Origin of the sequence: Halorussus lipolyticus, assembly GCF_029338375.1 — an archaeon.
GTDB classification, from domain to species: Archaea; Halobacteriota; Halobacteria; order Halobacteriales; family Haladaptataceae; genus Halorussus; species Halorussus lipolyticus.
The window spans coordinates 943,342-1,165,294 of sequence record NZ_CP119804.1 but is presented as its reverse complement, the minus strand read 5'-3'; the positions used below and the strand labels follow the sequence as shown (position 1 = coordinate 1,165,294).

The 221,953-nt window shown below is 64.5% G+C and carries 221 protein-coding genes and 3 tRNA genes (2 of these 224 running past the window's edge); 114 read left to right on the top strand and 110 right to left on the bottom strand.

The window, feature by feature from the left end:
- From P2T57_RS05900 to P2T57_RS05875, 6 genes are all read left to right on the top strand, one after another.
- A protein-coding gene (locus tag P2T57_RS05900; protein ID WP_276301560.1) for a DUF5803 family protein crosses the window boundary here: on the top strand, nucleotides 1-16 show its 3' end. The gene continues 755 nt to the left of window position 1, outside the view; 16 of the gene's 771 nt are visible here — the last part of the coding sequence; its start codon lies beyond the left edge, outside the window; its stop codon occupies nucleotides 14-16.
- 497 nt (nucleotides 17-513) lie between these two features.
- Complete coding sequence (locus tag P2T57_RS05895; RefSeq protein ID WP_276301559.1) at nucleotides 514-1,203, top strand: competence/damage-inducible protein A; 690 nt, start codon at nucleotides 514-516, stop codon at nucleotides 1,201-1,203.
- A 59-nt stretch (nucleotides 1,204-1,262) separates the two neighbouring features.
- Nucleotides 1,263-2,195 carry a hypothetical protein gene (locus tag P2T57_RS05890; RefSeq protein WP_276301558.1) on the top strand — a complete coding sequence of 311 codons (933 nt, stop codon included), beginning with the start codon at nucleotides 1,263-1,265 and terminating at the stop codon, nucleotides 2,193-2,195.
- Nucleotides 2,196-2,692: 497 nt separating this feature from the next.
- Entirely contained in the window at nucleotides 2,693-3,364 is a 672-nt protein-coding gene (locus P2T57_RS05885; protein WP_276301557.1) for a four-helix bundle copper-binding protein, read from the top strand.
- Nucleotides 3,365-3,479: 115 nt separating this feature from the next.
- The gene (locus P2T57_RS05880; protein WP_276301556.1) at nucleotides 3,480-4,571 is read left to right on the top strand and encodes an ATP-NAD kinase family protein; all 1,092 of its coding nucleotides are present in this window, start codon (nucleotides 3,480-3,482) and stop codon (nucleotides 4,569-4,571) included.
- Between the two features lie 54 nt (nucleotides 4,572-4,625).
- Nucleotides 4,626-5,654, top strand: coding sequence for a phosphate uptake regulator PhoU (locus P2T57_RS05875; RefSeq protein ID WP_276301555.1), 1,029 nt, complete (start codon nucleotides 4,626-4,628; stop codon nucleotides 5,652-5,654).
- Between the two features lie 148 nt (nucleotides 5,655-5,802).
- On the opposite strand, the gene P2T57_RS20345 is transcribed toward P2T57_RS05875, so the two are convergent.
- On the bottom strand, nucleotides 5,803-6,204 hold the full coding sequence (locus P2T57_RS20345; RefSeq protein WP_420028529.1) for a DUF7528 family protein: 402 nt from the start codon (nucleotides 6,202-6,204) through the stop codon (nucleotides 5,803-5,805).
- Between P2T57_RS20345 and P2T57_RS05865 the strand changes: the two genes are divergently transcribed.
- The 6 genes from P2T57_RS05865 (at nucleotide 6,115) to P2T57_RS05840 (ending at nucleotide 9,266) form a co-directional block, all read left to right on the top strand.
- On the top strand, nucleotides 6,115-6,441 hold the full coding sequence (locus P2T57_RS05865) for a hypothetical protein (RefSeq protein ID WP_276301553.1): 327 nt from the start codon (nucleotides 6,115-6,117) through the stop codon (nucleotides 6,439-6,441). The genes P2T57_RS20345 and P2T57_RS05865 overlap by 90 nt on opposite strands.
- A gap of 133 nt (nucleotides 6,442-6,574) precedes the next feature.
- Nucleotides 6,575-6,763 carry a DUF7525 family protein gene (locus P2T57_RS05860; protein WP_276301552.1) on the top strand — a complete coding sequence of 63 codons (189 nt, stop codon included), beginning with the start codon at nucleotides 6,575-6,577 and terminating at the stop codon, nucleotides 6,761-6,763.
- Nucleotides 6,764-6,872: 109 nt separating this feature from the next.
- Nucleotides 6,873-7,097 carry a DUF7123 family protein gene (locus P2T57_RS05855; protein WP_135827057.1) on the top strand — a complete coding sequence of 75 codons (225 nt, stop codon included), beginning with the start codon at nucleotides 6,873-6,875 and terminating at the stop codon, nucleotides 7,095-7,097.
- A gap of 91 nt (nucleotides 7,098-7,188) precedes the next feature.
- A complete protein-coding gene (locus P2T57_RS05850) occupies nucleotides 7,189-7,611 on the top strand; it encodes an SRPBCC family protein (protein WP_276301551.1) in 423 nt (140 codons plus the stop codon).
- Nucleotides 7,608-8,411 (top strand): nitrilase-related carbon-nitrogen hydrolase, encoded by an 804-nt coding sequence (locus P2T57_RS05845; RefSeq protein ID WP_276301550.1) that lies wholly within the window; start codon nucleotides 7,608-7,610, stop codon nucleotides 8,409-8,411. Before P2T57_RS05850 ends, P2T57_RS05845 begins: the two co-directional genes overlap by 4 nt.
- Nucleotides 8,412-8,759: 348 nt before the next feature.
- Nucleotides 8,760-9,266 carry a DUF7344 domain-containing protein gene (locus P2T57_RS05840; RefSeq protein ID WP_276301549.1) on the top strand — a complete coding sequence of 169 codons (507 nt, stop codon included), beginning with the start codon at nucleotides 8,760-8,762 and terminating at the stop codon, nucleotides 9,264-9,266.
- Between the two features lie 414 nt (nucleotides 9,267-9,680).
- Here P2T57_RS05840 and P2T57_RS05835 read toward each other — a convergent pair whose 3' ends face one another.
- From P2T57_RS05835 to P2T57_RS05825, 3 genes are all read right to left on the bottom strand, one after another.
- A complete protein-coding gene (locus P2T57_RS05835; RefSeq protein WP_276301548.1) occupies nucleotides 9,681-11,219 on the bottom strand; it encodes an aldehyde dehydrogenase family protein in 1,539 nt (512 codons plus the stop codon).
- Nucleotides 11,220-11,338: 119 nt separating this feature from the next.
- A complete protein-coding gene (locus P2T57_RS05830) occupies nucleotides 11,339-12,148 on the bottom strand; it encodes an RIO1 family regulatory kinase/ATPase domain-containing protein (protein ID WP_276301547.1) in 810 nt (269 codons plus the stop codon).
- A gap of 60 nt (nucleotides 12,149-12,208) precedes the next feature.
- On the bottom strand, nucleotides 12,209-13,657 hold the full coding sequence (locus P2T57_RS05825) for an arylsulfotransferase family protein (protein ID WP_276301546.1): 1,449 nt from the start codon (nucleotides 13,655-13,657) through the stop codon (nucleotides 12,209-12,211).
- A gap of 229 nt (nucleotides 13,658-13,886) precedes the next feature.
- Here P2T57_RS05825 and P2T57_RS05820 point away from each other — a divergent pair, with 229 nt between their 5' ends.
- A complete protein-coding gene (locus tag P2T57_RS05820) occupies nucleotides 13,887-15,029 on the top strand; it encodes an acyl-CoA dehydrogenase family protein (protein ID WP_276301545.1) in 1,143 nt (380 codons plus the stop codon).
- 199 nt (nucleotides 15,030-15,228) lie between these two features.
- On the opposite strand, the gene P2T57_RS05815 is transcribed toward P2T57_RS05820, so the two are convergent.
- Nucleotides 15,229-15,822, bottom strand: a complete 594-nt coding sequence (locus P2T57_RS05815; RefSeq protein ID WP_276301544.1) for an archaellin/type IV pilin N-terminal domain-containing protein — start codon at nucleotides 15,820-15,822, stop codon at nucleotides 15,229-15,231.
- Between the two features lie 253 nt (nucleotides 15,823-16,075).
- Here P2T57_RS05815 and P2T57_RS05810 point away from each other — a divergent pair, with 253 nt between their 5' ends.
- On the top strand, nucleotides 16,076-17,020 hold the full coding sequence (locus tag P2T57_RS05810) for an ATP-grasp domain-containing protein (RefSeq protein WP_276301543.1): 945 nt from the start codon (nucleotides 16,076-16,078) through the stop codon (nucleotides 17,018-17,020).
- 9 nt (nucleotides 17,021-17,029) lie between these two features.
- Entirely contained in the window at nucleotides 17,030-18,010 is a 981-nt protein-coding gene (locus P2T57_RS05805) for a hypothetical protein (RefSeq protein ID WP_276301542.1), read from the top strand.
- Nucleotides 18,011-18,400: 390 nt separating this feature from the next.
- On the opposite strand, the gene P2T57_RS05800 is transcribed toward P2T57_RS05805, so the two are convergent.
- The gene (locus P2T57_RS05800) at nucleotides 18,401-19,657 is read right to left on the bottom strand and encodes a Glu/Leu/Phe/Val family dehydrogenase (protein WP_276301541.1); all 1,257 of its coding nucleotides are present in this window, start codon (nucleotides 19,655-19,657) and stop codon (nucleotides 18,401-18,403) included.
- A gap of 311 nt (nucleotides 19,658-19,968) precedes the next feature.
- On the opposite strand from P2T57_RS05800, the gene gdhB reads away from it, so the two are divergent.
- Nucleotides 19,969-21,276: a glutamate dehydrogenase GdhB gene (gene gdhB / locus P2T57_RS05795; RefSeq protein WP_276301540.1), complete on the top strand. Its 1,308-nt coding sequence runs from the start codon at nucleotides 19,969-19,971 to the stop codon at nucleotides 21,274-21,276.
- 17 nt (nucleotides 21,277-21,293) lie between these two features.
- On the opposite strand, the gene P2T57_RS05790 is transcribed toward gdhB, so the two are convergent.
- Both P2T57_RS05790 and P2T57_RS05785 read right to left on the bottom strand, forming a co-directional pair.
- Nucleotides 21,294-22,166 carry an HpcH/HpaI aldolase/citrate lyase family protein gene (locus P2T57_RS05790; RefSeq protein WP_276301539.1) on the bottom strand — a complete coding sequence of 291 codons (873 nt, stop codon included), beginning with the start codon at nucleotides 22,164-22,166 and terminating at the stop codon, nucleotides 21,294-21,296.
- A 223-nt stretch (nucleotides 22,167-22,389) separates the two neighbouring features.
- Complete coding sequence (locus P2T57_RS05785) at nucleotides 22,390-23,583, bottom strand: outer membrane protein assembly factor BamB family protein (RefSeq protein WP_276301538.1); 1,194 nt, start codon at nucleotides 23,581-23,583, stop codon at nucleotides 22,390-22,392.
- A gap of 161 nt (nucleotides 23,584-23,744) precedes the next feature.
- On the opposite strand from P2T57_RS05785, the gene P2T57_RS05780 reads away from it, so the two are divergent.
- Nucleotides 23,745-24,224: a MaoC family dehydratase gene (locus P2T57_RS05780; RefSeq protein ID WP_276301537.1), complete on the top strand. Its 480-nt coding sequence runs from the start codon at nucleotides 23,745-23,747 to the stop codon at nucleotides 24,222-24,224.
- A gap of 25 nt (nucleotides 24,225-24,249) precedes the next feature.
- Here the strand turns inward: P2T57_RS05780 and P2T57_RS05775 are convergent, their stop codons facing one another.
- Nucleotides 24,250-24,624 (bottom strand): DUF5658 family protein, encoded by a 375-nt coding sequence (locus P2T57_RS05775; protein ID WP_276301536.1) that lies wholly within the window; start codon nucleotides 24,622-24,624, stop codon nucleotides 24,250-24,252.
- Between the two features lie 302 nt (nucleotides 24,625-24,926).
- Here P2T57_RS05775 and P2T57_RS05770 point away from each other — a divergent pair, with 302 nt between their 5' ends.
- Nucleotides 24,927-25,394 (top strand): DoxX family membrane protein, encoded by a 468-nt coding sequence (locus P2T57_RS05770; RefSeq protein WP_276301535.1) that lies wholly within the window; start codon nucleotides 24,927-24,929, stop codon nucleotides 25,392-25,394.
- Nucleotides 25,395-25,467: 73 nt separating this feature from the next.
- On the top strand, nucleotides 25,468-25,857 hold the full coding sequence (locus P2T57_RS05765) for a hypothetical protein (RefSeq protein WP_276301534.1): 390 nt from the start codon (nucleotides 25,468-25,470) through the stop codon (nucleotides 25,855-25,857).
- 53 nt (nucleotides 25,858-25,910) lie between these two features.
- Here P2T57_RS05765 and P2T57_RS05760 read toward each other — a convergent pair whose 3' ends face one another.
- The gene (locus tag P2T57_RS05760; protein WP_276301533.1) at nucleotides 25,911-27,680 is read right to left on the bottom strand and encodes an acyl-CoA carboxylase subunit beta; all 1,770 of its coding nucleotides are present in this window, start codon (nucleotides 27,678-27,680) and stop codon (nucleotides 25,911-25,913) included.
- A gap of 143 nt (nucleotides 27,681-27,823) precedes the next feature.
- Between P2T57_RS05760 and gfo6 the strand changes: the two genes are divergently transcribed.
- On the top strand, nucleotides 27,824-28,945 hold the full coding sequence (gfo6, locus tag P2T57_RS05755; RefSeq protein WP_276301532.1) for a D-xylose 1-dehydrogenase Gfo6: 1,122 nt from the start codon (nucleotides 27,824-27,826) through the stop codon (nucleotides 28,943-28,945).
- An 83-nt stretch (nucleotides 28,946-29,028) separates the two neighbouring features.
- Here the strand turns inward: gfo6 and P2T57_RS05750 are convergent, their stop codons facing one another.
- The 4 genes from P2T57_RS05750 to P2T57_RS05735 all read right to left on the bottom strand — a co-directional run bounded on the left by P2T57_RS05750 (nucleotide 29,029) and on the right by P2T57_RS05735 (nucleotide 32,223).
- Nucleotides 29,029-29,454: a hypothetical protein gene (locus P2T57_RS05750; RefSeq protein ID WP_276301531.1), complete on the bottom strand. Its 426-nt coding sequence runs from the start codon at nucleotides 29,452-29,454 to the stop codon at nucleotides 29,029-29,031.
- A 208-nt stretch (nucleotides 29,455-29,662) separates the two neighbouring features.
- Complete coding sequence (locus tag P2T57_RS05745) at nucleotides 29,663-30,556, bottom strand: class 1 fructose-bisphosphatase (RefSeq protein ID WP_276301530.1); 894 nt, start codon at nucleotides 30,554-30,556, stop codon at nucleotides 29,663-29,665.
- 2 nt (nucleotides 30,557-30,558) lie between these two features.
- Nucleotides 30,559-31,353 (bottom strand): class I fructose-bisphosphate aldolase, encoded by a 795-nt coding sequence (locus P2T57_RS05740; RefSeq protein WP_276301529.1) that lies wholly within the window; start codon nucleotides 31,351-31,353, stop codon nucleotides 30,559-30,561.
- A 216-nt stretch (nucleotides 31,354-31,569) separates the two neighbouring features.
- Entirely contained in the window at nucleotides 31,570-32,223 is a 654-nt protein-coding gene (locus P2T57_RS05735) for a helix-hairpin-helix domain-containing protein (protein WP_276301528.1), read from the bottom strand.
- A 147-nt stretch (nucleotides 32,224-32,370) separates the two neighbouring features.
- Here P2T57_RS05735 and P2T57_RS05730 point away from each other — a divergent pair, with 147 nt between their 5' ends.
- Together P2T57_RS05730 and P2T57_RS05725 are read left to right on the top strand one after the other, a co-directional pair.
- Nucleotides 32,371-33,171: a YqcI/YcgG family protein gene (locus P2T57_RS05730; RefSeq protein ID WP_276301527.1), complete on the top strand. Its 801-nt coding sequence runs from the start codon at nucleotides 32,371-32,373 to the stop codon at nucleotides 33,169-33,171.
- Nucleotides 33,168-33,752 carry a cysteine hydrolase family protein gene (locus tag P2T57_RS05725; RefSeq protein WP_276301526.1) on the top strand — a complete coding sequence of 195 codons (585 nt, stop codon included), beginning with the start codon at nucleotides 33,168-33,170 and terminating at the stop codon, nucleotides 33,750-33,752. Before P2T57_RS05730 ends, P2T57_RS05725 begins: the two co-directional genes overlap by 4 nt.
- Nucleotides 33,753-33,889: 137 nt before the next feature.
- Here the strand turns inward: P2T57_RS05725 and P2T57_RS05720 are convergent, their stop codons facing one another.
- The gene (locus P2T57_RS05720; RefSeq protein ID WP_276301525.1) at nucleotides 33,890-35,992 is read right to left on the bottom strand and encodes a PAS domain S-box protein; all 2,103 of its coding nucleotides are present in this window, start codon (nucleotides 35,990-35,992) and stop codon (nucleotides 33,890-33,892) included.
- 124 nt (nucleotides 35,993-36,116) lie between these two features.
- Between P2T57_RS05720 and P2T57_RS05715 the strand changes: the two genes are divergently transcribed.
- Nucleotides 36,117-36,977, top strand: coding sequence for a 3-hydroxyacyl-CoA dehydrogenase family protein (locus P2T57_RS05715; RefSeq protein ID WP_276301524.1), 861 nt, complete (start codon nucleotides 36,117-36,119; stop codon nucleotides 36,975-36,977).
- Between the two features lie 10 nt (nucleotides 36,978-36,987).
- Here P2T57_RS05715 and P2T57_RS05710 read toward each other — a convergent pair whose 3' ends face one another.
- Together P2T57_RS05710 and P2T57_RS05705 are read right to left on the bottom strand one after the other, a co-directional pair.
- Entirely contained in the window at nucleotides 36,988-37,365 is a 378-nt protein-coding gene (locus P2T57_RS05710) for a hypothetical protein (protein ID WP_276301523.1), read from the bottom strand.
- A gap of 147 nt (nucleotides 37,366-37,512) precedes the next feature.
- Nucleotides 37,513-38,568, bottom strand: a complete 1,056-nt coding sequence (locus tag P2T57_RS05705) for a phytoene/squalene synthase family protein (protein WP_276301522.1) — start codon at nucleotides 38,566-38,568, stop codon at nucleotides 37,513-37,515.
- A gap of 134 nt (nucleotides 38,569-38,702) precedes the next feature.
- On the opposite strand from P2T57_RS05705, the gene P2T57_RS05700 reads away from it, so the two are divergent.
- Together P2T57_RS05700 and P2T57_RS05695 are read left to right on the top strand one after the other, a co-directional pair.
- Nucleotides 38,703-38,942 carry a hypothetical protein gene (locus P2T57_RS05700; RefSeq protein ID WP_276301521.1) on the top strand — a complete coding sequence of 80 codons (240 nt, stop codon included), beginning with the start codon at nucleotides 38,703-38,705 and terminating at the stop codon, nucleotides 38,940-38,942.
- 141 nt (nucleotides 38,943-39,083) lie between these two features.
- Nucleotides 39,084-40,226: an acyl-CoA dehydrogenase gene (locus P2T57_RS05695; RefSeq protein WP_276301520.1), complete on the top strand. Its 1,143-nt coding sequence runs from the start codon at nucleotides 39,084-39,086 to the stop codon at nucleotides 40,224-40,226.
- A 33-nt stretch (nucleotides 40,227-40,259) separates the two neighbouring features.
- Here P2T57_RS05695 and P2T57_RS05690 read toward each other — a convergent pair whose 3' ends face one another.
- The 3 genes from P2T57_RS05690 to P2T57_RS05680 all read right to left on the bottom strand — a co-directional run bounded on the left by P2T57_RS05690 (nucleotide 40,260) and on the right by P2T57_RS05680 (nucleotide 41,248).
- The gene (locus P2T57_RS05690) at nucleotides 40,260-40,658 is read right to left on the bottom strand and encodes a hypothetical protein (RefSeq protein ID WP_276301519.1); all 399 of its coding nucleotides are present in this window, start codon (nucleotides 40,656-40,658) and stop codon (nucleotides 40,260-40,262) included.
- Nucleotides 40,659-40,684: 26 nt separating this feature from the next.
- Nucleotides 40,685-41,008, bottom strand: coding sequence for a PadR family transcriptional regulator (locus P2T57_RS05685; RefSeq protein WP_276301518.1), 324 nt, complete (start codon nucleotides 41,006-41,008; stop codon nucleotides 40,685-40,687).
- 75 nt (nucleotides 41,009-41,083) lie between these two features.
- Nucleotides 41,084-41,248, bottom strand: a complete 165-nt coding sequence (locus P2T57_RS05680) for a DUF1059 domain-containing protein (RefSeq protein ID WP_276301517.1) — start codon at nucleotides 41,246-41,248, stop codon at nucleotides 41,084-41,086.
- A 131-nt stretch (nucleotides 41,249-41,379) separates the two neighbouring features.
- Here P2T57_RS05680 and P2T57_RS05675 point away from each other — a divergent pair, with 131 nt between their 5' ends.
- The 3 genes from P2T57_RS05675 to P2T57_RS05665 all read left to right on the top strand — a co-directional run bounded on the left by P2T57_RS05675 (nucleotide 41,380) and on the right by P2T57_RS05665 (nucleotide 42,722).
- Complete coding sequence (locus P2T57_RS05675; RefSeq protein WP_276301516.1) at nucleotides 41,380-41,670, top strand: DUF7111 family protein; 291 nt, start codon at nucleotides 41,380-41,382, stop codon at nucleotides 41,668-41,670.
- A 159-nt stretch (nucleotides 41,671-41,829) separates the two neighbouring features.
- Nucleotides 41,830-42,435, top strand: coding sequence for a class I SAM-dependent methyltransferase (locus P2T57_RS05670; RefSeq protein ID WP_276301515.1), 606 nt, complete (start codon nucleotides 41,830-41,832; stop codon nucleotides 42,433-42,435).
- 77 nt (nucleotides 42,436-42,512) lie between these two features.
- Nucleotides 42,513-42,722: a ribbon-helix-helix domain-containing protein gene (locus P2T57_RS05665; RefSeq protein WP_276301514.1), complete on the top strand. Its 210-nt coding sequence runs from the start codon at nucleotides 42,513-42,515 to the stop codon at nucleotides 42,720-42,722.
- Between the two features lie 32 nt (nucleotides 42,723-42,754).
- On the opposite strand, the gene P2T57_RS05660 is transcribed toward P2T57_RS05665, so the two are convergent.
- Both P2T57_RS05660 and P2T57_RS05655 read right to left on the bottom strand, forming a co-directional pair.
- Nucleotides 42,755-43,168 (bottom strand): JAB/MPN domain protein-containing protein, encoded by a 414-nt coding sequence (locus P2T57_RS05660; protein ID WP_276301513.1) that lies wholly within the window; start codon nucleotides 43,166-43,168, stop codon nucleotides 42,755-42,757.
- A gap of 78 nt (nucleotides 43,169-43,246) precedes the next feature.
- The gene (locus P2T57_RS05655; protein WP_276301512.1) at nucleotides 43,247-43,924 is read right to left on the bottom strand and encodes an MBL fold metallo-hydrolase; all 678 of its coding nucleotides are present in this window, start codon (nucleotides 43,922-43,924) and stop codon (nucleotides 43,247-43,249) included.
- A gap of 115 nt (nucleotides 43,925-44,039) precedes the next feature.
- Between P2T57_RS05655 and P2T57_RS05650 the strand changes: the two genes are divergently transcribed.
- Nucleotides 44,040-44,768: a VOC family protein gene (locus P2T57_RS05650; RefSeq protein ID WP_276301511.1), complete on the top strand. Its 729-nt coding sequence runs from the start codon at nucleotides 44,040-44,042 to the stop codon at nucleotides 44,766-44,768.
- Between the two features lie 93 nt (nucleotides 44,769-44,861).
- Complete coding sequence (locus P2T57_RS05645) at nucleotides 44,862-45,239, top strand: DUF7344 domain-containing protein (RefSeq protein WP_276301510.1); 378 nt, start codon at nucleotides 44,862-44,864, stop codon at nucleotides 45,237-45,239.
- Nucleotides 45,240-45,346: 107 nt separating this feature from the next.
- Here the strand turns inward: P2T57_RS05645 and P2T57_RS05640 are convergent, their stop codons facing one another.
- The gene (locus P2T57_RS05640) at nucleotides 45,347-45,958 is read right to left on the bottom strand and encodes a DNA-3-methyladenine glycosylase family protein (protein ID WP_276301509.1); all 612 of its coding nucleotides are present in this window, start codon (nucleotides 45,956-45,958) and stop codon (nucleotides 45,347-45,349) included.
- Between the two features lie 88 nt (nucleotides 45,959-46,046).
- Between P2T57_RS05640 and P2T57_RS05635 the strand changes: the two genes are divergently transcribed.
- Nucleotides 46,047-46,829, top strand: coding sequence for an alpha/beta fold hydrolase (locus P2T57_RS05635; protein WP_276301508.1), 783 nt, complete (start codon nucleotides 46,047-46,049; stop codon nucleotides 46,827-46,829).
- Between the two features lie 149 nt (nucleotides 46,830-46,978).
- On the opposite strand, the gene P2T57_RS05630 is transcribed toward P2T57_RS05635, so the two are convergent.
- Both P2T57_RS05630 and P2T57_RS05625 read right to left on the bottom strand, forming a co-directional pair.
- The gene (locus tag P2T57_RS05630) at nucleotides 46,979-47,488 is read right to left on the bottom strand and encodes a DUF8215 family protein (RefSeq protein ID WP_276301507.1); all 510 of its coding nucleotides are present in this window, start codon (nucleotides 47,486-47,488) and stop codon (nucleotides 46,979-46,981) included.
- A 132-nt stretch (nucleotides 47,489-47,620) separates the two neighbouring features.
- On the bottom strand, nucleotides 47,621-48,979 hold the full coding sequence (locus P2T57_RS05625; RefSeq protein ID WP_276301506.1) for an ATP-grasp domain-containing protein: 1,359 nt from the start codon (nucleotides 48,977-48,979) through the stop codon (nucleotides 47,621-47,623).
- 123 nt (nucleotides 48,980-49,102) lie between these two features.
- On the opposite strand from P2T57_RS05625, the gene P2T57_RS05620 reads away from it, so the two are divergent.
- From P2T57_RS05620 to P2T57_RS05595, 6 genes are all read left to right on the top strand, one after another.
- Nucleotides 49,103-50,179, top strand: a complete 1,077-nt coding sequence (locus P2T57_RS05620; RefSeq protein WP_276301505.1) for a succinylglutamate desuccinylase/aspartoacylase family protein — start codon at nucleotides 49,103-49,105, stop codon at nucleotides 50,177-50,179.
- A 177-nt stretch (nucleotides 50,180-50,356) separates the two neighbouring features.
- Nucleotides 50,357-51,133, top strand: coding sequence for a helix-turn-helix transcriptional regulator (locus tag P2T57_RS05615; RefSeq protein ID WP_276301504.1), 777 nt, complete (start codon nucleotides 50,357-50,359; stop codon nucleotides 51,131-51,133).
- A gap of 109 nt (nucleotides 51,134-51,242) precedes the next feature.
- Nucleotides 51,243-51,635 carry a succinate dehydrogenase, cytochrome b556 subunit gene (gene sdhC / locus P2T57_RS05610; protein ID WP_276301503.1) on the top strand — a complete coding sequence of 131 codons (393 nt, stop codon included), beginning with the start codon at nucleotides 51,243-51,245 and terminating at the stop codon, nucleotides 51,633-51,635.
- Nucleotide 51,636: 1 nt separating this feature from the next.
- On the top strand, nucleotides 51,637-52,002 hold the full coding sequence (locus tag P2T57_RS05605) for a succinate dehydrogenase/fumarate reductase transmembrane subunit (protein ID WP_276301502.1): 366 nt from the start codon (nucleotides 51,637-51,639) through the stop codon (nucleotides 52,000-52,002).
- Between the two features lie 3 nt (nucleotides 52,003-52,005).
- Nucleotides 52,006-52,899, top strand: a complete 894-nt coding sequence (locus P2T57_RS05600) for a succinate dehydrogenase/fumarate reductase iron-sulfur subunit (protein WP_276301501.1) — start codon at nucleotides 52,006-52,008, stop codon at nucleotides 52,897-52,899.
- A gap of 27 nt (nucleotides 52,900-52,926) precedes the next feature.
- On the top strand, nucleotides 52,927-54,765 hold the full coding sequence (locus P2T57_RS05595) for an FAD-binding protein (protein WP_276301500.1): 1,839 nt from the start codon (nucleotides 52,927-52,929) through the stop codon (nucleotides 54,763-54,765).
- Nucleotides 54,766-54,956: 191 nt separating this feature from the next.
- On the opposite strand, the gene P2T57_RS05590 is transcribed toward P2T57_RS05595, so the two are convergent.
- The 3 genes from P2T57_RS05590 to P2T57_RS05585 form a co-directional block, all read right to left on the bottom strand.
- Complete coding sequence (locus P2T57_RS05590; RefSeq protein WP_276301499.1) at nucleotides 54,957-55,157, bottom strand: XapX domain-containing protein; 201 nt, start codon at nucleotides 55,155-55,157, stop codon at nucleotides 54,957-54,959.
- Between the two features lie 321 nt (nucleotides 55,158-55,478).
- Complete coding sequence (locus tag P2T57_RS20340; RefSeq protein ID WP_420028528.1) at nucleotides 55,479-55,643, bottom strand: DUF7556 family protein; 165 nt, start codon at nucleotides 55,641-55,643, stop codon at nucleotides 55,479-55,481.
- Nucleotides 55,644-55,810: 167 nt separating this feature from the next.
- Nucleotides 55,811-58,030: a PKD domain-containing protein gene (locus P2T57_RS05585; protein WP_276301498.1), complete on the bottom strand. Its 2,220-nt coding sequence runs from the start codon at nucleotides 58,028-58,030 to the stop codon at nucleotides 55,811-55,813.
- A gap of 409 nt (nucleotides 58,031-58,439) precedes the next feature.
- On the opposite strand from P2T57_RS05585, the gene P2T57_RS05580 reads away from it, so the two are divergent.
- The 4 genes from P2T57_RS05580 (at nucleotide 58,440) to P2T57_RS05565 (ending at nucleotide 62,313) form a co-directional block, all read left to right on the top strand.
- Complete coding sequence (locus tag P2T57_RS05580; protein WP_276301497.1) at nucleotides 58,440-59,456, top strand: DUF1616 domain-containing protein; 1,017 nt, start codon at nucleotides 58,440-58,442, stop codon at nucleotides 59,454-59,456.
- A gap of 36 nt (nucleotides 59,457-59,492) precedes the next feature.
- Nucleotides 59,493-60,089: a metal-dependent hydrolase gene (locus P2T57_RS05575; RefSeq protein WP_276301496.1), complete on the top strand. Its 597-nt coding sequence runs from the start codon at nucleotides 59,493-59,495 to the stop codon at nucleotides 60,087-60,089.
- A gap of 78 nt (nucleotides 60,090-60,167) precedes the next feature.
- Nucleotides 60,168-61,598, top strand: a complete 1,431-nt coding sequence (locus tag P2T57_RS05570; RefSeq protein ID WP_276301495.1) for a hypothetical protein — start codon at nucleotides 60,168-60,170, stop codon at nucleotides 61,596-61,598.
- A gap of 328 nt (nucleotides 61,599-61,926) precedes the next feature.
- Nucleotides 61,927-62,313, top strand: coding sequence for a methylglyoxal synthase (locus P2T57_RS05565; protein WP_276301494.1), 387 nt, complete (start codon nucleotides 61,927-61,929; stop codon nucleotides 62,311-62,313).
- 209 nt (nucleotides 62,314-62,522) lie between these two features.
- Here the strand turns inward: P2T57_RS05565 and P2T57_RS05560 are convergent, their stop codons facing one another.
- The 4 genes from P2T57_RS05560 to P2T57_RS05545 form a co-directional block, all read right to left on the bottom strand.
- Entirely contained in the window at nucleotides 62,523-64,199 is a 1,677-nt protein-coding gene (locus P2T57_RS05560; protein WP_276301493.1) for an alkaline phosphatase family protein, read from the bottom strand.
- A gap of 287 nt (nucleotides 64,200-64,486) precedes the next feature.
- The gene (locus tag P2T57_RS05555; protein WP_276301492.1) at nucleotides 64,487-64,708 is read right to left on the bottom strand and encodes a hypothetical protein; all 222 of its coding nucleotides are present in this window, start codon (nucleotides 64,706-64,708) and stop codon (nucleotides 64,487-64,489) included.
- Between the two features lie 166 nt (nucleotides 64,709-64,874).
- A complete protein-coding gene (locus P2T57_RS05550) occupies nucleotides 64,875-65,897 on the bottom strand; it encodes a lipid II:glycine glycyltransferase FemX (protein ID WP_276301491.1) in 1,023 nt (340 codons plus the stop codon).
- Between the two features lie 4 nt (nucleotides 65,898-65,901).
- The gene (locus P2T57_RS05545) at nucleotides 65,902-67,536 is read right to left on the bottom strand and encodes an alkaline phosphatase family protein (RefSeq protein WP_276301490.1); all 1,635 of its coding nucleotides are present in this window, start codon (nucleotides 67,534-67,536) and stop codon (nucleotides 65,902-65,904) included.
- A 239-nt stretch (nucleotides 67,537-67,775) separates the two neighbouring features.
- Here P2T57_RS05545 and P2T57_RS05540 point away from each other — a divergent pair, with 239 nt between their 5' ends.
- From P2T57_RS05540 to P2T57_RS05530, 3 genes are all read left to right on the top strand, one after another.
- Entirely contained in the window at nucleotides 67,776-69,305 is a 1,530-nt protein-coding gene (locus tag P2T57_RS05540) for a right-handed parallel beta-helix repeat-containing protein (protein ID WP_276301489.1), read from the top strand.
- Nucleotides 69,306-70,028: 723 nt separating this feature from the next.
- On the top strand, nucleotides 70,029-71,585 hold the full coding sequence (locus P2T57_RS05535) for a hypothetical protein (RefSeq protein WP_276301488.1): 1,557 nt from the start codon (nucleotides 70,029-70,031) through the stop codon (nucleotides 71,583-71,585).
- On the top strand, nucleotides 71,575-71,802 hold the full coding sequence (locus P2T57_RS05530) for a hypothetical protein (protein WP_276301487.1): 228 nt from the start codon (nucleotides 71,575-71,577) through the stop codon (nucleotides 71,800-71,802). Before P2T57_RS05535 ends, P2T57_RS05530 begins: the two co-directional genes overlap by 11 nt.
- 213 nt (nucleotides 71,803-72,015) lie before the next feature.
- On the opposite strand, the gene glmM is transcribed toward P2T57_RS05530, so the two are convergent.
- The gene (glmM, locus tag P2T57_RS05525; RefSeq protein ID WP_276301486.1) at nucleotides 72,016-73,347 is read right to left on the bottom strand and encodes a phosphoglucosamine mutase; all 1,332 of its coding nucleotides are present in this window, start codon (nucleotides 73,345-73,347) and stop codon (nucleotides 72,016-72,018) included.
- The gene (locus P2T57_RS05520) at nucleotides 73,348-73,959 is read right to left on the bottom strand and encodes a DUF7344 domain-containing protein (protein WP_276301485.1); all 612 of its coding nucleotides are present in this window, start codon (nucleotides 73,957-73,959) and stop codon (nucleotides 73,348-73,350) included. It abuts the gene before it with no gap.
- Nucleotides 73,960-74,400: 441 nt separating this feature from the next.
- Between P2T57_RS05520 and P2T57_RS05515 the strand changes: the two genes are divergently transcribed.
- The 11 genes from P2T57_RS05515 to P2T57_RS05465 all read left to right on the top strand — a co-directional run bounded on the left by P2T57_RS05515 (nucleotide 74,401) and on the right by P2T57_RS05465 (nucleotide 85,637).
- Complete coding sequence (locus tag P2T57_RS05515) at nucleotides 74,401-74,982, top strand: acyltransferase (protein WP_276302085.1); 582 nt, start codon at nucleotides 74,401-74,403, stop codon at nucleotides 74,980-74,982.
- The gene (locus P2T57_RS05510; RefSeq protein WP_276301484.1) at nucleotides 74,979-76,067 is read left to right on the top strand and encodes a DegT/DnrJ/EryC1/StrS family aminotransferase; all 1,089 of its coding nucleotides are present in this window, start codon (nucleotides 74,979-74,981) and stop codon (nucleotides 76,065-76,067) included. The genes P2T57_RS05515 and P2T57_RS05510 overlap by 4 nt, the downstream gene beginning before the upstream one ends.
- Nucleotides 76,057-77,055, top strand: coding sequence for a Gfo/Idh/MocA family protein (locus P2T57_RS05505; protein ID WP_276301483.1), 999 nt, complete (start codon nucleotides 76,057-76,059; stop codon nucleotides 77,053-77,055). Before P2T57_RS05510 ends, P2T57_RS05505 begins: the two co-directional genes overlap by 11 nt.
- Nucleotides 77,052-78,401, top strand: coding sequence for a nucleotide sugar dehydrogenase (locus P2T57_RS05500; RefSeq protein ID WP_276301482.1), 1,350 nt, complete (start codon nucleotides 77,052-77,054; stop codon nucleotides 78,399-78,401). Before P2T57_RS05505 ends, P2T57_RS05500 begins: the two co-directional genes overlap by 4 nt.
- A 3-nt stretch (nucleotides 78,402-78,404) precedes the next feature.
- On the top strand, nucleotides 78,405-79,676 hold the full coding sequence (locus P2T57_RS05495) for a glycosyltransferase family 2 protein (protein ID WP_276301481.1): 1,272 nt from the start codon (nucleotides 78,405-78,407) through the stop codon (nucleotides 79,674-79,676).
- Nucleotides 79,673-80,734 carry a non-hydrolyzing UDP-N-acetylglucosamine 2-epimerase gene (wecB, locus tag P2T57_RS05490; protein ID WP_276301480.1) on the top strand — a complete coding sequence of 354 codons (1,062 nt, stop codon included), beginning with the start codon at nucleotides 79,673-79,675 and terminating at the stop codon, nucleotides 80,732-80,734. Before P2T57_RS05495 ends, wecB begins: the two co-directional genes overlap by 4 nt.
- Entirely contained in the window at nucleotides 80,727-81,770 is a 1,044-nt protein-coding gene (locus P2T57_RS05485; RefSeq protein ID WP_276301479.1) for a polysaccharide deacetylase family protein, read from the top strand. Before wecB ends, P2T57_RS05485 begins: the two co-directional genes overlap by 8 nt.
- The gene (locus P2T57_RS05480; RefSeq protein WP_276301478.1) at nucleotides 81,767-82,855 is read left to right on the top strand and encodes a GNAT family N-acetyltransferase; all 1,089 of its coding nucleotides are present in this window, start codon (nucleotides 81,767-81,769) and stop codon (nucleotides 82,853-82,855) included. The genes P2T57_RS05485 and P2T57_RS05480 overlap by 4 nt, the downstream gene beginning before the upstream one ends.
- A 179-nt stretch (nucleotides 82,856-83,034) precedes the next feature.
- A complete protein-coding gene (locus tag P2T57_RS05475) occupies nucleotides 83,035-84,087 on the top strand; it encodes a glycosyltransferase (RefSeq protein ID WP_276301477.1) in 1,053 nt (350 codons plus the stop codon).
- 5 nt (nucleotides 84,088-84,092) lie between these two features.
- A complete protein-coding gene (locus P2T57_RS05470) occupies nucleotides 84,093-85,397 on the top strand; it encodes a DUF354 domain-containing protein (protein ID WP_276301476.1) in 1,305 nt (434 codons plus the stop codon).
- 75 nt (nucleotides 85,398-85,472) lie between these two features.
- Nucleotides 85,473-85,637: a hypothetical protein gene (locus P2T57_RS05465; RefSeq protein WP_276301475.1), complete on the top strand. Its 165-nt coding sequence runs from the start codon at nucleotides 85,473-85,475 to the stop codon at nucleotides 85,635-85,637.
- Between the two features lie 279 nt (nucleotides 85,638-85,916).
- Here P2T57_RS05465 and P2T57_RS05460 read toward each other — a convergent pair whose 3' ends face one another.
- On the bottom strand, nucleotides 85,917-86,084 hold the full coding sequence (locus P2T57_RS05460; RefSeq protein WP_276301474.1) for a DUF7331 family protein: 168 nt from the start codon (nucleotides 86,082-86,084) through the stop codon (nucleotides 85,917-85,919).
- Nucleotides 86,085-86,189: 105 nt separating this feature from the next.
- Nucleotides 86,190-86,360 (bottom strand): DUF7331 family protein, encoded by a 171-nt coding sequence (locus P2T57_RS05455; protein WP_276301473.1) that lies wholly within the window; start codon nucleotides 86,358-86,360, stop codon nucleotides 86,190-86,192.
- A 394-nt stretch (nucleotides 86,361-86,754) separates the two neighbouring features.
- On the opposite strand from P2T57_RS05455, the gene P2T57_RS05450 reads away from it, so the two are divergent.
- The 3 genes from P2T57_RS05450 (at nucleotide 86,755) to P2T57_RS05440 (ending at nucleotide 90,791) form a co-directional block, all read left to right on the top strand.
- Nucleotides 86,755-88,569: a hypothetical protein gene (locus P2T57_RS05450; RefSeq protein ID WP_276301472.1), complete on the top strand. Its 1,815-nt coding sequence runs from the start codon at nucleotides 86,755-86,757 to the stop codon at nucleotides 88,567-88,569.
- Between the two features lie 172 nt (nucleotides 88,570-88,741).
- Nucleotides 88,742-89,545: a ParB N-terminal domain-containing protein gene (locus tag P2T57_RS05445; protein WP_276301471.1), complete on the top strand. Its 804-nt coding sequence runs from the start codon at nucleotides 88,742-88,744 to the stop codon at nucleotides 89,543-89,545.
- A 136-nt stretch (nucleotides 89,546-89,681) separates the two neighbouring features.
- Nucleotides 89,682-90,791, top strand: a complete 1,110-nt coding sequence (locus tag P2T57_RS05440; protein WP_276301470.1) for a Gfo/Idh/MocA family protein — start codon at nucleotides 89,682-89,684, stop codon at nucleotides 90,789-90,791.
- Between the two features lie 56 nt (nucleotides 90,792-90,847).
- Here P2T57_RS05440 and P2T57_RS05435 read toward each other — a convergent pair whose 3' ends face one another.
- Nucleotides 90,848-92,299, bottom strand: a complete 1,452-nt coding sequence (locus P2T57_RS05435) for a hypothetical protein (protein WP_276301469.1) — start codon at nucleotides 92,297-92,299, stop codon at nucleotides 90,848-90,850.
- Between the two features lie 402 nt (nucleotides 92,300-92,701).
- Between P2T57_RS05435 and P2T57_RS05430 the strand changes: the two genes are divergently transcribed.
- The 4 genes from P2T57_RS05430 (at nucleotide 92,702) to P2T57_RS05415 (ending at nucleotide 97,096) form a co-directional block, all read left to right on the top strand.
- The gene (locus P2T57_RS05430; protein WP_276301468.1) at nucleotides 92,702-92,839 is read left to right on the top strand and encodes a hypothetical protein; all 138 of its coding nucleotides are present in this window, start codon (nucleotides 92,702-92,704) and stop codon (nucleotides 92,837-92,839) included.
- Entirely contained in the window at nucleotides 92,839-94,317 is a 1,479-nt protein-coding gene (locus tag P2T57_RS05425) for a flippase (RefSeq protein WP_276301467.1), read from the top strand. The genes P2T57_RS05430 and P2T57_RS05425 overlap by 1 nt, the downstream gene beginning before the upstream one ends.
- A 281-nt stretch (nucleotides 94,318-94,598) precedes the next feature.
- Complete coding sequence (locus P2T57_RS05420) at nucleotides 94,599-96,065, top strand: flippase (protein ID WP_276301466.1); 1,467 nt, start codon at nucleotides 94,599-94,601, stop codon at nucleotides 96,063-96,065.
- A 71-nt stretch (nucleotides 96,066-96,136) separates the two neighbouring features.
- Nucleotides 96,137-97,096 carry an NAD-dependent epimerase/dehydratase family protein gene (locus P2T57_RS05415; RefSeq protein WP_276301465.1) on the top strand — a complete coding sequence of 320 codons (960 nt, stop codon included), beginning with the start codon at nucleotides 96,137-96,139 and terminating at the stop codon, nucleotides 97,094-97,096.
- Nucleotides 97,097-97,697: 601 nt separating this feature from the next.
- Here the strand turns inward: P2T57_RS05415 and P2T57_RS05410 are convergent.
- From P2T57_RS05410 to P2T57_RS05380, 7 genes are all read right to left on the bottom strand, one after another.
- Nucleotides 97,698-97,961 carry a threonine/serine exporter family protein gene (locus tag P2T57_RS05410; protein ID WP_276301464.1) on the bottom strand — a complete coding sequence of 88 codons (264 nt, stop codon included), beginning with the start codon at nucleotides 97,959-97,961 and terminating at the stop codon, nucleotides 97,698-97,700.
- A gap of 126 nt (nucleotides 97,962-98,087) precedes the next feature.
- Nucleotides 98,088-98,957: a CheF family chemotaxis protein gene (locus P2T57_RS05405; RefSeq protein ID WP_276301463.1), complete on the bottom strand. Its 870-nt coding sequence runs from the start codon at nucleotides 98,955-98,957 to the stop codon at nucleotides 98,088-98,090.
- 120 nt (nucleotides 98,958-99,077) lie between these two features.
- Entirely contained in the window at nucleotides 99,078-101,045 is a 1,968-nt protein-coding gene (locus P2T57_RS05400; protein WP_276301462.1) for a methyl-accepting chemotaxis protein, read from the bottom strand.
- 219 nt (nucleotides 101,046-101,264) lie between these two features.
- Entirely contained in the window at nucleotides 101,265-102,485 is a 1,221-nt protein-coding gene (locus P2T57_RS05395; RefSeq protein ID WP_276301461.1) for a HEAT repeat domain-containing protein, read from the bottom strand.
- An 85-nt stretch (nucleotides 102,486-102,570) separates the two neighbouring features.
- Entirely contained in the window at nucleotides 102,571-103,182 is a 612-nt protein-coding gene (locus P2T57_RS05390; RefSeq protein WP_276302084.1) for an archaellin/type IV pilin N-terminal domain-containing protein, read from the bottom strand.
- A gap of 200 nt (nucleotides 103,183-103,382) precedes the next feature.
- The gene (locus P2T57_RS05385) at nucleotides 103,383-103,664 is read right to left on the bottom strand and encodes a DUF7521 family protein (protein WP_276301460.1); all 282 of its coding nucleotides are present in this window, start codon (nucleotides 103,662-103,664) and stop codon (nucleotides 103,383-103,385) included.
- Nucleotides 103,665-103,745: 81 nt separating this feature from the next.
- Nucleotides 103,746-104,084, bottom strand: a complete 339-nt coding sequence (locus tag P2T57_RS05380; protein ID WP_276301459.1) for an ArsR/SmtB family transcription factor — start codon at nucleotides 104,082-104,084, stop codon at nucleotides 103,746-103,748.
- Between the two features lie 111 nt (nucleotides 104,085-104,195).
- On the opposite strand from P2T57_RS05380, the gene P2T57_RS05375 reads away from it, so the two are divergent.
- Nucleotides 104,196-104,612 carry a chemotaxis protein CheW gene (locus P2T57_RS05375; RefSeq protein WP_276301458.1) on the top strand — a complete coding sequence of 139 codons (417 nt, stop codon included), beginning with the start codon at nucleotides 104,196-104,198 and terminating at the stop codon, nucleotides 104,610-104,612.
- 155 nt (nucleotides 104,613-104,767) lie between these two features.
- On the opposite strand, the gene glmU is transcribed toward P2T57_RS05375, so the two are convergent.
- Nucleotides 104,768-105,964 carry a bifunctional sugar-1-phosphate nucleotidylyltransferase/acetyltransferase gene (glmU, locus tag P2T57_RS05370; RefSeq protein WP_276301457.1) on the bottom strand — a complete coding sequence of 399 codons (1,197 nt, stop codon included), beginning with the start codon at nucleotides 105,962-105,964 and terminating at the stop codon, nucleotides 104,768-104,770.
- 437 nt (nucleotides 105,965-106,401) lie between these two features.
- Between glmU and glmS the strand changes: the two genes are divergently transcribed.
- Entirely contained in the window at nucleotides 106,402-108,225 is a 1,824-nt protein-coding gene (gene glmS, locus P2T57_RS05365; protein ID WP_276301456.1) for a glutamine--fructose-6-phosphate transaminase (isomerizing), read from the top strand.
- A gap of 78 nt (nucleotides 108,226-108,303) precedes the next feature.
- Nucleotides 108,304-109,269, top strand: a complete 966-nt coding sequence (locus P2T57_RS05360; protein WP_276301455.1) for a polysaccharide deacetylase family protein — start codon at nucleotides 108,304-108,306, stop codon at nucleotides 109,267-109,269.
- 182 nt (nucleotides 109,270-109,451) lie between these two features.
- Here P2T57_RS05360 and P2T57_RS05355 read toward each other — a convergent pair whose 3' ends face one another.
- From P2T57_RS05355 to P2T57_RS05340, 4 genes are all read right to left on the bottom strand, one after another.
- Complete coding sequence (locus P2T57_RS05355) at nucleotides 109,452-110,321, bottom strand: BRCT domain-containing protein (protein ID WP_276301454.1); 870 nt, start codon at nucleotides 110,319-110,321, stop codon at nucleotides 109,452-109,454.
- Nucleotides 110,322-110,843: 522 nt separating this feature from the next.
- A tRNA-OTHER gene (locus P2T57_RS05350) sits at nucleotides 110,844-110,930 on the bottom strand.
- A 79-nt stretch (nucleotides 110,931-111,009) separates the two neighbouring features.
- Nucleotides 111,010-113,343, bottom strand: a complete 2,334-nt coding sequence (locus tag P2T57_RS05345) for a PAS domain-containing protein (protein ID WP_276301453.1) — start codon at nucleotides 113,341-113,343, stop codon at nucleotides 111,010-111,012.
- A gap of 123 nt (nucleotides 113,344-113,466) precedes the next feature.
- Complete coding sequence (locus P2T57_RS05340) at nucleotides 113,467-114,321, bottom strand: CheF family chemotaxis protein (RefSeq protein ID WP_276301452.1); 855 nt, start codon at nucleotides 114,319-114,321, stop codon at nucleotides 113,467-113,469.
- 138 nt (nucleotides 114,322-114,459) lie between these two features.
- Here P2T57_RS05340 and P2T57_RS05335 point away from each other — a divergent pair, with 138 nt between their 5' ends.
- A complete protein-coding gene (locus P2T57_RS05335) occupies nucleotides 114,460-115,482 on the top strand; it encodes a lysylphosphatidylglycerol synthase transmembrane domain-containing protein (RefSeq protein ID WP_276301451.1) in 1,023 nt (340 codons plus the stop codon).
- Between the two features lie 6 nt (nucleotides 115,483-115,488).
- On the opposite strand, the gene flaJ is transcribed toward P2T57_RS05335, so the two are convergent.
- From flaJ to P2T57_RS05255, 16 genes are all read right to left on the bottom strand, one after another.
- Nucleotides 115,489-117,225: an archaellar assembly protein FlaJ gene (gene flaJ, locus P2T57_RS05330; protein ID WP_276301450.1), complete on the bottom strand. Its 1,737-nt coding sequence runs from the start codon at nucleotides 117,223-117,225 to the stop codon at nucleotides 115,489-115,491.
- 207 nt (nucleotides 117,226-117,432) lie between these two features.
- Nucleotides 117,433-117,630 carry a hypothetical protein gene (locus tag P2T57_RS05325; protein ID WP_276301449.1) on the bottom strand — a complete coding sequence of 66 codons (198 nt, stop codon included), beginning with the start codon at nucleotides 117,628-117,630 and terminating at the stop codon, nucleotides 117,433-117,435.
- A gap of 154 nt (nucleotides 117,631-117,784) precedes the next feature.
- Nucleotides 117,785-119,569, bottom strand: a complete 1,785-nt coding sequence (locus tag P2T57_RS05320) for a type II/IV secretion system ATPase subunit (protein ID WP_276301448.1) — start codon at nucleotides 119,567-119,569, stop codon at nucleotides 117,785-117,787.
- Nucleotides 119,570-119,582: 13 nt separating this feature from the next.
- Nucleotides 119,583-120,344 carry an archaellum protein ArlH gene (gene arlH, locus P2T57_RS05315; protein WP_276301447.1) on the bottom strand — a complete coding sequence of 254 codons (762 nt, stop codon included), beginning with the start codon at nucleotides 120,342-120,344 and terminating at the stop codon, nucleotides 119,583-119,585.
- Nucleotides 120,341-120,799, bottom strand: coding sequence for an archaellum stator protein ArlG (gene arlG, locus P2T57_RS05310; RefSeq protein WP_276301446.1), 459 nt, complete (start codon nucleotides 120,797-120,799; stop codon nucleotides 120,341-120,343). The genes arlH and arlG overlap by 4 nt, the downstream gene beginning before the upstream one ends.
- Nucleotides 120,800-121,249: an archaellum stator protein ArlF gene (gene arlF, locus P2T57_RS05305; protein WP_276301445.1), complete on the bottom strand. Its 450-nt coding sequence runs from the start codon at nucleotides 121,247-121,249 to the stop codon at nucleotides 120,800-120,802.
- On the bottom strand, nucleotides 121,233-122,750 hold the full coding sequence (locus P2T57_RS05300; protein ID WP_276301444.1) for a FlaD/FlaE family flagellar protein: 1,518 nt from the start codon (nucleotides 122,748-122,750) through the stop codon (nucleotides 121,233-121,235). The genes arlF and P2T57_RS05300 overlap by 17 nt, the downstream gene beginning before the upstream one ends.
- Before the next feature lie 119 nt (nucleotides 122,751-122,869).
- Nucleotides 122,870-123,697, bottom strand: a complete 828-nt coding sequence (locus tag P2T57_RS05295; RefSeq protein WP_276301443.1) for a CheR family methyltransferase — start codon at nucleotides 123,695-123,697, stop codon at nucleotides 122,870-122,872.
- Entirely contained in the window at nucleotides 123,694-124,203 is a 510-nt protein-coding gene (locus tag P2T57_RS05290; RefSeq protein ID WP_276301442.1) for a chemotaxis protein CheD, read from the bottom strand. Before P2T57_RS05290 ends, P2T57_RS05295 begins: the two co-directional genes overlap by 4 nt.
- A gap of 2 nt (nucleotides 124,204-124,205) precedes the next feature.
- Nucleotides 124,206-125,378 carry a chemotaxis protein CheC gene (locus P2T57_RS05285; protein ID WP_276301441.1) on the bottom strand — a complete coding sequence of 391 codons (1,173 nt, stop codon included), beginning with the start codon at nucleotides 125,376-125,378 and terminating at the stop codon, nucleotides 124,206-124,208.
- Nucleotides 125,379-125,400: 22 nt separating this feature from the next.
- On the bottom strand, nucleotides 125,401-126,015 hold the full coding sequence (locus P2T57_RS05280; RefSeq protein WP_276301440.1) for a chemotaxis protein CheC: 615 nt from the start codon (nucleotides 126,013-126,015) through the stop codon (nucleotides 125,401-125,403).
- 2 nt (nucleotides 126,016-126,017) lie between these two features.
- Entirely contained in the window at nucleotides 126,018-128,207 is a 2,190-nt protein-coding gene (locus tag P2T57_RS05275; RefSeq protein ID WP_276301439.1) for a chemotaxis protein CheA, read from the bottom strand.
- Between the two features lie 6 nt (nucleotides 128,208-128,213).
- Nucleotides 128,214-129,251 (bottom strand): protein-glutamate methylesterase/protein-glutamine glutaminase, encoded by a 1,038-nt coding sequence (locus P2T57_RS05270; RefSeq protein WP_276301438.1) that lies wholly within the window; start codon nucleotides 129,249-129,251, stop codon nucleotides 128,214-128,216.
- Nucleotides 129,248-129,610: a chemotaxis protein CheY gene (gene cheY, locus P2T57_RS05265; RefSeq protein WP_276301437.1), complete on the bottom strand. Its 363-nt coding sequence runs from the start codon at nucleotides 129,608-129,610 to the stop codon at nucleotides 129,248-129,250. Before cheY ends, P2T57_RS05270 begins: the two co-directional genes overlap by 4 nt.
- Before the next feature lie 111 nt (nucleotides 129,611-129,721).
- A complete protein-coding gene (locus tag P2T57_RS05260; protein ID WP_276301436.1) occupies nucleotides 129,722-130,255 on the bottom strand; it encodes a chemotaxis protein CheW in 534 nt (177 codons plus the stop codon).
- Nucleotides 130,256-130,782: 527 nt separating this feature from the next.
- Complete coding sequence (locus tag P2T57_RS05255) at nucleotides 130,783-131,442, bottom strand: DUF7500 family protein (protein WP_276301435.1); 660 nt, start codon at nucleotides 131,440-131,442, stop codon at nucleotides 130,783-130,785.
- 269 nt (nucleotides 131,443-131,711) lie between these two features.
- Between P2T57_RS05255 and P2T57_RS05250 the strand changes: the two genes are divergently transcribed.
- The 3 genes from P2T57_RS05250 (at nucleotide 131,712) to P2T57_RS05240 (ending at nucleotide 133,418) form a co-directional block, all read left to right on the top strand.
- Nucleotides 131,712-131,933 carry a TrmB family transcriptional regulator gene (locus P2T57_RS05250; protein ID WP_276301434.1) on the top strand — a complete coding sequence of 74 codons (222 nt, stop codon included), beginning with the start codon at nucleotides 131,712-131,714 and terminating at the stop codon, nucleotides 131,931-131,933.
- A gap of 276 nt (nucleotides 131,934-132,209) precedes the next feature.
- Nucleotides 132,210-133,061, top strand: coding sequence for a ubiquinol-cytochrome c reductase iron-sulfur subunit (locus P2T57_RS05245; RefSeq protein WP_276301433.1), 852 nt, complete (start codon nucleotides 132,210-132,212; stop codon nucleotides 133,059-133,061).
- Between the two features lie 147 nt (nucleotides 133,062-133,208).
- Nucleotides 133,209-133,418 carry a hypothetical protein gene (locus P2T57_RS05240; RefSeq protein WP_276301432.1) on the top strand — a complete coding sequence of 70 codons (210 nt, stop codon included), beginning with the start codon at nucleotides 133,209-133,211 and terminating at the stop codon, nucleotides 133,416-133,418.
- A 596-nt stretch (nucleotides 133,419-134,014) separates the two neighbouring features.
- On the opposite strand, the gene P2T57_RS05235 is transcribed toward P2T57_RS05240, so the two are convergent.
- The 3 genes from P2T57_RS05235 to P2T57_RS05225 form a co-directional block, all read right to left on the bottom strand.
- Nucleotides 134,015-134,088: transfer RNA gene (locus tag P2T57_RS05235), tRNA-Thr, on the bottom strand.
- A 35-nt stretch (nucleotides 134,089-134,123) separates the two neighbouring features.
- Nucleotides 134,124-134,609, bottom strand: coding sequence for a GNAT family N-acetyltransferase (locus P2T57_RS05230; RefSeq protein ID WP_276302083.1), 486 nt, complete (start codon nucleotides 134,607-134,609; stop codon nucleotides 134,124-134,126).
- A gap of 61 nt (nucleotides 134,610-134,670) precedes the next feature.
- The gene (locus tag P2T57_RS05225; protein WP_276301431.1) at nucleotides 134,671-135,870 is read right to left on the bottom strand and encodes a phosphoglycerate kinase; all 1,200 of its coding nucleotides are present in this window, start codon (nucleotides 135,868-135,870) and stop codon (nucleotides 134,671-134,673) included.
- Between the two features lie 146 nt (nucleotides 135,871-136,016).
- On the opposite strand from P2T57_RS05225, the gene P2T57_RS05220 reads away from it, so the two are divergent.
- Complete coding sequence (locus tag P2T57_RS05220) at nucleotides 136,017-137,366, top strand: ABC transporter substrate-binding protein (protein WP_276301430.1); 1,350 nt, start codon at nucleotides 136,017-136,019, stop codon at nucleotides 137,364-137,366.
- Between the two features lie 167 nt (nucleotides 137,367-137,533).
- Nucleotides 137,534-138,835: an ABC transporter substrate-binding protein gene (locus P2T57_RS05215; RefSeq protein ID WP_276301429.1), complete on the top strand. Its 1,302-nt coding sequence runs from the start codon at nucleotides 137,534-137,536 to the stop codon at nucleotides 138,833-138,835.
- A gap of 679 nt (nucleotides 138,836-139,514) precedes the next feature.
- Here P2T57_RS05215 and P2T57_RS05210 read toward each other — a convergent pair.
- The 7 genes from P2T57_RS05210 to P2T57_RS05180 form a co-directional block, all read right to left on the bottom strand.
- Entirely contained in the window at nucleotides 139,515-140,267 is a 753-nt protein-coding gene (locus P2T57_RS05210) for an ABC transporter ATP-binding protein (protein ID WP_276301428.1), read from the bottom strand.
- Between the two features lie 3 nt (nucleotides 140,268-140,270).
- The gene (locus P2T57_RS05205) at nucleotides 140,271-141,275 is read right to left on the bottom strand and encodes an ABC transporter ATP-binding protein (RefSeq protein ID WP_276301427.1); all 1,005 of its coding nucleotides are present in this window, start codon (nucleotides 141,273-141,275) and stop codon (nucleotides 140,271-140,273) included.
- Complete coding sequence (locus P2T57_RS05200; RefSeq protein WP_276301426.1) at nucleotides 141,272-143,230, bottom strand: branched-chain amino acid ABC transporter permease; 1,959 nt, start codon at nucleotides 143,228-143,230, stop codon at nucleotides 141,272-141,274. The genes P2T57_RS05205 and P2T57_RS05200 overlap by 4 nt, the downstream gene beginning before the upstream one ends.
- A gap of 4 nt (nucleotides 143,231-143,234) precedes the next feature.
- Nucleotides 143,235-144,674 carry a branched-chain amino acid ABC transporter permease gene (locus P2T57_RS05195; protein WP_276301425.1) on the bottom strand — a complete coding sequence of 480 codons (1,440 nt, stop codon included), beginning with the start codon at nucleotides 144,672-144,674 and terminating at the stop codon, nucleotides 143,235-143,237.
- Nucleotides 144,675-144,908: 234 nt separating this feature from the next.
- Nucleotides 144,909-145,526 (bottom strand): CBS domain-containing protein, encoded by a 618-nt coding sequence (locus P2T57_RS05190; RefSeq protein ID WP_276301424.1) that lies wholly within the window; start codon nucleotides 145,524-145,526, stop codon nucleotides 144,909-144,911.
- A gap of 146 nt (nucleotides 145,527-145,672) precedes the next feature.
- On the bottom strand, nucleotides 145,673-146,218 hold the full coding sequence (locus P2T57_RS05185; protein ID WP_276301423.1) for a hypothetical protein: 546 nt from the start codon (nucleotides 146,216-146,218) through the stop codon (nucleotides 145,673-145,675).
- Between the two features lie 175 nt (nucleotides 146,219-146,393).
- Entirely contained in the window at nucleotides 146,394-147,152 is a 759-nt protein-coding gene (locus P2T57_RS05180; protein ID WP_276301422.1) for a GTP cyclohydrolase IIa, read from the bottom strand.
- 304 nt (nucleotides 147,153-147,456) lie between these two features.
- Here P2T57_RS05180 and P2T57_RS05175 point away from each other — a divergent pair, with 304 nt between their 5' ends.
- From P2T57_RS05175 to udk, 3 genes are all read left to right on the top strand, one after another.
- On the top strand, nucleotides 147,457-147,651 hold the full coding sequence (locus P2T57_RS05175) for a cold-shock protein (RefSeq protein ID WP_276301421.1): 195 nt from the start codon (nucleotides 147,457-147,459) through the stop codon (nucleotides 147,649-147,651).
- Nucleotides 147,652-147,810: 159 nt separating this feature from the next.
- The gene (locus tag P2T57_RS05170) at nucleotides 147,811-148,005 is read left to right on the top strand and encodes a hypothetical protein (RefSeq protein WP_276301420.1); all 195 of its coding nucleotides are present in this window, start codon (nucleotides 147,811-147,813) and stop codon (nucleotides 148,003-148,005) included.
- 119 nt (nucleotides 148,006-148,124) lie between these two features.
- Nucleotides 148,125-148,901: a uridine kinase gene (gene udk / locus P2T57_RS05165; protein ID WP_276301419.1), complete on the top strand. Its 777-nt coding sequence runs from the start codon at nucleotides 148,125-148,127 to the stop codon at nucleotides 148,899-148,901.
- Nucleotides 148,902-149,198: 297 nt separating this feature from the next.
- Here the strand turns inward: udk and P2T57_RS05160 are convergent, their stop codons facing one another.
- The 3 genes from P2T57_RS05160 to P2T57_RS05150 all read right to left on the bottom strand — a co-directional run bounded on the left by P2T57_RS05160 (nucleotide 149,199) and on the right by P2T57_RS05150 (nucleotide 151,046).
- A complete protein-coding gene (locus P2T57_RS05160; protein ID WP_276301418.1) occupies nucleotides 149,199-149,519 on the bottom strand; it encodes a DUF5785 family protein in 321 nt (106 codons plus the stop codon).
- 645 nt (nucleotides 149,520-150,164) lie between these two features.
- Nucleotides 150,165-150,247, bottom strand: a tRNA-Ser gene (locus P2T57_RS05155).
- A 43-nt stretch (nucleotides 150,248-150,290) separates the two neighbouring features.
- Nucleotides 150,291-151,046: a TIGR04282 family arsenosugar biosynthesis glycosyltransferase gene (locus P2T57_RS05150; protein ID WP_276301417.1), complete on the bottom strand. Its 756-nt coding sequence runs from the start codon at nucleotides 151,044-151,046 to the stop codon at nucleotides 150,291-150,293.
- Nucleotides 151,047-151,419: 373 nt separating this feature from the next.
- Between P2T57_RS05150 and P2T57_RS05145 the strand changes: the two genes are divergently transcribed.
- Nucleotides 151,420-151,623: a hypothetical protein gene (locus P2T57_RS05145; RefSeq protein WP_276301416.1), complete on the top strand. Its 204-nt coding sequence runs from the start codon at nucleotides 151,420-151,422 to the stop codon at nucleotides 151,621-151,623.
- Between the two features lie 19 nt (nucleotides 151,624-151,642).
- Here the strand turns inward: P2T57_RS05145 and P2T57_RS05140 are convergent, their stop codons facing one another.
- From P2T57_RS05140 to P2T57_RS05130, 3 genes are all read right to left on the bottom strand, one after another.
- Nucleotides 151,643-152,269, bottom strand: a complete 627-nt coding sequence (locus P2T57_RS05140; protein ID WP_276301415.1) for a uracil-DNA glycosylase — start codon at nucleotides 152,267-152,269, stop codon at nucleotides 151,643-151,645.
- A gap of 71 nt (nucleotides 152,270-152,340) precedes the next feature.
- Nucleotides 152,341-153,270, bottom strand: coding sequence for a winged helix-turn-helix domain-containing protein (locus P2T57_RS05135; RefSeq protein WP_276301414.1), 930 nt, complete (start codon nucleotides 153,268-153,270; stop codon nucleotides 152,341-152,343).
- Between the two features lie 13 nt (nucleotides 153,271-153,283).
- The gene (locus tag P2T57_RS05130) at nucleotides 153,284-153,619 is read right to left on the bottom strand and encodes a HalOD1 output domain-containing protein (protein WP_276301413.1); all 336 of its coding nucleotides are present in this window, start codon (nucleotides 153,617-153,619) and stop codon (nucleotides 153,284-153,286) included.
- Nucleotides 153,620-153,850: 231 nt separating this feature from the next.
- Between P2T57_RS05130 and P2T57_RS05125 the strand changes: the two genes are divergently transcribed.
- On the top strand, nucleotides 153,851-154,477 hold the full coding sequence (locus P2T57_RS05125) for a twin-arginine translocation signal domain-containing protein (RefSeq protein WP_276301412.1): 627 nt from the start codon (nucleotides 153,851-153,853) through the stop codon (nucleotides 154,475-154,477).
- 33 nt (nucleotides 154,478-154,510) lie between these two features.
- Here the strand turns inward: P2T57_RS05125 and aroC are convergent, their stop codons facing one another.
- Nucleotides 154,511-155,677: a chorismate synthase gene (gene aroC / locus P2T57_RS05120; protein WP_276301411.1), complete on the bottom strand. Its 1,167-nt coding sequence runs from the start codon at nucleotides 155,675-155,677 to the stop codon at nucleotides 154,511-154,513.
- Nucleotides 155,678-155,800: 123 nt separating this feature from the next.
- On the opposite strand from aroC, the gene P2T57_RS05115 reads away from it, so the two are divergent.
- The gene (locus P2T57_RS05115) at nucleotides 155,801-156,844 is read left to right on the top strand and encodes a sodium:calcium antiporter (protein ID WP_276301410.1); all 1,044 of its coding nucleotides are present in this window, start codon (nucleotides 155,801-155,803) and stop codon (nucleotides 156,842-156,844) included.
- A 138-nt stretch (nucleotides 156,845-156,982) separates the two neighbouring features.
- Here the strand turns inward: P2T57_RS05115 and P2T57_RS05110 are convergent, their stop codons facing one another.
- The 4 genes from P2T57_RS05110 to P2T57_RS05095 all read right to left on the bottom strand — a co-directional run bounded on the left by P2T57_RS05110 (nucleotide 156,983) and on the right by P2T57_RS05095 (nucleotide 160,816).
- Nucleotides 156,983-158,221: an alkaline phosphatase family protein gene (locus tag P2T57_RS05110; protein ID WP_276301409.1), complete on the bottom strand. Its 1,239-nt coding sequence runs from the start codon at nucleotides 158,219-158,221 to the stop codon at nucleotides 156,983-156,985.
- A 441-nt stretch (nucleotides 158,222-158,662) separates the two neighbouring features.
- On the bottom strand, nucleotides 158,663-159,952 hold the full coding sequence (gene aroA / locus P2T57_RS05105) for a 3-phosphoshikimate 1-carboxyvinyltransferase (protein ID WP_276301408.1): 1,290 nt from the start codon (nucleotides 159,950-159,952) through the stop codon (nucleotides 158,663-158,665).
- A gap of 66 nt (nucleotides 159,953-160,018) precedes the next feature.
- Nucleotides 160,019-160,468, bottom strand: coding sequence for a universal stress protein (locus P2T57_RS05100; RefSeq protein ID WP_276301407.1), 450 nt, complete (start codon nucleotides 160,466-160,468; stop codon nucleotides 160,019-160,021).
- A gap of 72 nt (nucleotides 160,469-160,540) precedes the next feature.
- A complete protein-coding gene (locus P2T57_RS05095) occupies nucleotides 160,541-160,816 on the bottom strand; it encodes a DUF8066 domain-containing protein (protein ID WP_276301406.1) in 276 nt (91 codons plus the stop codon).
- Nucleotides 160,817-160,901: 85 nt separating this feature from the next.
- On the opposite strand from P2T57_RS05095, the gene P2T57_RS05090 reads away from it, so the two are divergent.
- Both P2T57_RS05090 and P2T57_RS05085 read left to right on the top strand, forming a co-directional pair.
- Nucleotides 160,902-161,426, top strand: a complete 525-nt coding sequence (locus P2T57_RS05090; protein WP_276301405.1) for a hypothetical protein — start codon at nucleotides 160,902-160,904, stop codon at nucleotides 161,424-161,426.
- Between the two features lie 289 nt (nucleotides 161,427-161,715).
- The gene (locus tag P2T57_RS05085; RefSeq protein ID WP_276301404.1) at nucleotides 161,716-162,891 is read left to right on the top strand and encodes a M24 family metallopeptidase; all 1,176 of its coding nucleotides are present in this window, start codon (nucleotides 161,716-161,718) and stop codon (nucleotides 162,889-162,891) included.
- Nucleotides 162,892-162,903: 12 nt separating this feature from the next.
- On the opposite strand, the gene P2T57_RS05080 is transcribed toward P2T57_RS05085, so the two are convergent.
- Complete coding sequence (locus P2T57_RS05080) at nucleotides 162,904-163,794, bottom strand: hypothetical protein (protein WP_276301403.1); 891 nt, start codon at nucleotides 163,792-163,794, stop codon at nucleotides 162,904-162,906.
- 432 nt (nucleotides 163,795-164,226) lie between these two features.
- On the opposite strand from P2T57_RS05080, the gene P2T57_RS05075 reads away from it, so the two are divergent.
- The 8 genes from P2T57_RS05075 (at nucleotide 164,227) to surE (ending at nucleotide 173,254) form a co-directional block, all read left to right on the top strand.
- Nucleotides 164,227-165,021: an aldo/keto reductase gene (locus tag P2T57_RS05075; RefSeq protein WP_276302082.1), complete on the top strand. Its 795-nt coding sequence runs from the start codon at nucleotides 164,227-164,229 to the stop codon at nucleotides 165,019-165,021.
- 215 nt (nucleotides 165,022-165,236) lie between these two features.
- The gene (locus tag P2T57_RS05070) at nucleotides 165,237-165,788 is read left to right on the top strand and encodes a GNAT family N-acetyltransferase (RefSeq protein WP_276301402.1); all 552 of its coding nucleotides are present in this window, start codon (nucleotides 165,237-165,239) and stop codon (nucleotides 165,786-165,788) included.
- A gap of 46 nt (nucleotides 165,789-165,834) precedes the next feature.
- The gene (locus P2T57_RS05065; protein WP_276301401.1) at nucleotides 165,835-166,626 is read left to right on the top strand and encodes a Gfo/Idh/MocA family oxidoreductase; all 792 of its coding nucleotides are present in this window, start codon (nucleotides 165,835-165,837) and stop codon (nucleotides 166,624-166,626) included.
- A complete protein-coding gene (locus tag P2T57_RS05060; protein ID WP_276301400.1) occupies nucleotides 166,623-168,086 on the top strand; it encodes a small ribosomal subunit Rsm22 family protein in 1,464 nt (487 codons plus the stop codon). Before P2T57_RS05065 ends, P2T57_RS05060 begins: the two co-directional genes overlap by 4 nt.
- A gap of 552 nt (nucleotides 168,087-168,638) precedes the next feature.
- Complete coding sequence (locus P2T57_RS05055) at nucleotides 168,639-169,931, top strand: carboxylate--amine ligase (RefSeq protein ID WP_276301399.1); 1,293 nt, start codon at nucleotides 168,639-168,641, stop codon at nucleotides 169,929-169,931.
- Nucleotides 169,932-170,122: 191 nt separating this feature from the next.
- A complete protein-coding gene (locus tag P2T57_RS05050) occupies nucleotides 170,123-170,803 on the top strand; it encodes a homing endonuclease associated repeat-containing protein (RefSeq protein WP_276301398.1) in 681 nt (226 codons plus the stop codon).
- A 226-nt stretch (nucleotides 170,804-171,029) separates the two neighbouring features.
- The gene (locus tag P2T57_RS05045; RefSeq protein WP_276301397.1) at nucleotides 171,030-172,391 is read left to right on the top strand and encodes an LLM class flavin-dependent oxidoreductase; all 1,362 of its coding nucleotides are present in this window, start codon (nucleotides 171,030-171,032) and stop codon (nucleotides 172,389-172,391) included.
- 92 nt (nucleotides 172,392-172,483) lie between these two features.
- The gene (gene surE, locus P2T57_RS05040; RefSeq protein WP_276301396.1) at nucleotides 172,484-173,254 is read left to right on the top strand and encodes a 5'/3'-nucleotidase SurE; all 771 of its coding nucleotides are present in this window, start codon (nucleotides 172,484-172,486) and stop codon (nucleotides 173,252-173,254) included.
- A 135-nt stretch (nucleotides 173,255-173,389) separates the two neighbouring features.
- Here the strand turns inward: surE and P2T57_RS05035 are convergent, their stop codons facing one another.
- A complete protein-coding gene (locus tag P2T57_RS05035; RefSeq protein ID WP_276301395.1) occupies nucleotides 173,390-173,560 on the bottom strand; it encodes an AN1-type zinc finger domain-containing protein in 171 nt (56 codons plus the stop codon).
- 177 nt (nucleotides 173,561-173,737) lie between these two features.
- On the opposite strand from P2T57_RS05035, the gene P2T57_RS05030 reads away from it, so the two are divergent.
- The 7 genes from P2T57_RS05030 to P2T57_RS05000 all read left to right on the top strand — a co-directional run bounded on the left by P2T57_RS05030 (nucleotide 173,738) and on the right by P2T57_RS05000 (nucleotide 180,346).
- Nucleotides 173,738-174,160, top strand: a complete 423-nt coding sequence (locus tag P2T57_RS05030; RefSeq protein WP_276301394.1) for a ribbon-helix-helix domain-containing protein — start codon at nucleotides 173,738-173,740, stop codon at nucleotides 174,158-174,160.
- 90 nt (nucleotides 174,161-174,250) lie between these two features.
- On the top strand, nucleotides 174,251-174,496 hold the full coding sequence (locus P2T57_RS05025; RefSeq protein ID WP_276301393.1) for an AbrB/MazE/SpoVT family DNA-binding domain-containing protein: 246 nt from the start codon (nucleotides 174,251-174,253) through the stop codon (nucleotides 174,494-174,496).
- Entirely contained in the window at nucleotides 174,493-174,879 is a 387-nt protein-coding gene (locus P2T57_RS05020; protein WP_276301392.1) for a PIN domain-containing protein, read from the top strand. Before P2T57_RS05025 ends, P2T57_RS05020 begins: the two co-directional genes overlap by 4 nt.
- 66 nt (nucleotides 174,880-174,945) lie before the next feature.
- Nucleotides 174,946-175,626, top strand: coding sequence for a carbonic anhydrase (locus tag P2T57_RS05015; protein WP_276301391.1), 681 nt, complete (start codon nucleotides 174,946-174,948; stop codon nucleotides 175,624-175,626).
- 71 nt (nucleotides 175,627-175,697) lie between these two features.
- Nucleotides 175,698-176,180, top strand: a complete 483-nt coding sequence (locus P2T57_RS05010; protein ID WP_276301390.1) for an Lrp/AsnC family transcriptional regulator — start codon at nucleotides 175,698-175,700, stop codon at nucleotides 176,178-176,180.
- A 262-nt stretch (nucleotides 176,181-176,442) separates the two neighbouring features.
- The gene (locus P2T57_RS05005) at nucleotides 176,443-177,927 is read left to right on the top strand and encodes a proton-conducting transporter transmembrane domain-containing protein (RefSeq protein ID WP_276301389.1); all 1,485 of its coding nucleotides are present in this window, start codon (nucleotides 176,443-176,445) and stop codon (nucleotides 177,925-177,927) included.
- Entirely contained in the window at nucleotides 177,917-180,346 is a 2,430-nt protein-coding gene (locus P2T57_RS05000; protein ID WP_276301388.1) for a DUF2309 domain-containing protein, read from the top strand. The genes P2T57_RS05005 and P2T57_RS05000 overlap by 11 nt, the downstream gene beginning before the upstream one ends.
- A 26-nt stretch (nucleotides 180,347-180,372) precedes the next feature.
- Here P2T57_RS05000 and P2T57_RS04995 read toward each other — a convergent pair whose 3' ends face one another.
- Nucleotides 180,373-180,678, bottom strand: coding sequence for a chorismate mutase (locus P2T57_RS04995; RefSeq protein WP_276301387.1), 306 nt, complete (start codon nucleotides 180,676-180,678; stop codon nucleotides 180,373-180,375).
- On the bottom strand, nucleotides 180,636-181,493 hold the full coding sequence (locus P2T57_RS04990) for a shikimate kinase (protein ID WP_276301386.1): 858 nt from the start codon (nucleotides 181,491-181,493) through the stop codon (nucleotides 180,636-180,638). Before P2T57_RS04990 ends, P2T57_RS04995 begins: the two co-directional genes overlap by 43 nt.
- Before the next feature lie 129 nt (nucleotides 181,494-181,622).
- On the opposite strand from P2T57_RS04990, the gene P2T57_RS04985 reads away from it, so the two are divergent.
- A complete protein-coding gene (locus P2T57_RS04985; protein WP_276301385.1) occupies nucleotides 181,623-182,051 on the top strand; it encodes a DUF5796 family protein in 429 nt (142 codons plus the stop codon).
- 14 nt (nucleotides 182,052-182,065) lie between these two features.
- The gene (locus P2T57_RS04980; RefSeq protein ID WP_276301384.1) at nucleotides 182,066-182,311 is read left to right on the top strand and encodes a DUF7508 domain-containing protein; all 246 of its coding nucleotides are present in this window, start codon (nucleotides 182,066-182,068) and stop codon (nucleotides 182,309-182,311) included.
- 143 nt (nucleotides 182,312-182,454) lie between these two features.
- On the opposite strand, the gene P2T57_RS04975 is transcribed toward P2T57_RS04980, so the two are convergent.
- A complete protein-coding gene (locus tag P2T57_RS04975; RefSeq protein WP_256567997.1) occupies nucleotides 182,455-182,589 on the bottom strand; it encodes a DUF7128 family protein in 135 nt (44 codons plus the stop codon).
- Nucleotides 182,590-183,019: 430 nt separating this feature from the next.
- Between P2T57_RS04975 and P2T57_RS04970 the strand changes: the two genes are divergently transcribed.
- From P2T57_RS04970 to P2T57_RS04955, 4 genes are all read left to right on the top strand, one after another.
- Nucleotides 183,020-185,245 carry an AAA family ATPase gene (locus P2T57_RS04970; RefSeq protein WP_276301383.1) on the top strand — a complete coding sequence of 742 codons (2,226 nt, stop codon included), beginning with the start codon at nucleotides 183,020-183,022 and terminating at the stop codon, nucleotides 185,243-185,245.
- A gap of 377 nt (nucleotides 185,246-185,622) precedes the next feature.
- Complete coding sequence (locus P2T57_RS04965) at nucleotides 185,623-186,519, top strand: 16S ribosomal RNA methyltransferase A (protein ID WP_420028527.1); 897 nt, start codon at nucleotides 185,623-185,625, stop codon at nucleotides 186,517-186,519.
- Nucleotides 186,516-187,703: a mechanosensitive ion channel family protein gene (locus P2T57_RS04960; RefSeq protein ID WP_276301381.1), complete on the top strand. Its 1,188-nt coding sequence runs from the start codon at nucleotides 186,516-186,518 to the stop codon at nucleotides 187,701-187,703. Before P2T57_RS04965 ends, P2T57_RS04960 begins: the two co-directional genes overlap by 4 nt.
- Entirely contained in the window at nucleotides 187,700-188,311 is a 612-nt protein-coding gene (locus P2T57_RS04955) for a HemK2/MTQ2 family protein methyltransferase (RefSeq protein WP_276301380.1), read from the top strand. Before P2T57_RS04960 ends, P2T57_RS04955 begins: the two co-directional genes overlap by 4 nt.
- On the opposite strand, the gene P2T57_RS04950 is transcribed toward P2T57_RS04955, so the two are convergent.
- Complete coding sequence (locus P2T57_RS04950) at nucleotides 188,300-188,854, bottom strand: hypothetical protein (protein ID WP_276301379.1); 555 nt, start codon at nucleotides 188,852-188,854, stop codon at nucleotides 188,300-188,302. The two genes, P2T57_RS04955 and P2T57_RS04950, sit on opposite strands and share 12 nt — an antisense overlap.
- Before the next feature lie 131 nt (nucleotides 188,855-188,985).
- Between P2T57_RS04950 and P2T57_RS04945 the strand changes: the two genes are divergently transcribed.
- Nucleotides 188,986-189,999, top strand: coding sequence for a 5-methyltetrahydropteroyltriglutamate--homocysteine methyltransferase (locus P2T57_RS04945; RefSeq protein ID WP_276301378.1), 1,014 nt, complete (start codon nucleotides 188,986-188,988; stop codon nucleotides 189,997-189,999).
- Nucleotides 189,996-191,063, top strand: coding sequence for a methionine synthase (locus tag P2T57_RS04940; protein WP_276301377.1), 1,068 nt, complete (start codon nucleotides 189,996-189,998; stop codon nucleotides 191,061-191,063). The genes P2T57_RS04945 and P2T57_RS04940 overlap by 4 nt, the downstream gene beginning before the upstream one ends.
- Nucleotides 191,064-191,496: 433 nt before the next feature.
- Here P2T57_RS04940 and P2T57_RS04935 read toward each other — a convergent pair whose 3' ends face one another.
- Together P2T57_RS04935 and P2T57_RS04930 are read right to left on the bottom strand one after the other, a co-directional pair.
- On the bottom strand, nucleotides 191,497-191,925 hold the full coding sequence (locus P2T57_RS04935; RefSeq protein WP_276301376.1) for a hypothetical protein: 429 nt from the start codon (nucleotides 191,923-191,925) through the stop codon (nucleotides 191,497-191,499).
- Complete coding sequence (locus P2T57_RS04930; protein WP_276301375.1) at nucleotides 191,922-194,327, bottom strand: penicillin acylase family protein; 2,406 nt, start codon at nucleotides 194,325-194,327, stop codon at nucleotides 191,922-191,924. The genes P2T57_RS04935 and P2T57_RS04930 overlap by 4 nt, the downstream gene beginning before the upstream one ends.
- 213 nt (nucleotides 194,328-194,540) lie before the next feature.
- Between P2T57_RS04930 and P2T57_RS04925 the strand changes: the two genes are divergently transcribed.
- Genes P2T57_RS04925 through P2T57_RS04915 form a run of 3 tightly spaced genes read left to right on the top strand, consistent with a single transcriptional unit; the run spans nucleotide 194,541 to nucleotide 196,894 of the window.
- Entirely contained in the window at nucleotides 194,541-194,681 is a 141-nt protein-coding gene (locus P2T57_RS04925) for a hypothetical protein (RefSeq protein WP_276301374.1), read from the top strand.
- Nucleotides 194,671-196,377 carry a sodium/proline symporter gene (locus tag P2T57_RS04920; protein WP_276301373.1) on the top strand — a complete coding sequence of 569 codons (1,707 nt, stop codon included), beginning with the start codon at nucleotides 194,671-194,673 and terminating at the stop codon, nucleotides 196,375-196,377. Before P2T57_RS04925 ends, P2T57_RS04920 begins: the two co-directional genes overlap by 11 nt.
- Nucleotides 196,367-196,894, top strand: coding sequence for a hypothetical protein (locus P2T57_RS04915; protein WP_276301372.1), 528 nt, complete (start codon nucleotides 196,367-196,369; stop codon nucleotides 196,892-196,894). The genes P2T57_RS04920 and P2T57_RS04915 overlap by 11 nt, the downstream gene beginning before the upstream one ends.
- 40 nt (nucleotides 196,895-196,934) lie before the next feature.
- Here P2T57_RS04915 and P2T57_RS04910 read toward each other — a convergent pair whose 3' ends face one another.
- The 5 genes from P2T57_RS04910 to rpl7ae form a co-directional block, all read right to left on the bottom strand.
- Nucleotides 196,935-197,615 carry a glycerophosphodiester phosphodiesterase gene (locus P2T57_RS04910; RefSeq protein WP_276301371.1) on the bottom strand — a complete coding sequence of 227 codons (681 nt, stop codon included), beginning with the start codon at nucleotides 197,613-197,615 and terminating at the stop codon, nucleotides 196,935-196,937.
- Between the two features lie 198 nt (nucleotides 197,616-197,813).
- Entirely contained in the window at nucleotides 197,814-198,281 is a 468-nt protein-coding gene (gene ndk / locus P2T57_RS04905) for a nucleoside-diphosphate kinase (RefSeq protein ID WP_276301370.1), read from the bottom strand.
- Nucleotides 198,281-198,469 carry a 50S ribosomal protein L24e gene (locus P2T57_RS04900; RefSeq protein ID WP_276301369.1) on the bottom strand — a complete coding sequence of 63 codons (189 nt, stop codon included), beginning with the start codon at nucleotides 198,467-198,469 and terminating at the stop codon, nucleotides 198,281-198,283. Before P2T57_RS04900 ends, ndk begins: the two co-directional genes overlap by 1 nt.
- Nucleotides 198,470-198,472: 3 nt before the next feature.
- The gene (locus tag P2T57_RS04895) at nucleotides 198,473-198,700 is read right to left on the bottom strand and encodes a 30S ribosomal protein S28e (protein ID WP_115796086.1); all 228 of its coding nucleotides are present in this window, start codon (nucleotides 198,698-198,700) and stop codon (nucleotides 198,473-198,475) included.
- A gap of 12 nt (nucleotides 198,701-198,712) precedes the next feature.
- Entirely contained in the window at nucleotides 198,713-199,075 is a 363-nt protein-coding gene (rpl7ae, locus tag P2T57_RS04890) for a 50S ribosomal protein L7Ae (RefSeq protein WP_276301368.1), read from the bottom strand.
- Between the two features lie 216 nt (nucleotides 199,076-199,291).
- On the opposite strand from rpl7ae, the gene tmcA reads away from it, so the two are divergent.
- The gene (gene tmcA / locus P2T57_RS04885; RefSeq protein WP_276301367.1) at nucleotides 199,292-201,631 is read left to right on the top strand and encodes a tRNA(Met) cytidine acetyltransferase TmcA; all 2,340 of its coding nucleotides are present in this window, start codon (nucleotides 199,292-199,294) and stop codon (nucleotides 201,629-201,631) included.
- Nucleotides 201,632-201,696: 65 nt separating this feature from the next.
- Here tmcA and P2T57_RS04880 read toward each other — a convergent pair whose 3' ends face one another.
- Nucleotides 201,697-201,984 (bottom strand): DdfA family disk-determining factor, encoded by a 288-nt coding sequence (locus tag P2T57_RS04880; RefSeq protein ID WP_276301366.1) that lies wholly within the window; start codon nucleotides 201,982-201,984, stop codon nucleotides 201,697-201,699.
- Nucleotides 201,985-202,229: 245 nt separating this feature from the next.
- Between P2T57_RS04880 and P2T57_RS04875 the strand changes: the two genes are divergently transcribed.
- Nucleotides 202,230-202,391 carry a DUF8014 family protein gene (locus P2T57_RS04875; RefSeq protein WP_276301365.1) on the top strand — a complete coding sequence of 54 codons (162 nt, stop codon included), beginning with the start codon at nucleotides 202,230-202,232 and terminating at the stop codon, nucleotides 202,389-202,391.
- A gap of 171 nt (nucleotides 202,392-202,562) precedes the next feature.
- On the opposite strand, the gene P2T57_RS04870 is transcribed toward P2T57_RS04875, so the two are convergent.
- Nucleotides 202,563-204,287: a glutamate--tRNA ligase gene (locus P2T57_RS04870; RefSeq protein WP_276301364.1), complete on the bottom strand. Its 1,725-nt coding sequence runs from the start codon at nucleotides 204,285-204,287 to the stop codon at nucleotides 202,563-202,565.
- 135 nt (nucleotides 204,288-204,422) lie between these two features.
- Here P2T57_RS04870 and P2T57_RS04865 point away from each other — a divergent pair, with 135 nt between their 5' ends.
- Both P2T57_RS04865 and P2T57_RS04860 read left to right on the top strand, forming a co-directional pair.
- Nucleotides 204,423-206,459 carry a bacterio-opsin activator domain-containing protein gene (locus P2T57_RS04865; RefSeq protein ID WP_276301363.1) on the top strand — a complete coding sequence of 679 codons (2,037 nt, stop codon included), beginning with the start codon at nucleotides 204,423-204,425 and terminating at the stop codon, nucleotides 206,457-206,459.
- A 137-nt stretch (nucleotides 206,460-206,596) separates the two neighbouring features.
- A complete protein-coding gene (locus P2T57_RS04860; protein ID WP_276301362.1) occupies nucleotides 206,597-206,998 on the top strand; it encodes a DUF7344 domain-containing protein in 402 nt (133 codons plus the stop codon).
- A gap of 296 nt (nucleotides 206,999-207,294) precedes the next feature.
- Here the strand turns inward: P2T57_RS04860 and idsA3 are convergent, their stop codons facing one another.
- The 5 genes from idsA3 to mvk form a co-directional block, all read right to left on the bottom strand.
- Entirely contained in the window at nucleotides 207,295-208,356 is a 1,062-nt protein-coding gene (gene idsA3, locus P2T57_RS04855; protein WP_276301361.1) for a geranylfarnesyl diphosphate synthase, read from the bottom strand.
- Between the two features lie 7 nt (nucleotides 208,357-208,363).
- Complete coding sequence (locus P2T57_RS04850; protein WP_276301360.1) at nucleotides 208,364-209,716, bottom strand: ribonuclease J; 1,353 nt, start codon at nucleotides 209,714-209,716, stop codon at nucleotides 208,364-208,366.
- A 417-nt stretch (nucleotides 209,717-210,133) separates the two neighbouring features.
- Nucleotides 210,134-210,574 carry a hypothetical protein gene (locus P2T57_RS04845; RefSeq protein WP_276301359.1) on the bottom strand — a complete coding sequence of 147 codons (441 nt, stop codon included), beginning with the start codon at nucleotides 210,572-210,574 and terminating at the stop codon, nucleotides 210,134-210,136.
- A 2-nt stretch (nucleotides 210,575-210,576) separates the two neighbouring features.
- Complete coding sequence (locus P2T57_RS04840; RefSeq protein WP_276301358.1) at nucleotides 210,577-211,332, bottom strand: isopentenyl phosphate kinase; 756 nt, start codon at nucleotides 211,330-211,332, stop codon at nucleotides 210,577-210,579.
- A gap of 1 nt (nucleotide 211,333) precedes the next feature.
- Nucleotides 211,334-212,320 carry a mevalonate kinase gene (gene mvk / locus P2T57_RS04835; RefSeq protein WP_276301357.1) on the bottom strand — a complete coding sequence of 329 codons (987 nt, stop codon included), beginning with the start codon at nucleotides 212,318-212,320 and terminating at the stop codon, nucleotides 211,334-211,336.
- A 615-nt stretch (nucleotides 212,321-212,935) separates the two neighbouring features.
- Between mvk and P2T57_RS04830 the strand changes: the two genes are divergently transcribed.
- Entirely contained in the window at nucleotides 212,936-213,766 is an 831-nt protein-coding gene (locus tag P2T57_RS04830) for a hypothetical protein (RefSeq protein WP_276301356.1), read from the top strand.
- A gap of 93 nt (nucleotides 213,767-213,859) precedes the next feature.
- On the top strand, nucleotides 213,860-214,819 hold the full coding sequence (locus P2T57_RS04825; protein WP_276301355.1) for an alpha/beta fold hydrolase: 960 nt from the start codon (nucleotides 213,860-213,862) through the stop codon (nucleotides 214,817-214,819).
- A gap of 13 nt (nucleotides 214,820-214,832) precedes the next feature.
- Here the strand turns inward: P2T57_RS04825 and P2T57_RS04820 are convergent, their stop codons facing one another.
- Together P2T57_RS04820 and P2T57_RS04815 are read right to left on the bottom strand one after the other, a co-directional pair.
- A complete protein-coding gene (locus tag P2T57_RS04820) occupies nucleotides 214,833-215,234 on the bottom strand; it encodes a Zn-ribbon domain-containing OB-fold protein (RefSeq protein ID WP_276301354.1) in 402 nt (133 codons plus the stop codon).
- On the bottom strand, nucleotides 215,231-216,394 hold the full coding sequence (locus P2T57_RS04815) for a thiolase C-terminal domain-containing protein (RefSeq protein ID WP_276301353.1): 1,164 nt from the start codon (nucleotides 216,392-216,394) through the stop codon (nucleotides 215,231-215,233). Before P2T57_RS04815 ends, P2T57_RS04820 begins: the two co-directional genes overlap by 4 nt.
- 307 nt (nucleotides 216,395-216,701) lie before the next feature.
- On the opposite strand from P2T57_RS04815, the gene P2T57_RS04810 reads away from it, so the two are divergent.
- The gene (locus P2T57_RS04810) at nucleotides 216,702-217,031 is read left to right on the top strand and encodes a hypothetical protein (RefSeq protein WP_276301352.1); all 330 of its coding nucleotides are present in this window, start codon (nucleotides 216,702-216,704) and stop codon (nucleotides 217,029-217,031) included.
- A 322-nt stretch (nucleotides 217,032-217,353) separates the two neighbouring features.
- Here P2T57_RS04810 and P2T57_RS04805 read toward each other — a convergent pair whose 3' ends face one another.
- Both P2T57_RS04805 and aglJ read right to left on the bottom strand, forming a co-directional pair.
- Nucleotides 217,354-219,051, bottom strand: a complete 1,698-nt coding sequence (locus P2T57_RS04805; protein ID WP_276301351.1) for an acetate--CoA ligase — start codon at nucleotides 219,049-219,051, stop codon at nucleotides 217,354-217,356.
- 101 nt (nucleotides 219,052-219,152) lie between these two features.
- Nucleotides 219,153-220,061, bottom strand: coding sequence for an S-layer glycoprotein N-glycosyltransferase AglJ (gene aglJ / locus P2T57_RS04800; RefSeq protein WP_276301350.1), 909 nt, complete (start codon nucleotides 220,059-220,061; stop codon nucleotides 219,153-219,155).
- A gap of 278 nt (nucleotides 220,062-220,339) precedes the next feature.
- Here aglJ and P2T57_RS04795 point away from each other — a divergent pair, with 278 nt between their 5' ends.
- A complete protein-coding gene (locus tag P2T57_RS04795; RefSeq protein WP_276301349.1) occupies nucleotides 220,340-220,987 on the top strand; it encodes an archaellin/type IV pilin N-terminal domain-containing protein in 648 nt (215 codons plus the stop codon).
- Between the two features lie 107 nt (nucleotides 220,988-221,094).
- Nucleotides 221,095-221,953 carry the 5' portion of a glycosyltransferase gene (locus tag P2T57_RS04790; protein ID WP_276301348.1) on the top strand. Its footprint extends 284 nt past the window's final position, so only the first 859 of its 1,143 coding nucleotides appear in the window; it begins with the start codon at nucleotides 221,095-221,097; its stop codon lies off the right edge, out of view.

Genomic DNA, 221,953 nt, shown 5'->3' with positions numbered 1-221,953 from the left:
TCCGGGGATGGGCTAACTCCGGCCTTGGGTTGTCAGGTTTTTGCACTCGCTGTTCTCCTGCCGGATTAGGGAATTAGGAATGATTGTATGACCATTGTATAGGCATCTTAGATAGCTCTCTAGATGGTCGGTGCGACTCGGGACTGATTGTTTCGGTGTGACATTAGTTGAGACTGGTTAGAAAGCCCCCGGTCGCTCGCGGTCGCTACCGCGACATCTCTGCGGCTCTCAGCACCGCCCGCCGCAGAGAGGGGTCGCGTAGACGACCACGGCCTCCGGCCGCGAGCGACCGGCCCCTTTCAGTCCACCCAGACAGTCGGTTGGTGGGCCGGGCGCTTCCCGACGATTGGTCAGTCGAGCGCGCCCTGACGAAAAATCTACCGAGCGCATCCCCGTGGTCTGTTCCACCGAGCGCGCGGCGGCCAGCGCCTGCCGGGCGCTGGCCGCCGGACGCTGGTCCCGCCGTCTGTCGGGAGCGTCCGCTTTTTACTCGCGCAACCACTACGAACCCCCATGCAGATAGCCATCGTCACCGTCGGCGACGAACTGCTGGCGGGCGACACCGTGAACACCAACGCCGCGTGGCTTGGCGAGCGCCTCGCCGACCGAGGAGCGAGCGTCGAGCGCGTGGTGGTGGTCCCGGACCGGGAGGCCGACATCGCCCGCGAGGTCAACGAACTGCGCGCCGAGTACGACGCTGTAATCGTCACCGGCGGCCTCGGGCCGACCCACGACGACCTGACGATGGAGGCTGTCGCGGCCGCCGTCGGCGTCCCGGTCGAGGAAAACGACGAGGCCGTGGCGTGGATAACCGAACACACCGACTACGAACACGCCGACCTCGTGGAGGGAACCACCCACCTCCCGAAGGGCTGTCGGATGCTCCCAAACGACGAGGGCGTCGCGCCGGGGTGCGTCATCGAAGGCGTCTACGTCCTGCCGGGCGTGCCCGCCGAGATGAAGGCCATGTTCGAGACCATCGCGGACGAGTTCTCCGGCGACTACCGCCACGTCCGCGTCGTGGAGGCCGACGAACCCGAGAGCGCGCTGGTCGAGCGATTCGCAGAGCTACGCGACCGGTTCGACGTGACGGTCGGAAGCTACCCCGGCGACCACGTGCGAGTCAAGTTACAGAGTACTGACGAGGACGAACTCGACCGCGCGGAAGCATGGCTCCGCGAGCGTGTCGAACCCACCGACTAACCACTCCTCGACCTCCGGCGTCTGACACGTTTTAATACCGGTGAGTCCGGAGTGAGCGTATGAAGGACATCGTGGAAGCGGCCCTCGAACATGCGGCCGAGGCCGAGGACGCCGCCAACACCGACGCCAGCGATGCCGCCGAGTTCGGTCCGCCCGACTTCGCTTTCGTCGGGTGTGGCGAGGACGGCGCGAGGAGAGCGACCGAGACCATCTCCTCGGACCGACGCTCCGACGCGACGGCGTTCGACCTGACAACCCGGACAATCCGAGCGTCAGCGCCCGAATCCGACGCTGACGACCTCACCGCCGACCTCGCGGTCGTCACCGCCCACCTGACCGACGCAGAAATCATCGACCGCACTGCGGCCGCCGTCGATTGCCTGCCCGACGAGGCGACCACGCTCGCTCTCGTTTCGGTACCCGAGACGCCGCCCGACACCGACCGATTTTCGACCGCATTCTCTGTCCTCGCCGACGCCGCGGACACCACGGTTCCGGTCGAACTGAGTCGTCTCCGCGAGGACTACGACGACGAGAAACCGGTCGGCGCGCTCGCCGACGGCCTCGTGACGGAGTTGGCGCTCGACGTGTTCGAGATGGCGGCCAAACCGCTGTCGGCACCGGTGGACCTCACAGCGCTCTACGACCTACTCGATACTGGGGGTGTCGCACTCGCGTATCGAGGACGGGGGACGACCGAGGACGCCGCCGCGGACCTCCTCGACCACGCGGTCGGCCACCGACTCTGTGACGGCGACCCCGCGACTGCCGGGGGCGGCGTCGGCTTCTGCCGGTTCGGCGACGAGATGCTTCTGAGCGACTACGACGAACTATTCGACGAGGTGACCGCTCGCTTCGCACCGCCCGAGGCCGACAGCGACCGCTGGCTCGACGGCGGAAACGTGGCTGTCGGATTCGCCGAGGAGTGTCGGCTCACGCTGTTGCTGACCGGAATCGACCCGTCTTCGGTAGCGTTTCTCGACCGGGAGTGAGTGTGGGGCGACGCGTGGAGTGTGGCGTGAAGTGAGCGCGTAGAGTGAAACACGCGGAGCCAAGGTGCGTCGGGTGGTCGAAAGCCGTTTCTACCGGTAGAAGTACGCCAGCCACGCGGCCGTGATTGCGAGTCCGAGTACGGTGGTGACGATACCTGCGGCGTTGGCCGGAATCGCCGCCGATTCTGCGAGTACGAACATGGTCGGACGTTTCCGGGCGGGACCCTTAATCCTTGCCAAGGCGGTCCGAGTGTCCGTAGTTCCCACGGCCGAAACCCGGCGTTGAATCCGCGAACCGTTCGGAAACCTATCGGTAATCCGTCGTTCGATTCACCGTTGAAACCCGTTTATTCGACCCGTCAGCGCGGGAAATAGACCGTTGCCCGGTTGAACGATTGCTAACGGTCGCTCCCGTTTATCTGGGATTCGGGTGAACCACTACTTGCCCGCGAGAGGGCTTCGGCGGTTAGGAGTCGCCTACGCGGGGGAGGGAAATTATGTCACAGGAATACCACCAATCCATGGGGAGTACCGGCGAGCAAACGTACGGCGGCCAGTCTTACGGCACACAGTCGTCAGGGATGGGCCAGCAACCGATGCAGAGTTCGCAAGGAATGGGCGGACAGAACATCGGCGGACAGATGGGAACGCAGTTCGGCCAGCAGTCAGGGTCCGCCCACCGCTCGACTCACGATAACGTCGGTCGGCAGTTCGAGTCGGAGATGACCAACGAACTCAACGAGGCCCTCGAATCGTTCGACCGCGTGGTCGAAATCGCCGAGTGGTGCGCCGACAAATGCATCGAGAGCGGCCCCCAGATGGCCGAGTGCGCACGTCTCTGCGAGGACCTCTCGGACCTCGCGTCGCTGAACGAGAAACTCATCGCGCGAGACTCCATCAACGGGCCGGAGGTCGCTGAGGCCTTCCTCAAAGTCTCCCAGCAGGGCCTGCCGATTCTGGAGCAACACCAGCAGTCGCCCCACGTGCAGGAGACCTATCAGGCGGTCACGCAGGCGATGGACGCGACGAACAAGTTGCTGAACTCCATCGGGGGCGTCCAGCAGACCCGGACGGGAATCCGGGAGCAGGTTCAACAGCAGGGCGGCCAGTCGATGGGCCGGTCCCAGCAACCGCAGGGCCAGTTCTTCCAAGGCGGCCAGACGTACTGAGGACCGACCCGACCAACCCGACCGATTCGCGCACCGGTTGGCACGCACGTTCATTTTTTGTGAGAGATTGCCCGGTACCGGGCGGTTTTTGCGCCGGACTCCCGTAGCCACGCCCATGCGAACTATCGGCGTCGTCGTCAACCCCATCGCCGGGATGGGCGGTCGGGTGGGGCTGAAAGGCACCGACGGGAAAGTCGAGGAGGCCCGCGAACGCGGCGCGGAACCGCGAGCGCCGGAGCGAGCGATAGCGGCGCTGGAGGCGCTGGCCGAGCGTGCCCCCGACGCCAGAATCCTGACCTACGGCGGTCGGATGGGCGAGGAGTACGCCCGCGAGGCCGGATTCGACCCCGAAGTCGTCGGCGAACCCGCCGGAGACCAGACCACCGCCGACGACACCCGCCGAGCGGTCCGCGAGTTCGCGCAATCGGGCGTCGATTTGATTCTGTTCGTCGGCGGCGACGGGACCGCGGTGGACGTGACCGAGGCGCTGGACGAGGCCGAAGCCGCAAGTGAGTCAGAAGACGAGATTCCGATTTTGGGCGTCCCGGCCGGGGTCAAGGTCTACTCGGCGGTGTTCGCGGTCACGCCCGAGGCGGCGGGCCGGGTCGTGGCCGATTTCGACCGGACCGAGCGCCGGGAGGTCAACGACATCGACGAGGAGGCCTACCGCGAGGGCGAGGTCCGGGCCGAGTTGAAAGGTATCGCAGAGGTGCCGGTCGCCGACGACTTGCAGTCGAGCAAACAGGTCGGCGGCGGCACGGTCGAAAGCCTCGCCGTGGGGGTCGCCGACGACGCCCGGCAGGACGCGGGAACGACCTACGTCCTCGGCCCCGGAAGCACCGTCGGCGCGGTCAAAGCGGAACTGGGCTTCGAGGGGTCGCCCCTCGGGGTTGACGTGTGGCGCGACGGGGAGGTCCTCGCTCTGGACGCAAGTGCAGACGAGATTCTGGCGAACTTGGGCGAGCAAAACGTCGTCGTGGTCTCGCCCATCGGCGGGCAGGGGTTCGTCTTCGGCCGGGGCAACGACCAGATTTCGCCGGACGTGATTCGGCGCTCGGAAGTCGAGGTGGTCGCATCCAAGCCCAAACTCGACGGCGTCGGCGTCCTCCGGGTCGATACCGGCGACGACGAGGTGGACGACGACCTCCGGGGGTGGCGGAAGGTCCGGGTCGGTCGGTTCGAGCGCCGGATGATGAAGGTCGTTTAAGGAAAATGGCTGTCTCCTAGTGAGATTTAAGGTCGTTGGGACGGATGGTGAGGTATGGAGACGCGCAAGGTACAGCGGTTAGGTCCCTCGACGCTGGCGATGACTCTGCCGGCGGAGTGGGCCAAGGAGAACAACGTCGAGAAGGGCGACGAGGTGTCGCTCCGGATGGGCGGCAAGGGCACCCTGACGGTCCTGCCCGAGTCGGCCCACACCGAGGAGTCCGAGGCAGTTATCCACGCCGAGAATCTGGACGCCGACGCGGTGGAGCGCGCCATCGTCGCCCAGTACGTCCTCGGGCGGCGGGTCATCCACGTCGAGAGCGAGGAGACCCTCGACAGCGAACACATCAACGCCGTCTACAAGGCCGAGACCCAACTGATGGGGCTTGGCGTGGTCGAGGAGACCCCCAACAGCATCGCCATCCGGTGTTCGGTGGACCCCGAGGACTTCAGCCTCGACAATCTGCTCGAACGCCTCGAAAACACCGGTTCGACCATGCGCGGCGAGGCGGTCAAGGCGCTGGCCCACGGCAACCCGGACCTCGCTCAGCGCGCACTCAACCGGGAGCGACAGGCGAACAAGATTTTCGTCCTCCTGCTGAGGCTCATTTTCACGGCCTACCAGAACCCGACGCTGGCGCGGGCGGTCGATTTGGACAGCGGGTTCCCGCTCATCGGCTACCGGTCCATCGCCAAGAACCTCGAACTCACCGCGGACAACGCCGAGGACATCGCCGAAATCGTCCTCGAAGCAGAAGGCCACACCTTGGACGTGGACGGCCAGACGATGCGGCGTATCCGGGAGTTCACCGACCAAGTGGACGAAATCACGGCTTTGGCGGTCCAAGCGGCGGTCGAACGCGATTACGACAAGACGCTGGAGGTCCGGGCGCTGTTCCACGAAATCGGCGACCGGGAGAGCGAAATCCTGTCGGACCTGCCCGAGATGGACAACGATTCGCTGTTGGCGGTCCGCGAGGTGCTGGTCAGCCTCCAGCAGACCGCCCAGTACGCCATGCGAAACGCCGAAATCGCCGCCAACCTCGCGCTCAACGAGGAGAGCGAACACACCACCATCAACTGAGTTCCGCCACCCGCTTTTCGCCCGCCCGACCCGCGTTCGGCGGTACCGACCCCGAAACGCACCGTCCGCTGTCCGAGAAAAGACAATTTTACAATTGGGTGAAAAACAATTACGTTGCCGAAACAAATGATTATCTGTTCGAGACTGCCTAATCCGCGCTGACCACCTCGCCCTCGTCGGTTCCGACGACTTGCTCGCGAGTCTGTTCCTCGCTCGTCTTCTCGGCGGTCAGGGGGTTCCGGCGCGTGATGTCACAGTCGAAGGCCGGATGCTCGGCGAAGTGCCGGACCAGCATGTGGCGGCGCGACCCGGTGATGCCGGTTCGACTGACCTCCTCGGCGGAGAACTCCGCCGGCAGGCGGTCGAACAGGCGACGCAGGGCCTCGAAACTCTCGAACACCTTGGAGTTGCCCGCCGAGTCCGCTCCTCGGCGCGCAACCTCGTAGGTGCCGTCCTCGCGGTGGATTCCCGCAGTCCGGAAGAACTCCCGGCGCTGGGTCAGGGCGTCTCCAACCGCGTCCTGCAGGTCGGCGGCCTCGTCTCTGGTCAGTTCGTAGTCACAGCCATCGACCGCCAGTACTATCGATTCGCCGTCTCGCCGGACCGAAACGTCTGTCTCATCGCCCGAGAAGAACTCGATCAGGAGCGTCTACACTCCGTGTCATGTGGTGGTACATCCCGTCGCCGGGAATATAATTCTACCGGCGTCGCGGATTTTTACGGCCGGGCCTCCTCGCCACGACTCCTTGTCGGCGGTGTTCTCGGCGTGTCCTCGGCGCGAGCATAGTCCGTGGTTACTCAAGTAACACCGAGTTGCGCGACTCGCTGGTGTCCGGCGACGGACGCGCCGTCGGCGAAACCCCACCGACACCGAACACCGAGTAGAATGAACTAAGTTGCGGCCGCCGGAAATCCCGGACATGGCCGAACACGAGACGGTTGCGAGCGACAAGGGTATCGGACTCGCCACGCTGTTCACACTGCTGGCGGCGGGCGCGACGGTAGCGATGTTCGTCGAACCGGGAAGCGAACTCGCCGCGTGGGGCTTCGCTGGTGCAGTGACCGCGGGCGTGCTGGCGGTCGCCGCGGTCCACCTCTTTTGGAAGTAGACTGCTCTGGGGCGACTCTCCGGTCTTCTCGGCGCGCGATAGGTCCGCGAAGTGAGCGATTTCCACCGGGAAATCGTTAAGGGTGACAACGCCCTATACGGGTGTGAGGATGACTGATTACACCGACGAGGAACGGCGCATCCTCGCATATTTGAGCGAGAGCGTCTCTAAGGGTGAGCGTTACTTCCGCTCGAAGAACATCGCCGAACAACTCGGCCTCTCTTCGAAGCAGGTCGGTGTTAGACTTCCGAAGCTCGCGGAGAAAAGCGAGGAGGTAGACATAGAGAAGTGGGGGCGCGCGAAGTCTACGACGTGGAAGGTAACGCCGGGATAGTCCGTGAAATGCGGACGGATAGCCCCTGCGGAGCGCAGACGACATCGGGGCGGTCCGGCGGATTTTTGACCACGGGGTCCCAAATCCGGGTATGACTGTCCGGGTGGAGCGAACCTTTGACCTCGGGGTTTCGCCGGAGAACGTGTGGGAATTTATCGCGGACCCGGAGAAACGTGCGAGGACAATCAGCGTCGTCGCCGACTACGAGAAGACCGGCGAGTATTCGTCGATTTGGCACATCAAGGTCCCGATTCCGTTCCTCGACAGCACCGTGCCGGTCCGGACCGAGGACGTAGAGCGCGACCCACCCCGGTACGTCAAGTTCGTCGGGCGCTCGTCGGCGCTCCGCGTGACCGGCGAACACGAGATACGCGAGGCCGACGGGGGGAGCCAACTCGTCAACCGGTTCACGGTCGAAGGGAAGGTGCCCGGCATCGAACGCTACTTCAAGAAGAACCTCGACAAGGAACTCGATAATCTGGAGGCCGCACTCCGGAAGGAGGCCGCACCGTGAGACTCGCGCTCGCCCAACTCGACATCGAGGCCGGAGCGGTCGAGACCAACCGCGAGCGCGCCGAGGAGGCCATCGCCGAGGCCGCAAATCGCGGCGCGGACCTCGTGGCGCTCCCGGAAATCTTCACCGTCGGCTACTTCTCGTTCGAGACCTACCAGCGGGCGGCCGAACCAATCGAGGGTCCCACGCTCGAACGCATCGCGGACGCCGCCCGAGAACACGGGGTGGGCGTCCTCGCGGGGAGCATCGTGGAGGACCTCGCCGAAACTGAGAGCGTCGAGACGCCCGCCGACGAGGGACTGGCGAACTCCTCGGTCCTGTTCGACCGCGAGGGGAACCGACTCGCGGTCTACCGCAAACACCACCTGTTCGGCTACGACTCGGCCGAGGCCGAGATGCTCGTGCCGGGCGAGACCCTCGGTATCGCCGAGTTCGAGGGGGCGACGGTGGGGATGACCACCTGCTACGACCTCCGGTTTCCCGAACTCTACCGGTCGATTGCCGAGGCGGGCGCGGACCTCGTGCTGGTTCCGAGTGCGTGGCCCTACCCTCGGGTCGAACACTGGAAGCTACTGCCCCGCGCCCGAGCGGTCGAAAACCAGTTTTTCGTCGCCACGGTCAACGGGTCGGGCGACTTCGAGGACGCCTCGCTGTTGGGGCGCTCGACGGTCTACGACCCGTGGGGGACGACGCTTGCGAGTACCGGCGACGACCCGGACCTCGTGGTGACCGACGTGGACCTCGGGCGCGTCGAGGCGGTCCGCGACGAGTTCCCGGCGTGGCGCGACCGACGCACGTAGCGACACGAATCGGCGCTAATCGGCGCAACGAACGTCTTCGCACCGGTTTCGACCGGCAGACGCCCCACGGCCGAGGAGTATCGAGCGGTCGGCGGCGAGCAGTGCGAGGGGACTTCGCCCGCCGCCGCGTCCACGAACTTCCGGGCGAAACCACCGAGTGAGCAGACGGCCCGAAACTCGGTTTCGGCGGACGCCGAAATGTCAGCGGTTCGTCCGACGGCCACAAGGCTCAAAACCCGAATTTTAATTACGGTGTAGACGTAAATTTACGCTAATAGACAGATGACTGAAGCGACAACTGGTGCCCGCGCTTCGAGAGCGGGTGGGGCTGGACCATCTCGGGAGGTGATGTTTGACCTCTTGGGTAACTCCCGGCGTCGGCGTGTCCTCCGCCACCTACTGGACGAACGCGAGATTACCTTGACCGACCTGAGTTCACGCATCGCCGCGTGGGAGAACGACACCGCCGTCACCGACCTCTCGTCACGCCAGCGAAAGCAGGTGTACTCCTCGCTCTATCAGACTCACATCCCGCGACTGAGCGACCACGGCATCGTGGCCTACGACGCCGACGAACGCGTGGTCAAACTGACCGGCGACGCCGAGTACGTCCGTCGATTCCTCGACGTGGAGGAGCCACAGCGCGGTCGGTACTCCCACCAGTGGAGTCGCTACTTCCTCTGGACGGCGGTTATCGGGAGCGCGGTCATCGCGGGCAACTGGCTGGGGACGACGCCGACGACCCACATGACGACCGAAAGCCTCTACGGGATGCTGACAGTGACGTTCATGATGCTCAGCGTGTCGTTCGTGATGGCCGTCGAGGGGCCGAAGCTACTGCGACTCACGGAGTAAGGGCCGGATTCTTATTTATTGTTTTGGCACCCTATGAGTATGTTTTAAATCACTATATTTGGTCTTTAGCAACCCATAGGTTGCTCTGGCGGTGGCGGTTATTTCTCGACGGTGTTCTAGTTAACGGAAAAAGCGGCGAGAAGCTAGCTTCAGGCTTGAGCAAATCATACCGCACCTCGTCCTCCCCAACCTCCTCACGCCCGTCGCTTCGCTCGGTCGTTCGTCCCTCGCGCGGTTGGCGGGGCATGAAGCCCCGCCAGCGCGCGCCGGGTGCGAAGTCGGGATTCTGTGGTCTCAATTCCTAATCAATCGCCGCGTCCTAAAAAAGGAAATTCGTTTACTCAGTTGGCGGCTTAGTCGTCGCTTTCAACGAATCCGAGATTGGAAGTTGCTCGGCCGCGAGGGCCTCGCCGTTCAATCGTCGGATTCGGTCTTGATGTCCGCGCTCAGACCCTGCGCCATCTCGATGTCCTTCGAGTTGTTCACGGTCCACGCGGTGCGCTCGGTGACGGCCTCGATGGCCTCGCGGGCGCTCGGGTAGCCGTTGCCGGACTTCTTCACGCCGCCGAAGGGCAGTTGGACCTCCGCGCCGATGCACGGCAGGTTGCCGTAGGCAAGCCCGAGTTCGGCCTCGTCGCGGAACTGGTTGACTTGGCGGTAGTCCTCGGAGATGACCGCGCCGGCGAGTCCGTAGGGCGTGTCGTTGTGAATCTCCATCGCGCGGTCCATGTCGCCGGAGTACTCGATGAGAGCGACGTGGGGACCGAAGACCTCCTCCTTGATACAGCGCAGGTCCTCGTCGTAGTCGATTTCGTAGACGAACGGACCGACCCAGTAGCCGTCGTCGTGACCCTCGGGAATCTCGTCGGCGTCGAGTTCCTCGCGGTCCACGAGAACGTTCGCGCCCTCCTCGCGGGCGAGGTCGTTGTACTTGCCGAACTTCTCGACCTGCTCCTCGTTGACCATCGGACCCATGAAGGTGTCCTCGTCGAGGGGGTCGCCGACCGAGACCTCTTTGGCGAGTTCGACGTAGCGCTCCTTGAACTCGTCGTAGACGTCCTCGTGGACGATGAGGCGCTCGCTGGAGACACAGCGCTGGCCGGTCGTCTTGAACGAGGACATGATGGCCGAGTGGACCGCGATGTCGAGGTCCGCGTTCTCGGTCACGACGATACCGTTCTTGCCGCCCATCTCGCAGGCCGCGAGTTTGCCGGGTTCGCCGCCGACCTTGCCCGCGATTTTGTGGCCGACCTCGCTACTCCCCGTAAAGAGAACGGTGTCCACGCGGTCGTCCTCCACGATGGCGTTGCCGGCGTCGCCGAAGCCTTGGACCATGTTGAAGACGCCTTCCGGGATGCCCGCATCGACCATCATCTCGGCGATGATTTGGCCGCACCACGGCGTCTGCTCGGCGGGCTTCCAGACGACCGTGTTGCCCTCGACCAGCGCCAAGGCCATGTGCCAGAACGGGATGGCGACCGGGAAGTTCCACGGCGTGATGCAACCGATGACGCCCCGCGGCTTCCGGCGCATGTAGGCGTCCTTACTGCCGATTTCGGAGGGCACCACGTCGCCGTGGGGGTGGCGGGCGTTGCCCGCGGCCCATTCGACCATGTGGGCGGCCTCCACCACGTCGGCCTTGCCTTCCGAAATCTCCTTGCCGCACTCCTTGGTCACGACTTCGCCGAGTTCGTCGGTTCGCTCTTTGAGTTCGTGGTAGACGTCCCAGAGGTACTCCGCGCGGTCGATGTACGAGAGGCTGGCCCACTCGTCCTCGGCCTCCTTGGCCGCTGACAGGGCGTCGTCTACGTCCTGTTCGGTTCCGCGGTGGAACTCGCCCAGTACTTCCTGATTCGAGGGGTCTACGCTCTCGAACGTTTCGTCGCCGGTTCCCTCGGTCCACTCGCCGCCGATGTAGTGCTGGTAGGTCTCCTCGCTGGCTTGCTGACTCATGCTCTGGCAAAAATTGGGACGGGCACGGATAAAAAGTCTCCCAATTCTGGTTCCTTATCCGAGAGTTTGACACTCTTTCACGCCCCACTTCGGCCGAATATCTACCTCTCGACTGCCCGTCACTCGCCGTTCGAGTCGGCCAGCTTCTCGATTTCGCCCTTGACGCTCACCGCGTCGAAGTCGTGGTCGGGTCGGATGTTCACGAAGTCCAGAAACTCCCTCGCAGAGAGCAACTGGTCGGCCGAGTAGTGTTCGGCCGCAGACGCGACTGATTCGGTCGCACCGATTCGGGGTTCGAGCGCGGCCAGCGCGCAGGCCAAATCGTAGGACCGGGCCTCGTCGATGGCGTCCTCGCGGACCGTGGTCGCGTCGATGAAGTAGACCTCGCCGTCGTGGACGAGGACGTTCTCTCCCCGCAGGTCGCCGTGGGCCAGTCGGTGGTCGTGCATCGCAGACAGCGACTCGAAGACGTCGGGCGCGAGGAGTTCGACCTCCTCGGCACCCATCTCGTCGAAGGTCCGGAAGTCCGGCAGGTACTCCATCACGAGGACGGCCATGTCGTCCACCTCGAAGACCTCGGTGGGAGCGGGCGCGTTCAGCCCGATTTCGCGCATGCGCTCGGTGGCCTCCAACTCCTGTCGGGCCATCTCGACCGGTCCCGCCGAATGCTCGAAGAAGCCTTCGGTGCCCGACGAGAACGCCCCGAGGTTACGCGCTCCGGTAAAGAGCGCGTGGACCAGCGAGTTCTGTTTGGTGATGATTTTGACGAACCAGCGTTCGTCCACGACGCACGGCGTCGAGAGCCAGTTGTCGGCGTCCAGAAATTCCACCCGGAGTTCCAGCCGGTCGTAGCGCCGGGCGAACTCCGCGAAGACCGCTTCGAGTCGCTCCCACTCGATGGTGCCCCGCACCAGCCGCCGGATGCTCATTACGCCCCCGACTAAGCGTCCGGCCCAAATAAACCCACTTGCCTCCCCGATTCGGAGGCCTCAAACCAGCGACGCGACCACCGACGCGACGTAGCCCACGACCGCCAGCGCCGCCAACAGCAGGATGGACCGAATCGAGGGCACCGACTCGCGCCCGAGCGATTCCCGGTCCGGGAGCGACACCGACGACCACCACAGTTCGAGGCCGCCCCAGACCGCGAGGGTTCCGACCAGCGCGAACGTCGCCAGCACGTCGTAGAAGCCCATCCACCACGGGAAGAAGTAGCCCAGCAATCCGTTCTGTACTTCGATAGGCACCACACCGCGCACGGCCTCCTCGAAGCGGTCGGCGGGTCCGGACCGCGGTTCGGCCCGGTTGGATTCGAGAGTCGCTCTCACTGCGCTCGGACCGCCCGCGCTCTCGTCGCCGGTGCCGAGGCGTTCGGCCTCGTAGGCCCGGTCTACCGGCAGGGTCCAGACGATTTCGCCCGCTTCGTTCACCTCGACCACGCGGTCCCCGATGGTGTCGGTGACGAGGGTGTGGCCGTTCGGAAGTCGGTCGGCGTCTCGGGGCCACTGCATCTGCTCGTCGGTCCACGTCCACGTTCGCTTCCAGTCGCCCTCCTCGCGCTGGTACTCCACGATGCGGTCGTTCTCGGAGTCGGCGACGACCACCGCGGGACCGCCCCGCTCGGCCGGGATGTAGTCGGGGTTGTGCTGTTCGCGCAGAATCTCGTAGTCGTCCTCGCTTCCGAGGGTCCAATTAGCCACGAGTCCGGTACTCCGGTTCAGGAAGGCCACTTGGTCCTGATTGCGCAAATCGACCATGATTCGGCCGTCGTCCAGCAGTTCCACGTCGTTGAGGTGGACCCAATCTTCGTCGTACTCCCCGCCGCCGGTTATCGGCAGGTCGCTCTCGGCGGTCCACGTCCACTCGCGGATGCCCGACGAGGTATCGACCACGAAGACGGCCTCGTTGCCGATGTCGCCGACGAGGAGGTGAGTGTCGTTGATTACGTCCACGTCGTGCCACCGACCGCCCTCCATCCGGTGGGCGTAGAGTCGAGTGCGCTCGCCGGTCGTCAGGTTCAGGCGCTCGACCACGTTTCGCCGGCAGTCTCCTCTGTCGGCGAGCATCGGCCCACTGCCGCAGACCGACTCGTTGAGCCACTTCGTGGCGATGTAGGTGACTGTCCGGTCGCCCGTCGGACTCGGGTCCACGTCCCAGTAGGAACTGTACCGGTCGGTGTGGTAGAGGACGCTCCCGTTCGGCCGGACCGCGACGAGTTCACCCGAGAGTCCTCGCATGTCTCCCTTCTGGACCGTGACGACCGTGACTCCTCGCCGGTCGCCGACGACCTGCTCGCGCTCCTCGGGCAGAAGGTCGGCGGACTGGTCGTATCGCTGGTTGGGCGACTGGCCGGCGATGACGAACCCGACAGCGAGCGAAACCAGCAACCCGAGGGCGACGACTGCGAGGAGAACTCTGGGCGGCGTGCGACCGTTCACGCCACGTCGGTACGCCAGAGACCGACAACAGCGTTTCGACATCGTTCGGACGCGGGTCTGGGAGTAGCCGGTCTGTCGCTCTAAGCAACAAATACACACGCTAAAACCATAAATAAAATCTGTAGGAACTTGTGATTCTTTCCTACGTTCCCTACTGCGACGATACCCAAACCGACGCTGGTCTTCGGGGTTCGGAGACTTTATACTACCACTCGCGCAAAAATTGCGTATGGATTTCAGCCTTCCCGACGAGCATCAGATGATTCGGGACGAAGTGCGCCGGTTCTGCGACGAGGAGATAGAACCAATCGCTCAAGAAATCGAGAGCGAACACCGCTTCCCCGAGGAAATCTTCGACCAACTCGCGGACCTCGACATGATGGGCGTCCCCGTCAGCGAGGAGTACGGCGGACTGGGCGGCGACCAGTTGATGTACGCCCTCGTGACCGAGGAACTCGGTCGGGTCTCGGGGTCGGTCGGCCTCTCGTTCGCGGCGCACGTCTCGCTGGCCTCCAAGCCCATCGAACTGTTCGGCACCGACGAACAGAAGGAACGCTGGCTTCGCCCGCTGGCGGAGGGCGAGTATCTCGGTTCGTGGGCGCTGACCGAACCCGGTAGCGGGTCGGACGCCAGCGACATGGACACGATGGCCGAGAAGGACGGCGACGAGTGGGTCCTGAACGGGACCAAGCAGTTCATCACTAACGCCAACGTGGCCGGGTCGGTCCTCGTGAAGGCCGTCACGGACCCCGAGGCGGGCTACGACGGCATCTCGACGTTCATCGTGGACCCCGACGAGGACGACGGCTTCGAGGTCACGACGGTCTGGGACAAGATGGGCCTGAACGCCTCGCCGACGTGCGAAATCAAACTCGATAACGTCCGACTCCCCGAGGACCGCCTGCTGGGCGAGGAGGGCGAGGGGTGGAACCAGACCAAAAAGACCCTCGACGGCGGTCGCATCTCCATCGCGGCGCTCTCGACAGGTCTCGCGCAAGGTGCCTACGAGGCCGCCAAGGAGTACAGCAAGGAGCGCGAGCAGTTCGGCAAGCCAATCAGCAAGTTCGACGCCATCCGGAACAAGGTCGTCTCGATGGACCGGAAAATCGAGCGCGCCCGCCTGCTGACCCACAAGGCGGCGTGGAAGTACGACCAAGGCGAGTCGGTCTCCCACGAGAGCGCCTTGGCCAAACTCGACGCCAGCGAGGCCGCCCGTGAGGTCTCCGAAGAAGCAATCCAGACGCTCGGTGGCTACGGTTACACCGAGGACTTCGCTCCCCAACGGTTCTTCCGCGACGCGAAACTGATGGAAATCGGCGAGGGGACCAGCGAGATTCAGCACCTCGTCATCGGTCGAGAACTCGGCCTGTGAGGCGGTAGCCGAGGCGCTATTTTCGGGAGTTCGGTCCGCCAGCGACGCCTTTCCGCGACGACTCTGCGGCGGTCAAGCGAGAAATCGGCTACCGATTCAGCGCATCTGCGAACGGGGAGAACAGTTGGTCCGACGACCGTTCGGCGATACTGCTGGACGACGGGGAGACCGAAAGTGGGGAGAATCGAAATCCGAGAGACTACAGTTGCACCGCTTCTTGGTTGGTCAGCGTCTGGGGGACGCTGTGGTGGTAGGTCACCGCGCCCGCCGACGTGACGATTTTGATGGTGAAGTCCTCGCTCTCCTTGAGACCGTGGTTCTTTTCGGTCAGTTGGGTGGCGTCGAGCGTGACCCGGAAGCGGTCGCCTTGGTCTACGAGGACCGGCGAGGTGTCGTCAACGTCTCGGATGGTCGTGATGTTGAAGTGCTGTCCGTCGGCGGTCCCATCCTTCGCGCGAGTCAGAATGGAAGCGTCGTCGGGACCGAGCCATTCGACCGTAGCGGTCGAGAGGTTCACGTCACCGGACCCGGAGCTTTTCATCACCGTCAGGTTCACGAGGTGGATAGAGTCGTCGTTACCGACGATGCCGACCGTGCTGACGACATTGACTCGGTTGGTCACTTGTCCGGTCGCTTCAGTACCAGTCTGTTCGGATTTCGTCTGGAGGAACCCGGCGGTGTTGATGAGCACACCCGCCGCGATGGCGGCGACCAGCACCATGGCGATGAACACGATGAGCGTACCGATGCCCACCTGTGCGCGGTCGGGCCGCCAGTTTTCGGTGTCGAACATGATTCTCTTCTGCGCATCTCTTCTCGTAGATAGAACATAAAACCCCAATGCTATTATCACAGATGAGAAGCGGCCGGAGATTTTGCGTTTCTCGACAGAGAGTTACTCTACCCGATTTACGACGAGAATTCATTAGCGAAACAAAATGTGTGCTTAGCGAACCGACGTGTAGACTTCTCGACTAGCGACCCCGACTCATCTGAGTGGCCGTAAGTTGGTTGGTTTTTTATAGAGTGGTGTGAACACAACTCACGTGACTGTCGTACTAATCGGGATACGGGATCTGCCGGAGCTGAAGACGTTGGCCGAGGCCCTCCGCGGCCGCGGCGAGGAAGTCGTCGTCTGTGACGTGATGGATTGGCCGGGCGAGACACCACTGACCTACGCCCCCGGTGACGACGACTTCGTGGCCGATTCGTCGTTCGAGTTCAGCGAGGTGACGGGGGCCTACGTCCACGTCCACGCCGTGTTTCGTACCACAGATATGGCGTTCAGAGAGGAGTTCAAAGCCGCCCACGAACTTCGACCGGTCTTCAATCAGTGGCGCGAACACCGGAGCGTCTTCGAGAGCCTTTCGAGGATGTTCGAATCACGAGGAATCGACGTACTGCCCCGACCCCACAACCAGTACCTCCAAGAACACAAACCGTGGCAACTCGACCGATACGAGTCTGCCGACCTCCCGATTCCGGACACGTTGATCTCCAACGACGCCAGCGAAGTCGAGGCGTTCTACGAGCGTCACGACCGAGTCATCTACAAACCAGTCGCCAAGGGAGCGGGTCCGTCCGAGCTTACGGCCGACGACCTGACCGAGGAACGACTGAAACGACTTGCGACCGCACCCGTGCAGTTCCAAGAGATGGTTCCGGGCGACGACCTCCGACTGTACGTCCTCGACGGCGAGGTCGTCGGAGCCATGCGATACGACAGCGAGAACTTCTCGTTCAAACTCGACCAGAACGAGGGGAAGGAAGTCGCAGTGGGACCGGCAGACGTGTCGGACGAGATCGAATCGACTGCCGTTCGCGCCGCCGGCGCCATCAACTTGCAGTTCGGCGCGGCCGACATCATCAGGCGTCCCGACGGCGGCCACGTGTTGCTGGAACTGAACGAAGCCCCCGCGTTCGCGGCGGCAGACGTTCGGGCCGACCAGAACGTCGCCCAAGCACTCGCAGACCATCTCGCCGAGGAGTGAACCCCGACTATGGAGCGAATTACGGAACGAGACGAATCGCCCATCGGATACACGTGGGGCGAGTCGGACGACACGTACTTCCTCCGGAACCCCGAGGGCGGATTCCGGGGGGTTTCGGAGAACGCACTGAAACTCTTGGAGGCTCTCGCCGACGGTGAGGTAGTCAGAGACGACTTGGACGGCGAGGCACTGGCGCTCGTCGAGCGACTCGAAGACAAGGGGTATCTCCGGAAGGACGCTCCCGTCGTCCGAATCGTCGAACCGGACGACATCCGACTCTGGCCTCGATTCCTCGCATTCGTCGTCCTCCTCGGTATCGGCGTGTTTGCAACCGTCCGAGAGATCGCCGTGTTGGGCCGGTTAGACGAACTGTTGACGCCCGTTCGTCTCTCGCTGTTCGCCGGGCTGACCGTCGTCTCGCTCATCATTCACGAAGGGGGCCACTACTTGGCGAGTCGCCGTTTCATCGATCCGTCGGTCGATGTCGGGACCGTGAACGGAATCCTCCCTGTACTCAAGACGAACACCGACGGTGCGTGGATGTTGCCCCGCAACAGACGGCGCTGGATAAGTCTGGCTGGTCCGTTCGTGGAACTGGTCTGGTTGGTCGTCGTTCTCGGCGTCGAACTGGTCGTCGGCCCCAGTCTGGTGTTGGACGCGCTCGTCGTCACGACCGTCGGTCGCGTCCTGCTCAGTCTCAACCCACTGATTCACGGCGACGGCTACTGGCTGATGGTCGATACGTTCGGATGGGTGAACCTCCGAACGAGAGGCATCAGAGACCTCTACGAACGACGAACGTCCGCGGCGGCAGGCTACGTCGTCCTCTCGTATTCGCTCCCCGTCGTCGTTCTGCTGGCCTCCCTGTCGTCTGCGGTCGCCCGTTTCGGACCGGTTGCCGCGGTGCTTCCGGTCGGGTTGCTCGGATTTGCGGTCGTCCGGTTCCGCGACCGCCTCAGAAGACTCTTCGGAACGCTGTCGTCGAGCTAGTCGCGCAGTTCGGGGTTCTTTCCGAAGTAGCGACGCACCGTCGAAAAAGTGGTCGATCGTTCGCACTCACCGCCCGGACAGGGGTCTAACCCCTGTCTCTTACATCATGATGACGCCGTCGGGGAACGTCAGGGCCGGGTTTTCTCGGGATTCCATTTCTACGTCGTCGCTTTCGTCGAGGTCTTCGATGAAATGCTCGGTCATGTGCTACGATAACAACCACACAGGGGTATTTTAAAAGCTTTTCTATAATTGAATTACATTAACTAATATACGAGTTTATAATAAATTTATATCTAAAACTGAGTAAATAGCGAAGGAAATAAATTAGGGCAAAAAGATGGCGGTTCCAAAGCGGTACGAGAGTCGTCTACGGCCGGAGAGTCGTGTCTACGGCCAGTTGCCGCTCTCCTCGTAGGCGTCCACGACGCGCTGAATGGCGACCACGTAGGCGGCCGTCCGCATGCTCGGCGCACCGGTCTCCTCGTAGGTCTCGACCAGATTGTCGAAGGCGTCGGTGATGATGCGTTCGAGTTCCTCGTTGACCTTCTGTTCGGTCCACGAGAATCGCTGGCGGTTCTGGACCCACTCGAAGTACGAGACCGTCACCCCGCCCGCGTTGGCGAGGATGTCGGGGAAGACGTAGGTGTCCGAGTCGGCCAGCACGTCGTCGGCCTCGGGGGTGAGCGGACCGTTCGCGGCCTCCACGATGACGTCGGCCTGCACGTCCTGCGCGAGTTCGCCGTCGATGGCGTTTTCGAGCGCGGCCGGAACCAGCAGGTCCACGTCAAGGGTCAGCAGGTCGTCGTTGGAGAACTCGTCGTCGGCACCGGGGTAGTCCGCGACGCTCCCGGTCTCGTTCTTGTGGCTCTTGACGTCCACGGGGTCGAAGCCCTCCTCGCTGTAGATGGCACCGCTGGAGTCCGACACTGACACGATGTTCGCGCCGAGTTCGTCGATGAGTTTCGCGGCAATCCATCCGGCGTTGCCGTAGCCCTGCACCGCCACGGACGCGCCCTCGATGTCCCGGTCGAGGTAGTCGAACGCCTCGCGGGCGGTCAGCATGGTCGAGCGACCGGTGGCCTCGACTCTGCCCGCGCTCCCGCCGCTGTCGGGGGACTTACCCGTGATGACGCCGGGTTCGGTGGTGTTCTCCAGCGTCTCGTAGGTGTCCTTTATCCAGTTCATCTCGCGCTGGCCGGTGTTCACGTCGGGCGCGGGGATGTCCTTGTCCACGCCGATGAACGGGCGCAGTTCCTTGGCGAACGACCGGGTGATGCGTTCGAGTTCCTCCTCGCGGTAGTCGTCGGGGTCGATGATGATGCCGCCCTTGCCGCCACCGTAGGGGATGTCCACGACGGCGCACTTGTAGACCATCCATCCCGAGAGGGCCTTGACCTCGTCGCGGGAGACGCCCGGATGGTAGCGGATGCCACCTTTGTAGGGTCCTCGGTCGCCATTGAACTCCGACCGGAAGGCCTTGAAGACCTCGACCGACCCGTCGTTCATCTCGACCGAGAGGTTGGTCTCGAGCACTCGCTCGGGGTGTTTGAGGCGGTTCAATACGTCGTCGCCGACGTCCATGTACTCGGCGGCGTCGTCGATCTGTTCTTGGAGGCTTTCGAAGGGATTGGCTTGCTCGGACATGGGTGGTAAATTCTACCGTCGTTACATACCGACTCGATTCCGCCTGATACAGTTTCCGGAACCGGAACGGCCGATGGTGACAATTTTGGCCCTCAAGTCGCCGGTTTTGACTAACCACTTCCCCATCCGACTCACTCCATAAGTATGTGTATAAGGACCTAAGACAACTCCATAGCATTAATATTTTATACGCCTGCGGGAACCTTCGCCTACGATGCGTCGCCACGACGACTCGCGTCGCGCTGGGGGTTTCCCGGTCGAGACGCCGGGGCGGACGACGAGGAGTCGAGCGGACGACGCGACGAACACACATGCCTTCAGGAACTGTCGAATCTCCGGAACAGCAGGGTAACGAGGAAACGACCGACGAACCAGAGCCGGAGACGGCGCTCGAAACCGCTCGTCACCAACTCGAACACGCCGCGGCCCACCTCGACGTGGACCCCGGCGTCATCGAGCGACTCAAGCACCCGACCAAGGTCCACCGCGTCGCGGTCCCGCTGAAGCGCGACGACGGCGAGGTCGAAGTGTTCACCGGCTACCGCGCTCAGCACGACGACGTGCGCGGACCCTACAAGGGCGGTCTGCGCTTCCACCCCCACGTCAACGAACAGGAGTGCGTGGGCCTCTCGATGTGGATGACGTGGAAGTGTGCGGTCATGGACCTGCCCTTCGGGGGCGGCAAGGGCGGCATCGTCGTGGACCCCAAGGACCTGAGCGAGGACGAAAAGGAGCGCCTGACCCGGCGCTTCGCCGAGGAGCTTCGGAAGTTCGTCGGGCCGAAGAAGGACATCCCGGCCCCCGACATGGGCACCGACGCCCAGACGATGGCGTGGTTCATGGACGCCTACTCGATGCAGGAGGGCGAGACCATCCCCGGCGTCGTCACCGGGAAGCCGCCGGTCGTCGGCGGGAGCGAGGGTCGCCAAGAGGCCCCCGGTCGGTCGGTCGCCATCATCGCCCGCGAGGCCGCCGACTACTACGACTACGACCTCGAAGACACCACGATTGCGGTGCAGGGCTTCGGTGCGGTCGGCGCGAACGCCGCCCGCCTGCTGGACGACTGGGGCGCGAACGTGGTTTCGGTCAGCGACGTGAACGGGGCTATCTACGACCCCGACGGTCTCGATACCTACGAGATTCCGTCCCACGAGGAGGAACCCGAGGCCGTGATGAACTACGACGCGCCCGAGAAACTCTCGAACGAGAAGATTCTGGAACTCGACGTGGACATCCTCATCCCGGCCGCAATCGGGAACGTCATCACCCCGGAGAACGCCAACGACGTGCAGGCCGACATCGTTATCGAGGGTGCGAACGGCCCGACCACCTTCGCCGCCGACTCCATCCTCGAGGAGCGAGGCATCGAGGTAATCCCGGACATCCTCGCCAACGCGGGCGGGGTGACGGTCTCGTACTTCGAGTGGTTGCAGGACATCAACCGCCGACAGTGGTCGCTCGAACGAGTCAACGAGGAACTGGAAAAGCACATGCTCTCGGCGTGGGACGACGTGCGAGAGGAGGTCGAGGCCCGCGACGTGAGTTGGCGCGACGCGGCCTACATCGTCGCCCTCTCCCGGATTGCGGAGGCCAAGAGTACCCGCGGGCTGTGGCCCTGAGACGCTGAGTTAGTCGCTCAATTTTCGCCGGCCGCTTCGGCGTACTCCAGCACGCGCTCCGCCTGCGCAATCAGCGGCGCGTCTATCATCTCGCCATCGACCCGGAAGACGCCCCGGCCCTCGGCGTCGGCCGCTTCTTTGGCGTCGAGTATCTTCTCGGCCCACTCGACGCGCTCGGGGGCCGGCGTGAACGACTCGTTGATTGGCGCGACCTGCGCGGGATGAATCGCCATCTTGCCGTCGTAGCCCAGTTCGATGGCGAACGCGGTTTCCTCGCGCAGGCCCTCGGTGTCCTCGATGTCGGTGTACACGGTGTCGATAGCGTCCACGCCGCCAGCACTGGCCGAGAGGACGACGTGTTCTCTCGCGTGGAGGACTTCGGTCCCCTCGTCGGTCCGGGTCGCGCCGAGGTCCGCGGCCAAGTCCTCCGCGCCGAAGACCAGCGCATCAACCTCGGGGACCTCCGCGATGTTCTCCGCGGAGAGAATCCCGCCAGCGGTCTCGACAAGCGCCAGAATGGGGACCTCGGCGTCTCGCTCGTCGAGCAGGTCGGCCAGCGTCTCGGCGTCCGCGGGGTCCTCGGTCTTGGGGAGCATCACCGAATCGAGGGTCTCGGCGGCGTCACGCGCTTGGTCGCCGTTTCCGAGGACTCCTCTGAGGTCGTCGTCCGCTGTGATACCGGTGGGGTTCACCCGGACGCAGACCTCGCAGTCAGGCGCGAAATCGGGGTCTGCGAGGACCTCCCGGACCTCCTCGCGGGCCTCGGCCTTGCTGTCGGGGGCCACCGCGTCCTCCAAGTCGAAGACGATTACGTCGGCCCCGGCACTCGGCGCTTTGCGCAACATCTCCGGGCGGTCGCCCGGCGTAAACATGACGCTTCGTCGTGGCATACCCGAAGAAAGCGGGTCGCGGGGTTTCAAGCCCGCGGAAACGTCGGCGATGCTAGCGGTGCGTTCGGCGGTGTTGCCAGCGGTTTTGGGAGTGGCGTCGGCGACGAGGAGACCACTTCGAGCGGAGGAAAATAGCCACGAGCAGTAAACAATCCTATATGTGTGCTAGAGCAATACGAGTATTGCTAAAACTGCTATAATTACGTCTTTTCTCGCTCTCGGACTACGCCGAGAGCGAAAGCGCAGTGACGGCCCCGCCGCAGTCGGCCACGTAGGCCGTCGCGTCCGAGACGGCCACGGGAGCGACCACGGCGTCCGTCGCCCGGCACCACCACAGTACCGCCCCATCCTCCCTGTCGAGGCCGTACACCGCCCCTGCGTCGGTGCCGACGAGGAGGGCGTCGTCGGCCACCGTCGGTGACGCCCAAATCCGCGCGCCGAGGTCGGTCCGCCACGCTACGGACCCCTCCTCGGCGTCGAAGGCGTAGACCGAACCGTCCCCACTTCCCACGAAGACGGTTCCGTCCGCTATCGTCGGCGACGCCCACACGTCGCCGTCTGTCTCGGCGCGCCACTTCTCGCGCCCCGTGACCGCCGAAATCGCGTAGACCCGGCCGTCGTCCACTGTCCCGAGGTAGGCCACGCCGTCGGCCACCGTCGGCGCGTGCCGGACCGCGAGGGAGGGCTTGAAGCGCCAGTGTTCCCTGCCGTCGGTTCGGTCGTGGGCGTACGCCCCGCCGTCGAGACTGGCGAGGAGTAATCGGGTTCCGTTCAGTCCGAGCGAACAGACCGCCCGTGACGCGCTCTGGAAGGTCCAGAGCCGGGACCCGTCTTCGGCGTGGAGGGCTGTGACCCGGCCGCCGTCGTCGGCGACGAAGACATCCCCGTCCGCGACCGATGGAGCGGCCTGAAGACCGCCGTCGGACGCGAACTCCCACTTCGGGCGTCCCGTCGCTGGGTCGAGTGCGACGACCGTACCGCCGCTGGTTCCCGCGTAGACGGCCTCGTCGGCGACTGCGGGCGCGGTGACGCGGCCGCCGGTCCGAAACGACCACCGCTCGCGCCCGTCGCCGCCGCCGAAGGCCTGCGTGCAGCCGGTCGCACAGCCGAGATACACCGTCCCGTCGTGAACCGCGGGCACGGTTTCGACCGGTCCATCGGCTCGAAACCGGAACTGAACCCGCGAGTCGTCCGAGGTCACGCGCCGGTTCGGGGCCTGCGTCACACGCTGATTTGGGTCGGCCTCGTCCGAACGCATCCGCGAGGACTGTTTCTCGCGGGCGTCCGGGCCACCGGCCGAGGGGGTCACACCCCGCGGCGTCCCTCGCGCCGCTTCGTGCCCGGTGGCTGAGCCGACGCGCTCGTCGTCCCCTGTCTGCGGTCGCGCCCACTCGAACCGGCATGCGTCCTCGGTCATGGTAAGCCTCGACTGTGACTGACTGCACTCGTATTTATTCTCGACATACCCTTTGTTATGACCTCCTTACCTACCGGTCAGGCGTCGCTTGACCGCCAGTAATCAGTGCTTATCGGCCCAAACCGGCGGGATTTTTGCCGGGTCGCGCCGACGCTCCTGACATGACGGGACTCTACTACGAGGAGTTCGAAGTGGGCCGGACCTACGAACACGAGAAGCGCCGGACCGTGAGCGAGTCCGACAACCAGCAGTTCTGTGACATGACGATGAACCAGCAACCGCTCCACTTGGACGCCGACTTCGCCGACGACACCCAGTTCGGCGAGCGGTTGGTCAACGGTCTCTACACGATGAGTCTCGCGGTCGGGGTCTCGATTCCCGACACGACCGACGGCACCATCGTCGCTAACCTCTCGTACGACGACGTGGAGCATCCCAACCCGGTGTTCCACGGCGACACCATCCGCGCCCAATCGACCGTCACCGACAAGCGCGAGACCAGCGACGGCGAGCGCGGCGTCGTGACGATGCACGTCGAGGCCTTCGTTGTCAACCGCGACGAAGACGACACCGAGGGCGACGGCGAGACGCTGGTCTGCGAGTTCGACCGGACCGTGCTGTCGCTGAAGAAAGAAAACTAGTAGTCCGCCGCTGTTTTCGAAGACGCTACAACACCATCGCGTACAGCGAGAGGTTGACGACGACCGCCGCCATCCACGGCACCGCCAACCCGGCGGGCACCAGCAGTCCGTGGCGGTCGGGCAGGAGTCGCCGACAGCAGAGGCCGACCCCGACCGCGAACAGTTTCAGGCCGACCATCGCCGAGAAGCCGAACCGCTCGATGGCGGCCCGCGCGACCGGATTCGACTCGGTGAGGCCGATTTGGAGGCCGTAGTAGGTCGTGAGGAGGTCGCCGACGAGCGCGACCCCGACGAGCGCCCACAGCGTCCGCTCCCAGCGACTGAGACCCGCCACCGCGGCGGTCACGCTCCCGTCTCCGGCGCGGGCCAGCGTCGGCCAGTAGCGTCCGTCCGAACTCATATCGAACCCCGGCGAGTGGTGTGCCTCGTCACGAGACGACCCACGACCGACTGGGCCATTGTTATACGTCTCCTTAGGGTCTGACACGTGCGATTAACCCAGTCTACCCTCGCCGGTCGTCCGAGAGGACCGACCCGGCGAGAACCCGGCGCTCGGCCGACGATACGCGGAAAAACGCCGCGTTACACGACCGGTATTCGAAGACAGGGGCGACCTGCGTGGACAGGCGCGACAGGTTCCGCCCGCCTCCGCGACGTCTTCGAACGCGGGGATTTTCGGCCTTCGACTCCCTACGCCGACGCATGGTCGGTAGCGACGCGGGCGGGCCGCTCGAATCGGCGTTCGGTCTGGCGGCGTCCCGCCTTCCCTCGGCGGCGACGCTGACGCGCTGGGGCCTCGGCGGGATGTTGGTCACGGCGGGCACCCACAAGCTTCTGGACCCGGCGGGGTGGGCGGTCTACGTCACGGATTGGCTCGCGCCCTTCCTCGTCGTCTCGCCGGTCGTCTTCATGCTGATAAACGGGTGGCTCGAAATCGGGTTCGGCCTCGCCCTGTTGGCCGACCGGTACGCGGGTATCGCGGCGGCGGTGGCGGCCGTCTCACTCACCGCGACGGTGGGCTACCTCGCGGTGGTGTGGGTCACGACCGGACTGTTCGGCGACGTGTTGGCCCGCGACGTGGGATTGGTCGGGTTGGCACTCGCGGTGTTCGTGAACTCGGTTCGGGAGCGCGACGAGAACTCCGAGCGCGCTCCGTCGCTCCGAGAGTAAATCCGTCCGGCCGAACGTATATCTTATTCTAGAAAATGATTTATTCCCAACTATTTCGTATGTTGTTGAGCGGATGAAACGAAGAAACCTACTCAAGGGCATCGCGGCGAGCAGTATCGCAGTCACCGGCACGGTCGGCGCGTCCGACGCCTCCCTCGAACCGGGCGTGAAGTTGGGAACCGTCGAGGAGTACGACCGGCTTTACGTCGTCAGCGGCGGCGAGACGGTCGATACCATCGAAGACCCGACGTGGGAGAAGGTCGAGACTGCCGAAGCGAGTCTGGAGAGCGACCAGCGTCTCGTCTCGCCCGACGAGGACTGCGTGGCGAAGTGCGAAAGCAACTGCCCGTGCAAGCCCTGTCTCGTGGGGTGTTTCGACTGCTGTAACCCCGACGAGAACAAGTGCGACTGTTGTAGCGAGTTCGACAACCCCGACGAAGTTGCCTGTTGCGAAGGCTGTTGAGCGGACGCAGGTCGAGACGACCCGCGACCCCGGTCGGAATTTTTCCGTGCCGATTACAGGATGGTGCCGTGCTTCTTGTCCGGCAGGTCCTTCTCGATGCCCTCGTAGAAGGCGAAGCGATTTTCGAGTTCGGTCCGGAGCGTACTCGGGGGCACGATTTCGTCGATGACGACCTCGCTGGCCATCCGATGCACGTCGATGTCCTCGCGGTACTCCTCGCGGAGTTCTTGCTCCTTCTGGGCGCGCTCGTCGTCGTCCTCGATTTGGGAGAGCTTTCGAGCGTAGACCGCGTTGATTGCGGCCTCGGGACCCATGATGGCGATTTCGCCGGACGGGAGGCCGAGGACGCTCTCGGGGTCGTAGGCCGGGCCGCCCATGGCGTAGATGCCCGCGCCGTAGGCTTTCCGGACGACCACGGTCTGCTTGGGCACAGTCGCGGACGACGTGGCGTAGATGAACTTCTTGCCCTTCTCCAGAATCGCGTCCTTCTCGACCTGCGACCCGGCCATGAATCCGGGGGTGTCGCAGAGATACAGGAGCGGAATCTCGTAGGCGTCGCAGGTCCAGATGAACTCGGCGGCCTTCTCGGCGGCGTCGGGGAAGATGGCTCCCGCGCGCTGTGCTGGCTGGTTGGCCACGATGCCGACCGGCCGGCCGTCGATGCGGGCGAACGCCGTGATGATTTCCTTGCCGTACTCGGGCTTGAGTTCGAAGTAGGAGCCTTCGTCGACCACTCGGTCGATAACGTCGGTCATGTCGTAGCCCTTGTTCGGCTCTTGGGGAACGATGGAGTCGATTCCCTCGGGGGATTTGACCGGCGGCTTGCCCTCGGTCTGCGGGGGCTTCTCGTCGGTGCTATCGGGCAGGTACGAGACGAGATTGGCGACGAGTTCGCGGGCGTGCTCCTCGTCTTCGGCCACGAGGTCCGCGCTTCCGGACTGCTGGGCGTGAACGTCGGGGCCGCCGAGTTCTTCGAGTTCGATGTCCTCGCCCGTGACCATCTGGACCATCCGCGGGGAGGCGATTGCCATCGCGGACATGTCCCGGACCATGATGGTGAAGTCGGCGAAGACTGGGGTGTAGGCCGCACCTGCGATACAGGGACCGTAGAGGACGCAGATTTGGGGCACCCGACCCGAGAGCATCGAGTGGTTGTAGTAGTACTTGCCGATGCCCTCGCGGTTGGCGAAGAATCCGGTCTGCTGGTCGATTCGGCCACCCGACGAGTCCATCAGGTACAGCACGGGCTTGCCGTTCTTCAGGGCGCGCTGTTGCATCCGGAGGAACTTCTCGACGCCCTTCTCGGCCATCGACCCGGCCTTGACCGTGAAGTCGTTGGCCATGAAGTGCAGTTCCCGCCCCTCGAACTCTGCCGCGCCGGTCAGCAGGCCGTCGCCGGGGAGTCGGTCGTCGTTGTCCTCCTCGACTTCCGGACTGTCGGGGTGCCACGAATCGAAGTTGGCGAACTTGCCGTCCTCGAACAGCATGCCGTCCTCGCCGAACCAGAGGTCGAGGCGGTTCCGGACGAACAGTTTGCCCTGCTCTTCGAGGCGCTCCTTGTACTTCTCGGGACCGCCGAGTTCGATGTCCTCGATTTCGTCCCAGAGGGCGTACTCGCGGTCGGTCGGCCCGAGGTCGTCCTCGGCCGCCTCGTCCGGTTGTGTGGGGGCGGACCCCGCGGTCGTCGGTCGGTCGCGGACTACTGCCGGCGAGTCGGCGTCGCCGACGTACACCTCCACTTCGTCGCGGACGTGCTGGGCGAGCGCCTCCCCGATGGCGGAGGCCTCCTCGTCGGTCGCCCCGTCGCTGATGCGGACTTTCATGTGGGAGTCTGCGGCCAGCGATTTCAAACAGTTTTCCCTTTGGGTTCGACCGAATCTTGCCCGCTTCGCCCCGCGGACGCCACCCCCGACGCCGCCCCACCGACGCCAGTAACCTTTCCGGCGTCCGGAGTGACGTGATTGGCATGGACCTCGATTCGTATTTTGCGGATTTCACGGCCCGCGACTGGGAGGCCGACGCCGGAGAAAAAAACGGGGGCGACGAGACAGTCCGCATCGCGCTCGTCGGTCTCGGCGGGTTCGCCCGAAACCACGTCCTGCCGGCGCTGGCGGGCGATGCCACCGGTCCGACCGACCGGACGCGCTACTGCGAGGTCAGGGCGCTGGTCAGCGGGTCGCCCGAGAAGGCCGAGGAGGTCGCCGACGAGTACGACGTGGCTCACATCCTCACCTACGACGAGTTCGAGGAGGGCGAGGACGCGGACGCTTTCGATGCAGTCTACGTCGCCGGGCCGAACGCACTCCACCTCGATTACGCGAGGACCGCCGCGAACCACGGCAAGCACGTCCTCTGCGAGAAGCCAATCGAGGCGACTGCGGACCGAGCGCGAGAGATGGTCCGGGCCTGCGACGAGGCCGGCGTCACGCTGATGGTGGGCTACCGGCCACAAATCGACCCCGCCGCTCGCCGACTGCGCGAGATGATTCGGGACGGCGCGCTCGGAGACCCAGTGGCCTTCCACGGGTGGTTCACGGGCCACATCTTGGAGAACGGCGGACCCGACCAGTGGCGACTCGACGCGGACCTCGCCGGGGGCGGCGCGCTGATGGACGTGGGCGTCTATCCCCTCAACGCTGTCCGGTTCCTGTTCGACGCCGACCCGGCTTCGGCGCAGGCGACGACCTCCTCGCCGGACCCGGAGTTCGAGGAGGTAGACGAACACGTCGCCTTCCAGTTGGAGTTCCCCGGCGAAGCCACGGCCTCCTGCACCGCGAGTTACGGCGCGCAGGCCGACGACCGACTCCGGGTGGTCGGCACCGAGGGCCAAGCCGAACTCGCCCCGGCGTTCAACTCCGAAACCAATCCCACGCTGACGGTGACGCGGGGCGACGAAGAATTCGCCTACACCGGCGCGTTCGTCAACGAGGTCGCCGAGGAGTTCGACTACTTCGCCCACTGCATCCTGACCGACGCCCGACCGGACCCCGACGGCCGCGACAGCGTGGCCGACATGGAGACCGTCGCGGCCATCTACGAGTCGGCCGAGACCGGCCAGCGCGTCGAGGTCGGCGACGTTGGCGCCTGAAACCCGGATTTCGACCTCGGCCCAGCTCGGGAATTGTAATTCATTACTTGAGGAATTATATAGTGTCTTTAGAACAGCGAGAGTTAGTCCTCGGCGAGGTCGGCTCCGTACCACACCACCGACCAGTCGGCGGGACTCGGCAGGCCGCACCCGGTCAGCGCGACCAGCGCAACGGTCCCGGCGTGGTCGCCCCCTGCGATGGGGTTTGGGAGGAGTCCGGCCAAAACCAGCGCGAGCGGGAGGGCCAGCAGGACGGGCAGGAGCGCGGCCACCCGAAGCACCCAGTCGGGCGTCGAGTCTGGCACGTGGGCGATTTCGACTCGGACGAGGCCGCCGGTCACGGCGTTCTGAAGGGCCGACTCGCCCGCGTCCGGCAGGACGCTGACGGTGTACTCCGCGTCGGTGAACGACAGCGGGACGAGGTGCAGGAGTTCGTGAACACAGACCCCGAGCGCGAGGGTGACGACGAGGACGGTTCCGAGCGTGACGAGGTGGAGGGCGTCGGGCATCGGCGTTGACGGCGGTGGTTATCGGAACGACTCAACTGTTTCGGAATTCGCGTCGGGGTCGGTGCGGAGACAGGTTCGATTCGAGGACGGGCCGCCGAAATACGGAGCGGACTGCTTCCGAAACCCTCGGCGATTCGCGGTCACTCTCGCTACTCGGACCGGTCAGTCAGAAACGGGTGAGAGAAAATCGAACGACGCGCTGGCCGATTCAGAACTCGGCTTCCAGTCGCTCGATGAGGTCCGCGTTGCCGACGTAGACCGGCGTGCGCTGGTGAATCTCGTCGGCCTCGGCGTCGAGCAGTGACTCCTCGCCGTTCGAAGACGCCCCGCCCGCCGACTCCACGATGTAGGCGATGGGGTTGCCCTCGAACTGGAGGCGGAGTTTGCCCTCGGGGCGCGAGTCGAGTTCTGGGTAGGCGAACACGCCGCCGTAGGTCACGACTTGGTTCACGTCGCCTATCATCGCGCCGCCGTAGCGCAGTTTGAGGTCCTCCTCTACGTCCCCGGCGTAGTCGGCGAACCGGTCGGTCCAGTTGGGCACGCGGCCGCCGAACCCGTAGACCGTCGGGTCGTCGGGCAGGGCAAGGTCCTCGCGGACCGCGCGGCGCTCGGCGTCCTCCTCGCCGTCTCCCTCGACGACGTACTCCGTGACCGACCCATCCCGAGCGACCACCATCGTCGTGATGGGACCGTAGAGGACGTAGGCCGACGCGACCAGTTTCCGGCCCTTCGCGGGCAGTTCGCCCTCGTAGACCCCGAGGATGGTGCCCATCGAGTTGTTGGACTGCAGGTTCGAGGAGCCATCGAGGGGGTCGATTGCGACCGAGAGGTCCCCGTCGCCAGCGTCCACGATTTCCTCGCGCTCCTCGCTGGCGAACTGGCCGACGCCCTCGATGTCGGTCAGGCGCGATTCGAGGAGTTCGTCGGCCCACACGTCGGCGGCGAGTTGGGTCTCGCCGCTGGCGTTCTCGTCGTCGGTCTTCGTCCGGCGGCCAGTCAACCCGGCCCGGATTTCGGGGGCCGACCGGGCGACGACTGCGATGGCCCGCGAAATTGGGTCCTCGGCTTCGGCCTCGGCGCGCTCCGATTGGGCGTCGTCCATCGTCACTCGTCGAGTGCTTCGTCGGCGGTGGCTCCCTCGAAGATGACCTGTTCGAGCGCGTCGAGGATGCGCTCGGGTTCGTCTCTCTGCCAGACGTTCCGACCGACCGCGAGGCCGGACCCGCCGGCGTCCATGACGGCCTCGACGCTGGAGAGGAATTCGTAGTCGCTGACCTTCGAGCCACCCGACATCACGACCGGCATGTCGGCACCCGACTGGACCGCCCACTCCATGGCCTCGCGGCTACCGGGGTACTTGACCTTCGCCATGTCGGCACCGATTTCCAGCGCGATGCGGGTCGCGTAGGCGATGACCGACTCCTTGGTGTCGTTCTTCATGCCCTGTCCGCGAGGGTACGACCACATGACGACCGGGAGGTCGTACTCGCTGTGGGCCTTCTCTTGGATGTCACGGAAGTCCTCGTACATCTCGGTCTCGTGGTTCGACCCGGAGTAGACCGTGTAGCCAACCGCGTCGGCACCGAGTTCGGCGGCGTAATCGACAGTCCAGTTCTGGGGCGAGTGGGGTTCGCCCATCCAGAGGTTGCTCGTCCCGTTCAGCTTCGCCAGCAGGTTCACGTCGTCGTCGTAGGAGGGGTAGTAGGTCTCGGCGACGCCCTTCTGGACCGCCAGCGACGTGACCGCGTCGTGGGTGGCGATGTCGAAGACCTGCTCGGGGTCGAGGGTCTCCGGGACCGAACCGAAGTCCGCGGAGGGACCGTGTTCGAGGCCGTGGTCGTACGCGAGGATGAGAGACTTGCCGTTGCGCGTTACCGGGGAGTCTTCGAGTGGTATCATTCGTTCCAACCTCCGGTAACATCGCATAAGAGTCTAATGGTCACAACGGCCCCCTGTGAATCGGTCGCAGAGGGCCTGAATCGGCGTGACGCCCGGCGTAACTCCGTTTCGGTAATCTGGAAACTTACTACTCAGATAGTAAAAAGCCGGGTTGGCGACGAGAGTTGGAGAGACGAGCAGAGGAGAACGCACGAGAGGACGCGACCGACGAGAGAATCAGGCGAGGTCCCGCGCTTGGTCGCGCCACTGTTCGACGCGCTCGAGGCCGAGGCCGAGCGAGTCGGCGACGTGTTCGGGGTCGGCGGTGGCGAGACTCCGGACCGAGGTGATGCCGCCGTTGGCCAGAATCTCGGCCATCTTGTCGGTCACGCCGGGCACGTCGGTCACGGGGTCGGGTTTGCTCCGCTCGCGCCACGCCGCCTCGGCCTCCTCGGCCGCGCCGCTCCCGTCGGTGGTGGCCTCGCCGGTCGGCGTCCAGTCGCCGTCGGCGGTCGTCTGGGTCGTCTCGGTGGTCTCGGGTTCTTGGGACTCCCAGTCGCCGCTACTCGCGGCGACCCACGCTCGCTCCTCGTCTTTCAGGCCGCGGACCTTTTCGGAACGCTGTTCGAGCGAGTCGTCGTCCTCGTCGCTTCCTCCGAACGACCACGGGAGGGAGTGGACCTTCCGGAGACGAGTGGCGACGCCGGGGTTCACGCCCGCGTCCTGCAACATCTCGTAGGAGACTGTCTTGTCGCTGATACCTGTCGCGTCGAAGGGGGCCTCGGCGAGCACCGCCGCAGTCGCCGGACCGACGTAGTGGATGTCGGTCAGCGCCTCCTCGTCGTTGATTGTCGGGTCGTCGGGGGCGTCGGGGGCGTCATTGTTGCTCACGGGGCGTCACCGATTTATTTCAGCCTCACACCGACAGGGCTTGAATGTTTTGCAAACTGTATCACAACCTGAATAGATTCAGTCGCACACCACGCTCGACTGTCCATTAGCGAAACGACTACCCTCCACGACTCCTAACCGCCGAGCATGAACGAACCCGGAGTTCGCGCGCTGATGGACCAATCGACCGTCCGCGGTCGGGTCGAATCCGGGGCGCTCCCGGACTGGGCAATCGACCACTACGAGAGCTTTCGGGAGGGCCTCCTCGGCGAGCGAAACGACACGCCATTCCCGTGCTACTTCGGCGTCGAGATGGAGCGCGAGGGCGACGGTCTCTACGCCTTCTGCGAGTCGGCGACCGACCCCGACTCGCTGTTCGCGCTCGGCGAGACCCTGCTCGAATATCTCGACACCTACGAGGACCACGCCGACCGCGCCCCGCTCACGGTGTTCTTCCGACCGGCCGACGAAGACCTCACCGAGGCCGAGTACCACGAACGCCTCTGGCACGTCCTCCAGTTCCTCCACGTCCACGACCCGGAACCGTGGCCCGACGAGGTTCCGACCGACCCGGACGACCCCTACTGGGAGTTCTGTTTCGGCGGCGAACCCATGTTTCCGACGTGTCGCGCGCCGTTCTACGACGACCGAAAGAGTCGGTACTGCCCGGTCGGCCTCGAAATCACCTTCCAACCCCGGACGCTGTTCGAGGGCCTGACCGCCGACACCGAGGCCGGCCAGCAGGCCCGCGACGTGATTCAGGGCAGAATCGAGGAGTACGACGGCGTCTGTCCCCACGCGGACCTCGGCGACTGGGGCGTCGAAGGCGACCGGGAGTGGAAGCAGTACCTCTTTTCGGCCGACGGCGAGCAGGCCCCCGACGAGTGCCCGATTCGGGTCACGCGGGAGCATCCCAAGGCCGACCCCGAATTGTTGGTGGGGACATGACGGACCTGCAAGCAGACCTCCCCGACGACGCGGTTCTCCTGCTCGTGGACTTCCAGCGCGGGTTCGACGCCGACGGGTGGGGCGACCGGAACAACCCCGCGGCTGAGGACCGCGCCCGAGTCCTCCTCGAAGCGTGGCGGCAGGCCGACCGGCCCGTGGTCCACGCCCGCCACGATTCGACCGAACCCGACTCGTCGCTCCGGGGCGACGGCGAGGGCTTCGCGTTCAAACGGGGCCTCGAACCCGACGAACCGCGGGAGAACGAAACCGAGTTCGTCAAGCGCGTCAACAGCGCGTTCGTCGGCACCGGGCTAGAGTCGTGGCTCCGCGAGCGAGGCCTCGATACCCTCGTCGTCGCGGGACTCACCACCGACCACTGCGTCTCGACCACGACCCGGATGGCCGAGAACCTCGGCTTCCGGCCCGTCGTCGTCGCGGACGCGACGGCCACATTCGACCGAGAAGCGCCCGACGGCGGCGCGATTTCGGCGTCCGAGAACCACCGGGTCGCGCTCGCCCAGTTGTCCGGCGAGTTCGCCCGCATCGCCGACGCCGACGACCTGCTGGCCGGGATGGACTAACTACGCATCCGGTTCTTTCGCCGGTTCTGCTATCTCTTTTTCTGTCTTTTCCACGTATTTCTCTTTACTTCCGATTTGTTTATCCATTCTTTCCGCATTCTACGTTGCTCTCGAAATTGTAATTCATTGCTTTCTATCTATACTCCATCGTCTTCAACGCAGTCGTCTATTTCTACCGCTTCTACGTATTTATCGCCGACGACCGATACGTTGGTGAACTCGAAGCGCGCGCCGCCGGCCTCGCTCTCGGTAACCCGGCAGTCCCACCCGTAGGCGTCCGAGAGTTGCGAGACGAACGTCAACCCGAGGCCCAGTCCGTTGTCGCCGGTGGAGTAGCCGGCCTGAAACACCGCCTCGCGGTCCTCGGCGGGGATTCCGGGACCGTCGTCCTCGACGTAGAACCCGCCGACGGACTCGTCCGTCGAGTCGCCACTGGCTTCGCTCGCAGAGACGGATTCGAGGTCGCCGACGAGGACCGTCACGTCGTCCTCGCCGTGTTCTATCGCGTTGCGAAACAGGTTCTCGAACAGGTGCTGGAGGTAGTTCTCGTCGGCGAGGACGACGCGGTCGGTGTCCACGACGAGATTCGCGGTCCCGGTTTCGAGCGTCCGCCACGCGGTGTCGGCCACCTCGGCCAGCGCGACCTCCTTTTCGGCACCGACCGCGGCCCGGCCCTTCGCCAACACGAGGAGGACGTTTATCATCTCCTCGATGCGGTCGAGCGCGCTGGCGACCTGTTCGACCGCAGTCTCGTCGTCGGTCTCGATTTGCGAGAGGTAGACCTGCGCGACGTTCAGCGGGTTCCGGAGTTCGTGGGCGAGCATGTCGGCGAAACTGTCGAGGCGCTCGTTGGACTGCTCCAGTTCCGCGACCGTCTCGCTGAGACGCTCCTCGTAGCGTTTTCGCTCGGTGATGTCGGTCATGACGACCTGTGCGGCCGGTTCGCCGTCCGAGGTAATCGGGACCGCAGTCGTAATCACGTGGCGTATCTCCCCGTCGGGCGTGACCAGTTTGTGTTCGGTCGGCGCGAGGGCCTCCCGCCCGTCGAGGACGGTTTCGAGTCGCTCTGCGGCCACTGCCCGGTCGTCGTCGTGAACCAGTTCGAGGGCCGACTTGCCGACCAGTCGCTCGTCGAACTCGACCTGCTGGGCGGCGGCCTCGTTGGCGAAGACGATTCGACCGTCGGCGTCGCAGGTGAGAATCGCCACCGGGGCGGCCTCCACGAGTCTGCGATACCGCTCGCGTTGCTCCTCGATTCGGCGTTCGTACTCCCGGCGGTCGGTCACGTCCCGGACCACGCCGATTCGCTCGTGGTCGCCGTTCTCGATGTCGAGGAGCGCGAAGGTGGCCTCCGCGACGATGGTGCCGCCGTCGGCGGTCTGGAGTTCGGCTTCGAGGGTCGGGGCCTCGCGTTCGCCGGCGATTTGTTCCGCCTCGATTTCTTGGGCGGTCTCCGCGATGTCGTCGCTGACGAATTTCGAGACCGGTTCGCCGACTAACTCCTCGCGGTCGTAGCCCAGCATCTCGGTGTAGGCCTCGTTGACCATCGTAAACCGACCGTCCGTATCGACCGCGTACACCCCGTCGTTGACGGTCTCGATGATTCGGCGGTATCTGCTGAGTTCCTGCTCGGTCTCGACTCGCTCGGAGATGTCCACGAAGTAGACCGACAGGCCGGTCTCGGAGGGGTAGGCGTTGATTTCGGCCCAGAGTCCGAGGGGGTCGTAGTAGAGGTCGAAGTCCACCGGTTGCTGGGTCGCCATCGCCTCGCGGAACTTCTCACCGATGATTCCTTCGGCGGCCTCGGGAAACTCGTCCCAGATGGACTCGCCGAGGAGGTCGTCCTCCGAGCGACCGAGAATCTCCTCGGCGCGCTCGTTGAGGTGCGTGAATCGCCACTCGTCGTCCAGCGCGTAGAAGGCGTCGGTGATGCGCTCGTAGATTTCGGTGTCCGGCCCGATGCCGTGTTCGTCCGGCCCGCTGACGGCGGGGTCGTCCGGATTCGTGGAGTCCTCCGGGTCGGTCGGCCGCCACCAGATGCGGTGGTCGCCGACGCACTTGGTTTCGAGTTCTCCTCGGGACGCGAGTTCGGTCAGGTTGCGCTCGGCGCTCCGGTTCGGACAGTCGAGTTCGTCAGCGACTTCGTCGGCGGTGAGTGGCATCCCCGTTTCGACCACGTCCTCGAACACCGCGAGCGTGTCTTCGAGCGTGGCGTTCGATTCACCGCCCTGTTCGTCCATGTTCGTACCTCGTCGGGAAGACACTAAATACCCTGCCGGGGCGAAACTGGAACTGGCCGGTCCGGACCGGCGGTCAGTTCGGAACTTCGGTAGGCTTACGACCCGACCGCAAGAATTGCCGACCATGGTACGCACGCTCGACAGCATCGAGAGCATCGGCGTAGTCGGCGCAGGCACGATGGGTAGCGGCATCGCGCAGGTCGCGGCCCAGTCCGGGTACGACGTGGTGATGCGCGACATCAAAGAGGATTTCGTGCAGAACGGGTTCGACTCCATCGAGGACAGTCTCGACCGCTTCGTCTCCAAGGACAAGATTTCGGAAGACGAGGCCGAGGCGACCCTCGACCGAATCACGGGCACCACGGAACTGTCGGACCTCGCGGACTGCGACTTCGTGGTCGAGGCCGCAGTCGAGGACATGGACATCAAGCAGGACATCTTCGCGGACTTGGACGACGAGATTCCCGAGGACGTGATTCTGGCCACGAACACCTCCACGCTCTCCATCACGACCATCGCGTCGGTCACGGACCGCGAGGAGAACATCGTCGGCCTCCACTTCATGAACCCCGTGCCGGTGATGAAGGGCGTCGAGGTTGTTATCGGCGAGAAGACCAGCGACGAAGTGACCGAGTTCGCCCACGAACTCGCCGAGGACTTGGGCAAGGAGACGTGGGAGTCCGACGACAAGCCCGGTTTCGTCACCAACCGCATCCTGATGCCGTGGATTAACGAGGGCATCCGGGCCTACGACGAGGGTGTCGCCACCAAGGAGGACATCGACAAGGGGATGAAACTCGGTACGAACACCCCGATGGGGCCGCTCGAACTCGCCGACCACATCGGTCTGGACATCTGTCTCGACGCCTCCCAGACGCTGTTCGACGAGTTGGGCGACCGGTACAAGCCCGCCTACCTCCTCAAGCGCAAGGTTGACGCGGGTGACTTGGGCAAGAAGACCGGGCAGGGCTTCTACGAGTACTGAGCGAGACCAGTCACGACGTGTCCGTCTCACTCGTCGTTCGTATCTGCTCGACTCGAAACACGTAGTCTTCGTAGGCGGCATCGAGGTTCGCGGGACTCTCCTCGGCGGTGTGGTCACGACACAAGAACGCCTCCGCTTCGACCGCACCGTGGCCGGTCTCCTCTTGATATCGTTCGAGGACCGAGAACGCCGCCGGTTCGTCACAACCGCGACGGTGACACGCTCGCGGTGCGTCCGAGCCTTCGTTTTGTCGCTGGGTTTCGTCGGCCTCCTCGCCCGGCGGTTCGGCCTCGTCGGCACGGTTGCGCGCCTCCGCAATCTCGCGCTCCTGCTGGCGTCGTTCCTGATTCTTCGCTTTCTTCTCTCGACCGTCTTTCGTATCTGCCATCCTCAGTCGTAGGATGGCTAGCCGGATAACGGTGTGGCTGTTGGTGACGATACACAGTCGAACCGACGCACATCACGCGGTAAGCAATACATAGATGTCTAAGAGACACGTTATGGTTGCGTAAAGAAACACTCTCACGTCCGGGAGCTATGTCGGCGAGAACGGTTCGTCCTCCAACTGCGACCGCAACTCGCCGATATTCTCGCGCTCGACGTCGCCCGACTTGAACAACTGAATCAGTCCCATCACTTCCGAGCGCGAGACTTTCACGCCGCCCTCCTGCACCACGTCCTCGGGGCGCTCCAGCAGTTCCCGACTGGTGCCCACCGCAAGCAGGAAGGGAATCGCCCACGCTTCGAGGGTGTTGCCCTGCGATTCGGGTAGGACCTCCAGATACCGCTGGGCGTCGTCCATGTAGCCCCGAGCGTGGTGGGTCACGCGCCGGATGACGCCAGCGACCGCGGTTTCGTTCTCGGGTGCCGTGACGTTCGCGGGGCTGACGCCGCGCTCCCGGAGCCACGTCGCCGGCAGGTAGACGTTGTTCTCCTCGCGGAAGTCGTCGGACACGTCCTTGGCGACGTTGACCAGTTGGAGGAGAAGCGCGAATCCTCTCGCGTTCGCCCGGAGGACTTCGGCGCGCCGGTCGTCCACGTCTTGGGCGACCAGATTCGTGATGAGTTCGCCGACGGTGCCGGCGGCGTACCAGCAGTACTCCTCCAGTTCGTCGATGGTGCCGATTCGGAGGCCGCCGTCGTCCTGATAGCGCTCCACGAACTCGGCCATCCCGGAGACCAGTTCGCTCACCGGCGGGTAGATGGCCGACTGGGCGTCCGCGCCCAGCGACTCGAAGGTGGCGACTACGCGGGGCGACTGGGCCACGACGTCCCAGTCGTCGTCTGATTCGTCGGGAATCCACGGTTCGACCTCGGTCCGGAACTCCTCGATGGTGGTCGGGTCGTCGGGGTCGAGCGCCCGGTCGTACTGCCGGAGGAGGTCGGCTTGCTCCTCGGGCGGGATGTGGCCGGCGTCCTCGACAGTATCTGCGACTCGGCAGAGGAGGTAGCCGACGCAGATGTAGGAGGCCATCGGCTCCTCCAGCACGTCGATAGTGATGGCGAACGTTCGAGAGACGCCTTGGACGGCATCGAAGCACCAGTCGATGTCGTCGTCCGCTGGGCGCTCGGTGGGCGGCTCCGTATCCATTTACTTGTGGGACCTAGGAACCCGAGATTGAAAAGCTTGAGCAAAAATCTTAGAATTTACCGCCAGCGTCGCGCGGGAGAGACCGACCGATTCCCGGCCCAACGCTTACCCTCGTCCGAACCGACGTTTCGGACATGATTCCGACGCCGAAAGACGCCGCGAAGGTGCTGGCGGGGAAACCGATAGACGTTCGAAAGAACAAGCTCAACGTCGCATCTTTCCTCGTTCAGGCCGTCCTCGCGCTGAAGAACGGCAAGCCCAAGCGAGCCTTCCTGCTCCTCGGGGCGGCCAGCGTCGCGCCCAAGCACCCCGCGGCCTCGTGGCTGATTCAGGGCGCGGTCACGGCCGACGACATCCGGAAGAAGCTACTGTAGTCAGCCGAACTACCCCGACGAGACTTTGGTCGGCGGGCCGAAGCTTCTGAGCGAGAGTATGCCGAGCCAGTAGACTCCCGACAGCACCCCCTCCGACGCCGAAGGGAAAACTAAAGGGTCGCTCCCCCGCAAGATTTGGGCATGGACTTCAGTCTCTCCGCCGAGCAGAAGCAGATACGCGACATGGTAGCGGAGTTCACCGACGAAGAAATCAAACCCCGCGCCGACGAAATCGACAAAGAAGACGAGTTCCCCGAGGACCTCGTGGACGAGATGGCTGACCTCGGCCTGATGGGGATGCCCTTCCCCGAGGAGTACGGCGGGGCGGGCCTCGACTACCACTCCTACGCCATCGGTCTCGAAGAAATCTCCCGCGGGTCGGGCGGTCTGGGCACCGTCGTCGCGGCCCACACCAGCCTCGCGGGCAACATGCTCTACGAGTTCGGCGACGAGGACCAGAAGCAGGAGTACCTCACGCCCCTGAATCAGGGCGAGGACATCGGCGCGTTCGCGCTCTCGGAGGCCGGCGCTGGCTCCGACGTGCCCGCGATGGACACCACCGCCGAGAAGGACGGCGACGAGTACGTCGTCAACGGCGGTAAGCTCTGGATTTCCAACGGTTCGGTGGCCGACACCGTGACCGTCTTCGCCAAGACCGACCCCGAGGCCGGGAACAAGGGTATCTCCTCGTTCGTCGTCCGGCCAGAGGAGGACGACGGCTTCTACGTCGAAGGCACCGAGGACAAACTCGGCGACAAGGGCTGTCCGACCGCCGAACTCCGGTTCGACGACATGCGCATCCCCGAGGACCGCCTGCTGGGCGAGGAGGGCAGAGGGTTCGTCCACGCTCTCAAGACCCTGAACGGCGGGCGCATCACCATCGCCGCGCGGTCCATCGGTATCGCTCGCGCCGCGCTGGAAGACGCGCTGGAGTACTCCCAAGACCGCGAGCAGTTCGACCAGCCGATTTCGGAGTTCCAGACCATCCAGCACAAACTGGCCGACATGGACACCAAGGTTCAGTCCGCCAAGATGCTGATGCACCGCGCCGCCGACCGGAAGATTCGCGGCGAGGACTACATCAAGCAGGCCGCCCAAGCCAAACTCTACGCCTCGGAAATCTCCCGCGAGGTCGCAAACGAGGGCGTCCAGATTCACGGCGGCTACGGCTACACCAAGGACTTCCCCGCCGAGCGGTACTACCGAGACTCGAAACTCAACGAGATTTACGAGGGGACCAGCGAGGTCCTGCGGAACACGATTGCGAACGAACTGCTGGACTGATTGGTCTTCGTTCTCTATTCGCTTTCGGCTTTTTCAGGCGTCGAGTTCGGCGACGAATCGCTCGATGTTGTCGATGTCTACGAGCATACAGTCGATGGAGTCAAGCATCGCGTTCCAGTCGGTACCCCCGGTATTCCACTTGTCGGCCACGACGACGGCTTTCGGCACGTCGAATTGTCTGAAATCGCCCATCTCGGCGTAGGCCCGCCGCATGTGGTTGATGTAGGTACTCCGGTTCGAGGTCCGGGAGGTCTCCTTGACCTCGACGTACCCCTTCCGAAGGTCGTGGTCGCCCAACAGGACACAATCGACCTTCCACCGGTTGCCGGACTTGCCGACCTCGTACTGCTTCGTGCAGGTGTAACCGGTCGCTTCCGCGAGGGTATCGCGGACGTACTGCTCGAAGTCGTCGTACGCGACTCCTCGGCCCATGACCCCGGCTACTCAGCGACCGGTGGTTAAGGCTGTGCATCGCCGGAGGAGTCCGCCGACTCGCGCTCCGTCCCCGATTCGATTTTTCGGCGCATCCACTCGAAGTGGTCTTCGACGCGCTTCTGGCCCGCCTCGGTCAGCGCGTAGGCGTCGTGAATCCCCTCGGTGCGTTTCTCCACGAAGCCCTTGCCTTCGAGCGATTTGACCGCCCCGTAGAAGGATTTCGAGTCGATATGGGTGTCGTAGTGGTCTTCGAGGCGGGTCTTGAGACTCTGCCCGCGAAGCGGTCCCTCGCCGTAGAGCAGGGCGCAGATGTCGCGCCGCCGCCCGCTCTGGAGCCATCTGGTCATGGTCGGGCAATCGGTGTCCGCGACTACGACGCTTGCGCTTCGCCGCGAGAAAAATTGGTCGCCTCGGTGGCCCGCTCAGGTGTTCTCCATCATGTCTCGGGCCTCGTCCTCCGAGACGTTCATGTCGTGCTGGGACCGGGCGTGAATCTGGATGAAGTCCACCATCTCGTCCTCGTGTTCGTCGGTGATCTCGAAGTCGCAGTCCATTCCGTGTTCTCGACAGGCCATGTGCTTTGGCATCGTTGCTCAACCCCGGCAGAGGTGCCACGCGGTTATCCATAAATCTACTGCGGTCGGGAACCGGGCGGTCGTCGCGCCGAACATCGAGACGAATCGGTACCTTCGACTGTCACCGCTCCTAACCGCCAGTTATGACCGACGAGGACCCCGCCGAGCAGGAGGCCGAAAACGACGGAATCACCGCCCGCTACTTCGAGACCGACGAGGAGCGCGTCCTCGAATTCTCGACCAAGCACGCAACCGCCGCAATCGCCCAGAACATCGAGGGCTACGCCATGCTGAAGGTCCGGCCGAGCGCCGACGGCGACGAACTCGAACGCTACTACGGGTTCGACATGGCGCTGGACCACGCCGGGGAACTGCTGGGCGTCTCGCCCCACGACTTGCCGGTGCCCGACGCCGCCGACGACATGGGGATGTAGCTTCCCGTCCGAGAAACTATCAAAATACAAGTTAAAGAATTACTATTCTGTTTCTAAGAACGATTTTTATTTCCTGCATCCGATAGAAGGCAGTACTCGCTGTCACCTTCGTACTCGGACGGAAAACGCTTTTCCGCCCGAGGACCCGACCCGACAGTAATGGACAAGTTCCAAAATACTGGCTTGCCGGACTGGGACTGGTGGGGCAAACTGTGGCCGACGCCCGGCGAGACGCTTCGGAAACTCGGTCTCGAACCGGGCGACAGCGTGGCCGAGGTCGGGTGCGGGAACGGGTACTTCGCGCTCCCTGCGGCGCGAATCGTCGAACCGGCGACGGTCTACGCGGTCGAGTTGGACGAGGAGTTCCTCGGCGAACTCGCCGCGCTCGCAGACCACCAGCGAATCGAGAACGTCGAGCCGATTCGGGGCGACGCTCGGGACCTCGCCGGACTCCTCCCGGAATCGGTCGATGTCGCGCTCGTGGCAAACGCCTTCCACGGCGTGGACGACAGAGCCGAGTTCGTCCGAGAAGTATCCGAGGCGCTCGGACCCGGCGGCCGGTTCGTGGTCGTCAACTGGCGCAATCGACCCCGCGAGGAGACCGAGATTGCCGGCGGCCCGCGCGGCCCGCCGACCGACCTACGGATGGCTCCCGACGAGACCGAATCGGCCGTCCTCGACGTGGGAGCGTTCACGCCGAAGCGCGAGGTGGACCTCCCGCCGTACCACTACGCGCTCGTCTTCGAGCGAGAGGAGCGAGCGTAAGCGAGGACCCGCCTCGCGGAGGACAACCCGCCTCGCGGAGGACAACATCTATCCCGCGCGCCGCCCCAGTTGCTGGCATGACCGAGTACACCACCGTCTCGATTCCGAAGGACCTCGCCGACCGCGTGGACGACACAATCGAGGGGACCAGTTTCTCCAGCACGAGCGACCTCGTGCGGTTCCTGCTCCGGAGCATCGTCATCCAGCACCAGAAGGAGGGCGAACTCACCGAAGCCGAGTTCGAGGAGATTACGGGCCAACTGCAGGAACTCGGCTACTTGGAGTAGCGTCGCCAGCGCCGGAGTGACGTCACAAGGGACTACGCCAGCGATTCGGCGGGCGGCTCGGCGTCCACGATGTCCAAGGGCTGACGCCGGCCCGACCGGTCGAACGCCGCCAGCGACGCCTCGTCCCACGGCGGCACCGCGACCAAGATGGCCTCGTGGAGGTCGTCGGTCTTGTTCACTTCGAGGTTCCCGCGAGGATGAGAGATGAACCGGCCCTGCGTCTGGCCGGCGGGCACCGACAGGTCAACGCCGAAGACGGCGGTTATCGATTTGCCGGCCTCCGGCGGGTAGAAGTGGGTGAACACCGACGCATCGGGTGGCACGTCGTCCAAGTCCTCGAACTCCGCGGCCGGCGTGACCGCGAGCGAAACCGTGGTCTCGTCGGGGTCGGCCTCGACAGCGAGTTCGAGTAGCACGTCCACCAGTCCCCGCGTTACGTAAACCACACGCCCCTTTCGGCCCGTTCGCGTATAACGATACTGCCTGACCGGCGGTCCGGAGCGTCGCCGAATCGCCACCCGCGACTACCGCTGGACCAGCATCCGCAGGTTCTCGGCGTAGAGTTTGGGCGTCCGTCTGCGCGACCCGCCGAGGGCGTCCTCGAGGACTCGGGCGGCGTCGTCCAGTGCGCCGCGTCCGTGCCCGACCAGCACTCGCTCTGGCCGAAGGCCGCGCAGGACCGAGGGCGGCGTGAGGCGCATCATCGGGTGGACCCCGAGGCGCTCGCCCGGCGTGGTGAAGTACGGCGCGTTGCCGACGCTCTCGGCCACCACGAGGGTTCCCGACTCGTCGTCGTAGAGGGCGGCCTCCTCCCACCCGAAGGAGTCGAAGACGTTCAGAACCCGGAAGTCGGTGCCGGGAAGCGTCGTGTCGAACCGCCGGAGCGGGGCCTCCATCTCGTCCACCCGGTCGAACCACGAGGGGACGTACACCGGCACGTCGTGGCGCTGGGCGATTTCGTCTGCGTCCCGGTAGTGGCGGTTCAGCAGGACGACCACCCCGGCCACGTCGCCGAACTCCGCGAACAGGTCGTCGATGCCCTCGGCGTCCACCGGGTCGACGACCCAGACGCCCTCGTCGGTCTCGATGGCGTGGCTCGCCCGGAGCATGGTCTCGTTCGGGTGGGCAATCCAGCCGACGCCCCCGTCCCACCGGTCTATCTCCTCGTAGTCCGTCGCAGGTTGGCTCTTTTTCAGCGGCATATCGGTTCGTAGGGACCGAACCCTCAAAATCCCCACTGCTACGGGCGAACGATGTCGCGGGCGGTTCCCGGACCGTCCCCGTGACTTAAGCGCCGGGCGTGCGTACCTCGAAGCCATGCTCTCGGGTCTGGGATGGTTGGCTCTCGAAGCGAAGTACCTCGACCGCGCACGCGACTTCTACACGACCCACCTCGACCTGCCAGTACGCCGGGCGGACGACGGCGAAGTCGTCTTCGACGCCGGGGGCGACCTCCTCGTCCTCCGAGAACCCGGTGGAGTCCCCCGCGGCGGGGTTCACACCCACTACGCCTTCTCTGCGCCACCCGACCGGTACGACGAGTGGCGTGACCGACTCGCGGAGTCGTTCGACCTCACGGAGTTCGACTTCGGCGGGTCGAAGTCGCTATACTTCTACGACCCCGACGGGAACTGCGTCGAAATCGGCGGATGCGGCGAACCGAACGACGGCGGCAGTGGAGACGGCGCAATCACCGACATCTTCGAAATCGTGCTGGAGGTCGAGGACCTCTCGCGCGCAGAATCGTTCTACAAGTCCCTCGGTTTCGAGGTAGTGGACCGCGGCGGCGACCGAAAGCGCGTCCGCCTCTCCGGCCCGGTGGACCTCGAACTCTGGGAGCCACACCTCGGCATCGCCGACGCCCGCGGCGGCCTCCACGTGGACGTTGGCTTCGAGGCCGACGACCCCGCCGCCGCAGTCGAAGCAGTTCGCGGGGACGCCTGCGCTGTCGAGCGAGTGGCCTCGGACGCCACAGTGGTCGCGGAGAACGCCGACGAGGCCCGCCGAGTGCGCGACCCTGACGGCCATTACATGACGTTCTACTGACTAAAAACGGCGTTTGAGCCGGGGTGAGACCACCGCACCTAATCGTTTAGGTACCGTGCTTTTTGTCCCGGAGTATCCAGTAGCAGTTGCACCATGAATACGGACGCCCCGGACGTGACCGCCGGCTTCGCCGGAGGGAACAGCGGCATCTCACCGGCTCTCGACGCCACGCTCGACCTCCTCTCGAACCGCCGCCGTCGGTACGTCCTCTACCACCTCCGCGAGGAGGGCGGTGCGGTGTCGCTCGACGAACTCGCCGAACAAGTCGCCTCGTGGGAGAGCGAGGCCGGCGACCCGGTGGACGACGAGCGCGTCCTCGCCGACCTCTACCACAGTCAACTCCCCCGACTCGAAGAAGCCGACGCCGTCACGTTCGACCCCGAGGAGGGCTACGTGACCCTCGCCGAGGACGACGAGAAGCCCATCTCGGAGTACCTCGACCTCGCCGCCCGCGAGGAGAACGTCGTCTGAAACTCCGCTGACGCTCGCCCCGGTCGGTCCCCGGCGCGTTTCGGCTCTCGGTCTCTCTGAAGCCGCCTCAGTCCCCTTGCTATCGTTTCTGTTCTCCGCCCGCCCCGCTACAATCCGGTCACTTCGCCGACGCTCTCGGTGATGTCCTCGTCCGCCCGCCAGAGGTAGAGGCTGGCGTAGCTTCGATACGGTGCCCACCGCTCGGCGGCCTCGACCATCTCGGTCCGGGTCATCTCGGCGTCCAAGACCTTCTCGATGCCCTTCCGGATGCCGAGGTCACCGACCGGAAACACGTCGGGCCTGCCGAGCGAGAACATCAGTTGCATCTTGGCGGTCCACGTCCCGACGCCCTTGATTGCGGTGAGTTCCGCGACGACCTCCTCGTCGGGAACTCCGGCGAAGTAGTCGAGCGAGTAGCCCTCCTCGACGAACGCCTCGGCGACGTTCCGGACGTACTCGGTCTTCTGGCGCGAGAGGCCGGCGTCCCGGAGGACCTGCGGGTCGGCCGCCAGCATGGTCTCGGGCGTCGGTTCCACTCGGTCGAACAGGCGTTCCCGAGTCGCAGACGCCGACGCCATCGACACCTGCTGGCGCAGGATGGAGACGACGAACCGCCGGTAGAAGTCGTCTGTCGGTTCGATGGTCAGCGGGCCGTACTCGGCGACAAGCGGCCCGAGGTCCGGGTCCGCCCGAAGTTCTGCGATGGCTTCGTCGGTCATCGGGACGGGGTAGGGACTACTGGCTAATCAGGCTACGGCCTCGATTCAGCAAGGAGTTTTATCGCCGGGCCGAAAGCGAACGCAACCGATGGACTCGCTCGAATCCGCCGACGGCGTGGAAATCGCCTACGAACGCTACGGCGAGGGCAGACCGCTGGTCCTCGTCCACGGGAGCAACGACTTCAAAAGTACGTGGCAACCGATTCGGCCGCTACTGGAAGACGACTTCGAGTTGTTCGCCATGGACCGCAGGGGCCGAGGAGCCAGCGGTGACGCCGACGGCTACGTCTTCGACCGGGAAGTCGAGGACGTGCTGGCGGTCATCGAGGCCGCGAAGGAAGCGAGCGACGACGAGCAGGTCGCGCTCTGGGGCCACTCCTTCGGCGGGGTCTGCGCGCTGGAGGCCGCCCGGCGGACCGACGCGGTGGCGGAACTGATTCTGCACGAACCGCCGGTCCTTCTCGAACCCCACCGCGAGGCCCACACCGAGATGGCCGCCCAGTTGACCGCGCAGGCCAGCGAGGACAGCGACGAGGCCGCGCTGAAGTGGTTCCTCCGGGAGGGTCTGGGGCTTCCGGAACCGATGATAGCCAACATGCCGATGTGGGACCAGCGAGTCGGGTTCGCGGACGCGACCCGCCGGGAGCTAGACGCCGTGATGATGTACCGCCCGCCGGAAACCCCGAAACTCGGGGCCGAGACGTTGGTCCTCTGGGGGTCCGAGAGTCCGGCCCACCTCCGGGAGACCGCCGACGAGTTGGCCGACCGAATCGCCGACAGCGAGGTCCGGCGACTCGACGGCCGGGGGCATCTGGCCCACGCGCTGGCCCCCGATGCGGTCGCCGACGAGGTTTTGGACTTTCTCGGGTAGGACTTCTGTTGGCACTCACCACCTGATTGCGCTCGGGTGATAACCCGACCTCCTCGGCGGATTGAAAGGGCGAACCGCGCGAGGGCTTTCGAAACCTCGTTCTTCCTACTCGAACCCGTAACATCGGGTCCGAACACTACCGAATCCCCTCACCTCGCCACGTCCTCGTAGAACCCGTCCGCAATCCGCGGAAACACCCCGACTGCGAGCGCGCCGACCACCAGCGCGAACCCGACCGACGCGGCGGGCGAGACGGCCTCGCTCAGGGCGCGGCCGCCGTAGGCCGCCAGCGCCAGCGCACCGTTGTAGTAACCGAGTCGGAGGACCACCAACCATGGCGTCATCGCCACCCAGCCGGGTTCGTCGGTGGCCAGCGGGGTTATCCAGCCGCCTCGAAAGACCGCCGCGCCGAGGACCATCGTCAGCCACGCGACCAGCGCCCCGAACTTGAGGCCGAACCACGAGTTCGTCGCCACGGTCAGCAGGTGGAACAGAATCGGGATGCTCAGGACCGACACGTCGGCGAAGGCGTAGGTCACGTCGTCCAAGAAGACGCCGATTCTGTCCTTCTCGTCCACGCGGGCCTCGCCCCACCCGGACCACGACTGTCGCCGCCGACTGGTCGCTGGCTTGGTCTGTCTGGCCCCGCGTTCTGACATGCCATCCAGTACCACAGTCTCCGAGATAAAACTCCGGGGACCGACCCGTTCGAGCGTGGGCAATGATATTATTTGTTTATAATATAATATTATTTCTAAAAGAAATTCAAAGGGCGTTTCAGAGTCTCGTAGTTACTCCTCGGTGTGTTCTTCTTCTTCCTCCTCGCTCTCCTCCTCTTGGTCCACGCGCTTCTGAACGTTGACCTGATAGTGCTTCAGGATGTCGCGGCCCAGTAGGACCGGATAATCCATGTGCCCGCGGTCCTCGACGCTGGCGGTCACGGTGTGGCGGTTCCCACCGACGCCGACCACCACGTCCACGACCGGCCGGGAGCGACTCGACTTGCTCGACCCGGACTTGACCTTGGCGATGCTCTTGATGGGACCGGCACCGATTTCGGCCGCGAGTTTGGTGTCGATGCTGGTCCGGGTCGCGCCGGTGTCGGACTTGGCGATGACCGTCTCGGACCCGCTGGTGCCGCTCAGGATGACCTCCTCGGTGTAGCCGACCACGATGGGTTCGCCCGACCCGATGTCCTTGGGCATCGGCTTGCAGGCGGGCACCGAGTCGTCCAGCGAGGCCGTCAGGTCATCGACCTTGGCCTCGTCCACGGTGCCGCCGCCGCGCTCGATGGCGAGTTGGGCGATGTAGGGCGCGGCGCTCCGGCCGGTCGCCTTGAACAGGCCCTTGAAGCCCGCGGTCGGGTTGACTTCGAGGACGTACCACCCGTCGTGGCCCTCGATGAGGTCCACGCCGGCGTAGTCGAGACCGATGACCTCGGCGGCGTCGCGGGCGATGTTCGCCACTTCTCGGGGGAGATTTTCGGTCGCGTCCTCGACGGCACCGCCGAGCGCGACGTTGGTCCGCCAGTCGTTGTCCGGCGCGTAGCGGTTCATCGCGCCGATGATGCGGTCGCCGACGACGTAGACCCGCAGGTCGCGGTGTTCGCCCTCGTCGCGCTCGATGAGTTCCTGCAGGAACGCCTGTCGGTCGCCGACGCGGGGATTGACGAGTTCGTCGGGGCCGACCTTCCACGTCCCGCCGCCGTGGGTCCCGATGGCGGTCTTGTAGACGGCCTCCTCGCCGAAGTCGTCCCGGCCGTCGTTGAGGCGGTCGTTCGACAGCGCCAGCAGGGCGTCGGGCACCGGGATGTCGGCGTCGGCCAGCGCGGTCGCAGTCGAGAACTTGTGAATCGCCGTCATCACGGAGTTCGGGTCGTTCAGCACCGGCAGAACGCTGTCGTATATCTTCGCCAGTCCGACCGCCTCCGAGGGCTGTTCGGTGTTCGACAGCAGGAGTCGATTCGCCACGATGTCCACCTCGGGTTCGAGGACGACTTCGCCGTCCGAGAGGCGGACCGCCGTGTTCTCCTCGCGGAGCCAGAACGGTTCGTGACCGAGGTCCTCGACCGCGTTCAGAATCGCTTTCGTTTCTTTGCTGTTGTGGAGACTCAGCACACCCACCTTCACGGTAGAACCATCTGCAGTCATTGGTATCTGAATATTGTACGGCATCCCTTAAAAAGGGGAATATCGAACTCCGCCAGAACGAAAGTAAGGTCTCGCCCGTCGTGTCTCCCCGCCTTTATATACGCCGGAGTCCGAGTGAGAGGTATGACCGGTTCGGATGCGGACGCGGACCCGGAGGCGTTTACCTACAACGGCGGCATCGTCGAGCCGGGCGAGACCCAGAACGTCCGCTACGGTATCAGCGAGACGTATCTGGGCGACCCGGTTCGCATCCCCGTCACCATCGTCAACGGGGCCGAACCCGGCCCGAAGGTGTTCCTCTCGGCGGCGGCCCACGGCGACGAACTCAACGGCATCGAGGTCGTCCGCGAGGTGGCCCACGAGTGGAACCACGAGGACCTCTGTGGCACGCTGGTCTGCATGCCCGTCCTGAACGTCCCCGGCTTTCTCGCCCAAGAGCGGTATCTCCCCATCTACGACCGGGACCTGAATCGCTCGTTCCCCGGCCGAGCAGGGTCCACCAGCGCCAAGCGAATGGCCCACCAGATATTCCGGAACTTCATCGCGCCCTGCGACCTCGGTCTGGACTTCCACACCTCGACCCGCGGGCGAACCAACATGCTCCACGTCCGGGCCGACATGGCTAACCCCGAGGTCGCCCGCCTCGCCAAGGCGTTCGGGTCGAACGTCGTTATCTCCTCGGAGGGTCCCTCGGGAACCCTGCGCCGGGAGGCCACCGACTACGGCATCCCGACCATCACCATCGAGATGGGCGAGGCCCACCGCTTCCAGCGCGAGTTCATCGACCGCGGACTGGAGGGCGTCGCGAGCGTCCTCGCCGAGTACAGCGTCCACCGCACCGACGCGGTGAAGTGGCCCGGCTGGCGCACCATCATCGACGACGATAAGGAGAAGACGTGGATTCGGGCCGACGCCGGCGGACTGGTAGACATGCACCACGAGCGCGGGTCGCTGGTCTACGAGGGCGACACCATCTGTACGATTACCAACCCCTTCAAGACCGACCGCGAACCGGTCGAAGCACCCTTCACCGGCCTGCTGGTCGGCGTGCTGGAGAATCCGGTCGTCTATCCCGGCAACCCCCTGTGTCACATGGTCGAACTCTCCGCCAACACCCGGAAGGCCCTCAAGCGGGAACGCGCCCAGAGCGAATCGGTCGAGACGCCGACGCCACCCCCGGCGGTCCCCGAGAGCCGATAAAGAGACGAGAGTTTGCGCGAAGAAGCCAGTACTCTCTACTCACTCTGCGCCATAGTACAAAATCCACGCCGGGAAATGCCAGAGCGAGGTACACTGATTAATTCCGGAGACGAGCGCCCCGATTGGCTCCAGTACGTATATTTTGTATCCTATTGACATTCTCTACTCGGTGGCCACATGTGTTCGAATATCGCTCGTAAACCGCTATTGGACGTCCTCGAACAGCGTATCGACGCGCTCGAATCAGTCCGAGAGTCCGGGAAAGACAAGCGCGAACTGGTCGAGGACCTCGATTGCTCGCGCTCGACAGTCGATAGAAGTATTCGGGAACTCGAATCGCGGGGCCTCGTGACCCACTCGGCGGGCGAGTATCGCCCGACCACCTTCGGCCGACTCGCGACCGCGGAGTACCGGCGCTTCGAGGAGCGCGTCGAGACGATGAAACGCCTCAGACCCGCCTTGGAGTGGCTTCCGGTCGAGGAGTTCGCCCTCGATTTCGGGTGTCTCGCGGACGCCGAGGTCATCGTCTCGACGCCGAGCGACCCCTACGCGCCGGCGAACCGCCACGCCGACGTGGCCTCGCAGGCCGAGACGTTTCGGGCGCTTTTGCCCGCGGTCGGCCTGAATCAACTGGAGGCCGGGCGAGCGTCTGCGGTCGAGGACGACCAACGCCAACACGTCGTGGTCCAACCGGACGTGGCCGAGCAGTTGCGGGCCAAGCCCCACTACGCCGAGAAAATCAGGGAGATGGTCGATACCGGGCGCGTCGATATTTCGGTGTACGACGGGACGATTCCGTACTTCCTCGGCCTCTACGACGAGACGGTCCACGTCGGCGTCGAGGACGACGACGGAATCCCGCGGGCGCTCATCGAAACCGACGCCGAGGAGGTCCTCGACTGGGCGGAATCGACCTTCGCCGAGTACGAACGGGCGGCGGAGGGGTTCGACTGACGGCGAGCCGAGATGTCTGTTCGGAAATCGAACGCGGCCATCGGCTTCGAGTCCGGAAGTAGGTAGAAACTTCTATTTGCCCACAGTCCAACTCCCCGAACGGACAAGTATGAGTCAATCGTACAATCGAGGCCTCATCGAAGATTTCGGCCGGTGGCGGGAGTTCACGGCCGGGATGTGGGCCTGGATACTTCACAAGTTCACCGGGTGGGTACTCATCGGCTACCTGTTCACCCACATCGCCGTGCTGAGTACCGCAACGACCGGTGCGACCGCGTACACCGACACGATTCAGGGGCTTGAAAGCCTGCTCGTCGTCCGCGTCATGGAAGTCGGTCTGCTGGCAGTCGCCGTCTTCCACATCCTGAACGGGGTCCGTCTGCTGTTCGTGGACCTCGGACTCGGACTCGAGCAACAGGACAAGAGCTTCTACGCATCGCTGGTCGTCACGGGCGTCATCGTACTGGCAAGTGTTCCGACGTTCTTGGAGGGGGCGTTCTGAGATGGCCGAGCGCTACTCGTCGTTCCAGAGCGGAAGCCTCTCGTGGTTCCTCCAGCGAATAACGGCGGCCTTCCTCGTCGTGGTGCTGGCGTTCCACTTCTTCCTCCTGCACTTCGTCAACCACGCCTCGGAGGTCACCTTCGCCGGGACCAGCGCCCGGATGGAGCAGTGGGGCTACCTGCTGACGATGGTGCTGTTCCTCCTGACCGCGACCTTCCACGGCGTCAACGGCGTCTACGCCGCCCTGCTGAATCAGGGCCTGACCGGCGGCAAGAAGACCGCCGTGAAGGGTATCCTCGCCATCGCGGGCCTCGCGCTGGCGGCACAGGGCACCTACCTCGCACTCGTCATGTCCGGAGTGATGTAACTCATGAGCACGCAAGTACCCGAAGAGCAAGAACAGACCGACCCCGAGACCCAAGAGACCGAAACCTCGGTCGAACCCCAAGAGTCGCCGGGCGACCGACGGCGGGCCGAGCGCGACGCCACGCGCCAACGGCGCGAGCAGGCGGCGGCCCAACCCGCCGAACCCGACGAGGACGCGGTTCTCCTCAAGGTGTTCCGGTACGACCCGGAGGTCGAAGGCAAGATGGAACCGCGCTTCGACGACTTCTACGTCCCCCGCGAGAAGGGGATGACGGTCCTCGACGCGCTCATCTACGCCCGAGACCACTTCGACACGACGCTGACCTTCCGTCACTCCTGTCGGCAGGCGGTCTGTGGCTCCGACGCGCTGTTCATCAACGGCCGACAGCGCCTCGGCTGTCAGACCCAGATTTCGGACCTCGACAACCCGGTTCGGGTCGAACCCCTGCCCCATCAGGACGTGGTGAAGGACCTCGTGGTGGACATGGAACACTTCTATGACCAGATGCACGCGGTCGAACCCTTCTTCCAACCGGAAGAGGAGTCCGGCGGTGACCTCGAAGAGTACCGCCAGACTCGGGACAACCGCGAGAAAATCAAGATGTCCACGCGGTGCATCTGGTGCGGTGCCTGCATGTCGTCGTGTAACATCGCGGCCGGGGACAACCAGTACCTCGGTCCGGCGGCCATCAACAAGGCCTACCGGTTCGCCATGGACGAGCGGGAAGGCGAGAACATGAAGGAGCATCGGCTGAACGTGATGGACCAAGAACACGGCGTCTGGCGGTGCCAGACCCAGTTCTCCTGTACCAACGTCTGTCCGAAGGACATCCCGCTGACCGAACACATTCAGGAACTCAAGCGAGAAGCGGTCAAGCAGAACCTCAAGTTCTGGTAGACCAACTACAACAGAGAATCACAAACTATGCACGAACACGACGTTCTGGTAATCGGCGGCGGCGGTGCCGGACTCCGTGCGGCCATCGCGGCCCACGAGGAGGGCGCGGACGTGGCCATCGTCACGAAACTCCACCCCGTCCGGTCCCACACCGGCGCGGCCGAAGGCGGTATCAACGCGGCGCTCCGCGAGGGCGACGACTGGGAACTCCACGCCTACGACACGATGAAGGGGTCGGACTACCTCGGCGACGCCCCCGCAATCGAGACCCTCGCACAGGACAGTCCCGGCGAGACCATCCAACTCGAAAACTGGGGCATGCCGTTCTCCCGCGAGGACGACGGCCGGGTCTCCCAGCGACCGTTCGGCGGCCTATCCTTCGCCCGGACGACCTACGCCGGTGCCGAGACCGGCCACCACATGCTCCACACGATGTACGAGCAGGTCGTCAAGCGCGGGATTCAGGTCTACGACGAGTGGTACGTCTCGAACCTCGCGGTCACCGACCACGACGACCCGGCGGACCGCGAGTGTCACGGCGTCGTCGCCTACGACATCAAGACCGGCAAGGTCGAGGGCTTCAAGGCGCGTAACGGCGTCATCCTTGCCACCGGTGGCACCGGGCAGGTGTACGACCACACAACCAACGCGGTGGCCAACACCGGCGACGGTGCCGCGATGGCCTACCGCGCCGGCGTGCCCCTCGAAGACATGGAGTTCGTCCAGTTCCACCCGACCACGCTCCCCTCCACCGGGGTCCTGATTTCCGAGGGCGTGCGCGGTGAGGGTGGCATCCTCTACAACTCCGAGGGCGAGCGGTTCATGTTCGAGTACGGCTACGCCAACAACGCCGGGGAACTGGCCTCCCGCGACGTGGTGTCGCGCGCCGAACTCACGGAGGTCAACGCGGGCAGAGGCGTCGAGGACGAGTACGTCTACCTCGACATGCGCCACCTCGGCGAGGAACGCATCACCGACCGACTCGAAAACATCCTCCACCTCGCGCGGGACTTCGAGGGCGTGGACGGCCTCGAAGAACCGATGCCGGTCAAGCCCGGCCAGCACTACGAGATGGGCGGCATCGAGACCGACGAGAACGGCGAGACGCTCATCGACGGTCTCTACGCCGCCGGCGAGTGTGCCTGCGTCTCGGTCCACGGGTCGAATCGCTTAGGCGGCAACGCCCTGCCGGAACTCATCGTCTTCGGCGCGCGCGCCGGTCGCCACGCCGCGGGCAAGGACCTCGGCGAGGCCGAGATTACGACGGGCAAGACCAGCGAAATCGAGGAGGAGACCGACCTCGAAACGCCGGTCGAACCCGGTGCCGTCACCACGACCGACGAGGACGTGGCCGCCGACGGCGGGGCCGCCGTGGTCGAACCCGACGAGACGGTCCGACACACCGTCGAGCGCGAGCGGACCCGCATCGAGGAGCTAATGGAGAAAGACGAGGGCATCCAGCACGCCGAACTCCGCGAGGACCTCCAGAAGTCGATGACCGAGAACGTCAACGTCTTCCGGAACGAGGAGGGCCTCAAGCAGGCGCTCGAAGACATCCGCGAGGTCCGCGAGGCCTATCAGGACGTGTACGTCAACGACCCCTCGCGCACGTTCAACACCGACCTCATCCACACCATCGAGACCCAGAACCTCATCGACCTCGCCGAGGCCATCACGCTCGGCGCGTTGGCCCGCGACGAGTTCCGTGGTGCCCACTGGCGACAGGAGCATCAGGAGCGCAAGGACGACGAGTGGCTCAAGCACACGATGCTCTCGTGGAACGACGGAAGCCCGGAACTCTGGTACAAGCCGGTCATCCTCGAAGGCGAGGCGAAGACCTACGAGCCGAAAGAACGCTCGTACTGAGCGGCCTCCGCTTTCCGGCGTTCTCCGTTTTTTCGTTTCGACTACCGTTTTCCAGTCGGTTCTCGTTCGGTACTCGGCGAGGAGCCGCCGCGTGACCGGCCCTTACAATTGAAAAGTGGTGTTTAGGAAACAAAATTATTTCTTTATGCCGGAACGGAACCGCCGAGGAGCCTCCAGTATTCTCCGGCGGTTCACCCGGCCAGTCCGAGGACCGAGAGAATATCCACGCCAACGTCGTAGTATTCGACCGCCTTGTAGCCGAGGTAGACGCCGACGATGCCGACCACGCCGGGGAGTTCCGGCGGCGCGGGCATCGGGATGCCGAGGAAGGTGAACAGTGCGCCCGTGACGAACCCCGTCAGGAGTGCCAGCAGGGTGAGTGTGACGTTCATGGGTCCGGGGTTTGCGCTCGGGTTTCAAAGCAATTTGTGATTCTGGGTTCGGGGGTAAGCGGAGGAGGTCGGACTTGAAGTATCTGTGAACAGCAGAACCGCTGTTGGGATATTTTCTTGAAGCCCCCGGTGGAAAAGCGCACCGAGCGCGGGCCTCGAACCTCCTTCACTCCTTCCGGTCGTTCAGTCGTCCCTCGCGCCAGCACACGCCGAAGTTGAAAAGTCGAGGAGCGAAACGCTGTCTCGACTGTCCACCAATCGAAAAAGGCAAAAGTTCGGTGTCGGGCCGAAAGCCGCGGAGAAGGAGGGCCGCCCGGTGCGTTATCGCCACTGCGAGAGGGTGTGGGACTCCTCGAACGGCATCGCCAGATACGCTTCGTCGTTCGATACGTCCGCGATGACAGTCGTGCGCTCGTCGTCGCTGTCATCGACAGCGAACATGACTTCTCCCTCTTCGAACGATTCGTCGAGGTCGGCTGTGGGGATTGTCCAACTCAGGGTAAATCACCGTCGTTCGGCTTGACGTATTCAGTTTTAGACGCGGTAGCCTCTTTAGTATACACTTCCGTCCCATCCGTAACGGGAGGTTACGCCCATCGTACCGGCATAAAACCGAGCGAAACGAAACGTTACTGCGGGGTGAAACGTCGGGGCTATCCGCGGAGGCGCGCCGCGACCACCACTGCCCCGAGGAGCGCGACCAATGCGGCACCGACACCGAATCCGGGGACCTCGCCGCCTGAATCAGCGGTCGTGGTCTCGGTCGCCTGCCCCGCGTCACTACCCTGCGCTTGGACCTGCACCTGCACGTCCTTGGTCACGGTCGCGCCGTACTCGTCTTCCACGACCACCGTCACCGTCTGCGTGCCGGGCGACCCGAAGCTGTGTTCGACCGACTCGCCCGTGACTTTCCCGCTGGCGAAGCGCCACGTCACCGTCACGTCGCCCACCTCGTCGGTCACGTCGGCCGAGAGGCTGGTTGCCTTGCCGACCGTCGCCGAGTCGGGTGCCGAGACGCTGACCTCGGGCCGGTCGTTGACCACGAGGGTCGCCGTCGCGGTGTCCTGAAGCCCGTTCTGGTCGGTCACGGTCAACTCGACCGTACGATTGCCCACGCTGTCGAACCCGGCGCTCGCGGTCTGACCGCTGAAGCTCTCAGTGCCGACCGACCACTCGTAGCCCGCCAGCGTGGCGTTTCCGGCGGCCGACGAACCGCTCGCGGAGAGTTCAATGGTCTCGCCGACCAGCACCGACTCGTCGGCGTCGATGCTCGCACTCGGCGCGGGCACGTCGGTCACGACCAGCGTGCCGGTGCCCTCGGTTTCGACAGCGAGGACCGCCGTGCCGTTCTCCTCGGAGACCACCGTCGTCTTCAGCATCGTCCACCCCTCGGCGGTCTGCTGGGCGACCTTCACGTCCGAGAGGTTGGTCTCGACCACGCCGGTCTGGACCGTGAACTCGACGTTCGCGGAACCGTTCGCCAGCGCGCTCGGCCCGTCCATCGTGACCGCGTAGAGCGCATCGCCCGGCGGCGAGAGCGCCGAGACGTTCGGCTCCTCGGCCACCGACACCACGCCCGAGACGTTCGAGTCCGAGAGCGTAATCGCCCGGACCGGCGAGTCGTCGAGCGTCACCGTGGTTCCGGACTCGTTCGCGTCGGCGTCCTCGATGGCAGAGACCGCCGGGCCGCCGATACGGACGACCCACCCGTCTCTGCTCTCGCTGTAACTGGTCGATTCGCCGATTGCGAGGTAACCGCCGCCGTGGCCCTCGATGACCGGCCAGAACTTGTCCCAGTACTCGCCGCCGAAGGTCTCGGCCCACCCGCGCTTGCCCTTCGAGTCGGTCTTCAGGACCCACCCGTCGGCACCGACCTCGCCGAGGACGTGCTTGGTCCCCGAGACCACGTAGCCGCCGTCGGGGTCGTTGTGGATGCCGTAGAAGGCGTCGTCCTTGCGAGTGCCGTAGGTCCGTTCCCACTTCGTCTCGCCGTCGCCGCCGATTTTGAGCATCCAGCCGTCCTGTTCGCCGTTACCCTTGCTGGCGGTCCGGCCCGCGAGGACGTACCCGCCGTCGGAGGCCGCCACCGCGTCGTGAACCTTGTCGAACTCGTGGCCGCCGTAGGTCCGGTCCCACTCGACTTCCCCCTGTCCATCGACGCGGAGGACCCACCCGTCGGAGGGGTCGGTCGAGGAGCCTTGCGTGGTCCCGGTCAAAAGCAGGTCGCCGTTGCCGGTCACGAAGATGGAGTTGACGTACTCGTCGGACCCCGACCGGAGCGTGCTGTAGGTCTCGCTCCAGACCGCCTTGCCCTTGTCGGTCAACTTCATCGCCCACGCTTGGGTGTGGCCGTCTTCCTTCTCCCACCCGCCGACGTAGATGTTGCCGCCCGACCGAGCGACCGACCAGAACTCCTCGGGACCGCTCGAACCGTAGGTCCGTTCCCACTGCTTCTGGCCCTCGGGACCGAGTTTCATCAGCCACCCGTCTTCGGTCCCGCCCTCGGTCGTTACGCCGACGACGAGGTAGCCGTCTTCGACCGTCTCGATGTCGAAGATTTTGTCCTCGCCGGACCCGCCGTAAGATTTCTCCCACTTGGTCTCGCCCGCCCGGTCGAGCATGGCGACGTAGCCGTCGTGGGCGTCGCCGTCGGTCAGACTTTTCGACCATCCGACGACGAGGTAGCCGTCATCGACTCTCACGCCGGTCGCTAGTTTGTCGTCGTCGTTACCCCCGACCGTCTTGGCCCACCGGTCTGGCGGACTGGACGTGTTTCCGGCGTCGGAGGGCGCGCTCACCGCCCCGACCGTGCCGACGACCGGTGCGCCTGCAACCAACAGCGTCAGTACGCCGACCAAAATCGCTCGTTTCATCGTCCGTTCCTCCTGTCGAAAACCACTGTCGTATCGTTCGAGAGCATGGTATCCAAGCGTTATACCGCGTTATTCTGGCGTTGTAGCCGTTCCTCCGGGGAGAGGACGCCGGAGCGAACGTTACTCAGTATGTGTCGCCGTTCGGGCCTTTGTTATACGCGCACTGATTGGCTCGTAGGTGGTCCCTGACGCTGATTCGAGTGGCGTCGAACTCGGTCGAGAGCGTCCCGAGCGAGGACCCGACGGCGGGGGTTCGATGGCGAGTTTCGAGGCTCGAATCCGAGTAATCTCCCCTTACGGGGTGACAGACGGGAGATAACAAAGTGGCAATCGCGCGTTGGCCGAGTGTAATGAGCCGTCGAACCGTCTCCGGTTGGTATCGAAGCGTCCGCAGGGGGTCGGCCGACCCATGAGCCACGAGGCCGCAGACGACACGCTGGTCGAGCGTCTGGCGCGACCGGCGCTCCCCCTCGACCTGCTGGCGGTGGTCTGCTACGCCGTCGCCGGGGTCGCACTTCTCTCCCAACCGGGGGTGTACGGAACGCCACTCGCGGTCGCAATCGGGCTTCCGCTGTTGTTCTTCGCACCGGGGTACGCGGTCGTCTCCTTCCTGTTCCCCGGTGCGACGCCCGACGACGCCGCGGCGAACTGGAGCGTGGCCGACGCCCGCCAACACGGCCTGACCGGCGGCGAACGCGCCGCGCTTGGATTCGGTATCAGCGTGGCCCTGCTTCCCCTCCTCGGGGTCGCGCTCGGGTTCTCGCCGTGGACCATCGTACCCGGAACCGTCCTGCTGTCGGTCGCCGGGGTGGCCTCGGCGTTCTCTGTCCTCGGGGCGATTCGGCGACTCCGGCGTCCGGCCGACAGGCGATTCTCGCTCCCGATTCGGGCGTGGTCCGAGGGCGCTCGCCGGGCGCTCTCCGGGGGGTCGGCGACCGACGCGATTCTCAACGTCGGCCTCGCTGTGGCGGTGGTCGTCGCCGTCGCGGCGGTCGGGTACGCGGTGGCCGCCCCGGCGTCCGGCCCGAGTTACACCGGCGTCTCGCTCCTCTCGCAGAACGAGACCGGAACGCTCGTGGCGGACGACTACCCCCGGAGTTTCACAAGCGGGGAGAGCAAGCCCCTCGTCGTGGAACTGACTAACCACGAGGGGAGTCGGACCGACTACTCGGTCGTGGTCGAACTCCAGCGCGTCGAACAGAAGACCAATGGCGGGTCGAAAGTGTTGCAGGAGCAAGAACTGGCGACGTTCACGCCCTCGGTCCGGGCGGGCGAGTCGTGGCGGACCACCCACGAGGTCACGCCGACGATGACCGGCGAGGACCTGCGGTTGGTCTATCTGGTCTACAAGGGTAATCCGCCGAGCGACCCGACGACCGACAACGCCTATCGCCACGTTCACGTCTGGATTACCGTCTCGCAGTAGCCCAATTCCTATGCCCGTCCATCGCTAACTCCGCCCATGTGGCCTTGGGAACATCTCGCGGTCGGATACCTCTGCTACTCGCTCGTCGTCCGGGTTCTGGGGCGTCGAGCGCCCCGGACGTGGCCGGTGGTCGCGCTGGCGCTCGGCACGCAGTTTCCCGACTTGGTGGACAAACCGCTGGCGTGGATGGTCGGTGTCCTGCCCTCCGGGCACTCACTGGCCCACTCGCTGTTGGTGGCGCTCCCGGTGTCGGCGCTCGCGGTGACGGCGGGGATGGCGCTCGGTCGGCGGCGAGTCGGCGCGGCGTTCGCGTTCGGCTACCTCTCGCACCTGCCGGGTGACGCCTTCTATCCCCTGCTGGTCGGCGGGGAAGCAAACTACGGGTTCCTGTTCTGGCCGATAGTTCCGGCGTCCGCCTCCGAGACCGGCGTGGGTTTCGTGGCGATGGTCCGGACGCTGTTCGTCCAGTACGTCGCGGAACTCGCGCAGGGAGAGGTCTCGATGTATCTCGCGGTCGAAATCGGATTGATGGCCTCGGTGGTCTTGCTCTGGCTCTACGACGGCGCGCCGCCGCTGGGGTCGGTCTGGTCGCGGGTCGTGGTGGGTCGGCCCGACGCCGAGGAGACGCCCTGACTGTCCGCCAGTTCAGCGGTCCCCTGTCTCGTCACAGGACGCCCATAACAATAGCTCCGAGACGCGAGAGAGTCAGACGTGACCCGCGAGCATCCGACGACGAGACGCGCGTATCTCCGCGCTGGCGGAGCAGTCGCCGCGGCGAGCGCGCTGGCCGGGTGCAGTGAGGTCTTTCCCGGCGAGGAGACCACGCGCCGGCCCTCCTCGACGACGCGGACGACCGAGACGCCGCCAGCAGAGACCACCGTGCCGACCGTCGAAGGGCCTGCACTCTCGACGCGGACTGCGACCGAGGAGGTTGACCGAAGCCAGTACGAGACCATCGTGAACGTCGCCGACGCGGGGGCCGATACCTCGGGGTCGGAGCCGATAGACTCGATTCTGAACGAACAGGTCGGCGACGACACCCTGCTCTACTTTCCCTCGGGTCGGTATCTCCTCGGCGAGTGGGAGGCCACCGGCTACACCAACCTCGGCGTCGTGGGCGAGGACGCCACGCTCGTCCCGCCGAAAGGCAAGCGCGACTACTGGCTGATGTGGGGCGACCTCGGAGACTTCCTGTTCTCGGGGTTCACCATCGACTGCCGCAGAAATCGGGTCGCGCCCGTCACCTACCTCTCGGTCTCCGGCGGGACCAACGTGGTCCGAAACGTGGCTGTCCGGGGCCACCGGCGCGCGCCGACAACCGCCTTCGAGGTCGCGGCCGCGGGAAGGGGGTCCTCGCTCCGGTTCGAGAACGTCGCGCTCCCGGACGGTTCGACCCACGGCCACGCGGTCTACGTCTTCCCGCGGAGCGTCGGCGAACTGACCTTCCGGAACTGCCGGGTCGAACACTGGATGGAGGGCCTGTATTCAGCCTACCACCGCGGACCGCTCCGGATTCTTGGCGGCTACTACGCCAACAACGGCATCGAGCAGGTCCGGGTCGGCGGCGGAACCAGCGGCGCGCTGGTCCGAGGAGTCACCGTGCGCGTGGACAACCCCCGACAGCCCAAATACAAGCCCAACATGCGGGGCATCTGGGCCGAGGAGGGCGGCAAAGTCCGCATCGAGGACTGCGACGTGGCCATCACGGACCTGACCGGGACCTACAGCTCCGGCGCTATCGTCGTCGGCAAGCAGTTCGGCGAGGCCGTCGTGACGAACACTGAGATTCGGACCGACGCCGACGCCTTCGGCCTCCACGTCCGGAACCCCATCGACAGCATGGAGGGCCAGACCATCCCGAGCATGGGCAGTCTCCCGAAGCGCACCCGATTCACCGCGCGCAACGTCAGCATCTCGGGCACCGCGGAGTCCGGGGCCGCGGTCCGGGCCAACCGCAGGGACGACTGCCGATTCGAGGACCTCTGCATCCGCCATCCCCGAGGAGCGCGCGACGGCGTGCTGGTGGCCCACGCCGAGGGGTGTGGCGTCCGGAACTCGACCATCGACGTGACCGGCGAGGCGGTCCGCGCGGAGGACACGACGGTGGAGACGAGGGGAGTTCGGACGAACGGGTCCTGTTAGGCGAGTCCGCTTCTCCGAGCGAAAGACAACTAATTAGTCTCTAAACAATTACACTTCATTCCTTAGCACGCAATTTTATTTCCTAGCGGCGAACGCTCGGCCGACCAATCGGTGGCAGATGCTCTGCTGACCAACCGACCGGGCGGGGGCTTCAAGAGGACACCATCACGCCTGTTCGGCGGTTCCTGCCCAAAATCATAGCAAGACGAAGCGACCGACCGAGTGATTCAAAAAGTCCTCACGTCGGGTCTGACTCATGCCTCCACAGTTCGTCTTCCTCCCAGAACGTAGCGAGTAGCCTTTTCCCGGCTCACGGCGTTACGAGAGTATGACTCGCCTCGCACTCATCGCCCACGACGACGAGAAGCCGACGATGGTGGCGCTGGTGCAGGAACGCGAGGACCTCCTCGCCGAGTTCGACCTCGTGGCCACCGGCACGACCGGCGAGCGAATCGCCGCAGAGACCGGCCTCGCGGTCGAACGCAAGGAGTCGGGACCCATCGGCGGCGACACCCAAATCGGCGCGGAAGTAGTCGAGGGTGTCCTCGACGGCATCGTCTTCCTCCGGGACCCGCTGACCTCCCAGCCCCACGAGCCAGACATCACCGCGCTTCTGCGCCTCTGCGACGTTCACGACGTGCCGATGGCGACGACGCGCTCCTCGGCGGAATTTCTGTTAGATGGGTTGGCTTCCGAGTCCGGCGAGGATACGTAATTTCGATTGCAACTACGAGGCCGAGCAGAGAACTGCACTGAGGCGACGACGAAACCGTGTGCAGAATCGACCGGAAGCTAGCTTCAGGCGTGAACAACGCCGTCTCCCGCAACCGCACAGTCCGCCCCGCGACAGCCTCCTACCTCTCCACGACATTCGTAGACCGAACCCAAAAAAGCGGACTGCCGGAGAAAGGACCCAGAGCGTGGTTAGATGTACCCCAAGTCGCTGAGTCGGTCCTCGACAGAGCCGTCGTCGGCCGCTGAGTCGCCCGTATCGCTCCCAAAGAGGACCTCGCCGTAGTCGGCGCGCTCGACCGAGGCCGAAATCAGGTCCTCGGGCACCTCGCCGGTCATCCGCGCGGGGACCTCCAACCCCGAGGCGGCCATCGCAATCGGGGCCACGTCGGTCAGCGAGAGGCCGTCGGCGAGGGCGTCCCGCGCGTCTTTGCCCGCCTCGAACGCCGGGCCGTCGGCGATGAAGACGCCCTCGCGCTTGTGGTCGTGGTCCTCTAAGGGCACGAACTCCTGTCCGATGAGGTTGGTGCTGAGGACGTGGTTCATATCCGTCGGCATGAATACCACGTCGCAGGCGTGGTCGGCGTAAGGGCCGTCGTAGACCTCCTCGCGCCGCCGGACCCACTCGAACACTGGGTCCCCGTCCGGGGTTCGGAGGTCCGAGAGGGTCCGGATGAGGTCGTCGCGGACCCCTTCGTACTCCTCGGGCGTGACCACTCCGGCGGGTTCCCGACCGGCCAAATTCACTCGCACCCCGAGTTCGACGCTCCGGGTGTAGACCTTCGAGTTGGCCCAATCGACGCCCTCGCTGGCGGCCGAGACGGCCTCGTAGGGCAGTATCTCGGTCAGCAGGTCGCCGACGCCGAGTCGCGTCGCCATCGCGTAGGCGTCGCCCGGCGAGATGCCGACCCGGCCGAGCGCGCCGGTCGCGGCCGAGACAACCCGGCCCGTGACGGAGGGGCCGCCACTGGCCGCGTCCGCGCCAGTGGAAGCGGCGTCACCACCCGAATCGCCGGTCAGCGCCGTCTTCTCGGTCATCAGACTCGGGCGCGACGAGTCCGTCGTGGTCTCCAGAAAGCCCCGGTTGCGAAGAATCTCGTTGAGGTAGACCGTGTAGCCATCGACCTCACCCATGCCGTGGTCCGAGCAGACCACCACGTTGGCGTCACCAGCGACATCCCGGACTCGGCCCAGAACCTCGTCGGCGCGCTCGTAGGCCCGTCGGAAGATTTCGCGGTCGTCGAAGTCGTGGAACACGGTGTCGGTCTTCTGGACCTGCACGACGGCGATTCGCCAGTCGTACTCGGTCAGGAGGTACTCCGCAGACTCGCCTCGCGTGCGAATCAAGTCGAGGTACCCCTCGCGCTTGGCCTCGTGGTCGTCTCCGGACTCGGCCTCGGCGTAGATGCGGTACTCGTCGCCGATGGCGTCCGAGAGTTCCGCGCGGACGCCTTCGGGATAGCCCGCGTCCTCCTCGTGGGCCAGATACCCCGGCACGAGGACGCCCTCGACCGGTTCCGCGGGGTGGGTCACCGGGACGTTCAGCACGACGACTGGCTCGTCAATCGCGGTCAGGTAGTTCCAGACCGCCGGCTGGCTCACGTGGTCGCGCGTGACCAGCACGTCCTCGTCGGGGTAGCGGTCGGTGTGGTGGAAGAAGCCGTAGGTCCCGTGATGGCTCGGGTCGGTGCCGGTGTACATCGAGGGCCACGCGCTCCCGGTCCACGGCGGGAAAGTCGAGTGAAGCGGGGCCTCGACGCCCGATTCCCGGAGCGCCCGGAAGTTGGGCAGGGACGACGAGAACTCGTCTACGTAGTCGAACGCCAGCGCGTCGAATCCGAGGACGACTGTGTTGTGTTTGCTCGACATCGGTGTCTCGCGGCCGATTGTCCTCGACCGCTCTCGCCCCGACCTACGGACCCTCGGGCCATTGTTCTCTGGCGCTTAGGCCGAACACATCGTTCGGCTAACGATTCGGCGTCGAGAGAGATGGCTCGTTACCGCACCCGGAGCGAACGCGGCGGCTAACTCTCGGAACACGCGACCTGAACTGCGACAGACGACGCCTGAATCGCAAAAATCGGGCGAACGCGGTTGCTGGCGCGGCCCTGCCGGGATTACGCCGGTCCTGTATCGGTCGGCAGGCTGTAGCTATGCTACCACGGCGCGGGGACGGGACCGAAGTGCGCGGCGAGGAGCGCGAGGGCGACCAGTAGGACCAACTTCGCCAATCGGCCGCCGGAGGTCGTCTCGACCACTAGTCGCAGTCCCTCGAACTCGCCGAGCGTCGGGACGGAGGCCCGTTCGACCCGCAGGCGGAACTTGGCCCACACCAGCGGTCCGCGGTCGTCGGAGTCTGAATCGGAATCGGAGGTCATGGGTTCGGGGACGAGATTGCTTCCCGCTCGGTACCCACCCCGTCACGGCGGACGACCGCGAGAGCGACGGAACCAGTCGGAGCCGGAGTGTGTCGCCGACTTCTATAATTATCTTACGTAACAAAAGAAAATAAAGCCTTCGGCGGTCGAAATTCGACGTTCCGGACTACCGCAACTTCTTGTAGACGCTCGACAGCGCGTTCGTCACCTTGTTGCCCTTCTGGATGGTGTAGTGCGACCGGAGTTCCGGGGCGAACTTGGCCTTGTAGCCGCAGAGGCGCTCCTCGTTCGCGCCCACGAGGTCGTAGTTTTCGACGCCCCGCTCCATCGCGTCGGTCATGATTGCCCAGTCCACGAGGTCGTTGACCGGCAGGTCGTGGTCGTGTTTCGCGCCCCCCTGCCACCGGTAGACCGTCTCGTCGAATTCGAGGGCTATCATCCCGCCCGCGACCTCTCCGTCGATTTCGCAGGCGTAGGGCCGGACCGCACCCTCGGGGAGTCGCTCGTAGAGGTCGGTGACGAACGCGGGCGTGACGCCGTAGCTCTCGCCCTGTTCGTCGTGGCGGTCTTTGACCTGCGAGACGATGGCCTCGATTTCGTCGGGACCGCCCTCGTAGACCCGGTAGTCGCCCTCGGTCCGGATGTTGTTCCGGGCGTCGCTGGAGAACGACATCAACACGTCGTCCTCGCCCGGCGTCAGGTCCACCGAGTAGGTGTGGCGCACGTCAATTTCGAAGTCGCGCCACTCGAAGGGGCGCACGTCCCGGTAGGCAGGGTCGGGCCTGACGTTGGTGTACTTCGGCCCGATTTCGCGGTCTATCCAGTCGAGACACCCCTGCACGAACCGCTTGGTCCGGCGCTCGCGCTTCCGGCGCTTGAGTTTCTGGTGGTTCAGGCACGCGGGTCCGAGGTACGAAACCCACAGGGAAGGAGCGGGGGAGAACGCCATGCTCATCCCGCCCTTGCGCTTCTCGAAGACCGGGAACACCCCGACCGGCTCTTGGCCCTTGTAGCCGACGAGGCGATGGAGTTCCGCGTCGGCGTGGTCGGCCTGTACTTCCAGCGACTCCCGGTAGTGGAAGACGTTGGTCTGGGGCGACCGCTCCACGAGGTCGTTCCAGTCGTGGTGGTCGAAGGCGTCTGCGAGTCCGATGCTGATACCGTCGTTGTCGATAACGCTGACACTCATTCTTTCACTCCAGATAGCCGAGGTCGGCGAGTCGGGCCTCGACCGCCTCGTCGTCGGTCCGCTCCTGCTCGCCCGCCTCGAACGCGGGGTATCGGTCCGTGCCGACCGCCTCGATGCCCGGAAGCACGTCGCCGTCCATCCGCCGGCCCGCCGGGAGGCCCATCGTCGCCAGAATCGTCGGGGCCACGTCGAACAGGTGGGCGTCGGCGAGGTCCGCAGAGTCGTCCACGCCCTCGCCCGCCATCGCCACGATGCCGTCGCGCTTGTGGTTGTAGGGTTCGCTCGGCGGGCCGAACTGGCCGTCACCGACGCGCGTCGAAATGAACTCGTCGTACTCGCGCGGAATCGTGATTACGTCCGGGGCGTCCTCGACGTAAGGTCCCGAGAAAATCTCGTCGCGCCGGGCGACCTCCTCGAAGACCGGTTTCCCGTCGGGCGTCGTCACCGCCGAGAGCATCCGCACGAGGTCGTCGCAGAGCCGGTCGTACTGGCGTTCGGGCACGACGCCCTCGGGTTCTCGGCCTTGCAGATTGACCCGTACCCCGAGTTCGATTCGGTCGCGCATGTAGACCTTCGACGCCGGGAAATCGACCTGCTCGGAGGCCGCGCGGGCGACCTCTGTCGGAACGCGCTCGGCGACGAAATCCGCCAGTCCGACCGCGCCGAGGAGACCGTGGATTCGCTGGCTAGTCACGCCGACGCTGGCAAGGCCGGCCATCGCCTGTTCGAGGAGGTCCGGGTCGTCTTCGTCCTCGCGTTTCCCCTCCTTGCCGTCCTGCAGTTGGTTGTCGGCGATGGTGGACCACGTGGGCATCCCCGACCCTTCGGTCGTGGTCTCGACCAGTCCCTGCTGGCGCAGGAACTCGTTGGGCCGGAACTCGTGGCCGGTGTACTCGCCCATGCCGTGGTCGCTGGCGACGAGGACGGTATCGGGATTGCACTGGTCGAGGATGGTCCCGAGTTGTCGGTCTACCTCCTCGTAGACTGCCCGGACCTTGCCGTGGTCGCCGGGGAACTCGTGGAACACGGTGTCGGTCTGCTGGAACTGGACGAAGCCGAACTCGGGGTCGAATCGGTCCGCGAGGTACCGGAAGGCCTCGCCGCGCATCTCGACCAGTCGCTCGTACCACTCGACTTTCTCCCGGCCCTCGGCGTCGCGTGGCGCGTACACTCGGTAGTCGCCGACCTCCTCGCGGATGTCCGAGAGGAGGCCCTCGGGGTGACACTCGGGGTCCTCCGGGGCGGTGTAGCCCGGCACGATTGCGCCGTCGATTTCTCTCGGCGGGTGCGTGACCGGGGCGTTGACGACGACGCTCGACTTGCCGCGCTGGTCGAGCAGTTCCCAGAGGGTATGCTCGCGGACGTGGGTCGAGTTCACCACGTCCCAGTCGTAGCCGTCGAAGGTCAGGAACCCGAACACGCCGTGCTTACCGGGGTTGACGCCGGTGTAGAGCGAGGGCCACGCGCTCGGCGTCCACGGGGGAGTCTGGGACGAAAGCGGCCCGGCCGTCCCGTCCTCGAAGACCGACTCCAGATGGGGGACCGAATCGGCCTCGAACAGCGGTTCGAGGACGGACCGACACCCGGCGTCCAACCCGACCAACAGGGTCTGCATGCTCGTCTGCGGGCGGTCAGCCATGTATCGTGTTCCACCCGGTCTGCGGTCTTTGTTATGCGCCGTTTGTCACGGTCCAAACACGACCTACCCCGGTAATACGGCGTTAAGCTCGGATTACCAGCCGGAAACCGACTGTTTCGGACCGTTGCGGGATTTCCCTCCCGACCGTTTCGGGAACGGCCGTTACACTTAAATCAGTAATACAGCATTGAATCGAAGTCGATGGCTTTATGAATAGGTAGTCTCGCATTGAGAAGTACATGGCACGCGACGATTCGGCACGCGAACGCAGTTCAGAACAGTCCCTGCTCGACCGCCGCTCGTACCTCAAACTCGCAGGCGCGGCGGCCGCGTCGGTCGGGGCGGCAGGCGTTTCCGCGAGTTCCGCACAAGCGGCCTCCTACGACACCATCAAAGTCCCCGCGAACACCAAGAAGGTCATCGACGTGAACGCCGGCGAGACCTTCGAGAACAAACTCATCGACATCACCGCCGACGGCGCGCACGTGAAGTTGATGACCCACGGTAGCGGGTGGACGGTCCGGAACGTCGGCGTGAAGGGCCAGAACAACAACATGGACGGCACCTACGGCACGTTCTACCTGCGTTGCACCGACGACGGCGAGGCGCTGGCCGAGAACATCTATCTGGGTGACGGCGCTGTTGACCGGTGTGGCCACGCCGCGGTCTCCGACTGGGCCAACGCGGGCACGGTGACGATTCGGAACATCCACGTGCAGGGCTGGTCGGCCGACGGGATGTACATGTCCCACGCGGGCAACACCGTCAAGCAGACCATGGGCGTCACGCAGGTCGAGAACGCCTACCTGAAGAACAACAACATCGAGAACTGTCGGCTCGGCACGCCCGGCAGTTACATCAAGGACAGCGTGGTCCACGTCGAGAGTCAGGACGCTGTGCCCTCGAATCAGTCCGGGCAGACCAACGCCCGCGGGGTCTGGTTCAAAGAGCAGTCCGGACTGAAGGCCATCAACTGCGACATCTCGGTCACAGGCTCCCACGCCGTCTTCGCCAGCGACAACGGTTCGGGCACGCTCGAAAACTGCCGGGTCGAAGGCCCAATCACGGGGTCGGTCGAGCAGGTCAACGTCTCGGGCAGTCCCGACGTGAGTCCGCCCGATAGCGTGCCGATGTCGGCCGAGGAGGCCGCCTCCGGTCAAATCAGTTCGTCCTCGACGACCTCGCCGTCGTCCACCGAACCCGACTCCACCCAGCAGGAGAGCGAGTCGAAGGGGACCCTCCTCGAACTCGTGCCCGACGACAACGCCGCCAGCGTCAAGTACGAGTTCACCGTCGAGGGGAGCGTCCGCAAGCGCACCTCCGGCGCGGACTCGGGGTACGTCTCCGAGGACGGCGACAAAGTGACGGACAACGGCGACGGGACCGTCACCGTCTCCGGCGTCGCGGGCAACGGCTACGGCGACGCCTTCTTCGTGGACGGTGCCATCACGGCGATGAATCTTGACGAGAGCGTCTGGACGCTCCACTACGCCGGCAGTCAGGTCTCGGTCTCGGACCTGACGCTTCCGAATAAGTTGGTCATCGACGGGGCCAATAGCCCCGGCGAGGTCAGCGAGTACGTCTTCGAGGTCAGCGGTTCGGCCCGCAAGAGTACCGACCTCGGGTCGGTGCAGGCCAGCGACACCGTGAAAGACGGTAAAATCTCGGGCGCGGTCTTCGACGGCACGGACGGCTTCCGGTTCTCGGGCGACGTGACGGGATTCTCGCTCGACGGCCCGGCCAGCGTCCGCGTCGAGGACAGCCAGTAGTCGGCGCTCGGTCGCAACGACGATTCCCGGTCGTGACGGCCGTTCCCCCGCCGTGACGACCACCCCGGTCCCGCTGACGCCTCTCCGCCGACCCCGCTGACGACCTTCCCCACGCGACTCCCCCGAGGCGACTCCCCCTCTCGCCCGTACCGCCGCCGACTCCCCGTCTTCGCGTCGTCCTCCCGACTCCCCTGCGACGCCCTTCTCCGACTCTCGGTCCGTTTTCCTTTTCTTCGACTCTCGCTCCGTTTTCCCTTTCTCCGACTCTCGCTCTGTTCCCTCCTTCTCGGAATTGAAAACGTTTGCTTCGACTGCGTGTATAATTCCGAGCCGATTGTAGAGGAGTCTCCGTCCTCCGGGCGCGTCAGTGCGTGCCGGTCGTGCGCGAACGACGCGCGCGCGACCCTTCGGTCGGGATTCGGTCTCGGTCGCCCCGCACGCTCGACCGAAATCGGTCGCCGAGGAGACCGCCTGACAGCGAAATTTTGAAACTCCGGTGACCGTTGCGCGCCGTTTCGCCGACGATTCGGACGATAAACGCCGGATTACTCGCCCGATAGCGCGCACGAGGACTTATACCCCGCCGACGCTATCCGGCGAATAGGCGCGGTTCGGGCGGGCGACCGCGACTGGAACCGCTCGGCCGCTACACTTAAATCGGCAAGCTGGCATTGAATGGAAGTCGGTACCTTTTTGAAGTGGTAATCGTGCATTGAAGACTGCATGGCACGCGACGATACGGCACGCGACTCTGATTCGGCATCCTCCCTCCTCGACCGTCGTTCGTACCTCAAACTGGCAGGCGCTACCGCGGCGACAGTCGCGGGGGCCGGCGCGGCCGCTTCCGCTGGCACGGCGGCCGCCGCGTCCGCGGACACCATCTCTGTCTCCGCTGGAGAGACGCGGCGCATCACGGTCTCCGACGGCGAGACGTTCGAAAACAAACTCATCGACATCACCGCCGACAACGCGAGCGTCATCATCACCGCGTTCGCCGACGACTTCACGATTCGGAACGTCGGCATCAAGGGTACTCACCCCGGCGAGGAGAATTTCCTCAAGGTCTGCGTTCCCTCCAGCGGGGCGACCGGACTGGTCGAAAACGTCTACCTCGGCGACGGCGCAGTCCCCGGTTCGAAGGGCGGCATCTACGTCCACTACAATCCCGGTCACAACGGCGAACTCACCTTCCGGCAGGTCAACATGGCCCACTCCTCGAACAACGGTCTCTACGGGTCCGCGCCCGGCCACCGCGGCCAGTCGGGCCTCATCCACGTCGAGGACTCGTACTTCTACTCCAACAACATCTCGAACGTCCGACTCGGCTCCTCGGCGGGCACCAGCCACGTCCGGAACACCACGATTCACGTGGACGATTCGGTCAACGGCTGTGACATGAACTGCTCGTCGCCCGGCGCGGTCAACGCTCGGGGCGTCTGGGCGTGGGACGGTCCCGTGGCCCTCCACGACTGCGACGTGAAGACCGGAAGTTACGGGTCGGCGCTGGCCACCCGCGACGGCGGCACCATCGCTCAGAACGACTCGCGCATCGGAAGCTCTGCGGACACCTCCCCGCCCGAGGCCGTCCCGATGACCGCCGAGGAGGCCGCCGGCGGGTCGTCCGCCTCCGATTCCACCTCGACCGACGACTCGTCTACCTCCGACTCGTCGTCGGGCACTCTCCTCGAACTCGGCTCTGCCGACGGGTCCTCGAACCTCCAGTACGAGTTCACCGTCGAGGGCACCGTCCGCAAGCGCACCTCCGGCACCGACTCCGGATTCGTCGCCGAGAGCGGCGACACCGTGACCGACAACGGCGACGGCACGATGACAGTCACCGGGGTCGCTGGCGGTGGCTACGGCGACGCCTTCGTGGTCGAAGGCTCGGTCACATCGATGAATCTGGACGAGAGCAAGTGGACCATCCGCTACGGCGGTACCGAAACCACCGTCGCCGACCTCACGAGTTCGTCCGACACCACGACCACGGACGGAGACTCGTCGTCCGGGGACTCCTCGGATTCGTCCACGCAACTCCCCAACCGCCTCGTCGTGGACGGTACCGACCACCCCAACCAGCTAGCTCGCTACTCGTTCACCGTCTCGGGCGACGTGGAGAAAGCCCCGGACCTCGGCTCTATCAACGGCTTCGACACCGTGGACGCCACCACCGTCGAGGGCCGCGTGGTCGGCGGCCGAGACGGCTTCCGGTTCTCGGGGGAGATTACGAACTTCCGCCTCGACGGTTCGGCCTTCGTGGAGGTGCAGGATGGCTCCTGAGAACGCCCAGACCGCCGAGACCGACTGGCAGGCGGTCCCCCGCGACCCCGAACCCGAGGACTTGGGCTACGAACTCGACGACTGGGAGGTCATCCGCGCCCGGAAGGACGACCGAGGCCACCTGATGTTCCTCCCCGAGGAGGAAGACATGCTTCGGGACGAGGCGTTCATCGTCGCCGACGCCTGTTCGGTCTGCGACGTGGTGGACCGGATTTAACGCGCGGTTCCGTTCCCCGACCTCTCTTCTTCTCGCCTTCAGACGACTAATCCGTTCCTTAGCGTTCCTAATTCATCTTCTAGACGATATAGTTCATTCTTTGGGCTATGAATATACTTCTTGGGAGAACTACTCCGTTGCTTCGGACCACTGATTAGTTTCTTCGGATAACTACTACGTCACATCGACCAACGAATCCGTTCCTTCGACCGACTACCTCGCGTCTTCGACTACTTCGCTAGCTTCCGCGAACAGGTCGTCCGCTCGCCGCTCCGCCCGCGCCTCGGCCGTCACCCGGACCAGCGGTTGGGTCCCGCTGGCCCGTATCAGGAACCACCCGTCGTCGGTTCCGACCCGCACGCCGTCCAGCGTCTCCACGTCGTCGTACTCGGCCAGCACCGCCTCCCGGACCCCGGCCATGACCGCGGCTTTCTCCTCGACTTCGACACTGCCGCGCCGGAGCGGGTACGATTCGATGTCGCCGACCAGCGAGGAGAGCGGTCCTCGGCGCGAGACCAGTTCCGCCAACCGGCACGCCGCCAGCGGGCCGTCGGGACAGAGCGTCTCGTCGGGCCAAATCCACGCGCCGCTGGGTTCGCCGCCGAAGGCTACCCCGGCGTCGGTGGCGCGCTCGGCGACGTAGACATCTCCAACGCGCGTGCGCGAGACCGAGACCCCCTGCGATTCCAGCAGGTCGGCGACCGTGAGGCTGGTGTCCACCGGGACCGCGACCTCCTCGCCGGGACTGGTGGCCTCACGGGCGAACAGCGCCAGCAGGAGGTCGCCGGAGACGAACTCGCCCGACCCCGTGACCGCCCGCATCCGGTCGGCGTCCCCGTCGTGGGCGATGCCGAGGTCCGCGTCGGTGGCCTCGACGAACTGCGACAGCGCCCGGCAGTTCTCGGCGGTGGGTTCGCTCGGCCGGGCCGGAAAGGTCCCGTCGGGCCGGTCGTTCATCGTCCGGACCTCGTGGCCGAGTCGCCGGAGGGCCTCGGCGGTCACGCCACCCATCCCGTTGCCCGCGTCCACGACGATTTCGAGGCCGCCGCCCCCGACGGCCTCGACCAGCGCGTCGGCGTGGCGCTCGGTCGCGTCTACGTGTTGCTCGGCGGGGTCGTCGCGCCGGTCCTGCTGGCCGAGTTCGTCCCAGTCTGCGAAGTCGTACTCCTCGTCTCGAACGCGGGCGGAGATGGCCTCGCGCTGGTCCTCGCCGAACGCCTGTCCGGAGGGGTTCCAGAGTTTGAGGCCGTTGTCCGGGGCGGGGTTGTGGCTGGCCGTCACCATCAGGCCCGCGTCGGCGTCGAGCCATCCGACGCTCCGGGCGAGGGTCGGGGTCGCCACTTCGCCGAGGCGAATCACGTCAGCGCCGCACTCCCGGACGCCCGAGGACGCGGCGTCGGCCAGCATCCGACCGCTCTCGCGGGCGTCTCGGCCGACCACCACCGTCCCGTAGCCGTCGCTGGCGAGCGCGCGTCCCACCGAGAGAGCGAGGTCGCAGGTCACTTCGTCGCCGATTCGTCCTCTGATTCCGCTGGTTCCGAACATCTAATTCTCTTGTCCGTTCGCGCGATGTAGTTCGGGCGGCGTGCCGACCTCGCCGCCGCGTCGATACTTCAGGTAGTGGACGATGGCCGAGACGCCGAACACCACGAGAATGAGCGTCGCCAGCACGAGACCCGGAATCAGGCCGAAGGGATACACGTCGAGCCACACCGCGGCCACCAACAGCGAACTGGCGGCCACTAGCCCGAGATAGTACCGGTCCCACGGGAACTCGTCTCGGGACACGTCGCCCAGATAGATGTCTAAGTCCGAGGCCCGGTCGCCGAGGCGCACGACGCCCTCGTCGCGGTCGTACTCCACGATGTCGGCCTCGTCGAGTTTCGGGAGGTGGGTCTGGTACAGCGAGATGTACACGCGCTTTCGCTGTTCGGTCGAAAGCCCCGCGGGCGTGGTCTCGTTCTCCCACGCCGCGACCTGTTCGGTCAAATCCGAGAGTTCGGTCTCGCCGCCCTCCTGCCGGAGGTAGTAGAGGGCGTATCGCCGTCGTGGACTCTTCAGGACCTCGAAGACCTCGTCCTGAGAGAGTTCGTCAGCGCGAGACATGCTCCCGTGGGATTCGGCAGGTCGTCGGAGGCGATACACGCTCAGAGCCACCGGGATGGGAGGATGTCCGCAGGTGAGACCGCCGCATACCATCGATATTACCGCGTTGGCACTTTGTTACCCAGTTGCTGTTGGGGGGTAATCCGATAGTACAGCCGGTCGGACCGGGGATACCGACGAGTTATCCCGAGCATTCGGACGACACGACGGGATTGGGACACGACAGCGACGACCGAAGCGTAGACCCGCTCTGACGGGCGAATACGGCCGAATAGGTTCCAAGTACCCGCCCGCCAAGCGGCGTATAACAAAGAGGTGCGCAAGGCATGGAGACGATAACGCCCGGCCCGCCGTCCGGCGGTACGGCCGGGCAAACCGACTGACCTACTATGATTCCGTTATCGACCCCAACCGTTCGACCGGTCCCCCGCGCCCGAACCGGGGTGATGCTCCGTGGCTGAGGCCAATCCCCGGTCGGAAGCCGACGGCCGAATCGCCCCCCGACTCGGTGACGACTGCAATATCTCCCCCTCTGCGACGGTCGGCCATCGCCATCGCGAGGAGGCCTCTCCGCCGGTAATCGGCGACCGGGCCACCGTCCGTTCCGGGAGTATCGTCTACGCCGACGTTGAAATCGGCGACGACTTCACAACGGGCCACAACGCGCTGGTACGCGAGAATACCGCCATCGGCGACGACGTGGTGGTCGGCACCAACACCGTCATCGACGGGACGACCATCATCGGGTCGCACGTCAGCCTCCAGACGGGCGTCTACGTCCCGACGAACACGGACATCGGCGACGAGGTGTTCGTCGGTCCCAAGGCGGTGTTGACCAACGACGCCTACCCGATTCGCAAGGACTTCGAACTGGACGGCCCGACCCTTGAGGACCACGTGTCTATCGGCGCGAACGCCACGCTCCTCCCCGGCGTGACCGTCGGCGAAGGCTCGTTCGTCGCGGCCGGTGCGGTCGTGACCGAGGACGTGCCCCCCGAGACGCTGGCGGTCGGCGCGCCCGCCGAGTTCCGCTCGCTTCCCGAGGTGCTGGAAGGGGGAAACCGGATAGCATGACCGAGATTCCCATCGCCGACCCCGAGATGGGCGAGCGCGAAATCGAGCGCGTCCGGGAGGTCATGGAGTCGGGACGCATCGCCGACGGTCCCGAGGTCCGGGAGTTCGAAGCCGAGTTCGCAGAGTTCTGCGACGCCGACCGAGGAGTCGCCACGAGCAACGGGACGACGGCCCTCCACACGGCCTTCGAGGCTCTCGGTATCGGACCGGGGGACAAGGTGGTGACGACGCCGTTCTCGTTCGTGGCGAGCGCGAACGCGATTCGACTGGCGGGCGCACAACCGGTCTTCGCCGACATCGACCCCGAGACGTACAACCTCGACCCGGAGGCGGTCGAGGAGGTCGTTCGCCGCGAGGACGACGTGGCCGCCATCATGCCGGTCCACCTCTACGGCCTTCCGGCCGAGATGGACTTCCTGCTGGACATCGCAGACGACTACGACCTCGCTGTCGTGGAGGACGCCGCGCAGGCCCACGGCGCAGAGTTCCGCGACCAGAGAGTCGGGTCGCTCGGGGACGCCGCCTGCTTCTCGATGTACCCGACCAAGAACATGACCACGGGCGAGGGCGGGATGATAACTACCGACCGCGACGACGTGGCCGAGGCCGCCGAGAGCTTCGTCAACCACGGTCGGCCACCCGAAGGTGGCTATAAGCACGTCAGAGTTGGCCACAACTTCCGGATGACCTCGCTGTCGGCCGCCATCGGTCGCATCCAACTCGACCGCCTGCCCGACTACAACCGCACCCGGCGGTCGAACGCGGCCTACCTGACCGACGCGCTGGCCGACGCCGACGTGGTGACGCCCACAGAACCCGACGAGTGTCGCCACGTCTACCACCAGTACACGATTCGGGCCGACGACCGGGCGGGACTGGCAGACCACCTCGAAGACCGGGGCGTCGGCACCGGGGTCTACTACCCGACGCCGATTCACGAGCAGTCGGCCTACGACGGGGTGGACCACTCCGCGCCGGTCGCCGAGCGGTCCGCCGAGCAGGCGCTCTCGCTCCCGATTCATCCGAACGTCTCCGAACAGGACCTTCGAACCATCGCTTCCGCTATCATCGAGTATGAGTGCTGAATTTCCCGATTCGACGAACGCTGGCGTCATCGGCGTCGGCAGTATGGGTCGCCATCACGCGCGAGTCTACAGCGAACTCCCCGACGTGAATCTCGTCGGCGTCTACGACGTGGACGACCAACAGGCCCGAGAGGTCGCCGAGGACCACGGGAGTCGCGCGATGAACTTAGAGGCGCTGACCCACGCGGCGGACGTAGCCTCGATTGCGGTGCCGACCCAGTTCCACGCCGACATGGCCCGCCAGTGCATCGACCGAGGAGTGGACGTGCTGGTCGAGAAGCCATTCGTGGACGACCCCGAGGTGGGTCGGGACTTGCTGGAACGGGCCGACGAGCAGGGCGTGACGATTCAGGTCGGCCACGTCGAGCGGTTCAACCCGGCGATTCGGACGCTGGCGGACATCGTGGCCGACTTAGACGTTATCGCCATCGACGCCCAGCGACTCGGGCCGCCGCCGGAGGGCCGGCAGGTGGACGAGAGCGCGGTGCTGGACCTGATGATTCACGACATCGACGTGGTGCTGGCGACGATGGGTGAGGAACCGGAAGCAATCACGGCCCACGGTATCAAGAACAACCAGTACGCCACTGCCGACCTCGAATTCGGCGACGGGACCGTGGCCTCGCTGACCGCCAGCAGGGTGACCCAACAGCGAGTTCGGAAACTCTCCATCACCGCCGAGGAGTGCCGGGTCAACGTCGATTACATCGACCGGTCGGTCGAGATTCACCGCCACTCGCTCCCCGAGTACATCGAGGACAACGGCGACGTGCGCTACCGCCACGAGTCCATCGTGGAACGGCCGACCGTCCAGACCGGCGAACCGCTGAAGAATGAGTTGGAGGCGTTCGTCTCGGCGGCGACCGGCGAGGGCGACGCCGTGGTCTCGGGCGAGGACGGCCTGCGGGTCCTCGAAGTCGCGCGGGAAGTAGACCGCATCGCGGGCGAGGAGACAACCGAGAAGCAAGCCGAGGTGAGTCCCCGGTGAGTCTGCAGGAAATCGCACACCTCTACGACAGCGACGCACCGACCGCCGACCAGCGCGAGGCCTTCCGGGCCGGACAGGTCCCGGTCGCGGTGTACGGTCTCGGCAAGATGGGCCTGCCACTCGCGGCGGTGTACGCCGACGTATCGGGCAACGTCGTCGGTGCGGACGTGGATTCGGCGGTGGTCGAATCGGTCAACGCCGGGGAGTGCCACGTCAAGCGCGAACCCGGACTTCCCGAACTCGTGGCTGAGACGGTCGAATCCGGCGCGTTCGAGGCCACCGACGACCCCGCCGAGGCCGCCAGCGACGCCGCGGTCCACGTCGTCATCGTGCCGACGCCCATCACCGACGACCACGAGGCCGACCTCTCTATCCTGAAGTCGGTCGCGGCGGACATCGGGTCGGGCCTCGACCCCGGTGACCTCGTGGTCGTGGAGTGTACCGTTCCGCCCAGAACCTGCGAGGACGTGCTGAACCCTCTCCTCGCGGACGCCGCGGACCACGACGAGTTCGGCTTGGCGTTCTGCCCCGAACGGACCTCCAGCGGGCGGGCGCTCGAAGACATCCGAGGAGCCTACCCCAAAGTCGTCGGCGGCGTGGACGACGAGGCCACCCGAGTCGCCGAACTGGTCTACGGCGAGATTACCGACAACGAGGTCTTGGCGGTCTCTGACGCCACGACAGCAGAGGCCGTCAAAGTGTTCGAAGGCTTGTATCGGGACGTGAACATCGCGCTGGCCAACGAGTTGGCCACGCTGACCGACGAGATGGGCGTGGACGTGAACGAGGCCATCGAGACGGCCAACACCCAACCGTTCTGCGACATCCACACGCCGGGGGTCGGCGTCGGGGGCCACTGCATCCCCTACTACCCCTACTTCGTCATCAACGGCTTCGACACCGACTCGCCCCTGCTTGAAACCGCCCGCGAGGTCAACGACTCGATGCCCCACTTCGCGGTCGAGACCCTGACCCGCGAACTCGACGCCGAGGGGACGGACCCCGACGACGCGACGATAGCGATTCTGGGTCTAACCTATCGGCCGGGCGTCGAGGAGACTCGGGCCTCGCCCGCCGGACCCATCGCCGAGGACCTCACTAATCTCGGCGCAGAGGTGCTGGCAGTGGACCCCATGCTGGACGACGCCGAGGGGTTCGACGCCGAATTGGTATCGCAAGATGCGGTTTACGACCGGGAACTCGACGCGGTGGTGCTGGTGACGCCCCACACCGAGTTCGAGGCGTTCGCGTGGGACCGCTTCGACCGACTCGTGGTCGTTGACGGCAGACAGAGCCTCGACTTGGCCGATTCAGACCACCGCGTCTACACCATCGGGAGCGGGTGACCCATGTACCGAGAGAACACCGTCGCCGTCGTGATTCCCGCCTACGACGAGGCCGGTTTCGTCGGCGAGGTAATCGACACGATTCCGGAGTTCGTGGACCGCATCTACCCGGTAGACGACTGCTCGACCGACGGGACGTGGGACGAGATTCGGGCTTGCGCCCGGCGAGTCAACGAGCGGGCCGAGTCGTCGGGGGCGTTCGCGGACGGTTCCGGGGCGCTTCTGTCGCCCGACGACGCCGAACCGTCGGAAGCCGACGATTCGGCCGATTCCGGCGAACCGGAATCGGCCGCAGGCGACTCGTCGCCCGGCGCTCGGGTCGTCCCGCTCCGCCACGACGAGAACCGGGGCGTCGGCGCGGCCATCAAGACCGGCTACCGGCGCGCCCGCGCCGACGGCATCGACGCCGTGGCGGTGATGGCCGGCGACGGCCAGATGGACCCCGACCAGTTGAGTCGCCTCCTCGACCCGGTGGTCTCCGGCCGGGCCGACTACGCGAAGGGCGACCGGCTCGCCACCGACGAGTACACCGCGGAGATGTCGAACTGGCGGCTGTTCGGCAACGCGCTGTTGACTCTGCTGACTCGGACCGCCAGCGGCTACTGGCGGATGTCCGACCCCCAGAACGGCTACACCGTGGTCTCGGGCGAGGCGCTGGACCGCCTCGACTTGGACTCGATGTTCGACGACTACGGCTTCGCCAACGCGATGCTGGTCCACCTCAACGTCGCCGACATGCGGGTCGCCGACGTGCCGATGCCCGCCCAGTACGGCGACGAGGACAGCGGCATCCGTTACTCCACCTTCGTCCCGCAACTCTCGGGCCTGCTCGCCAAGGGGTTCGCGTGGCGACTCGCCGAGGAGCATCTCGGACGAGAGCGCCGGGGCTTCCCGGCGCTGTACCTCGTCGGCGCAGTCGGGACGGTGGCCGGCGTGTACGCCACCGTTCGTGACGGGTTCTCCTCGGTCGGCGAGGACGACGCGGACTCAGAGAGCGACCCGCTACAAGGAAATACAGCGCATCGTGAAGGAATTAATTATAATGCCGAAGAAACTCAAAACAAAGGCCAAGCAACGATGAATACTGCTCGAACCGAGCGCCCGCGAGGGCGCGGTCCCCTGACGACGCTGGTCGGACTGACGGCGACGACGCTGGCGGCGGTGTTCGACGCCGCCGAGAACGAACCCCTCCACGTGTCGGTCGAATCCGACGAGGGCCTCGGCGGCGAGGCCCCCGATGGCTCCGACAGCGACGAGGAGGTGGGCGACCGATGAAGGTCCTGACGGTGGTCGGCGCGCGGCCCCAGTTCATCAAGGCCGCGGCCGTCTCGCGGGAGTTACGCCGGAACCACGACGAGGTGCTGGTTCACACCGGCCAGCACTACGACGAGGAGATGTCCGACGTGTTCTTCGAGGAACTCGGGATTCCGGAACCCGACGACAACCTCGCGGTCGGGTCCGACAGTCACGGTGCCCAGACCGCCGAGATGCTGGCCGGACTCGAAGAGCGCATCGAAGCCGAATCCCCCGACGCCGTGCTGGTCTACGGCGACACCAACTCGACACTCGCGGCCGCCGTCGCGGCGTCGAAGATGGACACCAAGATTGCGCACGTCGAGGCCGGTCTCCGGAGCTACAACCGCGAGATGCCCGAGGAAATCAACCGGGTCCTCACCGACCACGCCGCCGACCTGCTGTTCGCCCCCTCCCGGCGCGCGGTCGAAAATCTGCGCGAGGAGTCCGTGCAGGGCGCGGTCCACAACACCGGCGACGTGATGTACGACGCCGTGCTGTGGGCGCGCGACCGGGCAGAGGACCACGCCGAGATTCTGGACGAGTTGGACCTCGAACCCGGCGAGTACGTGCTGGCGACGGTCCACCGCGCGGGCAACACCGACGACCCCGACAGACTCGCGGGCATCCTCGACGCGCTGGCCGACGACCCCCGAGAGGTCGTCCTCCCGGCCCACCCGCGGACCATAAACTGCATGGAGCGATATGGAATCCGCGACGACGCCGACCAGAAGCTGACGCTCATCGACCCCGCGGGCTACCTCGATTTCGTCCGCCTACAGGACTGTGCGGACGTGGTGGCCACCGACTCGGGCGGCGTCCAGAAGGAGGCCTTCTTCCTCGACACCCCCTGCGTGACGATGCGCGACGAGACCGAGTGGCGCGAGACGGTCGAAGCCGGGTGGAACACGCTGGTCGGCGCGGACGGCGAGGCTATCCGGCGCGCGCTGGCCACCGCTGACCCGCCCGCAGAGAAGCCCCGGCCCTACGGCGACGGCGACGCCGCGGCGACTGTCACCCGCCTACTGGACGATGCCTGAGCGAGAGCCGAATCAGTCGAATTCGAAGGTTGCAGGTCGCCCCTCTGCAGTCGCGGACTCGGAGTTCGCCCTCCTGCTGACCCACGACGTCGACCGGCCCTACAAGTCGGTCCAATCGGTGTACCACGCCATCGAACACCGCGATTTGGGCCAACTGCGGGCGCTCCGACCCGACGTGAACCCGTGGTGGACCTTCGACGACATTATCGAACTCGAGGAGTCGCTGGGCGTCCGGTCGGCGTTCTACTTCCTCCGGGAGAAACACCTCCTCGAACGCCCGCCGAGCGACTGGCTGAATCCCTTCTACTGGGTCGAACACGTCGGCCGGTACGGCCTCGAAACCCCGGAGATGCTGGATTTGTTGGACCGCCTGCAGGAGGGCGGGTGGGAGGTCGGTCTCCACGGTTCCTACGACTCCTACGACGACGCCGAGCGCCTCGAAACCGAGAAGACGATGCTGGAGTTGGCCCTCGGCGAGTCGGTGACGGGGGGTCGCCAGCACCACCTCAACCGGAGTCCCGAGACGTGGGACCACCACCGCGACATCGGCCTCAAATACGACGCCAGCCCCGGTTCCAGCGAGACGTTCGGCTTCGACCACGGCTACCTCCCGTTCCGGCCCTTCGGCGACGAGTTCGTGGTCTTCCCCCTGACGGTGATGGAGTGCGCGCTCCCGGACCCCGGAGACGACTTCAACGCGGCGTGGGCCGAGTGCGAGGCCCTGCTCGCCGAGGCCGCCGAGAACGACGCCGTGATGTCGGCGCTCTGGCACCCGCGACTGTTCGAGCAGACCGACTTCCCCGGCTACCGGCGACTCTACCGCCAGCTAATCGAGCGGGCCTTGGAGATGGGCGCGTGGGTCGGCGCACCCGCCGACTACTACGCGATGATGGACCATCCCGGCGAGAGCGCGGCCGAGGAGGGCGACGAGTCGGAGTTAGCCGAAACCGGGAACGACGACAGGAGTCGCCTACGACCCCGACAGGCGGGGGATAACAAAGTGAAAACCGGCCTGAACACCGAGCCAACAGGATGAGAGTCGAGCAACTCGAACTGTCGGAGTGGGAGTCGGCACTGCCGAGCGATGGATTCGAAGTGTTTCACCGACCGGAGGCGCTGGAGGTGGTCGCGGACCACACCGACGCCGAGATGAAACTGTTCGGCGGGTTCAAGGGCCAACAGCCGATTGCTCTGCTTCCGGTCTTCGTCCAGCAGAAGTCGGTCGGGACCGCGGTCACCTCGCCCCCGCCGAGTTTGGGCATCCCCCGACTCGGGCCGATTCTGATGCCGACCAGTCCCAAGCGTCGCAAGCAGGAGAAGGTCAACAACGAGTTCACCGAGAAGGTCCTCCAGCAGGTCGGCACCGACCTCGATTTGGACCGACGACTCGCTGAGGTCGGCGTTGAGTCGCCGATGGCCGAAAAGGTGGTAAACCGCCTCGACGTGGACTCGCGGCTGACCCTCTTTCGGATGGAGTGCAACGCGGCCTACGGCGACCCCCGGCCCTACTCGTGGGGGAACCTACAGGTCGAACCGAACTTCACCTACTTCCTCGACTTGGCGGGCAGGGACACCGAGGAGGTCCGAAAGTCCTTCTCCAAGAGCCTCCGGCGGGAAATCGGCGACGCCGAGGACTTAGATGTCACTGTCGAGACCGAGGGGCTATCGGGTGCCCGCGAAATCTACCGGGCCACCCAGCGCCGGTTCGCCGAGCAGGACGAACCCTTCGGCCTGACGTGGGAGTACGTTCGGGACCTGTTCGAGGCCCTCGCCGAGGAGGACCGCGCTCGGGCCTACGTCGCCCGAGATTCTGAGGGTGAGTACCTCTCGGGTATCACCGCGCTCTACTCGAACGACCACGCCTACTTCTGGCAGGGCGGCGCGAAGGCAATCTACGAGGGCACCGCGGTCAACAGCCTCATCCACTGGCGACTCATCGAGGACATCGTGGACGACCCGCCGGTCGAGTCGGTCACGAAGTACGACCTGATGGGCGCGAACACCGAGCGCCTCTGTCGGTACAAGGCGAAGTTCGGCGCTGACCTCGTGCCCTACTACGTGGTCGAATCCCCCGGCGCGGCGATGAACGTGGCCAAACGGGCCTACAAACTGGTCCAGTAGCCGCCCGCCGAAAAGATTCCGCGATTGAACTGTTTTCTCGAATTTACGCGGCTTAACGAGTAGCCAGCCGGACCGTTCCGCGCCGTGTCGCTGTTTTGCCGGTTCAACCGGCCAATTACAAAGACCGAACCCGACGACAGTAGCCGATGGAGCGGTCCGACACGGACCGCGCGAGAGAAATGAAGGTTCTGAGCTTGACAGCTAACACGCCGGGTTTCTACCGGCGGGAGACTGCCGCACTCGCCGACCTCGGTATCGAGCGCACGACGCTGGAGGTTCCGGGAAATCCCGACGAGGGCCGGTCGGTCGCCGACTACCTCCGGTTCGTCCCCGAGGCCATCCGAGAGGCCACCGAGGAGTACGACCTCGTTCACGCAAACTACGGACTGACCGCGCCAATGGCGCTGGCCCAGAGAGAACTTCCCGTGGTCGTCTCGCTGTGGGGGTCGGACCTGCTGGGGGAGTTCGGGTGGCTCTCGAAGGCCTGCGCCCGGTGGGCCGACGAGGTGGTCGTGATGTCCGCGGAGATGGACGCACAAGTCGGCGTGGAGAGCCACGTGGTTCCCCACGGCGTGAACGCCGAGCAGTTCCGACCGGCCTCGAAGTGCGAGGCCCGCGAGGAGGTCGGATGGACCGACGACGCCCGCCACGTCCTGTTTCCCTACGCGCCGGACAGGAGCCTCAAGGACTTCCCGCGGGCCGGTCGGGTAGTCGAATCGGCCCGCGAGCGAGTCGAGAGTCCGGTGGAACTCCACCCGCTCGGCGGCGTGGACCACGACCGGATTCCGACGTACATGAACGCCGCCGACGTCCTCCTGCTGACCTCGCGCCGGGAAGGACTGCCCAACTCGGTCAAGGAGGCGATGTGCTGTAACCTGCCGGTCGTGGCGACCGACGTGGGCGACGTGGCCGAGTGCCTTCGGGGGGTCTCGCCCTCGGCACTCTGCGAGACCGACGCGGAACTCGCCGGTGCGCTGGGAGACGTGCTGGCCGACCCTCGGCGGTCGAACGGCCGGGAGGAGATTTCGGACTTGCGGGTCGAGCGAGTGGCCGAGCGCCTCGGCGGGGTGTACGACGACGCCCTCGGACGTGAGTCCGGACTCGGCCTCGGCACCGGTCCAGACCGCGAATCCGGGGAGAACGCCGGTCGAACTCACGGCGACGCGACGGCGGACTCCGACACGCAGACGGAATCCGGCGGGAACCGAGAGCGCCCGCCGGCGCGCCGATAGCCCGCGTGGATTCGGACGCCGCCGCAGTAGCACGGACGCCCCTCACGGCGACGAGACACAACGAGGAGGCCCGAGAAGCCAATGGACACACCAATCGACGCGACGACCGAGACAGACGTATCGATGCGACGAGTGACGACGCCGACGAGAGCGGCGCGGCCGGTAGCGAGTCGAACGAGACCGGCCAGTGCTGTCAGGGGTGGCAGGCAGTGAACGTCGTCGTCACCATCCAACACCCCGCGCACGTCCACTTCTTCCGGCCGATAATCCGCGAACTCCGGGCGCGGGGCGACGAGGTTCGGGTGTTCGCCCGCGAGAAGGACGTGGCGCTCGACCTGCTCGACCACTACGGCCTCGACTACACCGTGCTGGCGGGCAAGCCGGACTCGCTCGGAGGACTGGCCCGCGTGCAGGCAACCTACGAGTATCGGCTCTGGCAGGCCGTCAGACGCTTCAACCCCGACGTGATGACCGCCATCGGCGGGACCGCGGTGGCCCACGTCTCGACACTGGTCGGGGCCGAGAGCGTGATTTGGCTGGACAACGAGGGAATTTTGGCCCACAAACTGACGACGCCCTTCGCCGACGTGGTGGCGACTCCGCGGCGCTTCCGGGACGACTTCGGCGCGGGCCACGTCCGCTACGACGGCTTTCAGGAACTGGCGTACCTCCACCCCGACCGGTTCGAGGCCGACGAGGAGGGACTCCGGAATCACGGCATCGACCCCGACGAGGACTACGCGGTGGTCCGGTTCCGGGAGTGGTCGGCGCTCCACGACGTGGGCGAGGCCGGATTCTCGGGCGCGGACAAGCGACGGTTGGTCGAGGCGCTCGACGACCACGGCGACGTGTACGTGGTCAGCGAGTCCCGACTCCCCGAGTCCTTCCGGGACAACCGCCTGCCGGTGCCGCCCCACCTCGTCCACGACCTGCTCTCGGAGGCCGACCTCTACGTCGGCGACTCGGCCACGATGTCCACGGAGGCCGCCCTGCTGGGCACGCCCGCGGTCCGATGCCAGTCGTTCGCCGACGGCGAGGACATGTCGAACTTCGTGGAACTGGGCGAGGAGGGCCTGCTCTACTCGACGGCCGACGGCGAGCAGGCGGTCCAGATGGCGACCACGCTGGCCCGCGACGACCCCGAGGACGACTGGGAGCGCCGCCAGAACCGCCTGCTGGAGACCAAAATCGACGTGGTTCCGTTCGCCATCGGTCTCCTCGTCCGCGAGGGCGGCGGGGACGGCGAACCGCCGAGCGAGCGCCCCGAGGTGCCCGAGACCGCCGATAGCGCGGTCAGCGCGATGGACTGAGACCGCGCCGGTTTCTGCCTCGGTCGCGTCGCTCTCGGCGGGCGGTTTATCTTCCCGCGTGACCGAGTATCGGGTATGTCCTCAGCGACGCACCAGTGTACCTGCGGCGCGGTCCTGCGGTTCAAGCAGGACCTCGAAAAAGAGCAGGGCCACACGACCCGGACGTGGAAGTGCCGGGACTGCGGGACGCCGGTCCCCGGACAGGTCGCCGAGCGAATCAAGCACCAGCATCCGTCCTGAACTCGACACCCGCGGGCGTCGAGTTCAGGACCCGCGGTCTGCGGTTGGGGCAACTTCTGGCGTCGGGGTCAGGACCCGCAGTCTGTGGTCGAGACGGGGCGACTACCATGTGCTTCGCTCGGTGAGACAGGCCAACTCCTTGGCGTCTGCGTTCGCTTCGCTCGCGGTTCCACCACTCGCCAGTCGCGGCGCGGAGCGCCGCGCACCCCTCACGTGACCGCGAACCGCGCGAGGGCTTTCGAGGAGATTGCGGTCTCAACTGCTCTTGTGGTTCCGAAATCAGGCCATCGCTTCGATCTCGACCGCCGCGTCGGACTTGAGCCACGCGGCGTTGTTCGTGGTGTCGTAGACGACGACTTCGCCAGCACCGTCGCTGAACGCGCCGTAGCGTTCGGTTTCGGGTTCCTCCTCGTCGCGGTTGTTCTCGCTGTCGTATTTCTCAGTCATCTGTTCGAGTTCTCGATTACGGTCGGTAATCGGGTTTCTATCGGTAACTTACCGCCGTAGCTTGATAAGTGTTATCGGGGGTCCCGTAGGGCAGTGACGAGGCGGCTACGTCCGCGAGGACGGCGAGACGGTATCGTCGGACTCAATCCACGCTCGCGGATTCTCGCTGTCGAAGACCACGACGGTTCCGGAGTCGGTCTCATAAGCCTCGTAGCGGTCACCACAGCGGTGTCTCGATACGTCCCGATTGTTTCTGGTCTCGTACTTACCAACCATATTTACTCAATTCCGAGTTGTGATTTCGGTCTGTTGGCTGTTCGTCCCCACGTGCTAATGAAGGTGGCGGCTATCGCAAAGTTGGCCGGCGACGAATCGCTGGTTTTCGAACCAACCACGGTGTATTAGAATCAACGACCTATCTTTAAGATATATTATTCCGTTCTTTAGACAACTACTCATTCCTTTATTTACTCTCGGCGTTCTCGCCTGCCTCGCCGAGGACCCTCCCGCGCGACACGGCGAGCGGGTTCCCCACGTGACCTCTGCCAGCGACGGTCGCCGAGGACGCCATCGACAGGCCCTACGGCGTTTCAGGCGGCCCATAACAAAGCCCAGAGACGGGGACGTTTGGAGGTAGCTACGCGTCCGACCGGGCGCGGTCTGATTACACATGGCTTCGGACACTCACGACTCCCGGAGATGGGAGAAAGGCGCACTCCTCGTCGGTTTTGTGTCGCTCGCTGTGGCGGTCCTCGTCGCGCACGGGTCGCCGCCAGAGACCTACGAACTGTCGATTTACGCTGAAACGCCGCTGGCGTTCTGGCTCGGCGCGGGGACGGCCCTGCTGGTCGGCGTGTTCGTCGGCCTCCGAGGAGCAGGCCGACCGCGGAAACTCGCGCTGGCGCTGGGCGGCCTCTCTGCGCTCGCCATCGCGTCGGTTCCGGTCCTGCGGTCGTACTACTTCTTCGGCGCTGGCGACTCGCTGACCCACCTCGGGTGGGCCAAGGACATCGCGTCGGGCCGGATGGGGGTCCTCGACCTGCTCTACCCCGGCACCCACACCATCGCCATCTTCCTCTCGGACGCGACCGGGATGGCGCTGAACCGCGCAATCTTGGTCATGATTATGGCGTTCAGCGCGGTGTTCCTCGTGTTCCTCCCGCTGGCGACGTGGACGATGACCCACAGCAGACTCGCCTCGGCCACCGCGGCGCTGTCTGGCTTTCTCCTCTTGCCCATCACCAACATCAGCGTCTACCAGATGGCTCACCCGACTTCGCAGGCCATCCTCTTTCTCCCGCTGGTGGTCTTCCTGCTGGCGCGATACCTCGTGGAGGCAGACCGGGACGAACTGCTGGTCGGAACCCCGACAGGCGTCCTGATGGCGGTGGCGTCGGCCGCAATCGTGTTGATTCACCCCCAACAGGCGCTCAACGTCGTGTTCGTCTTCGTCTCGATTCTGGGCCTGCAGGTGATAGCGAAGTGGTGGGGCACCCGCGAAGGCGACCACCCCCTGCTGGCGCTCCAGACGCTGTTCATCGGCGGCGCGTTCTTGGTGTGGGCACCCCGCCACGAGCGAGCGTCCGGGGCGGCCTCGGCCCTCCTCAACATGATTCTGAACGGCCCGCAGGTCGGCGGGACGGTGACTCAGCGAGCGGTCTCGCTGTCGTCCATCGGCGGGTCGGTCCCGATACTGTTCGTCAAACTGTTCCTCGTCGCCACCGTGTTCTGCGGACTGGCGGGCCTGCTGATTCTGACTGGCTTCCTCGGCAGAATCGAGGACTCGCCGGACGTGTCGGCGTTCGTGCGCTACCTCGGAATCGGATTGGTCCCCATCGGCACGCTGTTCACCGCCTACTTCGTGGTTAGCTACGAGAAGCTTCACTTCCGCCAACTGGGCTTCATGCTCGTGCTCATCACGATTCTCGGCGCAATCGCGCTCTCGAAGGGCGTCGAGCGCCTCTCGACGCGGTACTCGTCGGGAAGCGCCCGGACCGCGCTCGGCGTCGTGATGGTGGTAATGCTGGCGCTGTCGGTGCCCAGCCTCTACCAGTCGCCGTACATGTACCAGACTTCCAGCCACGTCACCGAGGCCCAGATGAACGGGTTCGAGACCGCAATCGAGTACAAGGGTTCGGCCCCCCTCATCGGCATCCGGGGGTCGGGCGAACGCTGGTCCGACGCGGTGCTGGGCTATCAGGAGAGCAGAGAACGCAAGATGGCGGTCGGGAGTCTCTACGCCAACGAGAAACATCCCGCAGTGGACGAGAACTTCACCGGGGAGTACATCGCCCGCCACTACGAGGACCGGTATCTCGCGTACACCGACCGGGCCAAGCAACAGGACTTGCAGGTGTACGATGGCTTCCGGTTCGACCGCGACGGCTTCCGGTCGCTCGACTCGACGCCCGGCCTCTCGCGGGTCGAGACCAACGGCGGCGTGCAGGTCTACCTGACCGCCAGCGAGACGAACAGCACGGCGTAGCCTGCGCTTCGACTCCGCGATACCTCTTTTTCAGTCTATCAGGCTCCCGTTGGACCGATTCGTCCTCGGGAACGACGAGCCTTCTGCTGTGGCGACTCACGGTAGGCCCACCGAGAGTTACGTAAACGGGGTATAACAATGTAGAGCGTGGTGCTACTCCGAGGTGACGAATATGAATCGGAGAGTCCACTCTCTGGCAGAACTCGTGAAGGGGACGGGGCGAAATCTGATGGAGAACTCGGAGTACGGCGACGCGATTCAGCGAGGGTGGAGCCTCTACATGCGGTCTCACCTGCGAGCCACCCAGTTCCGGAAGGCGACGCTGAACTGGCGAGGAGCGCCCATCGACCCCTACGAGATTACGTGGGTCAGTCCCGACCGCATCGAGTACGTCACCGCCGAGAGTCTGCCCAAGGCCCAGTTCAAGCACGCGGGCGACGTGCTGGGCGGCGACTGGGACCTCCTCGAAACTCGATTCGAGGACACCGACATCTACGAGGCCTTCGCGGCCCACTTCGAGGAGGGCGTCCCGTGGAGTGAAACCGACTTCTTCGACCGAATCACCACCCAGATTCGGAACGGGCGGACCCGGTGGGACTGCGGTTCGATACGCGAGTTCGAACAGCGGTGCCGGCGGTTGGACAGCCTCTACGAGAAGATTCGGGAGAACGGCTACCGGTCCCAGCGCGAGTTGGCCGAGAAGAACGTCGCCAACCCCATCGAGAACAGCCAGTATCCGGTTCCCGAGCGGTTCCTGCTCGACGAGATAACCGTCAACGTCGGTCGGGATGGTGACCTGCTGTTCTACGACGGCCGGAATCGCCTGTCGCTTGCGAAGGTGCTAGGCGTCGAGGAGGTCCCGGTCTGGATTCTGGCGCGCCACCAAAAGTGGCAGGCCACCAGAGACGAGGTGGCCGAAAACGGGTTCGGGAACGTGGACGTGCGCCACGAACACCCCGACCTGCGGGACCTCTGAAGGCGCTTTCTCGGCTACAATCACGGCCTGACGCGACCGAAAAATTCCTCTGGGGCCTCGTACGCTCGATTCTCGCGCTCCGGAGCGTTTTCATACGGTACATAACAATACATAGCGGACAAATATTATAGGTCGCATGGCGCTGGAATCCGCAGTCATCGGCGCAGGAAACGTATCTGACCGGCACCTTTCGGGCCTCCAGAAGTGTCCGGAGACCGAACTGGTGGCGGTGTGCGACCTCGACGAGGAGAGAGCGAAGACGACCGCCGACGAGTACGGTATCCGGGCGTACTTCGACGTGGAATCGCTCATCGACGCCGAGGACCTCGACTGGCTTCACATCTGCACGCCGGTCCAGTCTCACTTCCCGCTGGCCAAGCAGGCCATCGAGGCGGGCATCCCGGTGATGATAGAGAAGCCAATCACCGAGACAGTCGAGGAGTTCGAGGAGCTACGGGCCGCGGCCGACGAACACGACGTGCCCGTCTCGGTGATGCACAACCACCGGTTCACCCCGGCGATGCGGACAGCGATGGAGCGCGTCGAGTCGGGCGAACTCGGCGAACTCTGGGGCATCGACCTCGTTCACACCGGCGACACCCTGCCCGACGACGCCAACCGCGGCGAGTGGGCCTTCGACCTGCCCGGCGGCGAGTTCGAGGAGGGCCTGCCCCATCCCATCTATCTGGCGCTCAGCGCGGGCGGATTCCCGAAGGACCGCGAGTCGGTCAAGGCGACCACCAATCTCTCGGGCGAGTACGACTACGATTTCACCTACGACAGCGCCCAACTCCAGTACACCACCGACGAGGGCGTGCTGTGTAACGTCAAACTCATCTCGGGGTCCATCCCCCAGCGACAACTCATGCTCCACGGCGAGAAGAAGTCGCTGACGGTCGATTTGGTCTCTCAGAGCGTGGTCGAACTCGACAAGCACTACGTGTCCTCGTCGGTCACGCGCGTCCAGAACACGGTGGACAAGGTGGTCGGCCACGTCCGCGGGTCGGTCGATAACGTCCTGAAGGTCGCAAAGAGCAAGCGCGACGAGAGTTGGGAGACCGAAAAGAGCCTCAAACCCCACTACTACCAAATCGACGCCGAAGCAAAGGCGCTGGCTCACGGCGGCGAGATGCCCGTCCCGATGGAGGAGGGCAAGTGGACGATTGCTTTAATCAACGAGATTCGTGCCGAAGCGGATCGAGAGATGGTCGAGAGTCGTCCCTCGGTCGCCGCCACCGACGACTGAGCGCGTCGCTTTTCGCTCGTTTTAGGCCGCGCCGATAAACGGAAGAACAGTGGAAGTTACTTCGAGTCGTCGGCGTCGTCGATACTGACGGCCAGCGACCCCTCGATACGGAAGTTCGTGATGTCGCCCGAGTACCGGTAGGCGTCCTTGCCGCCGATGACGCGGCCCTCGACCGTTCCGCCGGAGATGCTGTCGTAGGGGTTGATGGAGCCGAGTTCCGCGCTCTTCTCTAAGTCGCCGCTGACCTCGAAGGCGTAGTCGCTCGCTCGGTTGGGCGAGTCGGTGCCGTCGAGGATGAGCGTGTTCGGAAGTTGGGTCTCGCTCTCGCCGAGCGTGGCCGGGTTGACCTCTTGGCCGTTGCGGTAGACCGTCGCGGGGCCGTCGAGGCTGAACGCCGTAATCTCGCCGGTGTAGTCGAAGCTATCGACGCCGCGCTCCGGGCCGACAGAGCCGCTCGCAGTCGCGCCTTCCACGGTGTCCTCGTAGGAATCCTCGTTCTTCTGGACCTCGCCGCTGACGGTGAACTCGTAGGGTGCGAGGCCGCCGCCGTCGCTGTCGATGGTGATGGTGTCCCAAGAGGTCTCGCTCGACCCGTCTCCGGTCGTGGTGTCGCCGGACCCCGAGTCGCCCGAGGAGGACCCGCCGCTGGCGGCCTCCTCGGCGGTCATCGGGACGCCTTCAGGCGGCGAGGTGTCCGCGGCGCTCCCCACGCGAGTGTTCGACTGGGTGATGCTCCCGCCCTCTTTCGTCAGCAGGGGCGCGCCCTTGATGTCGCAGTCCTCGACGTGGACCTCGCCGAACCACGCCCAGATGGCGCGGGTGTTGGTCGAACCGGGCGACGAGCAACCGGCCCCGCAGGGCGGGTTGCCGCCGTCGATGTGGACCGTGGTATTGACCACGCGACTGGTCGAGTGGCGTGACCCGACCCGGACGTTCGAGATGGTGTTGTTGTGGAAGTAGCAGTTCTTGACGATTTGGTGGCCGTAGCCGTCGCCCTCGCCGTAGAAACCGTTGTCAACCTTGTTGGCGATGTGAACGCGGTCGAGGACGATGGTGCCTTTCTCGCTACTCGCGCTGTCCCAGTAGATGCCGCCCTTGGCGCTCCGGTCGGCCTGCTCGTTGCCGAGGAAGACGTTTTCGAGGCGACCGGTTCCGTCGGGGTCGTCCACGCGGACAATCATCTGGTGGTGGCCACCGGGATGCTGGCCCTTGAGACCGACGTTCCGGACGGTCCACCCGCTCCCGCTGGTGACGATGCGGGCGGACGCGCCGTCGGCGGTGATGTCGATGAGGGTGTTTTCGAGCGTCTCGCCGCTCCCGACCGAGAACGTTCGGGTATCGCCTGCCGAGACGGTTACGGTGTCGTACTCCACAGCGACTGCGGAGCCACTTGCTCCCACAATCGCGGACGATGCTATCGCGGTACCGGCGAGTCGGAGGTAGGAACGCCGGTCGAATCCGGCGGACTCGTCGTCACCATTTCGTGCCGTGTCGTGTTCGCGTGCCATGCGGATTCAATGTCCAACTACCCTATTAAATAGTTGGCGGAATTCGTTCAATGTGATATTTCCTATTTAAATTTGATGGCTAGATTCGGGCGTCACAGAGTCCGAATCGGCGGTGCAGTCCGCGGGTTCGTATCACCAAGGTAACGGACACTTGCCCATATAAACGGTGACCGTTTGGCGAGGAAATCGGCGATTAATCGCGCTAATTAGACCGCAGTAGCTCTGAAACCGCAATTCTGGCGTGGCCTGTGACGACCACGGGGCGCACCCGGCAGTGAGTGCTGTCGGTCGTACGCTCTGGCTGACCAGCGTATGGTCGGCCTGCGGTGGCGGTAGGCACCGTCACGTCGGTCGGGTGCCGGCACAGAACAAAGCCGACATTTCACGTGGCTTTCAGCAGAGATGTACGCTCTCCGAACGAGACCACCGAGCGACGACCGGGCCAACGACGCGAGACCCGATTCGACGCGCGAGAACCGACCAGACGCCGCGCCGAGCGTCGGCGAATTGAGCGAACTCCTCGCCTCGAACGCGCACTGATGTCGGCCGGCAACCGACTCTCGAAGGGGTTCAGACTCACCTTCCTCGGGCGCATCGTCCATATCTCGGCCAACGCCGCCCTGATGGTGCTTCTGACCCGGTACCTGCTCCAACCCGCCGAGTACGGTCTCCTCTTTCTGGGTCTGTCGGTCGTCGGCGTCGCGCGACTGTTCAGCGACTTGGGGCTGGCCAAGTCCGCGGCGCGGTACGTCTCGGAGTTCAAGGAGAACGACCCGGCCCAGATTCCCCACGTCCTGCTGGCGGCGCTGAAGTACCGACTGGCGCTCGTCGCGCTGGTCGGGGGCGTCCTCGCGGTCGCCAACCAACCTATCGCCCGGTTCATCGGCGAGCCGGAACTCGCGCCGCTCCTGCTGGTCGGGGCCGGCTACCTCGGAGTTCACTCGCTGAGTGTGTTCAACAGCCTGCTGTTTCAGGGGTTCAACCGGGTCGAGTGGAGCGCGCTGGTCCAAATCGTGAACAACGCCAACCGGGTCGTGTTCGTGGTCGTGTTCGTCTTCGGCCTCGGCCTCGGGGCGGTCGGCGCGATGCTCGGCTACCTTGCCGGGGCTGGGCTGGCGATGCTGGTCGGGACTGCCATCCTCTACCGGAAGTTCTACTCCCGACACGAGAAGGCTGACTCCCCGGAGGAGGGCCTCTCCCGGCGCGTGCTGGAGTACAGCGTCCCCCTCACGGTGACGAAGGGCGCGGGCGTGCTGAACAACAAAATCGACACCATCCTCATCGGCGTCCTGCTCAACCCCGCCGCGGTCGGGTTCTACACCATCGCCAAGCAGATTTCGTCGTCTGTCCTCGCGCCCGCCGGGTCGCTCGGGTTCACCATCTCGCCCGAACTCGGCGAGCAGAAGGCCAACGAGCAGTTAGACCGGGCGGCAGAACTCTACCAGCAGGCGGTCGAGTACACCCTGCTGTTGTACATCCCCGGCGCTGTCGGACTGGTCCTCGTCGCAGAGCCGACGGTCCGAGTCGTCTTCGGCGAGGAGTACCTCTCGGCGGTTCCCGTCGTGCAGGTGTTCGGGGCCTACGTCGTCCTCCGGGCCATCAACAAGATTACGACCAAGACGCTCGACTTCCTCGGTCGGGCGCGAATCCGGGCGATTGCGAAGGGCGTGACCGCGGGAGCCAACTTCGTGCTGAACCTGCTCCTCATCCCGCGGTTCGGCGTCGTCGGGGCCGGATTCGCCACGGTCGCAACTTACGGCGCGTACACCGCTATCAACGTCTCGGTCATGCAGTCAGAGCTACCCCTCGCGCTGTCGGACCTCGGGCGGTCGGTGGCACTCATCGGCGGGACCGCCATCGGGATGGCGGCGGTCGTCTTCGCTTCGACGCCGCTCATCTCGAACGCGATTTCGCTGGCCGGGGTGGTCCTCCTCGGGGTCGCGGTCTGGGCAGGCCTGTCCATCGCCAGCGGTCTGGTGAACCCCCGGACCGTCGTGTCGTTTCTCGCATCTGATTGACCGGAACTCACCGGGCCACAGTCGGACGACGTGCCACGCCTTCCCTCGCTTATTCGGAATAAGCGAGTCATAACAAAGCCCCGACAGCGGGAGAATGAAAGTAACTGCGCGTCGTCAGACGCGAACTCGTCAGTCATGAATCTACGCGAACACCACTCTGCGAGACGGGAGCAACGCCTTCTTCCGGTCGATTCCGCGCCGTGGCGACCGGGGGAATCTTCGTCGTCACGGCCGGTCGGGGGGAAGCGTCGTGCAGACGCATCCGGGGGCGATAGCTCGACATGGACCTGAAACAGTTCTCGCGGTCGTTCAAGGCGATGCTGAGCGCCCGCGTCCTCCACATGGTCGCCAGCGGTCTGCTGATGGTCGTACTGGCGCGATTCCTCCTCACGCAGGAGGAGTACGGTCTCCTCGGCGCGGCGCTGGCGGTGATGGGGGTCGTCCAGTTGTTCACCGACCTCGGTATCGCCAAGGCGGCCGCGCGCTACATCACCGAGTACCGCGAGAAGAAACCGGACCAAGTGCCCCACGTCCTCCGGACCGCGATGACTTACCGGCTTGCGGCCATTCTGGTCGTGGGCGGCCTGTTCGCCCTACTGGCCGGGCAGGTCTCCGGGATGGTCGGCCAACCGGAACTTGGCCCCTTGCTCGTGGTCGGGGCTGGCTACATCGCGGTCCACTCGCTGTTCACCTTCTCGCAGGTCATCTTTCAGGGGTACAACCAGATAACCAACAGTGCGGTGATTCGGGCCATCGGGTCGCTGAGTCGGTTGGTCCTCGCGGCGGCGTTCGTCCTCGTCGTCGGCGGCGCGTTCGGTGCCATCGTGGGCTACATCGTCGGCTACGGGGTCGGCGCGGTCCTCGGGTTAGCGATGCTCTACTGGAAGTGCTACCGGGACGCCGACCGGTCGAGCAAGCCGGAACCGGGCCTGACCAACCGGGTTGCCCGGTACAGCATCCCGCTGACCGCGACCCGCGGGGCGAATATTCTCGACAAGCGCGTGGACACGATTCTGGTCGGCTTCTTCATGAACCCGGTCGCGGTGGGCTACTACTACCTCGCCAAGCAGATTATGGGATTCATCCACTCTCCGGCGGCCTCGCTCGGGTTCACCCTCTCGCCGGCCTACGGCGAACACAAGGCCGACGGCGAGACCGACCACGCGGCCCAGATTTACGAGACCACGCTGAAGTACATCCTGCTCCTGTACGTCCCGGCCGCCGTGGGCATGGTTATCGTGGCCGAACCCGCCATCACGCTCGTCTTCGGCGAGAAGTGGGCGGACGCCGCGCCGGTCTTGCAGGTGTTTTCGGCCTACGTGATTCTGCAAGCCGTCTCGTACATCACCGGGGACGCGCTGGACTTCCTCGGGAGAGCGCGAGAGCGTGCCATCGCCAAGGGCGGCGGGTCGGTCGCCAACTTCCTCCTCAACCTCGTGATGATTCCGGCGTTCGGCGTGGTCGGCGCGGCCGCCGCGACGGTCATCACCCACGCCGGGGTGCTGGCGGTCACGCTCTGGGTCATCCACGCCGAACTCTCGCTGTCGCTCGGCGAACTCGCGCGCCACCTGACCGCGGTGGTCGCGGTGACGGGCGCGATGGCGATTGCGGTCGTCGCGGTCCTCGCGCAGGTCGGCGGCGCGCTCGCCGTCGTGGCCTCGATTTTCGCCGGCATCGCGGTCTGGGGCGGCCTCTCCATCGCGGGCGGCCTGCTGGACCTCCGGCGCGTCCGGACCATCCTGACCTAACCGAGGACCATGATAGCATTTCTCAAAACCGAGGCCCGGCTTATTTGGCGTCTCGAATCGAGGATGGTCGTATGAACGACGGTGACGACGACGCGCTCGGGTCCACGGTCGGCCCGACGGTTTCCGGCGAGACGGTGCTGATAACCGGCGGTGCTGGCTTCATCGGAAGCCACCTCGCCGAGGAGTTAGTCGGCGACAACGAGGTCCGGGTCCTCGACGACTTCTCGGGCGGGGCGCGCGAGAACGTGCCCGACGAGGCCGAAATCGTGGAGGGCGACGTGTGCGACCCCGAGACGCTGGCGGAGGCCACGGACGGCGCGAGTCTCATCTTCCACGAGGCCGCGCTGGTCAGCGTCGAGGAGTCGGTCGAGGACCCGCCCGCGAGCAACCGTGTCAACGCCGCCGCGACGGTGGACCTACTGGAGTGTGCCCGCGACGAGGACGCTCGGGTGGTGCTGGCCTCCTCCGCCGCCATCTACGGCCACCCCGACTCCCTGCCGATTTCGGAGGACGACTCGAAGGACCCGACCTCGCCCTACGGCATCGACAAGCTATCGCTGGACCACTACGCCCGGCGGTATCACGACCTCTACGGCCTCGAAACCGTCCCGCTACGCTACTTCAACGTCTACGGCCCTCGCCAGAACCCCGAGTACAGCGCGGTCGTGAACGTCTTCTTCCAGCAGGCCGAGGAGGGTCCCATCACCATCGAGGGCGACGGCGAGCAGACCCGCGATTTCGTCCACGTCCGGGACGTGGTGCAGGCCAACCTGCTGGCGGCGACCACCGACCACGTGGGCGAGGCGTTCAACGTCGCCACGGGTCGGAGCGTCACCATCCGGGACCTCGCCGAGACTATCGTGGACGTGACCGACTCGTCCTCGGAGATTACCCACGTAGACCCCCGGCCCGGCGACATCGAGGAGAGCGACCCCGACATCTCGAAGGCCCGCGAGAAGTTGGGCTACGAACCGACCGTCTCGCTGGAGGAGGGCCTCCGGGAGTTGGCCGAGGCGAAGGGGCTTCGGTGAGTCGTCGGTCCCTCGTTCAGGGATGGTGAACGGAACAAAGTAGCCAATTCTTGACGCAGAGATAGACATTCCTCTATGCACAAGTTTTAATTCACTTGCTGTGGAACGTCGATATGGTTCCAGGTATCACGCGGGTGGTGCAATTTACTCACCCGTTTTCGTTACACGTCGAGAGGTTTCTTTGAGCGGTGCGTATCACAATTCTTTTGAATTTAGGTTGTATAGTCGAAAATGGTGTCGTCTCGACACCACCCTGCGTGATGCCTGGAATCATCACTGCAGGTTGCATCAGCACAAAGACGATGATGTGGGCGGTGACGACCGTCCTTCGCCTCACGGCCATCGTCGTAACCCTGTTGCAACTGAAGCGAGAGTAGACCGTAAGGTCGCTCTCTACGGCAAACCGGGGCGGTGACGTACCGCCTCCGGGAAAGATGGGACCTTCAGGGCGATTCAGTTCCGCCCGCATCACGCAGGATTTCGTCATACTCATTTGAAGACAAAGATACAATTGCTAAAGAAATAATTTTGATTCCTAAGAATTCTTCTTACTTGTTCCCAATCGTCTTACTCATACCATAGTTGTGTGACTACGTAACAGTCAGAGACCAAATGAGGATTTCCAGTCTTCGAACTCGTCCTGAAAGTCTTGACTAACCTCGTCAGCGGCTTTCCAAACCTTCTGTTTATCAGTTGCGTCGCTTCCTCCACTTTTTAGCCCTGCCTGAATCGCTCGACCGATATTTCCGGCGTTAGGGTGTTCACAGTAGATTTCATTCAGTCGCTTTTTAAATTCGGATTTGGTTATTTTCCCATCACAGAACTCTGCAACTGCCGCTCGTACTTTAGAGGATATCTTTCCCATAGTAATACCCATTACATAAATAAGCAAATATTTTTTGCATGAAGAGTTGATTATAGGAATACGCCAAGAGCTTCGAAGTGAGGAAAAACAGATTCAAACAACGATTTTCACGTTCCCTCTAAGCGTCTACTTCTCGTTGATGGACTCACTGGCGATGTTCCGCCCGCGAGTCTTCAGACTCACTTCCCGGCGCTTGCGGACCTCCTCCAGTACCTCCACTTCGATGAGGCGCTCGAAAATGGACTCCACCTCGTCCACGTCCATGCCGAGGAAGTCCGGAATCTCGAACGAGGAGACCCCCGAGTACAGCGCCATCAGGACTTCCTTCTCGGTCTCGTCCAACTCGACGCCGCCCTCGTTCTGGCGCGCGCCCTTCTCGAACAGCGATTCCAGCAGGGCACACCGCCGAGTGTCGCCCGAGATGTACGTCTGGACGCTGGTGTCGCCTTGGGTGTGTTCGATTTCGAGGACGGTCCGCTGTTCGCCCTTGACTGTCCGAGTCGCCCGTTCGACCGACCCGATGTCGTCCAACTCGATGCCGACGAACGTGCCCGAGGCGATGGCGACGTTGACCATCTCCTCGGTAATCTTGACCCGCGCCTTCTCCCAGTCGGTGTCCTGAATCACGCCCCCTTCGATTGCGGGGTGTTTGGTCAGGATCATCTTCTGGTTGAGGAGCGCCCCGTAGAGTTCGGTCTCGAACTCGTCGATGTCGATGCCGGTCGCCAGTAGGACGACGTTCTTGCCGAACTCGACGCTGAGGTAGTCCGATACCGAGGCCACCGCCTGATTCACGTCGTAGCGCCCGGTCAGGCCTTTGACCTCCGACAGCGGAATGGTCCGCTTGCCCTGATTGCCCGCCAACACGAGTCGCTTGTTCGACAGCAGGATGCGGCCGCTGGTCCACTCGGGGTCGTTCAGTTTGCGGCCCTTCTTGACGACTTGCAAGAACTTCCCCTGCGTGTCGGCAATCTTGTGCTCGCCTTCCTTGCTCATGCGTTGTGTGTAGCGTTCCGGCGCGATTCGCGTCCGCGAACCGTCGCCTCGTCTTCGGTCGAGGGGTAGCCTCGGTGTCTTCTTGGTGGTTTCGATGCAATCATGGCGCGAATCGAGGCGTCAGGACTCGCTTCGCATCTCGTTGACCCGCACAGAGAGTTCCTCGATGGTCTCGTTCTGCTTGCGGGTCGCCGAGACGATTTGGTCGGTCGCGGCCTCGACCTCTTGGGTCTGGTCGCGGACGTTCTCGACGGTGGCCATGACCTGCTCGACGTTGGCGGCCTGCTCGTCGTTTGCCTCCGCGACTTCGGTCACGCCGGTCGCGGCCTCCTCGACTGCGTCGGCGATTTCGTCAAGCGCGACCAGCGCGTCCTCGATTTCCTCGCCAGCGCGCTTGATTTGGTCGTTGCCTTCTTCGACCGCAACCACGGTTTCGTTGGCTTGGGCCTGCACGTCCTCGATTCGCGTGGCGATTTCCTCGGTGTGTTCGCGAGTCTCGTTGGCCAACTGCTTCACCTCGTCGGCGACGACCTCGAACCCGCTTCCGGCCTCGCCGGCGCGGGCGGCCTCGATGTTGGCGTTGAGCGCCAGCAGGTTGGTCTGGTCGGCCACCTCGGCGATGACCTCCACGACCTCCTCGATTTCGCTCATCTGGGATTCGAGTTCGGTGACGGTCTCGACCAACTGGTCACTGCTCTCGATGACCTCCTCGGTGGCCTCGCGGGCACCCTCGCTGGATTCGAGACCGCTGTCGGCCGACGCCTTGGCCTGCTCTGCCGCCGAGGCCACCTCGTCGGAACTGGCCGCGACCTCCTCCATGCTCGCCGAGAAGTTCTCCATCTGGGTGGCGACCTCCGAGAGTTGGGCGGTCTGCTCCTCGACTCGCTCGTCGATGACGCGGGCCGACTCGGACGCCTGTTCGACCGACTCCTCCAAATCGTCGGCCTTCTCGCCGACGCGCTCGGTCAGTACCTCGAACCGGTCGGCCATGTCGTTGACCTGTCCGACGACTTCGACCAGCGAGTCGTCCACCACGTCGTGTTCGTCCTCGAACGACGCGCGGGCCGAGAGGTCGCCCATCTCCATCGCGGTCAGGGTGCCGATGAGTTCCTCGACCAGCGCAGTGATGCCCTCTTGGCGGCGGATGTCCTCGGTGCGGTCGCGGACCGTCTCTACGACCGCGATGAGGTCGCCCTCGTCGTACAGGGGCATGGCCGAGAACTCGATTTTGCGCTCGACGCCGTCGCGGTCCACCATCGTACTCTCGTCGGTGTAGAGGGTGCGCGCGCTGTCGGCCTTCTTCACGTCGAACTCGATGTGGGCCGACTCGGGGAACTCGGCCACCTTGTCCGCCAGCGTCTTCACGCGCCGACCGTCCGGGTAGAACGCCTCGCTAACGCTGTCGATACCCAGCGCCTCGTCGGCCGACACGCCGGTCAGTTCTTCGAGCGCGGAGTTCCACGCCGCGACCTCCTCGCGCTTGGTGTCGAGCATGAACACGGGGACGCCGATGCCGTCCAGCAGGTCGTCGTCGTCCACGTTGAGTTCCTCCTCGTCGTCGTCGGCCGCCGCTTCGAGGTCGTCCGCCTCCGGTTGCTGTTCGACAGCTTCGGCTTCCTGCTCGATGGCTTCCGATTCCTGTTCGTCGGTTGCTTCTCCTTCATCTTCCACACCCACCTCGTAGGCGTCGAGACCGGTCTGCATGTCCGCCATCGTCGCCGACAGCGCCGACTGGAGTTCGTCCTCGGCGCGTCGAAGTTCTTCGGCCACCGCTTCGTTGTCGTCCGCGAGTCGATGGCGCAACTGCTCGAACGTCTCGCCGACCAACTCCTCGACGCCGGCCTCGTAGGTCCCGGCGAACGTCGCTGGCGTGACCTCGGCGTCGGCGTGTCGCTGGCCGAGGTCGGCGGCGTCGTCGTCTCCCATCTCGGGGTCGTCTAAAAGGTGTCCGAGGTGGACCGCCTGCGCTTGCTGAAGGTCGTCGCTCGCGTCGGTGTCTCGATACGCCTCAGAAAGTTGAGAGCGGGTGACAGTTCGGCTTTCGGAGACCGATACCTCGTCGGTCTTGGTCCCGCCGTCGAACGTCACGTTGCGTTGGGCGTCGGCGGGGCTCTCTCCATCTCGTAAGGTAGTTAAAATTTTCAGTAGCCTGTCCCGGACCATCTTGTGCTGAAAAGAGACACCAACCGGATATAAAGTTTTGCGGAAATTTCATGCGCGATAACCCATCATCGCCCGACGAGCGTATCGCTTTCTCGACATGCGGGGCGCTTCCGAACGTGCTTCGCGGCCCACGTGCCAGCGACCCTATCCCCGGCCGCCGAGTTTCGACAGCGCCGAGAAGGCTCGTTTTCGGACCTCCTCGTCGTCGGTCTCGTCGATGAGCGAGTCGAGTTCCCGGCGCGCGCGCTCGCCGCCGACCTTTCCGAGCGTGAACGCCGCCTTGGCACGCGCGCTTCCACTGGTCTCGGGGTCTTCGAGGACCTCCAATAGCACGTCCTCGGCGATTTCCCCACCGACCTCGGCGATGCTGGTCGCGGCGAACTGGGCGGTCATCCCGTCGTCGTCGTCCAGCACCGACGCCAGCGCCTCGATTGCGGCCTCGCGGTTGTTCTCGCCCGTCACCCGGCCGAGCAACCACGCGGCGTTCCGGCGCTGATGTGGCTGGTTGCCCTGTTCGAGGATGTCCACCAGCGAGTCCACGACGCTCCGATGGTCGTTGGCGCTCAACTTCTCGACCATCCGCTCGCGGAGTTCGTGGCTTTTCTGGCCCGGCGCGTTCGACAGGAGTTCGATAAGCGAGAACACTGCCGCCCGACGGACGGTCTCGCTCTCGTCTGTCAGCATCGACACCAGCGCGTCGAGCGGTTCGGCGCTCCCGAAGTTGCCCAGCGAGTTGGCCGCGATTCGCCGAACGGTCTCGCTCTCGTCGTCCAGCAGGTCCAACAGCGCCGCCAGCGACTCGTCGCCGCCGATGCGTCCGAGCGAGTCGGCGGACTCCCGGCGGACCTCGACGCTCTCGTCGCTCAGACGCTTCCGGAGCGCCGAAATTGCCCGCTGGTCCTCGATTCGGCCGAGGGCACGGGCCGCCCGAGCGCGGACTCGCTGGTCGGGGTCCCGGAGGTGTTTGACCAGCGCCTTGGTCCCGGCCTTGTTACCGATTCGTCCCAAAGCGTTGGCCGACGCCATCCGGAGTTCCGGTTGGTCGGCAGATAAGGTCTCGACCAGCGCCTCGGCGCGCGCCCACTCGGCACCGTCGGTCGGAATCTCCTCGCCAGTCAGCGCAGAGACCAGTCGCTCGACGGCGTGGCGCTGGTCGAGTGCGTCGATAGCCGCGGCCCGCACGGTCTCACTGCTGTCGCTCTGGGCGGCCGTCACTAGCGGACCGACGACCTCCTCGTCGGAGGCATCGACCTCGCCGAGGATGTCGGCCGCGCGGCGGCGGACCGGTTCGCTGTTGCTGTTGGTCAACAGCGAGGTAATCTGGTCCACGTCGCCCGTCTTTTCCAGTTCGAACAGCGAAGTCACAACTGTTCGATGGAAGCGCGGCGAGAAAAAACGTGGTGTTACCGGTTCGGAATCGAGAGGAAGGTCGGTTGGAAGTCGATACAGCTTAGACCGTCACCGCGCTCTCTTGGGAGAGCGACTGCGGGATGTTGGCGCGGTAGAGGGTCACGGCACCGTACTGGGTGGTGAGCTTGAGCTTCACTTCCTCACCTTCGCCGAGGGTTCCGGAACTGATTGCGGTGGTGTTCATGGCGATGGTGAACCGGTCGTCCTGCGTGTTGAGGACGGGCACGGAGTCGTCACCGTCCTTGATGTCGGACACGTTGAAGTGCGGCTCCTCACCTGCGGCGGCGTCACCGGGTTCTGCCGTGGCCGCGTCGTAGTTGGCCTCGGTCAGCGTCTTGGCGGTGTCTGGACCAATCCACTCGATGGTGGCCGCAGACAGGTTGATGTCGTCGGAACCGGACCCACGCATCACCGTCAGGTTGACCTGATTGACTCGCTCGTTGTTGCTGACTTCACCGAATGCACTCACGACCTGCACGCGGTTCGAGACCTGCGCGCTGGACTCCTGACCAGTCTGCTCGGACTTGGTCTGGAGGAAACCGGCCGTGTTGATGAGGACGCCGGCGGCAATCGCGGCGACCAGCACCATCGCGATGAACACGATGAGCGTACCGATACCCACTTGACCTCTGTCAGTTAGTCGTTCTTTGATTTTCTCTTTCATTGTCTCACGTCCTGTCCGAATACCAATACTGCATTGGATACGGACTCTATCCGGAACGAAACGAACCTGCGTAATAAATCTACGGCCGCGATTATCAGCTATGATATTGGGTTAGTTGACAGGAGTGAAATCGGATACGTCCGCGACGAACCGTCCGAACAATCAGGTATCTAGAAAGTCGATTCCGTTCACTCCTCGGCTGTGATGCTATAGATGACGAATAGATAGCCCACCGTCGTAATGAGGTAGTTGACCGAGAGCAACATCCGGGTCTGCTCGAAGCGAGTCAGGAAGGCGCTGACCGTGGTCGCAAGCGCGGCGGCCACGATGAGCGTGAACCCAATCGAGAGGTGGAACATCGCCCGTCGAGACGTGCGGTTGTACGCCCGAACCGCGAGTCCGACCATCGAGAGACCGGCGGTTGCGAGAGTCAGACTGAACACGACGTACAGCAGTTCTATCGTTTGCATGGTTTCTCTGTGCTGAGAGGCCGCCCGTCCGCAAGACGTGTCCGAACCGGCGACAGTCGCCGTCTCCGGGGTCCGCTCGGCTTATTCGGCCTTGAGGTCACGCCACACGTCGGCCAGCGAGTTGTCCACGTCCGGACGCTCGTCTACCGACACGTCGATGTCCTCCTCGCCGAACGCGATTTCGAGCGAATCGACGTTCCGGCGGTAGACCTTCGTTCTGCGCCCTTCGTCGGAGAACTCCCGGCCGGAGAGTTCGAGGAGGTCGGCCTCGGTGAGTTCCTCGATTCGCCGATAGCTGGTCGCTATCGGGATTTCGAGCTCGTCGCTAAGCTCTTGGGCCGACTTGGGCTCGTTCGTGGCTCGGAGTATCTCGGCGTTGTACTTGTTGCCGAGTACCCGGAGGAGTTCCACGGCCTCCATCAATTATCGCGTTTGAAAACGCGGGTTAAAAAGGTACCGTAGCCGACCCGTCAGGCCGAGCGACTGGTCGGCGTCGGAACAGTAAAGTGGTCCCCGCGGAATCCACCGAGTATGTCAGAAACCGTCAGTGACGTGCAGGTCCTCGAATTCCGGCTAGAGGACCGGAACTACTGCATCGACATCGCGCACGTGGACGAAATCGTGGACAAGAAGGAACTGACGCCGCTCCCGAACTCCGACCCGCGCGTCGAGGGCGTGATGGACCTCCGGGGAACCACGACCACCATCATCAACCCCAAGAAGGTGTTGGACCTCGAACAGACCGAAACCGGCGAGCGCGTGGTCGTCCTCGAAAGCGAGGACGACGACGAGGGCAACGTCGGATGGCTCATCGACGCGGTGAATCAGGTCGTCAGCATCGACGCCGAGAACGTGGACCAGAGCGTCGAGAGCGGGTCGGTCCGGGGCATCGTCCGCCAAGACGACGGCTTCGTGGTCTGGGTCAAGCCCGAGGAAATCAACAACTGACTCCCGGCCGACCCCGATTCGACCGGTCCCGACGCCACTCCGTCCCGACTCGACGCAACTGGCTCGTGGCCGAAAAGACCACGACCTAGACAACAGAATATTCTCTTAAGAAATATTTTTCTTTCTCTAAGGACGTTATAGATGTCTGAAACGGGTCAGCGGTCCCGCGTCACCGTCTCGCCCGGTGGCACGCCAGCGCCCGGCGAGAGTTTGGTCCCGACGTTGAGCGCGACGTTGATGCCGGTCTTGGCCTCGTCGCCGACGACGACGCCGAACTTCCGGCGACCGGTCGAGACGCGCTCGCCCTTCACGTCGAGGGTCACCGGTTCGTCGTCGTGGCGCAGGTTGGCGACAGTCGTGCCCGCGCCGAGGTTCACGTTGCGCCCGAGGAGACTGTCGCCGACGTAGCTCAGATGGCCTGCGGTCGCGCCCGGCATGAGGACGCTGTTTTTGACCTCGACCGCGTGGCCGATTTTGGCGTCCTCGTCCACGAGGGTCGCCCCGCGGACGTAGGCGTTCGGCCCGACGCTGGCCCCCGACCGAATCAGCGCGGGACCCTCGATGACGACGCCCGCGTCCACCGCCGCGCCCTCCTCGACCACGACCCGACCGCGCAGGTCGGCCGTCTCGTGGACCGACCCGCGCACGTCGCGCTCCAACTCGCCGAGTTTCCACTCGTTGGCCTCCAACAGTTCCCACGGTCGCCCCACGTCGAGCCACCGGTCGATTTCGACCGCAGAGACCTCGTACTCGTCGATGACGCGGGCCACCACGTCGGTAATCTCGTGTTCGCCGCGCTCGCTTTCGGGCACGTCGAGCCAATCGCGGGCCTCCTCGGGGAACAGGTACGCCCCGGTGTTGGCGAGGTCCGTCGGCGGGTCGGCAGGTTTCTCCACGATGTCGGTCACGGTGTCTCCCTCAGTGGAGAGGACCCCGTAGTTCGTGGGGTCCTCGACTCGGTGGGCACCGACCGCCGGGCCGTCCTCGAACAGGGCTTCGATTCCCGCGGGGTCGTAGAGGTTGTCGCCGTTGAGGACCGCGAAGGGGCCGTCGAGATACTCGCTCGCAGACCGAACCGCGTCGGCGGTCCCGGCCTGTTCCTCTTGGACCGCGTACTGGACCGGGATGCCGGCGTACTCCTCGCCGAAGTAGTCCCGGACCTCCTCGGCCTCGTAGCCGACCACAAAGACGAGTTCGTCCGCGCCCGCACTCACCGCGGCGTCGGCGGCGTGGGCAGACAGCGGTCGGTCGGCGGCCGGAAGCATCGGTTTGGGGAGCGACGCCGACAGCGGCCGAATCCGAGTGCCTTCACCTGCAGAGAGGATGACCGCGCGAGGAGTTTCGCTTGGCATTGGGGGAACGACTCCGGGCGGAGACTTTGTTACCACCTGCTTGTGAGTGGGTAAGCGCGAAGTACCGTTTCGACGCGGAGTGCTTTCCTTCGAATCACGCGCCCCGTAGAGTTCCGCGAGCGGCAGTACGCCGGCCGAAAATTGACCCGGACTCGGTGATAAGTCGGCCCTACGCGGGACGTATTTTCTCCTACCCGCCAGTCAGCGAGCGTATAACAAAGGGGACCGGACGCAATCTGTCGAACATCACCCGCTCCCCGTACCGCAGGGCGGTCAGGACGGTACAATGCGTGATGGATGGAAACGCCGTGACGATAGGCGAAGATTAAGCGACGAATCGCACGACGCCGTCCGGACGACTGTAGAACTACGAAGCTCCTAACCATGATAGCTACCAACCCGACGCCGGCGTTCAAGACAACGGAGGTGTCCCGCTGATGTGCGGAATCATCGCTCGAATCGGCGGCGACGACGACAGCGCGGTAGACGAACTGCTCACCGGCCTCGAAAACCTCGAATACCGCGGCTACGACTCGGCCGGACTGGCGATAAAGAACGGCGGCGGCCCCGAAGTGTTCAAGCGCGAGGGCGAAATCTCGCACCTCAAAGACGCGCTGGCCGACGAGGTGCCAGACGGTGGCCTCGGCATCGGCCACACCCGGTGGAGTACCCACGGCCCGCCGAGCGACGAGAACGCCCACCCTCACACCGACTGCACGGGCGACGTGGCGGTCGTCCACAACGGAATCATCGAAAACTACGACGAACTGAAAGCCGACCTCCGCGCCCGAGGCCACACCTTCGAGAGCGACACCGACACCGAGGTCATCCCGCACCTCGTCGAGGAGAAACTGGCCGAGGGAATCGACCCCGAAACCGCGTTCCGACAGACCATCGACCAGCTTTCGGGCAGTTACGCGGTGGCGATGATAACCAAGCACGACCACGCTGTCTACGCCACTCGGAGAGGGTCGCCCCTTGTGCTGGGCGTGGACGACGGCGAGTACTTCCTCGCCAGCGACGTGCCCGCCTTCCTCGATTTCACCGACGACGTGGTGTATCTGGACGACGGCGACGTGGTGGTCGTCAACCCCGAGGACCACCGTATCACGTCCGCCGAGGGCGAGGCCGTCGAGCGGTCGGTCCAGACCGTCGAGTGGGACCCCGAGGACGCCGGCAAGGGCGGCTACGACCACTACATGCTCAAGGAGATTCACGAGCAACCCGCGGCGCTCCGCCAGACCCTCCGGGGCCGGGCCGACCCCGCGACCGGCGAAATTCACCTCGAAGACTTCCCGGAAGGGACGTTCGCGGACGTGAACCGCGTCCAGTTCGTCGCCTGCGGGACCTCCTATCACGCCGGGTTGGTCGGCGCGCAGTTCCTCTCGGACGGCGGGGTGCCCGCCCAGACCTTCCTCGCCAGCGAGTACGCGACCGGTCAGCCACCGGTCGACGACGAGACGCTGGTGGTCGGCGTGACCCAGAGCGGCGAGACTGCCGACACCCTGTCTGCGCTCCGGCGGGCCAACGCCTCCGGCGCGACCACCCTCGCGGTGACGAACGTGGTGGGTTCGACCGCGGCACGGGAGTGCGACGGCGCGCTGTTCATCCGGGCCGGTCCCGAAATCGGCGTCGCCGCGACCAAGACGTTCTCGTCACAGGTGGTCTCGCTGGCTCTGCTGGGCGAGCGCCTCGTCCGGGACGTGACCGGGACCCGGACCGACGAGGCCCACGAGCGTCTCGAAGCCCTCTCGAACCTGCCGGGACACGTCCAGCAGATTCTTGACTACACCAGTGCCCGGCGAGTCGCCGAATCCTATCGGGACAGCGAGGCGTACTTCTTCATCGGCCGAGGAGCAGTCCGGCCGGTGGCGCTCGAAGGGGCCTTGAAGTTCAAGGAAATCTCCTACGAACACGCCGAAGGGTTCGCCGCGGGAGAGTTGAAACACGGACCGCTGGCGCTGGTCACGTCCGAAACGCCCATCTTCGCGGTGTTCACCGGGCGTAACGACGAGAAGACCCTCGGCAACGTCAAGGAGGCCGAGGCCCGCGGCGCGCCAGTCGTCGCCGTCGCCAGCGACGGGCAGGAGCAGGTCCACCAGTACGCCGACAAGGTGCTGACGATTCCCGACACCCATCCCGACGTGGCGGGCGTGCTGGCAAACGTCCAACTCCAACTGCTGTCGTACCACGCCGCCGACCTGCTCGGGCGCGCCATCGACAAGCCCAGAAACCTCGCCAAGAGCGTGACCGTGGAATAGAAACCCGCGATTACCGTGCAGAACACTCCTGAACGGTCGGCCCGATTTACTCGCCGACCCGCGCATAGTAGTGACACGATGGGTTCTGTCGTACTCTCCCTCGACGCCGAACTCGCGTGGGGGTTCCACGACCACGAGAAACTGCCCGAACACAGGGTCGAGACGGCCCGCGAGTCGTGGATTCGGCTCCTCGATTTGTTCGACGACTACGACCTTCCGGCGACGTGGGCGGTCGTCGGCCACCTCCTGCTCGACTCCTGCGACGGCGTCCACGACGGCCACCCGACGCCGGAGAGCCATCCGTCTCCGGACGGTTGGTTCGACCGGGACCCCGGCACGTGGGAGGGCCGAGACGAAATCTGGTACGGGTCGAAGCTCATCGACGCCATCGAGGACGCCGACGCCGACCACGAGGTCGCAAGCCACACCTTCTCGCACGTCGAGATGGGCAACACCACGCGGGAAATCGCGTCGGCGGAGATGCGAGCGTGCGTCGAACTCGCCGAGGAGCGCGGCCTCTCGGTCGATTCGGTCGTGTTCCCTCGCAACTTCGTGGGGCACCGGGACGTGCTGGCGGCCTACGGCGTCAAGAGCTACCGGGGCAACCGACCGCGGCGGTGGTACGACAGAGGGCCGCTCGGGTCTGCCGCAAAGCTTCTGGGGTGGCCGACCGGCGCGGTGTCGCCCCCGCTGGTCACGCCCGAGGAGGACGAGTACGGTCTGGTCAACATCCCCGCGTCGCTCTACCTGTTCAGTTTCGAGGGGCGTCTCCGGTCGGCGGCCGAGCGAGTCACCGACGACCCCGTGGTGCAGATGGCCAAGCGCGGCATCGACCGCGCCAGCACCCGGAACGGGGTGTTTCACATGTGGCTCCATCCAAACAACCTGACCGACGAGCGCGACTTCGCGCGACTCGAAGCCATCCTCGAACACGTCGAGGAGGTCCGGGCGACCACGCCCCTGACGGTGGAGACGATGGACTCCATCGCGGCGGACATCAAAGACGACGAACCCCTCCCGCGGGAACCTATCGGGCCTCGCTGACCGCGCGCCGACCGCGGATTTCGGAGTCGCTTTTGCGCAGTCGAACTGTGCTGTCCACGGGACGAAAGAATTCACCACACTACGAGACGCGCGGAATCCACCAATCTACAGGATGCGCCGCCCCCGCGCAGAACTGCGCGGGGCGGCGGGGAGGCACGGGGCGCGGTGCTGTCGCGGGATGGTTACGCAGAATCCGCGGTCAGCGCGTCCTCCAGCGCGTCGCAGAGGAGGTCCCGTGCGAGGACCTCGACGCACCGCTCCTCGTCGTCGGCCAACTGCTTGAGCGCCGTGACAGCGCCGCGGGGCAGGCCGAGGCTCAACTCCTGTTTCTCGGCGAAGTCGAAGCCGAAATCGACCCGGCAGGCCTCGGCGACGAACTCCCCGACCGACTCGACGCCCTCGGTGGTCCTCACCGCCGTCTCGACCATCGCGTGGACGTTTTCGGGGAGCGCGACTTCGAGCGGTTCGGCCTCGTCGGGGTCGGCCTCGGCGTCCGCGTCCAACTCCGCGCCGTCGATGACCTCCTTCAGGAGGCCCTGCGTCGATTCGGCCACCACCGAGTCGAGGCCGCGGTCGGTGCGCTTGGCCTCGATGGTCGCCAGTTGGCGCACCACCGGGTCGATTTCGATGCCGACCGTCTCGGTCGGGGCCTCGTCGTCAGCGTCGGCGGCGGCGGCCTCCTCGTCGGTGGATTCGCCCGCCGACTCGTCACCGGCACCGTTCTCAGCGGACCCGTTCCCGGCGGCCGATGCCACGCCATCGACGTGGCCGAATCGGTCGGGAAAGAGCGCGTAGAACTCGACTTCTGTCAGCGACGGGATGTCGTGGTTCGCAAAGAAGGTCAGTTTCTCGTCGCCGGGGTTGTCGCCCACCACGAGGAGGTCGCTCTGGTTCGAGATGTTGTGCGTGACCCGCGCGCCGTGGGCCTCGACCAGTTCGGTCACTTCGCTCCGCGTGACCTCCGAGAGTCGCCCGGTGAACACCACCGTCTGGTCCTCGAGTTCGGCGGCGGTCTGGACCTCCGCACCCCCGATGTCGTCGCCGCGTGCCATTTTACGTTACGGTGGTTCCCCCGAGAGACTATATATCTTGGTAAGGCTCCTCGGGTTAAATCCCCGGCGCGCGTCGGATAGTGGCGCAAGTTCAGGGGTGGCGCTGGTTCGGGTTGGTGGTGTCCTCGGCGAACTCTCTTGTAATTCTAAGCAATCTAAATCTGTTCTAAGAAATTTATTTTATTTTTCTTAGAAATAGATATATTTGTTTCGGGGCGGGAGTCGAACTCGCCGAGACGTTCTTGCTCACTCCCTCCGGTCGTTGCGCGAGCGTGCGACTCGTCTGCTCGACTCCGCGCTATCTCCCGCTCGCACCGTCGCTATCGCTCGGCGATAAAACGCCTCGCTGGAAAACGGTGCGAGCGGAAGGGGCGGGAGTCGAACTCGGTCAGACGGTCCGGGATGCTCACTTCGTTGCGCTTCCGGGCCTGCGACTGACCTGCTCGACTCCCTTCAATATCGTTTTGCGACTCACGAGATGGCGAGCAGATGAACTGCTCGCCGTGTTGTTCGTCGCAAAAACGGAAGGGGCGGGAGTCGAACCACGCGAAGCCTGTAAGACTGCCATCGGAGTAGACCGATGGTGCTCTACCACTGAGCTACCCTTCCACGTCCCCGAGTTAGGGTCGGTCCGCCTTTGTTATGGACCGCCTGAACTCGTCGGTTTCTCATTCCGGCCGAGGGACCGTCAACGTTGTGTTGCGTCGTCGCGGACCGTGACCCGCGTGAACTCGAAGCGCGCGCCGTCGGCCGACCCGCAGTCGGTACACTTGGCATCGACCTCCCAGCCGTGAGCGTCGGCGATGGTTGCCACGATGGCGAGGCCGAACCCTGTACCGTCCTCCTCGGTCGTGAACCCGTGGTCGAACACTTGGTCCCGGACCTCCTCGGGGATGCCCGGCCCGTTGTCCGCCACGTAGAACCCCTCGCGGTCGTCGAGTTCGCCGACCTCGATTCGCATCGCAGTATTGTCAGGCGGACAGTCGCTCTCGGTCCCGTGTTCGACGGCGTCGTCAGCCGACGGCTGACTGCTCGTGGAGCCGTGCTCCACGGCGTTGCGAAACAGGTTCTCCAGCAGTTCCCGGAACCGGGCGTCGTCGGCCTCGACCACCGCGTCGTCTGCGAGTTCGAGCGTGGCCTCCTTGGTATCGACCGTCTCCCACGCCTGCCGTGCGGCGTCCGACAGCACGACCGGTTCGGTCTCGTCCACGACCTGCCCCTGTCGGGCGAGCGCCAGCAGGTCCTCGACCAGCGCGTCCATCCGGTCGAGCGACCGGTCGATTGGGTCGAGATGCTCGCTCTCGCACTCCTCGGTCACGAGGTCGAACCGGCCGAGCGCGACGTTCAACGGGTTGCGCAGGTCGTGGCTGACCACGCTGGCGAACTCCTCCAGTCGCTCGTTCTGGCGGGCTAACTTGCGCTCGCGGGCCTTCTGCTCGCTGATGTCCACGTAGATGGCGAACGCCTCGGCCTCGCCGTTGCCGGCGGGCGCGGTGTGAAGCAGGAAATCCCGGTCGCCATCGCGGGTCCGGCGGTGGACCTCCTCGCCCTCGATGCGGTGGCCCTCGCTGACCTGCTCGTTGAGCGACTCGCCCTCGGCCTCGCAGTCGTCCGGCAGGATGTAGTCGTCCAGCGAGTCGCCGAGGATGTCGTCGGCCTCCCACCCGAACACGTCTTCGAACGCCGGGTTGACCGACTTGGGGATGGCCTCGCCCTCCTCGATGTTGTAGCGAACGACCGCGTTGGGCAGGTTCTCGAACAGCGCGGCGAACCGGTCGCGCTCGGCCCGGAGTTCGGTCTCGGTCTGGACGCGCGCCAGCGCCTCCGAGATGTGCGCCGAGAGGAGTTCGGTCAACTCGCGGTCGTCCTCGTCGAACGCGCCGGGTTGGTCGGAGACGGCTTGGAAGATGCCGAACTCGCCGATGGGGACGGTCAGCGCCGACCGGTAGTTATTCTCGGCCGGAACCACGTCGGTCTCGCGCACGTCCCGAATCAGCGAGGCCTCGCCGTTGCGGTAGGCCCGCGCCGCGAGGTTGTTCGAGGTATCGACCGGCGTGTTCTGGTAGTAGCCGTCGGTCGGGACGCCCTTCGAGACGGACTGGGGGACCAGCACGCCGTCCTCGTAGGCGTCCACGGTACAGAGGTCGAACGCCAGAATCTCCTCGGCCGTCTCGATGGCGAGGTCGTAAATCTCCTGCTCGGTTTCGCAGGCGACGGCCCGCGCCGCCACGTCGTGGAGCGCCTCGATTTTCTCCTTGGTGTCCCGGAGTTCGCGCTGGACCTGCCGGCGCTCGGTGATGTCCCGGAAGTAGACCGACAGACCGTCCTCGGAGGGGTAGATGCGGACCTCCAACCACGTGCCGGGACTGTAGTCTGACTCGGCTTCCAGCGTCACGGGTTCTTGGGTCTCGAAGGCCTCGTGGTAGGCGTCGAGGAACTCGCTTCCGTCCTCGACGCTGAACTTCTCGCGGATGTCCTCGCCCAGCAGGTCGTCGGGTTCGCGCTCGAAGAAGTCGGCCGCCCGCTCGTTGACGTGCGTGAACCGCCAGTCGTCGTCGAGCGCGAAGAACGCGTCGGTGATGCGCTCGAAGATGCGCCGAATCTGCTCGTCGGCCTCCTCGGCCTCGCGCTCTGCTTGATACTGAGCGACGGCGTTCTCGACGCGGTTGGCCAGCACCTCGTAGTGGTCGGTGCCGGTCCCCTTCTGGAGGTAGTCGGTCACGCCCGCCGAGATGGCCTCGGAGGCGATTTCTTCGCTCCCCCGGCCCGTGAACAGGACGAAGGGGAGATACGGCGCTCTCTCCCGAACCTCGTCGAGGAACTCCAACCCGTCCATCTCGGGCATCTCGTAGTCGCTGACCACGCAATCGACCGTCTCGTCCTCAACCCGGTCGAGCGCGTCGGCGGGAGCAGTCTCGATGACCGTCTCGATGCGGTCGCTGGCCCGCTGTAGATACGTAGCAGTCAGGTCCGCAATGTCCGGGTCGTCGTCCACCAACAGGACGCGGATGGCGTTCCCCATATTATGTTGGTTGTTACCAATCGGGCGTATAAAAATCCATAGGAGTCTTTCGTTAATACAGTACGTGTAAAAATAGTCGAGAATACGAAAACCGGCGATACTCGGGCGAAAACCGGGGCGAACTCAGGTGTTGACCGATTCGATACGGTCGCTGACGACGAGTTGCCCGCTCGCGGTCAGCGAGAGACCCTTCTCGCCCTCGTCCACGAGGCCCTTCTCCCGGAGGTCGTTGAGAATCATCGTCACCCGACTCGAATCCACGCCGAGGGTTCCGGCGAGGTCACCGCTCCGCGCGCCGGAGTAGATGGCGACCAGCGCCTCCATCTCGTCCTCGGAGACGTCGAGGTCCTCGACTTCTTGGGCGACTTCGGAGTACTCCAACCGGAGGTATCGACCCAACAGGTTGAGTTTCCGGTCGGACTCGATGCCGAACTCCGAGGTCACCGACTGGCCCTCGTCGGCGTGGCGGACGACCAACACCGGGCCGATGTCGCGCTTGGCCTTCTGGAAGTGAGTGACGTTGGCGAGGTCCACCGTCACGGGGTCGGCGCAGGCGAACTCGACTTCCCCCGGCCGAATCTTGAGTTTCGCCGACCGGAAGTTCGCGCCCGTCACCCGACCGCCGACCCGCGCGGGATGTTTAATCTGGGTCTTCGTCCCGTTGAGTTCGGCCTTGAACAGGACGGTCTTGAACCGCGCGACCTCCTCGCTCCCGGCCTCGACGACCGCGACCCGGCGACGGTCGTCCTCGCGGTAGGCGATGGTGATAGTGTCTTGGAAGAACGACTCCAAGTCGCCGGGGACGTGGCCCACGTTGATGTCGAAGATGGCCGAGAGCGGGATGGTCCGCTTCGAGTCGGTGGTCGCCAACACCAGTCGCTTCCTGCTGAGGACGATTCGCCCCTTGACGGGTTCGGGCGAATCGAACGTATCGAGGCTGAAGCGTGCAACGAAGTCTGCGATGACCTTTTCGGACATGGTTTGGCGAGCGACGCCCGCTTTCGGCGCGTCTCTCTCTAATCGCCAATTCTCAGTCGGGGTAAATATTTTTTCGGTACTCGATACGCCCCGAGAGCCAAGAGACCTAACTGTCCCTCGGCCGTGACTAAGGGATAGATGTCCACCGAAACGTCCGGCGAGGTGTTCGACCGGCGCACGGCGGTCAAGGCCGTCGCCGGATTCGTGGTCGCCGGCTTACTCCTCTATTTCTTCGGTCGAGTCATCGGCTGGGGAGAAATTTTCGCTACCCTGAGCGGTGCCCGACCGCTCTGGCTCGGATTGGCCTGCCTCTCGACGGTGGTCTCGCTCGTCATCTGGGCGAAGTCGTGGGACGTGATTCTCGCAACCGTAGACGTGGATGTCCCGTTTACCAAAATCGTCGTCACCTACTTCGCCGCCACGTTCGCCGACTACGCCACGCCGTTCGGCAAGGCCGGCGGCGGGCCGTTCATCGCCTACGTGCTGGCCGCCGACACCGAGGCCAACTATCAGGACAGTCTCGCCAGCGTCGTGACCGCGGACCTGCTCAATCTCCTGCCCTTCTTCACGTTCGCCGGTCTCGGCACCATCGCGCTGTTGGTGCAGGGCGAGGTCCCCAGACAGGCCGAGATTCTGGTCGGTGGCCTCGGCGCGCTCGCCATCCTGATTCCGATTCTCATCTACGGTTCGTACCGCAAGCGGAACTTCGTGGAGTCGCTCGTCGTAAAGGTGTTATCGCCGGTGTCGAAGTACGTGGACCGAATCAACCCCGAGGACATCCGGGACCGCATCGACGAGTTCTACGAACTGGTGGACCGCATCGCGGACAACCGCCGGCGACTCGCCTACACGCTGGTCTTCGCCTACGTCGGGTGGCTGTTCTTCGCCGCGCCGCTCTATCTGGCGGGCCAGACGCTCGGCCATCCGCTCAACCCGATGTTGGTCCTGTTCGTCGTCCCGGCGAGTTCGCTCGCCGGCATCGTCCCGACGCCCGGAGGAGTCGGCGGCGTCGAGTTTGCCCTCGTGGGATTGTTGGTCGCGTTGACCACGCTCCGGCCCGACGTCGCCGCGAGCGTGGCGCTGGTCTATCGGGTGGCGAGTTACTGGTTCGCGCTGGCCATCGCGGGGATTGCGGCGTTCTTCGTGATTCACCGGACGTAGGTCGTCTCAGACGTTCAGGAACGACCCGACGACGATGCGGGTGAACACCGCGATACTGCTGGACCCCCACGTCAGGAAGACGAAGTGCATGTAGGCGTTGACCTTGTGGCCGCCGTCGGCGATGCGAATCATCAGCGACGACAGCACGGAGTTCAGCAGGATGATGATGACCAGCAGGTACTCGATGGTCGGGATGTCGTAGACGTCGGTGTGGATGATGGTCCCGAAGTCGAACTGGCTGGTGTCGAGACCGATGGACATGCTGGCCAGCACTTCGACGATTTCGAGGCCGATGAAGAACGCGAAGGTCGAGGCCGCGGTAATCCCGTAGAGGACACCGATGAGGGTGACGGTGGACTGTTCGCGGCGCTCGCGGAGTTGGAGGACCTCGTTCATGTTGCTGGAGATGAGTTCGCCCAACTGCTTGGGGTCGCCACCCATCTGCCGGCCGACGAGGAACATCTCGGAGAACTTCTGGATGAGGTACGACCGCGAGTCGGCGGTGAAGTGTCGCCACGCCATCGCGGGTTCGATGCGCATGTTGAGGCGCTTGTAGAGGTCGTCCACGTTGTCGGTCAGCGCGCCGAAGTCCTTGCCGCGCAGGCTTTCGAGGACCTTGGTCGTGGTACTCTGCTTGGCGGTTTCGGTCGCGCCCAGCGCCCGGATGAAGTTGGTGAATTCGTCGTCGCGTTCCTTGATGTGTTCCTCCTCGCTCCGGACGACGAGGCCGGGAATCAGCAGGGGCGTCGTCGGAATCGCGGCGAAGAACGGGAGGGGTATCGTGTCGGGGTCGATGCTGGTCTGGCCCATCAGCACCAGCAGACAGGCGACCATTGCGACGATGGTGAGGAGGAACCCGACCCCGACCGCGATGCGGATGCGCCACTCGGAGTCGGTCGTCACGTTGTCCGGATGGTACCACACCGGGTCGTAGGGCGCGGTGTTGCGAATCATCACGAGGAACCCGGTCTGGACGAACGCGAACATCACGACGACGGCGCTGACCGTCATCGTCGGGTTGGTCCCCGTCAGAATCGGCAGGACGGTTGCGAACACGAGCGCGAAGGTGACGGACAGGACCATCGAGAGGTAGAGGTCCTTCATGACTTCGAGGTTCTGGAGCGACCCCTCGTAGATAGTGACGTAGTTCTGAATCACCACGTCCTGTTCGGACAGCAGGAAGTCCTGCACCTCTTGGCCCGCGTTGATGGTGTACGCCAGTCGGTCGAGGAAGTCGGCGAACGGCTTGCTCGGCGACTTGTTCGCCCGGATGCGCAGGGCGTCGTCCAGACTCTGGTTCCACGTGTCCACCAGTTGGGTGATGCGGCGCATCTCCTCGGCGAGTGCGCCGTATTCTTCCTCCTCGCCGAGGGTCCGGAAGACCTCCACGCGGTCGATGTTCGCCGTCGAGAGGATGGTCATGTGGGTAATGAACAGGTGCAGGCGGTCCTCTATCTCCTTGCGCTTCTGGTCGCGCAGGATTTTGGGGTAGAGGACCGACACCCCGAGTGCGAGGAGGCCCAGCGACGGGATGGGCATCGAGATGAGCGGCGGGAAGTCCGTGACGACGTAGACGAGGACCGTCAGCACGAAGAACAGGATGGACGGGAACACGACGAGCGTGAGGTACCGGGAGACTGGCGTCTCCATGTGCCGGTAGGACTCGATGGTCGAGTTGATGAACCCCGACACGATGTCCTTCACGTCGGTCGCGTTCTCTGCGGGTTCTTCTTGGGTCGCCATGGTCGTCGGAGGCCGCTGTGTTCGCGGGTTTACGTCCCACCATCATCCCTCTTTCCCCTTGAAATATTGGACTCCCGAACGGAAAGCTGTAAACTATCGGAATAGTCGCGGTGGTCGAACGACTACAAAACGTGCTTTGACACGTTAAAGAACTGTATAGTGGTGTTAAAGCTATAATTTTATTTCCCTAATATCGGAGATGGTAGTTCAATCGAGCGTCCGAAGTAGAACACCGGCGACGACGGCGGTCGTTTTGAGAACCAGCAGAGCCGAGCAGACCACCATGACGCCCCCGAGGAGCGACTGCACGCGCGGCCACTCGCCGACCAGCGTCACGACGAGCGCGCCAGCGACGAGGCCGACGCCGACGAGCGCCCCGTAGTGGGCGCGGCGGACGCGAGTCATACCCGAGCCATCTCCGATAGGGCGCATAAACCTTGGGTGAGTCACAAGTGTCTCCTCCGGGAGCGAACCCATCGAACCGTCGAAAGCGACCGTACGTCGTTTGGCCCGGACGACGGGAACATCGCTGGAACGCGAAAGAGCGTCGATACGCCCGCTAGTCGATGGACCGGTGGATGTCGAAGGGCAGTCCGTCCACGCCGTCGCGCTGGAAGGACTCGATGGTCTCGTTGACGTCGTGGTAGCCCAGAATGTTCTCCTCTATCATCCGCTCCATAATCTCGGCGCGGAAGTCGAGTTCGTTGTAGATGTCGCGGGTGTTCTCGTACCCCAGCAGGGTCGCAATCTGCTCCTCGAGGACGTAGGAGTTGTTCATGCCTTGGAAGACGATTTCGTCCTCCACGGGGTCCCAGTAGAACGACTGGCGGGTCACGACACCGCCCATCTCCTTGGAGTACCCCTCGATTTCCTGCACCGAGGTCACGCGACGAAGCACGTCGTCGCCCTGCTTGACTCGGTTCTGGAACAGCGCCACGTCGGCGTTGTCCATGAACGTCTCGGGGATGTTGATGGGGTCCCCGGTGAAACGCTGAATCATGGACACGATGTCGGACGCGTGGAAGGTCAGCATCACGGGGTGACCGGTCTGGGCGGCTTGGAACGCCATCCGACCCTCCTCGCCACGGACCTCACCCACGACGATGTAGTCCGGGCGCGAACGGAGCGCGGCCGCCACGAGGTCGAACATGTCCACGTCGGAACTGTCCTCGCCGCCGCCCTCACGAGTCAGTAGCTGTTGCCACGTGTCGTGAGGCGGCAGGACCTCGGCGGTGTCCTCCGCGGTGTAAATCTTCGAGTCCCGCGGGATGAACGACATGATACAGTTCAGGGTGGTGGTCTTCCCGGACGCCGTCTCCCCGACCACGAACACGGTCTGTTCGTTTTCGAGACAGAGCCAGAGGTACGCCGCAAGCTTGGGGCTGAGCGTCCCCCACTTGGTAATCTGGGCCACCGACAGGGGCGTGCCCTCGCCCTGACGGATGGTGAGGCTCGGCCCCTTCAGGCTCACGTCGTCGGAGTAGATGATGTTGATACGCGACCCGTCGGGCAGGGTCGAGTCCACGATGGGGTCGGAGTCCGACACCGGGTCCCCGATTCGCTCACCCATGTTTCGCAACCAGTTGTCGAACCTGTCGGGCGACCCGAAGTCCACGCTGGTCCCGAGCATGCCGAACGTGCCGTGGTCCACGTAGGTCTCGTGAGGACCGATGACGTGGATGTCCTCGTTCGCCGGGTCGCGCATGATGGGTTCCAGCGGGCCGAATCCCACGATGTCGCGGTTCAACCGATACCGGATGTTCTCGTAGGTCTGTTCGGACACCTCGTAGGTGCCGATGTTGGTGAAGTCCTTGACGACCCGCACGATGTCGTCGGTCGAGAACGTCCGCACGTTGTGCTTGAAGTCGTTGTACGAGACGTTCTTTATCCAGTTCAGAATCTGCTGGGCCGAGAGATTCTGGAGGTCAACGCCGCCACCGCCGGTCTCGCCGTCGTTGACCAGCACGGTATCGTCGAGTAGCTCCTCGATTCGGTCGTCGTACTCCCCCTCGTCTTGGGGCGCGGGCTTCTTGACGCTCTTTTCGAGAATCTCGCCCCGGACCTTGCCGAACAGCTCCTGTTCGGTGCCCGAAAGCTCGGGTTCGACCGCGTAGTACTCGGTGTCTTGGCCCACGTCGCCGTAGACGTGACAGTAGATGGGACCGCCGACGGGGTAGATGACGTTGGGTTTGTCGGCTTCCCACTCGTCGCTCGGCTCGTCGATGAGCCGCGGGAACTCCCCGGTGAACTGCTTGAACCGCTTCAGGTAGTCCCGGAGGTGGGGGCGTCGCATCGCCACTTCCCGAAGGTCGTCCTGAATCTGTGCGGTCCCGTGCTCTGTCATGGTGGAGACTCAGTTAGGCGACGCTACGGCTTTCGATGACGATTCCGGCGTCGGCCCGCACCGAGAACCCGATGGTGTCGCCGACCTGTTCGCCCATGCCGGCGAATCGCTTGACCGAGATGTTCCGGCGCACGTCGTTGCCGACTTCGACCATCTGGAGTTCCATGAACACGTCGGCGATGGCCCGGAACGGTCCGATTGCTTCCTCGTCCACGGTCGAGGGGTCCACCGTGAGGACGATGACCTGTCCCGCCGAGACCAAATCACGGAAGAACGAGATGATTTCGAGCGCGGCTTGGCGCTCCTCGTTCTGGCGAATCAGGGCCTCGAACTTGGGGTCGTTACGCAGGATGGCGTCGAACGTGTCGATGACGATGACGTCTGCCTGCCACATGGCCTCGGCGTTCATCAACCGGTTGAGGAGTTCCTTCCGATTACCCTCGTCGTCCTCGGCGGTGGTCAACCGGCCGCCGCCGGTGTCCACGTCGGCGTGGAGGAACAGCAGGCGTTCGTCTAACAGATGCTCCTCGACGCTGTAGGACAGCGAGTGCATCTGGTCGATGAACCCGCTGACGGTCAACTCCGTCGAGAGGAGCGTCACCGAGTGGCCCGTCTCGCAGAGGCCGTAGCTGAACCGCTGGCTCATCGCGGACTTTCCGGCCCCGTAGTCGCCCTCGATGAGGACGATGGACCCGCGGGGAATACCGCCGCCGAGTTCGTGATTCAGTCTGTCGTGGTCTTCCAGACCGAGGGAGTAGAGGTTATCTTGACTCATGGTTGGATTCTGAACCGCAGTACGTCACTATCGCCGTTCACGATGATTTTCACGCGGTGGTCGCCCGAACCGAGGGACTGTGGAATCTCCACTTTGGCGACGTTACCGCCTGCCCACGCCGAGCCGTCCACGACCGAGACGGTTACGTCCGGTTGATATTTTCCGTCTACCAGCACTTCAATTTGGTCACTCTCGGCGTCGAGTGTTCGTGACCCGGTGTTTTTCACCAGTACCGTAATCATCCCGTCGCCACCGCTTTCCTGATAGATGGCGCTACTACCGGCGTCGCTGATGATAGAGATGTCTGTGCGAATGTCTCCGCTCACGTCCACGCTCCGGTCGCCCAACGCCGAGGAGAGTCGCTGGACGCCCTGCGTGAACGTCCCGGCGACGCTGGCGGCGACGATGAGACTGGCGATGAACAGGATGAGGTGGGAACTGGAGACGCTCGCCACTCAGACCACCTCCGTCCCGGCCACGCCCGTCCCGGTCACGACTTTCACCCGCGAGGGGTCGGCACCGACCGCGATTTCGACGCGGAGCGTCTCACCCGGAAGCCAGAGGTCGGTATCGCCGTTTCCGTTCACTTCCAACGTCACCATTTTGTTGCTCGTTGGTTTGATGTAATTTCCATCTATAAGAATGTCGGTGTCATTCACCGACAGCGGTTCGGACCCAGTGTTGTTGACCGAGGTGTTCAGGTACAACTGCCCGCCCTGATTGGCGACGTTGGTACTGTCGAACGCGATGTCCGTGTTCTGGCGGGCCAGCGCCTCGTCGGCGTCCTCCTCGTAGGCCCCGTGGACCTGATCGAACCCGTTACTCGCCGCGGTGTACGCGACACCGAAGCTGATGAACATCCCGAGGAACAGGATTGCAGTCGCCCCGCTAACGCTGAATCCCATCGCGCCCACCTCGAATCTGCGCACAGTGTTCGACGATCTTCCGCTGGACCGCGTCGCCGGTCAGCTGGCTCAGGAAGGTGAGGCTCTGGATGTGGTCGTCGATTTCGAGTGACGCGGGACCGGTCTCCTCGGTATCGACCGTCTCCACGTCTGCGAACCCACTCACGAACGCCAGAAGCTCCTCCTCGACCGACTCGCTGATCCAACCGATGTCGCTGTAGTACTCGATGGAGCGCACCGCGTCCTCGGGACCGAACTCCTCGACGAGGAACTCGAGCCACTCCATCACCACGAGGTCCGAGACGTACCCGCTGGGTAGCTCTGCGAGGTAGGGCTTTCTGCCCCGACCGTTCGACCCGGCAGTCGTCGCGGGCTGAGTCTCGGACGGCTCCTCGAACTCGAAGTCGCCGTCTGCCGGTTCCTCTACCTCGGGTTCGGGGTCGGCTTCGAGGGTCGGCTCTGGCTCCGGTTCGGGGTCGGGTTGAGCGCCCTCGGGTGCGCCCTCCTCCTCGGCCCAGTCGGCCTCGCCGGACTCGTACTCCTCTTTGAGTTCCGCGAACGTCGAACCGCCCGCCTGTCCGCCGTCGTCTTCGTCGGCCTCGTCGTCCATGCCGTCCATGTCGTCCGCGAGGCCGTCGCCCATTCCTTCGTCGGGCGAGTCGAAGCCGAGGTCGTCGGCCGCGTCGTCCTCGAAGCCATCGTCCTCGAAGTCGTCGTCTTCGAGGTCGTCGCCGAACTCGTCGTCCATGCCGCCCATCTCGTCGCCTGCGTCGTCTTCGAGGTCGGTCTCGTCCTCGAATTCGTCTTCTTCCTCCTCGTCGAAGTCGTCGTCGAAGAAGCTCTCGGCCTCGGCGTCGGCGATGTCCTCGTTGAGGTCTTCCTCCTCTTCCTCGTCTTCGTCCTCGTCAAAGAGGCCGAAGCCACCGTCGCCGCCGGCACCACCGCCGCCTTCGCCGAAGGCTCCGCCGCCGCCACCCATGCCGCCCTGCTGAACGTCGTCCACGAAGGGATTGACACCGCGGGTGACCATCTCGTAGATTTCCAGTAGCTTTCGGACGTTCTCCTCGGTCTCGTCCACCTTGGAGCTAATCTGCTCGTTCTCGCTCCTGACAGTGCCGACCGTCGAGGAGATTTCGGCGACCTCGTTTTCGAGTTCGTCGATGCGGTTCTCTAGCTCTTGGGTCGGTCCCGAACCCCCTTCGCCGCCCATACCGAACTCGTCGTCGCCGCCGCCCCCGTCGGCCCAGTCGTCCATCCCGTCGTCCATCCCCATCCCGTCGTCCATGCCGCCGAAGTCGTCGTCCATCTCGCCGCCCATGTCGCCACCCATCCCGTCGTCGCCCATACCGTCACCAAAGAGGTCGTCATCGCCACCGTCGCCGGAGCCGTCGGCGTCGGCGCTCTCGCCCTCCTCTTCGTCCATGAAATCCATGATTCCCATGCCGACCATGCCCGTCCCGAGGAGGTGAACGAACTGGTCGCTGAGACCGATAAGTTTCATTATCGACAACAGCGAACTTCCGGCACATTAATCTTCCCCCTGAGTTATCAACTCTGATACTCCCCGTCAGACGAGCGTCAAATCGACACAGAGCGCCGCTGAGTCCCCTTTCACCCCACCTACTGCTGGATTGATATACTATCAGATTTTCGGTATATACGGAGTCTGCGGGCCACCGGTTCGAAGGCGGGTTTGAGCGTCTCGGGGAGGGTCTCGGTCTTGCCGATGACGAGATAGCCACCCTCGGCCAGCGACTTCGAGACCGTCTCCAGAATCGGCAGTTTGTGTTCGGCGTCGATGTAGATGAACAGGTTGCGACACACCACGAGGTCGAAGTTCGACTTGGGGTCGCCGTTGATGAGGTCGTGGCGCTCGAACGAGACCAGTTCCTTCACTGCGTCCGTAACCGAGAACCGAGTGTCGTCGCGCTCGACGTACCGCTCGTACTCGTCGAGGGGCGCGAGTTGCTCGCCGATGTCTGTCGTCCGCGTGTTCTGGTAGACGCCCCGGCGGGCCGCCGACAGAATCTCCTCGTCAATGTCCGTCGCGGTAATCTCGATGCTGGCGTCGTCCACCTCCGGGTCGTCCAGCGCGAGCATCGACAGCGAGTAGGGTTCCCGACCGTCCGAACACGCCGCGCTCCAGAGGCGCAGTCGGTCGCGCTCGTCGGAGAGACGCCGGAGGACCGAGCGCATCTCCTCCCAGACCTCGGGGTTCCGGAAGAAACTGGTGACGTTGACCGAGAAGGCATCGAGGAGGGCCTCCTGTTCGCTCTCGTCGTCGCTGAGCAGGTCGAGGTACTCGGCGTAGTCGTCGGCATCGGTCCGGCGCATCCGCGAGGACACCCGGCGGTCGAGGTACGAGTCGTCGTAGTAACTCGTTGCGAACCCGAGGTCGGATTCGACGTACTCCAGCAGTCGCTCGAAGGCTTCGTCGTCGGGCGTCACAGGTTCTCGACCCCCCGGTGGGCGCTGGTCACGGTCAGGGTCCACGTCTCGGGGACCAACTCCAGCGACCGGCCGTGGTCGCCGCCCACGTCCTCGGCGACGACGGGCACGTCGCAGTCGGCCAGCGTCTCTCTGGCGCGTTCGACGTTGCGCTGGCCGACGCCCTCGCTGACGCCCGAGAAGTCGAACATCCGGCTTCCGCCCGCGATTTTGGCCTCCAAGCGGTCGGCGTCGCCGCCCGCGTCCTCGACTTCGGCGACTAACCCCTCGACGCCGCGAGCCATCGACTTGGCCGGTTTGGCCTCGGCGTCGGAAGTCGCCTCGGGGAGCATGACGTGGGCCAGTCCGGCGATGCCCGAGGGCGGGTCGGCGACGGCGATGCCGACGCAGGAACCGAGACCGCTGGTGGTGAGTCGGGTGTCGCCGCTGGCGACTGCGAGTTCGGCGACCCCGACGCGGACTCGGCCGGGGTTGTCGTCTGTCGGGGATTGGTGTTCGGTCGTCATGCTCATAACGACCCTGCTTTCGTGGTTCGTTCGGCGGTCGCGTCGGGGTCCAAGTCGTCCAGCGCAGACTGGAGTCCGCTCTCGTCGGGGATGGCGTATATCTCGCAGTCGAACTCCCGGTCGTCGGCCCGGAGCGTGGCGTCGAACAGGAAGGCGAAGGCTTGGCGCTGGCCGAGGCGCGCGACGACCGATTGGGCCACCGCCCGGCCCATGTCGTGGACGAACTGTGGCGGCGAGATGTCGATGGTCGTGTCCAAGACGTTCGCCCATCCATCGATGAAACTACTCGTCATCACGTTGCCGATTTCCTTCATCGCCGACCGCTGTGGCCCCTCGAAGGATTCGACCTCGTCGGTGCCCGGCACGAGCGCGGTCACCACGTCGCGGGCCGACGCCTCGTCGAACAGGATGAGGATGTACCCGCCGAGGACGCCCTCGAATTCGAGGACGACCCCGACGTGCTGGCGGTCGGCCAACTCGCCGGGCACGGCCTCGACCGGGACGAAACTCAACTGGGTGATGTCCACGCCGGTATCGATGCCGGTCATCGCCGAGACGGTCTCGGAGGCCGTCTCCGCGCCGGTACGGGCCATCTCCCGGAGGGTCGTGAGTTTCTCGACGGGAATCTGGTCCTCGCCGCCCGTCAGCATCTCACGCAACGAATCATCATCGGGAAACATATGAAATTCTATGTCCAGCTCCTCGCCGACCGCGCTGACCTCGCTCCGGAAGACAAACGCCTGATTCCGGTCGAAGCCCACCTCGTCCAGCAGTTCTTCGCCCGACCCCTCGACGTACTCGGGCGGCGTGATGTCGATGGTGGTTTCGAGGTGGTCGGCCCATCCGCCGACGAACCCGCTGGTGACGACGTTTCCGACCTCCTCGACCGCGCTCTTGTCCAACCCCTCGCCGGGGAGGAGCGTGTCTAGCAATGTCTCCTCGGTCTCTGGCGAGAAGGTCAACAGGCTAGTGCCGTCGATGCCGCCCTCGAAGTCGATGGCGATGCCGACGCGCTCGTCGGCGCGAGCGAGGTCGTCGGCCGACGCCAGCGTGACCTCGGTCACGTCTACCGCGGTCTCGATGCCGGTCATCCCGGTGAGGTTCTCTGCGGCGCGCTGTGCGCCTTCTTGGGCGGTTCTGCTGAACGTTCCCAGCGATTCGATGTCCACGTTCATGTGTTGGGCCTCGGGAGTCCGCTCATATCTCTATCTGCTTCATCAGCGAGACGAGTTCTTCGAGTTCGGGGAAGGTGTAGACCTTGACCTCCACGTCGGCCTCGCGGGCGTGAACTCGGGAGTCGAACACCAGCGCCATGTCGTCGCGCCGGTTGCCGACGAGGTTGTCCACCATCTTCGACCCCGCGCCGTAGGTGAACTTTGGCGTCGAGATGTCGATGGTCGTGTTGAAGACGTTGGCCCATCCGTCGATGAACCCGCTCGTCATGATGTTGCCGATTTCTTGGACGGCCGACCGTTCCATGTCGCTGAATCCCTTCGAGGAGGGGTCGGCGCTTCCGGGGAGCATCCCCTGTGCGAGTTTCTTCGCACTGCTCGCGCTGAACAGGAACAGGATGTAGCCGTGGGGCGGTTCGACGAGTTCGATGTGGGTGCCGACCTGCTTCTCGTGGCCGACGTGGGTCTTGATGTCGTCGATTTCGAGGAAGTTGATTTTGGTAATCTCCATCTCGGTCTCCATCCCAGTCATCTGGTTGAGATGGCTGGCGACCGTGTTGGCTCCCTCCTTGGCCATTTGATTGAACAGGTTCAGTTTGCGAATGTCAACGTGCAAGTTTCTATCGTCACCTCGGCTCATACTTATAGGGTCTCCACGTCCAGAATCGTCACCACGTCGCCCTCACCGAGGACCGCGGCACCCGAGAGACCGGGGATGCCCGACAGGATGCCCTCGAACGGTTTGACGACGACCTCTTCCTGACGGCTCACCGCGTCGCAGTGGATGGCGACCTTCCGCTCGGACTCCTTGACGCGGACTAACATCCCGTCGCCGTTCCGCGTCTCGCCGGGGACGTTCAGCGCGTCGCCGAGGCGCACGAGGGGATACACCGTGTCGTCGTGAGTGACGACTTCCTCGCCCTCGACGGTCTGGACGTCCTCCATCCGGCGAATCTCGTCCACGTTCTTGATGGGGATGCCGTACTCCTCGTCGCCCGACTGGACGAACAGCACTTTCACGATAGCGACCGTGACGGGGAGCGAGAGGCTAATCGTCGTGCCCTCGCCGGGCGTGCTGTCGATGCCGATTTCGCCGTCGAGGCGCGAGACGGTATCCTGCACCACGTCCATCCCGACGCCCCGACCGCTCACGTCGGTCACTTCGTCGTTGGTCGAGAATCCGGCGTGGAAGATGAGTTTCTGGGCCTCCTCCTTGCTCAACTTCTCGGCCTCGTCGCGGGTCATGACGCCCTTCTCGACCGCCTTGGTCCGGATGGCGTCGGGGTCGATTCCCCCGCCGTCGTCCTCGACCTCGATGGTCACTCGGTCGCGCTCCCGGAAGCCGCGAAGCCGAATCGACCCTTCGCGGGGTTTGCCCGCTGATTCGCGCTCCTCGGGCGGTTCGATGCCGTGGTCCACCGCGTTTCGCAGAAGGTGCATCAGCGGGTCGCTGATTTCGTCCAAGATGGTGCGGTCCAACTCGATTTCGGTCCCCTCCATCTCGAAGTCGATTTTCTTCTCCTGCTCTCGGGCGAGGTCCCGGACGAGTCGCGGGAACTTGTTGACCACCTTCTTCAGGGGGACCAGTCGCATGTCCATCACGGTGTCCTGAAGACTGGAGGTAATCTTGTCCAACTCGTCTAAGTGGTCCTCGGCGCTGTCGATTTGGGCCTGCTCGACCGACCGCCGGAGTTTGATGCGACTCGTGACCAGTTGTTCGACCTGTCCGTGCAGGTCGTCTAACTGGTCCACGTCCACGCGAACCGACTGAATCTCCTCGACGCCGTCGGCCGCGGACCCGCCGGAGCCACCGCCGGACCCGCCGGTGTCGCCGGAACTGCCGGTGTCGGACGAACCGTCGGACCCGGCGGAACTACTCACGTCGCTCGCGGTGTCACTCCCGCCAGCGTCGTCCGCGTCTGCGCTCGCCGTGTCGGTCGTCTCGTCACTCTCGTCGCCGGACTCTCCGGCCCCGGAGTCGGCGGATTCGTCGGTCGCGTCGTCAGTGTCGCTCGCGTCTGCCGAACTGCCGCCGGCGGACGCGCCACCGGTCGCGTCGATAGCGTCCACGTCGAGCGCGGTGACTGTCCCGCCCTCGATTTTACCGACCGACGAGAGGACCGACTCGACCTCGCTGGCTCCGTCGGCCCCGACGAAGGCGTCGAACCCGTCGTCGTACTCGCCGTCGTTGATGGCATCGACTTCGGGGACCGTGCCGAGGAGGTCCACGTTCTCCTCGAACCCTTCGAGCGCGAACATCGCGTCCACGCCCTTCATCTGGGGGTCGCCCATGTCCACCGCGACGTGGAACAGGTCGCCGTCGGCGTTCGCCAGCGCGCCGGGGTCTGCCAACTCGTCCACCGGCACCGAATCGAGATTCCCGGAATCGGCGTCGCCCGCGTCGGCGTCTCCGGCCGAGTCGTCGCCCGCGTCCTCGGCGTCACCGCCGCTCGCGCCGCCGTTCTCGATGACGGCCCGTATTTCGGTGATGATGTCCTCGGGGTCGATGTCGGACTCGCCGTCGTCCTCGATTTGGCTCAGGGCCTTGTCGATTTCGTCCACGCCAGCGAACACGAGGTCCATGATTTCGGGCGTGACCTCCATCCGGCCCTGCCGAATCTCGTCCAGCAGGTCCTCGATGGCGTGGGCGAGGTCACTCTCGTCCTGAAAGCCCATCGCGCCGAAGTTGCCCTTCAGCGTGTGGGCGGTCCGGAAGATGGAATCCATCGCCTCCTCGTCTCCGGGGTCATCTTCGAGTTCGAGGAGTGAGTTGTTCAACTCCGTGACGTTCTCTTCGCTCTCGCGTATGAAGTCCTGTATGTAGTCTTCCATGTCTTTTCACCCGTTGTCTCGAATCGTGTCGAGAATCGCCTTGCCCATCTCGTCGGCCGAATGCACGTGGTCCACACACCCGGTCTCGATGGCTCTGGCCGGAATGCCGAACACCGAACTGCTCTCCTCGTCTTGGGCGAGGGTCGCGCCGCCGGCGTCCTTGATGGCCTTGATGCCTTCAGCACCGTCCGAACCCATCCCGGTGAGGACGACCCCCGTGAGGGGACCGCCTATCTTGTCGGCGGCCGTCTCCATCGTCACGTCGATGGCCGGACGCACGCCGTGAAGGGCCTCCTCTTGCTGGAGGCGCAGGCGGATACGACCCTTGCCGTATCCCGCGACTTCCATGTGGTAGTCGCCCTTCGCAACGACCGCCTCGCCGCCCGCGATTCGCATCCCGTCCTCGGCCTCTCGCACGTCGTACTCGCTCCGGCCGTCGAGTCGCTCGGCGAACCGGCCGGTGAATCCGTCGGGCATGTGCTGGACGACCAGCACGCGGAAATCCGCCTCGACGGGCAGACTCGACAGGACGCGCTCAACCACCCGAGGCCCACCAGTCGAGGCCCCGACGACGAGCGTCGGGTTCTCGACGTACCCGTGGTCGGCGTCGATGGAACCGGTCGTGGTGTCCACCTCGTCCACCGACGACGGGTCGGCCTGCGTGGCCGACTTGACCTTCTCGACCAGCGCCTCACCGTGGGCCGAGATTTCGGTCGAAACCTCGCCGCCGGGTTTGGCGAGGAAGTCCACCGCACCCTTCTCCAAGGCCTCGAAGGTCGCTTCTGCACCGTCCTCGGTGTGCGCCGACAGCATCAACACGGGCGTCGGATTCGTCGCCATTATCTCCTCGACGGCCTCGATGCCGTCCATGCGAGGCATCTCCACGTCCATCGTCACGACGTCGGGGTCGTGAGTCCGGACCGCCTCGACACCCTCCTCGCCGTCGTTGGCTTCGGCGACGACTTCGATGCCGCCGTCTTCGAGGATGTCGGAGATGACCGTCCGCATGAAGTGAGAGTCATCGACGACGACTGCCCGCGTCATGCTGAGATAACGTCCTCGATGGCGTCCATCACGCTCGGTTTCTGGAACGGTTTGGTGATGTATCCGTCAGCACCGGCCTTGATGGCCGCCTTCATCTTCTCTTCCTGTCCGATACTCGTACACATGATGATGTTGGCACCCGAGTCGGCCTCCTTGATTTCGGAAGTCGCCTCGATGCCGTCTCGAATCGGCATCACGATGTCCATCATCACGAGGTTCGGGTCGTGTTCCTCGTAGAGTTCGACGGCCTCGACGCCGTTCTCGGCCTCTGCCGCGATTTCGAACTCCTCTTCGAGAATCTCCCGGAGTAGATTCCGCATAAATTCCGAGTCGTCTACGATCAGCACGTTCTTAGCCATGCGATAGTCACCAATCGATTGATTTGAAACGGGGTGAAATAAATTCTCCCCTATAATTATCACTAACTGTACTCGTTCTGGCGCGGCCGAACGCCGAGTGAGCGAGCGCGGTCATTTCAGTTGGTCGATGATTGCGTCGATGTCGATCCAGACCACGAGGTCCAGTCCGTCGCCGTTTGGCTTGCGGATGATGCCCCGCGAGACCCGCTCCTGAATCCCGCGCGTGTCGAGGTCCGATAGCTCTTCCTCCTCGTCGATTTTGTCCTCGGGGTAGGTCGTGACCTCCAGCACCTCGTCCACCCGAATCCCGATTTTCTGCTTGTCGTCGGGCCGGTCGAGGACCAAGATGTTCTGCTCGTCTCGCTCGGGAGGTTCGCCCTCGATGCCGAGGAAGGTCCGGGGGTTGATGATGGCGGTTGTCTCCCCGCGAAGGTCCATCACGCCGTCGATGGAGTCGGGCGTCCGGGGGATTCGCGTGACCTTCTTTATCTCCACGATGCTGTCCACCTCGTCGATGTCGACCGCGCAGTAGTCCTCGCCGAGGCGGAACTCCACGACCTGTCGGGTCTCCACGTCGCGGACCTCGGGCGAGTCGGCCGAATCGGTTCCGTCACCGGGGTCGGCGTCGGTCTGTTCTACTTCCATACTGGTCTCTGATTCAATCATCGAACCCCAGAATATAAAACCCGTCCTCGTCTCTCGGAGATGATAATTGGACGAATCGCTCGACCATCGGGTTCAGTTGGGCCTCCTCGGCGTGAATCCGCCTGTGAGACCACCTGAGACGGCGGGCCGACTGCTCGGCCGGACGCGCTCGGTGGAACTTTCCACGGGGATGCGCCCGGCCGAACAGTCGCCGTGGGTGGGATGAAGGGGCCGGCCGGTCGCGGGTCGAAGACCCGTGGTCGTCTCTGCGGGCAACTATTTCCGCGCGGGCGGTGTCTCGCCGAACGGGGAGAGGCGATGGCTCGGAAGACGCGGTTTGTCTTCCGGTGCTGAGAGCGCGGAAATATCCCGCAGAGCGGCCGCGACCGGGCGGGGGCTTCAAGAGGCGTTCATCATCCGAATTCTCGTTGGCGCTGTCTCGGTGCAATACGCACATCCGGCACTCAAGCCCAACTATAGAATGCTAAAATATACCAGAATAAGTCCCTAATGAGTGAAAATATTGCCTAGACGTTCTCTGGCGGGAACACCATCCCGCGGTCGTCCTGCACCTTCTCCAGCAGGTCCGCGATGGTGTCGTCAGGCCCGAGGTCGTAGGACTCCAGAATCGCTTGCAGACACGACGGCGAGTAGCGCACTCGAACGTTCGACTCGGTGAGGAGTATCCCCAGCACGTCCTCGACTGCCGTCTCGGTGGTCAACTGTTGGGCGTACCACCGCAGGAGGCTGTCGAAGACCGTCCCCACGTCGTCGGAGAACATCTGTTGGTGGCTGATGGCGTCGTCGGACTTGGCCGTGACGTGGAAGCCGTAGCGCGCGCTGGTGCTGTCAAGGTCGTCTTCGAGCCACTCTTTGACCGCGCCCGAACTGACGCTTCCACCGCTCTCCGCGGACGGGACCGGTTGGGTGTCGGTTGGCGGCGCGTCACCGCGAACATCGTCGGTCTCGCGAGACTGCGTGTCGCCGCGGTCGGCCGCCGACACGTCCGGGCGGTCGTCGGTGCCGATGACGTAGCGGCCGCTATCGAGCGAGACGACGTTTTCCTCCTCTTCGATGTCGAGTTCCTCCGGCGCTAGCGCCCCGCCCTCGTCGGCGCTCGCCGTGTCGTCGGGCGTCAGCGCCGCCCGCTCCTCGGAGTCCCGACCGTCGTCCGGCATCGGACACATTGGGAGACGGTACCGTTCGGTTTCACATAAACCCACCGCCTACCTCACGGCCGAACCCCGCGCTCCGGTCGTTCGCCCCGGTATTTCGGACCCGCCTGCTCGCTCGGGTGTCAGTTTTTCCGCCGAGGAGACAACGACATCCTTCTGACACAGATAGTTTAGCGACAATTTTTGCGAGAATCGGGCTGTTATCCTAACGACCTGCGTCTTTTCGACGATTGTTGTAATAGGGATTTATTATCGTCGAACTACTGGCGTCTAACACCGAAATGAGCGTTCAACGACCGACGACATCCGCGAGAGAACTACCGACCGAACTCGACTCGCCGCGCGCCAAACTGGTCTACCTCTATCTCAGAGACGGTGCGGCCTCGATAGACGACTTGCAGACCGACCTCGAAGTCAAGAAGATAACGCTGTACAGCATCCTGCGGACGCTTCGAGAGCGAGAGTTAGTGGAGAAGCAGGGCGGCCGGTTCGCAGTCGCGTAAGTTCCGAGTCGCGTTCTATTCTTCGTCCTCTTCGGGGCAGAGCTGGTCGGGAGTGCGCTCGTAGCGAGGCGTCGCTACGAACTGCTCGATGCGCTCGCGTTCCTCGTCTGAGAGACCCATACCCGTTGACACTCACGGCAGGAGTAAAAAGACAGTGGCTACTGTCAGCTAATCCGAGAATCACCCCCGATAATCCTTTTGTCTCGCAGGCCGTCTCTATCCTCGTTGGGGGAAGTATGCTCACTGATAACGTTACTCAACTCGAGGAGGGAACCCGTGCCTGAAGACGACGACAAGTATCCGGAGGAGTCGGGCCGGCGTCGATTCGTGAAGGGCGTGGTCGGGAGCGCCTCGCTCGCAGGCATCGGTACCGCCGCCGCCGCGAGTATCAACTCCGCCACCGAACCGACCGGCGCGGGCGGTGGGATTACCCAGTACTTCGGCGTGGAGAACACCGCTGGACCGGCACCGCGAGCGATGCCCCAGATACCCGTCGAAGTCGATGACGACGGGTTTCTCAAGGGCATCTGGCCCGAACCGGAGACCGTCACGGAACAGGGTCGGGAGATAACCGTCTCCGAGATGGAGTTGGGCGGCATCACGTACACCAGCGAGTGGTTCCAGTACTGCGGTGGCCAGACGTACCCCGGCGTCAAACCCGACGCCGACCAAGACAACTTCTTACGGTACGCCTCCTCGCCGCCCTACGAGTGGCAACAGGAGGCCGTCGAACCCGGCGAGCAGGTCAACGTCGAACACTTCACGGACTACGAGACGTGGGGCAACGGTATCGGCACGAGCGGCATCGGCAAGCCAGCACTGGTGACGTGGCGCTCGCAGGACGTCCCGTCCAGCGGGACGATACCGGTCCAACTCATCCGGAGCGAGCGCATCCGGCGGATGTCCGACCGAGGAGACCAGTGGCTCTCGGCCAGTACCGAGGAGGGATTCCTCGCCAACATGAACAAGTGTACGCACTTCTGTTGCGTCCCCGGATTCAAGTCGCTCTCGGACAGCCAGCGGTTCGGTGCGGCCGACGAAATCTACTGCCAGTGCCACCAGTCGGTGTACGACCCCTTCAGCATCGTCAGGAGGTCGTTCGTCGCGCTTCCACGACCGGACGAATAGCGGGACGGTCCGACTGGGCGGCCCCGCCGGACTACCGCCTGCCCGCAGAGTTCGAGGACGCCGCCGACGCTTCTTTCGGGCGCTCGGCGAGTCGATTTCTCACAGTAGCAACAAACGTTTTATACTCCGGGTTTGCATCCACGAACGTTGAAACGAATGCTCTCCGCCGCCGTCGAGCGACTCAAGCGCCTGTTCGGGTCGTCGGCCTCCGGCCCCGACGACGGAGACGCCGACGCCCGCGACGAGGGTCCGGACCTCTACGAGTGTGAGGGGTGCGGGTCCGTCTTCATCTCCAAACCCGACGAGTGTTCGACCTGCGAGGACGACGATTTCTCGAACGTCGGCAAGTTCCAGTAGCCCCGTCGGCCTCGCGCACGCGGAAACTGGATAGCTCTCGTCCGGCAATGCTGATTTCGGTCGGTCCTCGGTCTCGACAGAAACAAATCTGTGTCTTTCGGAATCGAAAATATTCGTTATAGCAACCTAAATAATTCTCACGAGTTCAACGGAAAGAGCGAGTCGCGGCGACGCCGAGCGAGGAGAGTGCGCCCGGCGACGAACCGCAGTCGGGCAGGCGGGAGTCGTCAAGCGAGGACCGCCTTCGACGCGCCGCTGGCACGCGGTCAGGCAGGCGGTTCGTGACCGCCCGTCCGAGGCGTCGGAGCAGAGATATTTAAATCCGCATCGGCGTTGCAACCGTTTCGCTTTAAGTAGTTCCGGAGGGCACGCTGGGTCGTGTCACTCCCGACGCGAGTCGTGACTGTCGGGGTTCGAATCGCCACGAACTGATTCCGTCGCTGTCGAACGTGATAGTGATAGGAAGCCAGAGATGGGATTTGAACCGGAGCCAGACGGTCTCGCTCGGTCGTTGCACTCCCTGCGCGAACTGCGACTGGCAGGGTTCAAATCGCCACGAACTGCGTCCGTCGCTGTCGAACGTGACAGCGACAGGAAGCCAGGGGTGGGATTTGAACCCACGAACTCCCGATTACAAGTCGGGTGCTTGAACCGCCCAAGCTCCCCTGGCGCGCTCGAATCCCGTGACGCAGTGCCACGTTCTGGCTACTCCTTTGTGAGCGTATCGCTTTCGACCGATTTTTCCAATTCGACCCGGTGGGGAGCGTACCCGTGGCGTCGATAGAACCGCCGGGCGTCGTCGTTGTCGGCCATGACCTCCAGCGCGACAGCATCCGCACCCTGCTCGGCGAGGCGCTCCTCGGCGGCGTCGAGGAGGCCCGACCCGATACCCTCTCCTCGGCGCTCGGGTCTGACGTAGATGTTCCGGACGATGCCCCGAACCGCGTCTTGGTCGTAGCCGTCGGACTCGACGCCGTAGGTGACGAAGCCGACGATTTCGTCGTCTCGCTCGGCACGAGCGACCAGCAGTCCGCCGGCAACCGCGTTCTGCGCGATGGTCTCCCGAATCGTCGCGCGGTTCCGTTCGGCGACGAGGTGGGACCCGAACTCGCGCTGGCCGTCCGCGAGTTCGACCCAGAGGTCGGCCACGGCGTCAACGTCTCGGACGCTCCCGGATTCGATGGAGACCATCTCGGTAGAGACCACGCGCTCGGGCCGGATAAACGCCGGTTTCGGCTTCGGCCCCGAACTGTCAGTTCCGAAGCGCCTCGACGGCGGGCAGGTCCTCGCCGGTCAGCATGTTGAGCGCCGCACCGCCGCCGGTGCTAACGTGGTCGAAGCCCTCGATGCCGAAGCGTCGAATCGCGGCCGCGGTGTCGCCGCCCCCGACGACGCTGTACTCGGCCTCGGTGGCGATTTCGAAAAGGTCCCGCGTCCCGTGAGCGAACGTCTCGTCCTCGAAGACGCCCGCCGGACCGTTGAGGACCACCGTTCCCGAACCCCGGACGACCTCGCCGTAGGATTCGACCGTCGCCGACCCGAGGTCCATCGCGGACTCGCCCTCCTCGGGCGGGAGGCCTTCGACCGGGATTTCGTGGCGCTCGCCGTCTCGCTCGACCGCGAGGTCCTCGGGGAGCGCGATACGGTCGCCGTACTCCTCGAGCAGGTCGCCGGCGCGGTCGATTTCGTCCCAGTACCCCTGTTCGTAGATGAAGTCGGCGCTGGCGTCGCCGAGATTGACGCCATCGGCGAGGAGGAACACGTTAGCGACGACGCCAGTCGTCAGCACTCGGTCGGCCAGTCCGCGTTCGAGGACGCTCTCGATGACCGCCATCGAGTCGGGGACCTTCGCGCCGCCGACGACGTAGGTCCGGGGTTCGGGCGTCCGCTCGATGTCGCCGAGTACGTCGAGTTCCTGCTCCATCACTCGGCCCGCGTAGCCCGGAACTCGGGCGGGGAAGCCGACGATGGAGGGCTGTGAGCGGTGGGCCGCCGCGAAGGCGTCGTTGACGTAGGCGTCGAGGACGCCCACGAGTTTGTCCACGAGTTCGGTCTGTCCGGCGCGGTCGGGTGAGAACTCCATGTACTCCTCGCTGTAGAATCGGGTGTTCTCTAGCAGGACGGCCTCGCCGTCGCTCAGGTTCTCGACGGTCCGGCGGGCGTCAGCCGAAAAGGTAGCGTCCGAGTAATCGACCGGCGCGTCGAGCATCTCGTCGAGACGCTCGGCGTGAGGGCGGAGGTCCCTGAACTCGTCGCCGCCCGGTCGGCCTTGGTGGGCGAGAATTGCGACCCGACCTCCTCGGTCCAGCAGTTCCGAGAGGGTCTCGACGTGGGCGCGAAGCCGAGCGTCGTCGGCCAGCGTCCCGTCGTCATCGAGAGGGCTGTTGATGTCGATACGCACTCCCAGCGTGGTCCCTTGGACGGCGAGGTCGTCAAGGGTCTGTATCGGCATGTACGTGACTCCGACAGCGGGAGTGATATATGTGTCGGGCTGTCTGACAAATAAAAATTCGATTCCGAGTGAACTTTCAGACAGCATGAGTTGGGTTCACATATTGCAAACTTTTTTATACCGAGTGCGAGACATGGTGATAGAGTATGACACGCAAGAACAAGTCGCGTCGCTCGTATCTGAAAACGAGCGGGGCGGCGCTCGGTGCCGTAGGCCTGACCGGTCTCGCCGGGTGTATGGGCGGTAACTCGGGAGACGGGACGACGACCGACGAGACGACTGACGGAATGTCCGACGGGACCACCGAGGAGGACGACCAGTCGGACGGTAGTCAGAGCCAGAGCGACCAACCGATTGCGATGGGGTCGATTCTCCCGATTACGGGAAGCCTCAGCGCCTACGGGGCCGGGATGCAGAAGGCGGTAAACCTCGCGGCCAAGCACATCAACGACGCCGGCGGTCCGCTCGGCCGACAGGTCAAACTGGTCAACAAGGACAGCGAGACCAAACCCGCCAAGGCGACCCAGAAGTACCGGTCGCTGGTCAACGAGGAGGACATCGTTGGCTTCGTCGGCGCGGCGTCTAGCGGGGTGTCGGTTCCGCTGGCCCAACAGGTCGCCGCCGACCAAGTGATGCAGGTGAGCAACGCCAGCACGACGCCTGCCCTCTCCCAAATCGGCTACAACGACGACGAGTCGGTCAAGTACTTCGGTCGGACAGCGCCCAACGACGGCCAGCAGGGCATCGTGATGGGTCAGATTCTGAACGACGACAAGTACATCGGCGCGGACAAAGCGGCCTTCCTCTACGTGGACAACCCCTACGGCGAGGGACTGGCCAAGCGGGCGAAAGCGGCCTTCGACGGCGAGACGGTCGGGATGGTGCCCTACAGCAAGAAGTCCAGCGACTACACCTCGACGCTGGACAAACTGTTCGCCAACAGTCCCGACGCGGTCGGGTTCGTGGGCTACCCCGGCAACGGGAAGACCATCCTCCGGCAGTGGTCGAACGGCGGGTACGGCGGCGAGTGGGTCCTCAGCGAGGGCCTGAACTCCAAGGAGTTCTTCCAGAACAACAAGTCCGTCACCGACGGGATGTACCTCGCGTCGCCCAGTCCCGAGTCCACCAAGAGCGCAGACACCTTCGACGAGGAGATGGGCGGACAGTCCGGGACGCTGTTCGCGCCCCACGCCTACGACGGCCTGTTCCTCCAAGCCCTCGCCATGCACAAGGCCGGGGAAGCATCCGGGAAAGCCGTCGCCGAGAACATCCGGTCGGTTTCGCGCGACGGGACGAAGGTCTACGCCGGCGAGTTCCAGAAGGCCAAGGACCTGCTTGACGAGGGCGAGAGCATCAACTACCAAGGCGCGTCGAGTCCGGTGGACATGAACGAGTCGCTCGAACCGCTCAACCGGTTCGCCATCATGCAGGTCAAGCAGGCCAAGCGCGAGGAACTGGAGACGATTCCGCGGACGTACTTCGAAGGGAAACTGTAAGGCTCCGCCCACGTTCGGCAGACTACTTCCGTCCCGCCGGAGCGGTCGAATCGCCTGCGGACGGACGCTCTCTGTCGTCGGTTGTCGATTCAGATTGAACTATCGGGGCGTTTGCCGACAAACATACACAATTGTTTATTACTGTCACGTCGTGTTCTACGTCGGAGATGTCAGAGAAATATCGAACGACGCGGCGGAACTACGTGAAAGGCGCGACGGTCGCGGGGGTGGCCGGGTTGACTGGACTGACGGCGTCGGCGACTGCGCGGCAGGGCGGTCCCATCCAGATGGGGTCGATTCTCCCGATTACGGGGAACCTCAGCGCCTACGGGAGCGGGATGCAGAAGGCGGTCAACATCGCGGTGCAGGACGTGAACGACGCCGGCGGACCGCTCGACCGGCAAATCAACATGTCCAACACCGACAGCCAGACCCGACCGTCGCAGGCCATCCAGCGCTACAACTCGCTGGTCAACGAGCAGAACATCATCGGGTTCGTCGGCGCGGCCTCCAGCGGAGTGTCGGTCCCGCTTGCCCAGAACGTCGCGTCCGACCAAGTGATGCAGATGAGCAACGCCAGCACGACCCCCGCCCTCTCAGAAATCGGGTACAACGAGGACGGCAGTCTCAAGTACTTCGGCCGGACCGCGCCCAACGACGCCCAACAGGGCATCGTGATGGGCCGCATCCTGAGCGACGACGAGTACATCGGCGCTGACAGCGCGGCCTTCCTCTTTGTGGACAACCCCTACGGGCAGGGACTGGCCGAACGCGCCCGCGAGCAGTTCCAAGGCGAGACGGTCGGGATGGTCGGCTACAGCCAACGCGCCAGCGACTACACCTCGACGCTCGACTCGCTGTTCCAGAATAATCCCGACGCCATCGGGTTCATCGGCTATCCGGGCAACGGCCGGACCATCCTCAACCAGTGGAACAACGGCGGGTACGGCGGCGAGTGGGTTCTCAGCGAGGGCCTGAACTCCTCGGAGTTCCTGACCAGTCTGAGCAACATCACCGCCGGGATGTATCTGGCTTCGCCCGACCCCGAGGAGACCCGCGGTCGGACCGCGTTCGAGGAGAAGATGGGCGAGCAGGCCGGGACGCTGTTCGCGCCCCACGCCTACGACGGTCTGTTCCTCCAAGCCCTCGCCATGGAGGCTGGGGGCGAGGCCAGTGGAACTGCCATCGCCCAGAACATCCGGTCGGTCTCGCGCGAAGGCCAGACGGTCACGGTCGGCGAGTTCCAGAAGGCCAAGGACCTGCTGGCGAACGGCGAGGACATCAACTATCAGGGCGCGTCGAGTCCGGTCAACCTCAACGAGGCCCTCGAACCCCTCAACCGGTTCGCCATCCTTCAGGTGCAGGACGACGGGTCGCGCGAGACGCTGGAACAGATTCCGCGGAGTTTCTTCCAAGGCCGACTCGGCGGCGGAGGCGGCGGGACGACCACCACGACGACCACGAACTGAGGAACGGTCTCCAGCGGCCGACGCTGGATTTTTTCGCATTCGGCGCGCGAGCAGGTGAATCGTCGATATAGACGTGATTACATTTTCTTAAGAATTGTTTTTGATTGCTAGAGATAATATTAGGAGTGTCTATTCGGTCGGGATTTCGGCCGACTCCGACACGAAGGTTGAAATACGAGACCGGGACGAATCCCGGCCGGACGCTTCGCGCGGTTACTCGGAGTCAGGGCCGAGGACCGCCAGTCCGACTACCCCGAGAGGGCTGAGCCATCTCGTGAGTCGCATCGCTATCTTCTCGTTCCGATGCTGGCTCTGTGGGCACCAGCGCGGAACCAGCGAGGGAAGGGTGAGTTAGCCTCAGGTGTGACGGCTCAAGTCGTCATCGCTACCGCGACGGCGAGGACACGGCAGAGCTAGCTTCAGGCTTGAGCAACGCCGTCTACCGCACCGCGACCGCGGGCCTCACGCCTCCCCAACCGATTGCGCTTCTCGACCATTCGGCCTGCGATGCTCATCCACCGGCAGACAAACCGCGTCTGCCGAGCCTGCGCTCGCTCCGCTCGCGCAGACCTCGCGCGGTTGGCGGGACCACGAGAGGTCCCGCCAGCACGCGCCGGGCCGGGAGATTCATCTCTCCGAAACAGCGAGTGACAGCGAAAAGAGCGACAGAACCGCCGCCTCAGTCGTCGGTCGCGGCCTCGCCGGTATCGCCGGTGTCGCCACCGCCGCCACCGCCAAGGTAGAGTTCCGTGACCTCCTCGTTGTCCAGCAGGGCGTCGCCGGTGTCCTCGAAGCGGTTCTCGCCCATCTCCAGCACGTAGCCCCGGTCGGAGTTCCGCAGGGCCTTCCGAGCGTTCTGCTCGACCATCAGGATGGCCGTGCCCGACTCGTTGATTTCGATTATCTTCTCGAACACCTCGTCCACGAGGTCCGGCGCGAGGCCCGCGCTCGGTTCGTCCACCAGCATCAGGTCCGGGTCCACCATCAGGCCTCGGCCCATGGCGAGCATCTGCTGTTGGCCGCCCGACATGGTGCCCGCTTTTTGATTCTGGCGCTCCTCCAGAATCGGGAAGCGGTCGAAGACCTCCTGTAGGGCGTCCTCGGGCATCGAGTCGAGGATGTACGCGCCCATCTCCAGATTCTCCCGGACCGTCAGGTTCGGGAAGACGTTCTCGGTCTGGGGCACGTAGCACATCCCCTCGCGGGTAATCTCGTCCGGCCGGAGGTCGGTGATGTCGCCGCCGTCGAAGGTGACGGTGCCCTCCCAGCAGTCGATGAGACCGAAGACGGCCTTCATGAACGTCGATTTCCCGGCCCCGTTGGGTCCGATGATGCAGACGATTTCGTCGTCTGCCACGTCCATCGAGACGCCGTGGAGGATTTGGGCGTCGCCGTAACCCGACACGATGTCGCGGGCTTCCAGTAGCGCCACGAACTATCCCCCCAAGTAGGCGTCCACAACTCGTTGGTCGTTCTGTACCTCTGCCGGCGTGCCTTGCATCAGCTTCTTGCCTTGGTCCATGACGATAATCGTGTCCGAGAGGTTCATGATGACCTCCATGTCGTGTTCGACGATGCAGAACGTGTAGCCTTGGTCGCGGAGGCTCTCGATTCGTTCGAGCAACTTCTCGGTCAGCGCGGGGTTGACCCCGGCGACCGGTTCGTCCAGCAGGATGAGGTCCGGGTCGGTCATCAGCACGCGACCCAACTCCAGCAGTTTCCGCTGGCCGCCAGAGAGGTTGCCCGCGTACTCGTTGGTGAGGTGGTCGAGTTCGAGGAACTCCAGCATCTCGACCGCGCGCTGGCGAACGTCGTCCTCTTCTTCGGCCACTGCACCCCGCCGGAACCACGCGTTCGTCAGACTCTCGCCGCGCTGGTCTTGGGGCGCGAGCATCAGGTTCTCCAGCACGGTCATCCCCTGCAGTTCGCGGGTCAACTGGAAGGTCCGCGAGAGGCCCGCCTGCGAGACCCGGAATGGCCGCTTGTTCCGGACTTCGAGGTAGTCGTTTTTGACCTTCTCCTCGGCCTGATAGACGCCAGCGCCGAGGCCCGCGCCGACCAGCGCCGCGCCGCCGAGACCGAGCGTCGAGACCCCGGCCGACGCCGCGGCGGCGAGACCGATGCCGCCGAAGGTCATCCCGGACGCGCTCATCCAGATGCTCTGTTCGGTCTCGCTCGGGCGCATGATGTCCTGTAGGTCCTGATTCCGGTAGCGAATCTCTCCGCCGTCCGGTTCGTAGAACCCGCTGATGAGGTTGAACGTGGTGGTCTTTCCGGCACCGTTGGGACCGATGAGGCCAGTGACCGTTCCCTCCTCTACCTCGAAGGTCGCGCCGTCTACGGCGGTAATCCCGCCGAAGGTCTTTCGCAGGCCCTCGACTTCGAGGATTGCTTGCCCGGTTCCGTGCGTCTCGCGTTCGGCTTCGACTGTTTCGCTCATTCTTCGGACACCTCCGCGAGGGTTCGTTTCTCGCCCCACAGCCCTTCGGGACGGTAGTAGAGGATGACGATGAGGAGCGCCCCGATGAACGCCAGTCGGAGCGCCGAAATCGAACTCCCGGCCGCGGTCGGGAAGAACGCCTTGATGTCGGCAGTCGCCTTCTGGAAGGCCCAGTAGATGGTCGAACCCAGAATCATCCCCTTGTTGTTGGCGGTCCCGCCGATGATGAGCGCGAGGAAGGCGATGAACGTGATTCGGGGCGCGAACATCGTGTGGACCAGACTCTGGAAGTAGATGGCGGTCAGGCCGCCGGCGAACCCGGCCAGCGCCGACCCGAGCATCATGCTCTGGACCTTGTAGGCGAAGGTGTTCTTGCCCAGTGAGGTCGCCACGTCCTCGTCCTCTCGGATGGCCTTCAGCACCCGGCCGAACGGCGATTCGACTGTAATCTCCGAGAGGTAGTACAGCATCGCCAGCGACGCCAGCGTCAGCACCAACAGGAACCGCGAGTAGCCGAACGCGGCCCCGGCGAAGTCGAACTGGAGCATCATATCGACCGGGCTTCTGGTGAACGTCAACAGCCAGAACAGGTTCTGGAAGGTGTTGTCCACCACCGCGCCGACGCCGTTGCGCTGGAAGGGCACGATGCTGGCCATCACAAAGTACCGGATGGCGAACAGCCAAATCGCGCCGACGCCGACGATGCGGACGAACTCGACGCCCGACCCGAACCGACCCCAGTTCGACCCGACGTAGTAGACGCCGTAGAGGAAGGCCACCAGCAGGCCCATCGTCACGAATAGACCGACACTGCTCATCACGTCGCCCGACCCGCCGCCGAGGACGATGAGGGGTGCGAAACACGCGACGAAGATGACCGCCAGTGCGAGCGAGATACCGAAGTCTCGGCCCGAGAGGTCGCTGTACCGGCGAGCAACCGCGACAGCGCCGAACACCCACGTGAACAGCGACAGCGCTGAAAGGAAGATGAACGCGACGACCGGCGAACTGCCGACGACGAGCGCGGCCCCGAATGCGACTGTCGCCGTGACCGCGCCGGCCAGCGGCGCGTACCGCCGGTCGGAGCCGTAGAATCCCGCGGTAATCGCGGCGAAGACGACGAGGCCGAACAGCCAGTCGAGGCTCACGCCGAAGGGAGACCACCACTCGAAGGATTGCCAGACGAGGACGCCCGCAATCAGACCGAACAGGGCACCGATGCCGAGGAGCGCGCGCTGTTCGGACTCGCTAGTCTGCATCCGGGACCGGCGGGCCGCGACGTAGCCGACTCCGAGTGTCGTCACTGCGAGGAGACCGTCGATGGCCCACCCGCCGATACCGGGGGTGCCAGAAATCGTCCGGCCGCGCGTGACGCCACCGTCGGCCTCTCGCGCACTGCCGCCGTCCGCCGCGATTTCCGACCCGCGCTCGGTGCCGACCTGCGCGAGGACGTAGGTCGCAACGGTCCACAGCACGAGAACGACGAAGCCCAGAAGCGCGGCGGTCTGGACCGTCTCACCCGGAAGCGGGAAGAAGTCCCGGAAGGGTTGGCTGAATCCCCGGAGCGAACCGGGACCGTTCGCTAGCCAGCCTTCGGACTGGATGATGCGCTTGAGGATGACCGAGATGCCGAGGACTGCGATTGCTAAGTAGTCCTCTCTGAGGCGTATCGCCGGGAGCGCGACCAGCATCCCGAGGAGGCCGGCAACTATCGTCCCGACAGCGATTGCCGGGAGCCACGGCCAACTCCACCCGAGGATGTATGTGGTGAACGCCTGTTCGCTGGCGGGCGGGAGGACCAGCAGGGCGGTGACGTAGGCCCCGGTCAGGTAGAACGCCACGTGCCCGATGTCTAACAGTCCGGTGTAGCCGAACTTGATGTTCAGTCCGAGCGCGAGTATCGCGTAGATACCCACGATGATGCCGAGCGAGACGAGGCTTGATGATAGTGCCATAGTGTTATCCTCCCGTAATTCCCTCCGGCTTGACTAGCAACACGACGAACAGGATGGCAAACGCGATGGGGATGCGGTAGACCGACCCGATGTCGGGAATCGCGTAGATGCCGACGTCCATCGACAGGCCGACGATGTAGCTCCCGAGAATCGCGCCGTACACCGACTGGAGGCCGCCGAGGATGACCCCGGCGAACATCGGGAGCAGGAGGAAGAATCCCATGTTGACTGTCAGTTGACTGAACAGGACCCCGAGCATCACGCCGCCGACTGCGGCGAACGCCCCGGCGATAATCCACGTCGCCATCATCACGCGGTCGGTGTTGATGCCGGTAATCTTGGCGAGGTCGATGTTGTCGCTGGAGGCCCGCATCGCCTTCCCGAGTTTGGTCTCCTGAAGCAGGAAGTGGAGCAGGCCCATCATCACGACGGCGATGACGACCACCGACGCCCGCATCACCGAGAGTCGGATGCGAGTCTCGAAGGCCGCCGAGTTGGGAATCGACCCGCCGCCGGCCAGCAGGAACAACAGCGCGCCGAACGTCGCCAGACCGGCGAGCGCCGCGGTGAGTTTCGGGCCGATGGTGTGACTGGTACCGTACCCTTCCGCGCCGCCGGTCCGCCAGCGGTAGGCCACAGCGGCGATACCGACCGTCACCGCGACTAGCGCGACGACCGCGAGCCACGAGTACGTCGAGGTGAACATCGCTTGGTCGGGGTTCGGGCCGGTGTCGATGACGTGCATCGTGATGCCCGACCCGGTGACGTAGAGGTCGAAGAACTTCGCGGCCGAGAGGCCCACGTCGTAGCCGAACACCTTCCCGACCTGCGGGACGACGTAGGTCCGGACCTGCCCGCCGTAGAGCGCCTGCGTGCCGAACCGGAGGACGAACGACAGGCCCAGCGTGACGATGAGCATCGTGGCCAGCGAGGCGTCCTTGGCCCGGAACTTCTGGAAGACGACCTTCTCCAAGAAGGGCGCAATCCACGCCAGCATCAGCGCCGAGAGGAGCAGGCCGGTCCAAATCGACGGGAAGCCGATTGTGACGAAGACGCCCAGAACCGCGGCCACGGCGACGTGGACGCCGACCGCGAGCGCGGGATTCGGGTCGCCGGGCCACCACGACCCCTTCAGCGCCGACACGCCGCCCAGTAAGTACACCGCGGCGAGCGCCGACCCGCCAGCGAGCAGGAACAGGACCGCGAACCCGACTGTGCCGAGTTCGCGGGGGGACTGCGCTAGCAGTTCGAAGACCGGCACTGTCTCCGGCTTGTTGACGAACAGCGCCATGTACGCCCCGAGCATGAGGAGTTCGCCGTGGGCGAAGTTCGGGACTTCGGCGATGTTGTACACCAGCGACAACCCGATAGCGCCGAGCGCCACGATACTCCCCGTGACGAGGCCCGTCACGATGGCGTTTGCCAACCCGGTGCTAGGTGGCATGAGTTACCACCTCGTATGCTTGATTGTCACAACCTACCATATGACGTATCTCGCAAGCCCGACCTATTTGTGTCTTGTGCTTTTTCACCCCCCGAAAACCCCTGATACCCGCCAAATGGTCGTCAGACTCCCTCGGTCGTCGGCAAAAATCGAGTTCGGCGTCCAGCAATCGGTCGGCCAGTCGGCAGTCGCGGCCCGGCCAGCGGTTCCAATCGGGCCGGCGGAGCGCCCGCGCTACACCTCCCGGCAGTCGGCGCAGATGAGTTGGCCGTTGACGTTGGCGAGTTCCCTGCTCAGGGTGCCACAGGCCTCGCAGATGCTCCGGTCGGAGTACTGAGACTGGGTGCCGTTATCCGCGAAGGCCTCGGCGGGTTCGCCCGAGGAGGTCTCTCCGACCATTCGCTCGTCGCCGACCAGACCGCCGCCGCCGACCTCGCGGGGCGACTCGTCGCCGAGCGACGGGACGCTCGACAGCGACGCCGACGCCGAAATCACGTCGCGCTCCGAGAGGAGACCGACGAGTTCCTCGTCGTTGGTCACGAGGAGTCTGCGGATGTCCTCGCGCGACATCGTTCCCGCCGCGTCCGAGAGTTTCCGGTCCGCGTTCACCGACACGACCGGTTCGGACATCACCGACGAGACTTGGGTCTCGGCCGGGTCGCGCTCGTCGGCCAGAAGCGCGAGTACGTCCGATTCGGTCATGACGCCGACCGGTTCGCTCCCCCGGAGGACGACGACGCACCCCACGCCGTCCTCGTCCATGAGTTTGACCGCTCCTAAAACCGTATCAGATTCGCTGACGCCGACGTACTCTCGGGACATCACGTCCCGAACGCTCACTTCGCCTTCCATGTGCGAAAGATTGCCATAGGTTCTCTAAAAAGTATCCCCGGCAGGCTTAAGCCCGTGACGGGCATACGTTAACAGTTGTCTGGATTCTGCGGGAGAAATTGGCGGTTCCGCGCCGAAGTATCAGAAATGTAGAATCACCGCGGCGGTTAGCCATCGACCCGTGCAGTCGTCTCGCCCCGCTTGCGGCCGTAGCGCGCCGCGAGTTCGTCCAGTTCGTCGGCGTAGCGCGCGTCGAGGCGCTCGACCTCGCGCCGTCCGTCGTCGGTCAGAATCCAGTCGGTGACGCGAGCGTCGTCCGAGACTCGCTCGTAGGCCGTCGGGTCGTCTGGGTCGCCCTTGCACGCCCCGAGGTCGAACCGGGGGTCGCCGAGGGCGTCCTCGGACAACTCCTCGACGCGCTGGACGAGACCCTTCTCGTGGAGTTGGGTGAACGTCCGCCGGACGGTGGATTTCCGGACGGTCGCACCAGCAGACCCCTTCGGACCGACGTTGGCGTAGTCGCCGCGCTCGATGACCGCCGCGATGTCGTCCAAGACGCCGCTGACGGTGGTCGGCGCGTAGCCCTCGCTCCCGTCGCCCGCCATGTGGTGGAGGATGGTGCGCTCGATGTGACCGCTGGTCCGTAGCTCTGCGCCTTCCGGCGGGTCCTCGGACTGTTCGTCTGCATCGAGATTTTGCGTGTCTTCTGACATACCATATGCAACGTATCCCCGTCGCATTAAGGGTTAGGGATGTTACGTATCGTGTGGCATGGAGTGATGGATAGCATTCCGGATAGCAATCACTACAATTCTCTAGGAATTGTACGTATTTGTATACGCTATCTACGTATAGTCGAAAAACTTCTAACTGTTTCTCGCTAGCCGGCTAGTCGATGACTACGCGGTCGCCGTCCTCTCTGCACTCCTCGAGGGCGTGCTTGGCCGCCATGCCCGCGGTCTGGGGGTTCGCGGCCTGTCCGACGCCGACCTTCAACTCGACTTCGACGGTATCCTGCACGTGCCGGATGGTGTCCTGATAGGCCTCCTCGTCCAAGTCGGGGGAGACCGCAATCACGTTGTCCCCGCCGACGAAGAACGAGAGGCCCCCGTGGGCGCGCCGGAAGTACCGCATCAGTTCGGCGTACCCCTGTTCGATGTGGATGAACGAGTCGAAGGCGTTCATCTGGTCGGTGTACTTGCCGGTAGCGTCGTTCACGTCGAAGTGCGCGATTTGCACGTCGTCGTCGGTCCGTTCGTCCGGGTCGAGGGTTCTCCCGCGGAGGATTTCGGTCCGGTCGGCCTCCTGTGCGCTCCCGGCGTCTTGGATACGCTCGGTCGCAGACGAGAGGGCCTCGACCGGACTCGGGTCCACGCCGACGCCGAAACTGACGGTGACGGGATACCGGTTGCCCACCGACTCTTGGAGGAGCGCGTGGTCGTCCTCGTCCATCCCGTTCGTGACCGCAATCATGTTGTCGAACCGGGTGAAGAAGACGTAGCCATCGCGGTTACCGACGAGTTGCGAGAGGTCGGCGTACAACCTCGATTGGAGGGTCTGGAGGTCCACTTCCCGGCGGGGTTCGGGCGTCACGGTCCACGGTCCGTAGTTGTCGATCTGAATCAGGGTGACCTGCGCGTTCGTCACAGTTACCCGTTGTTTTGTGGCCCTCGCTTATAAGCTATCCTAATTCTGGTAGTGTTTCCAGAACTGAGACTGAGTGCGCAGTCAGAACCACCCCGATTCGCCGACTCGATACAGTGTAATTACCGATGTAGACAGAACTTTCCGTGAAACCGCGGAATCGGGCGGGATTATCGAGCGAACTGACTGTACGGTCACACTCATCTAGTATCCTCCGAGTTTTGGAAGATATTCGTGCAAATACGGCCATATTTTCTATACGAACATCGAAATACTTATCCCTGATACGGACATGTGTCTAATTGCAATGGCAGAAGGAACTGTTGACTTCTTCAACGACACTGGCGGCTACGGTTTCATCGATACTGAGGACGCGGACGAAGACGTGTTCTTCCACATGGAAGACATCGGCGGCCCGGACCTCGAAGAGGGAACTGACGTAGAGTTTGACATCGAACAGGCCGACAAGGGCCCCCGCGCGACTAACCTCACGCGACTTTAAACGCGTCTTCAAGCCGCCGAGAGGCGGGTGAACGCGCTTTTTCCGACAATTACGCCCGGCGAGCGACGGCGCTGGTCGGCCGCATACTTCCGACAACACTGCCCACCGACGGGTGAGCCGTCGCTAGCTTTTTACTTCGGCTCCTCGTGAACTCCGCGCATGGTCTCGGAACCGGTCGCGTTCGGTTTCTCTACGCTCGGTACCGTCGTCGGTTCGGTCGTCATGCTCTACGGCGTCATGCTCACCGCCGGGGAATCGCTTCATACCTTCATGGTGGTCGGCGGTGCCATCGTCCTCGCGGCGATTGCAGTTCACACCGGCTTTCTGATGAGTCTGGACGAACAGCACGCCTGACGGTGTATTCGAGGAGTATCCGACAGGACGGAGCGACCGAGCGACCGAAACACCGTTCCGACGACAGGAAAAATCCGATTCCGAGGGATTCAAACCACAGTCTACCCTCCACCCTTTCAATGACCATCCCGTCGTTCGTCATCGGTATCGCGGGGGGAACTGGGGCCGGAAAGACGACGGTCGCCCGCGAAATCACCGAGGAGGTCGAAGATTCCGTGACGCGCATCCCGATGGACAACTACTACGAGGACCTGAGCCACCTCGATTTCGAGGAGCGCACGGAGGTCAACTACGACCATCCCTCGGCGTTCGAGTGGGAACTCCTGCGCGAACACATGGACGCCCTGCTGTCGGGCCAGACCATCGAGATGCCCCAGTACGATTTCTCGGAACACAATCGCAAAGACGAGACCCAGACGGTCGAACCGACCGACGTGGTGGTGCTTGAGGGCATCTTCGCGCTCTACGACGAGGAGGTCAACGAGATGCTCGACATCAAGGTTTACGTCGAGACGGACGCCGACGTGCGTATCCTCCGGCGCATCGAGCGCGACGTGGTGGACCGCGGCCGGGGCTTGGAGGGCGTCATCGACCAGTACCTCTCGACGGTCAAGCCGATGCACGAGCAGTTCGTCGCGCCGACGAAGAAGCGCGCCGACCTCATCATCCCGGAAGGCGCGAACGCCGTCGCGGTCAACCTCTTGGAGGAGAAGGTCCGGGCCGAAACCTACACCGACTCGGGGTCAACGTGGACTCTGAGCGACGAGGGCGTCGAACGCGAGGAGAACGAGCGTCTCGCCGTCACTGGTCCCAGCGCGACCGAGACAGAGCGCGAGGATGCTGGCCGAGAGGACTCAGACGCGGACCAGCGGTGGACCGACGAGAACTCGGAGTAGTCTGGTCCTGAGGGCGACGTGCCGCGAAGTGCGGCCAACCACACACGTCGCTCGGCGAATCAATCTACGCTCCTTGGCGGACTGAAAGGGCGAGCGGGGTTCGCGTTCGTCGTGGTCGTCTGCGTAGGCCACTATTTTGGGCGCGCAGAACTGCGCGCCCAAAATATCCTGCGTCAGCGACCGCGAACCCCGCGAGGGCTTTCGAAACCGTCGTTCCAATTCGACCGGCTACGCCGAACACTATCGAGGTCGTCCACAGAAATCGTTCGAGGAAAAACGGTAACTGAAATTTCGTTCCTAGGCGCTTTTCTTCTCGGGATTCTCGCCCTGCGGGTGGTAGTCCCAGAAGCCGCCCTTCCGCATGCCCGCGCCGACCGCCTTGTGGAAGTCCACGATGGTCTCGTACTCGTCGCCCTCGACGTACTCGAAGATGTCGCCGACGCTGACGACGCGCTGGTGGTTGATGCGAATCGGTTCGTCGGCGTGGGCCTCGACGAACTCCTGCTTCTGGAGGGGGAAGTCTTCCTCCTCGTCGAGTTTCTTGGCGAGAATCGCCATGCCGTACTTGCGTCCGCCTTCGCTCCCTTCTTCGCCATCGGGGTCGTGCGGCCAGTCCATGTCCGGAACGTGGCACGGGGTGCAAAAAGAGTTTACCGTTCGGCCGAGGGTTTCGGGGAATTGGTGTTGTGGGATGATTTTTGATTTCTTTAGTCTTGTACATATTGTTCTAACATAGAAACAGATTGTTTAAGGTTTAGAAAGCCCCACCCGGTTACGCTGAACCGTACCGGAGTTTGCCGTCACGACGAGAAACGGAGTGGTGAACGTTTAGAAAGCCCCCGCCCGGTCGCGGTCGCTCCGCGGGATACTCACGCCTCTCCGCACCGCCCGGCGTGAGTAGTGCCCGCGGAGACGACTAAAGTAAACGCGACCGGGCGGCCCCTTTCAGTCCACCCAAACTGTGGTTTGGTCAACCGGGCGTCTGCCGGTGGTTAGTCGGCCCGTCGGCGTCCGCGGTTCGGCGCTCGTCGCACTCCGCGCGACTCGCGCCGTCCCGAAAAGGCGCATAGTTGCTACTCGCCGTTTTGCGAGCGTCAGAATTACGGTGGGATTGGGATTTGAACCCAGAGCCAGACGGTCCGGGCGTGTGGTCGGGCCATTCCGGGCATGCGACTGGCAGGGGTTAAAATCCCAATCGGACTCGCTTTCCTCCTCACGGATTGCGAGCAGATGAACTGCTCGCAGATTGTTCGTCGGAAAAGACGGTGGGATTGGGATTTGAACCCAAGAGGCATGACGCCACCTGCTTTCAAGGCAGGCGCAATAGGCCGCTCTGCCATCCCACCGCGCACCCGACAGTACCAACTCGGGCGTCTAAGAACTGTCGGTCTACTCGCGGGTCAGTTCCGGGCCGTCCGCGCCCTCCTCGACTCGGAGGCCCCACTCGTCGAATAGCGTCGCGGTGTGTTCCGGGACGACGCGCCCGGCCTCGGTCCGAGCGTTGACCAGCGAAACCAGCGAGCAGAGGTCCTCGACGGTCCCGATACAGGTCTTGGCGGAGAGGAAACCGACCTCGTGGCCCGCGTCGGTGGCGCGGCGGGCCAGCGTCTCGATTTCAGGGGTGGCGTAGGCGTCCTCGAAGTCGATGGTGTCGGCGAACCCGGCGAAGTAGACCCGACCGCGCTCGCTCGGCCCGAGGACGACCGCGTTCCGCCGAATCTTCATCGCGGCGCTGTCGATTTCTTGGCGGGTCAGGAAGGGTGCGGTTCCGGGTACGACCGCGACCGAACTCACGCCCTCCTCGCCGAGGAGGTGCGTCACCGTGTTCCCAGCACGCGCCGAGAACGACGACCCGACTTGGACCTCGAAGCGGACCTCCTCGGTCGAGTCGAGGGCGTCGGCCGCCAGCGCGCGGACTTCGGCCTCGGCGGACTCGTCGCCGACGAACTCGTCGGCCAGCAGGTCGTCGGGTCGGTAGTTGACCAGCAGGTCGCCGCCGCTCCGGCGGACGGCGACGAAGGTGTCCTTGAGCGTCGCGGCGTAGAGGTCGGCCGCCTCCGATTCGGAGAGCGGCGACGATTCGGCAAGTTCGGGAAAGGCGAGACCCGGCCGCGGCGGGTCGGCGAAGACCGCGATGTGTGTCATATCTTCCCCTCGGGCGGCGCGAACCTTGAAAGTTTTAATCTGGGCTTCTGGGCAGTCGTGTCAAGTAAGTCGGTCGAAGTAGTTGGAGAAACAAACGAGACAGCAACGTCCTCGAAAGCCCTCGCGCGGTTCGCGGTCACGCGAACGAAGTGAGGGTGATCTCGGAGGACGCGGTTTGTCCTCCGGCGTTCGCTCACCGGGATATTCTCGCGCCTCTCAGCACCGCCCGGCGCTCGAATAGTGGCCCGCTGAGACGACCACGTGTTACGCGAACCGCGCTCGCCCTTTCAGTCCGCCAAGGAGATGGTCTGTGACACCGAGCGTCGCAGGCGGTTGGTCACACTTATTTCGACACGTGTCCTTATTTCCTCGTATGAACTGGTGGAAACTCCTCTCTGCGCTATCGGTCGCACTGCTGGCGTTCGTCGCGGCCGGTGCGCTCGTCGGTCTCGTACAGGTCGCGCTCGGAAACGTCGCCGCACTCGCGGTGCTGGCTCTGCTGGTCGTGGTCGTCCTCGCGCTGAGCAAGGCCGGAACCGGGCCGACCCGCGAACTGTCGAACCCCTACTGGGGATAGTCGGCGACCTGCCTCTTTCTCACCGACTCCGACGACCCTTCGTCTGGCGGTAATCGCCCGCCATCAGCGACTGGAAGTGGTCCACGAACGCCTCGCGGTCGGCCTCCGACTGCTCGCCGGGGTCGCGCATGGGGACGATTTCGAAGCCCCGGCCCCGAATCGTGGTGGCGTGGTCGTCCTCGGCGTCGAACTCGTCGGCCGGCGTCGTGGTGTACTCGGTGGCAATTTCGGTCAGCGCGCGCTGGCCGACCGGGACCAGAATCTCCGGGTTTATCATCCGAATTTCGGCGTTCAGGTAGGGTTCGCAGGTCCGAATCTCGTCGTCGGTCGGCGAACGCTCGGCGTGACACCGCGTCAGATAGGTCAGAAAGGCGTTCTCCAACTCGGGTTCGTCGTCTCCCGGCAGGGAGTTGTTGAGGCCGAGGTAGCCCAAGACGTTCTGGAGGACCTCTCCCTTCTCGCCGGTGAAGGGCACGCCCGTCCGGTCGGACTCGTCGTCGGGCATCTCGCCGACGAACAGGAAGTCCGCGCCCACGTCGCCGTAGCCGTGGACGACCCGCTCGCGGGTCTCGCAGAGTTCCGGGCAGTTCTCGCACTCGGCGTCCATCCCGAACGGGTTGGCGCGAGTCTGCTGGTTCGCGTCCATCGTCGGAACGGTAGAGTCCGCGCGGTAAAAGCCAGTCGGAGCGACTCGGCGTCGGTCGAGCAGTTCGGCACTCAGTCGGAATCGTCGCGCTCGACTGCCAGCGCCTGCCGCAGGTAGGGTTCGATGCGCCCGAAGTGATAGCTCGGCGAAACCCGTCCGTCCTCGCGGTCGTGGGAGACGAGGCCCAAGTCGGTCAGTTTCGGCAGGTGAACGTTTAGCAGTGAGACGTGGGCCGACTCGCGCTCGGCCGAACTCCGCTCGGCGATACCCTCTGCGAGCGTCTCCACCGAAATCGGCCCACCCTCCAACAGCGCACCGAGGACGTACCGTCTGCGGGCATCCGAGAGCGCGTCGAAGCAGTCGCTGACCGAGGGTTCGGTCATGGCCTCGGCCGCGCTTCCGGCGCACTCGACCACGGTGTCGAACAGCGAGGCCATCTCCCGAACGACCGCCGGGTCGTGGTTCTCGGGGGTCACTCCGACGTAGCCCACCGTGTCCCGAGCGTCGAGGAGTCGCACGAAGTCTTCGAGGAAGTCGACGGTCTCCTCGGTTCCGAGGCCGTCGAGGAGCGACGACGTGGCGTCGAAGTAGACCACAGTCCGGCCATCAGTCGGCCACGTGTCGAGATACCCGACGACCGCCTCGCGGATGGCCTCGGTGTCGGTCGGGTCGGCGACGCCCTGCACGATGTCGTGGTGGGGCGCGACCGGTGGCGGAGACCCGCCAGACCCGGACGAATCCGACGACGCGGCGGCAGAGCGCATTCGCTCGCCGACGCTAATCATGCCGATGTTCCGCGGTCGTCGTCCGGTCTGACTGGTCCACGCTTCGAGGAAGCCCTCGGTGCCGTCGTCGGTGACGGCCAGCGCGTCGGTGGGTCGCTCGGGGGCAACGGCGTCGAACAGGAGGTCGAGCGTCGATGCGTCTGTCGGCCGGCGTCGGAGGACGAACGTGTGGGGGTCGCCCTCTACGCAGGTTCGGATGAGTGTCGTATTTTGCACACCTGTCACCTCGTTAGTCTGTATCGGAAACGGAATCGTCTACGATGCGGACCCGGCCGTCGCTCCGCACGAGGACTTCGAGGCCGCAGACGCGGAAGGTGGTCTGGGCGTTCCCCTCGCGGTCGGCGAACAGCGAGTTGAGCGCGTCCGGGTCGATGCGGTCAGCGAGCGGGATAACCGTGTTGGTTGGGTCTACCTCCGCCACTTCTGCAATCGCCTGAATAACGGTGTCGGTGACGGTTCCCGTACCGTCGGGGTCGTATTTCGTCCGGTAGACGCCCGGTCGGTCCGGTGACTCGGTGAGACCGGCCCCATCGTCGGTCTCACTGCCCGTGTTACTTTTAGACACGTTTCTCTCCCTGTGTATGGTTCCATACAATAGATTAATAAAATTACCGGCGGCAGAAACACTTTCGGCAGGCAATAGGAGGCGGTCGTTCCCCGAGGCGCGTCTCTGCGTGTCGGGGAAATCGTTCATGCGGATTCGTAACGTCCCATTACGTCACGCTTCGGAATTGAAAGCCCACAACGATTGCCCCCATTTAATCCCCTCGCCGGACAGTGTACTGGCGGGGGTTTCATGACAGAGAATACATCCCGTCGCCGCTTTCTGAAAGTGGCGGCCGCAACCGGCGCACTGGCTGGATTGAACGCAACGGTCCTCGCGCAGGGCCAAGACGAGACGGTCATCGTCCTCGGGGGGAAGACGAGCGCGTGGCAGGGCTACCGCGTCCCCGGTGAGGCGACAGAGGAGGTCCCGGACAATCCGACTTTGAATCTACAGACCGGGACGACCTACACCCTGCTCTGGCAGAACGTGGACGGTCAGCCACACAACTTCGCCATTCAGGACTCACAGGGGAACAATCTAGAAGTACTCGAACCGCTCTCGGTACCCTCCGACGTGTACGAGGAGGCCAACGGAACCGACGCCGGCGAGAGCATCTCGCTCAACGTCTCCGGGGGGAACGTGACCGGCGTCAGCACCGGCAACATGACCGGGAATATGACTGGCGGTGAACCGGCGAGCGACTCGCTGGTCGGCAAGACCGAAATCATCTCCGAACAGGGCGCGGTGCAGGGCGCTCGGTTCACCGCGACAGAGGAGATGGCGACCTACATCTGCCTCGTCCACCCGAACACGATGGTCGGCGAGGTGGCGCTGGAGGGCGGAGACGGCGGTATGGGTAACAACAGTTCGAGCTAAGTTGGGTCAGTCCGCAGTCGCTGACTCGTCTCGCTACTCGTTTTGCGGACTGCTCGGGTGGTAGTCGGTGTCGTACTCGCCGGGTCGGTCGTCCACGCGGTCCGGATTGATGCGCCCGCCCAACAGCATGAAGTCTACCAAGGTCAGCGCCAGCATCGACTCTACGACCGGGACTCCTCGGGGTGGAAGCACCGGGTCGTGGCGACCGATGACCTGCTCCTCGCGCTCCTCGCCGGTCTCCCAGTCCACCGTGGTCTGGGACTTGGGAATCGAGGTCGGCGCGTGGAGCGTGACCTCGCCGTAGATGGGTTCGCCCGTCGTGATGCCACCCTGAATGCCACCGTGGTCGTTCTGGGTCGGCACCGGGTCGCTCTCGTCGGGGTTCTCGGGGTCTTCGAACTCCCATTCGTCGTTTCGCTCCATCCCGGTGTACTCGCGGGCCTCCCTGCCGAGGCCGAACTCGAATGCGGTGGCGGCGGGCACGCTCATCATGGCCTGTCCGAGTCGGGCCGAGACCGAATCGAATCTCGGCGCGCCGAGTCCGCGGGGAACGCCGCGGGCCTCGAAGTAGATGGACCCACCGATAGAGTCACCCTCCTGCTGGTACTCGTCGATTCGCTCGCGCATCTCCTCGGCGGTCTCGGGGTGGGCGCACCGGACCTCGTTCTCCTCGCTGTGTTCTTTGATTTCCTCGAAAGAGACCTCCGGGGCCTCGATGTCGCCGATTTGGTTGACGTGGGCCTTGAGTTCGATGCCCTCCTGAGCGAGAATCTTCTTGGCGATGGCTCCGCCAGCGACCCAGTTGACCGTCTCGCGGGCCGACGACCGGCCGCCGCCGCCCCAGTTGCGCGTGCCGAACTTCGCCGAGTAGGTGAAGTCGCCGTGGGAGGGCCGCGGCGCGGTGATAAACGGTTCGTACTTCTCCGAGCGAGCGTCCTTGTTGTCGATGACCATCCCGATGGGGGTGCCGGTGGTGTAGCCGTCCTGTAAGCCGGACTTAATCGACACGTGGTCGGGTTCGCCGCGACTGGTCGTTATCATCGACTGGCCGGGCTTTCGCCGGTCGAGGTCGGCCTGTACGTCGTCTTCCGAGAGTTCGAGGCCCGCGGGACACCCCGAGACGGTGACGCCCATCGCCTCACCGTGGCTCTCGCCGAAAGTGGTCACTTGAAAGAGGCGACCGAAACTATTTCCGTTCATTAGGGGGACATTGGTCCGGCCCGGTATTTATGGTTTGGAGTACGCGCAAGTTGGTCCTACTCCGGCCGACTTGCACCGCCGCGTTCTTTTTTGTCGTCTCGGCCGAACGTCGTCCCGAACGGAATGGTCTGGGGAACTACCGCCGTCCGACTCGGAGTCATCGTCGCCTCGGTCCTCGGTCTCTGGCTCGGCGCGCGACTGCTGGTCGATTCCGCGGTCCGACTGGCCCGACGCGCCGGTCTCTCGGAACTCGCCATCGGCCTCACTGTCGTTGCGATGGGGACCTCGACGCCGGAACTCGTGGTGACGACCGACGCGGCGCTGGCCGGTGCGGGCGACATCGCGGTCGGCAACGTCGTCGGGTCGAACATCTACAACCTCGCGTTCATCCTCGGGGTCGTGTCGCTCGTCCGAGTCATCCCCATCGAGCGGTCGCTGGTCCACCGCGACGGCCTCGTCCTCGTCGGTTCGACGCTCGTCGGGTTCGCCGTGATGTGGAACCTGACGGTCGGGCGCGTCGAGGGACTTGTGTTGATTGGTCTGCTCGTCGCCTACACCGGCTACCTGCTCCGCGCGGAGTCGCACGGCGAGGTCGGCCCAGAGTCCTCCGCCCCGGCCGAAACGCCGGACGAAACGCCCGCCAAAACGCCGGACGAAACGCCGCCCGACGGCAGTCGAGAGTCGCCCGAGGCGTTCGATGTCGAGGAGCACGCGTCTCCCCCCCGTGACGTGGCGCTACTGGTCGCCGGACTGGCACTCGTGCTGGTGAGCGGTCACTACATGGTCGAGTCAGCGACCGCGCTGGCTCGCGGAGCGGGCGTCTCGGAGTGGGTCATCGGCGGGACGATAGTCGCGGCGGGCACGTCCACGCCGGAGTTCGCGGTGTCGCTGGTGGCGATGCGTCAGGGGCGAGTCGGCGTCTCGGTCGGCAACGTGGTCGGGAGCAACGTCTTCAACGTCCTCGGCATCCTCGGGGTCGGTGCCGTCATCAGTCCGCTCTCGGTCTCGGCGACGGCGCTGGAGAGCATGGTGTGGCTCACGGTGCTGGTCGTCGTGATGGTTGTCGCGCTCTGGTCGGGCCGAAAGCTCTCTCGCCCGGAGGGTGGCCTGTTCGCGCTCTCGGAGTTGGTCCGGTGGACGCTCGGCCTCCTCGGCATCGTCGGGTAGCGACAACTTGTCACGAAACTGTTATTTCGTCGGCGGACGCCAGCAAATCGGTCGCGCCTCCGACCAAACGCGTCTTTACGTTTACTTTGAAAATTGAAACATTTCTTTAACAATTGTAAATAATTCTCTAATCCGGTCCTACTCCCCGAGGTCACTGGCCGGCACGACAGCGAACGGCACCAGCATCTCGTCGGGGTTGAGACCGCCGTGCATCCCGACGTATCCGAGTTCCTCGGCCTCGTCGTCACCGTACCAGACGTTCAGATTCCGGTGGCTGAGAACCACGTCGCCGAGACGCTGGCGGAAGGTCTCGGAGGGCGTCACGTCGCCGAACAGGTCGCGGTCGAAAATCTCGTCGCGCTCGAAGGCTCTGGCGTCGAACTCCCGTCGCAGGTCCTCGGCGACCTCCTCGACGCGCCCGTCCTGCAAGTGCAGGTGGACGTTGCGCGGACTCCCCGAGAACTTGATTGGCGTGCCGTCTGCCTGCCGGCGGAGCGCGTCCAGCAGGTCCGGGCGCTGGTCCAGATTCACGTTGCGCTCGGGGTCGGTGTTCACGTGGCCGTGGTCGGCCGTGACGACCACGAGGGTCTCGTCTGCGGTGTCGCTATCGAGGCCCGCGAGCGCCGATTCGACCGCCGAGACGACTTCGCCGACCGTCTCGCGGTACTCCGTCGAATCGGTCCCCGACTCGTGGGCCGCGGCGTCCACCTGCGGCAGGTAGGCGAAGCAGTACGCCGGCGCGTCGGCCGCCTCGACGACCTCGGGCACCGTCTCGGCGAACTCCGACAGCGACTCGTAGCCGTGGCGCGCCGCGGCCTCGGGCGTCGTCGGGTGGTTCACGACGTGGTGAGTCGAAACGCCCGCGTCGGCCAGTTCCGGATAGAGCGACTCGGCGGCCGAAATCTCCGAGCGCGAGATGGCTGGCTCCTCGCCGTCCTTGGTCAGGAAGGGTAAGGCCTCGAACTCCTCGTCGGTGGTCGGTTCGTAGACGTTCCACCCCACGACGCCGTGTTCGGCCGGGAGCGTCCCGGTGTGAAGCGTTTCCATCGCTGTAGCGGTCTCGCTCGGGTAGATGGACGTCAGCGGCGTGACCCGCGCCGCGGAACTCAGTCGGTCCAGAAACTCGTGGTGGTCGCGCTCGCGTCGCCACTGCCGGAAGCCGAACCCATCGACCAGCACGAGGAGGACGTTCTCGAAGTCGGCCGCCTCCACCCCGGCCAGCGCGTCGTCGGGCAGGGTCCGACCGGTCTCGACGCCGAACGCGGACGCTATCGTGTGCGGGACGTTAGCAAAGCAGTAGCCCTCGTAGTCCGGAAAGAGGGAGCCCTCGTCGCCGAACTCCCGCAGGAGGTCCTCGGCCACGTCGGTTCGGAGCATTCGGCGGGGATTCGACTACTCGGGGAAAATAACTGTCGATGGTGTGGGAGAGAATTACGAGATTTGAGTAGGATAGCAACCGCCGAGAATACCGGAGAGCAGGCTTCTCGAAGCTCCCGCCCGGTCGTTTCGTCTCGACGTAACTGCAACCGCGAACCGCGGAACAGACGTGATGAATGCTTTTTGAAGCCCCCGCCCGGTCGCGGTCGCTGGCCGGCATATCTGCTCCTCTCCGCACCGCGCGTCGCAGATAGGGGCCGCCCAGACGACCAAGTAAAACGCGACCGGGCGGCCCCTTCACCCCACCCACGGTGGACTGGTCGAGTAAGCTCTTTTCTGGTGGTTAGTCAACCGAGCGCATCCTCGGCGGTTGGCCGGCCTGCCGACCATCGACCGGAAACCGCGTTTCCGGGCGATTACCGGTTCGCATTTTTCGGCGATTTACCGGTTCACGGTCGCACCGAGTTCGTAGAGGACCTCGAAGAAGTTGGGGAAAGACACGTCAACGTGTTCGCCGCCCGAGATGGTCGTCGGGTCGTCGCCAGCGAGGCCGGCGACGGCGAGCGCCATCACGATGCGGTGGTCGCCCCGGCCGTCCACGACGCCGCCGGTCAGGTCCGACTCGTCGCCGCGGATGATGAGGGTGTCCTCGCGCTCCTCGGTCTTCGCGCCGATTTTCTCCAGTTCTTCGGCCATCGCGGTCACGCGGTCGGTCTCCTTGTACCGGACGTGTTCGCAGTTGACGATGCGGGTCTCGCCGTCCGCCACCGCACCGAGCGCCGCGATTGTCGGGAGGAGGTCCGGGGTGTCACCCACGTCCACCTCGACACCCGAGAGGTTCGACTGCTCGACGGTGATGATGCCGTCGTCGCGGTTCCAGTCCACGTCGGCCCCCATCCGACCGAGGACACCGACGATTTTCGAGTCGCCCTGTGCGCTGGGGTAGGCCCCACGGACCCGGACCTCGGAGCCGTCTTCGGCCGCCACCGCGCCCGCCCCGAGGAGGTACGAAATCGACGAGAAGTCGCCGGGGACGTGGTACTCGCCGTCCTCGGGTTCGTAGAACTGGCCGCCCTCGACGTGGTAGGAGTCTGCACTCTTTCCGGCCTCGACGCCGAACTCGTCCAGCAGTTCGAGGGTGATGTCCACGTAGGGCGCGGACTTGAGTTCGGTTTCGAGGTCGATTTCGATGCCCTCGTCGGTGAGCGCCCCGGCCATCAGCAGGGCCGTGACGAACTGCGAGGACACGTCGCCGGGCATCGACACCTCGCCGCCGGAGATGGGACCATCCACGACGAGGGGTGCCTGTCCGTTCCGGCGGGTGCTTTCGGCCCGACCGCCTAGCTCCTCGATGGCGTCCAGAAGCGGGCCGTGGGGCCGAGACCGAAGGGAACTGTCGCCGGTCAGCACCGTCGCGCCGTCGGCCAGTGCCGCCGTCGCGGTCACGAGTCGCATGGTCGTCCCGCTGTTCGCGCAGTCTATCACGTCGCCGGGGACCTCGGGTTTGCCGTCAAAGCCGTCCACGTCGAGGTGGTCTGATTTGCGCTCTACGTCGCCGCCGAAGGCGTCCACCGCCCGCATCGTCGCCTTGGTGTCGGCGCTGACGAGGGGGTCGTAGACCAGCGCGCCGCCGGAGTACCCGGCAGACAGAATCGCCCGGTGGGTGTAGCTTTTCGAGGAGGGCGCGCGGGCCGTCCCCGAGAGCGTCGATGGCTCGATTTCTACGTCCATGTCCGGCCCGACGGGCCGAGGGTCTATCAGAATACCGGAGGATGCAACTTACCCCGAAAAATCGCGTCACCGAACGACCGTCACGGGCACCGTCGCCCGGCCAACCACGTCCTTCGCGGTCGAACCGACCAGTCCCTCGTACTCGTCGGAGAGGCCGCGGTGGCCGACGAAGATGGCGTCGAAATCGTTGTCGTCTGCGAACTCGGTGATGGCCTCGACCGGTTCGCCGTAGAGGAGGCCGGTCTCGACTGCGATGCCCTCCTTGTCGCCGATTTCGGCGGCCTCGTCGAGGGCCTCCTGCGCCTCGTCCTCGGCGTCGCCGATGTCCTCGGTGACGAGTTCGTCCTCAGCCTCGGTGTAACTCTCCGGCGGGTCGTCGCCGCCGGTGAAAAACTGGTCGGGGACCACCACGCTGATGGCGACGACTTCCGCGCCGGTCGCGGACGCCTGTTCGACCGCGTATCTGACCGCCGCCATGCTGGACTCGGAGCCATCGACCGCCACGAGGTACTTCATGGGTAATACTCCGACGCGAGCGGTGATTTGGATTGCGGACGCGACGACCGGGAACCGGGACGAAAGAAACTCTCAGACCTCTCGCTCGCGCTCTCGGGGGACGTTCGCGCCAGACTCCTCCATCGCGTCGGCGATGCGTTCGACGGCGCGGACGAATCGCCTCGCGAGGAGGACGAAGCGCCAGAGGAGATACGCCCCGAACAGCCAAACCACGATGCTCACGCCGAACAGCGGCCGAGTGGCGATGACGACGCTGTACAGAAGCGCGAGGACAGCGACGACGCCGAGGGCGACTTTGAGGCCGGTCGAGGGTTCGTCCGACCGCCCACCACCTTCGTTGGATGACATATCTTCGGCCACGGACGCCGGGGTGGAATAGCTTTCGCCGGGGCGTCGGAGAAAGTATTTACCCCATCGCCGAGTCGCCCCGGACGTGTCACCGTCGAGACGCCGCGTGCTTCGGATGGGGTCGGTCGCACTCGCAGGGTCGCTGGCGGGGTGTGCCTCCGGCGCGCTCGACGCCGAAGAATCGGACGGGAGCGGAGCGACCGCCGCCGCCGACTCGACCACCACCGCCGAACCGACGACCCACGGACTCGGCGCGGACCGGTCGCTTCCAGACGGAGAAACGACGTTCCCCGAGGGACCGAAATCGCCGCCCGAGCGACCGCCCGACCTGACCGCCGAGAGCGTCCGGGAGTACGTCAACACTTTCGAGCGTCGGTGGGTGTACAACCGCCTCTACCGCGGGGAATCGACCGAGGTCCATCGGGAGTGCGGCGTCGATTCGGTCGCGGAGTACGGCGAGGGCTTCCGCGTCGTGGTCCGGTGTTCGGCGTGGGCCAACTCCGGCGCGGGCGAGACCACGATTCACGCCGACTACTTCACGCAGTACGCGACGTATTTCGTCGGGCCGAACTCGACGGTTCGACGGGACGGGCAATCAAAGGCACGGTGATAGGAATTGTTTTTGTTTGGAAAGAAAATAATTCGGTTGCTTTGGAGCGTCACCGTCGAGGAGTCCACCGACCGATAGACCGTTCTGGAAGTTCCTTCCGATGGCGGGAGCGAAGCGACCGAACTTCGAGAGTCCGAGGGTGCAAGCCGACGAGCGCGTCGTACTCGGACCGCGACTGCGAACCGTGCGAGGACCTTCGAGACCGCCGTTCCGGTTCGACCGGCTTCTCCGGGCGCTATCGCGTTCCGGAACCCGTATCGTTTTCCTCCTCCGGTCGCTTTCGGCAGGTATGGACCCAGACCTGTCACCGCTCGCCGACGCGCTCGCCGAGGCCGACGTAGACGGCTACCTCCTCGACGCCGACTCGGGCGAGTCCGACCAGTTGTACCTCTCGGGCTTCGACGCGCCCGACCCCTTCGTCACGCTCTACACGCCCGAGGGAACCTACCTGTTGGTCTCGGGCCTCGAATACGGCCGGGCAACCGAGGAGAGTCGCGCCGACGAAGTGGCCCGCCTCACCGATTACGGCTTCCACGAGAAGGTCGCCGAGTACGGTCGCGCCGGGGCCAAGAGTCGGGCCTGCGCCGAGTTCCTCGCGGACCACGGCGTCGAGTCGGTCGCCGCGCCCGAGCGGTTCCCCCTCGGCACCGCCGACAACCTGCGCGACGAGGGCGTCTCGGTCGAAGTCCTCCCCGACGACGTGGTGACGCGAATCCGCGCCATCAAGTCCGATGAGGAGGTCGAACACGTCCACGAGGCCCAGCGCGCCAACGAGTCTGCGATGGCCGCCGCCGAGGAGATGCTGGCCGAGGCCACCGTCGAGGACGGCACCCTCTACTACGACGGCGAGGTCCTGACCAGCGAGCGCGTCAAGGAGGAAATCGAGGTCACGCTCCTGCGTCACGGGTGCGGACTGGACGAGACCATCGTGGCCTGCGGCGCTGACGCCGCCGGGCCGCACAATCGCGGGACCGGACCCCTCTCTGCGGGCGAGACCATCGTCATCGACATCTTCCCGCAGAACAAGGCGACCAAGTACCACGGCGACATGACCCGGACCTTCGTGAAGGGCGAACCCACCGAGGAGGTCCGCCGGCGCTACGACGACACCTACGAGGCCTTCGAGGCGGCCCTCGACGCGGTGGAACCCGGCGTCACGGGCAAGGAGGTTCACGATGCGGTCTGCGACGTGTACGAGGAGAAGGGCTACGACACCCTCCGGAGCAAGCCCGACGCCGAGACCGGATTCATCCACAGCACGGGCCACGGCATCGGTCTCGACGTTCACGAACTCCCGCGGGTCAGCCCCGACGGCGGCGAACTCAAGCCCGGCCACGTCATCACCATCGAGCCGGGCCTCTACGACCCCGAAGTCGGCGGCATCCGCATCGAGGACCTCGTGGTCGTGACCGAAGACGGCTACGAGAACCTGACCGACTACCCGATTCATCTGCAGGTCGAGTGAGCGCGTGACCGGCTACTTCCGGTAGCCAGCCAGCACTCGCACGTCGGGTTCGGCCTGCACCGTCCCGACGAGGCGGAGGCCGTGCTTGTAGCCGAGTTTGACGAGGTTGTAGGCGAACGTCCCGTTGTTGTACTTCCCGTGAGGTTCGAAGTGAATGCGGGCGGTCGAATGCTCGTCCAGCGGCAGGCGGAAATTTATCCACTGGATTCGGCCCTCGCCTTCGGTGGTCTCCTCGATTTCCTTGATGGCCTCCTCGGGCGTGAAGTTCTCGATGAACGGTCCCCACGAATCGTTCTTCCGCGTCGCGCCCAGTTTGTCGTACAGCGTCACGATTCGGCCGTCCTCGAACTCGACGGCCATGGGAATCAGCTTCGTCTTCGGGACGTTGTTGTTCTCCGCCTCCGATTCCGACGGGAGGTCCAAGAACACCAGTCCTCGCGGGACTTCTCGAATTTCCTCCTCCCGGTACCAGTCGGCCTCTCGCTCCACGTCCTCCACGAAGAAGATGCGGTTCGGGTAGTTCACCAAGTACTGGGAGGTCAACTGAATCAGTTGTCGCTGGGGCGTCTCGATGGGCGTCAGTTCGAGCGATTGGGTCTTGGTCTCGGCCTTCGACTTGCCGCTTTTCGCGCTCGCTCCGATGCCCGCCTCGACGGGATTGAGGACCGCGTTCAGACTCCCGAACATGCTCAAGGGGTTCACGTCGAGACCGAGACTAGTATTGATTTCGCGGGTCTTCTCCTCGGTGATTTCGAGTTTCACTGACTCGTCCCACTTCCCCGGTGGTTGAACGACCGCGTCGTAGAACGCCGACAACTGCTCGGCGTCGATGAAAAACGGCGCGTCGAGCATCCACCGAAGCTTCTGGTCGAATCGCTCTTGTCGAGTATCTTCCCCAGCCATAGTTAGAAATCCAACCATTTGGCGCATAAGCGTTTCGGCGAGCGAGCGGCCCGCCGCGTCGGACCGCCACAACGGGGAAGTACGCGACTCTCGAACTGAGAAGCCATGCTCGGACGAGAGAGAAAGCAAGCTGACAGCGACGAGCGACAGCGAGAACAGACCGGAGGCGGGAGCAGTCTTCTGCGGAAGGGACTTCCCTTCGCCGGGGCGTTCCTCGCCGGGTTCCTCCTCGGGCGACGCCGAGGAGACGACGTGACTGCGGAGACCGGAGACCACCTGACTGAGGCCGCCAGCGAGGTCCGGGAACGAGCGACGCCGGGCGAGGACGAAGAATCGGGCGAACCGGCCACCGAGGGTGCCCAACCCGCCGGCACCGAGTCCGCGGGAATCGACCAAGCGGTCGCCGACCTCTCGCCGCCGACTGCCCACGGGATGCCGATGCTCGGTCTGGGCACCTACCAGATGGACGAGTACGACGAGTGCGTCGAGGCGGTCAGGCAGGCCATCCAGATGGGCTACCGGCACATCGACACCGCCGAGGGCTACGACAACGAGACAGCAGTCGGCGACGCCATCGTGGAGGCCGAAATCGGGCGCGACGACCTCTTTCTGGCGACCAAAGTCAGTCCCGACAACCTCGACTACGACCACGTGCTGACCAGCGCCGAGGAGGGCCTCGAACGCCTCGGCGTGGATTCGGTGGACCTGCTGTACGTCCACTGGCCGACCGGCGAGTACGAGGCCACAGACACGATGGAGGCCTTCTCGGAACTCCGCGAGGAGGGCCTCATCGGGGAAATCGGCGTCTCGAACTTCACGGTCGAACTGCTGGAGGAGGCCATCGAGGCCGCCGACGAGCCGATTTTCGCCAATCAGGTCGAGATGCACCCACTGCTCCCCCAGAAGAACCTCCGGCAGTTCTGCGCCCAAGACGACGTGGACGTGGAACTGGTCGCCTACTCGCCAATCGCCCGCGGCGACGTGTCGGACGTGGACGAACTGCAGGAGGTCGCCGAGAAACACGACGCGACTCCTCAGCAAATCAGTTTGGCGTGGCTCCGCGAGAAGGAGGTCACCGCCATCCCGAAGGCCACCAGCGAGGAGCATCTGCGCGAAAACTGGCTGAGTCTCGGCGTGGAACTGGACGACGAGGACATCGGAAAAATCGACTCCATCGACGAGCGCCGGCGCATCGTGGACCCCGACGAGGCCCCGTGGAACCAGTGAACAGCGAAAATCGGACGCCAGCGCCGGGGTAGTGCGCCAACTAAGGTCATATTAGGACTTTTATCATGAAAGACCATTATCTTTAACTGGCGGAACGTCCTCGGTGAGTCCACGATGGGACGACGACTCCCGGCGCTGGCCGCGTACAACTCGACTCCCGAGCGGACGACCGACCGGACGCTCGCGGACCCGCTTCGACTGGGATTCGGAGGACGATGAGCGCGGACGCCACCGAGTCCGACCCGGACGCCGCATCGAGTGCCGACCACCCCGAATTCCCGCACCCTCCTCGGACGTTCACCGACGGCGCGGGACGCGCGATTCGATTCCGCGCTGTAGATGACTCCGCCGAGTCCTCCGACGACCGCGACGCGCTGACAGCGATGTACGACGACTTCGGCCCGGCCGACCGGGCACAGGGCATCCCGCCGGCGAGTCCGCGACGGCGCGAGGACTGGCTCGACAGGCTCTCTGCGGGCATCGAGGTCGTGGGATGGCACGACGAGCGAGCGGTCGCTCACGGCATTTTGCTCGGCGGCGGGCCGGGCCACGAACTCGCACTGTTCGTCCACCCGGACTACCGCCGGGCGGGGGTCGGGTCCGCGACGATTCGGACCCTCCTCGGGCGAGGCCGGTCGGCGGGCGTCGAGCGCGTTTGGCTCTCGGTCCAGCGGACGAACCGCCCGGCGGTCCGACTCTACCGCAACGTGGGCTTCGAAACCGCCGGGTCCGGAACTGGCGAGTTGGAGATGGCCCGCTCGCTGTGACCCCGTAGCGAACTCCTTTTGAGAGCCGACCGGCTAGCTTCGCCCGATGAAGCTACTCGTCGTCGGTGCGGGCGAGATGGGCCGGTGGTTCGGCGCGGTCGTAGCGGCGCGAATCGAGGAGGCCGACGTTGCCTTCGCCGACGCCGACCCCGAGACTGCCGAGGAGGCCGCCGCCGAAGTCGGCGAGTCGGCCCCCTGCCGCGCGGTCTCGCTCTCGACCGACGAGCGATTCGACGCGGTGTGCGTGGCGGTCCCGATGTCGGCCGCCGAGGCGGCCATCGAAGACCACGCGCCGAAGGCCGAGGAGGCCCTCGTGGACGTGACGGGCCAGATGACAGCCCCGGTGGCTGTGATGCGCTCGGCGGCCCCGGACCGGGAGCGCGTGAGCCTCCATCCCCTGTTCGCGCCGAGCAACGCGCCGGGCAACGTCGCAGTCGTTGCCGACCAGCGAGGACCGACCACCGACCGGATTCTGGACGCGCTGGAGACCGAGGGGAACCTCCTCGTGGAAACCTCGGCCGGCGAACACGACGAGGCGATGGAGACGGTACAGGCCAAGACCCACGCCGCAGTCCTCTCGTTCGGCCTCGCCGGTGACGACGTGCCAGAGGGACTGACGACCCCGATTTTCGAGGAGTTGTCGGCGGTCGCCGAGCAGGTCACGGGCAACGCGCCCGAAGTCTACGCCGAGATTCAGGACGCCTTCGGCGGGGCCGAGGAGATAGCTAGGGCCGCGAGGCGTCTGGCCGACGCCGACGAAGCCGAGTTCGCGGAGTTGTACCGGGACGCGAGCGAACCCGCGGACGAGACGCGGGACAGACGGGACGACGAACCATGAACGACGAACTACGCCGGAAAGTCCGAGAGAACGCCAAGTACCTCCGGAACGTCCGGCCCATCGACGCCGACGAGATTGCAGAGTACATCGAGAGCCAACCCCATCCGGGCGTCGTCCGCCAGATTCTGCGCGAGGAGGCCGGGTCGCTCGGACTGGTCGAGCGCGAGGACCGAACGTTCGCGCCGGTCGAGGACGAACCCATCGCGCCGACCTTCCGCGGCGTCGAGGCCTTCCCGCCGGAGTACGGCCACAAACTGGAAGACCTGCTGGCCGACCGGTTCGGCCTCGACTGGCAGGACGGCGCGTCGGGCGACGAACTCCGGTCGGCGATTCGCAAGTTGAAGACCGACTACTACTGGAACAACCCGGTCGAGTACGACGAGACGGCCGCGCTGGGCTACGCCATCTACCACCTGCCCGATAACTACGCGGTGGTCCAGTACGTCCTCCACGAACTCGGCGAGGAGGGCCTGCTGGGCCGGGACCTCCGGGTCCTCGACGTGGGCGCTGGCGTCGGCGGCCCGGCGCTCGGGATGGCCGACTACCTGCCCGACGACGTGCTGGTGCGCTACGACGCCATCGAACCCAGCGCCCCCGCGGCCGACATCTTCGACCACATGCTCGAAGACGCGGGCCGGAACTTCTACGCCGAGTGCCACCGCGAGGTCGCCGAGGAGTTCGCGGTCCCGGACGACCGGGAGTACGACCTCCTCGTGTTCGCCAACGTCCTCAACGAACTCGACGACCCCGAGGCCGTCGTCCGGCGGTATCTCGATTCGCTGGCCGACGACGGCGCGGTCCTCGCTATCGAACCCGCCGACCGGGAGACCGCCATCGGTCTCCGGGAGGTCGAGCGCGCCATCGCCGACGAACGAAACGACGCCACCGTCTTCTCGCCGACGCTTCGGCTCTGGCCCGGCGAGCGACCGACCGACCGCGGGTGGTCCTTCGACGTGAAACCCGATTTGGACGTGCCGGGCTTCCAGCGCAAACTGGACGAAGGCGAGCGCGGTCCCGACGCCGAGCGCGAAGGCGATGCTGAAGACCATCCGGCCCCCGGAAGCGGCGAGTTCGTCAACCGGGACGTGCAGTTCGCCTACTCGATTCTCCGGCCCGACGGCAAGCGAAAGCTGGATTTCACCGCCGACACCGGCCGAACGGCCAAGATGGCCGAGATGGACCGCCACGTCACCAACCGCATCGACCTCGTGGCGGTCAAACTCAGCCACTCGCTGGCAGAGGGCGACCGCAACCCGCTGTTCAAAGTCAGCGACGGGAGCGAGGCCGAGGACCACTTCGCCGTCCTGACCCGCGAGACATCGCTGAACCGCGACCTGAAGCGCGCGGACTACGGCGACCTGCTGTCGTTCGAGAGCGTGCTGGCGCTGTGGAACGACGACGAGGAGGCCTACAATCTGGTCGTGGACGAGGAGACCGTCGTAGACGCGGTTCCGGTATAGGTAATTGTTTCTTTTAGCATTGGTTTTGTTTCTTAGTGCGTAGAAAGATTTGTCCGACCGCACGTCCTCGTACCGTCTCAATCCACGGGACGCGAAGGGCGCCACTATCCAGAGGATGCGCCGCGTCTGCACGAGCGAAGCGAGTCAGACGCGGCGGGGAGGCACGGGGCGCGGTTGCGGTGCGGTCACGGTATGACTTGTTCACGCCTGAATCTGCTCCGGAGTCTGGTTCGCCGATTGGATTGCTCCTCGGCAAAGACAGTCGAAGAAGCCAGCTTCAGGCTTGAGCCAAGCCGTCTGCCGCACCGCTCTGCAACCGCTACCGCGGACCACACCCTCCCCAACCGATTGCGTTGCTTGGGGTTCGCTTTGCTCACCCCCTGCGCTACTCATCCCTCGCGCGATTCGGCGCGGTCACGAGAGACCGCGCCAGCACGCGCCGGGAGAAAGGTGAGTAACAACCGCCGAAAGAACAGCATTTTCGCGTCCGAGACCCCGGACGACTTTGCCGACTCGGACGACTTTTAGCGCGCCAACCGAATAGAACCCGACATGGCCACGTTTCGCTCCTTCGAGGACCTCCGCGACGCGCTCGCAGACGCCGACTTCGACCGCCCGCCGGCAATCGTCTGCAACGCCCACGTCACCGGTCTGAGCGTCGCTCGCGCGCTGAAAGCCCGCGACGTACCGGTCATCGCTATCGACCGAAACGAGAAGGGGGTCGCGCCCTACTCCGAGGCCGTCGATTTCGCGGGGCGGGTCACGTACCCGCTGGACGACGAGGAGGGCTTTTGCGAGGACGTAGAAGCCCTCTCGGCCGAACTCGACCACGAGCCGATTGCGTTCGGGTGCATGGACGAGTGGGTCCACGCCTTCTCCCGGACCGAACCCGAGGGCGTGAAACTCCCGTTCGCCGACCGCTCGACCATCGACCGCGTGCTGGACAAAGAATCGCTCTACGCCGTCGCGGAAGAACTCGGAGTTCCCTACCCCGAGACCTACCGCATCGCCGAGACCGACCCCGCCGAAACCGACGGCGCGACCGGCGCAATCGAGGACCGCGAGAGCGTCCCCGCCAGCGAGGCCGCAGAGCGACTGGGGTTCCCGCTCGTGGTCAAACCCGCCCTCAAGCGCAAGTTCTCCGAGGCGGTCGGCACCAACGTCATCGAAGTCGCCGACGAGGCCGAATTCGAGGACGTGGTGGCCAACGCCGCCGACGAGGGCATCCGTGTGATGGCCCAAGAGAAGGTGCCCAAGGTGCAGGGCGAGGACTGCTCGCTGGCCTCCTACGTCCCCGAATCCGGCGACCCGGTTTCCTTCGTCGGCAACGCCCGCGTTCGGTACCCTCTCGGGTACGGGACCTCCTGCGTGGTCGAGCGCGCCACCGGCGACTCGGCCCGTGAGGTCGAACAGAACGCGCTCGCGGTCCTCGAAGAAACCGACTACTACGGCATCAGCGAGGCCGAATTCCTCTACGACGGCGAGCGCGAGGAGTACGTCCTCATCGACGTGAACACTCGCCCGTGGAAGTGGATTTCACTGCCGGTGCAGGCCGGCGCGAACCTCCCGCTGGCGGCCTATAGCGATGCTGTCGGTGACGAGTACGAGCAGGAAGCAATCCGGGACGCGCGCTGGGTCTACCTCGCGGACTACCTGCAACTGCTGTCATCTGACGACGGCTTTTCGGACGTGTTGGCCCGCGACGACTGGCTTTCGTTCCTCTCGGGCGACTTCGAGACCAGCGACGACCTCACGACCGGGGTGTATCGACCGAGCGACCCCGCTCCGGCGTACCAACTCCTCAGCACCGAGTTCGGGACCGCCGAATACTACTGCTCCTGTTGAGACGACCTTTTACTGTACTCGGAAATTCGCATTCGGCGAATTTCCTCACTGGTAAAAGCTGGACCAAAAACACCGTCAGAGCGTTATGCTCTGACGAGCAGTCGGTCGCTTCGGTCCCGACGACACGGCGTCATCCCTTCTTTTTCCGAAACTAAAATAATGAATTGATGGAATATTGATTTGATTACAACATGGCCGAGGTCACGAGAGAGAATCTGCTTGACGCACTTCAACGACTCGCAGAGGAACTCGGTGAAACACCGACATCTATGGAGATGAATGACCAAGGAGAGTATTCCGCATCACCATACCAAGATGAATTCGGAGGATGGAACAACGCCCTCCGTGAGGCAGGGTTAGAACTAAATCAACCGAGGAGAATACCGACTGATGACTTATTAAACGAAATCAGGCGGCTTGCTAGGGAACTCAATCAAACACCGACTAAAAAACAACTCAATGAACAAGGAGAATACTGTAGTCGAACTTACCAAACAAGATTTGGAAGTTGGAACGAAGCAATCCGTCAAGCAGGGTTAGAACCGAACCAGCGAATCTCAAAATCTGCATTCCGGGAACGCCCCGACACATGCCGACTTTGTGGCGAAACCCCCGATGACGAATTGGATTTTCACCATTGGCGGTATGGTGAGAACAAAGTTGGCTGTTACCTCTGCCGTGAATGTCACGATGCTGTCCATAGTGACGGCGCACGACCAGACAACAATCCAGAGTGGCTAATGGAGGCTGTCGAGAACTTAATTCGGTACCACGAGAAACACTCTGAAGATACCAGCCCCCGAGCAATCACCACACGTTATAATATCCCTTCTCAAGGGCTTGTAGAGTCCGTTATATCGAATATGGAGTAGTACCATCTTCCACGGATCGCGCGATGATGGACGAATTCACGCCGCGTGGTGGGCGGTACAGCGGTTGCGGTTCTCATAGGCTCAGGCAGTAGCTAGCTTCAACCTTACTCCCGATTTCAGCGGACCTCCAGCGAGCAAACACCAGTCCGCGAACGTCCGAGGTCGGCCCCGCTTCTCGCCGGTTTCCCCGGCTTTTCCCACGGCGAAAGCCACCGGCTAAACAACGATGGCCAGCGACTACATCCACCTCAACCTGTTCACGATGAACTCGGTCGAACACGTCACGACCGGGAACTGGCGGACGCCGGGCGACCAATCCCATCGCTACACCGACATGGAGTACTGGCTCGACGTGGCCCGGACCGCAGAGCGCGGCGGCTTCGACGCCGTATTCTTCGCCGACGTGCGGGGCATCTACGACGTGTACGGCGGCGACAGCGACACTGCGGTCGAGAAGGCGGTCCAGACGCCCGCCAACGACCCCCAAGCACTCGTCCCGGCGATGGCCACCGTCACCGACAATTTGGGATTCGCGGTGACGCGCTCGACCACCTACGTCCACCCCTACCAACTCGCCCGCGAACTCTCGACGCTCGACCACGTGACCGACGGCCGAGTCGCGTTCAACATCGTCACGTCGTACCTCGAAAGCGCGGCCCGGAATCTGGGACTGGACGAGCGCATGGACCGCCAGACCCGGTACGACCGCGCCGACGAGTTCATGGACGTGTGCCACCGCCTCTGGGAGGAGAGCTGGGACGACGACGCGGTAGTCCGCGACAAGGAGCGGGGCATCTACACCGACCCCGAGAAGGTCCGCGACATCGACTTCGAGGGCGAGTACTTCGAAGTCCCCGACGCCCACAGTTGTGAACCCTCTCCTCAGCGCACGCCGGTCCTGTATCAGGCCGGGTCGTCGGACCGCGGTCGGGACTTCGCCGCGAACAACGCCGAGGCCGTCTTCGTCAGCCAACCGACCGAGGACGGCGTGCGGGATTATATTCAAGACCTTCGCTCGCGCGCGGAGGAGCGCGGCCGAAACCCCGACGAACTCCGCTTTTTCCCCGGCGTGGTCCCCATCGTGGGCGAAACCGAGGAGGTCGCCCAGAAAAAGTACGAGACCTACGCCGAAAACGTTGATTACGAGGCGACCCTCGCATTACTTGCCGGTTTCATTGACATGGACTTCTCGGAGTTGGACCCCGACCAGAAAGTCGAACACATCGAGACCGACGCGATTCAGGGCGCGGTCAACGCCTTCACCAAGAACGACCCCGACCGCGACTGGACCGTGGGCGAAGTCGCCGAGTTCGCGGGCTTGGGGTCCACGTCCCCGGTCATCGTCGGGAATCCCGAGCAGGTCGCCGACGAACTCCAGTACTGGTACGAGGAGGTCGGCGTAGACGGGTTCAATCTCAAAGAGGTCGTCCGGCCGGGCACCCTCCGGGACTTCGTGGACATGGTGGTGCCCGTCCTGCGGGAGCGCGGACTGGTCCGCGACGAGTACGAGGGCGACACCCTCCGCGAAAATCTTTTCGAGGAGAAAGGTCGGACGCGACTCGCCGACGACCATCCGGCGCGGAAGTAAGTCGAGTAGCTACCACGATTCTCGAACATGATTTCGCCGGGCAGAACATCGAGAGCGGTAGGACTTTTGACCGCCCGGCGTAAGGTCTCCACATGACCGCGACCCGCGAAATCCTCCTGACGAACGACGACGGGATTGACAGTCCCGGCATTCGCGCCCTCTACGACGCCCTCTCGGAGGTCGGCAACGTCACGACCGTCGCGCCCGCCGACGACCAGAGCGCGGTCGGGCGGGCGATGACCTACGAGTTCTCGGTCCACGAACACGAACTGGGCTACGCCGTCGAAGGGACCCCAACCGACTGCGTGGTGGCCGGCCTCGCCGAACTCGGTCCCTACCCCGACATCGTGGTCTCGGGGTGCAACGAGGGCGCGAACATCGGCGCGCACATCCTCGGTCGCTCGGGCACCGTCAGCGCCGCCGTCGAGGCCGCCTTCTTCGGGGTCCCCGCCATCTCGGCCTCGCTCCACATCCCACAGAGCGAGTGGCCCCGCGAGACGAGTATCGAGGAGTACGACGAAGTGGCCGAGGCGGTGCGCTACCTCGTGGAACACACCCCCGACGCGGGCGTCTTCGAGGACGCCGAGTATCTGAACGTCAACGCGCCCTTGCCCAGCGAGGGCCACACGCCGATGGTCGTCACGCGCCCCTCGCACGTCTACGACATGGACGCCACCGAGGAGAACGGCCGGGTCACGCTCCACGACCACACGTGGGGGCAGATGGAGGGCGAGAACTTGCCCGACCCCGAGGGGACCGACCGCCGGGCGGTCTACGAGGGCAAAATCAGCGTCTCGCCGCTGACCGCGCCGCACACGACCGAACACCACGAGGCGCTGGACGGCCTCGCCGAGCGGTTCTGAGCGCCCTTGCGGAAATAATACCGTCCGGTTAGGAAATAAAAAGCATTCTAAAGGAACGGTATAGATTGCTATCGAAGTACGAACTGCTGGTGGTCGGCTAGCGACTCGCGCCCGTCGGCCGGACCGCGCGCTGACCTACGACTCCTCGAATCCGCTGTCGAAGCGGTCACCGGTCTTGTCGAGGTTCTTCACGCCCGGACAGTCGTGTTTCTCGGGGAGTTGATGCGCGGGGCAGTAGATGCCCTCGCAGTAGGAACAGCCCCGCGTCCCGACGATTTTCTCACCGCACTGTTCGCAGGTGGTCATACGAATCCTATACAATCAATAGTTAAAGTTGTAGGGGGCAGTGTCGTGCGCTCGCCGGTCCGTTCCGGGTCGCGTCCCGGTCTCGTCACCGACTCGTAATTTATCTGAACCGGTCTGAAACGGCGTCCGAGCGACTCGTGGCCAAGTTTTATCTAATAGCGTTGAGAATGGACTGGCATGGTAAAGAGTACAGTCCGATTTCCCGAATCCGTGGTCGAGGAAATCGAATCACTCGTCGAGGAGGGCGTCGTGGAGAGCAAATCCGAGTTCCACCGCTTCTGTTCGGAGTACGTCCTCGCGCAACTCGACTCGGACTACGAACCCGAGACGTTGGACTTCGAGGCCCTCGAAGACGAGTTAATCGCCCAGTCGTCGGGTCCCACGGACGCCGACAGCGTCTCGTTTCTCGAATCGGTCCTCGTCATCCGAAAGTACGCGCTCCGGGGCAACGTCCAAGACGCCGAGGACTTCATCGACCACCACTACGACCCCCACGAGCGCGACGCCGTGCTACTGGAGGAGCTACTGTCGTTCTACCACGAGTCGGCCCCCGACTCGGCGTCGCCGCCCCAACGCTCGGTCAGTCCCGAGCGACGATAGGTCGCTGGCGCTTTCTCTCTGAACTCAGCTAGTTCCACAGAGAGGTTATTAGTGGTAAAATTCTTCTACCGTTCCATCGAACTATTACGTATGTCAACAGAGACGGACCGGCAGGGGCGACTCTATCTGCCGAAAGACGTGCGCCAGAAGTACGGGGAGAAGTACCACATCGTCGAATACGAGGACAGAATCGAACTCATCCCGGTCGCCGACGACCCGCTTTCCGCCGTCCGAGAGGCCGCAGGTGACCTCCACGACGCGTCCGTCGAGGAGATTCGAGACGACATCGAAGCCGAGGCGAAGGCCGACGCTCGGAGCGAGGAGACCGACGGATGACGGTGTACGTCGAGACGGATTTCCTCCTCGCGCTCGCCAAGGACTCCGACTGGTTGCAACGCTCGGCCGAGGAGGCACTCGAAGAACACGACGTAGAGACCTCGCCGTACTCGTATCTCGAACTCGTCCTTGCCCGAGAGAGACACAAGTTCGATTATCTCCCGCTGGTGGCGAACCTCCTCGAACTCGTCCCCGTCCGCGACGAGGAGGAGACGCAAATCGTGCTGAAGGCCGTCAGCTACTACGACGAGGGGATGACGCCGTTCGATGCGTTCCACGCCGCGACCGCCGAAACGCGGGGTCTGGACGTACTCGCGTCCGAAAAGGACTACGAGGAAATCGACGTGTCGAGAGTCTCCCTCGAACCGACCGCCGAGGACTGAAACGTCGCCCTCCTCGCCTCACTACGAACACAGGAATCTATTTGCAAGACCGTCGTTCACACAACTATGAACCAGACGCTCCTCGACCTCCTCGAGCGCAACGCCGGCCACGCCGACGAGTTCCAGTCCCGGTTCGACGGCGTGCAGGACTCCCAGCACCCCGATGTCGTCACCGTCTGTTGCTCGGACTCCCGAGTTCTACAGGACGCGATGTGGGGAAACGAGACGCCCGGACGCATCTTTACCTGCGGCAACATCGGCAACCGCGTCGTCCAGCAAACCGCGGCGGGTGAGGCCGTCTCCGGGGACGTGCTGTACCCTATTGCACACACCGGCACCGACACTGCCGTCGTCGTCGGCCACACCGGTTGCGGGGCCGTCACGGCGACCTACGACGACCTGACCGTGGGCCTCTCGGAACCCGCGGGCATCGAACACTGCATCGGCCTGCTGAAATCCCGTCTCGAATCCGGCGTCGAGGCCCTCCCCGACGACGCGGACCGGACCGAGGCCGTCAACCGACTGGTCGAGTACAACGTCGATAGGCAGGTCGAGTTCCTGCGCGAGAGCGACGACGTGCCCGACGACACCACCGTCGTCGGCGTCGTCTACGACTTCCAAGACGTCTACTCCGAGCGCCGCGGCGAGGTGCAGGTCGTCAACGTGGACGGCGAAACCTCGGTCGAGGTCCTGCGCGACGAGCATCCGGAAATCGAGGACCGAATCCGGCGACTCTGGGAGTACTAAACGGTCGTTCGAGTGGAAGCCGATTCACAGCAGGCCGAAGCCCCTTATATTTGCGAGAGCAAGCAGGAGGCATGGCCGAGTACAATCTCGATGATGTCGATAGAGAAATTCTCTCCGCACTCCAAGCGGAGGCGCGAAACCTCTCGTCGTCCGAGATTGCCGACCGTACCGAAGCGTCCTCGAGTACGGTTCGCAAGCGCATCCAGCGACTGGAGTCCGAGGGAGTCATCAAGGGCTACAGCGCCGACGTGGATTATCAGAAATCGGGGTACCCGCTCCGGATGCTCCTGTTCTGTACGGCACCGATTCCGGAACGGGGCGAACTCATCGACGAGATTCTCGAAATTCCGGGGGTCGTTTCCGTCCAAGAACTCGTCACCGGCGAGAAGAACCTGCTCGTGACGGCCGTCGGCGAAACTGACGACGACATTACGCCAGTCGCGCAGGAACTCCTCGACATGGACCTGACAGTCGCCGACGAAGTTCTCGTCCGCAGTCACGAGCGGACGCCCTTCGACGACTTCTCCGCGGAGTCGAAATCGGCAGACGAGTAGGCGTCCGCGAGTCGGTCGCTTCGGCGAGCGAGTTCGTCTTCTGCGGTTAGGGTATCGGTCGCCAGAAACGGAATCCATCTCCAGAATCCTTCATTATCGACCATCACGTTATTCTGCGCCCGTATTTGGAACAATATGGTAAAATCAAAGCCTATAATAACCAGTCTGTTCGTACAAGCATACAGAGATGGCCAGCCCGGTTGTACAGTCTCCCGCCACGGGGGACCTGACGGTCTGTGCTGGCAGGTAGCGAATACGAACGATGACTGGACAATCACACCCGAACGACTCAGTACAACTCCCGGAGACGACGCCCTCGGCCTCGGTGGTGCCGCGAGCGACGACTGTCGGCGTCTGGGCGCTCTTTTTGCTCAGTCTGGCGACCATCGCGGTTTCGGTCCGGGGTGGCTCCGAGTGGCACCTCGCGGGCTACGTCGTCGTGGACGGGCTAACGACGGTCGTCTGGGCCGTCGTCACGTTCTTCAGTGGTATCGTCCACTCCTACTCCCGGCGCTACATGGCCGGTGACGCCCGCATCGACCAGTTCTTCGGTCGGACGTTCGCGTTCACGCTCGCAGTCATGACGATGGCGGCGGCCGACCACGTTGTGCTGTTCGGTGTTGCGTGGTTGGGAATGGGGCTGGCGATGGCGTCGCTCATCGGCCACGTTCGCGGTTGGGACCAAGCGCGGGCCGCTGGGTCGCTCGCCCGCCGCTACTTCGTCGCAAGCAGTGGCTTGCTCGGTGGAACCCTCGCGCTCCTCGCTTGGACGACGGGAAGCAGTTCTCTCTCCGGTATCCTCGCCCAGTCCGGGAGCCTCCCCTCCGGGGTCGCTTGGCTCGCTATCGGCGGGTTGTTCCTCACCGCGATGATTCAGTCGGCACTGTTCCCGTTTCACGACTGGTTGCTGTCGTCGATGACGGCACCGACCCCATCGTCGGCCCTGATGCACGCCGGGTTCGTCAACGCCGGTGGCATCCTGCTGACTCGCTTCGCGCCGGTCTTCGCCGATGTCTCGATTGCGATGTCGGTCCTCGTCGTCGTCGGCGCGATTAGTGCCCTACTCGGGCAGGCGCTACTGCTCGTCCGTCCCGACATCAAACGCAAACTCGGGGCTTCGACTATCGCCCAGATGGGCTTCATGCTCCTCCAGTGCGGACTCGGGTTCTTCTCCGCCGCCATCACTCACCTCATCCTGCACGGCTTCTACAAGGCGTACCTGTTCCTCTCGTCGGGGGGCACTGTCGAACAGACGGCCCCGACGGAAACCGCCCGTACTGACTTGGGATTGGCGGGCCTCGCCGTCAGCACCGGTGCCGCAATCGGCGGTGGCGCACTGTTCGTCGCAATCACCGGCAAAGGGGCGAAACTGGACTCCGGCGTTCTCCTCGCGCTGGTAGTGGTTCTGACGACGCTACACGCGGCCCGCGAGGTACTCAAGCAGTCTCAACTCCTCCCGAGATTCAAACTCGTCGGCCTCCCGGTCGTCGTCGTGATACCAATCGCCGTCTACGGGTTCCTGTTCGAGACCATCTCGGCGCTACTGGCTGACGTTCCGATGACCACCGCGCCGACCGAACTGACTGTCGTCCACCTCGCGGTCGGTGTCCTGTTCGTCGTGTCGTATCTCACAGCGGAACTCGGCTGGCACCGGTCCAGCAAGCGCCTCTACGTCGCGTTGTTGAACCTGTCACAACCGTCCCCGGAAACCGTGTTGACCACCAAGGAGGACTACGATGACGCTTGAACACAAGGAAACTCACTTCGAGAACAGCATCGAACGCGCCGCCGAGAACGTCGGTTCGGTCTGGCCGCTCCACTCGTTCGTCACGGCCAATCCGCTGTCCGGCCTCGAAGACCGGCCGTTCCACGAGGCCGTTGCCGAGGCCGAACAGTTGTTCGGGGGTCGTGGCTATCCACGTCCCGACATCTTCCGGCAGGCGTGGGAGAACGGGCAAATCGACTCGGAGGTGCTTTCCGCCGAGTTGAAAGCCCACGGCTTCGACGACGACCCGGCGACGTTGCTCGACGAGATGGAAGCGACCGAATCGGTCTCCGCCTCCGAGAGCGATGCCAGCACCGAGGAGGTCCATCGCGTGCTCTCGAAGTGGCTCACCGCCTTCCTCGACCAAGGGAACGCCAAGTGGCCGATGCCCGACCGTCAAGAAGGGTTCTACGCGGCGTGGCGTGAGATGGCCCCCTACGACGGTGACGTTCCCGGTTGTGACAGTCCGGCAGACCTCCCGGAGACCCCGATTGCCGCACTCGAAAGCGTCCTGTCGGACTACCCGCAGGGGGAGTGGGAGACGATTTTCGAGCAACAACTCGCCGCACTTCCGGGGTGGACCGGCTTCATCAAACAGCGAGCCAGCGACGACGCCGACCCGTGGCAGTCGAACTACCCCATCTCGCTGACCGAGTATCTCGCAGTCCGTCTGGTCCTCGCGGACCTCCTCGACGCGCCTATCGACCCGAGCGAACACGCCACTGAATCGGTCGAGAGCGACGAGGTTCCGCTCCCCGAAATCTGGTTGACCGCGTGGGAAAAGAGCCACCGCGACCGGTTGGTAGAGTCGGTGTCACGACCCGACCCGGAGACCGGTACTGCCGACGAGTCTCCTTGTCCGGACGCACAACTCGTGTTCTGTATCGACACGCGCTCGGAGATTATCCGCCGCCACATCGAGGCCGTCGGCTCCTACGAAACCCACGGCTACGCGGGGTTCTTCGGCGTCCCGATGCGCTATCAGGCCTACGACGAGGACGTGGCTGTGGACGCCTGCCCGCCGATTCTCGACGCCCAGCACCGTATCACGGAGCGCCCCACCACCGAGGGCGACACCAAACAGGGCCGCTACGACCGCTGGCGGGGCGTGCTGGACGCAGGAAAGAGCGCACTCAAGAGCCTCAAGTCCAACGCGGCGACGGCGTTCAGCCTCGTCGAGAGCGCCGGGGCAGGGTACGGTGCCGCGCTGACTGCTCGGACGCTTCTGCCTGCCCGCGTCTACGACGCACTCCACGACACTGACCGCGCGCCCGACGAACACGAGTTCTGTGAGCCCTCGGTCGATTACAATCCGGACTCCGTGCATGCACTCCGGGAAGGACTGCTGTTGGAGGAGAAAGTCGAGTACGCCCAGACCGCCTTCGAGTTGATGGGGTGGGACGAGTTCGCTCGCCTCGTCGTGTTCACGGGCCACACCAGTCAGACGACGAACAACCCGTTCGATTCGAGTCTGGACTGCGGTGCCTGTGCAGGGAACCCCGGCGGTCCGAACGCTCGCGTCCTCGCGGACATCTGCAACGACGAGGACGTGAAGGCCGAACTGCGCGAACGCGGGTTCGACATCCCTGAGGACACCGTGTTCCTCGCCGGCGAACACAACACGACGACCGACGAGATAACGCTGTTCGACGGCGACGTGCCCGAGAGCCACGAGGCCGACCTCGAACGATTGCGCGAGGACCTCGCGGAGGCCCAGAGCCGAGCGACCGCGGAGCGGACCGACTCCATGTCAGACGAGACTGCCGATAGCGTCCGCGAGACCCAACGCCGGGCGGCCGACTGGGCCGAAACGCGCCCCGAGTGGGGACTGGCCGGCAACGCCTCGTTCGTCGTCGGTCCTCGCGAGTTGACCGCGGACGAGGACCTTGACGGTCGCACCTTCCTCCACTCCTACGACTGGCAGACCGATTCTGAGGGCGAGGCGCTGGAGGCCATCATGACCGGGCCGCTCGTGGTCACGCAGTGGATCAACAACCAGTACTACTTCGCCACGGTCGATAACGCCGTCTACGGAAGTGGCTCGAAAGTGACCCAGAACCCGGTCGGCAACGTCGGCGTGTTTCAGGGCAACGGCGGCGACCTGATGACCGGCCTCCCGCTCCAGTCGCTCTACGCCGACGCCGACCAGCCACACCACCAGCCGTTACGCCTGTCGGCGGTGATTCACGCACCCGTCGAACAAGTCACCGAGATTATCGGCCAGCACGACCAACTCGTGGCACTCCTCGACAACGGGTGGATACAGCTGACGGTCCTCGACCCCGAACAGGACAACGCGCCGCTTCAGTATCAGGAAGGTCTGGAATGGAATCCTCTCCAATCGGAGGCGTCCGCCGTCGAGCCACCTGCTCCGACCGTTTCGGGAAGTGCGGACGATTAGGTCGGCACGGAAAAACCGGGTTTCTGTTAGCGCGTCTCGCGCTGTTCGACTTTGTTCAGCTCTATCAACAGCCTGAAAATCGCTTTCACCAGATTCGCGTCCACGTCGAATCGCTCGGCGTTCTCGCCGGCGCGGTCCATCACCTGCTCCTCTTGGTCCTCGTCGGTCGTCGGCATCTCCCGGTCGGCCTTGACCTGTGCCACCGTCTCTGCGACGTAGGTCCGGCGGGCGATGAGTTCGACTATCTCTCGGTCGATGCTCTCTATCTCCTCGCGGAGTTCCGCGAGGCTCATGTCGTCCGGGCGCCGTCGTTGCGAGTCGTCGTCAGCCATGTCGTACCATCTCGTTTGCTCCAGTTGTCGCGTACCGCTCGCAGTTCGTCCTCCGACCCCACCGCGACGAAACTCGGGCCGGTGCCCGACAGCGAGACGCCGCGAGCGTGGGGCAGGGCCTCTACCATCGGGTCGGCCGGGAAGTCGAGTGCCGCACAGAACGCGAAGCCGTTGACCGTCATCGCGTCGGCGTACCGACCGTCGAGCGCGAGGTCCGCCACGAGTTGCGCGACGGGGGCGATTCGCTCGCACCGCGAGGAGTCGGCGTCGGCGCTGAAGGCCCGCTCTGGCGGCGTCCAGACCAACACGTCCCACTCGATTGGCTCGCGGGCCAGCAGTTCGTCGCGCCGGTTGTCGGTGACGGTGACGCCGCCGAGCATGCTGGCGCTGGCGTCGTCGAACGCGCCCGTCACCGTGACGCCGGCGTCGCGGGCGGCCTGCACGCCGAGGAGACAGGCCTCCTCGCGGGGCACCTCGTCGGCGACTCCGAGCGCGTCGAGGGTCGCCAGCACGGTGGCGTTCGCCGCGGCGCTCGAACTCTTGAGGCCGGCCGCCATCGGGACCTCGCTCTCGGTTCTGACCCGGCCGCCGGTGGTCTCCTCGTCGCCGTACTCCGCCACGGCGAGTTCGACGCACCGCTCCACGAGTCGCGTGTCGGCCTCGGGTTCGTCGGCGACCTCGCCGGACAGCGACCCCGAGTCGTCGAGTTCGACCGTCGCGGTCGTCTCGGCGTCGATGGCGAACGCCGACCCGGTTCCGGTGGCGAGGGCGTTCAGGACGGTGCCCGCGGCCGGGGCGGATGCTCGGCCCTCCATGAGGGTCACTCTCTCGCGGGGCGTAATGACGCTGGTGGTTCCTGCAAGTTGGGGCGGTCTCCGGGCCACTCGTCGTTCGACCGGTCCGGAAGCGCACCCCTTTTCCCGACTCCGAGCGAAGTTCGACCCATGAGCGCACGCAACGACGTGGCCCCGGACACGCTCGGCGTCGAGTTGGCCGAGGACGGCATCGTCGTGGAGTACACCGACGGCAGGGAGGCCTACTACCGAGGAGTCCCGAAGAAGGTCACGGGCACGCTCCGGACCCAACCCGGCAAACTCGTGCAGGTCCTCGTGACCGACCCGACCGAGACCGAGGGCGTGATGATGTACGTCAACGACCGGGACAGTCACGACGAAATCCTCGAATCCACCGGCATCGGTCGCGTGCTGTTGAACCCCGGCGAGGAGGAAGAACTGTTCCCCGGCGTGACGGTCCGACTGGCGGGCCACTCCGTCGAAGTCGAGGCCGACCCCGAAGTCGCCCGCGGTCGGGTCTTCGTCTTCTCTGAGGACGGCCGCGGCGAGGCCTCCTACGAACTAGTCGGCGACGAGTAACTCGAAGCGCCACGATGCCACTTCAAAAACGCTGGCAGGCGCTGAATCGCCGGACGGTCGGGTCCGCGCCGGAACAGTACGGCGTGTACGAACTCGGCGACGACGGCGAGGTGGTGGAGGTCGGGTGGGGCGTCCTCCGGGACGAACTCAAGGACGCGCTGGCCTACGGGTCGGGCGAGGAGGTCCGGTGGGAGACCTGCCACACCAAAGCCGAGGCCAAGGAACTGGCGGCAGACCACCGCGAACGCGCCGGGTTGTAAGACATAATTTCTGTCTTTAGGGAGCTATTTTACTTCTTAAAGACAGATTTAGTTACTTCTTGTGGGGCGAGACGGGGTTCTCCTCCGGGCCGGATTCCCGAACGCAAAATCCCCCGACTCGACCGTCCGCCAACCGACCCGCGCTACTGGATGTACGAGGGGTCCTCGTGGTCGCAGTTGGCTTCGTGTTGCTTTGCGTCCTCGGCGTCGTCGAACATCATCCCGCATCCCTCGCACTTGTACCACGTCATCTCGTCGCGCTCGGTTTTGACGACCATGTTCGTGGGTACACCGGACGAAAGTAAATCGTTTACCCTGACAGGAATACTCGTTGGGGTGGTGACAGAAATCTCGGTTCGGTCACGAGCGCGGTTCCCGTTTATATAGTCGTCTCAGCCGACCCCTATCCGGCGCGCGCAGAACTGTGCGCGTCGGATATGTCGCTGAGCGACCGCCGGAAGACAAACCGCGTCTTCCGAAATCACGTTCGCTTCGCTCGCGGTTCCACCGCTCGCCAGTCGCGGCGCGGAGCGCCGCGCACCCTCACGTGACCGCGAACCACGCGAGGACTTTCGAAGACATCGCTGTCCCGTCTACTCCCCCTCTGACTCTAAGCGCGAGGACGTTCGAGAACGAGGCCACCCCACCAACCGCGTAGCCAAAGCAAAAGGGGGAATCCTCAATACGGACGAGCGACCAGATGCTGACATGAACGCGAAGGGTTCCGCCGCGGTCGAACTCACCGTGCAGGGCGCGGAGAAGCGCGACGCGGGCCGGGGAATCGCCCGGATTCCCGAATCGGCCCGGTCGGCGCTGGGCGTCCTGAGCGGCGACACCGTGGTCGTGGAAGGCGAGCGCGACACCGTGGTCAAGGTGTGGCCCGCCGGGACCGACGTACAGACCGGCGTGGTGCAGGTAGACGGCGAGACGCGGGCCAACGCCGGGGTGAGCATCGGCGACACCGTGACCGTCCGCAAGATTTCGGTCCAAGACGCCGAGGAGGTCGCGCTCGCGCCCGCCGCCTCGTTCGACCCCGACGACCGGGATACGCTCGAAGCGGCCCTCAAACGAACGCTCCGGGACCGCCCGGTCAAGGAGGGCGAGCGCGTCCGAATCGAGCGACTGGGCGACGCGGGCACCTTCCACGTCGGCGCGACAAATCCCGACGGCGTGGTCCGGGTGACCGACGAGACCGACGTGAGAGTCGCGCTCGACGGCGAGTCCGGCGCGGGGAGTTCGTCCAGTGGGTCCGACGGCATCTCCATCCCCATCTCCCGCGGCGAAGGCGATGCGGGCGGAGAAAGCGCCGACGGCGACACCCCGCCAAAGCCCACCGGCGCGACCTACGAGGACATCGGCGGCCTCGAAGACGAACTGGAGCGCGTTCGGGAGATGGTCGAGTTGCCCCTCTCGAACCCCGCGCTGTTCCGGCGTCTCGGCATCGACCCGCCGAAGGGAGTCCTGCTCTACGGCCCGCCCGGCACCGGCAAGACGATGATTGCCAAGGCGGTCGCAAACGAGGTGGACGCCCACTTCGTCACGGTCTCGGGGCCGGAAATCATGAGCAAATACAAGGGCGAGAGCGAGGAGCGCCTGCGCGAAGTCTTCGAGCAGGCCCGCGAGAACGCCCCGACCATCGTCTTCTTCGACGAGATAGACGCCATCGCGGGCGAACGAGACGAGGAGTCCGACGTGGAGAACCGCGTGGTCGCCCAACTCCTCTCGCTGATGGACGGCCTCGAATCGCGGGGTGAGGTCGTGGTCATCGGCGCGACCAACCGGGTTGACGCCATCGACCCCGCCCTGCGCCGAGGAGGACGCTTCGACCGCGAAATCGAAATCGGCGTGCCCGGCGAGGCCGGTCGGCGCGAGATTCTGGACGTTCACACCCGCGGGATGCCGCTGGCCGACAGCGTGGACCTCGACCGACTCGCGGCGACAACCCACGGGTTCGTCGGCGCGGACCTCCACGCCCTCTCGACGGAGGCCGCGATGGCCGCACTCCGGCGCGCCCGAGACGCCGGGGCCGACGAGGAGGAACTGATGCAGGTCGAAGTCACCCGCGAGGACTTCGAAACCGCGATGGCCTCGGTGGACCCCTCGGCGATGCGGGAGTTCGTCGCCGAGGCCCCCGACACCACCTTCGAGGACGTGGGCAATCTGGACGAGGCCAAACAGACGCTGACCGAGGCGGTCGAGTGGCCGCTGGCGTACCGCAACCTGTTCGACCAGACCAACACCGACCCGCCGGCCGGCATCCTGCTTCACGGCCCGCCCGGTACCGGGAAGACCCTCCTCGCGCGGGCCTTGGCGGGCCAGAGTGACGTGAACTTCATCCACGTCGATGGACCGGAACTCCTCAATCGCTACGTCGGCGAGTCCGAGAAGGCGGTCCGGGAAATCTTCGACCGCGCCCGGCAGGCCGCCCCGGCAATCGTCTTCTTGGACGAAATCGACGCCATCGCCGGCGAGCGAGGGTCCGGGATGGGCGGCGGTGCAGAAGTCTCCGAGCGCGTGGTCTCCCAACTCCTGACAGAGATGGACGGACTGGCCGAGAACCCCAACCTCGTGGTGCTGGCCGCGACCAACCGCCGGGATTCGCTGGACCGCGCCCTCCTGCGCCCCGGCCGGTTGGAGGAACACATCGAGGTCCCCGCGCCCGACGAGGAGGGCCGCCGGGCCATCCTCTCGGTCCACGCCGCCGACCGGCCGCTGGCCGACGACGTGGACTTGGACGCGCTCGCTGAGGACTTGGAGGGGTACACCGGCGCGGACCTCGAAGCGGTGGTCCGAGACGCCTCGATGCGGGCGATTCGTGAGGCCGCCGAGGCGTGGGGCGTCGAGGAGGCCGACCGGAACGCCGACGAAATCCGCATCCAGACCAAGCACTTCGAGTCTGCGGTCGAGAAGGTCCGGCCGACGCTGGCGGACTGAGAGCGGTCTCTTTTTGCCGTCGCTGGTCGCGTTCTTCCTTTCCCTTCGATAGTCACGGCGATGTCGTCGGGCAGGTTTGCGACGACGGAGAGCAGACCGGCAGAGAGACGACGACAAACGACGCGCCCATCGCTTGTCAGGGCATTCAAAACAATCGTGAAAAGAACATATACGAGTATATAAGAATTATAGAGATATGTCTGCGTCGAGGGTCGGAACTCGGGGCCGTCGAGTCCGGCAACGCGGTCGGCGACCGAGAACCGCCGACCGGGGCGCTCGGAGTCGGGTTCTCGACCGGTCTAGCCGACTCGGTGGCTTTACCCGCTTTCGGTAGCTACCCCGACGTAATGACCGACTCGCCCGACTCCGAATCCGACCTGCGGAACCCCGACGCCCTCCTCCGGCGGGCGGGCGTCCGCGGGAACCCTGACCGTGACCAGCACTTTCTGATAGACGACCGCGTGCTGGACCGACTGCCCGAATACGCCGAGGAGGCCGCCTTCGACTGCTCGCACGTCCTCGAAATCGGTCCCGGAACCGGCGCGCTGACCGACCGCCTGCTCGCCGTCGCCGACGAAGTGACCGTGGTCGAGCGCGACCGGGATTTGGCCGGCTTCCTGCGCGAGGAGTTCGCCGACGAGATTGCTGACGGGCGACTCACCGTGATTTCGGGCGACGCGCTCGAAGTTGACCTCCCCGACTTCACCGCCTCGATTTCGAACCTCCCCTACGGCGTCTCCAGCGAAATCACCTTCCGACTCCTCCCGCGCGGAAAACCGACCGTCCTCATGTTCCAGAAGGAGTTCGCCGAGCGGATGGCCGCCGACCCCGGCACCGACGACTACGGCCGCTTGTCGGTCTCGGCCCAACACTACGCCGACGTGGAAGTGGTCGAGCCAGTCCCGAAAGAAGCCTTCTCGCCGCCGCCGGACGTCGAGAGCGCCGTCGTCCGGACCACGCCCCGCGACCCGGACTACGAGGTCGGCGACGAGGACTTCTTCCTCCGGTTCGTCAAGGCCGTGTTCACCCAGCGCCGCAAGACCCTCCGGAACGCGATTCGGAACACGCCTCACATCTCCGGCCTCGACGACGCCGACGCCGTGGTCGATGCCATCTCGGAGGGCCGGACCGACCTCGACCCCGACGTACTGAGCAAGCGCGCCGGCAAGATTCCGCCCGAGACGTTCGCTGGGTTAGCGACTGCCGCCGACGAGTTCGGACGCAAAAGTGAAGCCGAGGACGGTGATAGCTTGCGAGGTGGTGAGACCACGTGAGCGACCTGCTGACCGGGTTCTTCGCGGTCATCGACCGACTGACGACCTTCACCACGACCGAGCAGGTGGCCGCGACGGTTGCCATCCTCGTCGGCGTCGCAGTCGCCATCTTCGGCGGGCGGTACGTCCGCCCGAAAGTCCAGCGACGACTCCCCCATCGGGTCGGCGACGTGGCGCTCCTCGTCGGATTTTCGGGCGTCTTGTTCGTGGCGACGGTCAGTCTGCTGGTCCTCTGGGGGAAGGGGACGAACGCCGCCAAGGCCTTGGACCAAATCAACGCGACGGTCGGCAAGGGCTTCCGGGTGCTGTTCGCGCTGGCCGTCGTCGCCGGTGCGTACATCGTCACCGGGTTCGTCAAGAAGGCAATCGACCGGTTCGTCGATGGCCACGACACCATCAGCCAGCACCAGAGCGAAATCGTCTACCGAGTCTCGCAACTCACCGTCTACGTCTCGGCGGTGGCCATCATCCTCGGCCTCTGGGACGTGAACCTCAGCGGCCTGCTGGTCGGGGCCGGGTTCCTCGGTATCGTGGTCGGTATGGCCGCCCGCCAGACCCTCGGCGCGCTACTGGCCGGATTCGTCCTGATGTTCTCCCGGCCCTTCGAAATCGGCGATTGGGTGAAAATCGATGACGAGGAGGGCATCGTGACCGACATCTCCATCGTCAACACCCGAATCCAGACGTTCGCCGGCGAGTACGTGATGATTCCCAACGACATCGTGAGCGGCGAGAAAATCGTCAACAAGAGTCGGAAAGGCCGCCTTCGAATCGAGGTCGATGTCGGCGTCGATTACGAGACCGACGTGGACCGAGCGGCCGAACTCGCCAAGGAGACGATGAAGGACTGTGACGAGGTGCTGACGGTGCCCACCCCCAAAGTGGTCCTCAAGGAGTTCGGCGATTCGGCGGTCACGCTCGGTCTGCGGTGCTGGATAGACAAACCCAGCGCCCGCCGGCAGTGGCGCGCTCGCACCGCTATCATCGGGTCGGTCAAAGAGACCTTCGACGCCGAGGGCATCAAGATTCCGTATCCCCAGCGCGAACTCACCGGCCGCGAGGAGTCCGGCGGATTCCGCGTCGCCAGTGAAGCCGAGGCCCCAATCTCACCGGAACCGACGACCGACGGCGGAACCGACGACGAAAAGGGCGTCGAACCCGGAGACACCGACGAGACCGAATGACCGACCTCGCCGACCGCCGAGACGCCGAGACCGAAGTGTACCAACCCGCCGAGGATTCGAACCTCCTCGCGGAGGCCGCGGTCGCCGACCTGCAATCTCTCCCGACCGACGACCGCGCCGACGACCCCGCAGACGACTTCCTCGCGCTTGAGGTCGGCACCGGGTCGGGCTACGTCGCCGAGACGGTGGCCGACGAGACCGGCCTGCGAGTGCTGGGGTCGGACCTGAATCCCCACGCCTGCCGGCAGGCCAGCGAGCGCGGCGTCGAAAGTGTTCGGGCCGACCTGCTGGAACCCTTCCGCGACGACGCCTTCGACGCGGTGCTTTTCAACGCGCCCTACCTCCCGACCGACCCCGACGACGAGCGCGACGACTGGATGGAAGTCGCCCTCTCGGGCGGCGAGGACGGCCGCGCGGTCATCGAGCCATTTCTCGAATCGGTCGGCCGACCCCTCGCGCCCGACGGCGCGGTCTACCTGCTGGTCAGCAGTCTCACGGGCGTCGAGGAGGTCGTCGGACTCGCGGAGGCCGAGGGCTTCTCGGCGGTCGCACTTCAGGACGAGTCCTTCCCCTTCGAGACGCTGACGGTCCTCAAACTAGTTCGCTGAGACCGTCGCATTCACCGGGTTGGGCAACTGGTAGAGGTCCGGCGCGGTGTCCTCGTTTTCGACCGTCAGGAGCGTTCGCCCGTCGAGTGCGACCTCGACCTCACGGTAGTCGGTCGGCAGACTCGCGCCGAGTCGAAGGTCGGTCGCTACGCGGCAGTCCTCCGGTGGGGATTTCGTTCTGTTCGCGTCTGATTCGACGGTCTCCGACGAGACAGTCCGGAGGTCGATTCGGTAGGCTCCGGGGGCGACGCGACTCACGTTTGTCGAAACGGTTGCTCCTCGGTCGTGGACCACGGTGGCGTTCAGCGTGACCGCAAAGGAGTCGCCGACCGCGACCTCGTGGACCCATCCGGCGTGGGGCCGAACGTCGAGGCAACCGCCGGACTTGCTCAGCGAGTACGGCGGCGATTCGGGATTCGGGCCGGAGTTCGTCGGGCCGGGGTCCAGTAGGCCGAGTTGACCGCCGAACGCGAATCCCCCGACAGCGCCCACGACGAGACCGAGGAGGAAGGCGGCGACGACCGTCGAGGTGAGTCGTTCCATAGAACGCATTCACGGTGACAACTGAAGTAAATTAGTCACCGATCTGCGTGGTGTGCTATCACTACACTATGTCCGAAGGTAATTTCCCGAGAGGAAAATATTAAGCACCAGCATTTCGTAGGACGTGGTACATGACAGAGCGCGTCGCAACTACGCCGGGCGTATTCCCGCTACCGGACTGGGCCAAAGACGACTTGGCCGACCTGAAAGGCCATCAGAAGCACGACCTCATCGACGGCGACGAGGACGAGGAGGTCGTCGCGGTCTACGACCGCGCCAGAGAGGAGGTCATCTCCCGACAGCAGGACGCCGGACTCGACCGCACCGTGGAGGGGCAACTCCGCTGGGACGACATGCTCGCCCATCCCCTCGCGGTCCACGACGCGGTGGAGACCCGCGGCATCGTCCGGTACTACGACAACAACAACTTCTACCGGGACCCGGTAGTGACCGGCGACCTGACTTTCGACGGTGACATCGCTGGCGAGTTGGAGTCCGCGAGCGAGTTCGTGGACGCCGACGAACTGCAGGCGGTCCTCCCCGGTCCCTACTCGCTTTCGGACCTCGCCACCGACGAACACTATGGCGACGAGGCCGACTTCTTGGACGCTATCGCCGACTTCCTCGCGGGCGAGGCCGAAGCCTTTCCCGAAGTCGAAACGCTGTTCCTCCTCGAACCCTCGCTGGTCGAGAACCCGCCGAGCGACGAGGACGACGAGGACGAGCGCGCCAGCGAAGCGGTCGATACCGTGGCCGGTGCAGTCGGTGACGGGACCGACGTGGTGGTCCAGACCTACTGGGGCGCGCTGGACGAGAAGGTCCACGCCCATCTGCTGGACGCCGACTTCGACGCGCTGGGCTACGACTTCGTGTCGAACTCCGAGGACAACCTCTACAACATCAACGAGTACGGCACCAAGGACTCCATCGCGGCGGGCGTCGTGGACGGCCAGAACACGCTGGTCGAGGACCCCGAGACCATCGCCGAGCGCGCCGATTGGCTGGAGGAGAACACGCCTGCGGCCGAGTTCGAGACGCTCTACCTGACGCCGAACACCGAGTCGTTCTACCTGCCGTACTCGACGTTCCGAGAGAAACTCGCCGCGCTGGGCGAAGCAACCGACATCGCGGAGGTGAAAGCATGAGCCAGAACCGAGACCAGTTCCGACCCGAGAATCACCCGAACGACCACTTCCTGCTGACGACCGTCGTGGGAAGCTACCCCAAACCCAAGTGGGTGGACCGCGCCCGCGACCTCTACGAGGACGACGAGGCCGACTTCGGCGACGAGGAGTGGCAGGAAGCCAAGGACGACGCCTCGCGCCTCATCACCGACGAACACGAGCGCGCTGGCCTCGACGTGGTGGTAGACGGCGAGATGCGGCGCAACGAGATGGTCGAGTACTTCGCCCACCGAATCGAGGGCTACGAGTTCAACGGTCCGGTCAAGGTGTGGGGCCACAACACCTTCGACAAGCCCTCGGTAGTCTCGGACGTGGAGTACGACGAGACGTGGCTGGTAGACGAGTACGAATTCACCGCGAGCGTCTCGGACCGACCGGTCAAGGTGCCGATTACCGGCCCGTACACGCTGGCCAACTGGTCGTTCAACGAGGCCTACGACGACACCGAGTCGCTGGCCCACGACCTCGCGGACCTCGTGAACGAGGAGGTCGAGCGACTGGTCGAAGCGGGCGCTCGCTACGTCCAAATCGACGAACCCGCGCTGGCGACGACGCCCGACGACCACGCCATCGTCGGCGACTGTCTGGAGCGCATCGCGGACGGGATTCCCGAGGACGTGCGCATCGGCCTCCACGTCTGTTACGGCGACTACTCGCGCATCTATCCCGAGGTTCTGGAGTTCCCGGTGGACGAGTTCGACCTCGAACTCGCCAACGGCGACTACGACCAGTTGGACGTGTTCAAAGACCCCGAGTTCACCGCGGACCTCGCGCTCGGCGTGGTGGACGCCCACGTCGCCGAGGTGGAGTCGGTCGAACAAATCAAGGACAACATCCAGAAGGGCCTCGAAGTGGTCCCGCCCGAACAGTTGACGGTGAGTCCGGACTGCGGGCTAAAGCTCCTGCCCCGCGAGGTTGCCTACGAGAAGATGGCGAACCTCGTGACCGCCGCCCGAGAGGTCGAACAGGAGCTAGACGCCGGGGAAATCGAGGTCGAGCGGTCGGCCGTGACCGCCGACGACTGACCTCCGACCCCGAGTCGCGCCGCGAAGCGACCGCTGACGGCGCTCGCCGGAGTGGCTGACAGGCGGCGCGTGAGACTGATTTCCCCGAGGAGCGCGCCGCGCTCCCGCCTTGACTCCTCGGGGCAGTTCTCAGGTCACGGGCCGGGTTGGTCCCGGCCTCCTACTTCAACGTTCGCGCGTTTCGATTCCCGAACCGGCGCGCGCTGGCGCGACCCGAAGTGGTCGCGCCAACCGCGCGAGGGACGCGGCCACCTCGCGTGGCCGCGAGGTTGGGGAGGTGTGAGGTTCGCGGTAGCGGTGCGGTCGCGGTTTCCGTGGCTTCAGCAGTAGCCCGCTCCGTCGAGGTAGTCCCGGTACTTGCAACTCAAGCAAATAATATCCTTGCCTTGAAACATCTATTGATTCTCTAGATGATTGTTTTAATTGCTTGGGTTCAGACCACACCGCGAATCAGCGACCCGAGCGCAGACAAGCCGACCGGAATCCCGGCGCTCAGATAGAGGAGTCTCCCCATCTCGGCGTACTGCACGACGCCCACTAACCCCCCAGTCGTCGCAACCAACCCGACGAACACTCCCCACGCCAGCAAGCCGAACCCGACACCGGCCGCCAGCGCCCGCTTGAGGTCCTTCGACGCCAGTCCGACCAGCGCGCCGCCGAACAGGAACCCGTACCAGTGAACCCACGCTACGGCGAGTCCGACGACCGCCCCGGCGAGGAGCGCGGCCCACCGCGCTCTGGCGTCGCCCCGGATTTCGGCCAGCGCGGTCGCAATCGCGCCGGGGTCGGCGTCCCGTTGTCGTCCTGTCGGGCCGTCGTCTCCTCGCCGACCCGCCGCGCCGTCTCCCTGAATCTCGCTCACCGGTCGTCACCTCCCGAGTCGTCGCGCTCGAACTCGATGGCGGTCTCGCCCCGAATCTCCCGACGCATCGACTTGTACTTGCCGTCGGCCCACAGTCGAAGTTGGTCGTCGTAGTGGTCCGAGAAGTACTCCCCGGAGTTGCCCCCCGGCAGGATGCCAATCGACTGCTCGCGGTCGGCCATCGGGCAAATCATCCGCCAACTGCTCCCCACCGCCGACTCCTTCCGGTAGTTGTTCAGGGTGTAGGCCGACCCGTCGGTGGGGTACTCGGGGTAGTTGAGGAAGGACTGGTCGAAGGGGTGGGTGATGGCCGCGGTGGTGTTGTAGTCGCCGTAGGTCGCGCCCTCGTCGACATCTTCGAGCGTCTGCCGGAGCGCCCGGACCATCACCGCCTCGCGGCCCTCGTCGCCGAACCACCGGCTATCGTCTGGCAGGGTCGCCAGCACCCAGTCGTTCGGGTAGTACTCCTCGCCGAGGTCCCGCTTTTCGAACTCGTCGGCGAACGTCTCCCGGCGGAACTGGTCGAACCACCGGACGAAGATGAGTGCGGCCCGCGAGTCCCGTACCATCCGGTAGTCCCAGTTTCGGAGCGTCTCGACCGCTTGGCCGAGGCCCTCGTCGCCTTCCGCGGCCGCGACGAGTTCGCCCACCACCTGCTCTGCGCGGGCCGACTTGGCGTCGCGCTGGAGTCTGCGCATGAACTGGGCGTCCATCGGTTCGTCGGAGGCCGCGCGCTCGTCCAGCAGTTCGTAGAGGCGCTGGCCCCGGTAGGGCGTGCTGTACTGTTCGCCGATGTAGTGGTCCGGGTCGTCCTCGATGCGCTGGTTCGCGGTGCCCAGATAGTCGGGATTCCGGACGTGAGGCTTCTCCTCGAAGGGGACGAACCCCTCCCACGACGAGACGCCGAAGGGTTCGAAGCCCTCCCACTCGGCCTCGCCCGCCGACCCGTCGAAGACGCGGGTGCCCCAGATTTCTTCCCCGTCTACTGTCCGAATCGGAATCTTCCCCGTCACGTAGTAGAGCGTGTTGCCCTCCCGGTCGGCGTAGACGACGTTCTGAGTCGGCAGGTCCATCTTCTCGGTCGAATCGAGGAAGTCCTCCACGCCCCCGGACTTGCTGTACTCGTGAATCGCCAGCGAGGTCCGGGTCGCGGTGTGGCCGGTCCACGAGACGCCGACCTGCTGGCCCTCGCGTTCGAGGAGCGGCCCGTGGACCGTCTTCCGGACCGTGACGGTTCGGTCCTCGGCGTCCGCGACTCGAATCGTGTGCTCCTCGGTCTCGAACGCCCGCCACTCGTCGTCGTAGCGATACCGGTCGCCCGAATCGTCGGTCTCGTAGCTGTAGAAGTCGATAACGTCGGCCCCGGAGTTGGTGAACCCCCACGCGCCAGCATCGTTCTCGCCGATGACGACGAACGGGACGCCGGGGAAGGTCACGCCCCGAACGCTCACGTCGTCTGTCTGGAGGTTCATCTCGTACCAGACCGGCGGGGCCATCAGCGTGAGGTGGGGGTCGTTGGCCACGATGGGCGACCCCGAGGAGGTCCGGTCGCCCGAGACCACCCAACTGTTCGACCCGACGCCGGGCGGCGACTCGAAAGCCGAAAGCCAATCGAGGAGGTTGGACGAATCGCCAGCGAACCCGCCGGAGGGACCGGCGGTTCGGCGACTCGCGGCTTCCGAATCGCCATCGTCGTCCCGCACGATTGGCGCGTCGTGGTCCATCCGGAAGGGGTAGAGTTCCTCGACGGTCTCCGCGTCGAACTTTTCGGCCAGCAACTCCCGGCGGAGCGTCCAGAAACTCCCGGTCAGCCCCCACGAAATCTGTTGCTCCATCAGCATCGTATCGGCAGGGGTCCACGGGTCGGGTTCGTAGTCCAGCAGGCCGAATTCGAGGGGTAGGGCCTCGCTGTCCCGGCAGGCGTTGACGCCCTCCGCGAAGGCCTCGGTCGCTTTCCCGGTCGGGGTGTCCTCCAGCAGTTCCAGATTCGCCTCGGCACCGCCCGCGAAGTCCATCCTGACGTGGAACTCGTCGGAGTCGAGGGCCGCCTCGCCAACCACTTCCGAGAGTTCCCCGGCCATTACCCGGCGCTGGAGGTCCATCTGAAAGAGTCGGTCGGCCGCTTGGGCGTATCCGACTGCGAAGTAGAGCGCGCGCTCGGCGTCCTCGCCGGACTCCTCGGTTTCGATGTGTGCGGTCCCGTGGTCGTCGTACCGGACCGTGGCCTCGCCGTAGGGACTCTGAACCCGGCGATTCGTCCGGTCGGTCGCGTCCCGCCACGCCGACCCCGACAGCGGGGCGAACCGGTTCAGGTAGCCCCGAACCGGCGAGAGCGACCCGCCGATCGCCCCGCCGCCGACGATGGCGGCGACGAGTGCCCGTCGCGTGGTATCGATGTCCATACCGAGGTGTAGGGGTTCGAACGTAAAACCGCTGTTCCACGCCGCCTGCGTTGTTCGGCGTTGTTTCGTCCAGCGTATGATATAAATATCCTTTGCCGATAAATCTGAAATAAGAATAGAGCGCCCAGAGGCGTCTAAAATTGCCGGAATACAGACGAATATCAAAAAGATAAAATAGGATGTTTCAGTAGGGTATCAGTGACAATGCCTGCCATGAGTGCGGTAGACTGGTTTGGATTAATCGCACCGTACGCGATATTCTTCGTGCTGTTGGTCGTGTACTACTTCTGGGAAGGGAAGCGAGAACAGCGGATTCGGGAACGCTACGACGAGGAGGCCGACCATGCAAGGTAGCGCCGGCGGTATCGCGGGCGATGCCGGCATCTGGGTGCTGGGGACCTTCGGACTCTACCTGCTGGTTCTGCTTGGCATCGGCCTGTACTCCTCGCGGTTCATGGATTCGGTCGGCGATTACGTCATCGGCGGCCGGGAAATCGGTCCCGTCGTGACCGGGTTCTCCGAGCGCGCCTCCGAGATGAGCGGTTGGCTCACCCTCGGCGTGCCGGCCAACGCCTACGGCACGGGAATCATGGCCTTCCTCAACGGATTGGGCATGATTCCGGCCGACCTGTTCGCGTGGGCCGGCATCGCCAAGCGCCTGCGCAAGTACACCGAAATCGTCCAGTCGGTGACGCTCCCGACGTTCTTCGAGACGCGCCTCGGCGACGACACCGGCCGGGTCAAGGGCGTCTCGGCCATCGTCCTGATGCTGTTCGAGGGCGGGTACGTCGGTGCCCAAATCGTCGCGGCCGGGACCTTGCTTCAGATTCTGACGGGCATCCAGCCGTGGGTCGGCATCGTCGTCGGCGGCATCATCGTCATCGGCTACACCTTCCTCGGGGGCTACTTCGCGGTGGCGTGGTCCGACTACTTCCAAGGGGCCATCATCCTCGGGGCGTTCATCCTGCTCCCCGTCATCGGGTTCACCAACATGGGCCTGCCCTTCGACGAGGTGGCGCAGGTCGGTTCGGGCGGCCTGACGAGCATCACCGCCGGAGCGACCGGATGGGCCGCCGTCTTCGGCATCCTGAGCTACGCCGCCATCGGCCTCGGGGTGCCCGGCAACCCCCACATCATGGTCCGGTTCATGGGCATCGACCGGGTGAAGAACGTCCGCCTCGCGGCGCTCGTCGCCCAACTGTTCATGTTCGTCGCGTACATCGGCGCGGCGCTGGTCGGTCTGTACGCCATCGCCATGTTCGGCAACGGAGCCATCGAGAACGGCGACAAGGTGATGCCGATGCTCACCCTCGAACTCCTGCCGGGCGCGGTGGCCGGCATCGTCCTCGCGGCGGCGCTGGCCGCGATGATGTCGAGCGCCGACTCCCAGCTTTTGGTGGCGACCAGCGCAATCGTCGAGGACGTGTACCACGGTTTCCTCGACAAGGACGCCAGCGAGGAGGAACTCGTTCGCTACTCCCGGTACGTCACCTTCGGACTCGGGACCGCCAGCGTGGCGTTCGCCTACCTCGCCAAGAGTACGCCCATCTACACGCTGGTCTTAGACTACGCGTGGGGCGGATTGGGTGCCGCAATCGGCCCGACGGTCATCGCCACGCTCTGGTGGAAGCGTGTGACCGCCAAGGGGTCGCTCGCCAGCATGATAGTCGGCGCGTCCACGATGGTCCTGTGGACCCAACTCCCGACCATCCTCGGGGCGGTCGGCATGATGCCCGCCGAGTCCTCGGCGTTCTGGTACGGCCTCGTGACGGTTTACGGCCTGTTTCCGGCGTTTATCGTCTCGGTGGTCACGCTGGTCACGGTGTCGCTGGCGACCGAACCGCCCGCCGGCGTGGACGACCACTTCGACGTGTTCGATAAGCCCCTCTCGGCGGTTGTCTCGGCCGACGGGCAGGGCGAGGGCGTGCCGGACTACGCGACCGACGGCGGCAGTAGTTCGGACACCTCGCCGAAGGTCGTAACCGAGGCCGACAACATCCGCGGCCACGTCGCGGCCTCCGGCTACTGGGAGGACGACGATGAGCGCTGAGACTGCGACTCCGGAGTCAGAATCTCCCGAGCGTCCCCATCCCCTCGCGGGCAGACACCACGACGAGGTTGAGTTGGCGGTGTTCCCGCCCTCCATCGCCCGCGAGGAGGTCACGTCGTCGGGCCGGGTCGGCGCGGTAGCCTACCCCTACCGGGTGTACGAGGCCGAAATCGAGGTCGAGCGGCCCTTCCTGTCGCCCCGGCGCGACCGGCGAATCGTCAGCGTGGACTGCTCGCGCAGACTCGCGCTCCGGGCCGACGAGGTACCAGCGTTCGAGACTCGGACGATTGCGGATGCGCTGGTCCTCCCCAGCGAACTCTCGCCCGAGGAGGCCGACGAGAAGGCCCGAGATGCCGCGTTCAAGTGGACGCTCCGGACCTCCATCCTCAGCGACGTGCCCGAGGTGGAGTTTGGCCGCGTGGCCGACGCCTACAAACTGTTCTGGATAGCCGAGCGCCCCGACGGCGACGTGATTCTCGACAGCGTTCGGGGAACCGAGCGTCCGCTAGAGGGCTGAGTCGGCCGTTCGCCCGACTTGGATTCTCTCTGGTCGGCCGTCACACTGGTTGAGTCATAATCAGTCCATCGACCCCGCGCCGGGCCAGCGCCCACGCCAGCACTCTGGAATCGACCGGCCACGCGTGGACCTCCATCTCCTCGGCGTGGGCGCGCTCCACGAGGTCGGTCGCAAAGCAGAGCGTCCAGTGAGGGTTGGCGTACTCGCAGTCGAGCGTCGTCGCGGTCTCGAAGTTGGCCTCCGGGCGCACGTCGAAGTTGAACGCCAGCGAAATTTCGTCGTCCAGCATCCGAACTCGCCAGAGCGGGTCGGGGTGGAGCGACGAAATCACCACGTCGTTCGGGACGGTCTCCAGCACCGCCAGCAGGTCGGCCACCACGCCGGTCTCCTTGATTTCGAGGTTCAGGCCCACGCTGGCGGGGATGGCCTCCACCACCTCCGAGAACAGCGGGATGCCCCAATCCGAGTCCTCGACGCTGAGGTCGGCGAGTTCCGTCGCCGAGAGGTCCGCGACTTCGCCCCGCCCGTCGGTGACGAGTTCGACCTCGTTCCAGTGACACACGACGAGTTCGCCCGACCCGCACCGCTGGACGTCGAGTTCCACCGCGTCGGCGAACCGCGAGGCGCGCCGGGCCGCCGTAACCGTGTTCTCGGGATGCTGTTCGCCGAATCCCCGATGGGCGGTTATCTGCACGTCCCGACGTTCGGGGCGCAGTAGCAAGGCGTTGGTGGCAGGTCGGGACCCGACCGGCCCAGCGCGAGGAGGCTCGCCGATCGAGACAACTACCGCTATCTTTCGGACATAAATAGTTGTCTCAGACAAACGTATCTGATTCCCTCGCGCCGATGGCGGTCGAACGATAGCCGTCGCTCCGACGCCGAAGAAAACGGAAAAGCGAGTCCGAACCGCGTTAGGTCGCTACTCGTAGAGCCACGTCTCGTCGATGCGCTCGTAATCGACCAGTTCCTCGTCGTCGAAGAACAGGTCGATTTCGCGCTCGTTCGCGCCTTCGTCCTCGTGGTCCGAACCGTGGATGACGTTTCGGCCGAGGTCGAGTCCGTAGTCGCCGCGGATGGTACCGGGCGCGGACTCCGCGGGGTCGGTCTCGCCCATCATCTTGCGGACCTGACGGGTCGCGTCCTGACCTTCCCAGACCATGGCGAAGACGGGACCGGACGTGATGAAGTCCACGAGGCCGTCGAAGAACGGCTTGCCCTCGTGTTCGCCGTAGTGTTCGTGAGCGAGGTCCTCGCTCATCTGCATGAACTTGCCGGCGACCATCTTCAGACCGCGCTCCTCGAATCGGGAGACGATGTCCCCGATGAGGCCGCGCTGAACGCCGTCGGGCTTGACCATCACGAAGGTTCGCTCGGTCTCGTCGCTCATTATTGGGCCTCCTCGGCACCGCCGTCCTCGGTCCATTCGAGGTCTCGGGGCTCGCGGCCGAGGTCGGCGTTCTTCTCGCACTTCGCCGAGCAGAAGTGGACGGTACTGCCGTCGGTGTGGACGAACATCGTGCCCGTGCCGGGTTCGATGTCGTCGCCACAGAAGTCACAGACTCGGGATTGGGGCATTAATTACTGACCTCCGATGGAGTCGGCTTCGCGGGCGGTTTCGCGCAGTTGTAGCACGTCGCCCTCTCTGACGGGGCCGAGGCAGTTCCGCGTAATGATGCGGCCCTGATTCTCGCCCTCACGGATGCGGCACTTGACCTGCATGGCCTCGCCGTGCATCCCCGTCTTGCCGACGATTTCGATTACTTCGGCGGGCGTGGAGCCTTCTTCTTCAGTTTCCTCTGCACTCATGACTCAACCACCTCAGCGGAGTTCCTCGACCTTGCCGGCGATGTCCTCGATGTCGTCTTCTGCCTCGCCGGAGTCGGTGACGGCCGCGGCGGCACTACCGACTTCCAGCCCAGCGGCGTGACCGATGTCGTCCTGCGTCTCGACGAAGATGAAGGGGATACCCTTCTCGTCGGCGAGTTCGGGCAGGTGCATGACGATTTCCTCGGGCTGGACGTCCTCGGCGATGAAGACGAGCTCTGCGTTACCGCGCTCGACGGCCTTGGTCGTCTCGTTGGTTCCTTTCTTGACGGTACCGGTGTCTCGTGCGACCTCGAGCGCCTCGACGGCGCGGTCTTGAAGGTCGGCGGGAACGTCGAAGTTTACGTATACTGGCATAGGTTGTTCACCTCCCTGCACGTCGGCTCAGGCTCCCCTGCCGGGCAAATCCTGTGCGGCTAGGAGCATCATCAACCGCGCGCAGGTCGTACCCTTTCGTAGTTCGTCCCCCCTTAAAAGCGCTTTCAAATGCCTCAGGGGCGTGCGAAAGGAACACAAAGGGACGAGGACTGCGGTTACGAAACTGGCTTCCCTCCGTCGGGCCAACTCCCGAACATGAACTTCGCCGAGGTCGTCTCTGCGCTCCGCGAGGAGGCCGAGGCGACCAACGAGCGCAGACTCCTCGTTCTCACAGGCGAGCGAGACGCCTGCTATTCGACAGCCGACCGGGCGCTCGACGCTGGCGACGTGGACCGCGCCGAGACCACGCTGGTCGGCACCGGGAAACTCGGCTGTGAGCGCGTCGGCCCGAATCGGGCCGACCGACTCCTCGGAACCACCCGCGAGTGCGTCGTCTTCGACGCCCACGCCGATTTCCGTCCCAACGCGCTCGGTCGGGTCGTCGGCGCGGTGGACGGCGGTGGCCTGTTCGTCCTCTTGACGCCGGTCCTCGACTCGTGGCCCGACGAGCGCACCGACTTCGACGCCACGCTGGCGGTGCCGCCTGACGACATCGATTCGGTCTCGGGCAACTTCCGGCGGCGGTTCGCCGAGACCCTGCGCGCCCATCCCGGCATCGCAATCGTAGACGCGGATTCGGAAATGGTCGAAAAGGACGGGCTAACCCACCCCAAGCCGCGGCTCTCGTCCGGCGACGAAGCACTGGAACTCCCCGAAACGCACGCTTTCCCCGACGCCGCCTACGACGACTGTCTCACGGGCGACCAGATAGAAGTCGTTCGGGAGTTGGAGACCCTACGCGACGGAGGCGACGAAACTCGAAAAACCGCGGTCGTCGTGGAGGCCGACCGCGGCCGGGGCAAGTCCAGCGCGGCGGGCCTCTCTGCTGGGAGTCTCGCCGCCGAGGACGCCGACGTGTTGGTCACGGCCCCGGAGTACCGGAGCGCCCGCGAGGTCTTCATCCGGGCGGAGGCCCTGCTGACCGAGTTAGGGTACGAGGTCGAGACCGACCACGACCCGCCCCGGACCATCGAAATCCCAGACGGCGGACGCATCAGATTCGCCGACCCGACCGAGGCTGAGGACCTCCTCGGGGATTCGAGCAGTTCCGGCGATTCCGACGGGTCGAAATCGCGGGACGCTCCGGCAGACGCCCCGGATGTCGTCTTCGTGGACGAGGCGGCCGCGCTCTCGGTCCGCCTGCTCGAACGATTTCTGGCCGCGCCCCGAGTCGCGTTCACGACGACGATTCACGGCTACGAGGGCGCGGGCCGGGGGTTCTCGGTCCGGTTCCGGGACCGACTGGACGAGAGCGACCACGAGGTCCGCGAGGCCCGACTGGACGAACCCATCCGGTACGCCGAAGGCGACCCCGTGGAGGTCTGGGCCTTCCGTGCGCTTCTCCTCGACGCCCGGCCGCCGGTGGATGCGGTCGTCCGGGACGCGAATCCCGAGTCGGTCGAGTACCGGACCTACACCCCGGCAGACCTGCTGGCGGACGAGACCCTCCTTCGGGAGGTGTTCGGCCTGCTCGTGCTTGCCCACTACCGGACCGAACCCGACGATTTGGCGCGACTCCTCGACGCGCCGAATCTGGCGGTCCGGGCGCTGGTCCGGAACGACGAGTCGTCCCGGACGGCCAGACAGCACGTCGTCGCCGTCGCCCTGCTGGCCCGCGAGGGAGGACTCCCCGCGGACGTGCGCGAAGAAATGTACGAAGGGGGCCGCGTGCGGGGCAACATGCTCCCCGACGTGCTGACCTCCCAACTGCGCGACGAGGAGGCCGGCGTCTCGGTCGGGCGGCGCGTCATGCGCATCGCCACGCACCACGCGGTCAGGTCCCGCGGACTCGGTTCGCGCCTCCTCTCGGAGATTCGCCGGGAGTTCGAAGCCGAGTTGGACTGGCTTGGGGTGGGATACGGAGCGACCCCCGAACTCCTCCGGTTCTGGCAGAGGAACGGCTACCGGACCGTCCAACTCTCGACCACGCGCAACGACACCAGCGGGGAGTACTCGGCACTGATGCTCGACCCGCTCTCGGAGGCCGGCGCTGACCTCCGCGAGCGCCACTCGCGGTGGTTCGCCTCCCGAATCGGGTCGATGCTGGCCGACCCCCTGCGGGACGCCGACCCCGACGTGGTTCGGGCGCTCCTCCGGTCGGTCGAGGCCCCCGTCTCGCTCGACCTGTCGGACTGGGACTGGCGAACCGTCGCGTCGAGCGCCTACGGGCCGGGACTGTACGACGCCGCTCCGAGGCCCTTCCGCCGGATTGCGCTCAAACACTTCGTGGAGGGTGGCGGCGCGCTCTCGGACCGCGAGGAGCGCCTGCTGGTCCGGAAAGTCCTGCAGAGCCACCCGTGGCCAGCGGTCGCCGACGAACTCGGGTTCCACTCGGCGGGTCAGTGCATGCGGGCGCTCGGCGACGCCTACGAACCGCTGGTGGACCGGTACGGTACCGAGACTGCGCTGGCGGAAAAACGCCGCTACGAGGAGTAAAGCGAGTCGAGCAGTGGGACCGAGCAGTCGGGAGCGGTCGGACCGAGCGGTCGGGTCGATTGGAATCAGTCGGTCTCCTCGATTCGGATTTTCTCGCCGCCGAGGACGGTGACCAGACAGTCGGCGTACTCGAACACGAGATGGCCGCCGTGCCGAGACTGGCCGCCGACCGTCTCGCCAAAGAGGTCGTCCAGCGCGTCGGGGTCGAGGGCGTCGTTCAGCGGGGGTAACTCGACCGGTTCGCACTCGTGGACCTCCGAGACGGCGTGAACGACCGTTTCGCTCGGCCGCTCGCCCACCACCTCGAACTCCCAGTCCACACCGCCGCCACCGGTGGCTCGGCCGTTGTTCATACTTGACAGGTAGGGCGCAGGGATAGTGAATCGAAGGCTTTCGCATGTAGCCTCTTTAAGCCGAGCGCCGGGACGGCGCGACAGAAGTCGAGCAGGGAGGAGGTGAGTGGGCGAGTAGGTGAGTGGGTGAGTGGGCGAGTAGGTGAGTGGGTGAGTGGGCGAGTAGGTGAGTAGGTGAGCGGGCGGGTGGGCGTCAGTCGAGGGCATCGGTAAGCCGATGTGAATCGGGACCGTAGTCGCCGGCGATGGAGTGCGCCGAATTGGACTGCTCGCAACCGGCGGCGGTTCGCCTGCACGTCCCGTGGGACGAGAATCGGGTCGTTTGCGCGGCCCACGGGCGAGTACTGGCCCAACAGGACGGGGTAGTTGCGGACCCGCTGGAGGACTCGGACGGAGACTGGCCGTGAAGACAGACGTATTTATTCCAATACCTAAGCAATATTTTTGATTCTTAGACAACGATTAGGATGTCTTGGGCGGTTAGATGCGCGCGAGGAGGTCAGCGACGACGAGATGCGGTCCCAGTAGCGGGGAAGCGTCGGCAATCGCTGGCGGCCCGAGAAAGCGAAAATACCGATCTATTCGTGAGCGAAGTAGGCCACGCTCTCGTCGCCCTCCTCGTGGTCGTCGACGCGGACGAAGCCCACGCGCTCGAACTGGACCATCTCGTCCTCGTCGGTGTCGCGGAAGCCCGGTTCGGCGTAACCAATCTGGTCGCCGTGGATGGTCCGCATGCGGGTCAGCACCGCGGTGTCGGCCGGGACCCAGTGAATCACGTCCACGCCCTCGTCGCGGACCGCCGAGATGTCGTCGCCGGCGTACTCGAAGGTCTCGCCGTCTCTGCGGAAGCATCCGAAGCCTTTGAGCCAGATTCGCTCGCCGTCCTCGGGTACGTCGCCCTCCTCGATTCGGACTCGGTTGCCGGCGTCGATGTCGCGGGTGCCCCGGTCGTCGTGTTCGGGGTGGACCGGCGGGTGGGCAGTCTCGGGATGGTCGCCAGCGAGAGTGAAATCGGCGTGGTCCTCGCGGACGAAAAAGTAGCGGTCGGCGTCGTCGTCGATGATGTCGCGGTTGTTCGAGTAGACCGTACTCATCGCCAAATCGACGTTACTCGTGGAGGTGCCGAGTTCGACCATCGCGTCCACGATGGCCTCGCCGCGGATGCCCCGGCGCTCGACGCTCGGCAGGGTCGGGGCGCGGGGGTCGTCCCACCCGTCGAGTTCGCCCTCCTCGATGAGTTCCCGAATCGTGGAGGTGGACATCTTCACGTCGTACTCGTCCACTTGGACGTGGCCCCAGTGGATGACCTCGGGGTACTCCCAGTCGAAGTAGTCGTAGACGAACTGCTGGCGCTTGGCGGAGTCCTGCAAGTCGATGCCCCGGATGATGTGGGTCACGCCCGTCAGGTGGTCGTCCACGCCCGACTGGAAGTCGAGCATCGGCCAGCACCGGTAGTCCTCGGCCTCCTCGCGGGGATGGGGCGTGTCGATGATGCGGAAGCCAACCCAGTCGCGCAGGGCCGGGTTCTTGTGTTCGATGTCGGTCTTGACCCGGAGGACCATCTCGCCCGACGAGTACTCGCCGGCTATCATGTCCTCGAACTCCTCGGCCGTAGTCTCGGTGTCCTTGTCCCGGTGGGGGCAGGCCTCGCCCGAGTTCTTCATGTCGGAGAACTCCTCGCCAGAGCAGGAACAGGTGTAGGCCCCGCCCTTCTCGATGAGGTCCCGCGCGTGGTCGTAGTAGGTTTCGAGGCGGTCGCTGGCCCGGTACACGTCGGCGGGGTCGAAGCCCAGATACTCGATTTCCTCCAGAATCTCGTCGTAGGCCCACAGCAGGGGACGCTTGGTCTCGGGGTCGGTGTCGTCGAACCGGACGATGAACTCGCCGTCGTACTCGTCGGCGTAGGTGCCGATGACTGCCGGCATCCGGGCGTGACCCATGTGCCACGGGCCGTTGGGGTTCGGGGCGCACCGCATCCGAATCTCGTCGTACTCGTCGGCGTTGGGCAGGTCGGGCAGGATTTGGTCGTCGTCCTCGTCCTCGCTCTCGATTTCTTCGAGTCGGTCGGGCGCGAGTTTGGCGAGTCGTTCCCGGCGCTCCTCGACCGACGAGTCGTTGACCTTCGAGACCACCGGGCCGATGACGCCCGGAATCTCGTCGCCGTGCTGGCGGAAGTCGGGATTATCGCCCATCAGCGGTCCCATGATGGCTCCCACGTCGGCCTCGCTCTCGTGTTTGACCGCGTTGACGAGGGCGTGTTTCTCTGCCTCCGTCTCGATTCGCTCGCGGAGTTCGTCGTTCATTACCCTCCGTTTGGACGGTCCTCGGGAAAACTGAACCGGATTCGATTCACTCGGGGGTCAGCAATCCTTTCGGGGAGACCAATCAATCAACTAACCAAGACCCTTACGTTCGCGGGAGCGTACCACCTCCAAAGCGTGACTTCCGAACAGACTTCACCCGCCGACCCCACCCATCCTATCGACGAGACGACGAGGCCCGCCGGGACCCGGACCATCCGGGTCGTCTACGTGGACGACGACGACCCACCGCCGGCACTCGCCGACGCCGCCGACATTGCCCTCACCGCAGTCTCGTCTGCCCGAGCGGCCCGGAGTCGTCTCGCCGCCGACGGGAGCGTCGATTGCGTCGTCAGCGAGTACGACTTGCCCGAGACCGACGGGTTGGGCCTCCTCGAAGCGGTCCGTCACGACCACCCGAACCTCCCGTTCGTCCTGTTCACCGACTCGGGGAACGAGGAGGTCGCCAGCGAGGCCATCGGCATGGGCGCGACCGACTACCTTCCCAAGAGCGCGGGCGGCGAGCAACTCCGCGAGCGAGTCGGCCGGGCGGTGGCCGCTGTCAGCGTCGAAACCGAATCGGGCGTCTCGGGCGACCGACTCCGGGAGTTGACCAACGCTTTCCCGGACGTGGCGTTCATCATCGACGAGAACGGCCGGTATCTGGAGGTCATGTCCGGCCCGGACACCGAGGACCTCCGGACGGTCCAACAGGAGCAGTTGGTGGGAACTCGGCTTCACGACGCCTTCCCGACTTCGCGGGCAGACACCTTCCTCAACCACATTCGGACTACGCTCGAAACCGGCGGGGTCGAGACCATCGAGTACCGGGCCGAGACCGCCGGAGGAGAACGGTGGTACGAGGGCCGGACCGCGCCGCTGGGCGAGACCATCGACGGCCGGGAGGCGGTCGTCTGGGTGGCCCGCGACGTGACCGACCGCCGGGAGAGTCAGCGCGAACTCGCCGCGAGCAGAGACGAACTCACTCGCCTCACCCGCATCAACGGCCTGATAAACAGCATCGTCCAGTCGCTGGTGGCGTCGGCGACCCGCGACGAGATAGAGGAGACCGTCTGCGAGGGACTGGCGAACTCGGAGTTCTACCAGTTCGCGTGGGTCGGCGGGCCGTGGGTCAAAGACGAGCAGATGGCCCCGAGTACCGTGGCGGGCGTCGAGCGCAGCCAAATCGAGCGACTCGTCGAAGCCACCAGCGCCCGAGTGGACGCCGAAAACGCGTTCTCTCAGGTCGTGGACGGAAACGAGTCGGTGGTGATTCCGGACATCGCCGACGCCGAGTACCTGTCGGAGCGCGAGCGAGAACTCATGGCGGAACTGGAGATGTCGTCGGCGGTCCTCATCCCGTTGACTCACGGCACGACGAACTACGGAATCCTCGGCATCAGCGGGGCGTGTATCGGGACGTTCAGCGACCGGGAACTCACGGCACTCGAAACGCTCGGAGAAATCGTCGGGTTCGCCATCAACGCGGTCAAAAACCGCAACCTCATCCTGTCGGACACCGCCGTCGAACTGGAGTTCCGCGTCGAGGACCCCGGTCGCGGGTTCGGTCTCATCTCGGCGGAACTCGGCTGTCAGTTCTCGCTGGAGGGCGTCGTCGGCCTGTCGGGCGACCAACTGCTCGAATACGTCGGCGTCGAGGGGGCCGACCCGGACGCTATCACCGACCGAATCGACGACTCCCCGACGGTCGAGGAGTACCGCGTCGTCTCCGACGACAACCAGAAGTGTCTCCTCGAAATCAAGCCCTCCAACTCCGGGGTGAGCCAGTTGGTCAAGACCGGAACGGTCGTGAAGTCAGCGACCGCCGAGGAGGGCGTCGTTCGATGCGTCGCCGAGGCCTCCTCGGACCTGAGCGTCCGGAGCGTGGTCGAGGAGTTCCAGACGACCTACCCCGGTGCCGAACTCGTCAGCAAGCAGGAGATAGACAGGCCGGTCCACACGGGTAGGGAGTTCCGCCAGACGCTGGCCGAGAAGTTGACCGAGAAACAGCGGACCGCGCTCCAGACGGCCTACTTCGCGGGCTACTACGAGTACCCGCGGGAGAGTACCGGCGAGGAGGTCGCCGAGTCGCTCGGCATCTCGTCGCCCACCCTCCACCAGCACCTGAGCGCGGCCCAGCGCAAACTCGTCGCCACCTTCTTCGACCACCAATAGTTGCCTTAGTGAACGTTCGTTCAACCTCTAAAACAGTTGATATTCGGCGTTTGACACGCTCTACGGCTATTGCCTTACTATTGAGGCATGGGTTTGTTGTCCCCTCTGGGTATAGAGTTGGATGGAGGTCACCCGCCATGAACAACGATTCGCTCCGGACGAGTATCGAGGGCGACCACGCCCTCCAGAACGGTCGCGCAGTCACCACGCCCTCGTTCGATACGCTCTTCGACCTCCTCGCGGATAGCCGCCGCCGCTACGCGCTCTACGCGCTGGTCGGAGCAGAGGACGGTCTCGCCGACGTGGAGACGTTGGCCGACGAGGTTGCAATGTGGGAAGCCCGCACGGGAGACGACCCGATTACGGAGGAACTCCGAGACGAAATCGGAGAGGAACTCCGCGAGACGCACCTCCCGTGTCTGGCCGAGGCCGACATCATCGAATACGACGGCCGGAGCGACGTCGCCCGCTACTGGCGACAACCGACGCTCGAAGAGTATCTCGAACACACTCACTACAAGGAATTCCCGGACGAGTAATCGTCCGGTCCCGCTGACGCTCGCCCTCCACGCTTCTCTCCCTTCGTTTCAGCCGACTGATTCGGTCCTTCCGTAGCTCTTTCGCTGTTTGGCCCCACTACTTCATTCTATAGGACTTGTATCTCGATATTAGGAATACGTATTCAATCTGCTACAGACTCCATCTTTATTCCTTCAACAACTCTCTCGTCGTCTAAAACATATTTTTCGTTCTCTACACTTTAGATTTCTGTCTCTAACAGTTGCGGCTGGCGAGGACACCCGACGAACTCGACTGCGAAAAATCAGCAGGAGAGTCAGTACCCGCGCTCGATGAGGTAGTCCGCGATGCCTTCCAGCAGGTCGCGGGCCTCGTTCTCGGGCAGGACCGACAGTCGGTCCTTGCCGCGCGTGACCAACTCTTGGGCACGCTGTTCGGCGTACTCGATGCTTCCGGCCTCCTCAAGGCGAGCGACGGCCTCGTCGATTTCGTCCTCGGTGACGGCGTCCACGTTGTCGGACTCGACCAGCGAATCAACGTCCACGCCCTGTTCGCGGGCGTGGAGCGTGATGATGGTCTGTTTCCCTTCAACGAGGTCGCTCCCGCGCTGTTTGCCGAGTTTCTCGCTCGGCACGGTCAGGTCCAGCACGTCGTCCTGAATCTGGAAGGCCCGACCCACTTCGAGACCGTACTGGTAGAGTTCCTCGATGGTCTCGTCGTCGGCACCGACGACGATGGCCGGGATAGTCGCCGTCGCACCGTAGAGGACGGCGGTCTTGTGTTCTATCATGTCGAGGTACTCCTCGGGAAGCACGTCGTCGCGTCCCTCGAAGGACATGTCGAGGGCTTGGCCCTCGCAGATATCGGTGCAGGCCTTCGCCAACACTTCCATCGACTCCACGATGCGGTCCGGCGGCACGTCGGCCCGAGTGAGTATCTCGAACGCCTTCGAGTAGAGCGTGTCGCCGGCCAGAATCGCCGTCGGCGTGTCGTACTCCCGGTGGACCGCCGGGACGCCCCGGCGCAGGTCGTCGTCGTCCATGATGTCGTCGTGAATCAGGGTGAACGACTGGATGACCTCGATGCCGACTGCGGCCGACATCAGGTTTACCTCCTCGCCGGTCACGTCCGGGAAGTTCCGGTAGTCGAGGTCTGCCGGTCCGGCATCCACGTCCGCGAGCGCCTCGCCGACGAGGAGCAGGACAGTCGGCCGGAGGCGCTTGCCGCCCGCTTCGAGCAGGTAACGGGCGGCCTCGTAGAGACGCTCCGGTTCGTCGATGGGCAGTTCCTCGTCGATGGCGTCGTTGATGGTTTCGCGTCGCTGTTCGACCGCTCCCATCACCTGCTCTTCTAGTGTTTCGGCGCTCGCGTCTGTCATGGTATCGTTATTCGGCGAGTTGGATGAGGTTTCCGTTGCTCGTCACGTGGATGTCCCGGCCCAGTTTGTACCCCTGACTCTCACACAGGTCAACGTAGGGCGCGAAGCCTTTCATATCTTGGTGGGCGGGGATGATGTTCTTGGGTTGGAGCGCGTCGAGCATCTCGTAGTGGCCCTCCTCGCGGAGGTGGCCCGACACGTGGATGTCGTCGTAGATGCGCGCACCCTGCATCTTCAGGAGGCGCTCGGACTGGTAACGCTGACCTTCGTTGGTCGGTTCGGGAATCACGCGGGCCGAGAAGATGACCTTGTCGCCGTCTTCCAGTTCGTAGGGCGTCTCGCCCCGGCCCATTCGAGTGAGCATCGCGCGAGGCTCACCCTGATGACCGGTGACGATGGGGAGGTAGTTCTCCTTGCCCTCCTTCATGATTCGCTTGAACGTGCGGTCCACCGACTTGCGATGGCCGAACATACCCATATCCTCGGGGAAGTCCACGAAGCCGAGTCGTTCCGCGGTGCCCGAATACTTCTCCATCGAGCGACCGAGGAGAACCGGTTCACGACCAATATCGTGAGCGAACTCCACGAGGCTCTTGACGCGAGCGATGTGGCTGGAGAACGTCGTCGCCACGATACCGCCGTCGTAGTCCTCGATGGAGGTCATCACGTCTTTGAGATGGCGACGAGCGACCGACTCGCTCGGCGTCCGACCCTTTCGGCCGGCGTTCGTACAGTCCTCGATGTAGGCCAGCACGCCTTCGCCCTCGCGGCCGATTTCTCGGAACCGCTTCATGTCGATGGGGTCGCCCAGAACCGGCGTGTGGTCCATCCGCTTGTCGAGACCGTAGACGACTGCGCCCTCCGGCGTGTGGAGGACCGGGTTGATGGCGTCGATGATGGAGTGAGTCACGTTGACGAACTCCAGTTCGACCTGCCCGGAGTCGCCGATGGACATCGTTTCGCCCGCGTCCATCTTCACGAGGTCGTTCTCGACGCCGAACTTCTCCTCGCCCTGAATCTGCTGTTTGACCAGTTCGATTGTGTAGGGCGAGGCGACGACCGGTGCGTTGTACCGGTGTGCCAACTTCGAGATGGCTCCGATGTGGTCGAGGTGGCCGTGAGTCGGGACGATGGCCTGCACGTCGCCTTCGAGGTCCGACATCACGCGGTCGTCCGGGATGGCCCCCATGTCGATGAGGTCCAGACTGTGCAGTTTCTCGGTCTCTACGTTGTCGTGAAGCAGTACCTTCGAGAGGTTCAGCCCCATGTCGAAGATGACAACGTCGTCGCCTGCTCGCACGGCAGTACACTGCCGCCCAACTTCTTCGTAACCGCCGATGGTTGCAATTTCGATTTCCATAGTTTCACCTTATGTACGCAAAGCCACGCTCGGTGGCGAAGCCATCCTTGTTTTCGTGGCGGCCACACCACGTGGCGTCCGTACTCACGTAAACCTGCGCGCGGCGTCACGGTCCCGGCCGCGGCGTCTTACAGCCGTCGGAAGGACCGTGCGGTGGCGCGAGCCACGTCCCGGCGCGCTATCGGTCTATGGGTGATTTACGCGTCCCGGTAATAAAAACTGCCGGGATTAACCGAGCGCGACGAACGTATGAGAGTTTCGGTTTCTATAACATTCAAAATGTGTGCAACAAACCCGTATTCGGGCTACAAACGTCGTAAGCCGGAGCGGACGAGGTTTAAATAGCAGAACGGGGTGAACTCCGGCCGGACGCTTCGCATGGTCGCTCGGAGACGGGGCCGAGGACCGCCAGTCCGACTACCCCGAAAGGGCTGAGACAAGAACGCCAGCGGCCGTGCCGACGGGCCGCCGGAGGACCACGACGAGCGCCAGCGGTATCCCCACCGAGAGGGTCAGGATTCCGCCGCCGAAAATACCGCCGGCAGTTCCGATGTAGAGGGTATGGAGACTCGCACTCGCCAGTAGGAGTGTTATCGCTCCCAACACACCGACGACGAGCGCGGCAACGCCTTCGACGAGCGAGCCAGCACCGAGACCATCGGAGACTGCTCCGACCAGCGTGACGAGGCCGAGGAGTCCGGGGACGACGAGTTCGGGGTTTACCGGGAAGCCACCGAGCGTCGGCCACGCCGGATACGTGACGGGGAAGTCCGTCGTCAGGACCACCACGATGGCGAGGACCGCAACTGCGAGCGCCAACTCGACAGTTCTGCGGACCGACCGGTCGAGAGCGGTCATTCTCAGTCTCGCCCGTCGATTCGCGTGCCGGGACTCCCGCCCGCGAGGAAGTTCCGGAGGTCGTCGGGACCGAAAATCGTGGCGGGCGCGCCGAGCGACAGCAACGCCCGGACCTTCCCGGCCATCCCGCCGGTCACGTCGGTCGCGTCGCTCCCGCCGAGGAACTCGGCCACCTCGTCGTAGGACCGGATTTCGGGAATTACGTCCTCTTCGTCGTCCAGCACGCCCGGCACTGTCGAACAGAACCCCACGCGCTCGGCGTCGATGTCCTCGGCGACGGCCGTGACCACTTCGTCGCCACTGAGGACGCTGATGCCTTCGCCCTCGTGGACCACGCCGTCGCCGTGGAGGACCGGGACGAACTCCTCGCCGAGCATGGTCTCGACCTGCTCGGTCATCAGCGACAGGTCCGCCTCGCGGTTCCGGCAGGCCGCCGAGAAGGGGTGGACCGGTACGGCGGGCACGTCCCGGTCGTGGAGGCGCGACAGGACGAACTCGTTGAGGGTCTTCATCGCGCCGTGGATTTCGAGGGCCGCACCCGCGTCGTCGGTGCCCTCGGTCTTCGAGACGCCGTGTTTGCTGGCGTAGTGGTGGCCGAAGCTTCCGCCACCGTGGACTACCACGAGGTCAGAGACATCTCCGTTCGCAAGCGCGTCGGCGATGGCGTCTGCGGTGCGATTCAGCGCCGGGCCGTCGAGCGCCTCGGCGCGGTCCTTGTCCGTGATGACGCTCCCGCCGAGTTTGACGATAGTGGTCATCTCAGGCCTCCTCCGCGCGCACGCCGTCGGTGTCCAGTTCGGCGCGGAAGGCGTCCTCGCACCCCGGCGTGTAGCCGAGCGCGGTCTCGGTCGCGTCGGTCGGGTCGAGCGCGACGATACACCCGCCGCCGCCCGCGCCGGTTAGCTTCGCACCGAGCGCGCCGGCGTCGCGGGCCGCCCAGACCATCTGGTCCAGCGAGCGCGAGGAGACCCCGAGTGCCTCCAATAGCCCGTGGTTGAAGTTCATCAACTTGCCGAGTTCCTCGATGTTACCCTCGGTGAGGGCCGCCTCGCCGGAGCGCACGATGTCGCCGATGTTTGCGACCGTATCGGCCGCGAAGTCGTAGCTCTCGCGGAGCGCCCGGACGCCCGCCACGAGTTCGCCGGTGTCGCCCGCGCCGCCGTCGAAGCCGATGACGAACGGTAGGTCCGGGGCCTCGATGGCCCGGCAGTCGTCGCCCTCGACGTGGACCGCGCCGCCGGTCGCCGAGCAGAAGGTGTCGGCACGAGAGGCCTCGCCGTTCTGGACTTCGAGTTCGGCCTGATAGGCGCGCTCGGCGACCTCCTGAGTGGTGAGTTCGACGCCCAACTCGCGGGTCCCGGCGTCGATGCCGGCCACCGTGACCGCGGCCGAGGAGCCGAGTCCCGCGCCGAGCGGAATCTCGCTTTCGACGGTGATGTCGAAACCGGCGTCGGGTCGCCCGGCGGCCTCGCGGGCCTGCTCGACGGCGGCGTCGATGTAGCTGATGCCGGCCTCGACCAGCGACTCGGAGGCGTCCACGTCGGGCGCGCTGGTCTCGTCGCCGTACTCGACCGTGAAGCCGTTCAAACTCAGGTCCTCTGCGTGTACTCGGATGTGGTCGTCGTCGCGCTCCTCGACGGTGACCCGCGCCCGGAGTTCGATGGCGCAGGGAACCGCCGGTTCGCCGTAGACGACCGCGTGTTCTCCGAACAGGTAGACCTTGCCCGGAGCACTCGAAACGACCATAGTGGAGGGTTCCGTTCCGGGGGTTAACACGTTTGCGAAGGCGATTGCGAGGGACACGGAAGCCGAAAGTAGACGGGTTCTGTAGCGACTGCTGAACGCGAAAGCGGAGCTAGCTGGGCTTGCGCAACACCGTCTCCCGCAACCCGCGTAGCACCACGACGGCCTCACGGCTCCTCAATCTCCTGCGGCCCCATCCAGCGGCAGACGAACCGCGTCCGCCGAGCAGTCGGTCGTTGTCCGAGAGTGAGACTCCCCGACGACCTCGAGCGACGATGGCGCGTGCCGGATAGGGACGTGATAGATAGTGGGAAAGAAATAATTTGGTTTATTTTCCAATTGTGTAGTTGGTCAGGTAGGTCATCGTCCGGCTTGCCTACGTCCCGAATTTCATGGCGAGCATGTAGCTAATCAGAGGTATTCCCGACTCGCCGACACCGAGCGCTGTGAGGCCGTCAAGGACCAGATAGACCGATGGGGCCTCCTCTCCCACCAGTTGGGCGTCGTCTCGACTCCTCGCCCCGAAATTCGTGTAGCGTCGGCTATCAATTTAGTCCGATTAATTTCTGTAGCTAGAGAACAGTTATCGAGAAATTCTCGCCGTGTTGAGAGTATTCTGTGGCTCGAAACGAATCCCCTGACGACGAGAACGTATCGAAACTCAGTCGCCGCGGACTCCTGACGCTCGGCGCGATGCTGGCGGGCGCAGGTGGTCTTCGGAGCTTTACCGGAACAGCGTCCGCACACGGTCTGATGGCCTTCCGAGACGCCTTCATCGGTAACGACGGTGACGAGCAGGGTCTCGGCTCGAAAGGATGGCTGTTCTTCGCCAAGGACACGGGCGACGTGTACTACCACGACGGCAGTAGTTGGCAAACGCTTCCCATCGGTGGAAATCTCAAAGACACTAATGACGACGGTCTGCTCGAAGCACCAAACCACGACGGTATCAGAGTCGGAACGGTCGAAACCGACAAAATCCACCTTGGCGCAGACACCGACGATGACGGGAACAGCTGGCGGTTCGACACCGACTTGACCGACACCGCACGGATTTACTCGTGGGACGGAAGCACGGCCACCGAGTACCTTAAACTGAACGAAGGCGGTCCGGTCGAAATCCGGAACACGGCTTTGGACCTGAATACGGAGGACATAGTTGGATTCGAACGTTTGAAACACGCTGGCTCTGGCTCGTGGGGCGTCATCGAAACGAGCGGAGACGGTACTCACGGTTATCGAGTTCACGACGCGGCCAACTCTCAGGACCTCATGACGTGGAACGAGGGAGGTCCCGTCGAAGTGAAGAACTCAGTACTATCACTAGCTTCCGAACGGTCGTCGGCCCCCGATTCGCCGTCGTCGGGCGCGAAGCTGTGGGTAGACTCCGACGGTAACTTGAAAGCGACGTTCGCCAACGACACCACCAAGACGATAACCTCGAACTAACGGTTTACAGGACACCCGAGGTGTCCTCGCCCGGTTTCTCTGTCTGCGGTCGTCGGCACAACGGCTAACTTTCCTGACGCTGAAGATTCAGGTATGAAGCTACGAAACGTCGTCGCCGGAATCGCAGGCGGACTCGGGTCTGCGGCGCTCGGCAACCGACTGCTGTCGTGGAAAGCCAGCGACCTCCAACCCGCGCTGGAGGGCCGACAGAAGACCTACCGGTGGCGGGGGTTCGACGTGGCCTACACCGAGGCCGGCGACCCCGAGGACCCCGACGTACTCCTCTTGCACGGCGTCCACGCCGCGGCCTCGAACAAGGAGTTCGACCAGATATTCAGCCAGTTGGCCAAGACCCACCACGTCATCGCCCCCGACCTGCCCGGATTCGGGCGCTCGGACCGGCCGCCCCTGACCTACTCCTCGGCGCTCTACACCGCCTTCGTCACCGACTTCGCCGAGGACCTGACCGAGGAGGCCGCCTGCGTGGCCACCTCGCTTTCGGGAGCCTACGCAACTCTGGCGCACCAGCAGTCCGGGGCGTTCTCCCGGTTGCTCCTCGTCGCGCCGACAGGCGACACCGGGTCGCGCCGGACGTGGCTTCGGTCGGTGTTCCGGTCGCCCGTGGTCGGCCAAGCCCTGTTCAACCTCCTGACGAGCAAGCGGTCGCTCCACTTCTTCGATAACCGCGAGGCCTACTCGACCGAGGCGTCGTACACCGAGCGCGACGTTGACTACCAGTGGCAGACCGCCCACCAACCCGGCGCGCGGTTCGCTCCCGCCTCCTTCGTCTCGGGCTATCTCGACCCAGACGTGGACTTGGGCGCGGAACTGGCCCGCCTCGATATTCCCGTGACTATCGTCTGGGGCCGGGACGCGACCGTCTCGCCGCTCGAGGAGGGCGAAGAACTGGCCGAGAAGGCCGACACCAAACTGGTCGTGTTCGACGAGGCGAAACTGCTCCCCCACGCCGAGCATCCCGGTCCCTTCCTCGACGTGCTGTTAGACGAGTTGACCGAGGAGGGAATAGAGACCGGCGCGGAAGCAGAACAGTAGCGAGGAGAGAAGTTCAGTCCGCCCGCAGAATCAGCACGCGCTCGCCGGTCGTCTCGCTCTCGCCGACATCCGGCGTGACCTCGGTGCCGACTTCGAGGCCGTCCGGGTCGATTCCGCGGACCTGTCCGGTCACTCGAACTGCGCCGAAGTCGGCGACTGCGGTGACGTAGGGGGTGTCGTCGGCGAACTCGGGCGAAGCGACGTTGACCGTGGTGAACGTCTCGATTGCGCCGGTCTCGGGAAGCGGAACTTCTTCCAACTCCGTCGCGCCGCAGTGAGGACAGACCCGCCGGGGCGGGAGCGACCCGTGACTTTCGGGACATTCGATGTAGAAGCCCTCGCCCGATTCGATGGCGTCCAGCAGGTCGTCGTAGCCCTCGTCGCGGACTCGCTCGTCGTCGGCGTTCTCGCTCATTCTTCCACCTCCAGCACGTGAACCGTGGTACTGGCAACTGTTCCACCCGCGTTGTGGGTCACGCCGACGTCGCCGGGCACGGCGTCGGAGTTGGGGTGGTCGCCCCGGAGCAGGCGGGTCATCTCCACGACCTGACTCGTTCCGGTCGCGCCGACCGGGTGGCCCTTGGCTTTGAGGCCACCGGAGAGGTTGACGGGTCGGTCGCCGTCGCGGGTGGTCTCGCCGCGGGCCGCCGCGCCGATGCCCTCGCCGGGGGCGTAGAAGTCGAGGGCCTCCAGCGCGAGGACCTCCGCGATGGTGAAACAGTCGTGGACCTCGGCGACCGACACGTCTTGGGGACCGATGCCGGCGTCGTCGTAGGCCTCCTCGGCGGCGTCCTCGGCGGCCGGGGTGCGAGCGAGGTACTCGCGGTCTTGGAGTGCCATCTTGTCGCCGCCCTGTCCGGTGCCCGTGACGGAGACCGGCGCGTCGAGGCCGTTCTCGTCGGCGTACTCGTCGCTGACGAGGAGCACCGCGCTGGCCCCGTCGGTGATGGGGCAGGCGTCGTAGAGACCGAGGGGGTCGGCAATCATCGGGGCGTCGAGGGCGTCCTCGACCGAGATGGCCGACTGGAACTGGGCGTACTCGTTGTCCAGCGCGTTGTCGTGGTTCTTGACCGCGATTTCGGCCAACTCCTCCTTGCTCCCGCCGTACTGGTCGAAGTAGGCCCGCGCCATCAGCGCGTAGGCCGCCGGGAAGGTCATGCCCGCCCGGACTTCGTAGAGGTCGTCGGCCGCGATGGCCAGCGCCTCAGTCGTGCCGGCGGTGCCGAGGTTGTTCATGCGCTCCGCGCCGCCGACCAGCGCCACGTCAACCTCGCCGTTTCGCACGTCCTTGACGGCCTCGCGGACCGCCACGCCAGAGGAGGCACACGCACTTTCGTAGCGCGTCGCCGGTACGTCGAGGCCGGCGGCCTCGGCCATCAGCGGACCCTGATGGCCCTGATGCTCGCTCAACTCGCCCATGAAGTTGCCGTAGTTCAACTGTTCTACGTCGTCACGGTCAACGCCCGCGTCGGCGAACGCTCGGTTGCTCGCCTCCGCAAAGAGGTCCCGGCCGGTCCGCTCGGGGTGCTTCCCGAAGTGGGTGAGGCCGACCCCCGCGACTCGTACGCCTGTCATGCGCCGGACTACGTGATGGACAGTTAAGAAAGGCATCGGTCTTGCGTTCGCGCGGCCGGAGGAAAGAAAAACGGGACGACGCCGAGCGACAGCGTTCGGTCGTCTCCTGTCCTCGTGCGTTCACCGCGGATACGCTCGGGCGGTTTGACCATGAATCGATGATGAAAAGTACGTGTATTTCTTTTCTAAAGAAACGTTTTTATTTCCCGTTTCGGCGCGAACCTCGTTGCTTCGACGGCCGTGGCCCGCAAACTAGTTGGGTTTCCGAGGAGTCACTTTTTCATTGCGGGAGCGAGAACCCACGGTCATGGGCGTGAGGCCACCACCGTCGAACTCGGACGAGGGGCCGGAGGTCATCGAGTTCGGCATCGCCGAAGTGGCGGCCAAACTCGACGACGGCGACCTCTCGTTCCCTGCGAGCGGCGAGGAAGTCGTGCAGGTACTCTCGAACCCGCGCATCAAGTACGACGCCGACGGTCACACCGTACCGCTCTCGGAGGCCGTCTCGGATGTCGAACGCGGCCACTTCGAGGACAAACAGGAGTTCCTGAACGCGCTCCATCCGGTGTTCGAGCGGTACCGGAACTCCAAGACGCCGAGCGTCATCGAGCGCGTTCGGGCCGCATTACCGATTTGAGTCGGGTTTTTGAGTCTGGCTCCGGGGTTTTGTGTTTCGGCCGAACAGCGAAAGAACAGGTTGTTCGGGAAATTGCAGACAGAACGTTCTGAACAGAAGTCGAAGTAGACGGAAGCTAGCTTCCGGCTTGAGCAAAGCCGTCTACCGCAACCGCCCCGCACCGCGACCGCGCGGGCCACACCCTCCCCAACCGATTGCGTTGCTCGTCGCTTCGCTCCTGCGCTACTCATCCCTCGCGCGATTCGGCGCGGCGACGAGACGCCGCGCCAGCGCGCGCCGGAGTTCAAAAATTAGTAACGCGACCCAACCCACCGACTCCTGCTCATTCCTGTTCGACTTCCGCCTCCTGCTCGGCGTCGTCTTGGAGTTCCGTCCGGCGAATCTTGCCCGTCACGGTCTTCGGGAGTTCCTTCACAAACTCGATTTCGCGGGGGTACTCGTGGGCCGAGAGTTCGTCGCGCACGTGAGTCTTGATGTCCTCGGCGAGGCCCTCTCCGGCCTCGGCGTCGTCGCTCGTGACGACGTAGGCCTTCACGATGTTGCCGCGCTCGCGGTTCGGCTTGGGCACCACCGCGGCCTCTGCGACCGCGGGGTGTTCGCCGAGCGAACTTTCGACCTCGAAGGGTCCGATGCGGTATCCCGACGAGATAATCACGTCGTCCGCGCGACCCTCGAACCAGAAGTAGCCGTCCTCGTCCTTCCGGGCGAGGTCACCCGACAGATACCACTCTCCGTCAGGTCCTTCCACGAAGCAGTCGGCGGTTTTGTCGGGCTTCCGCCAGTACTCGGCGAAGAAGCAGGGGTAGTCGGGGCGCTCGGCGATTTCGCCCGTCTCGCCCGGCGGGAGGGGTTCGCCCGTCTCGGGGTCCACCACGTCGGCCTCGATGCCGGGCAGGGGCTTGCCCATGCTTCCGGGCTTCAACTCCATCGTCGGGTAGTTGTTGATAATCATGTTCCCGGTCTCAGTCTGGCCGTAGGTGTCGTGGATGGTGACGCCCAGCGTCTCCTCGCCCCAGTCCACCACGCCCGCCGAGAGCGGTTCCCCGATGGAGAGCGCGTGGCGCAGGTCCACATCGACGCCCTCCAGCACCTCCTCTTTCTCCCGGAGCATCCGGTAGGCGGTCGGAACGCTGAACAGTACCGAAATCGGGTACTCGTCCAACAGGTCGGCCCACGTCTCGGGGTCGAACTCGCCTTCGTAGGTAAAGAGGCTCGCACCCCAGAACCACGCCCCGAGGGTGTTGATGGGACCGGTCAGCCACCCCAAGTCGGCGGTGGACCAGTAGAGGTCGCCGGGTTGGAGGTCCACCGCGTACTTCTGGGTCGCCGCGACGCCAGCGACCCACCGCTGTTTGTGGCGGACGCCCTTCGCCGGGCCGGTGGTCCCGCTGGTGTAGTAGAGCAGGGCGTCGTCCTCGCCGCCAGTCCGAACGGCCTCGTACTCACTGCTCGCGCCGTCGAGAGCGTCCGCGAAGACCTCATCGCTGTCGCCGATGGTTCCCTCGCCGCGGTCCACCGTGACGACGTGTTCGACCGAGGAGGCGTCTTCGAGCGCGTCGGCCACCGTGTCCCGGTTGTCGCTGGTCGTCACGACCACCGAGGCGTCGCAGTCGTCCAAGCGGTAGGAGATGCCGTCGGGACCGAACCGCTCGTTGACCCCGCCGAAGACCGCGCCGCGCTTGAGCGTCCCGACCAGCGCGACGTAGTGTTCCGGAATCCGGGGCATGTAGGAGAACACTCGGTCGCCCTTCTCGACGCCTAACTCCTCGAGGACGTTGGCGAACTGGCCCGACCGGTCGGCCAACTCCCGGAAGGTCAGCGTGGTGAGTTCGCCGTCGATGCCGACCTGTCGGAGCGCCACGTTCTCGTCTCGCGCCTCGCTCTCGACGTGTCGGTCGCAGACTTCGTGACCGATGTTCAACTCGTCGGGCGCGTCCCAGTCGGCGTCCGCGTAGATGTCGTCCCACGAGAACGATGCTCGAACCTCGTCGTAGTCGTGGAGGTTGTGACCTTCTGGCATACAGTACCACCAACTCCGGTCACAAAAATAACAGTACCGCCCGCTTTCACCATCCGAGAATCGGAACGAAACTGACTCCGTAATTCTGACCCGACTGACTCTCAGTCGAGACGCCGCATCTGCTCGCGGTGGAGCGTCACGATGAGGTCCGACAGCACGCCGAACATCAGCAGTTGGACGCCGAACAGGATGCCGAACGCCGCGACGACCGCCAGCACCTCGTGGCTCTCCCGCGGCACTTTCACGAACCACTCGTAGCCGACGTACGCGGCGACGCCGACGCCGAACAGGCCGCTCAGTACGCCGACGCTCCCGAAGTAGAACAGCGGGTTGCTGGTCTTGGCCAGTTGGTAGAGCGTGAGGAGGATGACGCCGCCGTCCCGAATCGGATGCAGGTTGGTATCGGACCCGTCGGGCCGGGCCTCGTACCGAATCGGGACCACGGTGGTCGGCACCCCGTGCTTGACGCACTCGACGGCCATCTCGGTCTCGACGCCGAACCCGTCGGCGTCGAGGAGGAAGTTCTCGACCGACTCGCGGGTGAACGCCCGGTAGCCGCTCAGGATGTCTTGGAAGTCCTTGCCGTGGATGTGGCGGAACACCCAGTTGAACATCCCGTTGCCGAACTGGTTGAGACCACTCATCGCGCCCTCCTCCATGTCGGCGAACCGGTCGCCGATGACGTGTTCGTACTCGTCCTCGAAGAGGGGTTCGAGCATCGCGTCGGCGTCCTCGGGCCGGTAGGTGCCGTCGCCGTCCAGCATCAGGACGTACTCGGACTCGATGTGCCGAATTGCCTCACGAATCGCTTGGCCCTTGCCGCTTCCGGACTGCTCGATGACTCGCGCGCCGTGATTTCGGGCGATTTCGGTCGTCTCGTCGGTTGAGTGCCCGTCCACGACGAGGACGTTCTCGAACCCGCGACTGGTGAACCCGTCGATAACCTCACCGATAGTCTCGGCCTCGTTCAGTGTCGGGACGAGTACGCAAACCTCCTCGCGGTCGGCCATTGGCAGGGTGTGGTCACCACGAGCGCAAAAGGCTTACTTTACGCCCGTCGCGGACTCACAGTACGCACGTCGCCGTCTCGGCGACCCAGACGTTGTTAAATTGAAATCTACCCAACACTTCCTCCGGAAAAGTCCCTACCGGAGGTTTACGGCGTCCTGCGTTCGTTTCGACCAATCCAACCCGCCAATTATCACCTGTGAAAACGGACGAATGTTATATATATCGTTGGTGGTACGTCTCGATTGGGAAAGTTCCCGAATAAAATACGGTCCGAATAATGATACGAAATCGTCTCTCGGCAGTCAAAGATAGAATCGAGGGCGCGGTCAACGACCGCGGTCAGGTGGGTATCGGTACGCTCATCGTCTTCATTGCGATGGTTCTGGTCGCCGCGATTGCGGCGGGCGTGCTTATCAACACGGCTGGCTTCCTCCAGACCAAGTCCGAACAGACCGGTCAGGAGTCCAGCGCACAGGTCTCGAACCGCGTGCAGGTCGTGAGCGCGTTCGGTACCGTCAGCAACAACGAGCGAGTCAATCAGGTCAACCTGACGGTGATGCGTGGGTCCGGTTCTGACGACATCAACCTGTCTGCGGCCACCATCGAGTGGATTGGGCCGGAGACCGCCAAGACGCTGACCGAGGCCAACTACGACGCGGCCACGGCAAAGCCCGGTGACGCCGCCGCAGGTGAGGAGCCGCACTTCAACGTGTCGGACATCAAGGACGGTGACGACTCCGTGCCCGTCCTCAACACGCAGGACGACCGGTTCACCATCGCCATGAACACCACCGCAATCACGGCTGGGACCCTCGGTGAAGGCGAGGAAGTGAAGCTCAAGCTCACCACCCAGTACGGTGCCGTGACCCTCTACCGCGCCAACATCCCGCAGTCGCTCTCCCAAGAGAGCGCGGTGACGGTCTAAGCGGACAGCACGACCTTCCTCTCACTTTCGTCCTGTCCGACCTTTTTTGACGCATGTTCCGGCGACCGACCAACAGTATGTTATAGTCCGATTCCATATCCGGTCGTATGAACTCCCTCGTGGCCGCCGCCGGGGCGCTCGTCGCCGCCACGGCCCTGCCGTACCTCGCGTATCTCACCCTCTACGCGCTGGTTCGACCGAGCGGTTCTCCCGCCGACAAGCGCGACGCGGAACCGACGGTCAGCATCGTCCTTCCGACCTACAACGAGTCGGGCATCATCGAGAAGAAACTGGACGACGTGATTTCGCTGGACTATCCGATGGAGAAGGTCGAGTTGGTCGTCGTGGACTCCAGCGACGACGAGACGCCGGAACTGGTCGAGGAGTACTTCGCCGACCGAGAGTCCCCCGACCTGAACCTCATCCGAGAGACCGAGCGCAGAGGACTCGCCCCCGCGCTCAACGACGCCTACGCCTCTGCGGAGAACGAGATGGTCGTCAAGACCGACTGCGACTCCTACGTCGCCGACGACGCGCTCCGCGAGGCCGCGGCCAACCTCGCCGACCCCGAGGTCTCGGCGGTCACGGGCCAGAACGCCGAGGTCCTCGGCGGAAGCGAAGTCGAGGCCGGATACCGAGGAGTACAGGCGCACATCCAAACGCTCGAATCCCACCTCGATTCGACGCTCATCTTCCACGGTCCCTTCTCGGCGTTCGAGAACGACGCCATCGTCCCCATCGACCCCGAGTCGCTGGCCGACGACACCGAGTTGGCGCTGAAGATTCGCCGGGGCGGCGACCGCGTGATTTTCGACCCCGCGGTCCGGTACAAGGAGGCATCCCACTCCGATTTCAGCAAGCGCAGGCTTCAGAAGGACCGCAGAGGGATGGGCCTGATTCGCCTGCTCGTCCAGCATCGGGACGCCCTCGGCAAGTACGGCAAGTACGGCAAAGTCGTCCTCCCGT

What these genes read in the sequence shown, in the direction of transcription:
- P2T57_RS05895 (WP_276301559.1), top strand. Translation starts at nt 514, where the DNA reads ATGCAGATAGCCATCGTCACCGTCGGCGACGAACTGCTGGCGGGCGAC.
- P2T57_RS05890 (WP_276301558.1), top strand. Translation starts at nt 1,263, where the DNA reads ATGAAGGACATCGTGGAAGCGGCCCTCGAACATGCGGCCGAGGCCGAG.
- P2T57_RS05885 (WP_276301557.1), top strand. Translation starts at nt 2,693, where the DNA reads ATGTCACAGGAATACCACCAATCCATGGGGAGTACCGGCGAGCAAACG.
- P2T57_RS05880 (WP_276301556.1), top strand. Translation starts at nt 3,480, where the DNA reads ATGCGAACTATCGGCGTCGTCGTCAACCCCATCGCCGGGATGGGCGGT.
- P2T57_RS05875 (WP_276301555.1), top strand. Translation starts at nt 4,626, where the DNA reads ATGGAGACGCGCAAGGTACAGCGGTTAGGTCCCTCGACGCTGGCGATG.
- P2T57_RS05860 (WP_276301552.1), top strand. Translation starts at nt 6,575, where the DNA reads ATGGCCGAACACGAGACGGTTGCGAGCGACAAGGGTATCGGACTCGCC.
- P2T57_RS05855 (WP_135827057.1), top strand. Translation starts at nt 6,873, where the DNA reads ATGACTGATTACACCGACGAGGAACGGCGCATCCTCGCATATTTGAGC.
- P2T57_RS05850 (WP_276301551.1), top strand. Translation starts at nt 7,189, where the DNA reads ATGACTGTCCGGGTGGAGCGAACCTTTGACCTCGGGGTTTCGCCGGAG.
- P2T57_RS05840 (WP_276301549.1), top strand. Translation starts at nt 8,760, where the DNA reads ATGTTTGACCTCTTGGGTAACTCCCGGCGTCGGCGTGTCCTCCGCCAC.
- P2T57_RS05835 (WP_276301548.1), bottom strand. Translation starts at nt 11,219, where the DNA reads ATGAGTCAGCAAGCCAGCGAGGAGACCTACCAGCACTACATCGGCGGC.
- P2T57_RS05830 (WP_276301547.1), bottom strand. Translation starts at nt 12,148, where the DNA reads ATGAGCATCCGGCGGCTGGTGCGGGGCACCATCGAGTGGGAGCGACTC.
- P2T57_RS05820 (WP_276301545.1), top strand. Translation starts at nt 13,887, where the DNA reads ATGGATTTCAGCCTTCCCGACGAGCATCAGATGATTCGGGACGAAGTG.
- P2T57_RS05815 (WP_276301544.1), bottom strand. Translation starts at nt 15,822, where the DNA reads ATGTTCGACACCGAAAACTGGCGGCCCGACCGCGCACAGGTGGGCATC.
- P2T57_RS05805 (WP_276301542.1), top strand. Translation starts at nt 17,030, where the DNA reads ATGGAGCGAATTACGGAACGAGACGAATCGCCCATCGGATACACGTGG.
- P2T57_RS05800 (WP_276301541.1), bottom strand. Translation starts at nt 19,657, where the DNA reads ATGTCCGAGCAAGCCAATCCCTTCGAAAGCCTCCAAGAACAGATCGAC.
- gdhB (WP_276301540.1), top strand. Translation starts at nt 19,969, where the DNA reads ATGCCTTCAGGAACTGTCGAATCTCCGGAACAGCAGGGTAACGAGGAA.
- P2T57_RS05790 (WP_276301539.1), bottom strand. Translation starts at nt 22,166, where the DNA reads ATGCCACGACGAAGCGTCATGTTTACGCCGGGCGACCGCCCGGAGATG.
- P2T57_RS05785 (WP_276301538.1), bottom strand. Translation starts at nt 23,583, where the DNA reads ATGACCGAGGACGCATGCCGGTTCGAGTGGGCGCGACCGCAGACAGGG.
- P2T57_RS05780 (WP_276301537.1), top strand. Translation starts at nt 23,745, where the DNA reads ATGACGGGACTCTACTACGAGGAGTTCGAAGTGGGCCGGACCTACGAA.
- P2T57_RS05775 (WP_276301536.1), bottom strand. Translation starts at nt 24,624, where the DNA reads ATGAGTTCGGACGGACGCTACTGGCCGACGCTGGCCCGCGCCGGAGAC.
- P2T57_RS05770 (WP_276301535.1), top strand. Translation starts at nt 24,927, where the DNA reads ATGGTCGGTAGCGACGCGGGCGGGCCGCTCGAATCGGCGTTCGGTCTG.
- P2T57_RS05765 (WP_276301534.1), top strand. Translation starts at nt 25,468, where the DNA reads ATGAAACGAAGAAACCTACTCAAGGGCATCGCGGCGAGCAGTATCGCA.
- P2T57_RS05760 (WP_276301533.1), bottom strand. Translation starts at nt 27,680, where the DNA reads ATGAAAGTCCGCATCAGCGACGGGGCGACCGACGAGGAGGCCTCCGCC.
- gfo6 (WP_276301532.1), top strand. Translation starts at nt 27,824, where the DNA reads ATGGACCTCGATTCGTATTTTGCGGATTTCACGGCCCGCGACTGGGAG.
- P2T57_RS05750 (WP_276301531.1), bottom strand. Translation starts at nt 29,454, where the DNA reads ATGCCCGACGCCCTCCACCTCGTCACGCTCGGAACCGTCCTCGTCGTC.
- P2T57_RS05745 (WP_276301530.1), bottom strand. Translation starts at nt 30,556, where the DNA reads ATGGACGACGCCCAATCGGAGCGCGCCGAGGCCGAAGCCGAGGACCCA.
- P2T57_RS05740 (WP_276301529.1), bottom strand. Translation starts at nt 31,353, where the DNA reads ATGATACCACTCGAAGACTCCCCGGTAACGCGCAACGGCAAGTCTCTC.
- P2T57_RS05730 (WP_276301527.1), top strand. Translation starts at nt 32,371, where the DNA reads ATGAACGAACCCGGAGTTCGCGCGCTGATGGACCAATCGACCGTCCGC.
- P2T57_RS05725 (WP_276301526.1), top strand. Translation starts at nt 33,168, where the DNA reads ATGACGGACCTGCAAGCAGACCTCCCCGACGACGCGGTTCTCCTGCTC.
- P2T57_RS05720 (WP_276301525.1), bottom strand. Translation starts at nt 35,992, where the DNA reads ATGGACGAACAGGGCGGTGAATCGAACGCCACGCTCGAAGACACGCTC.
- P2T57_RS05715 (WP_276301524.1), top strand. Translation starts at nt 36,117, where the DNA reads ATGGTACGCACGCTCGACAGCATCGAGAGCATCGGCGTAGTCGGCGCA.
- P2T57_RS05710 (WP_276301523.1), bottom strand. Translation starts at nt 37,365, where the DNA reads ATGGCAGATACGAAAGACGGTCGAGAGAAGAAAGCGAAGAATCAGGAA.
- P2T57_RS05705 (WP_276301522.1), bottom strand. Translation starts at nt 38,568, where the DNA reads ATGGATACGGAGCCGCCCACCGAGCGCCCAGCGGACGACGACATCGAC.
- P2T57_RS05700 (WP_276301521.1), top strand. Translation starts at nt 38,703, where the DNA reads ATGATTCCGACGCCGAAAGACGCCGCGAAGGTGCTGGCGGGGAAACCG.
- P2T57_RS05695 (WP_276301520.1), top strand. Translation starts at nt 39,084, where the DNA reads ATGGACTTCAGTCTCTCCGCCGAGCAGAAGCAGATACGCGACATGGTA.
- P2T57_RS05690 (WP_276301519.1), bottom strand. Translation starts at nt 40,658, where the DNA reads ATGGGCCGAGGAGTCGCGTACGACGACTTCGAGCAGTACGTCCGCGAT.
- P2T57_RS05685 (WP_276301518.1), bottom strand. Translation starts at nt 41,008, where the DNA reads ATGACCAGATGGCTCCAGAGCGGGCGGCGGCGCGACATCTGCGCCCTG.
- P2T57_RS05680 (WP_276301517.1), bottom strand. Translation starts at nt 41,248, where the DNA reads ATGCCAAAGCACATGGCCTGTCGAGAACACGGAATGGACTGCGACTTC.
- P2T57_RS05675 (WP_276301516.1), top strand. Translation starts at nt 41,380, where the DNA reads ATGACCGACGAGGACCCCGCCGAGCAGGAGGCCGAAAACGACGGAATC.
- P2T57_RS05670 (WP_276301515.1), top strand. Translation starts at nt 41,830, where the DNA reads ATGGACAAGTTCCAAAATACTGGCTTGCCGGACTGGGACTGGTGGGGC.
- P2T57_RS05665 (WP_276301514.1), top strand. Translation starts at nt 42,513, where the DNA reads ATGACCGAGTACACCACCGTCTCGATTCCGAAGGACCTCGCCGACCGC.
- P2T57_RS05655 (WP_276301512.1), bottom strand. Translation starts at nt 43,924, where the DNA reads ATGCCGCTGAAAAAGAGCCAACCTGCGACGGACTACGAGGAGATAGAC.
- P2T57_RS05650 (WP_276301511.1), top strand. Translation starts at nt 44,040, where the DNA reads ATGCTCTCGGGTCTGGGATGGTTGGCTCTCGAAGCGAAGTACCTCGAC.
- P2T57_RS05645 (WP_276301510.1), top strand. Translation starts at nt 44,862, where the DNA reads ATGAATACGGACGCCCCGGACGTGACCGCCGGCTTCGCCGGAGGGAAC.
- P2T57_RS05640 (WP_276301509.1), bottom strand. Translation starts at nt 45,958, where the DNA reads ATGACCGACGAAGCCATCGCAGAACTTCGGGCGGACCCGGACCTCGGG.
- P2T57_RS05635 (WP_276301508.1), top strand. Translation starts at nt 46,047, where the DNA reads ATGGACTCGCTCGAATCCGCCGACGGCGTGGAAATCGCCTACGAACGC.
- P2T57_RS05630 (WP_276301507.1), bottom strand. Translation starts at nt 47,488, where the DNA reads ATGTCAGAACGCGGGGCCAGACAGACCAAGCCAGCGACCAGTCGGCGG.
- P2T57_RS05625 (WP_276301506.1), bottom strand. Translation starts at nt 48,979, where the DNA reads ATGACTGCAGATGGTTCTACCGTGAAGGTGGGTGTGCTGAGTCTCCAC.
- P2T57_RS05620 (WP_276301505.1), top strand. Translation starts at nt 49,103, where the DNA reads ATGACCGGTTCGGATGCGGACGCGGACCCGGAGGCGTTTACCTACAAC.
- P2T57_RS05615 (WP_276301504.1), top strand. Translation starts at nt 50,357, where the DNA reads ATGTGTTCGAATATCGCTCGTAAACCGCTATTGGACGTCCTCGAACAG.
- sdhC (WP_276301503.1), top strand. Translation starts at nt 51,243, where the DNA reads ATGAGTCAATCGTACAATCGAGGCCTCATCGAAGATTTCGGCCGGTGG.
- P2T57_RS05605 (WP_276301502.1), top strand. Translation starts at nt 51,637, where the DNA reads ATGGCCGAGCGCTACTCGTCGTTCCAGAGCGGAAGCCTCTCGTGGTTC.
- P2T57_RS05600 (WP_276301501.1), top strand. Translation starts at nt 52,006, where the DNA reads ATGAGCACGCAAGTACCCGAAGAGCAAGAACAGACCGACCCCGAGACC.
- P2T57_RS05595 (WP_276301500.1), top strand. Translation starts at nt 52,927, where the DNA reads ATGCACGAACACGACGTTCTGGTAATCGGCGGCGGCGGTGCCGGACTC.
- P2T57_RS05590 (WP_276301499.1), bottom strand. Translation starts at nt 55,157, where the DNA reads ATGAACGTCACACTCACCCTGCTGGCACTCCTGACGGGGTTCGTCACG.
- P2T57_RS05585 (WP_276301498.1), bottom strand. Translation starts at nt 58,030, where the DNA reads ATGAAACGAGCGATTTTGGTCGGCGTACTGACGCTGTTGGTTGCAGGC.
- P2T57_RS05580 (WP_276301497.1), top strand. Translation starts at nt 58,440, where the DNA reads ATGAGCCACGAGGCCGCAGACGACACGCTGGTCGAGCGTCTGGCGCGA.
- P2T57_RS05575 (WP_276301496.1), top strand. Translation starts at nt 59,493, where the DNA reads ATGTGGCCTTGGGAACATCTCGCGGTCGGATACCTCTGCTACTCGCTC.
- P2T57_RS05565 (WP_276301494.1), top strand. Translation starts at nt 61,927, where the DNA reads ATGACTCGCCTCGCACTCATCGCCCACGACGACGAGAAGCCGACGATG.
- P2T57_RS05560 (WP_276301493.1), bottom strand. Translation starts at nt 64,199, where the DNA reads ATGTCGAGCAAACACAACACAGTCGTCCTCGGATTCGACGCGCTGGCG.
- P2T57_RS05555 (WP_276301492.1), bottom strand. Translation starts at nt 64,708, where the DNA reads ATGACCTCCGATTCCGATTCAGACTCCGACGACCGCGGACCGCTGGTG.
- P2T57_RS05550 (WP_276301491.1), bottom strand. Translation starts at nt 65,897, where the DNA reads ATGAGTGTCAGCGTTATCGACAACGACGGTATCAGCATCGGACTCGCA.
- P2T57_RS05545 (WP_276301490.1), bottom strand. Translation starts at nt 67,536, where the DNA reads ATGGCTGACCGCCCGCAGACGAGCATGCAGACCCTGTTGGTCGGGTTG.
- P2T57_RS05540 (WP_276301489.1), top strand. Translation starts at nt 67,776, where the DNA reads ATGGCACGCGACGATTCGGCACGCGAACGCAGTTCAGAACAGTCCCTG.
- P2T57_RS05535 (WP_276301488.1), top strand. Translation starts at nt 70,029, where the DNA reads ATGGCACGCGACGATACGGCACGCGACTCTGATTCGGCATCCTCCCTC.
- P2T57_RS05530 (WP_276301487.1), top strand. Translation starts at nt 71,575, where the DNA reads ATGGCTCCTGAGAACGCCCAGACCGCCGAGACCGACTGGCAGGCGGTC.
- glmM (WP_276301486.1), bottom strand. Translation starts at nt 73,347, where the DNA reads ATGTTCGGAACCAGCGGAATCAGAGGACGAATCGGCGACGAAGTGACC.
- P2T57_RS05510 (WP_276301484.1), top strand. Translation starts at nt 74,979, where the DNA reads ATGACCGAGATTCCCATCGCCGACCCCGAGATGGGCGAGCGCGAAATC.
- P2T57_RS05505 (WP_276301483.1), top strand. Translation starts at nt 76,057, where the DNA reads ATGAGTGCTGAATTTCCCGATTCGACGAACGCTGGCGTCATCGGCGTC.
- P2T57_RS05495 (WP_276301481.1), top strand. Translation starts at nt 78,405, where the DNA reads ATGTACCGAGAGAACACCGTCGCCGTCGTGATTCCCGCCTACGACGAG.
- wecB (WP_276301480.1), top strand. Translation starts at nt 79,673, where the DNA reads ATGAAGGTCCTGACGGTGGTCGGCGCGCGGCCCCAGTTCATCAAGGCC.
- P2T57_RS05485 (WP_276301479.1), top strand. Translation starts at nt 80,727, where the DNA reads ATGCCTGAGCGAGAGCCGAATCAGTCGAATTCGAAGGTTGCAGGTCGC.
- P2T57_RS05480 (WP_276301478.1), top strand. Translation starts at nt 81,767, where the DNA reads ATGAGAGTCGAGCAACTCGAACTGTCGGAGTGGGAGTCGGCACTGCCG.
- P2T57_RS05475 (WP_276301477.1), top strand. Translation starts at nt 83,035, where the DNA reads ATGAAGGTTCTGAGCTTGACAGCTAACACGCCGGGTTTCTACCGGCGG.
- P2T57_RS05465 (WP_276301475.1), top strand. Translation starts at nt 85,473, where the DNA reads ATGTCCTCAGCGACGCACCAGTGTACCTGCGGCGCGGTCCTGCGGTTC.
- P2T57_RS05460 (WP_276301474.1), bottom strand. Translation starts at nt 86,084, where the DNA reads ATGACTGAGAAATACGACAGCGAGAACAACCGCGACGAGGAGGAACCC.
- P2T57_RS05455 (WP_276301473.1), bottom strand. Translation starts at nt 86,360, where the DNA reads ATGGTTGGTAAGTACGAGACCAGAAACAATCGGGACGTATCGAGACAC.
- P2T57_RS05450 (WP_276301472.1), top strand. Translation starts at nt 86,755, where the DNA reads ATGGCTTCGGACACTCACGACTCCCGGAGATGGGAGAAAGGCGCACTC.
- P2T57_RS05445 (WP_276301471.1), top strand. Translation starts at nt 88,742, where the DNA reads ATGAATCGGAGAGTCCACTCTCTGGCAGAACTCGTGAAGGGGACGGGG.
- P2T57_RS05440 (WP_276301470.1), top strand. Translation starts at nt 89,682, where the DNA reads ATGGCGCTGGAATCCGCAGTCATCGGCGCAGGAAACGTATCTGACCGG.
- P2T57_RS05435 (WP_276301469.1), bottom strand. Translation starts at nt 92,299, where the DNA reads ATGGCACGCGAACACGACACGGCACGAAATGGTGACGACGAGTCCGCC.
- P2T57_RS05430 (WP_276301468.1), top strand. Translation starts at nt 92,702, where the DNA reads ATGTACGCTCTCCGAACGAGACCACCGAGCGACGACCGGGCCAACGAC.
- P2T57_RS05425 (WP_276301467.1), top strand. Translation starts at nt 92,839, where the DNA reads ATGTCGGCCGGCAACCGACTCTCGAAGGGGTTCAGACTCACCTTCCTC.
- P2T57_RS05420 (WP_276301466.1), top strand. Translation starts at nt 94,599, where the DNA reads ATGGACCTGAAACAGTTCTCGCGGTCGTTCAAGGCGATGCTGAGCGCC.
- P2T57_RS05415 (WP_276301465.1), top strand. Translation starts at nt 96,137, where the DNA reads ATGAACGACGGTGACGACGACGCGCTCGGGTCCACGGTCGGCCCGACG.
- P2T57_RS05410 (WP_276301464.1), bottom strand. Translation starts at nt 97,961, where the DNA reads ATGGGAAAGATATCCTCTAAAGTACGAGCGGCAGTTGCAGAGTTCTGT.
- P2T57_RS05405 (WP_276301463.1), bottom strand. Translation starts at nt 98,957, where the DNA reads ATGAGCAAGGAAGGCGAGCACAAGATTGCCGACACGCAGGGGAAGTTC.
- P2T57_RS05385 (WP_276301460.1), bottom strand. Translation starts at nt 103,664, where the DNA reads ATGCAAACGATAGAACTGCTGTACGTCGTGTTCAGTCTGACTCTCGCA.
- P2T57_RS05380 (WP_276301459.1), bottom strand. Translation starts at nt 104,084, where the DNA reads ATGGAGGCCGTGGAACTCCTCCGGGTACTCGGCAACAAGTACAACGCC.
- P2T57_RS05375 (WP_276301458.1), top strand. Translation starts at nt 104,196, where the DNA reads ATGTCAGAAACCGTCAGTGACGTGCAGGTCCTCGAATTCCGGCTAGAG.
- glmU (WP_276301457.1), bottom strand. Translation starts at nt 105,964, where the DNA reads ATGCCAAGCGAAACTCCTCGCGCGGTCATCCTCTCTGCAGGTGAAGGC.
- glmS (WP_276301456.1), top strand. Translation starts at nt 106,402, where the DNA reads ATGTGCGGAATCATCGCTCGAATCGGCGGCGACGACGACAGCGCGGTA.
- P2T57_RS05360 (WP_276301455.1), top strand. Translation starts at nt 108,304, where the DNA reads ATGGGTTCTGTCGTACTCTCCCTCGACGCCGAACTCGCGTGGGGGTTC.
- P2T57_RS05355 (WP_276301454.1), bottom strand. Translation starts at nt 110,321, where the DNA reads ATGGCACGCGGCGACGACATCGGGGGTGCGGAGGTCCAGACCGCCGCC.
- P2T57_RS05345 (WP_276301453.1), bottom strand. Translation starts at nt 113,343, where the DNA reads ATGGGGAACGCCATCCGCGTCCTGTTGGTGGACGACGACCCGGACATT.
- P2T57_RS05340 (WP_276301452.1), bottom strand. Translation starts at nt 114,321, where the DNA reads ATGTCCGAAAAGGTCATCGCAGACTTCGTTGCACGCTTCAGCCTCGAT.
- P2T57_RS05335 (WP_276301451.1), top strand. Translation starts at nt 114,460, where the DNA reads ATGTCCACCGAAACGTCCGGCGAGGTGTTCGACCGGCGCACGGCGGTC.
- flaJ (WP_276301450.1), bottom strand. Translation starts at nt 117,225, where the DNA reads ATGGCGACCCAAGAAGAACCCGCAGAGAACGCGACCGACGTGAAGGAC.
- P2T57_RS05325 (WP_276301449.1), bottom strand. Translation starts at nt 117,630, where the DNA reads ATGACTCGCGTCCGCCGCGCCCACTACGGGGCGCTCGTCGGCGTCGGC.
- P2T57_RS05320 (WP_276301448.1), bottom strand. Translation starts at nt 119,569, where the DNA reads ATGACAGAGCACGGGACCGCACAGATTCAGGACGACCTTCGGGAAGTG.
- arlH (WP_276301447.1), bottom strand. Translation starts at nt 120,344, where the DNA reads ATGAGTCAAGATAACCTCTACTCCCTCGGTCTGGAAGACCACGACAGA.
- arlF (WP_276301445.1), bottom strand. Translation starts at nt 121,249, where the DNA reads ATGGGATTCAGCGTTAGCGGGGCGACTGCAATCCTGTTCCTCGGGATG.
- P2T57_RS05300 (WP_276301444.1), bottom strand. Translation starts at nt 122,750, where the DNA reads ATGAAACTTATCGGTCTCAGCGACCAGTTCGTTCACCTCCTCGGGACG.
- P2T57_RS05290 (WP_276301442.1), bottom strand. Translation starts at nt 124,203, where the DNA reads ATGACGACCGAACACCAATCCCCGACAGACGACAACCCCGGCCGAGTC.
- P2T57_RS05285 (WP_276301441.1), bottom strand. Translation starts at nt 125,378, where the DNA reads ATGAACGTGGACATCGAATCGCTGGGAACGTTCAGCAGAACCGCCCAA.
- P2T57_RS05280 (WP_276301440.1), bottom strand. Translation starts at nt 126,015, where the DNA reads ATGAGCCGAGGTGACGATAGAAACTTGCACGTTGACATTCGCAAACTG.
- P2T57_RS05275 (WP_276301439.1), bottom strand. Translation starts at nt 128,207, where the DNA reads ATGGAAGACTACATACAGGACTTCATACGCGAGAGCGAAGAGAACGTC.
- P2T57_RS05270 (WP_276301438.1), bottom strand. Translation starts at nt 129,251, where the DNA reads ATGACGCGGGCAGTCGTCGTCGATGACTCTCACTTCATGCGGACGGTC.
- cheY (WP_276301437.1), bottom strand. Translation starts at nt 129,610, where the DNA reads ATGGCTAAGAACGTGCTGATCGTAGACGACTCGGAATTTATGCGGAAT.
- P2T57_RS05260 (WP_276301436.1), bottom strand. Translation starts at nt 130,255, where the DNA reads ATGGAAGTAGAACAGACCGACGCCGACCCCGGTGACGGAACCGATTCG.
- P2T57_RS05255 (WP_276301435.1), bottom strand. Translation starts at nt 131,442, where the DNA reads ATGTGTCCGATGCCGGACGACGGTCGGGACTCCGAGGAGCGGGCGGCG.
- P2T57_RS05250 (WP_276301434.1), top strand. Translation starts at nt 131,712, where the DNA reads ATGAGCGTTCAACGACCGACGACATCCGCGAGAGAACTACCGACCGAA.
- P2T57_RS05230 (WP_276302083.1), bottom strand. Translation starts at nt 134,609, where the DNA reads ATGGTCTCCATCGAATCCGGGAGCGTCCGAGACGTTGACGCCGTGGCC.
- P2T57_RS05225 (WP_276301431.1), bottom strand. Translation starts at nt 135,870, where the DNA reads ATGCCGATACAGACCCTTGACGACCTCGCCGTCCAAGGGACCACGCTG.
- P2T57_RS05220 (WP_276301430.1), top strand. Translation starts at nt 136,017, where the DNA reads ATGACACGCAAGAACAAGTCGCGTCGCTCGTATCTGAAAACGAGCGGG.
- P2T57_RS05215 (WP_276301429.1), top strand. Translation starts at nt 137,534, where the DNA reads ATGTCAGAGAAATATCGAACGACGCGGCGGAACTACGTGAAAGGCGCG.
- P2T57_RS05205 (WP_276301427.1), bottom strand. Translation starts at nt 141,275, where the DNA reads ATGAGCGAAACAGTCGAAGCCGAACGCGAGACGCACGGAACCGGGCAA.
- P2T57_RS05200 (WP_276301426.1), bottom strand. Translation starts at nt 143,230, where the DNA reads ATGGCACTATCATCAAGCCTCGTCTCGCTCGGCATCATCGTGGGTATC.
- P2T57_RS05195 (WP_276301425.1), bottom strand. Translation starts at nt 144,674, where the DNA reads ATGCCACCTAGCACCGGGTTGGCAAACGCCATCGTGACGGGCCTCGTC.
- P2T57_RS05190 (WP_276301424.1), bottom strand. Translation starts at nt 145,526, where the DNA reads ATGGAAGGCGAAGTGAGCGTTCGGGACGTGATGTCCCGAGAGTACGTC.
- P2T57_RS05185 (WP_276301423.1), bottom strand. Translation starts at nt 146,218, where the DNA reads ATGTCAGAAGACACGCAAAATCTCGATGCAGACGAACAGTCCGAGGAC.
- P2T57_RS05175 (WP_276301421.1), top strand. Translation starts at nt 147,457, where the DNA reads ATGGCAGAAGGAACTGTTGACTTCTTCAACGACACTGGCGGCTACGGT.
- P2T57_RS05170 (WP_276301420.1), top strand. Translation starts at nt 147,811, where the DNA reads ATGGTCTCGGAACCGGTCGCGTTCGGTTTCTCTACGCTCGGTACCGTC.
- udk (WP_276301419.1), top strand. Translation starts at nt 148,125, where the DNA reads ATGACCATCCCGTCGTTCGTCATCGGTATCGCGGGGGGAACTGGGGCC.
- P2T57_RS05160 (WP_276301418.1), bottom strand. Translation starts at nt 149,519, where the DNA reads ATGGACTGGCCGCACGACCCCGATGGCGAAGAAGGGAGCGAAGGCGGA.
- P2T57_RS05150 (WP_276301417.1), bottom strand. Translation starts at nt 151,046, where the DNA reads ATGACACACATCGCGGTCTTCGCCGACCCGCCGCGGCCGGGTCTCGCC.
- P2T57_RS05145 (WP_276301416.1), top strand. Translation starts at nt 151,420, where the DNA reads ATGAACTGGTGGAAACTCCTCTCTGCGCTATCGGTCGCACTGCTGGCG.
- P2T57_RS05140 (WP_276301415.1), bottom strand. Translation starts at nt 152,269, where the DNA reads ATGGACGCGAACCAGCAGACTCGCGCCAACCCGTTCGGGATGGACGCC.
- P2T57_RS05125 (WP_276301412.1), top strand. Translation starts at nt 153,851, where the DNA reads ATGACAGAGAATACATCCCGTCGCCGCTTTCTGAAAGTGGCGGCCGCA.
- aroC (WP_276301411.1), bottom strand. Translation starts at nt 155,677, where the DNA reads ATGAACGGAAATAGTTTCGGTCGCCTCTTTCAAGTGACCACTTTCGGC.
- P2T57_RS05115 (WP_276301410.1), top strand. Translation starts at nt 155,801, where the DNA reads ATGGTCTGGGGAACTACCGCCGTCCGACTCGGAGTCATCGTCGCCTCG.
- P2T57_RS05110 (WP_276301409.1), bottom strand. Translation starts at nt 158,221, where the DNA reads ATGCTCCGAACCGACGTGGCCGAGGACCTCCTGCGGGAGTTCGGCGAC.
- aroA (WP_276301408.1), bottom strand. Translation starts at nt 159,952, where the DNA reads ATGGACGTAGAAATCGAGCCATCGACGCTCTCGGGGACGGCCCGCGCG.
- P2T57_RS05100 (WP_276301407.1), bottom strand. Translation starts at nt 160,468, where the DNA reads ATGAAGTACCTCGTGGCGGTCGATGGCTCCGAGTCCAGCATGGCGGCG.
- P2T57_RS05095 (WP_276301406.1), bottom strand. Translation starts at nt 160,816, where the DNA reads ATGTCATCCAACGAAGGTGGTGGGCGGTCGGACGAACCCTCGACCGGC.
- P2T57_RS05085 (WP_276301404.1), top strand. Translation starts at nt 161,716, where the DNA reads ATGGACCCAGACCTGTCACCGCTCGCCGACGCGCTCGCCGAGGCCGAC.
- P2T57_RS05080 (WP_276301403.1), bottom strand. Translation starts at nt 163,794, where the DNA reads ATGGCTGGGGAAGATACTCGACAAGAGCGATTCGACCAGAAGCTTCGG.
- P2T57_RS05075 (WP_276302082.1), top strand. Translation starts at nt 164,227, where the DNA reads ATGCCGATGCTCGGTCTGGGCACCTACCAGATGGACGAGTACGACGAG.
- P2T57_RS05070 (WP_276301402.1), top strand. Translation starts at nt 165,237, where the DNA reads ATGAGCGCGGACGCCACCGAGTCCGACCCGGACGCCGCATCGAGTGCC.
- P2T57_RS05065 (WP_276301401.1), top strand. Translation starts at nt 165,835, where the DNA reads ATGAAGCTACTCGTCGTCGGTGCGGGCGAGATGGGCCGGTGGTTCGGC.
- P2T57_RS05060 (WP_276301400.1), top strand. Translation starts at nt 166,623, where the DNA reads ATGAACGACGAACTACGCCGGAAAGTCCGAGAGAACGCCAAGTACCTC.
- P2T57_RS05055 (WP_276301399.1), top strand. Translation starts at nt 168,639, where the DNA reads ATGGCCACGTTTCGCTCCTTCGAGGACCTCCGCGACGCGCTCGCAGAC.
- P2T57_RS05050 (WP_276301398.1), top strand. Translation starts at nt 170,123, where the DNA reads ATGGCCGAGGTCACGAGAGAGAATCTGCTTGACGCACTTCAACGACTC.
- P2T57_RS05045 (WP_276301397.1), top strand. Translation starts at nt 171,030, where the DNA reads ATGGCCAGCGACTACATCCACCTCAACCTGTTCACGATGAACTCGGTC.
- surE (WP_276301396.1), top strand. Translation starts at nt 172,484, where the DNA reads ATGACCGCGACCCGCGAAATCCTCCTGACGAACGACGACGGGATTGAC.
- P2T57_RS05035 (WP_276301395.1), bottom strand. Translation starts at nt 173,560, where the DNA reads ATGACCACCTGCGAACAGTGCGGTGAGAAAATCGTCGGGACGCGGGGC.
- P2T57_RS05030 (WP_276301394.1), top strand. Translation starts at nt 173,738, where the DNA reads ATGGTAAAGAGTACAGTCCGATTTCCCGAATCCGTGGTCGAGGAAATC.
- P2T57_RS05025 (WP_276301393.1), top strand. Translation starts at nt 174,251, where the DNA reads ATGTCAACAGAGACGGACCGGCAGGGGCGACTCTATCTGCCGAAAGAC.
- P2T57_RS05020 (WP_276301392.1), top strand. Translation starts at nt 174,493, where the DNA reads ATGACGGTGTACGTCGAGACGGATTTCCTCCTCGCGCTCGCCAAGGAC.
- P2T57_RS05015 (WP_276301391.1), top strand. Translation starts at nt 174,946, where the DNA reads ATGAACCAGACGCTCCTCGACCTCCTCGAGCGCAACGCCGGCCACGCC.
- P2T57_RS05010 (WP_276301390.1), top strand. Translation starts at nt 175,698, where the DNA reads ATGGCCGAGTACAATCTCGATGATGTCGATAGAGAAATTCTCTCCGCA.
- P2T57_RS05005 (WP_276301389.1), top strand. Translation starts at nt 176,443, where the DNA reads ATGACTGGACAATCACACCCGAACGACTCAGTACAACTCCCGGAGACG.
- P2T57_RS05000 (WP_276301388.1), top strand. Translation starts at nt 177,917, where the DNA reads ATGACGCTTGAACACAAGGAAACTCACTTCGAGAACAGCATCGAACGC.
- P2T57_RS04995 (WP_276301387.1), bottom strand. Translation starts at nt 180,678, where the DNA reads ATGGCTGACGACGACTCGCAACGACGGCGCCCGGACGACATGAGCCTC.
- P2T57_RS04990 (WP_276301386.1), bottom strand. Translation starts at nt 181,493, where the DNA reads ATGGAGGGCCGAGCATCCGCCCCGGCCGCGGGCACCGTCCTGAACGCC.
- P2T57_RS04985 (WP_276301385.1), top strand. Translation starts at nt 181,623, where the DNA reads ATGAGCGCACGCAACGACGTGGCCCCGGACACGCTCGGCGTCGAGTTG.
- P2T57_RS04980 (WP_276301384.1), top strand. Translation starts at nt 182,066, where the DNA reads ATGCCACTTCAAAAACGCTGGCAGGCGCTGAATCGCCGGACGGTCGGG.
- P2T57_RS04975 (WP_256567997.1), bottom strand. Translation starts at nt 182,589, where the DNA reads ATGGTCGTCAAAACCGAGCGCGACGAGATGACGTGGTACAAGTGCGAG.
- P2T57_RS04970 (WP_276301383.1), top strand. Translation starts at nt 183,020, where the DNA reads ATGAACGCGAAGGGTTCCGCCGCGGTCGAACTCACCGTGCAGGGCGCG.
- P2T57_RS04955 (WP_276301380.1), top strand. Translation starts at nt 187,700, where the DNA reads ATGACCGACCTCGCCGACCGCCGAGACGCCGAGACCGAAGTGTACCAA.
- P2T57_RS04950 (WP_276301379.1), bottom strand. Translation starts at nt 188,854, where the DNA reads ATGGAACGACTCACCTCGACGGTCGTCGCCGCCTTCCTCCTCGGTCTC.
- P2T57_RS04945 (WP_276301378.1), top strand. Translation starts at nt 188,986, where the DNA reads ATGACAGAGCGCGTCGCAACTACGCCGGGCGTATTCCCGCTACCGGAC.
- P2T57_RS04940 (WP_276301377.1), top strand. Translation starts at nt 189,996, where the DNA reads ATGAGCCAGAACCGAGACCAGTTCCGACCCGAGAATCACCCGAACGAC.
- P2T57_RS04930 (WP_276301375.1), bottom strand. Translation starts at nt 194,327, where the DNA reads ATGGACATCGATACCACGCGACGGGCACTCGTCGCCGCCATCGTCGGC.
- P2T57_RS04925 (WP_276301374.1), top strand. Translation starts at nt 194,541, where the DNA reads ATGAGTGCGGTAGACTGGTTTGGATTAATCGCACCGTACGCGATATTC.
- P2T57_RS04920 (WP_276301373.1), top strand. Translation starts at nt 194,671, where the DNA reads ATGCAAGGTAGCGCCGGCGGTATCGCGGGCGATGCCGGCATCTGGGTG.
- P2T57_RS04915 (WP_276301372.1), top strand. Translation starts at nt 196,367, where the DNA reads ATGAGCGCTGAGACTGCGACTCCGGAGTCAGAATCTCCCGAGCGTCCC.
- ndk (WP_276301370.1), bottom strand. Translation starts at nt 198,281, where the DNA reads ATGAGCGACGAGACCGAGCGAACCTTCGTGATGGTCAAGCCCGACGGC.
- P2T57_RS04900 (WP_276301369.1), bottom strand. Translation starts at nt 198,469, where the DNA reads ATGCCCCAATCCCGAGTCTGTGACTTCTGTGGCGACGACATCGAACCC.
- P2T57_RS04895 (WP_115796086.1), bottom strand. Translation starts at nt 198,700, where the DNA reads ATGAGTGCAGAGGAAACTGAAGAAGAAGGCTCCACGCCCGCCGAAGTA.
- rpl7ae (WP_276301368.1), bottom strand. Translation starts at nt 199,075, where the DNA reads ATGCCAGTATACGTAAACTTCGACGTTCCCGCCGACCTTCAAGACCGC.
- tmcA (WP_276301367.1), top strand. Translation starts at nt 199,292, where the DNA reads ATGAACTTCGCCGAGGTCGTCTCTGCGCTCCGCGAGGAGGCCGAGGCG.
- P2T57_RS04880 (WP_276301366.1), bottom strand. Translation starts at nt 201,984, where the DNA reads ATGAACAACGGCCGAGCCACCGGTGGCGGCGGTGTGGACTGGGAGTTC.
- P2T57_RS04875 (WP_276301365.1), top strand. Translation starts at nt 202,230, where the DNA reads ATGGAGTGCGCCGAATTGGACTGCTCGCAACCGGCGGCGGTTCGCCTG.
- P2T57_RS04870 (WP_276301364.1), bottom strand. Translation starts at nt 204,287, where the DNA reads ATGAACGACGAACTCCGCGAGCGAATCGAGACGGAGGCAGAGAAACAC.
- P2T57_RS04860 (WP_276301362.1), top strand. Translation starts at nt 206,597, where the DNA reads ATGAACAACGATTCGCTCCGGACGAGTATCGAGGGCGACCACGCCCTC.
- idsA3 (WP_276301361.1), bottom strand. Translation starts at nt 208,356, where the DNA reads ATGACAGACGCGAGCGCCGAAACACTAGAAGAGCAGGTGATGGGAGCG.
- P2T57_RS04850 (WP_276301360.1), bottom strand. Translation starts at nt 209,716, where the DNA reads ATGGAAATCGAAATTGCAACCATCGGCGGTTACGAAGAAGTTGGGCGG.
- P2T57_RS04845 (WP_276301359.1), bottom strand. Translation starts at nt 210,574, where the DNA reads ATGACCGCTCTCGACCGGTCGGTCCGCAGAACTGTCGAGTTGGCGCTC.
- P2T57_RS04840 (WP_276301358.1), bottom strand. Translation starts at nt 211,332, where the DNA reads ATGACCACTATCGTCAAACTCGGCGGGAGCGTCATCACGGACAAGGAC.
- mvk (WP_276301357.1), bottom strand. Translation starts at nt 212,320, where the DNA reads ATGGTCGTTTCGAGTGCTCCGGGCAAGGTCTACCTGTTCGGAGAACAC.
- P2T57_RS04825 (WP_276301355.1), top strand. Translation starts at nt 213,860, where the DNA reads ATGAAGCTACGAAACGTCGTCGCCGGAATCGCAGGCGGACTCGGGTCT.
- P2T57_RS04820 (WP_276301354.1), bottom strand. Translation starts at nt 215,234, where the DNA reads ATGAGCGAGAACGCCGACGACGAGCGAGTCCGCGACGAGGGCTACGAC.
- P2T57_RS04815 (WP_276301353.1), bottom strand. Translation starts at nt 216,394, where the DNA reads ATGACAGGCGTACGAGTCGCGGGGGTCGGCCTCACCCACTTCGGGAAG.
- P2T57_RS04810 (WP_276301352.1), top strand. Translation starts at nt 216,702, where the DNA reads ATGGGCGTGAGGCCACCACCGTCGAACTCGGACGAGGGGCCGGAGGTC.
- P2T57_RS04805 (WP_276301351.1), bottom strand. Translation starts at nt 219,051, where the DNA reads ATGCCAGAAGGTCACAACCTCCACGACTACGACGAGGTTCGAGCATCG.
- aglJ (WP_276301350.1), bottom strand. Translation starts at nt 220,061, where the DNA reads ATGGCCGACCGCGAGGAGGTTTGCGTACTCGTCCCGACACTGAACGAG.
- P2T57_RS04795 (WP_276301349.1), top strand. Translation starts at nt 220,340, where the DNA reads ATGATACGAAATCGTCTCTCGGCAGTCAAAGATAGAATCGAGGGCGCG.